The 230,686-nt window shown below is 41.5% G+C and carries 243 protein-coding genes, 1 tRNA gene, 2 pseudogenes, 7 riboswitches and 2 other annotated features (2 of these 255 cut by a window edge); of the genes and pseudogenes, 69 read left to right on the top strand and 177 right to left on the bottom strand.

The window, feature by feature from the left end:
- Both NSQ25_RS06410 and NSQ25_RS06405 read right to left on the bottom strand, forming a co-directional pair.
- On the bottom strand, positions 1-250 hold the 5' portion of the coding sequence (locus NSQ25_RS06410) for a methylated-DNA--[protein]-cysteine S-methyltransferase (RefSeq protein WP_081124308.1). The gene continues 242 nt to the left of window position 1, outside the view; 250 of the gene's 492 nt are visible here — the first part of the coding sequence; the start codon lies at positions 248-250; its stop codon lies beyond the left edge, outside the window.
- Between the two features lies 1 nt (position 251).
- Complete coding sequence (locus NSQ25_RS06405; RefSeq protein ID WP_075622907.1) at positions 252-2,462, bottom strand: PAS domain-containing sensor histidine kinase; 2,211 nt, start codon at positions 2,460-2,462, stop codon at positions 252-254.
- 293 nt (positions 2,463-2,755) lie between these two features.
- Here NSQ25_RS06405 and NSQ25_RS06400 point away from each other — a divergent pair, with 293 nt between their 5' ends.
- On the top strand, positions 2,756-3,775 hold the full coding sequence (locus NSQ25_RS06400; RefSeq protein WP_041116436.1) for an acyltransferase family protein: 1,020 nt from the start codon (positions 2,756-2,758) through the stop codon (positions 3,773-3,775).
- Between the two features lie 227 nt (positions 3,776-4,002).
- Here the strand turns inward: NSQ25_RS06400 and NSQ25_RS06395 are convergent, their stop codons facing one another.
- The 5 genes from NSQ25_RS06395 to htpX all read right to left on the bottom strand — a co-directional run bounded on the left by NSQ25_RS06395 (position 4,003) and on the right by htpX (position 7,543).
- Positions 4,003-4,176 (bottom strand): hypothetical protein, encoded by a 174-nt coding sequence (locus NSQ25_RS06395; RefSeq protein WP_170825835.1) that lies wholly within the window; start codon positions 4,174-4,176, stop codon positions 4,003-4,005.
- Complete coding sequence (locus NSQ25_RS06390; protein ID WP_087975542.1) at positions 4,169-4,333, bottom strand: hypothetical protein; 165 nt, start codon at positions 4,331-4,333, stop codon at positions 4,169-4,171. The genes NSQ25_RS06395 and NSQ25_RS06390 overlap by 8 nt, the downstream gene beginning before the upstream one ends.
- A gap of 6 nt (positions 4,334-4,339) precedes the next feature.
- Positions 4,340-4,858: a YetF domain-containing protein gene (locus tag NSQ25_RS06385; protein ID WP_046310749.1), complete on the bottom strand. Its 519-nt coding sequence runs from the start codon at positions 4,856-4,858 to the stop codon at positions 4,340-4,342.
- A 294-nt stretch (positions 4,859-5,152) separates the two neighbouring features.
- A complete protein-coding gene (locus tag NSQ25_RS06380) occupies positions 5,153-6,499 on the bottom strand; it encodes a TrkH family potassium uptake protein (protein ID WP_080701186.1) in 1,347 nt (448 codons plus the stop codon).
- Positions 6,500-6,643: 144 nt separating this feature from the next.
- Positions 6,644-7,543 carry a protease HtpX gene (htpX, locus tag NSQ25_RS06375; protein ID WP_041116432.1) on the bottom strand — a complete coding sequence of 300 codons (900 nt, stop codon included), beginning with the start codon at positions 7,541-7,543 and terminating at the stop codon, positions 6,644-6,646.
- 278 nt (positions 7,544-7,821) lie between these two features.
- Between htpX and NSQ25_RS06370 the strand changes: the two genes are divergently transcribed.
- Together NSQ25_RS06370 and NSQ25_RS06365 are read left to right on the top strand one after the other, a co-directional pair.
- Positions 7,822-8,538 carry a DUF1836 domain-containing protein gene (locus NSQ25_RS06370; RefSeq protein ID WP_025092320.1) on the top strand — a complete coding sequence of 239 codons (717 nt, stop codon included), beginning with the start codon at positions 7,822-7,824 and terminating at the stop codon, positions 8,536-8,538.
- A 123-nt stretch (positions 8,539-8,661) separates the two neighbouring features.
- Positions 8,662-8,859: an alpha/beta-type small acid-soluble spore protein gene (locus NSQ25_RS06365; protein WP_034281522.1), complete on the top strand. Its 198-nt coding sequence runs from the start codon at positions 8,662-8,664 to the stop codon at positions 8,857-8,859.
- A 36-nt stretch (positions 8,860-8,895) separates the two neighbouring features.
- Here NSQ25_RS06365 and NSQ25_RS06360 read toward each other — a convergent pair whose 3' ends face one another.
- The 4 genes and pseudogenes from NSQ25_RS06360 to NSQ25_RS06345 form a co-directional block, all read right to left on the bottom strand.
- Positions 8,896-10,074: an anti-sigma factor domain-containing protein gene (locus NSQ25_RS06360; RefSeq protein WP_326136514.1), complete on the bottom strand. Its 1,179-nt coding sequence runs from the start codon at positions 10,072-10,074 to the stop codon at positions 8,896-8,898.
- Positions 10,071-10,826, bottom strand: a complete 756-nt coding sequence (gene sigI / locus NSQ25_RS06355) for an RNA polymerase sigma factor SigI (protein WP_003210952.1) — start codon at positions 10,824-10,826, stop codon at positions 10,071-10,073. The genes NSQ25_RS06360 and sigI overlap by 4 nt, the downstream gene beginning before the upstream one ends.
- 215 nt (positions 10,827-11,041) lie before the next feature.
- Positions 11,042-11,933, bottom strand: a pseudogene (locus NSQ25_RS06350) (TerC family protein).
- Positions 11,929-12,035: riboswitch (yybP-ykoY riboswitch) on the bottom strand. (Overlaps the previous pseudogene by 5 nt.)
- A gap of 77 nt (positions 12,036-12,112) precedes the next feature.
- Entirely contained in the window at positions 12,113-12,727 is a 615-nt protein-coding gene (locus NSQ25_RS06345) for a DedA family protein (protein WP_034281519.1), read from the bottom strand.
- Positions 12,728-12,973: 246 nt separating this feature from the next.
- Between NSQ25_RS06345 and NSQ25_RS06340 the strand changes: the two genes are divergently transcribed.
- Positions 12,974-15,394, top strand: coding sequence for an EAL domain-containing protein (locus NSQ25_RS06340; RefSeq protein ID WP_326136515.1), 2,421 nt, complete (start codon positions 12,974-12,976; stop codon positions 15,392-15,394).
- A 30-nt stretch (positions 15,395-15,424) separates the two neighbouring features.
- On the opposite strand, the gene NSQ25_RS06335 is transcribed toward NSQ25_RS06340, so the two are convergent.
- The 3 genes from NSQ25_RS06335 to NSQ25_RS06325 form a co-directional block, all read right to left on the bottom strand.
- Positions 15,425-15,889, bottom strand: coding sequence for a MarR family transcriptional regulator (locus NSQ25_RS06335; RefSeq protein WP_087975546.1), 465 nt, complete (start codon positions 15,887-15,889; stop codon positions 15,425-15,427).
- Positions 15,890-16,246: 357 nt separating this feature from the next.
- Positions 16,247-16,411 carry a stress protein gene (locus tag NSQ25_RS06330; protein WP_034281517.1) on the bottom strand — a complete coding sequence of 55 codons (165 nt, stop codon included), beginning with the start codon at positions 16,409-16,411 and terminating at the stop codon, positions 16,247-16,249.
- Positions 16,412-16,448: 37 nt separating this feature from the next.
- Positions 16,449-16,604 carry a hypothetical protein gene (locus NSQ25_RS06325; protein WP_087975683.1) on the bottom strand — a complete coding sequence of 52 codons (156 nt, stop codon included), beginning with the start codon at positions 16,602-16,604 and terminating at the stop codon, positions 16,449-16,451.
- A gap of 192 nt (positions 16,605-16,796) precedes the next feature.
- Between NSQ25_RS06325 and NSQ25_RS06320 the strand changes: the two genes are divergently transcribed.
- The gene (locus NSQ25_RS06320; protein ID WP_024424656.1) at positions 16,797-17,126 is read left to right on the top strand and encodes a MerR family transcriptional regulator; all 330 of its coding nucleotides are present in this window, start codon (positions 16,797-16,799) and stop codon (positions 17,124-17,126) included.
- A 34-nt stretch (positions 17,127-17,160) separates the two neighbouring features.
- On the opposite strand, the gene NSQ25_RS06315 is transcribed toward NSQ25_RS06320, so the two are convergent.
- The 9 genes from NSQ25_RS06315 to NSQ25_RS06275 all read right to left on the bottom strand — a co-directional run bounded on the left by NSQ25_RS06315 (position 17,161) and on the right by NSQ25_RS06275 (position 24,200).
- The gene (locus NSQ25_RS06315) at positions 17,161-17,559 is read right to left on the bottom strand and encodes a membrane lipoprotein lipid attachment site-containing protein (RefSeq protein WP_034281516.1); all 399 of its coding nucleotides are present in this window, start codon (positions 17,557-17,559) and stop codon (positions 17,161-17,163) included.
- Positions 17,560-17,867: 308 nt separating this feature from the next.
- Positions 17,868-19,226, bottom strand: a complete 1,359-nt coding sequence (mgtE, locus tag NSQ25_RS06310; protein WP_024424654.1) for a magnesium transporter — start codon at positions 19,224-19,226, stop codon at positions 17,868-17,870.
- A gap of 207 nt (positions 19,227-19,433) precedes the next feature.
- Positions 19,434-19,598, bottom strand: a riboswitch (M-box (ykoK) riboswitch).
- Between the two features lie 132 nt (positions 19,599-19,730).
- Positions 19,731-19,871 (bottom strand): hypothetical protein, encoded by a 141-nt coding sequence (locus NSQ25_RS06305; RefSeq protein WP_003212346.1) that lies wholly within the window; start codon positions 19,869-19,871, stop codon positions 19,731-19,733.
- Between the two features lie 205 nt (positions 19,872-20,076).
- Complete coding sequence (locus NSQ25_RS06300; RefSeq protein WP_326136517.1) at positions 20,077-20,595, bottom strand: PepSY domain-containing protein; 519 nt, start codon at positions 20,593-20,595, stop codon at positions 20,077-20,079.
- Between the two features lie 93 nt (positions 20,596-20,688).
- Positions 20,689-21,378, bottom strand: coding sequence for a PepSY domain-containing protein (locus NSQ25_RS06295; RefSeq protein WP_326136518.1), 690 nt, complete (start codon positions 21,376-21,378; stop codon positions 20,689-20,691).
- 66 nt (positions 21,379-21,444) lie between these two features.
- Complete coding sequence (locus tag NSQ25_RS06290; protein WP_326136520.1) at positions 21,445-22,794, bottom strand: ATP-binding protein; 1,350 nt, start codon at positions 22,792-22,794, stop codon at positions 21,445-21,447.
- Between the two features lie 3 nt (positions 22,795-22,797).
- Positions 22,798-23,484: a response regulator transcription factor gene (locus NSQ25_RS06285; protein WP_326136522.1), complete on the bottom strand. Its 687-nt coding sequence runs from the start codon at positions 23,482-23,484 to the stop codon at positions 22,798-22,800.
- A 212-nt stretch (positions 23,485-23,696) separates the two neighbouring features.
- The gene (locus NSQ25_RS06280; protein WP_326136524.1) at positions 23,697-23,900 is read right to left on the bottom strand and encodes a helix-turn-helix transcriptional regulator; all 204 of its coding nucleotides are present in this window, start codon (positions 23,898-23,900) and stop codon (positions 23,697-23,699) included.
- A complete protein-coding gene (locus NSQ25_RS06275; RefSeq protein WP_039178021.1) occupies positions 23,901-24,200 on the bottom strand; it encodes a hypothetical protein in 300 nt (99 codons plus the stop codon).
- Between the two features lie 452 nt (positions 24,201-24,652).
- Between NSQ25_RS06275 and NSQ25_RS06270 the strand changes: the two genes are divergently transcribed.
- The 3 genes from NSQ25_RS06270 (at position 24,653) to NSQ25_RS06260 (ending at position 28,965) form a co-directional block, all read left to right on the top strand.
- Entirely contained in the window at positions 24,653-25,612 is a 960-nt protein-coding gene (locus NSQ25_RS06270) for a S8 family peptidase (RefSeq protein WP_326136525.1), read from the top strand.
- Positions 25,613-25,725: 113 nt separating this feature from the next.
- Positions 25,726-25,917, top strand: a riboswitch (cobalamin riboswitch).
- Positions 25,918-26,066: 149 nt separating this feature from the next.
- Positions 26,067-28,355, top strand: a complete 2,289-nt coding sequence (gene metE / locus NSQ25_RS06265) for a 5-methyltetrahydropteroyltriglutamate--homocysteine S-methyltransferase (protein ID WP_326136526.1) — start codon at positions 26,067-26,069, stop codon at positions 28,353-28,355.
- 139 nt (positions 28,356-28,494) lie between these two features.
- Positions 28,495-28,965, top strand: coding sequence for a nucleoside deaminase (locus tag NSQ25_RS06260; RefSeq protein WP_034281510.1), 471 nt, complete (start codon positions 28,495-28,497; stop codon positions 28,963-28,965).
- Positions 28,966-29,023: 58 nt separating this feature from the next.
- Here NSQ25_RS06260 and NSQ25_RS06255 read toward each other — a convergent pair whose 3' ends face one another.
- On the bottom strand, positions 29,024-29,440 hold the full coding sequence (locus NSQ25_RS06255) for an organic hydroperoxide resistance protein (protein WP_046310733.1): 417 nt from the start codon (positions 29,438-29,440) through the stop codon (positions 29,024-29,026).
- A 161-nt stretch (positions 29,441-29,601) separates the two neighbouring features.
- Between NSQ25_RS06255 and NSQ25_RS06250 the strand changes: the two genes are divergently transcribed.
- Positions 29,602-30,048, top strand: a complete 447-nt coding sequence (locus NSQ25_RS06250) for a MarR family transcriptional regulator (protein WP_024424644.1) — start codon at positions 29,602-29,604, stop codon at positions 30,046-30,048.
- Positions 30,049-30,081: 33 nt separating this feature from the next.
- Here NSQ25_RS06250 and NSQ25_RS06245 read toward each other — a convergent pair whose 3' ends face one another.
- The 6 genes from NSQ25_RS06245 to purU all read right to left on the bottom strand — a co-directional run bounded on the left by NSQ25_RS06245 (position 30,082) and on the right by purU (position 35,647).
- Entirely contained in the window at positions 30,082-30,510 is a 429-nt protein-coding gene (locus NSQ25_RS06245) for an organic hydroperoxide resistance protein (protein ID WP_041116420.1), read from the bottom strand.
- A gap of 174 nt (positions 30,511-30,684) precedes the next feature.
- On the bottom strand, positions 30,685-30,819 hold the full coding sequence (locus tag NSQ25_RS06240; RefSeq protein WP_024424642.1) for a hypothetical protein: 135 nt from the start codon (positions 30,817-30,819) through the stop codon (positions 30,685-30,687).
- Positions 30,809-31,945, bottom strand: a complete 1,137-nt coding sequence (locus NSQ25_RS06235; RefSeq protein WP_034281507.1) for a Rap family tetratricopeptide repeat protein — start codon at positions 31,943-31,945, stop codon at positions 30,809-30,811. Before NSQ25_RS06235 ends, NSQ25_RS06240 begins: the two co-directional genes overlap by 11 nt.
- Before the next feature lie 124 nt (positions 31,946-32,069).
- Positions 32,070-33,317 (bottom strand): glutamate-5-semialdehyde dehydrogenase, encoded by a 1,248-nt coding sequence (locus NSQ25_RS06230; protein ID WP_326136527.1) that lies wholly within the window; start codon positions 33,315-33,317, stop codon positions 32,070-32,072.
- A gap of 12 nt (positions 33,318-33,329) precedes the next feature.
- The gene (gene proB, locus NSQ25_RS06225) at positions 33,330-34,427 is read right to left on the bottom strand and encodes a glutamate 5-kinase (protein ID WP_034281505.1); all 1,098 of its coding nucleotides are present in this window, start codon (positions 34,425-34,427) and stop codon (positions 33,330-33,332) included.
- 55 nt (positions 34,428-34,482) lie between these two features.
- Positions 34,483-34,701: a binding site (T-box leader), on the bottom strand.
- Positions 34,702-34,744: 43 nt separating this feature from the next.
- A complete protein-coding gene (purU, locus tag NSQ25_RS06220) occupies positions 34,745-35,647 on the bottom strand; it encodes a formyltetrahydrofolate deformylase (protein WP_034281504.1) in 903 nt (300 codons plus the stop codon).
- Between the two features lie 161 nt (positions 35,648-35,808).
- Here purU and NSQ25_RS06215 point away from each other — a divergent pair, with 161 nt between their 5' ends.
- On the top strand, positions 35,809-35,994 hold the full coding sequence (locus tag NSQ25_RS06215; protein WP_024424637.1) for a hypothetical protein: 186 nt from the start codon (positions 35,809-35,811) through the stop codon (positions 35,992-35,994).
- A 136-nt stretch (positions 35,995-36,130) separates the two neighbouring features.
- Here the strand turns inward: NSQ25_RS06215 and NSQ25_RS06210 are convergent, their stop codons facing one another.
- A complete protein-coding gene (locus NSQ25_RS06210) occupies positions 36,131-36,445 on the bottom strand; it encodes a multidrug efflux SMR transporter (protein ID WP_326136528.1) in 315 nt (104 codons plus the stop codon).
- Positions 36,442-36,771, bottom strand: a complete 330-nt coding sequence (locus NSQ25_RS06205) for a multidrug efflux SMR transporter (protein WP_041116412.1) — start codon at positions 36,769-36,771, stop codon at positions 36,442-36,444. Before NSQ25_RS06205 ends, NSQ25_RS06210 begins: the two co-directional genes overlap by 4 nt.
- Before the next feature lie 66 nt (positions 36,772-36,837).
- Positions 36,838-36,947, bottom strand: a riboswitch (guanidine-I (ykkC/yxkD leader).
- 222 nt (positions 36,948-37,169) lie between these two features.
- Between NSQ25_RS06205 and NSQ25_RS06200 the strand changes: the two genes are divergently transcribed.
- A complete protein-coding gene (locus NSQ25_RS06200) occupies positions 37,170-37,304 on the top strand; it encodes a YrzI family small protein (RefSeq protein ID WP_211043014.1) in 135 nt (44 codons plus the stop codon).
- Between the two features lie 230 nt (positions 37,305-37,534).
- Entirely contained in the window at positions 37,535-38,578 is a 1,044-nt protein-coding gene (locus NSQ25_RS06195) for a trifunctional transcriptional activator/DNA repair protein Ada/methylated-DNA--[protein]-cysteine S-methyltransferase (RefSeq protein ID WP_326136529.1), read from the top strand.
- Between the two features lie 14 nt (positions 38,579-38,592).
- Here NSQ25_RS06195 and NSQ25_RS06190 read toward each other — a convergent pair whose 3' ends face one another.
- The 5 genes from NSQ25_RS06190 to NSQ25_RS06170 form a co-directional block, all read right to left on the bottom strand.
- Complete coding sequence (locus NSQ25_RS06190; RefSeq protein WP_326136530.1) at positions 38,593-39,138, bottom strand: GNAT family N-acetyltransferase; 546 nt, start codon at positions 39,136-39,138, stop codon at positions 38,593-38,595.
- 17 nt (positions 39,139-39,155) lie between these two features.
- Entirely contained in the window at positions 39,156-39,644 is a 489-nt protein-coding gene (locus NSQ25_RS06185; RefSeq protein WP_025092307.1) for a small multi-drug export protein, read from the bottom strand.
- A gap of 105 nt (positions 39,645-39,749) precedes the next feature.
- Positions 39,750-40,508 carry an NADH dehydrogenase gene (locus NSQ25_RS06180; RefSeq protein WP_046310720.1) on the bottom strand — a complete coding sequence of 253 codons (759 nt, stop codon included), beginning with the start codon at positions 40,506-40,508 and terminating at the stop codon, positions 39,750-39,752.
- 4 nt (positions 40,509-40,512) lie between these two features.
- A complete protein-coding gene (locus NSQ25_RS06175) occupies positions 40,513-40,839 on the bottom strand; it encodes a PadR family transcriptional regulator (RefSeq protein ID WP_034281498.1) in 327 nt (108 codons plus the stop codon).
- A 114-nt stretch (positions 40,840-40,953) separates the two neighbouring features.
- Positions 40,954-41,475: an acyl-CoA thioesterase gene (locus tag NSQ25_RS06170; RefSeq protein ID WP_008346212.1), complete on the bottom strand. Its 522-nt coding sequence runs from the start codon at positions 41,473-41,475 to the stop codon at positions 40,954-40,956.
- A 179-nt stretch (positions 41,476-41,654) separates the two neighbouring features.
- On the opposite strand from NSQ25_RS06170, the gene NSQ25_RS06165 reads away from it, so the two are divergent.
- Positions 41,655-42,536, top strand: coding sequence for a dimethylarginine dimethylaminohydrolase family protein (locus NSQ25_RS06165; RefSeq protein WP_326136531.1), 882 nt, complete (start codon positions 41,655-41,657; stop codon positions 42,534-42,536).
- Positions 42,537-42,575: 39 nt separating this feature from the next.
- On the opposite strand, the gene NSQ25_RS06160 is transcribed toward NSQ25_RS06165, so the two are convergent.
- The 10 genes from NSQ25_RS06160 to proG all read right to left on the bottom strand — a co-directional run bounded on the left by NSQ25_RS06160 (position 42,576) and on the right by proG (position 53,174).
- Positions 42,576-43,544 (bottom strand): oligopeptide/dipeptide ABC transporter ATP-binding protein, encoded by a 969-nt coding sequence (locus tag NSQ25_RS06160; protein WP_041116397.1) that lies wholly within the window; start codon positions 43,542-43,544, stop codon positions 42,576-42,578.
- A complete protein-coding gene (locus NSQ25_RS06155; protein WP_326136533.1) occupies positions 43,534-44,451 on the bottom strand; it encodes an NlpC/P60 family protein in 918 nt (305 codons plus the stop codon). Before NSQ25_RS06155 ends, NSQ25_RS06160 begins: the two co-directional genes overlap by 11 nt.
- Positions 44,451-45,530: a dipeptide epimerase gene (locus NSQ25_RS06150; RefSeq protein ID WP_326136534.1), complete on the bottom strand. Its 1,080-nt coding sequence runs from the start codon at positions 45,528-45,530 to the stop codon at positions 44,451-44,453. Before NSQ25_RS06150 ends, NSQ25_RS06155 begins: the two co-directional genes overlap by 1 nt.
- Positions 45,527-46,468 (bottom strand): LD-carboxypeptidase, encoded by a 942-nt coding sequence (locus NSQ25_RS06145; protein WP_034281493.1) that lies wholly within the window; start codon positions 46,466-46,468, stop codon positions 45,527-45,529. The genes NSQ25_RS06150 and NSQ25_RS06145 overlap by 4 nt, the downstream gene beginning before the upstream one ends.
- Before the next feature lie 315 nt (positions 46,469-46,783).
- A complete protein-coding gene (locus NSQ25_RS06140; RefSeq protein ID WP_034281492.1) occupies positions 46,784-48,406 on the bottom strand; it encodes a peptide ABC transporter substrate-binding protein in 1,623 nt (540 codons plus the stop codon).
- Positions 48,406-49,416 carry an ABC transporter ATP-binding protein gene (locus NSQ25_RS06135; RefSeq protein ID WP_044331813.1) on the bottom strand — a complete coding sequence of 337 codons (1,011 nt, stop codon included), beginning with the start codon at positions 49,414-49,416 and terminating at the stop codon, positions 48,406-48,408. Before NSQ25_RS06135 ends, NSQ25_RS06140 begins: the two co-directional genes overlap by 1 nt.
- A gap of 6 nt (positions 49,417-49,422) precedes the next feature.
- Entirely contained in the window at positions 49,423-50,385 is a 963-nt protein-coding gene (locus tag NSQ25_RS06130) for an ABC transporter permease (protein WP_034281490.1), read from the bottom strand.
- The gene (locus NSQ25_RS06125; protein ID WP_034281489.1) at positions 50,382-51,317 is read right to left on the bottom strand and encodes an ABC transporter permease; all 936 of its coding nucleotides are present in this window, start codon (positions 51,315-51,317) and stop codon (positions 50,382-50,384) included. The genes NSQ25_RS06130 and NSQ25_RS06125 overlap by 4 nt, the downstream gene beginning before the upstream one ends.
- 18 nt (positions 51,318-51,335) lie before the next feature.
- Complete coding sequence (locus NSQ25_RS06120) at positions 51,336-52,160, bottom strand: M55 family metallopeptidase (RefSeq protein WP_034281488.1); 825 nt, start codon at positions 52,158-52,160, stop codon at positions 51,336-51,338.
- Positions 52,161-52,349: 189 nt separating this feature from the next.
- Positions 52,350-53,174, bottom strand: coding sequence for a pyrroline-5-carboxylate reductase ProG (gene proG / locus NSQ25_RS06115; RefSeq protein WP_041116379.1), 825 nt, complete (start codon positions 53,172-53,174; stop codon positions 52,350-52,352).
- Positions 53,175-53,342: 168 nt separating this feature from the next.
- Here proG and NSQ25_RS06110 point away from each other — a divergent pair, with 168 nt between their 5' ends.
- The gene (locus NSQ25_RS06110; protein ID WP_070325748.1) at positions 53,343-54,632 is read left to right on the top strand and encodes a trypsin-like peptidase domain-containing protein; all 1,290 of its coding nucleotides are present in this window, start codon (positions 53,343-53,345) and stop codon (positions 54,630-54,632) included.
- Between the two features lie 32 nt (positions 54,633-54,664).
- Here NSQ25_RS06110 and NSQ25_RS06105 read toward each other — a convergent pair whose 3' ends face one another.
- A complete protein-coding gene (locus NSQ25_RS06105) occupies positions 54,665-55,621 on the bottom strand; it encodes a ring-cleaving dioxygenase (RefSeq protein WP_025092293.1) in 957 nt (318 codons plus the stop codon).
- Positions 55,622-55,950: 329 nt separating this feature from the next.
- Here NSQ25_RS06105 and NSQ25_RS06100 point away from each other — a divergent pair, with 329 nt between their 5' ends.
- Positions 55,951-57,276: an amino acid permease gene (locus NSQ25_RS06100; protein ID WP_065214269.1), complete on the top strand. Its 1,326-nt coding sequence runs from the start codon at positions 55,951-55,953 to the stop codon at positions 57,274-57,276.
- A 126-nt stretch (positions 57,277-57,402) separates the two neighbouring features.
- On the opposite strand, the gene NSQ25_RS06095 is transcribed toward NSQ25_RS06100, so the two are convergent.
- From NSQ25_RS06095 to ggt, 18 genes are all read right to left on the bottom strand, one after another.
- Positions 57,403-57,732, bottom strand: a complete 330-nt coding sequence (locus tag NSQ25_RS06095; RefSeq protein ID WP_034281483.1) for a bh protein — start codon at positions 57,730-57,732, stop codon at positions 57,403-57,405.
- Between the two features lie 63 nt (positions 57,733-57,795).
- On the bottom strand, positions 57,796-58,752 hold the full coding sequence (locus tag NSQ25_RS06090) for a sugar-binding transcriptional regulator (RefSeq protein WP_024424944.1): 957 nt from the start codon (positions 58,750-58,752) through the stop codon (positions 57,796-57,798).
- A gap of 93 nt (positions 58,753-58,845) precedes the next feature.
- Entirely contained in the window at positions 58,846-59,631 is a 786-nt protein-coding gene (locus NSQ25_RS06085; protein ID WP_120207203.1) for an SDR family oxidoreductase, read from the bottom strand.
- On the bottom strand, positions 59,609-60,310 hold the full coding sequence (locus tag NSQ25_RS06080; protein ID WP_198422982.1) for an SDR family NAD(P)-dependent oxidoreductase: 702 nt from the start codon (positions 60,308-60,310) through the stop codon (positions 59,609-59,611). The genes NSQ25_RS06085 and NSQ25_RS06080 overlap by 23 nt, the downstream gene beginning before the upstream one ends.
- 25 nt (positions 60,311-60,335) lie before the next feature.
- Positions 60,336-61,718, bottom strand: coding sequence for a dihydrolipoyl dehydrogenase (lpdA, locus tag NSQ25_RS06075; RefSeq protein WP_081124290.1), 1,383 nt, complete (start codon positions 61,716-61,718; stop codon positions 60,336-60,338).
- Between the two features lie 12 nt (positions 61,719-61,730).
- Positions 61,731-63,056 (bottom strand): dihydrolipoamide acetyltransferase family protein, encoded by a 1,326-nt coding sequence (locus NSQ25_RS06070; protein WP_326136537.1) that lies wholly within the window; start codon positions 63,054-63,056, stop codon positions 61,731-61,733.
- Positions 63,057-63,073: 17 nt separating this feature from the next.
- Entirely contained in the window at positions 63,074-64,054 is a 981-nt protein-coding gene (locus tag NSQ25_RS06065; protein ID WP_034281944.1) for an alpha-ketoacid dehydrogenase subunit beta, read from the bottom strand.
- A gap of 31 nt (positions 64,055-64,085) precedes the next feature.
- Entirely contained in the window at positions 64,086-65,069 is a 984-nt protein-coding gene (gene pdhA / locus NSQ25_RS06060; RefSeq protein ID WP_024424949.1) for a pyruvate dehydrogenase (acetyl-transferring) E1 component subunit alpha, read from the bottom strand.
- Between the two features lie 180 nt (positions 65,070-65,249).
- On the bottom strand, positions 65,250-66,281 hold the full coding sequence (locus NSQ25_RS06055; RefSeq protein WP_120207210.1) for an alcohol dehydrogenase catalytic domain-containing protein: 1,032 nt from the start codon (positions 66,279-66,281) through the stop codon (positions 65,250-65,252).
- Positions 66,278-66,724, bottom strand: a complete 447-nt coding sequence (locus tag NSQ25_RS06050) for a hypothetical protein (protein ID WP_034281478.1) — start codon at positions 66,722-66,724, stop codon at positions 66,278-66,280. Before NSQ25_RS06050 ends, NSQ25_RS06055 begins: the two co-directional genes overlap by 4 nt.
- Before the next feature lie 61 nt (positions 66,725-66,785).
- On the bottom strand, positions 66,786-67,064 hold the full coding sequence (locus NSQ25_RS06045; RefSeq protein ID WP_003212259.1) for a PTS sugar transporter subunit IIB: 279 nt from the start codon (positions 67,062-67,064) through the stop codon (positions 66,786-66,788).
- A gap of 19 nt (positions 67,065-67,083) precedes the next feature.
- Positions 67,084-68,457 carry a PTS transporter subunit IIC gene (locus tag NSQ25_RS06040; protein WP_034281477.1) on the bottom strand — a complete coding sequence of 458 codons (1,374 nt, stop codon included), beginning with the start codon at positions 68,455-68,457 and terminating at the stop codon, positions 67,084-67,086.
- A 53-nt stretch (positions 68,458-68,510) separates the two neighbouring features.
- On the bottom strand, positions 68,511-68,978 hold the full coding sequence (locus tag NSQ25_RS06035; RefSeq protein ID WP_041105930.1) for a PTS sugar transporter subunit IIA: 468 nt from the start codon (positions 68,976-68,978) through the stop codon (positions 68,511-68,513).
- 239 nt (positions 68,979-69,217) lie between these two features.
- Complete coding sequence (gene cysA / locus NSQ25_RS06030; protein ID WP_326136539.1) at positions 69,218-69,949, bottom strand: sulfate ABC transporter ATP-binding protein; 732 nt, start codon at positions 69,947-69,949, stop codon at positions 69,218-69,220.
- A gap of 15 nt (positions 69,950-69,964) precedes the next feature.
- Positions 69,965-70,834, bottom strand: a complete 870-nt coding sequence (cysW, locus tag NSQ25_RS06025) for a sulfate ABC transporter permease subunit CysW (protein ID WP_252050368.1) — start codon at positions 70,832-70,834, stop codon at positions 69,965-69,967.
- 5 nt (positions 70,835-70,839) lie between these two features.
- Positions 70,840-71,685: a sulfate ABC transporter permease subunit CysT gene (cysT, locus tag NSQ25_RS06020; RefSeq protein ID WP_326136541.1), complete on the bottom strand. Its 846-nt coding sequence runs from the start codon at positions 71,683-71,685 to the stop codon at positions 70,840-70,842.
- A gap of 11 nt (positions 71,686-71,696) precedes the next feature.
- A complete protein-coding gene (locus NSQ25_RS06015; RefSeq protein ID WP_252050366.1) occupies positions 71,697-72,734 on the bottom strand; it encodes a sulfate ABC transporter substrate-binding protein in 1,038 nt (345 codons plus the stop codon).
- A 260-nt stretch (positions 72,735-72,994) separates the two neighbouring features.
- Positions 72,995-74,746: a gamma-glutamyltransferase gene (gene ggt, locus NSQ25_RS06010; protein ID WP_034281472.1), complete on the bottom strand. Its 1,752-nt coding sequence runs from the start codon at positions 74,744-74,746 to the stop codon at positions 72,995-72,997.
- Between the two features lie 227 nt (positions 74,747-74,973).
- Between ggt and NSQ25_RS06005 the strand changes: the two genes are divergently transcribed.
- The 6 genes from NSQ25_RS06005 (at position 74,974) to NSQ25_RS05980 (ending at position 78,561) form a co-directional block, all read left to right on the top strand.
- Positions 74,974-75,432 carry an ASCH domain-containing protein gene (locus NSQ25_RS06005; RefSeq protein WP_326136542.1) on the top strand — a complete coding sequence of 153 codons (459 nt, stop codon included), beginning with the start codon at positions 74,974-74,976 and terminating at the stop codon, positions 75,430-75,432.
- Positions 75,433-75,638: 206 nt separating this feature from the next.
- Positions 75,639-76,256, top strand: coding sequence for a DUF47 domain-containing protein (locus NSQ25_RS06000; RefSeq protein WP_024426775.1), 618 nt, complete (start codon positions 75,639-75,641; stop codon positions 76,254-76,256).
- 15 nt (positions 76,257-76,271) lie between these two features.
- On the top strand, positions 76,272-77,270 hold the full coding sequence (locus NSQ25_RS05995; protein ID WP_017359158.1) for an inorganic phosphate transporter: 999 nt from the start codon (positions 76,272-76,274) through the stop codon (positions 77,268-77,270).
- A gap of 145 nt (positions 77,271-77,415) precedes the next feature.
- Positions 77,416-78,186, top strand: coding sequence for a type II toxin-antitoxin system SpoIISA family toxin (locus NSQ25_RS05990; RefSeq protein ID WP_024424960.1), 771 nt, complete (start codon positions 77,416-77,418; stop codon positions 78,184-78,186).
- Positions 78,155-78,331 (top strand): type II toxin-antitoxin system SpoIISB family antitoxin, encoded by a 177-nt coding sequence (locus NSQ25_RS05985; protein WP_080652934.1) that lies wholly within the window; start codon positions 78,155-78,157, stop codon positions 78,329-78,331. Before NSQ25_RS05990 ends, NSQ25_RS05985 begins: the two co-directional genes overlap by 32 nt.
- Before the next feature lie 98 nt (positions 78,332-78,429).
- Positions 78,430-78,561 carry a type II toxin-antitoxin system SpoIISB family antitoxin gene (locus tag NSQ25_RS05980; protein WP_120207232.1) on the top strand — a complete coding sequence of 44 codons (132 nt, stop codon included), beginning with the start codon at positions 78,430-78,432 and terminating at the stop codon, positions 78,559-78,561.
- Here the strand turns inward: NSQ25_RS05980 and NSQ25_RS05975 are convergent.
- Positions 78,550-79,449: an N-acetylmuramoyl-L-alanine amidase gene (locus NSQ25_RS05975; protein WP_326136543.1), complete on the bottom strand. Its 900-nt coding sequence runs from the start codon at positions 79,447-79,449 to the stop codon at positions 78,550-78,552. The genes NSQ25_RS05980 and NSQ25_RS05975 overlap by 12 nt on opposite strands.
- Positions 79,450-79,759: 310 nt before the next feature.
- On the opposite strand from NSQ25_RS05975, the gene NSQ25_RS05970 reads away from it, so the two are divergent.
- Positions 79,760-80,308: an ImmA/IrrE family metallo-endopeptidase gene (locus NSQ25_RS05970; RefSeq protein ID WP_024424963.1), complete on the top strand. Its 549-nt coding sequence runs from the start codon at positions 79,760-79,762 to the stop codon at positions 80,306-80,308.
- Positions 80,309-80,334: 26 nt separating this feature from the next.
- On the opposite strand, the gene NSQ25_RS05965 is transcribed toward NSQ25_RS05970, so the two are convergent.
- A complete protein-coding gene (locus tag NSQ25_RS05965; protein WP_024424964.1) occupies positions 80,335-80,958 on the bottom strand; it encodes a poly-gamma-glutamate hydrolase family protein in 624 nt (207 codons plus the stop codon).
- A 242-nt stretch (positions 80,959-81,200) separates the two neighbouring features.
- Between NSQ25_RS05965 and NSQ25_RS05960 the strand changes: the two genes are divergently transcribed.
- Complete coding sequence (locus tag NSQ25_RS05960) at positions 81,201-81,572, top strand: DUF5412 domain-containing protein (RefSeq protein WP_024426772.1); 372 nt, start codon at positions 81,201-81,203, stop codon at positions 81,570-81,572.
- Positions 81,573-81,608: 36 nt separating this feature from the next.
- Here the strand turns inward: NSQ25_RS05960 and NSQ25_RS05955 are convergent, their stop codons facing one another.
- A complete protein-coding gene (locus NSQ25_RS05955) occupies positions 81,609-82,433 on the bottom strand; it encodes a methyl-accepting chemotaxis protein (RefSeq protein ID WP_326136545.1) in 825 nt (274 codons plus the stop codon).
- A 217-nt stretch (positions 82,434-82,650) separates the two neighbouring features.
- Between NSQ25_RS05955 and NSQ25_RS05950 the strand changes: the two genes are divergently transcribed.
- Positions 82,651-84,123, top strand: coding sequence for an FAD-dependent monooxygenase (locus tag NSQ25_RS05950; protein WP_326136546.1), 1,473 nt, complete (start codon positions 82,651-82,653; stop codon positions 84,121-84,123).
- A gap of 34 nt (positions 84,124-84,157) precedes the next feature.
- Here the strand turns inward: NSQ25_RS05950 and hag (NSQ25_RS05945) are convergent, their stop codons facing one another.
- The 7 genes from hag (NSQ25_RS05945) to NSQ25_RS05915 all read right to left on the bottom strand — a co-directional run bounded on the left by hag (NSQ25_RS05945) (position 84,158) and on the right by NSQ25_RS05915 (position 92,425).
- On the bottom strand, positions 84,158-85,057 hold the full coding sequence (gene hag, locus NSQ25_RS05945) for a flagellin Hag (protein ID WP_214755247.1): 900 nt from the start codon (positions 85,055-85,057) through the stop codon (positions 84,158-84,160).
- A 288-nt stretch (positions 85,058-85,345) separates the two neighbouring features.
- Positions 85,346-86,218: a flagellin Hag gene (gene hag / locus NSQ25_RS05940; protein WP_214755248.1), complete on the bottom strand. Its 873-nt coding sequence runs from the start codon at positions 86,216-86,218 to the stop codon at positions 85,346-85,348.
- 338 nt (positions 86,219-86,556) lie between these two features.
- A complete protein-coding gene (gene hag / locus NSQ25_RS05935; protein ID WP_214755249.1) occupies positions 86,557-87,474 on the bottom strand; it encodes a flagellin Hag in 918 nt (305 codons plus the stop codon).
- A 274-nt stretch (positions 87,475-87,748) separates the two neighbouring features.
- A complete protein-coding gene (gene hag / locus NSQ25_RS05930; RefSeq protein ID WP_214755250.1) occupies positions 87,749-88,651 on the bottom strand; it encodes a flagellin Hag in 903 nt (300 codons plus the stop codon).
- 230 nt (positions 88,652-88,881) lie between these two features.
- Positions 88,882-90,357, bottom strand: coding sequence for a kelch repeat-containing protein (locus NSQ25_RS05925; protein WP_326136548.1), 1,476 nt, complete (start codon positions 90,355-90,357; stop codon positions 88,882-88,884).
- A gap of 102 nt (positions 90,358-90,459) precedes the next feature.
- The gene (gene alr / locus NSQ25_RS05920) at positions 90,460-91,641 is read right to left on the bottom strand and encodes an alanine racemase (RefSeq protein WP_326136549.1); all 1,182 of its coding nucleotides are present in this window, start codon (positions 91,639-91,641) and stop codon (positions 90,460-90,462) included.
- A gap of 172 nt (positions 91,642-91,813) precedes the next feature.
- Positions 91,814-92,425 carry a GlsB/YeaQ/YmgE family stress response membrane protein gene (locus NSQ25_RS05915; protein WP_326136550.1) on the bottom strand — a complete coding sequence of 204 codons (612 nt, stop codon included), beginning with the start codon at positions 92,423-92,425 and terminating at the stop codon, positions 91,814-91,816.
- A 140-nt stretch (positions 92,426-92,565) separates the two neighbouring features.
- On the opposite strand from NSQ25_RS05915, the gene NSQ25_RS05910 reads away from it, so the two are divergent.
- Entirely contained in the window at positions 92,566-92,913 is a 348-nt protein-coding gene (locus NSQ25_RS05910; protein WP_326136552.1) for a hypothetical protein, read from the top strand.
- A 55-nt stretch (positions 92,914-92,968) separates the two neighbouring features.
- On the opposite strand, the gene NSQ25_RS05905 is transcribed toward NSQ25_RS05910, so the two are convergent.
- From NSQ25_RS05905 to NSQ25_RS05880, 6 genes are all read right to left on the bottom strand, one after another.
- Positions 92,969-93,427 carry a GyrI-like domain-containing protein gene (locus NSQ25_RS05905; protein WP_326136553.1) on the bottom strand — a complete coding sequence of 153 codons (459 nt, stop codon included), beginning with the start codon at positions 93,425-93,427 and terminating at the stop codon, positions 92,969-92,971.
- Positions 93,428-93,652: 225 nt separating this feature from the next.
- Positions 93,653-93,886 (bottom strand): hypothetical protein, encoded by a 234-nt coding sequence (locus NSQ25_RS05900; protein WP_070325729.1) that lies wholly within the window; start codon positions 93,884-93,886, stop codon positions 93,653-93,655.
- 97 nt (positions 93,887-93,983) lie between these two features.
- Positions 93,984-94,121 (bottom strand): aspartate phosphatase, encoded by a 138-nt coding sequence (locus tag NSQ25_RS05895; RefSeq protein WP_120207245.1) that lies wholly within the window; start codon positions 94,119-94,121, stop codon positions 93,984-93,986.
- Entirely contained in the window at positions 94,111-95,244 is a 1,134-nt protein-coding gene (locus NSQ25_RS05890) for a Rap family tetratricopeptide repeat protein (RefSeq protein WP_326136554.1), read from the bottom strand. Before NSQ25_RS05890 ends, NSQ25_RS05895 begins: the two co-directional genes overlap by 11 nt.
- 128 nt (positions 95,245-95,372) lie before the next feature.
- The gene (locus tag NSQ25_RS05885; protein WP_326136556.1) at positions 95,373-95,792 is read right to left on the bottom strand and encodes a GNAT family N-acetyltransferase; all 420 of its coding nucleotides are present in this window, start codon (positions 95,790-95,792) and stop codon (positions 95,373-95,375) included.
- A 41-nt stretch (positions 95,793-95,833) separates the two neighbouring features.
- Positions 95,834-96,988: an MFS transporter gene (locus tag NSQ25_RS05880; RefSeq protein WP_326136558.1), complete on the bottom strand. Its 1,155-nt coding sequence runs from the start codon at positions 96,986-96,988 to the stop codon at positions 95,834-95,836.
- Positions 96,989-97,100: 112 nt separating this feature from the next.
- Between NSQ25_RS05880 and NSQ25_RS05875 the strand changes: the two genes are divergently transcribed.
- Together NSQ25_RS05875 and NSQ25_RS05870 are read left to right on the top strand one after the other, a co-directional pair.
- Positions 97,101-98,006 (top strand): LysR family transcriptional regulator, encoded by a 906-nt coding sequence (locus NSQ25_RS05875; RefSeq protein WP_326136560.1) that lies wholly within the window; start codon positions 97,101-97,103, stop codon positions 98,004-98,006.
- Between the two features lie 16 nt (positions 98,007-98,022).
- Entirely contained in the window at positions 98,023-98,211 is a 189-nt protein-coding gene (locus NSQ25_RS05870; protein WP_326136561.1) for a hypothetical protein, read from the top strand.
- A gap of 107 nt (positions 98,212-98,318) precedes the next feature.
- On the opposite strand, the gene NSQ25_RS05865 is transcribed toward NSQ25_RS05870, so the two are convergent.
- The 8 genes and pseudogenes from NSQ25_RS05865 to NSQ25_RS05830 all read right to left on the bottom strand — a co-directional run bounded on the left by NSQ25_RS05865 (position 98,319) and on the right by NSQ25_RS05830 (position 104,826).
- Positions 98,319-99,215: a macrolide 2'-phosphotransferase gene (locus tag NSQ25_RS05865; protein WP_326136563.1), complete on the bottom strand. Its 897-nt coding sequence runs from the start codon at positions 99,213-99,215 to the stop codon at positions 98,319-98,321.
- A 427-nt stretch (positions 99,216-99,642) separates the two neighbouring features.
- Positions 99,643-100,473, bottom strand: coding sequence for an SMI1/KNR4 family protein (locus tag NSQ25_RS05860; RefSeq protein ID WP_326136565.1), 831 nt, complete (start codon positions 100,471-100,473; stop codon positions 99,643-99,645).
- Positions 100,474-100,818: 345 nt separating this feature from the next.
- Entirely contained in the window at positions 100,819-101,118 is a 300-nt protein-coding gene (locus NSQ25_RS05855) for a contact-dependent growth inhibition system immunity protein (protein WP_070325722.1), read from the bottom strand.
- A 16-nt stretch (positions 101,119-101,134) separates the two neighbouring features.
- Positions 101,135-101,758 (bottom strand): annotated as a pseudogene (locus NSQ25_RS05850) (RNase A-like domain-containing protein); the annotation flags it as partial.
- Positions 101,759-101,894: 136 nt separating this feature from the next.
- Positions 101,895-102,065 (bottom strand): hypothetical protein, encoded by a 171-nt coding sequence (locus NSQ25_RS05845; protein WP_326136566.1) that lies wholly within the window; start codon positions 102,063-102,065, stop codon positions 101,895-101,897.
- Entirely contained in the window at positions 102,055-103,167 is a 1,113-nt protein-coding gene (locus NSQ25_RS05840; protein ID WP_070325721.1) for a Rap family tetratricopeptide repeat protein, read from the bottom strand. Before NSQ25_RS05840 ends, NSQ25_RS05845 begins: the two co-directional genes overlap by 11 nt.
- Positions 103,168-103,359: 192 nt before the next feature.
- Complete coding sequence (gene catA / locus NSQ25_RS05835; RefSeq protein ID WP_326136567.1) at positions 103,360-104,019, bottom strand: type A chloramphenicol O-acetyltransferase; 660 nt, start codon at positions 104,017-104,019, stop codon at positions 103,360-103,362.
- 423 nt (positions 104,020-104,442) lie between these two features.
- Positions 104,443-104,826, bottom strand: a complete 384-nt coding sequence (locus NSQ25_RS05830) for a RidA family protein (protein WP_061109701.1) — start codon at positions 104,824-104,826, stop codon at positions 104,443-104,445.
- Positions 104,827-104,931: 105 nt separating this feature from the next.
- Between NSQ25_RS05830 and NSQ25_RS05825 the strand changes: the two genes are divergently transcribed.
- Positions 104,932-105,270 carry a helix-turn-helix domain-containing protein gene (locus NSQ25_RS05825; protein WP_045035247.1) on the top strand — a complete coding sequence of 113 codons (339 nt, stop codon included), beginning with the start codon at positions 104,932-104,934 and terminating at the stop codon, positions 105,268-105,270.
- 268 nt (positions 105,271-105,538) lie between these two features.
- Here the strand turns inward: NSQ25_RS05825 and NSQ25_RS05820 are convergent, their stop codons facing one another.
- The gene (locus tag NSQ25_RS05820) at positions 105,539-106,375 is read right to left on the bottom strand and encodes an SMI1/KNR4 family protein (protein ID WP_326136569.1); all 837 of its coding nucleotides are present in this window, start codon (positions 106,373-106,375) and stop codon (positions 105,539-105,541) included.
- Between the two features lie 81 nt (positions 106,376-106,456).
- Between NSQ25_RS05820 and NSQ25_RS05815 the strand changes: the two genes are divergently transcribed.
- A complete protein-coding gene (locus NSQ25_RS05815) occupies positions 106,457-106,675 on the top strand; it encodes a hypothetical protein (RefSeq protein ID WP_326136570.1) in 219 nt (72 codons plus the stop codon).
- 16 nt (positions 106,676-106,691) lie between these two features.
- Here the strand turns inward: NSQ25_RS05815 and NSQ25_RS05810 are convergent.
- The 3 genes from NSQ25_RS05810 to NSQ25_RS05800 form a co-directional block, all read right to left on the bottom strand.
- Positions 106,692-106,764 (bottom strand) — tRNA-Val (locus NSQ25_RS05810).
- 128 nt (positions 106,765-106,892) lie between these two features.
- The gene (metC, locus tag NSQ25_RS05805; RefSeq protein WP_326136572.1) at positions 106,893-108,071 is read right to left on the bottom strand and encodes a cystathionine beta-lyase; all 1,179 of its coding nucleotides are present in this window, start codon (positions 108,069-108,071) and stop codon (positions 106,893-106,895) included.
- Entirely contained in the window at positions 108,068-109,186 is a 1,119-nt protein-coding gene (locus NSQ25_RS05800; RefSeq protein WP_211042909.1) for a methionine biosynthesis PLP-dependent protein, read from the bottom strand. Before NSQ25_RS05800 ends, metC begins: the two co-directional genes overlap by 4 nt.
- A gap of 77 nt (positions 109,187-109,263) precedes the next feature.
- Positions 109,264-109,385: riboswitch (SAM riboswitch) on the bottom strand.
- Positions 109,386-109,606: 221 nt separating this feature from the next.
- Here NSQ25_RS05800 and NSQ25_RS05795 point away from each other — a divergent pair.
- Genes NSQ25_RS05795 through NSQ25_RS05785 form a run of 3 tightly spaced genes read left to right on the top strand, consistent with a single transcriptional unit; the run spans position 109,607 to position 111,356 of the window.
- Positions 109,607-110,347, top strand: coding sequence for an esterase family protein (locus NSQ25_RS05795; protein ID WP_041117163.1), 741 nt, complete (start codon positions 109,607-109,609; stop codon positions 110,345-110,347).
- A gap of 52 nt (positions 110,348-110,399) precedes the next feature.
- Positions 110,400-110,915: a YjcG family protein gene (locus tag NSQ25_RS05790; protein WP_024426454.1), complete on the top strand. Its 516-nt coding sequence runs from the start codon at positions 110,400-110,402 to the stop codon at positions 110,913-110,915.
- Positions 110,916-110,921: 6 nt separating this feature from the next.
- Complete coding sequence (locus NSQ25_RS05785) at positions 110,922-111,356, top strand: GNAT family N-acetyltransferase (RefSeq protein ID WP_326136574.1); 435 nt, start codon at positions 110,922-110,924, stop codon at positions 111,354-111,356.
- 82 nt (positions 111,357-111,438) lie between these two features.
- On the opposite strand, the gene NSQ25_RS05780 is transcribed toward NSQ25_RS05785, so the two are convergent.
- Entirely contained in the window at positions 111,439-111,696 is a 258-nt protein-coding gene (locus NSQ25_RS05780; protein WP_024425007.1) for a hypothetical protein, read from the bottom strand.
- A gap of 126 nt (positions 111,697-111,822) precedes the next feature.
- On the opposite strand from NSQ25_RS05780, the gene NSQ25_RS05775 reads away from it, so the two are divergent.
- Positions 111,823-114,135, top strand: a complete 2,313-nt coding sequence (locus NSQ25_RS05775) for an ATP-dependent helicase (RefSeq protein ID WP_061109686.1) — start codon at positions 111,823-111,825, stop codon at positions 114,133-114,135.
- Between the two features lie 16 nt (positions 114,136-114,151).
- On the opposite strand, the gene NSQ25_RS05770 is transcribed toward NSQ25_RS05775, so the two are convergent.
- From NSQ25_RS05770 to NSQ25_RS05750, 5 genes are all read right to left on the bottom strand, one after another.
- Positions 114,152-114,409, bottom strand: a complete 258-nt coding sequence (locus NSQ25_RS05770; protein ID WP_034282022.1) for a stage VI sporulation protein F — start codon at positions 114,407-114,409, stop codon at positions 114,152-114,154.
- A gap of 138 nt (positions 114,410-114,547) precedes the next feature.
- Positions 114,548-114,682 (bottom strand): YjcZ family sporulation protein, encoded by a 135-nt coding sequence (locus NSQ25_RS05765; RefSeq protein ID WP_034282023.1) that lies wholly within the window; start codon positions 114,680-114,682, stop codon positions 114,548-114,550.
- An 84-nt stretch (positions 114,683-114,766) separates the two neighbouring features.
- Positions 114,767-114,988: a hypothetical protein gene (locus tag NSQ25_RS05760; protein ID WP_034282024.1), complete on the bottom strand. Its 222-nt coding sequence runs from the start codon at positions 114,986-114,988 to the stop codon at positions 114,767-114,769.
- Positions 114,989-115,075: 87 nt separating this feature from the next.
- Positions 115,076-115,204, bottom strand: a complete 129-nt coding sequence (locus NSQ25_RS05755) for a hypothetical protein (RefSeq protein ID WP_255290946.1) — start codon at positions 115,202-115,204, stop codon at positions 115,076-115,078.
- Positions 115,205-115,275: 71 nt separating this feature from the next.
- Positions 115,276-115,626 (bottom strand): DUF1360 domain-containing protein, encoded by a 351-nt coding sequence (locus NSQ25_RS05750; RefSeq protein ID WP_024426459.1) that lies wholly within the window; start codon positions 115,624-115,626, stop codon positions 115,276-115,278.
- A 167-nt stretch (positions 115,627-115,793) separates the two neighbouring features.
- Between NSQ25_RS05750 and NSQ25_RS05745 the strand changes: the two genes are divergently transcribed.
- The 5 genes from NSQ25_RS05745 (at position 115,794) to NSQ25_RS05725 (ending at position 118,437) form a co-directional block, all read left to right on the top strand.
- Positions 115,794-116,189, top strand: coding sequence for a spore coat protein (locus tag NSQ25_RS05745; protein ID WP_252057859.1), 396 nt, complete (start codon positions 115,794-115,796; stop codon positions 116,187-116,189).
- 44 nt (positions 116,190-116,233) lie between these two features.
- The gene (locus NSQ25_RS05740; protein ID WP_034282321.1) at positions 116,234-116,569 is read left to right on the top strand and encodes a hypothetical protein; all 336 of its coding nucleotides are present in this window, start codon (positions 116,234-116,236) and stop codon (positions 116,567-116,569) included.
- An 88-nt stretch (positions 116,570-116,657) separates the two neighbouring features.
- A complete protein-coding gene (locus tag NSQ25_RS05735; protein ID WP_025093420.1) occupies positions 116,658-117,152 on the top strand; it encodes a spore coat protein in 495 nt (164 codons plus the stop codon).
- Positions 117,153-117,298: 146 nt separating this feature from the next.
- Positions 117,299-117,790 (top strand): CotY/CotZ family spore coat protein, encoded by a 492-nt coding sequence (locus tag NSQ25_RS05730; protein WP_003211658.1) that lies wholly within the window; start codon positions 117,299-117,301, stop codon positions 117,788-117,790.
- 203 nt (positions 117,791-117,993) lie between these two features.
- Positions 117,994-118,437 (top strand): CotY/CotZ family spore coat protein, encoded by a 444-nt coding sequence (locus tag NSQ25_RS05725; RefSeq protein WP_024426462.1) that lies wholly within the window; start codon positions 117,994-117,996, stop codon positions 118,435-118,437.
- A 35-nt stretch (positions 118,438-118,472) separates the two neighbouring features.
- Here the strand turns inward: NSQ25_RS05725 and NSQ25_RS05720 are convergent, their stop codons facing one another.
- The 10 genes from NSQ25_RS05720 to NSQ25_RS05675 form a co-directional block, all read right to left on the bottom strand.
- A complete protein-coding gene (locus tag NSQ25_RS05720) occupies positions 118,473-119,195 on the bottom strand; it encodes a CotO family spore coat protein (protein ID WP_326136576.1) in 723 nt (240 codons plus the stop codon).
- A 114-nt stretch (positions 119,196-119,309) separates the two neighbouring features.
- Positions 119,310-120,086, bottom strand: coding sequence for an enoyl-ACP reductase FabI (gene fabI, locus NSQ25_RS05715; protein WP_024425017.1), 777 nt, complete (start codon positions 120,084-120,086; stop codon positions 119,310-119,312).
- A 150-nt stretch (positions 120,087-120,236) separates the two neighbouring features.
- Positions 120,237-121,043, bottom strand: coding sequence for a bifunctional hydroxymethylpyrimidine kinase/phosphomethylpyrimidine kinase (thiD, locus tag NSQ25_RS05710; protein WP_034282031.1), 807 nt, complete (start codon positions 121,041-121,043; stop codon positions 120,237-120,239).
- Between the two features lie 16 nt (positions 121,044-121,059).
- The gene (locus tag NSQ25_RS05705; RefSeq protein WP_326136577.1) at positions 121,060-122,073 is read right to left on the bottom strand and encodes a thiazole biosynthesis adenylyltransferase ThiF; all 1,014 of its coding nucleotides are present in this window, start codon (positions 122,071-122,073) and stop codon (positions 121,060-121,062) included.
- Entirely contained in the window at positions 122,070-122,837 is a 768-nt protein-coding gene (locus tag NSQ25_RS05700; RefSeq protein ID WP_081124266.1) for a thiazole synthase, read from the bottom strand. Before NSQ25_RS05700 ends, NSQ25_RS05705 begins: the two co-directional genes overlap by 4 nt.
- Before the next feature lie 4 nt (positions 122,838-122,841).
- Positions 122,842-123,045, bottom strand: coding sequence for a sulfur carrier protein ThiS (thiS, locus tag NSQ25_RS05695; protein WP_024426466.1), 204 nt, complete (start codon positions 123,043-123,045; stop codon positions 122,842-122,844).
- On the bottom strand, positions 123,042-124,154 hold the full coding sequence (gene thiO, locus NSQ25_RS05690) for a glycine oxidase ThiO (RefSeq protein ID WP_041117143.1): 1,113 nt from the start codon (positions 124,152-124,154) through the stop codon (positions 123,042-123,044). The genes thiS and thiO overlap by 4 nt, the downstream gene beginning before the upstream one ends.
- Positions 124,138-124,755, bottom strand: a complete 618-nt coding sequence (tenI, locus tag NSQ25_RS05685; protein ID WP_046310578.1) for a thiazole tautomerase TenI — start codon at positions 124,753-124,755, stop codon at positions 124,138-124,140. The genes thiO and tenI overlap by 17 nt, the downstream gene beginning before the upstream one ends.
- Positions 124,730-125,440, bottom strand: coding sequence for a thiaminase II (gene tenA / locus NSQ25_RS05680; RefSeq protein WP_075622823.1), 711 nt, complete (start codon positions 125,438-125,440; stop codon positions 124,730-124,732). The genes tenI and tenA overlap by 26 nt, the downstream gene beginning before the upstream one ends.
- A 78-nt stretch (positions 125,441-125,518) precedes the next feature.
- Positions 125,519-125,628: riboswitch (TPP riboswitch) on the bottom strand.
- A gap of 59 nt (positions 125,629-125,687) precedes the next feature.
- Complete coding sequence (locus tag NSQ25_RS05675) at positions 125,688-127,529, bottom strand: monovalent cation:proton antiporter family protein (protein ID WP_214755268.1); 1,842 nt, start codon at positions 127,527-127,529, stop codon at positions 125,688-125,690.
- Between the two features lie 162 nt (positions 127,530-127,691).
- On the opposite strand from NSQ25_RS05675, the gene prpE reads away from it, so the two are divergent.
- On the top strand, positions 127,692-128,435 hold the full coding sequence (gene prpE / locus NSQ25_RS05670; RefSeq protein WP_120207294.1) for a bis(5'-nucleosyl)-tetraphosphatase PrpE: 744 nt from the start codon (positions 127,692-127,694) through the stop codon (positions 128,433-128,435).
- 40 nt (positions 128,436-128,475) lie between these two features.
- Here the strand turns inward: prpE and NSQ25_RS05665 are convergent, their stop codons facing one another.
- The 4 genes from NSQ25_RS05665 to NSQ25_RS05650 form a co-directional block, all read right to left on the bottom strand.
- On the bottom strand, positions 128,476-129,378 hold the full coding sequence (locus NSQ25_RS05665) for an RluA family pseudouridine synthase (protein ID WP_111927237.1): 903 nt from the start codon (positions 129,376-129,378) through the stop codon (positions 128,476-128,478).
- An 8-nt stretch (positions 129,379-129,386) separates the two neighbouring features.
- Entirely contained in the window at positions 129,387-130,187 is an 801-nt protein-coding gene (locus NSQ25_RS05660) for an NAD kinase (RefSeq protein ID WP_003211364.1), read from the bottom strand.
- Positions 130,188-130,250: 63 nt separating this feature from the next.
- Positions 130,251-130,880 (bottom strand): GTP pyrophosphokinase family protein, encoded by a 630-nt coding sequence (locus NSQ25_RS05655; protein WP_024425028.1) that lies wholly within the window; start codon positions 130,878-130,880, stop codon positions 130,251-130,253.
- Positions 130,881-130,913: 33 nt separating this feature from the next.
- Positions 130,914-131,279 carry a hypothetical protein gene (locus tag NSQ25_RS05650; protein ID WP_034282045.1) on the bottom strand — a complete coding sequence of 122 codons (366 nt, stop codon included), beginning with the start codon at positions 131,277-131,279 and terminating at the stop codon, positions 130,914-130,916.
- Between the two features lie 235 nt (positions 131,280-131,514).
- Between NSQ25_RS05650 and NSQ25_RS05645 the strand changes: the two genes are divergently transcribed.
- The 5 genes from NSQ25_RS05645 to NSQ25_RS05625 all read left to right on the top strand — a co-directional run bounded on the left by NSQ25_RS05645 (position 131,515) and on the right by NSQ25_RS05625 (position 134,933).
- A complete protein-coding gene (locus NSQ25_RS05645; protein ID WP_065214231.1) occupies positions 131,515-132,093 on the top strand; it encodes a CYTH domain-containing protein in 579 nt (192 codons plus the stop codon).
- 21 nt (positions 132,094-132,114) lie between these two features.
- Entirely contained in the window at positions 132,115-132,882 is a 768-nt protein-coding gene (locus tag NSQ25_RS05640) for a lytic transglycosylase domain-containing protein (RefSeq protein ID WP_034282051.1), read from the top strand.
- 275 nt (positions 132,883-133,157) lie between these two features.
- Positions 133,158-133,556 (top strand): thiol management oxidoreductase, encoded by a 399-nt coding sequence (locus NSQ25_RS05635; RefSeq protein ID WP_008355333.1) that lies wholly within the window; start codon positions 133,158-133,160, stop codon positions 133,554-133,556.
- Positions 133,553-134,464: a ClpXP adapter SpxH family protein gene (locus NSQ25_RS05630; RefSeq protein WP_024425033.1), complete on the top strand. Its 912-nt coding sequence runs from the start codon at positions 133,553-133,555 to the stop codon at positions 134,462-134,464. Before NSQ25_RS05635 ends, NSQ25_RS05630 begins: the two co-directional genes overlap by 4 nt.
- A 295-nt stretch (positions 134,465-134,759) precedes the next feature.
- The gene (locus NSQ25_RS05625) at positions 134,760-134,933 is read left to right on the top strand and encodes a hypothetical protein (protein WP_024425034.1); all 174 of its coding nucleotides are present in this window, start codon (positions 134,760-134,762) and stop codon (positions 134,931-134,933) included.
- Between the two features lie 107 nt (positions 134,934-135,040).
- On the opposite strand, the gene pepF is transcribed toward NSQ25_RS05625, so the two are convergent.
- The 4 genes from pepF to mecA form a co-directional block, all read right to left on the bottom strand.
- Positions 135,041-136,867: an oligoendopeptidase F gene (gene pepF, locus NSQ25_RS05620; RefSeq protein ID WP_282707040.1), complete on the bottom strand. Its 1,827-nt coding sequence runs from the start codon at positions 136,865-136,867 to the stop codon at positions 135,041-135,043.
- A 214-nt stretch (positions 136,868-137,081) separates the two neighbouring features.
- Positions 137,082-138,242, bottom strand: coding sequence for a competence protein CoiA family protein (locus NSQ25_RS05615; RefSeq protein ID WP_214755269.1), 1,161 nt, complete (start codon positions 138,240-138,242; stop codon positions 137,082-137,084).
- 162 nt (positions 138,243-138,404) lie between these two features.
- Positions 138,405-139,925, bottom strand: a complete 1,521-nt coding sequence (gene cls / locus NSQ25_RS05610) for a cardiolipin synthase (RefSeq protein WP_326136579.1) — start codon at positions 139,923-139,925, stop codon at positions 138,405-138,407.
- Positions 139,926-140,011: 86 nt separating this feature from the next.
- Positions 140,012-140,677, bottom strand: coding sequence for an adaptor protein MecA (mecA, locus tag NSQ25_RS05605; RefSeq protein ID WP_251215649.1), 666 nt, complete (start codon positions 140,675-140,677; stop codon positions 140,012-140,014).
- Positions 140,678-140,941: 264 nt separating this feature from the next.
- On the opposite strand from mecA, the gene NSQ25_RS05600 reads away from it, so the two are divergent.
- Positions 140,942-141,607: a TerC family protein gene (locus tag NSQ25_RS05600; protein WP_326136581.1), complete on the top strand. Its 666-nt coding sequence runs from the start codon at positions 140,942-140,944 to the stop codon at positions 141,605-141,607.
- Between the two features lie 39 nt (positions 141,608-141,646).
- Here NSQ25_RS05600 and spxA read toward each other — a convergent pair whose 3' ends face one another.
- The 8 genes from spxA to NSQ25_RS05560 form a co-directional block, all read right to left on the bottom strand.
- Entirely contained in the window at positions 141,647-142,042 is a 396-nt protein-coding gene (spxA, locus tag NSQ25_RS05595) for a transcriptional regulator SpxA (RefSeq protein WP_003211421.1), read from the bottom strand.
- Between the two features lie 193 nt (positions 142,043-142,235).
- Positions 142,236-142,814: a GNAT family N-acetyltransferase gene (locus NSQ25_RS05590; RefSeq protein ID WP_024425040.1), complete on the bottom strand. Its 579-nt coding sequence runs from the start codon at positions 142,812-142,814 to the stop codon at positions 142,236-142,238.
- Positions 142,815-142,951: 137 nt separating this feature from the next.
- A complete protein-coding gene (locus tag NSQ25_RS05585; protein WP_081124255.1) occupies positions 142,952-143,239 on the bottom strand; it encodes a hypothetical protein in 288 nt (95 codons plus the stop codon).
- Between the two features lie 104 nt (positions 143,240-143,343).
- Positions 143,344-144,264 carry an ATP-binding cassette domain-containing protein gene (locus tag NSQ25_RS05580; protein WP_326136582.1) on the bottom strand — a complete coding sequence of 307 codons (921 nt, stop codon included), beginning with the start codon at positions 144,262-144,264 and terminating at the stop codon, positions 143,344-143,346.
- Between the two features lies 1 nt (position 144,265).
- Positions 144,266-145,354 carry an ABC transporter ATP-binding protein gene (locus NSQ25_RS05575; RefSeq protein WP_087975602.1) on the bottom strand — a complete coding sequence of 363 codons (1,089 nt, stop codon included), beginning with the start codon at positions 145,352-145,354 and terminating at the stop codon, positions 144,266-144,268.
- Positions 145,355-145,357: 3 nt separating this feature from the next.
- The gene (locus tag NSQ25_RS05570) at positions 145,358-146,275 is read right to left on the bottom strand and encodes an ABC transporter permease (protein ID WP_024425043.1); all 918 of its coding nucleotides are present in this window, start codon (positions 146,273-146,275) and stop codon (positions 145,358-145,360) included.
- Positions 146,276-146,278: 3 nt separating this feature from the next.
- On the bottom strand, positions 146,279-147,223 hold the full coding sequence (locus tag NSQ25_RS05565; protein WP_024425044.1) for an ABC transporter permease: 945 nt from the start codon (positions 147,221-147,223) through the stop codon (positions 146,279-146,281).
- A gap of 116 nt (positions 147,224-147,339) precedes the next feature.
- Positions 147,340-148,977, bottom strand: coding sequence for a peptide ABC transporter substrate-binding protein (locus NSQ25_RS05560; RefSeq protein WP_034282068.1), 1,638 nt, complete (start codon positions 148,975-148,977; stop codon positions 147,340-147,342).
- Between the two features lie 482 nt (positions 148,978-149,459).
- Positions 149,460-149,680: a binding site (T-box leader), on the top strand.
- 53 nt (positions 149,681-149,733) lie between these two features.
- Between NSQ25_RS05560 and trpS the strand changes: the two genes are divergently transcribed.
- Positions 149,734-150,729 carry a tryptophan--tRNA ligase gene (gene trpS / locus NSQ25_RS05555; protein WP_034282069.1) on the top strand — a complete coding sequence of 332 codons (996 nt, stop codon included), beginning with the start codon at positions 149,734-149,736 and terminating at the stop codon, positions 150,727-150,729.
- A gap of 34 nt (positions 150,730-150,763) precedes the next feature.
- On the opposite strand, the gene NSQ25_RS05550 is transcribed toward trpS, so the two are convergent.
- The 9 genes from NSQ25_RS05550 to NSQ25_RS05510 form a co-directional block, all read right to left on the bottom strand.
- Positions 150,764-151,516, bottom strand: coding sequence for a YjbA family protein (locus tag NSQ25_RS05550; protein WP_024426484.1), 753 nt, complete (start codon positions 151,514-151,516; stop codon positions 150,764-150,766).
- A gap of 145 nt (positions 151,517-151,661) precedes the next feature.
- Positions 151,662-152,561, bottom strand: a complete 900-nt coding sequence (gene opp4C / locus NSQ25_RS05545) for an oligopeptide ABC transporter permease (RefSeq protein WP_098676812.1) — start codon at positions 152,559-152,561, stop codon at positions 151,662-151,664.
- A gap of 33 nt (positions 152,562-152,594) precedes the next feature.
- Positions 152,595-153,545 carry an ABC transporter permease gene (locus NSQ25_RS05540; RefSeq protein WP_326136583.1) on the bottom strand — a complete coding sequence of 317 codons (951 nt, stop codon included), beginning with the start codon at positions 153,543-153,545 and terminating at the stop codon, positions 152,595-152,597.
- 226 nt (positions 153,546-153,771) lie between these two features.
- On the bottom strand, positions 153,772-155,406 hold the full coding sequence (locus NSQ25_RS05535) for a peptide-binding protein (protein WP_046310550.1): 1,635 nt from the start codon (positions 155,404-155,406) through the stop codon (positions 153,772-153,774).
- Positions 155,407-155,491: 85 nt separating this feature from the next.
- Positions 155,492-156,514: a dipeptide ABC transporter ATP-binding protein gene (locus NSQ25_RS05530; RefSeq protein ID WP_252050343.1), complete on the bottom strand. Its 1,023-nt coding sequence runs from the start codon at positions 156,512-156,514 to the stop codon at positions 155,492-155,494.
- Positions 156,511-157,491 carry an ABC transporter ATP-binding protein gene (locus NSQ25_RS05525; RefSeq protein ID WP_061109669.1) on the bottom strand — a complete coding sequence of 327 codons (981 nt, stop codon included), beginning with the start codon at positions 157,489-157,491 and terminating at the stop codon, positions 156,511-156,513. The genes NSQ25_RS05530 and NSQ25_RS05525 overlap by 4 nt, the downstream gene beginning before the upstream one ends.
- A 149-nt stretch (positions 157,492-157,640) precedes the next feature.
- On the bottom strand, positions 157,641-158,444 hold the full coding sequence (locus NSQ25_RS05520; RefSeq protein ID WP_326136585.1) for a DUF2268 domain-containing protein: 804 nt from the start codon (positions 158,442-158,444) through the stop codon (positions 157,641-157,643).
- Positions 158,445-158,521: 77 nt separating this feature from the next.
- On the bottom strand, positions 158,522-159,763 hold the full coding sequence (fabF, locus tag NSQ25_RS05515) for a beta-ketoacyl-ACP synthase II (protein WP_034282078.1): 1,242 nt from the start codon (positions 159,761-159,763) through the stop codon (positions 158,522-158,524).
- Positions 159,764-159,784: 21 nt separating this feature from the next.
- Positions 159,785-160,723 (bottom strand): beta-ketoacyl-ACP synthase III, encoded by a 939-nt coding sequence (locus tag NSQ25_RS05510; RefSeq protein WP_034282079.1) that lies wholly within the window; start codon positions 160,721-160,723, stop codon positions 159,785-159,787.
- A 171-nt stretch (positions 160,724-160,894) separates the two neighbouring features.
- Here NSQ25_RS05510 and NSQ25_RS05505 point away from each other — a divergent pair, with 171 nt between their 5' ends.
- Positions 160,895-161,128: a hypothetical protein gene (locus NSQ25_RS05505; RefSeq protein ID WP_034282082.1), complete on the top strand. Its 234-nt coding sequence runs from the start codon at positions 160,895-160,897 to the stop codon at positions 161,126-161,128.
- Between the two features lie 9 nt (positions 161,129-161,137).
- On the opposite strand, the gene NSQ25_RS05500 is transcribed toward NSQ25_RS05505, so the two are convergent.
- From NSQ25_RS05500 to NSQ25_RS05485, 4 genes are all read right to left on the bottom strand, one after another.
- Positions 161,138-161,335: a ComZ family protein gene (locus tag NSQ25_RS05500; protein WP_034282083.1), complete on the bottom strand. Its 198-nt coding sequence runs from the start codon at positions 161,333-161,335 to the stop codon at positions 161,138-161,140.
- A 9-nt stretch (positions 161,336-161,344) separates the two neighbouring features.
- Positions 161,345-162,307, bottom strand: a complete 963-nt coding sequence (locus tag NSQ25_RS05495) for a BMP family ABC transporter substrate-binding protein (protein WP_326136664.1) — start codon at positions 162,305-162,307, stop codon at positions 161,345-161,347.
- 91 nt (positions 162,308-162,398) lie between these two features.
- Positions 162,399-162,974, bottom strand: coding sequence for a nad binding enzyme (locus NSQ25_RS05490; RefSeq protein WP_268421564.1), 576 nt, complete (start codon positions 162,972-162,974; stop codon positions 162,399-162,401).
- A 73-nt stretch (positions 162,975-163,047) separates the two neighbouring features.
- A complete protein-coding gene (locus tag NSQ25_RS05485) occupies positions 163,048-163,788 on the bottom strand; it encodes a hypothetical protein (RefSeq protein WP_024425057.1) in 741 nt (246 codons plus the stop codon).
- A 212-nt stretch (positions 163,789-164,000) separates the two neighbouring features.
- On the opposite strand from NSQ25_RS05485, the gene NSQ25_RS05480 reads away from it, so the two are divergent.
- Positions 164,001-164,195, top strand: coding sequence for a YjzD family protein (locus NSQ25_RS05480; protein WP_003211779.1), 195 nt, complete (start codon positions 164,001-164,003; stop codon positions 164,193-164,195).
- Positions 164,196-164,307: 112 nt separating this feature from the next.
- On the opposite strand, the gene NSQ25_RS05475 is transcribed toward NSQ25_RS05480, so the two are convergent.
- From NSQ25_RS05475 to NSQ25_RS05415, 13 genes are all read right to left on the bottom strand, one after another.
- Positions 164,308-165,573 carry an MFS transporter gene (locus NSQ25_RS05475; RefSeq protein ID WP_041117120.1) on the bottom strand — a complete coding sequence of 422 codons (1,266 nt, stop codon included), beginning with the start codon at positions 165,571-165,573 and terminating at the stop codon, positions 164,308-164,310.
- Between the two features lie 163 nt (positions 165,574-165,736).
- Entirely contained in the window at positions 165,737-165,916 is a 180-nt protein-coding gene (locus tag NSQ25_RS05470) for a YjzC family protein (protein ID WP_008348517.1), read from the bottom strand.
- Between the two features lie 102 nt (positions 165,917-166,018).
- Positions 166,019-166,969 carry an ornithine carbamoyltransferase gene (argF, locus tag NSQ25_RS05465; protein WP_211042916.1) on the bottom strand — a complete coding sequence of 317 codons (951 nt, stop codon included), beginning with the start codon at positions 166,967-166,969 and terminating at the stop codon, positions 166,019-166,021.
- A complete protein-coding gene (locus tag NSQ25_RS05460) occupies positions 166,966-170,046 on the bottom strand; it encodes a carbamoyl phosphate synthase large subunit (protein ID WP_065214222.1) in 3,081 nt (1,026 codons plus the stop codon). The genes argF and NSQ25_RS05460 overlap by 4 nt, the downstream gene beginning before the upstream one ends.
- Positions 170,039-171,100: a carbamoyl phosphate synthase small subunit gene (locus tag NSQ25_RS05455; protein WP_024425061.1), complete on the bottom strand. Its 1,062-nt coding sequence runs from the start codon at positions 171,098-171,100 to the stop codon at positions 170,039-170,041. The genes NSQ25_RS05460 and NSQ25_RS05455 overlap by 8 nt, the downstream gene beginning before the upstream one ends.
- A 71-nt stretch (positions 171,101-171,171) precedes the next feature.
- The gene (locus NSQ25_RS05450) at positions 171,172-172,323 is read right to left on the bottom strand and encodes an acetylornithine transaminase (protein WP_326136587.1); all 1,152 of its coding nucleotides are present in this window, start codon (positions 172,321-172,323) and stop codon (positions 171,172-171,174) included.
- Positions 172,320-173,096: an acetylglutamate kinase gene (argB, locus tag NSQ25_RS05445; protein WP_025093396.1), complete on the bottom strand. Its 777-nt coding sequence runs from the start codon at positions 173,094-173,096 to the stop codon at positions 172,320-172,322. Before argB ends, NSQ25_RS05450 begins: the two co-directional genes overlap by 4 nt.
- Positions 173,097-173,110: 14 nt before the next feature.
- Positions 173,111-174,331: a bifunctional ornithine acetyltransferase/N-acetylglutamate synthase gene (gene argJ, locus NSQ25_RS05440; protein WP_326136588.1), complete on the bottom strand. Its 1,221-nt coding sequence runs from the start codon at positions 174,329-174,331 to the stop codon at positions 173,111-173,113.
- A gap of 22 nt (positions 174,332-174,353) precedes the next feature.
- Positions 174,354-175,391: an N-acetyl-gamma-glutamyl-phosphate reductase gene (gene argC / locus NSQ25_RS05435; RefSeq protein WP_326136589.1), complete on the bottom strand. Its 1,038-nt coding sequence runs from the start codon at positions 175,389-175,391 to the stop codon at positions 174,354-174,356.
- Positions 175,392-175,528: 137 nt separating this feature from the next.
- Complete coding sequence (locus tag NSQ25_RS05430; protein ID WP_034282100.1) at positions 175,529-176,077, bottom strand: MFS transporter; 549 nt, start codon at positions 176,075-176,077, stop codon at positions 175,529-175,531.
- On the bottom strand, positions 176,074-177,519 hold the full coding sequence (locus NSQ25_RS05425; RefSeq protein ID WP_326136590.1) for an FAD-binding oxidoreductase: 1,446 nt from the start codon (positions 177,517-177,519) through the stop codon (positions 176,074-176,076). Before NSQ25_RS05425 ends, NSQ25_RS05430 begins: the two co-directional genes overlap by 4 nt.
- A 123-nt stretch (positions 177,520-177,642) precedes the next feature.
- On the bottom strand, positions 177,643-177,951 hold the full coding sequence (locus NSQ25_RS05420) for a metal-sulfur cluster assembly factor (RefSeq protein ID WP_024425066.1): 309 nt from the start codon (positions 177,949-177,951) through the stop codon (positions 177,643-177,645).
- A gap of 46 nt (positions 177,952-177,997) precedes the next feature.
- Positions 177,998-178,783 (bottom strand): alpha/beta fold hydrolase, encoded by a 786-nt coding sequence (locus tag NSQ25_RS05415; protein ID WP_034282104.1) that lies wholly within the window; start codon positions 178,781-178,783, stop codon positions 177,998-178,000.
- A 137-nt stretch (positions 178,784-178,920) separates the two neighbouring features.
- On the opposite strand from NSQ25_RS05415, the gene NSQ25_RS05410 reads away from it, so the two are divergent.
- The 3 genes from NSQ25_RS05410 to NSQ25_RS05400 all read left to right on the top strand — a co-directional run bounded on the left by NSQ25_RS05410 (position 178,921) and on the right by NSQ25_RS05400 (position 180,159).
- A complete protein-coding gene (locus NSQ25_RS05410) occupies positions 178,921-179,733 on the top strand; it encodes a Cof-type HAD-IIB family hydrolase (protein ID WP_024425068.1) in 813 nt (270 codons plus the stop codon).
- Between the two features lie 88 nt (positions 179,734-179,821).
- Positions 179,822-179,971: a hypothetical protein gene (locus NSQ25_RS05405; RefSeq protein WP_024425069.1), complete on the top strand. Its 150-nt coding sequence runs from the start codon at positions 179,822-179,824 to the stop codon at positions 179,969-179,971.
- Complete coding sequence (locus tag NSQ25_RS05400; protein WP_024425070.1) at positions 179,968-180,159, top strand: DUF3813 domain-containing protein; 192 nt, start codon at positions 179,968-179,970, stop codon at positions 180,157-180,159. The genes NSQ25_RS05405 and NSQ25_RS05400 overlap by 4 nt, the downstream gene beginning before the upstream one ends.
- A gap of 50 nt (positions 180,160-180,209) precedes the next feature.
- Here the strand turns inward: NSQ25_RS05400 and NSQ25_RS05395 are convergent, their stop codons facing one another.
- Positions 180,210-180,665, bottom strand: a complete 456-nt coding sequence (locus NSQ25_RS05395; protein ID WP_024426502.1) for a BsuPI-related putative proteinase inhibitor — start codon at positions 180,663-180,665, stop codon at positions 180,210-180,212.
- 14 nt (positions 180,666-180,679) lie between these two features.
- Complete coding sequence (locus tag NSQ25_RS05390; RefSeq protein ID WP_024425072.1) at positions 180,680-181,522, bottom strand: YitT family protein; 843 nt, start codon at positions 181,520-181,522, stop codon at positions 180,680-180,682.
- Positions 181,523-181,661: 139 nt separating this feature from the next.
- On the opposite strand from NSQ25_RS05390, the gene NSQ25_RS05385 reads away from it, so the two are divergent.
- The gene (locus NSQ25_RS05385; RefSeq protein WP_024425073.1) at positions 181,662-182,513 is read left to right on the top strand and encodes a DegV family protein; all 852 of its coding nucleotides are present in this window, start codon (positions 181,662-181,664) and stop codon (positions 182,511-182,513) included.
- Positions 182,514-182,560: 47 nt separating this feature from the next.
- Here NSQ25_RS05385 and NSQ25_RS05380 read toward each other — a convergent pair whose 3' ends face one another.
- From NSQ25_RS05380 to NSQ25_RS05370, 3 genes are all read right to left on the bottom strand, one after another.
- Positions 182,561-184,210, bottom strand: coding sequence for a methyl-accepting chemotaxis protein (locus tag NSQ25_RS05380; RefSeq protein WP_024426503.1), 1,650 nt, complete (start codon positions 184,208-184,210; stop codon positions 182,561-182,563).
- Positions 184,207-185,184: a BMP family ABC transporter substrate-binding protein gene (locus NSQ25_RS05375; protein ID WP_326136591.1), complete on the bottom strand. Its 978-nt coding sequence runs from the start codon at positions 185,182-185,184 to the stop codon at positions 184,207-184,209. The genes NSQ25_RS05380 and NSQ25_RS05375 overlap by 4 nt, the downstream gene beginning before the upstream one ends.
- Before the next feature lie 145 nt (positions 185,185-185,329).
- Positions 185,330-186,178 (bottom strand): S1 RNA-binding domain-containing protein, encoded by an 849-nt coding sequence (locus tag NSQ25_RS05370; protein WP_024426505.1) that lies wholly within the window; start codon positions 186,176-186,178, stop codon positions 185,330-185,332.
- Positions 186,179-186,403: 225 nt separating this feature from the next.
- Between NSQ25_RS05370 and NSQ25_RS05365 the strand changes: the two genes are divergently transcribed.
- From NSQ25_RS05365 to NSQ25_RS05350, 4 genes are all read left to right on the top strand, one after another.
- A complete protein-coding gene (locus NSQ25_RS05365; RefSeq protein ID WP_012009527.1) occupies positions 186,404-186,895 on the top strand; it encodes a YajQ family cyclic di-GMP-binding protein in 492 nt (163 codons plus the stop codon).
- Between the two features lie 81 nt (positions 186,896-186,976).
- A riboswitch (SAM riboswitch) is annotated at positions 186,977-187,095 on the top strand.
- Between the two features lie 78 nt (positions 187,096-187,173).
- Positions 187,174-189,015, top strand: coding sequence for a bifunctional homocysteine S-methyltransferase/methylenetetrahydrofolate reductase (locus NSQ25_RS05360; protein ID WP_326136592.1), 1,842 nt, complete (start codon positions 187,174-187,176; stop codon positions 189,013-189,015).
- Positions 188,999-192,427, top strand: a complete 3,429-nt coding sequence (metH, locus tag NSQ25_RS05355) for a methionine synthase (protein ID WP_326136594.1) — start codon at positions 188,999-189,001, stop codon at positions 192,425-192,427. The genes NSQ25_RS05360 and metH overlap by 17 nt, the downstream gene beginning before the upstream one ends.
- Positions 192,428-192,555: 128 nt before the next feature.
- Positions 192,556-193,413 (top strand): GNAT family N-acetyltransferase, encoded by an 858-nt coding sequence (locus tag NSQ25_RS05350; protein WP_326136595.1) that lies wholly within the window; start codon positions 192,556-192,558, stop codon positions 193,411-193,413.
- Positions 193,414-193,456: 43 nt separating this feature from the next.
- On the opposite strand, the gene NSQ25_RS05345 is transcribed toward NSQ25_RS05350, so the two are convergent.
- The 6 genes from NSQ25_RS05345 to NSQ25_RS05320 are packed head-to-tail and all read right to left on the bottom strand — an operon-like array spanning position 193,457 to position 201,758.
- Complete coding sequence (locus tag NSQ25_RS05345) at positions 193,457-195,271, bottom strand: IucA/IucC family siderophore biosynthesis protein (protein WP_046310512.1); 1,815 nt, start codon at positions 195,269-195,271, stop codon at positions 193,457-193,459.
- Positions 195,272-195,284: 13 nt separating this feature from the next.
- On the bottom strand, positions 195,285-196,634 hold the full coding sequence (locus tag NSQ25_RS05340; RefSeq protein WP_326136596.1) for a lysine N(6)-hydroxylase/L-ornithine N(5)-oxygenase family protein: 1,350 nt from the start codon (positions 196,632-196,634) through the stop codon (positions 195,285-195,287).
- Positions 196,609-197,163: a GNAT family N-acetyltransferase gene (locus tag NSQ25_RS05335; RefSeq protein ID WP_024426511.1), complete on the bottom strand. Its 555-nt coding sequence runs from the start codon at positions 197,161-197,163 to the stop codon at positions 196,609-196,611. Before NSQ25_RS05335 ends, NSQ25_RS05340 begins: the two co-directional genes overlap by 26 nt.
- Complete coding sequence (locus tag NSQ25_RS05330) at positions 197,160-198,941, bottom strand: IucA/IucC family protein (protein WP_326136598.1); 1,782 nt, start codon at positions 198,939-198,941, stop codon at positions 197,160-197,162. Before NSQ25_RS05330 ends, NSQ25_RS05335 begins: the two co-directional genes overlap by 4 nt.
- Positions 198,938-200,425 (bottom strand): aspartate aminotransferase family protein, encoded by a 1,488-nt coding sequence (locus NSQ25_RS05325; protein ID WP_326136599.1) that lies wholly within the window; start codon positions 200,423-200,425, stop codon positions 198,938-198,940. The genes NSQ25_RS05330 and NSQ25_RS05325 overlap by 4 nt, the downstream gene beginning before the upstream one ends.
- The gene (locus tag NSQ25_RS05320) at positions 200,412-201,758 is read right to left on the bottom strand and encodes an aspartate aminotransferase family protein (protein ID WP_034282119.1); all 1,347 of its coding nucleotides are present in this window, start codon (positions 201,756-201,758) and stop codon (positions 200,412-200,414) included. The genes NSQ25_RS05325 and NSQ25_RS05320 overlap by 14 nt, the downstream gene beginning before the upstream one ends.
- A 383-nt stretch (positions 201,759-202,141) precedes the next feature.
- Here NSQ25_RS05320 and NSQ25_RS05315 point away from each other — a divergent pair, with 383 nt between their 5' ends.
- Positions 202,142-202,678, top strand: coding sequence for a serine acetyltransferase (locus NSQ25_RS05315; RefSeq protein ID WP_326136600.1), 537 nt, complete (start codon positions 202,142-202,144; stop codon positions 202,676-202,678).
- Here the strand turns inward: NSQ25_RS05315 and NSQ25_RS05310 are convergent.
- The 3 genes from NSQ25_RS05310 to NSQ25_RS05300 all read right to left on the bottom strand — a co-directional run bounded on the left by NSQ25_RS05310 (position 202,673) and on the right by NSQ25_RS05300 (position 204,473).
- On the bottom strand, positions 202,673-202,930 hold the full coding sequence (locus NSQ25_RS05310; protein WP_034282121.1) for a hypothetical protein: 258 nt from the start codon (positions 202,928-202,930) through the stop codon (positions 202,673-202,675). The two genes, NSQ25_RS05315 and NSQ25_RS05310, sit on opposite strands and share 6 nt — an antisense overlap.
- Positions 202,931-203,025: 95 nt before the next feature.
- Complete coding sequence (locus NSQ25_RS05305) at positions 203,026-203,592, bottom strand: GNAT family protein (protein ID WP_034282122.1); 567 nt, start codon at positions 203,590-203,592, stop codon at positions 203,026-203,028.
- A 14-nt stretch (positions 203,593-203,606) separates the two neighbouring features.
- Positions 203,607-204,473, bottom strand: a complete 867-nt coding sequence (locus NSQ25_RS05300; protein ID WP_034282124.1) for an AraC family transcriptional regulator — start codon at positions 204,471-204,473, stop codon at positions 203,607-203,609.
- A 113-nt stretch (positions 204,474-204,586) separates the two neighbouring features.
- Here NSQ25_RS05300 and NSQ25_RS05295 point away from each other — a divergent pair, with 113 nt between their 5' ends.
- Positions 204,587-205,963, top strand: a complete 1,377-nt coding sequence (locus tag NSQ25_RS05295) for an MATE family efflux transporter (protein ID WP_326136601.1) — start codon at positions 204,587-204,589, stop codon at positions 205,961-205,963.
- Positions 205,964-205,988: 25 nt separating this feature from the next.
- On the opposite strand, the gene NSQ25_RS05290 is transcribed toward NSQ25_RS05295, so the two are convergent.
- The 4 genes from NSQ25_RS05290 to asnB form a co-directional block, all read right to left on the bottom strand.
- On the bottom strand, positions 205,989-206,828 hold the full coding sequence (locus NSQ25_RS05290) for a phytoene/squalene synthase family protein (RefSeq protein ID WP_046310493.1): 840 nt from the start codon (positions 206,826-206,828) through the stop codon (positions 205,989-205,991).
- A complete protein-coding gene (crtI, locus tag NSQ25_RS05285; protein ID WP_034282128.1) occupies positions 206,821-208,296 on the bottom strand; it encodes a phytoene desaturase family protein in 1,476 nt (491 codons plus the stop codon). Before crtI (NSQ25_RS05285) ends, NSQ25_RS05290 begins: the two co-directional genes overlap by 8 nt.
- A complete protein-coding gene (gene crtI / locus NSQ25_RS05280; RefSeq protein ID WP_061109647.1) occupies positions 208,293-209,810 on the bottom strand; it encodes a phytoene desaturase family protein in 1,518 nt (505 codons plus the stop codon). The genes crtI (NSQ25_RS05285) and crtI (NSQ25_RS05280) overlap by 4 nt, the downstream gene beginning before the upstream one ends.
- A 147-nt stretch (positions 209,811-209,957) precedes the next feature.
- Complete coding sequence (asnB, locus tag NSQ25_RS05275; RefSeq protein WP_326136603.1) at positions 209,958-211,799, bottom strand: asparagine synthase (glutamine-hydrolyzing); 1,842 nt, start codon at positions 211,797-211,799, stop codon at positions 209,958-209,960.
- Positions 211,800-211,953: 154 nt separating this feature from the next.
- Between asnB and NSQ25_RS05270 the strand changes: the two genes are divergently transcribed.
- Positions 211,954-212,481, top strand: coding sequence for a DUF2777 family protein (locus NSQ25_RS05270; protein ID WP_214755273.1), 528 nt, complete (start codon positions 211,954-211,956; stop codon positions 212,479-212,481).
- Positions 212,482-212,519: 38 nt separating this feature from the next.
- On the opposite strand, the gene NSQ25_RS05265 is transcribed toward NSQ25_RS05270, so the two are convergent.
- Both NSQ25_RS05265 and NSQ25_RS05260 read right to left on the bottom strand, forming a co-directional pair.
- Positions 212,520-212,888 (bottom strand): YisL family protein, encoded by a 369-nt coding sequence (locus NSQ25_RS05265; protein WP_034282135.1) that lies wholly within the window; start codon positions 212,886-212,888, stop codon positions 212,520-212,522.
- A 92-nt stretch (positions 212,889-212,980) separates the two neighbouring features.
- On the bottom strand, positions 212,981-213,886 hold the full coding sequence (locus NSQ25_RS05260; RefSeq protein WP_061109645.1) for a fumarylacetoacetate hydrolase family protein: 906 nt from the start codon (positions 213,884-213,886) through the stop codon (positions 212,981-212,983).
- Between the two features lie 111 nt (positions 213,887-213,997).
- Here NSQ25_RS05260 and NSQ25_RS05255 point away from each other — a divergent pair, with 111 nt between their 5' ends.
- The 9 genes from NSQ25_RS05255 (at position 213,998) to NSQ25_RS05215 (ending at position 218,347) form a co-directional block, all read left to right on the top strand.
- The gene (locus tag NSQ25_RS05255; protein WP_268436396.1) at positions 213,998-214,213 is read left to right on the top strand and encodes a hypothetical protein; all 216 of its coding nucleotides are present in this window, start codon (positions 213,998-214,000) and stop codon (positions 214,211-214,213) included.
- Between the two features lie 670 nt (positions 214,214-214,883).
- Positions 214,884-215,978, top strand: coding sequence for a CotH kinase family protein (locus NSQ25_RS05250; protein ID WP_046310481.1), 1,095 nt, complete (start codon positions 214,884-214,886; stop codon positions 215,976-215,978).
- Positions 215,979-216,100: 122 nt separating this feature from the next.
- Positions 216,101-216,262 (top strand): aspartyl-phosphate phosphatase Spo0E family protein, encoded by a 162-nt coding sequence (locus NSQ25_RS05245; RefSeq protein WP_029707539.1) that lies wholly within the window; start codon positions 216,101-216,103, stop codon positions 216,260-216,262.
- A 125-nt stretch (positions 216,263-216,387) separates the two neighbouring features.
- Positions 216,388-216,609 carry a spore germination protein gene (locus NSQ25_RS05240; RefSeq protein WP_003211745.1) on the top strand — a complete coding sequence of 74 codons (222 nt, stop codon included), beginning with the start codon at positions 216,388-216,390 and terminating at the stop codon, positions 216,607-216,609.
- 14 nt (positions 216,610-216,623) lie between these two features.
- Positions 216,624-216,857, top strand: coding sequence for a spore germination protein GerPB (locus tag NSQ25_RS05235; protein ID WP_003210877.1), 234 nt, complete (start codon positions 216,624-216,626; stop codon positions 216,855-216,857).
- Between the two features lie 30 nt (positions 216,858-216,887).
- Positions 216,888-217,502: a spore germination protein GerPC gene (locus NSQ25_RS05230; protein ID WP_041117065.1), complete on the top strand. Its 615-nt coding sequence runs from the start codon at positions 216,888-216,890 to the stop codon at positions 217,500-217,502.
- Positions 217,499-217,675, top strand: coding sequence for a germination protein GerPD (locus tag NSQ25_RS05225; RefSeq protein WP_003210893.1), 177 nt, complete (start codon positions 217,499-217,501; stop codon positions 217,673-217,675). Before NSQ25_RS05230 ends, NSQ25_RS05225 begins: the two co-directional genes overlap by 4 nt.
- Positions 217,675-218,106: a spore germination protein GerPE gene (locus NSQ25_RS05220; RefSeq protein WP_034282143.1), complete on the top strand. Its 432-nt coding sequence runs from the start codon at positions 217,675-217,677 to the stop codon at positions 218,104-218,106. Before NSQ25_RS05225 ends, NSQ25_RS05220 begins: the two co-directional genes overlap by 1 nt.
- Before the next feature lie 22 nt (positions 218,107-218,128).
- Positions 218,129-218,347, top strand: a complete 219-nt coding sequence (locus NSQ25_RS05215) for a spore germination protein (protein WP_003211468.1) — start codon at positions 218,129-218,131, stop codon at positions 218,345-218,347.
- 47 nt (positions 218,348-218,394) lie between these two features.
- Here NSQ25_RS05215 and NSQ25_RS05210 read toward each other — a convergent pair whose 3' ends face one another.
- Genes NSQ25_RS05210 through addB form a run of 5 tightly spaced genes read right to left on the bottom strand, consistent with a single transcriptional unit; the run spans position 218,395 to position 230,499 of the window.
- Complete coding sequence (locus NSQ25_RS05210; protein ID WP_326136604.1) at positions 218,395-218,694, bottom strand: HNH endonuclease; 300 nt, start codon at positions 218,692-218,694, stop codon at positions 218,395-218,397.
- 19 nt (positions 218,695-218,713) lie between these two features.
- Entirely contained in the window at positions 218,714-222,109 is a 3,396-nt protein-coding gene (locus NSQ25_RS05205; RefSeq protein WP_326136605.1) for an SMC family ATPase, read from the bottom strand.
- Entirely contained in the window at positions 222,106-223,281 is a 1,176-nt protein-coding gene (gene sbcD / locus NSQ25_RS05200) for an exonuclease subunit SbcD (RefSeq protein ID WP_070325681.1), read from the bottom strand. Before sbcD ends, NSQ25_RS05205 begins: the two co-directional genes overlap by 4 nt.
- 26 nt (positions 223,282-223,307) lie before the next feature.
- Complete coding sequence (gene addA / locus NSQ25_RS05195) at positions 223,308-227,012, bottom strand: helicase-exonuclease AddAB subunit AddA (protein WP_326136607.1); 3,705 nt, start codon at positions 227,010-227,012, stop codon at positions 223,308-223,310.
- Positions 226,990-230,499: a helicase-exonuclease AddAB subunit AddB gene (addB, locus tag NSQ25_RS05190; protein WP_214755275.1), complete on the bottom strand. Its 3,510-nt coding sequence runs from the start codon at positions 230,497-230,499 to the stop codon at positions 226,990-226,992. The genes addA and addB overlap by 23 nt, the downstream gene beginning before the upstream one ends.
- 152 nt (positions 230,500-230,651) lie before the next feature.
- Between addB and NSQ25_RS05185 the strand changes: the two genes are divergently transcribed.
- Positions 230,652-230,686 carry the 5' portion of a ferritin-like domain-containing protein gene (locus NSQ25_RS05185; protein WP_061109640.1) on the top strand. It continues 412 nt past the right edge of the window, so 35 of the gene's 447 nt are visible here — the first part of the coding sequence; it begins with the start codon at positions 230,652-230,654; the stop codon falls past the right edge of the window.

Below are 230,686 nucleotides of genomic sequence, written 5' to 3'. Positions count from 1 at the left end.
CCCACACCTGCTCTTGGAACGGAGAACCAGTTTGCTTGAGCGGGAGATCGAATACTTGCCGCTCACCTTTGAAATATTCATCTAGCTGCTTTTTCGCTTCTTGTAAGACAGGCGTATCTGCTTGCTTTAGATTCGCTGCCTGCTTTTTTGCTAAAAACGGTTCATCATCAAACATCACCTCGATGATGGCACCGTCCTTTTCTAGTATGTATAATTCCCCGATGGGTGCGTGATAGACGGTATAATACACGTTACTGCTCTCCTTCTTGTTTCTGCTGCCTAAGTGGCAGCGTGAGATGGAAGACGGTTCCTACGCCTTCCTCACTTTCTACCTCAATGGTTCCTTGATGCTCTTCAATAATTTTATAACTAACCATTAAGCCAAGTCCAGTTCCTCTTTCTTTCGTTGTATAAAAAGGCTCACCTAGACGCTTTAGCTTATCCTCTGCCATTCCGCAGCCTTCATCACGCAGTGAAATGACAATATGCTCCTCGCCCTTCCGCTGAATGCTCACATAGACATTTCCTTTGCACGGCATGACTTCAATTGCATTTTTTAAAATGTTAATAAAGACCTGCTTTAATTGGTTTTGTTCACAATAAATGAGCGGAATCTCATCCAGCACATTGAGATGCATTTGAACATTGCCAAGATTCGCCTGTGCGTGCAGAAGATCCATCGTGTCTTTCACAATCTGCACCACGTTTTTTTCTTCATATACAATGGCTTGCGGTTTCGCTAAAATCAAAAATTCGGTGATGATGGATTCAATTCTTTTCAGCTCTGATGTGATGACATTAAAATAGAGCGAATACTCCCCTTCTATATTTCCTTTTAACAGCTGAATGAAGCCTTTTAATGCTGTCATCGGGTTTCTAATTTCATGAGCAATTCCAGCGGCAAGCTCTCCGACCACATGAAGGGTATCTGATTTTCTCACCCGCTCTTCTAATTCCTTCCGCTCTGTCACATCTCTAAAGATCGCCAAATTCATATTATGGATAATGTTGCGTTTAAAAGAGAATTCCAGGATACGCTGATCTGGATGGTTCAGTACAAACGGAACCTCATTATCCATTTCATCTAATGACATCGCCTCGGCGGGCTGAGCCAAATTTTCTATTTGATAAGGGGCAAGGATGTGGAAAAGATTCATTTCTGTTAAATGATCGTCCTTCAATTGAAGCAGCTCGCTGGCAGATGGATTGACTTCAATGATTCGGTATTGATTATCAAAAAGAACAATGCCGTCCATTGAGCCATTAAAGACTTTACGGAATTTGAGCTCACTTTCGCGCAGCTCCTGCTCCATTCTTTTTCGATCACTTACATTACGTAAAATGGTTAAGTGCTGTCCTTCTAATACCGCATGCTTTGAAGTAAACTCAAGCTCTTTATACTGTCCATTAGCCATTTTGAACAACAGCTCTTCCCTTATTTCATCATTCCTGATATAGCGTCTTCTTGTTGGTCTATATCTCTTATCAGATTTGACGAGAAAGTCGGTGAGTTTTTTGCCAATCAGCGAGTGCATCGGTAATTCAAAAATTCGGCAGGCTGATTCATTGGCTTTCACAATCTCTCCATCGTCCGCCCATATGATGATGGCATCCATTGCATTTTCAAAAATTTCTCTAAAGCGTTCTTCACTTTTTAACAGCTTCTCTTCCATCAGTCTTTTTTCTGTAATATCCCGCATGATGGACATATAAAAACCACTCATCACATTTGATGTAATGGTGAGTTCAAATAATTTTTGCTGGCCAGATTGAAGGGTAACAGGAAGCTCCCCTTTTGCTTTCCCTGTTTCTTTAAGTGACGTTAAAAGATGCTGCAAGGCGGGAAGATTTTCTTCTTCGACAAATTCATGTAAATAGCGATCGGTTAAATCAGTCTTTTGCAGCTCAAAGCTCTGACAAAAAGAATGATTCGCATCAATCATGCAGCCATCCTGATCAAAAATGACCATCCCGTCAATGGCTCGGTCAAACAAATCTTTGAACAGCTGCTCATTCATGGAGCGTTCTCGTTCTAATATTTTCTTTGAAGAAATATCTCGCATGACCACAATATATTGCTGACTCATGGTATCGTGCTCTGCGACAAATTCAATGTATTTTGTCTCACCATTTTCCAGCTGAATGGAGATCTCTCTTTTTAACGTACCTTTTCGAAAAAATAGATCGAGTGAGCATTCAATTTTATCTTTCGGGATGCCGTATAGGAAATCTAGAACGGATTTATTGAGGAGGTCTTCTTTCGGTGTCTGGACAAGCCTGCATGTTGCTTCGTTGGCTTGGATGATGTTGAGGTGCTGATCAAATATAAAAATGGCATCTAGCGTCTTATTTAATAGCATTTTTTGCTGCATTAACTCAGTTCGCAAATATTCGTTCTCTTTTTCTAATTTTCTGATATCTCCCGCAGGGGTTAACCTATTGCCATCGAGCGTTTCAGTCATTCTCTTACACTCCTTTTCCAGCCTCATTCCTCTACAATATTTCTACAATATTTTCATTGTTCCTTCATTCGACTCATAAAAAAAGATAACTTTTTACACGAAGACTGTCTCATTTATTTCATTTGGATGACAGGATTGTATAACGGTTCACTTTTCTTACGCTTCTTTTACAACCATTCTACAATTTCACTTCAAATAGCGAATTGAGCGAAAATGTATTTTAGAATGAGGCAAATAAGGGAACAGTGCACTTAGAACATTTATGTTTGAAATCGAGCAGGAAAGGTGATGTTATGGCATCTTCACGAGATAGTTATTTTGATAATGCGAAATTCCTTCTGATTTTTCTAGTTGTTTTTGGTCATTTGTTACGATCATTCATTCATGATAATGACTGGATGCTCTATTTATACAAGTTTATTTATACCTTTCACATGCCCGCCTTTATTTTAGTTTCTGGCTTTTTTGCAAAAGGGTTTAGAAAACCGGGCTTTATGAAAAAAGTCGCCGTTAAGCTGATCATCCCATATTTAATCTTTCAGGTGATCTATTCGGTTTACTATTATCTCTTGCAGGATCAAAGCATGGCCAATTTAAATCCAATTGACCCACAATGGTCCTTATGGTTTTTAATTAGTTTATTCTTTTGGAATTTGCTGCTCATTCCTTTTTCAAAACTGCCGTTTCACTGGGCGATGATCGTCAGTTTATCGATTGCTTTACTCGTCGGTTATGTGGACAGCATCAGCGATACACTCAGCTTATCACGTACGTTTGTCTTTTTGCCTATGTTTTTAGCTGGATTCTATTTAAAAAAGCAGCATTTTGAATTCATCCGTACAAGCAAAGGAAAGCTGGCAGCACTTTTTGTATTAATGGCTGTGTTCCTGTTTTGCTACTTCTATGAATTTGATTATTCCTTCTTATTTGGCTCAAAGTCGTATGCTTCTCTTGGGGATGAAGGAATGATTGCGGCAATGAAACGAATGGCATGGTATTTGCTTGCATTTGGCGCTACTTTCAGCTTCTTTGCATTAGTTCCAACACGCCGTTTCTTCTTTACAAAATGGGGAACAAGAACGTTATATGTTTATTTATTACACGGCTTTGTGATCAAGCTACTAAGAACCACTTGGTTTGATGACTGGGCGCTAAATGCAGCAAGTGTACTCATTTTATTGCTGCTGACCATTCTGTTAACCTTTACCCTGTCTAGCACTTTTGTCAAAACCGTTGCACAGCCAGTGATCGAGCTCAAAATGACCAATCTCATGCGAACGATCACCGGCAGGCAAGGGAGTTATATCAAATAAAAAACGATCCTTCATGGATCGTTTCAGATTGTTGACAAAGGGCTAAAATGATCTTTATTTTAGCCCTTTGTCTTCCTTTCAGCGTGATAGAAAACCTTTGCAGTCTAGGAAGGGCGAGCACCGGAGCGGAGCGAATTTGACATTCGTGAGCACCGGAGCGCAGAACTGCGGGCGAATGCGAGGGTTTGTCTACACGCTGAAAACGATCCTTCATGGATCGTTTTTTTCTATTTCTTATTCTGCTGACATGCATCGTCTTTCTTTGGCTTCACCAATGTATCAATCCATTTGCTGCTGTTAATATCTCCAAGCTCACTGCCAAATTCCTCTTCTAAAATATCTGGGTCCATTGGCTTTTTATGGTCCTTCATCTCTTTGCTCTTCATATGCTTCTTAGTCACGAGATGCTCCCCCTTGTTTCCCTTTATGAGAATTTCGGTTTGCCTGACGATCTCTTGATTGTTCGTCAAATTGAGTTTGTCCTTGATCATGTGCCATACTTTCTGTCGGCGTCATATTATTTGTTAATGCTTCATTTTTCGCTGCTTTTCTTTTCATCTGCATTCAGTCCTTTTTTGACAGGTTTAGTTCTTCTCTTAATTGGTCAAGGAGTTCTTTCATTTGCTTGACCGTCACTGGCTTTTCCTCAGGTTTTAACTCATAGCCAATTTGCCCATTGGCTTCTAGCGTGGCTTTTTTGAGACAGCTGATGTCAGTGATGCCTTGCTGCTTTAAACGCATTTTAAATTCGTCCCTTGTGAGCCTTGTTTTCTTCAGCTTATGATCAAGCATTTGGCCATCCTGTAAAATCACGACCGATTTGCCTGAAAGCAATTTTTCAAAAAAATCCGATTGAATCGACAGCTTCTCCATAATGACAAGTGCCACAATAAAGATGGTAGCTGCATAAATGGTTTCAAGTAAATTATGCTCAATAAAGGGTTGGATAATAATCGATCCGATTGAAATCATGATGACTGTTTGTTGTACAGTTAATTGACTAATCGATTTAGGCCCTGCTATTCTCAGCAGCAAGGTACCAACTAGCAGCATGACAATTGCTTTCCATAACACATCCAGCACGTCTCGTTCACCTCTTACCTATAGATTGCGAACATCCCATGTGATTTAGACAGTTAGATAATGGAAATAAAAAAACAGCATTCGAATTGAATGCCGTAAGATGTTGACAAAGGGCCAAAATGAAGATCATTTTGGCCCTTTGTTTTCATTTCAGCGTGATAGAAAACCTTTTAAGTCTAGGAAGGACGAGCACCGGAACGGAGCGAATTTGACATTCGTGAGTACCGGAGCGCAGAACTGCGGGCGAATGCGAGGGTTTGTTTACACGCTGACAGCATTCAAATTGAATGCTGTTTAGCCAATAATGACGCGCTCTTTCGGATAATGATAATTCGCTTCGCTTTCTCTCCGGCCTATTAAATATAAAAAGCTTGGAATGCCGATCCGGCCAATAAACATGACCACCATGATGATACATTTACCAAACACAGTGAGATCTGAGGTGATCCCAAGCGACAGCCCCGTTGTTCCGAAAGCAGAGCAGACTTCAAATAAATTTTCAAGAAGTGTATTATGCTCTGTTAAGGATAACAGGAACGTAGCGCCAAAGACCAAAATAAAGGCCATCATGGTTACCATAAGGGATTTATTAATATCCGCTTGATGAAGCTCTCTCTTGAAGATTTTAATGGACTTATTTCCCCTAGCAAAATGAAACAAGGCAAGTAAATTAAGAGCAAACGTAGTTGTCCGAATGCCGCCCCCCACAGAGCTTGGGGAAGCCCCGATAAACATGAGCATACATAAAAATAAAAGCGTCGGTTCCGTCAGCTGCGTAATATCTAACGTTGTCAGCCCCCCGCTTCTTGTTGCAGTCGATTGAAACAAAGAATAGAACAAGATTTCGTGCCAGCTTTTCCCTACAAAGCTAAACCCGGCTTCAAGTGCATAGATTCCAATCGCTCCAACAACGACAAGGCCGCCGAACGTGAGCGTTGTGATTTTTGTAAACAATGAGAATGATGCGTGCTTTCGGTCCTGATTGAACAAATAATCCTTCACTTCCACGAGCACAGGAAAGCCAATCGCTCCAAAGATGATCAGCAGCATCGTAATAAACTGGACGAAATAATCATCTTTGTAAGGAATAAGAGAACTCCCTGTAATATCGAAGCCCCCATTGGTTGTCGCACTAATACTTGAGAAGAAGCCATGTAAGAAAGCGCCTTGCACATCGTAATACTTGAGAAAATACATGCTTAAAATCAGCCCGCCGACAAACTCAATAAGCAAAATTAAATATAAGACCTGCTTCATTAGTTTCACAATTCCAGATAAATTGCTTTGGTTTTGATCTGCCATGATAAGCTTTCTTTCTTTAATTCCAATTCTTTTTCGCATAACTAGCCATACGAAAGTACCGAGCGTCATAATGCCGATGCCTCCGATTTGCAGAACAAATGCAAGGATCCACATCCCTGCCACACTAAATGTTTGTGAGGTGTCGACAACAGTCAGTCCTGTAACACTTACAGCACTCACCGCTGTAAACAAGGCATCAATGAATGTCCATTTGACTCCCTCTTGATGAGCCACTGGCAGGCTGAGAAGAATAAACGACACGGTCACAGCAAGAAAATAATAAAGGGCAATCAACTGAAAAGCTGACAGCCGGTCAATTAGCTTTTTTATAGGATTCATTGTCATTCCTTCTTTTATCTATCTTTTCGAATACCTTTATCATTTTAATGAAAAGAGACATGATTTTAAAGCTATTTTATGCTTTATTTTCTTTTTCATCAAAAAGAAAAGACATCCTGTTAAAGAATGTCTTTTTCCTCTTTCTTATTTTGCTTCTAGTCTTCTGATTCTTTCGTTTAAATCAGGGTGTGTTGAGAAAAGAGAAGCTTTTCGTTTACCGCTGATTTTAAGTGTAGCGACTGCTGTTTGATCATCATCTTTGATTCTTGACGTGTACGCCTCAAGTGAACGAAGCGCATGAATCATTTTATCTTTACCTGCAAGGTCGGCTCCGCCGCGGTCTGCATGGAATTCACGGTGTCTAGAATATGCAAACACGACAAGGCTTCCTAGGATAGAGAAAATGATTTGGAAAACAATCACAGCGATAAAATGAACAATCGGCACAAGCTCTTCGCGTGAAACAAAACGGCTAGCGATCCATGCCGCAATTCTTGAAAGGAACACAACAAACGTGTTGACAATTCCTTGAAGCAGCGTCATGGTCACCATGTCACCATTTGCAACGTGAGCGACTTCGTGGGCGATTACACCTTCAACTGCTGCATCATCCATTTCCTGAAGCAATCCAGTTGATACCGCAACAAGTGATCTTCTCTTAGAAGGACCTGTTGCAAAAGCATTTACTTCAGATGATTGATAAATACCAACCTCAGGCATTTTAGAAAGGCCTGCTGCTCTTGAAAGTCTGTGCACGCGGTCAACAAGCTGCTGCTCATCATATGTTAATGAATCCTTTTCTGGGTTTAACACGCGTACACCCATCATCATTTTTGCCATCCAGCGAGACATTGCAAGTGACATAAACGAGCCAACAAAACCAACAACTGCACTGAATACAAGAAGATAAAGGATATTAAGTCTTCCGTCTGCTCCTATATAAGAACCAACACCAGTTGCTGCACTAATAACCGACAGTACAATACCAATCGTAGTGATAACAAGAATGTTCGTTAATATAAACAGAAATATTCTCTTACCCATACATAACCTCCGCTGTCATATTAAGTTCAAATGAACTTATTAATAAAATTATAAAAATAAACGTCTCAAATTGCAAGGAAAAAGGAATCACTTTCTTTGTTTATCATAACGGCTAAAGCTCCGTCACATCAATATTTACGACATTTGCCCCAGCAGAAAAGTGAACAAATTGTGACGCACAGGTCTGATTTTGAGTTTATTTTGCATTTTCATCAAAAAGAGACTATGATGTTGAATTAGATCAATAATCACGTTTTGACGTACAAATGAGGTGGAACATGGTTACTTTTAAATTAACGAGAATTGACATGACAAGACTTCTGTATTCTCTAAAAGGAGAGGGAGATCTGACTCCGCTTCAGCTTTTGAAACTATCTGTAAAAAATGGCAAGGATCATGACTATGATGAATTAAAGATCCCGTCTTTTTTTGAGAAGCTTGAACGGCGGAAGCAAAAATCAGAGCATGGTCTTTCTACAAATGAAATTGTTGAGCTTGGCAACTTGTGTGAGCTGACTTCTCTTAAATCGACGGCGATCCAAAATTGGATCAAACGTGATATTAAAGATATGATTGGCCATCCAGAGCTTGGCAAGAAGTACTCTATTGATCAGGTCGTTATTTTATTAATTGTCAGGGATTTAAAATCAGTTTTTGACTTCGATACCATACGTATGATCTTATCTGCCTTATTTAACACCATCACAGATCGAACAGATGATATTATTAGTCCAATCCGTTTTTATGAAGCATATGCGCACGTCCTTGATTTTATTTATCACCATACACAATTTCCATTAAAGGAAACAAATTTACGAGAAATAACCGAGGAGCAGACAGACAAGCTTCATGACGAGTTTACAGAATTGACGAAGAGCCAATGGAATTTGATTAAAGGGATTATCAGTTCTACCGTCTTCTCTGTCTTTACTTCTCATTTGCAAAGTACAGCTCAAGAAATGATGTATAATACGCTGCAGCTGAATAAGGGATAAATAAGAACCGAGGTGACCTTCATCATCTCGGTTTTTTGTACAGCAATTGCCAGCATAATTGTACGGCTTTTTTTTCAAAATAAGAAGGCGCAACAAACATGAGGTGAAAGGAGGAATACGAACATGGCAAATCGAAATCAACTTCTTGTTCCTGGAGTAGAACAAGCTTTAGATCAATTTAAATACGAGATCGCTCAAGAATTTGGCGTCACTCTCGGTTCAGATACAGTTTCACGTGCAAACGGTTCTGTTGGCGGTGAAATCACAAAAAGACTCGTTCAACAGGCTCAATCACAAATGGGTAATCAATCTAAATCATGACATGGTGAAATACGCCGGAGCTATTCTGGCGTTTTTTTATTGTTGATATGTGTGCTCATGCCGGTTCTCGCGATAAGGAAACGGTGCACCTTTCCCTTTTTGCTTTGCATGTTCTCTTTTTTGTTCAGCGGATGGATTGTTCTGATCCCTGCTGTTTTTTTTTGCGTGTTTTTCTGCATCACCACGTGATGTACCGTTCCAGTGTCTTCTTTCATCAGGATCAGTTGAGTGATTTTTTTTTTGCTCTTTATCGAAAGAATGATCCTTTTCTTCCTTTATGTTGCTGTCTTTGCTTTCATTATCAGGTTTTTGAGGCTTTTGAACAGATCCTTGCTCTTCCCTCTCTGCCTCCTTCTGCTCTTTGTGCTCAGCTTCAGGAGCCTCTTGATCTGGCTGCATCTCTTCGCTATCGTCTGTCTTTACGTCTTCTTGTTTGTCTTTATCTGCTTGTTCTTCTTCATGTTTCTTAGGATCTTCTTCCTTCACAGCATCGTTCTCTGCTGCGTCTTCATCCTTTTTGATGTCTTCATGTTCTTTATTTTGCATTTCTTGATTTCTAATATATGTTCCTGTTGAAATGCCTGCCTTTTGAGCTTTTTCTCTTGTTTCCAGGTCACTTTCCACAGTTTCCAGCTTATAATTGCGTTTTTGATATTCACCAGAAATGGTGTTAATTTTGCTTTTTACGTTTGTTTTATATGTATTGTCCTGCTTGTTTTCATAAACGGTTGAAATATAAATACTTTTAGAATTGTTCACATATCCTTTTTTGTCACAGTCATCTATAATTTCCTGCACGACTTTGGTCATGTCGTTTTTTTCTAAATCCTTCATACTCGCCAGTACTTGCTTTGCATCTTTATTCAGCGGTGTGACACCGATCACTTGATAATTGTGATCAAGCTTCAGCTCAAAGCTTGGATTAATGTCAATTGTCATATACGCATATGCTTTTTGACTTGAGAAAGATGGCATCATAGTAAAAATTACGACAATAATCGCTGCTATTGATAGGATTCCTGCATTTAACGGACGTAAACGAAGCAGGTCAAAAAAACCGGCTCTTTTTCTTTCGAGACGTGATTCATTCGGAAATGTCACTTCTTGGCCGATTTCATAGTTTTGCTCTTCATATTTTGTCCGCAGAAATTGTCCATCAGGGGTCAGCAGCGTGACATATTTTTTGTTTTTCTCTACTATAATGCCTCTTCTCATGAATTAAGCACCCCTTTAAGGTAATCTTTCAAATACACATAGTCACCTGTCATAATGATCGCCATCGCAATGATATATTTTCTATTTCTCTCAATCGTTTTGCGGCTGACTTCCACTAGCTTTTCCAGCTGTTTGACAGGCAATTGTTTTTTCTGAAATAAAATGGTTCTAAGCTCATCGTGTTCAACGAGTGTATGGGCTACTTTAATGGCATTTTGCCTGGCATCTGCATGCTTTGGTGAATGCTCAAGCAGCTCTTGAAACGTGAGACCGTAAACTTTCAATCGTTCTTTAAAATGTTCAATCTCTTCTCTTCTATGTTCTTGTTCAATTAAACGCCTATATTCATTTGCAGAGAGCTCTGCTTCAATCATGCTTTGAGAGTATTCGCCATTCTCACTTTCTTGCAGGTCCATTTGAACCGTTGGCGCATTTCTTGCTTCTTTTCGAATATAGTCAATCACTTTTCTTTTAATAATTAATTCTGCGAAAGCAAGCAGTGAGTTTCCTTTTTCGGCAGAGTATTTTTCTATCGCTTCATTAAAGGCTATTAAGCCTATGCTGAATTCATCATCTTTTTCATCTATATATCGTTTACAAACGGATGAAACCGTCTTAGCGACAAATGGTTTGTATTGCTCTATTAATGCATTTTGCAGTTCGATATCACCTTGTTGAATACTGATAGCCGACTGCTCTAATGTTTGCTTTTTCTTTCCTTTTTTAAACAAAAGGCTAAGCAATGGTTTCACCTCAGTTCTCCCTATATTACTCATTTATGATAGCTAATTTATGAGGGAAGCGCAAAGGAAGAAATGAGGAATTCATTTCCTGTTACTCAATTATGACATGTATGTCACCATCTACTTTACAATGTTTCGTCTAAAAGCAAAGAAATAAGGGGGTATCTCCCCCTTATTTGTAATATACGTGTTATGAAAATGAAATGATATTTCTTTCAAAAAACCTACTCTCCCAGGCGTGCCTCTTGTTTCTCCTCGTTTTCCTGCCCGCCTTTTCTTGATGGACTTGATAAAAACCAGCCAAATGCTGCAATTGCGAGAAGCACTGTCCAGAAAATGACTTTCCATAATGCTGAATGGATAAAGTGAGACGATACGACACCGATGGCTGGATGTGACAGTGTATAAAGCGTGAGCTTCACACCCACCCATCCGACAATGACAAATGCTGCTGTTTCTAGGCTCGGTCTTGTTTTGAGCAGTTTCACAAAGACCGTTGCTGCAAATCGCATAATAACAAGACCAATGATACCGCCTAAAAGAATAACAATAAATTGACCGCCATCGAGTCCGCCGATTTGCGGAAGACTTGTTTTTGGCAGTGTCACAGCTAAAGCGACTGCCGCTAAAATGGAATCTACAGCAAAAGCAATGTCGGCAAGCTCTACTTTCACGACTGTTGCCCAGAAGCCGCTTTGTTTCATGTTTGTATCTGTTTCCTTTTTCTTAAATACGTGCGATTTTAAAATATGGTGAATGGAAATATAAAGAAGATAAATGGCACCAATGGCTTGAACTTGCCACACATCCACTAAAAACGAAATAAGAAACAGAGAACCAAATCGCATAATAAATGCTCCTGCAAGTCCGTAAAACAGTGCCTTTTTTCTTTGTTTTTCTGGAAGGTGTTTGACCATCACGGCCATGACCAGCGCGTTATCAGCTGCTAAAATCCCTTCTAATCCAATCAGTACGAGCAGAACCCACCCGTACTCTAAAATAATAGCTGCATCCATCATCATTCCTCCTTGTTTTTATCTATTGTCCCACAACAGACAAAGGCTTATGAATGCAAAAAAGACCTTTGCCTGTAATGGCAAAGGTCTTGCTAGACATGTGATATGTAGAATCATGCCAACAAAGCCGATGAACATCAGTCCATGTAATGACGACTTTGTTTCCGGTAAAAACCGGACGCTACTCCCCTTTGGCGGGATTTAGAATATTTAGATTACTTATATCTTAATCAATAGACTCTGAATTGTCAACAGGTGACTTTTGCTCTGATCCATTGATTAGGCAGTTGGCGTTTCTGTTTTTCTTTTTCTTCGTTTTATAAATAGGTACAGAACAAACAATAACACAACACCGATCCCAATTGGTAGAAGATAAGGATCTAACATAGCGCCAACCTCTTTCCAGTTCTCCCCAAGCATAAACCCAAGATACACATATACAAACGTAATTGGTGTAATCGCCAAAAACGTATACAGGCAAAAGACCCACACATTCATCTTAGCAATACCGCACGGGATGGAGATCAGTGTTCTGACTCCTGGTATAAACCGGCCGCTGAATGCGACCAATCCGCCATGCTTTTCAAAGAAAGCATCCGATTTATCAAGTGACTCAGGTTTTATAAAAAAGTACTTTCCATATTTATTTAAAAAGGGTCTGCCGCCGTAACGTCCTAACCAGTACAAGGTCAAAGGGCCAGCCACGCCGCCAATGGAGCCGGCCGCCACAACACCGATAAAGGCCATGTCCCCTTCTGAGACCCAGTAACCCGCAAGAGGCAAAACCACTTCAGCAGGTACAAATTCAATGCATAATGCGAGGAAGATGCCAAAGTATGACAAGTTCTTAAAGGCATCAGCTAATGAAATAATAAAATCTTCGATGTTTATCAATCCCTTTCACACATAATCATTTGACTGATTCTATCTCTTTTAGAATCACACCATATATTAAACGAATAAAACCGAAGAAACGATTCACTTTTCATCGTTTTTTTACATTAAATTTGATTTTACTATAAAAGAAGGATGAAAAAAACGTTGATTGTTTTATTTAAGTGAAGGAAAGGTGAACACAGAAGCCATTCGATCCGATATATTAAGTATATGTCTGTTTTAAGATACAGGAGGTTTTCTTACATGACCCATTTAACAGGAAGCTACAATGGATGGCTTGTCTTTCTGTCAATCGCTGTCGCCGCTGTCGCCTCCTACTCAGCTCTTCATATAGCCAGCAGGGTAGCACAGTCAAGCGGTGCAAAGAAAAAGGTATGGCTGCTCATTGGTGCAATGATCATGGGAATGGGGATATGGTCGATGCATTTTATTGGCATGATGGCATTTCAAATGCGTGTTGGCATTACATATGATACGTCCTTACTGATTTTATCGATTTTGGCCTCATTTATCGGATCCTTGATTGCTTTTTCAATATGCATTCAAAAGCAGGTCTCTAGAAGACGGCTGTTCATTAGTTCAATCACCATGGGTACAGCTATTTGCAGCATGCATTATCTTGGAATGGAATCAATGGCCAATGTCTCAATCAGCTATGATCCAGTCCTCTTTTTTCTTTCATTTTTCATCGCTGCCATTGCCTCCTACTTTTCATTGAAGCTCTTCTTTCGTGTTGACCACATGAAAAGTAAACGGAAGAATTATCTTTTAAAGAGCCTTGGTTCAATGTTGATGGGCGGTGCTATAGCAGGCATGCATTATACTGGTATGGCTGCCTCTACCATGTTTTATCATTCAAATGGACAGGCTGCTGCAGGCGGCTATCTTGAAATGTCACCATTCAGTCTGTCGATTTTCATCGGATTGATGACACTTATTGTTCAAACGCTGATGATCTTTGGTGCCTATATTGATCACCGGATCATGACGCAGTCAGATCAGCTGAAAGAAAATGAACAGCGGTTTCAATCGCTCATCAAACATAATATAGACGGCATTATCGTGTTATCTGTCGATCGAAAGGTTCTTTCTGCAAATGACTCTGGTAAACAAATCTTAGAGTTGTGCAATTCTAAGATTGGTGATGATGTCAGCCAATATGTGATGCCGACTGAGTTGTGGGAAGAATTTATTTCTCAGTCAAAAAAGGCCATCACACGCGAAGCAGAACTGAAAGCAGCAGATCGTTTTTATTATTATCATGTCACTTACATACCTGTTCATGTGAACAATTCACTCGACAGCATTTATCTTGTTTTAAAAGATTTAACGCAGCAGCGGATTGCAGAAAAAGAAATTCATGTGATGGCACATTATGATGCACTAACAGAGCTTCCTAACCGCCGCCACGGCATCAATCATTTAAATGATGTTCTCTCCGCTCAAGAAAAGTCAAAAACATCAACAGCGGTTCTGTTTCTGGACCTAAATCGTTTTAAAATTATTAATGATGCACTTGGTCATAACATAGGAGACTTACTGCTGAAAGCTGCCGCAAACAGACTAACGCAATGTTTACCGGACAATGGCTTTATCGCAAGACTTGGCGGTGATGAATTTTTAATGATCTTTCCCCACATGGATCATGATACACATAAAATCGAACAATTTTCTAAAAATATCATCCATCAATTTGAACGTCCTTTTTTCATTCAGAACCATCAGCTCATTACATCGATCAGCATTGGAATCGCTACCTCTCCGCAAAATGGAAAAAACGGGATGGAACTGATGAGAAAAGCCGATATGGCCATGTATTTATCCAAAAAACATAAGCAAAGCCGTTATGAATTCTTTACCGAATCCATGGAAAGATTGAGTGAGGACAGGTTAAACCGGGAGCTGGAGCTGAGGGATGCCATTCAAAGAGAACAATTTGTCCTTCACTACCAGCCGCAAGTCAGTGCCAAAACAAGAAAAATGACTGGGGTTGAAGCCCTTTTGAGAATGAAGGCACCAGATGGTTCCTTAAAGTCACCTGAAGCTTTTATTGAGCTGGCAGAGGAATCAGGACTGATCATCGATATTGGCAGATGGGTCATTGATACGGCTGGCAAGCAGGCAAAAATGTGGTATGACGATGGGCTAAATATCCCTGTGGCTGTCAATTTATCTGCGAAACAATTCAATTCTGAAGACTTAATTGATTTGATCAAGCTGACACTGAAAAAATACGATCTGAAACCGTCACTCTTGGAGCTTGAAGTCACAGAAAGTATGACAATGGACAATATCAAGCAATCAAAACAGGTGTTAACGTCGTTGAAACAGCTTGGCGTCCGCATTAGTATTGATGATTTCGGTACAGGCCACAGCTCATTAAGCTATTTAAAGGATTTACCGATTCATCGACTGAAAATTGATAAATCCTTTATAGAGGATATTTTAAGTGATTCAAAGTCTGAACAGATTACAGGGGCTATTATAGCGATGGGACATCAATTATCTCTCGAAGTGATAGCAGAAGGTGTTGAAACATTTGCACAGGCTCAGCTATTATCTGCCCAGGGCTGTGACGACCTGCAAGGGTTTTATTATGCCAAGCCGCTGCCAGCAAGCGATATTGAAAAATTCCTCGCCTATCCGGCGCTGCTTGACACATAAAAAAGGTGCCATCATTGGCACCTTTTCGTTTTATCTAAATAATAAATGCTGACTGTGAATACCTGCTTTTTTCAATAGACTAATCAATTGCTCTTGCTCTTCACGCGTCAGACCAGAGAATGCACGCGCAATCCGAAGAGAGTGGATCGGATAAATCTTGTCAAGATAGCTTCGTCCTTTTTCCGTTAAATGGGCATAAACAGACCGTTTATCCTTGGGGTCCTGTTCTCTTTCAATGAAACCATTTCGTTCTAATTTGTCAATTACGTACGTCACATTCCCGCTGACAAGCAGGAGTCTTGAGCCGATTTGCTGAAGCTTTTGAGCACCTCTTGTGTACAGTAATTCAAGAACGGCAAATTCAGTTGGATTGAATCCATGCTCTTTGCTGTCTCTAATACTGTGTTCTGAAACGCTTTTAAATGCTCTTGCAAAAACCTTGTAAAGCGTCATTGAGCGTTCTACTTCTTCTTCATTAAACGATAGTCTCATCACATATCTACCTCTTATAATATTTTTTTAACTTCAAGGCTGTCTTGCGGTGCAGTTGGAGCCTTTCGTAAAAAATAGAAGTACGTTTTTGAAAACCCTTTCAACCACATAAGTGACTCCATTCGTGTTATGTATAAGGTTTCGATATAAACTTTTAAAATCCTTCTTATTTTTCACAATCATCTCGAAAAAAAGCTTTTTCAGCAAACCATCAAGATGCGACACACTTTAACAAAATCTGTAAAGAATCTATGGTTTCTTACACTTCATTCGCCAAATTTCTACAAAATTCAATATTGCTATAATATTAAACACAAAAAAAGAACCCTTTATGTGACATACGCACATTTCAAGGGATTTTTACAAATAGCGCTCTGTTTTGTTGAAAAAGAAATGATACTCTTTTTTTAAGTCACTAATTGTCATGTCCTTGGCCGCATCAGGGCTGTAAACCCCTAATGAACATAGCTGCTTCGTATAATAATGTCTTTCCTTTGCTAAAGCTTCTTTTAATATACGCCGCACCGATTATCCCTCCTATCAAGTGATTTGGATCGGTTGCTTATGAAGACTTCTTATACAAATCATTTTGCATGGCTCTTAGAAGCGCATGTGCATTCTGACCTGCAGCCTGCATGAATTGCTCAAGCAATTCATCCCTCTTCACATCTAATGCGATGATTTCTTTTGCCATACGAATGATCTGTGCTTGCTCCATCATATGCTCCTCCTCCTATGTCAACTCACCATGATTATATGCCGCCGTAAGATGTATTGCACACTCCCTGTTATCTTTCCTTCCATGGTTTTTTCATTTTTTTCGTTTTTGTGTTATATTTTCTAACAAACGATAGGTTTTTTCACTTCTCGTTCTATATAATATGAAGAAAAGACTTGCAGGGGTGAGTATATGACGCAGGAAGATGTATCTTATAAAGATAAAAAAGTCATTTCAATCGGGATTGTCAGTGAGCTAACAGGGCTTTCCGTCAGGCAAATCCGATATTATGAGGAACGTAAACTCATTTACCCCCAGCGCTCAACAAGAGGCACACGGAAATATTCTTTTGCAGATGTTGAACGTTTGATGGACATCGCCAATAAACGAGAAGACGGTGTGCAGACAGCTGAAATTTTAAAAGACATGAAGAAAAAAGAACAAGCGCTAAAAAGCGGACAATTTAAGAAAAAAATGCTGGAAGGCCAGATTAACGCACACTTTCGGTATAAAAATCGTTAAACAAAAAAAGAATCGCTCTTTTGAACGATTCTTTTTATTTAGAGGAAGCTTCAGTACCTTCTACAACCCCTACAAAGTCAATCAGCACGCCGCCTCTTTCAGGATCTTCTTTCACCCGCAGGGCAAGTGCCTTTTTCTTCCCGGTTTTTGCATCTTCATAATTCGCGTGGAACACATGAATGCTGGCTTCTTCCAATTGAAAATCCTCATAAGAAAGCGTGTCTATGCCCCATTCTTTTTTCAGTTTCAGAATGTCATCTGGGCTCGGGACTGCGCCTTCGACGTAGATGTCTTCCATTTTTCTTTTATTTCCTTCGGTGATGGCTTCAAGCATATGCTCTGCAGCCACTAGCCTTCGGTCTTTCCCCTCGTCCTCCCTTTGACATGCACTCAGCAAAAACATACATATCAAAACGAATAAGAATTTCTTCATGTTTCTCTCCCACCTTCTCCTTAAAATGTAAAGGATGGAAGCGCTATATGCAATCTTTATACAAAAAAAGACTGTAAAACGTCATGTTTTACAGTCTTAGATTGTGGACAAGGGGCTAAAATGATGTTTATTTTAGTCCTTTGTCTACCTTTCAGCGCGATCTGAAAACCTTTGAAGTCTAGGAAGGACGAGTACCGGAGCGGAGCGAATTGAACATTCGTGAGCACCGGCACGCAAGAACTGACAACGAATGCAAGGGTTTGTCGGCGCGCTGAGACTGTAAAACGTCATGTTTTACAGTCTTCTTGCTACATAAGTGTATGAAGGAAAGCTGTCGCAATACCAAAATAGATGAGCAGTGATAAAATATCGTTCAATGTTGTAATCAGCGGCCCAGATGCAATCGCAGGGTCCACGTTTAATCTGTGTAAAATAATAGGCACGATCGTACCTGCCATCGTTCCAATAATCAGTGTGGCAAGCAGTGACGAACCAACAACAAATCCTAAAATCATATTACCCTGCCACACCATTGCGACGACTGTAATAATAATGGAACAGACAATCCCAATGTAAATACTTGTTCGGAGCTCTCTAAAAATCAGGCGCATAATGGTTTTTTTCGTTAATTCTTCTTTTGAAAGTCCTCTAATGACGACCGCAAGCGACTGTGTGCCTGTATTCCCTGTCATTCCGGCAATCATCGGCATGAAGAAGGCTAAGGCGACGACTTGCTGAAGGGTATCTTCAAAGTAATTTAAAATACTGCCTGAAATCAGCCCAATGAATAAGAGCAAAATGAGCCACGGGAGACGCCGGTATGCTGCAACAAAAGCGGGCGTGTCGAACGTAATATCTTTACCAGAGGCAGCGAACTTCTCATAGTCTTCTCCTGCCTCTTGAATGACGACATCAATGATATCATCGACTGTGACGATTCCGACCAGGACATTGTTCTCTTCTACAACAGGAATGGCAAGAAAATCATACCGTTCAATCAGCTTTGCGATTTCTTCCTGATCTTGAAAAGCTCCAACGGCAATGACTCTTGTAAACATAAGATCCTGCACTTTTTCATCTGGTTCACCTAAAATGAGATCCCGGTACGACAGAACCCCTACAAGCTGTTTTTGATCATTAATGACATATAAATAGTTGATCGATTCTGCAATTTCAGCAAAGCTTTTCAGCTTTACAACTGCGTCCTGAACCGTATAGTGCTGAGGAATCCATACGTACCGGTTGGTCATGATCCGGCCTGCTGTCTCAGCAGGATAATTCATGAGAAGCTGGACGGCCTTTGATTCCTCTGCCTCCATGTTTGATAAAAGCTGATCTTTCAGCTCATCATCCATTTCATCAAACAAGTTGGCTAGGTCATCGTTATCCATTTTGTTTGTGACGAAGGTGGCTTTGTCTTTTCCTACTTTTTCAAGCACAATTTCTTGGTATTCGCGCTCAAGCTCACCCATCATTTCCGTCACATCATCGATTGTTAAAAAGCTGAGGAAACGGCCGCGGTGTTTTTCCGGAAGTTCTTTAAATAAATAGGCCATATCATATGGCTGAAGTTCTTCCATAATGTTTTTAAATTCTTTGCGTTTGCCATCTCTTAATAAAATAATGATTCTTAAAATGAGTTCATCGTACGTAATGTTCTGTATCATCGCTGTTACCTCCCCAAAGTCAGGAGATACCCGAATCCCTTAGAATGTGCGGGGTCAGGATCTCCTCTGTCTGATGCGTCAATCTGATCTTTTGACATACTCTCTATGTGTCTCGAATCGGGATGATCCATCCCCACACCTCCTTTTCTCATAAAAAAGCACCTTCAACCGAATGAAGGCGCTTTGTAAGCATGACAAAATAAACACTTGCTCCTTCAATCGTAGAGCTTTAGCACTGTATGGCATAGGAAAAAATCCAGCTGCATTAAAAATCACCTTATGTCGATGATTTCTGTTGACCCATTGGCGTCTTTGGACATTTTTGGGCAGCAGCGTATCTCCATACAGGAGCCTCACCTAACGAAGTCTCATATTGTTAACACACTGAGATTACAGAAAAAGCGGAATGATGTCAATAAGCAAGATGCCAAGTATCCTTATGTATTCGCTTACTTTTTAAAAAAAGAGCGATAGACAGCTCAGCCATCGCCCTTTCACGTTTTTTTATTCCTCTTCCGGCTGATTCATATCCTCTTGGGAGAGGAGATGAAAGGAATCATGCAAAAACAAAGCATATCCTTCTCCATCAGGATGCGGAACGTATTCCGCGTGATCCATTGTTTGCTCTTCTTCTTTTTTCTTCATATTCTCTCGCCTCCTTTCCCGTAGTTTGTCCCAATGAAAAAACCTTACACATGAAAGTGTAAGGTTTGCAGTCTAGGAAGGGCGAGCACCGGAGCGGAGCGAATTCGACATTCGTGAGCACCGGAGCGCAGACCTGACACCGAATGCGAGGGTTTGTCTACACGATGAAAACCTTACACATGAAAGTGTAAGGTTTGGTCATAGCTTAATCATCCCATTCTTGCTTCAGGATTTTGCCTGTTTTAGCGGAAATCTCAAAATCAACTTCCTCGCCGCTTGGTGTTGTGATTTCAATTTCGTAAATGTACACACCATTTTCTTTATCTAGATCAGAATCAGTGACTGTGCCTTTTACTTTTGCAAGAGCCACTTTTTCAGCCTGTTTTTTCGTGATCTTCACGTTCTGTTTCTTTTCTTTGACTGGATCATTCATCGCTTTTCCAGTTTTTGCATCGACATATACTTTATATTCAAAGCCGCCTTTTTTAATCTCGACCTCATACACCCATTTTCCTTTTTTACGCTCAAGATCCACATCATCCACATAGCCTTTCACCACTTTTAAGGCTGCTTTTTCAGCTTGTTTCTTTGAAACAAATGACGATTTCTTTTGCACGGCTTGCTCGGCGTTTGCTGTTTGATTTGTATTTTGCGCTTGAAGTGTGAAACCACCTGCGACAAGAGTTCCCGTTAATGCTGTAGCTACTAGTACTTTTTTCATCATGTTCATTTCCTCCTCTGTTTGATTTCTTCTCTATCTTAAGAAAACAAGATGATAAAGGAAGGAAAGAAACATGAGAATATCATGAGAAAAGGATTAGTTTTCGTACGTAATGCCCTCAATATCCCCTGTATAGGCGTTCACAAGCACCTCCGCCTCTCTGCCGTCAGGCAAATCCAGCTCCACCTCAAATACGAGCATACCGCTGAATGTTTCAAGATCAGCATCATCCACTGTTCCGCCAACTTCTTTGACGGCAATTTGGATGGCTTCCTCGACAGTAATTTTCGTAAGCTTCTTTTCTTTAGAGGTTGGTTTTTTCTTTTCTGCTTCAAGCACCTTAAATGACTGTTTGTCGACCTCGACTTGATACAATTCTTTTTTTGATTGGATGGTAAAAATGAAACGATCTGACGTCTCTTTTTTTTGAATGACAGTTCCGCTCACCTTTTTAACAGCCGCCTCTTCTGCCTGGAGCTCAGCATTTTTTTCATTTGGCTTTTGATAGCTTTTTAACTGTCTAATTTCTTTCATTTGACCACTTGCAGAAGATGCAATGATTTGATAGATGCCATTTGCATTTTCCAGCGTCATTGTATATTCCTGTTTATGATTGATTAAATCAATATGTGTAATGTTTCCATTGTAGTCTTTTGCGATCATTTTTTTCATTTCTGCTTCACTTAATATTTTTTGATCAATGGTTTGGATCATGAGCATTGCAAAGGCCGCAAGAATCACAAGACATCCTGCGAGCGCAAGCACCATTTTCGTTTTTCTAGACATGCAGCGCCTCCTTCCTATTTCCTATTTTATAAGGAGGAAATGAGAAATTGATGAGAAAAGACCCATTTATTTCTGAAAAAGAATGGTCATGGCTGTCCCTTCGCCGATACGGCTGTCTACCTTCAGCTCGGCCTCATGTTCTTCTGCAATTTGCTTCGCAATTGAAAGACCGAGTCCGGTTCCGCCCGTCTCACTGTTTCTCGCTTCATCCACGCGGAAAAAGCGGTCAAAGATTTTCGGCAGATCCTCTTCTTTTATGCCAATTCCTTGATCAATCACTGAAATAAATGGCTTGTCTTCTGCCCATCCGCAGGTCACATCAATTGGCTCTCTGCTATATTTGACCGCATTATCAATTAAGATGGTCAAAAGCTGTTTGATTTTCTCTTCGTCTCCTTCTGCGATCAGCGGCTGATCTGTCTGCACATGAGATTGAATCGTTCGATTGGTAGCCACTTCAAGTGTATGACAAAGCTGCTTGCACAAATGACCAAGATCAACCGGCTTCATATCCAAGTATAACGGCTGGCCGTTTTTCGCCAATGTCAATAATTGATCTGTCAGTCTTTTCATTTTTTTCGCTTCATCATGAATCGCTTGGGAGGATTCTTCTACAACCTCTGGACGTGTTTGCCCCCAGCGTTTGAGTAAATTGCTGTAGCTCATAATGACGGTAATCGGTGTCTTCAATTCATGGGAGGCATCATGCAAAAATTGCTGTTCTTTTTCATAATGCTTCTCGAGAATCTCGGACATTTCATTAAAGGTTTGTCCCATTTGATATAGTTCATCCTTTGAATCGCCTGTTAATTCAATTCGTTTAAACGCCTTCTCTTTCATACTTGCCTTCATGGTATTCGTCATTCTGCTAATCGGCCGGACAATTTGCTTTGTTAAAACGTGGCCTGCAAAATAGGAAAGCACAATAAACAAAACGCCGGTAGCGATTAAAATCATTTTTAATAACGCTAAGTTCTCTTCCGTATTTTCGATTTCTTCATATACTTGAAGCGACATAATCTCACCATTTGTCCAAATGACCGGAATAGCAGCGAACGCAATCATATGCTTATTGTATTCTTTGATTTCTGCTGTCTGGCCAGATTCGTATGTAAAAGGCAGTGAGCTAAACGTTGATTCCTTTGTGACAGTCAGTTTTGACTCTCCCGTTTCTGTCACGACACGGATCATACCATTTTGAGGCAGGTACGCCTTCAGCAGCTCCGAGGACGGAAGACCCTCTTCCTCTGATTTTTTTAAAGCAATGGCAATATTTTCAGCCACCTCAGACAAGCGGGACATATCTTTTTGCGTCAAGGTCATCGAAAAAATAAAATAAATGGCTGTATGAAACAAGAGCACCATTAAAAACAAAGACAACGACGTATAAAGCTGAATCTTATTTTTTAATCTCATTCTTTATCCTTTCATCACATAACCCACACCTCTCACTGTGTGAATCAGCTGTTTTTCGAATGGGTAATCGATTTTTTTCCTTAAATAACGGATATAGACATCTACCACATTTGTATCACCGAAATAATCAAAACCCCAAACCGCTGTTAAAAGCTGATCTCTTGTGAGCACTTGCTGCTGATGGTTCAGTAAGTGGACAAGCAGGTCATATTCTCTCGGTGTGAGTTCAAGCATTTGCCCAGCCCTTTGGATTTCTCTTGTTTTCTCGTTGACCGTTAAATCTGCTATGCTCAGCTCTGTCTCCTTTTCTTCTTGTGCATGTATATTCAGTCTTAGCTGCGCGCGAATTCGCGCTAATAATTCTTCTATGTCAAAAGGTTTTGTTATATAATCATTCGCCCCAAGATCGAGCCCGCTTACCTTATCAGGAACACTTCCCCTTGCTGTAATCAAAATAATAGGTGTCGCTGTATTTGTTTTCCGAACCCTTCTCAGCACTTCAAGACCGCTTAACTCTGGAAGCATGACGTCAAGCAGCACCAAATCGAAGCTGTCTTCTTCAAGAGCCTGAAGCCCTTCCATTCCTGTCTCTTTGACTGTCACTTCATATCCTTCATATTCAAGTTCAAGTGACAGTACCCTTGCGATTTTCTTTTCATCTTCGACTACGAGTATCTTCCCTTTGTTCATCTCTATCTCTCCTATCTAAAAGGCAAGCTTGTCTTTCCATTATTATATGTTGCCTTTCTCATTTGGAACAGTCACAATCTTCACATCTATTTTTTCATAAAAGAAGAAATATATTGAATGAAGATGTTTTTTAACACAGTAACCGCACATCAATTGAAAGGAACATAAAACGGCTAACCACTCAAAAAAGACCTCATCTTGAGGCCTGTTGATTACTTTTTTATAGGTCTGCTGACAAAGAGCTGATCTACTGAAGTTCCTAAAACAAAAGCTATGTCAAAAGCTAACTGCAAAGTGGGGTCATATTTATCATTTTCGATCGCGTTAATGGTTTGTCTCGACACCTTACAAAGTTTAGCTAATTCTTCTTGAGACAATTTATTAGATTTTCTTAGCTCTTTAATATGATTCTGCATTTAATCACCATATTTTTTTCTGTAAATGAGGAATGTGAATACATATATTATTGAAACCACAGACAGGAACGCGATAGGTGAAATCCCAATGCCCTGATTTGAGTTCCCTTGAATCGTTAGAAAGATATTCTGTGCGACTTCTAATAAAAGCATACCGAAAACCACAATAAACGCATAAGATTGAGCTTTCGAGTAAATAAATCTCTTTCGTTCATCACCCTTTTGAATCATCGAAGTAATCAAAATGAACAATCCGATCAATAATATTATAACTGAATAGACAACCTTTACGTAATCCAATCTTTAGTCCCCTTCCAAATAAAATGTCAAATACTCTTTACATTTATAATCATAGCATTAGTCTCCTAAATGTCAAATACTTTTTACATTTCTTATTCTTTATAAAATTATCATTGAAAAGCAATAATCTGCTCTCATGGTTTATCTATTTTCTTCTCTTCTTTCATCTATTGATTCTTTTTCAATCTGCCTATTTTAGTTCTATTCACCCATTTTCATCTGTACAGGTGCAACCTCACTATGCAGCATTTCCTTCTTTTTCATATGATATCAAGAGTTTTCTTCAAAAGGTGAGCTCTTTCGTCAATATGTGAGGAGAACTGCACTTTTGATAATAGATTGATTATTTGAAAAATTATTACAATTGACCCTTTCCGATCAAAAGTTTCTTTTATACAATAACATTATGCAGCCTGAATCTACTTTGAAAACAAAATAAGGAGGGCTTTCTTATGAAAGGTGAAATTCGCTTAATTCCGTATGAAGTAAAAGCCAATGTGATGGAAGCGAAAGAGACGCCGGAAAGTATTCAGGAGATTAAAGCACCCGAACTTTGGTCAAGTGGCTTCAAAGGAAAAGGCATAACCATTGCTGTCCTTGATACAGGCTGTGACACAGAGCATCCCGACTTAAAAGATCAGATTATCGGAAGGAAGAACTTTACCGATGATGACGATGGAGATGCTGAAAATGTAAAAGACTACAATGGACATGGTACCCATGTAGCTGGAACGATTGCCGCAACCGATCAAAATGGCGGAATTTTAGGGGTTGCCCCTGAAGCCAAGCTGCTCATCGTAAAAGTTCTTGGCGGTGAAAATGGCAGCGGAAAATATGAGTGGATCATTGATGGCATCAACTATGCCGCAGAGCAGAAGGTGGATATTATCTCTATGTCTCTCGGTGGTCCAAGCAATGAGCCTGCCCTGCAGGAAGCCATTCAAAATGCGGTAAAAAGCGGTGTGCTTGTTGTGTGCGCAGCAGGAAATGAAGGGGACGGGGACGAGCGTACGGAAGAGTTCTCCTACCCAGCAGCATACAATGAAGTCATTGCCGTCGGTTCTGTTTCCCTTGCTAGAGAATCCTCTGAATTTTCTAACGCCAATAAAGAAATCGACCTCGTCGCTCCAGGAGAAGACATTTTATCCACTCTCCCTAACCATAAATATGGCAGGCTCACAGGGACTTCAATGGCCGCCCCTCACGTAAGCGGTGCACTAGCCATTATTAAAAACGCCGAAGAAGAAGCGTTCCAGCGCAAGCTGACAGAGCCTGAGGTTTATGCTCAGCTTGTCAGAAGAACCCTTCCATTAAAACAGTCGAAAGCCCTTGTAGGGAATGGATTTTTATATTTAACTGCGCCTGATGTCCTTTTAGAAAAAACATTAGAAGCAGATCTTTTATCTCTATAGCTTAAATAGAGGTCCTGAGAAAAGATAGAATTTTCTCAGGATTTTTTTAATTAAAATTATTCAAAATTTACTTTGACGAAATGAAGTGAACGTTATATAATCGAACACAATAAATTCATAGTTTGAGAGTCGGTAATTCGATTACACGTCGAATTTTAATTGGGAAGACCGGTGAAAATCCGGCGCGGTCCCGCCACTGTGAGTGAGGAGAGCTTTTCTCAGGAATCCACTGTCATTAGGATGGGAAGGATGAAAAGCTTGCAGATTCACCAGCCAGGATACCAGCCGCTCTATCACATCAAACCCCCTACGGTTGATAGGAGATGTCGGAAAAGCGTCAGTGATACTCACGCCTTATTTCGCACACACATTTTGTCTTTTAAACCAGACATTTACCTCATCAATCATGATCATGAGCGTAAATGTCTTTTTATATTTAGAGGAGGAATTGGAATTGACAATTGTTAAAACAAGTAATCTAGGCTTTCCGCGCATTGGTTTAAACAGAGAATGGAAAAAAGCACTTGAGTCTTACTGGAAAGGTCAAACAGACCGCGAAACCCTCTTAAGCACACTGGATGAACAATTTTTAACTGCCATTAAAACACAAATCGATCAACAAATTGATGTTGTTCCTTCTGGAGACTTTACCTTCTATGATCACGTGCTGGATACCGCTGTTATGTTCAATTGGATTCCAGAGCGCTTCCGCAGCTTAAAAGACCCGCTAGATACATACTTCGCGATGGCAAGAGGAACAAAAGATGCCGTCTCAAGTGAAATGACAAAATGGTTTAATACAAACTATCACTACATCGTTCCAGAATACGAAAAAAGCACAGAATTTAAACTCACACACAACAAGCCGCTTGAAGCTTACGAAAAGGTGAAAAAGGCGTTTGGTGTTGAAACAAAACCGGTTGTACTTGGTCTATATACATTTGTCTCACTTTCTAAAGGTTATGAAGCAAATGAAGTGAAAGAAATCCAGCAGCGTCTAGTGCCGCTTTATACTCAGCTTTTAAAAGAACTTAAAGAAGCAGGCGTCAAATGGGTTCAAATTGATGAACCTGCACTTGTCACAGCTTCCAGTGAAGACGTAAAATCCGTAAAAGAAATTTATCAAACGATCAAAGAAGCCGTACCTGGCTTGAACATTCTTCTTCAAACATACTTTGATTCAGTAGATGCGTATGAAGAGCTTGTCACATATCCTGTTGAAGCAATTGGTCTTGATTTTGTCCATGATCAAGGGCGCAACCTTGATCAAGTGAAAAAGCACGGCTTCCCGAAAGATAAAATTTTAGCAGCAGGCGTCATTGATGGAAGAAATATTTGGAGATCAGACCTTGGCGAAAGATTATCCTTTATTTCTGAAGTCATTGCTGACGTTCAGCCGAAAGAAGTGTGGCTGCAGCCATCAAGCAGCTTGCTGCATGTGCCAGTTGCCAAACACCCAAGCGAACAGCTTGAAGAAAAACTATTAAACGGACTGTCTTATGCCACTGAAAAGCTGGCTGAATTGACATTACTAAAAGAAGGTTTAACAAAAGGAGCAGCTGCCATTGATGCTGATATTAACGAAGCAGCACAAGCACTTCTTTCCTTAAAAGAGTTCGCAAAAGGAACAAATGCGGATCTAACAGCGGAACGCAACAATCTTTCATCGAAAGATTTTAAACGTCCAGCTGCCTTTGAAGAACGCCTACGTATCCAAAACGAATCTCTTGAGCTCCCGCTTCTTCCAACAACAACAATTGGCAGTTTCCCGCAGTCTGCCGAAGTGCGCAGTGCTCGTCAAAAGTGGCGCAAAAATGAGTGGACAGATGCAGAGTATGATGAGTTTATTAAGAAAGAAACAAAACGATGGATTGATATTCAAGAAGAAATTGGTCTGGATGTGCTCGTACATGGGGAATTTGAACGTACAGACATGGTTGAATACTTCGGTGAGAAGCTAGCCGGATTTGCCTTCACAAAATTTGCTTGGGTACAATCCTATGGATCACGCTGCGTGAAGCCGCCAATCATTTATGGAGATGTAGAGTTTACAGAGCCAATGACAGTGAAAGAGACGGTATACGCACAAAGCTTAACAGAGAAAAAAGTCAAGGGCATGCTGACAGGACCTGTTACCATCTTAAACTGGTCTTTCCCAAGAACAGATATCTCTCGCAAAGACATTGCTTTCCAAATCGCTTTCGCTTTGCGTAAAGAGGTAGAAGCTTTAGAAGCAGCTGGTATTCAAGTGATCCAAGTGGATGAGCCTGCGCTAAGAGAAGGACTTCCGCTCAAAGAAAGTGATTGGGCAGAATATTTAAACTGGGCAGCAGAGTCATTCCGTTTATCCACATCATCCGTTCAAAATGAAACACAAATTCATACACATATGTGCTACAGTAACTTCGAGGATATTGTCGATACAATCGAAGACTTGGATGCTGACGTGATTACAATTGAACATTCACGCAGTCATGGCGGATTCCTCGATTACTTAGAAAAACACCCGTATTTGAAAGGACTTGGACTAGGCGTTTATGACATCCATAGCCCGCGCGTTCCATCTGTTGAAGAAATGAGCGAAATCATTGATGATGCGCTGAACGTTTGTCCGACAGATCGCTTCTGGGTGAATCCGGATTGTGGTCTAAAAACTAGACAAGAGCCTGAAACCATTGCTGCTTTGAAAAACATGGTCACAGCTGCTGAAGTCGCTCGTAAAAAGCTGGCGCAGCATGCATAATTGAATGTCCCTCCCCTGCTGAACGCGGCAGGGGTTTTTTATGCGTAATTTGGCCTGTTCGATCTCCTGCTATGATGATTTCTTTTCTAGCATGATTCGTTTATACTAGAGAAGTCAGTCGAACAAAGGGAGGAAGACAATGAATCACGAAGATTTTTTACAACGAGCAATTGATCTTGCAGTAGAAGGAGTCAATAGTGGTACTGGCGGCCCTTTTGGAGCAGTCATTGTCAAGGATGGTCAGATTATTGCAGAGGGCAGCAACAACGTGACAACAGCAAATGATCCAACCGCACATGCTGAAGTCACAGCCATTCGAAAGGCGTGCCAGACGCTGAATACATACCAATTAGAAGACTGCACTCTATACACAAGCTGCGAGCCTTGTCCGATGTGCCTTGGCGCTATTTACTGGGCTAGACCAAAAGCTGTGTATTTTGCCGCTGGGCATCAGGATGCAGCGGATTCTGGTTTTGATGACTCATTTATTTATGAAGAAATCAACAAAGAATACGAATCAAGAAATATACCATTTTACAAGCTGACACCTCAAAAAACCCTTGCGCCATTTGAAGCATGGGAAGCATACGAACAAAAGAAAGAATATTAAAAAAGAAACACCTGCTCATCAGCAGGTGTTTCTCTTTTCAGCGTGATAGAAAACTTTTTTATTCAGTCACTTCAAGTTCTACTTCAATGTTCCCTCTTGTTGCTTTTGAATATGGACAGAATTCATGTGCAGCATGGACAAGCTCTTTCACTTTGTCATGATCATGACCTTTCGCAGATACAATTAGCTTTACGCCAAGCTTAAAGCCGCCGTCACTTTCATCTTTTAAAAGACTGACATGTCCTTCTACTTCCGATTCTATTTCTATCCCTTGCTTCTTGGCTACCTGCTCAAGTGCTCCTCCGAAACAAGCTGCATAGCCTGCTGCAAATAATTGCTCTGGGTTTGTACCAGTCTCTCCATCTTTCTTAGCGTTAGGCATGACAATGTTATGATCGAGCACACCATCCTCTGAACGAACATGTCCAGCTCTTCCATGCTGCGCCTTTACTTTTGCTGTGAATAATGGTTTCATCTTCATCTCCTCCTTCATCTATTCATCCTTTTCACGTTCTCTTCATTTCTCAAACATTTATGGCACATTGAAGAATTTTTCATTTTTCGTCTGTATTTATTTTAAAAAGGAAGAAAATCTTATACAATGATAAGTATGACAAAAAATAGTTGGTGACTGACATGACAAATGAATTTGAACATATGAAGCTGGAAAACCAGCTTTGTTTCTTGTTATATGCAAGTTCACGAGAGATGACGAAGCAGTATAAACCGTTGTTAGAAGAATTAAACATTACGTATCCGCAATATTTAGCACTGCTTTTATTGTGGGAGCATGGAACATTAAATGTGAAAACGATGGGAGAGCTTCTCTATTTAGACTCCGGTACACTCACGCCCATGCTGAAACGAATGGAGCAAAACGGACTCATTATCCGAGAACGTTCGAAAGAGGATGAGCGGTCTGTGCAAATTCGTTTAACGGAATATGGAGAGCAGCTAAAAGAAAAGGCCACTGCGATTCCGTCTCACATGCTGACTGGGACAGGAAGATCGGAAGAAGAGCTAAAAACACTGCGTGCCTCTTTACATGAGCTTTTGCAAAATTTAACACAATCAAAAGGCTGAGGGAATGTTCCCTCAGCCTTTTATTCATATCTATTATTGTGCGACAGCTACTAGTTCTACTTCGATGTTTCCTTGAGTTGCTTTTGAATATGGGCATACGCCGTGCGCTTTATGAACAAGTTCTTCTAATGCAGACTGCTCAATTCCAGTTCCCTTTACTTCTAATTGAACACCTAGTTTGAAGCCGCCATCTGAACTGTCTTTTAATAAGCTGACATGTGCTGTTACTTCACTTTCAAAACGGATACGCTCTTGTCTTGCTACCATTTGAAGGGCTGAATCAAAACATGCAGAGTAGCCTGCTGCGAATAATTGCTCTGGATTTGTTGCTTTTTCAATTTTTTTTGCTCTTGGTGTTCCAGGCATTGCTACATCATGCTCAAGTACACCATCTGTTGAAACAACCTTACCTTCTCTTCCTCCGACAGCTGATACCGTTGCTGTAAATAAAACGTCTGACATGAATATAACCCTCTTTCTCTCCAATAATATTTTCTACAATTGAATTGTACACAATTTAAATTGTAGAGTCAATCAATAAATACTCTTTTTTAAGTTTTCCTCCTCGTTTCCTTTTTATGAGCATGTCCCGCAGAATGGTGTTTAGGCAGTAAAAAAAGCCCTTTAACAAGGGCTTTAAATCGTATCATGCTGCGGATTCGGTTGTTCCAGCGTATGGTTTCTGTTATCTGGGTCGGCATTTGCTGCTGCCAGCCACAATGCCATAATGGTGATGCTTGTACAGACGACTGCCCATTTTTTAAAATTCATATAAACAATCCCCTCTCTGAATATAGATTCGAGCATGTTCCGCTTCCCCATAGAACATGGAAGATTTTTCATAATCCCCCATTTCATTATAATACTTTGCGGTATCTAATGCCAGCTCCTCTATATCTGGATATGCATAGACAGACTCTAAAAAATGGAAAATTCGTTTGATATGCTCAGCATCTTGTCTTAAATACAATGCTTCTAGAAATATGGTTTTCTGAAGATGAATGTCATCTTGAAGAGCTTCTGCTCGCTTCATACATTCTTCTCTGTAGTGTAATGCTTCTTCGTGTTTTCCTTGTTTGTATAATATCTGAGCGGCTGTATAAAGAGGGTCTATAGATCGACGAAGATGATCGGATTGATTTTGATCAAATAACGAGATGGATTCTTTCATTAATTCGAGTGCGCGGGTCAAGTCTCCCATTCGGTAATAACTGTTGCCCATATTAAACAAAGAGGAGGCAATAAAACGCACATTCTGAAACTCTCTTGATCTCGCAAGTGCTCTTTCGAGATGTGGTAATGCTTTTTCATGCCTTCTCATATCATCGTAGTTACCTGCCACAATAAATTCACACTGAATTGTGCGAAGCGCATACAGTTCATGCTGAACATAAACATCCAGCGCTAGTTTAGCATGGTGCATCGAGATATGTGTTTGTTTCATGTGATAATATATTTCTGACATTTTAAAATGAAATTCCGCACGTTCAATATCATCTGATACAAAAGAAAGCTTGTGCTCTGCCTTTTGATAAGACGATATGGCAGCAATATACTCCCTCCGCCCGAATTCATACATGCCTCTAAAAAAATGATAGTAGTATTCAAGCATGCCTGTAACATGCGTTTGATGCTCATCTATTTCTTTCGAAAGCTCGGAAAAGTTGGCGCGAAGCTTTCCTTCCTTTAATGGCTTTAAATAATCGAGCATGACCTCATGCCTAAATTCCATTAAAGAAAAATAGAGAAGCAAATTCTGATCTTCTTCCATTGAATCAAGAGAGGTGCGAATTTCCTGTTTTAACTGTTCTGCTTGTTCTGAATCAAATCTGCGGATTAATTCATACCACTTGTTGATTTTCACTCCAATATCCGAAGAGGGAATGATTTTCGCCATACGTTGCCTTCTCCAATCTTCTCAAAATATAAAACATTACCATATTTTATCATACTTGACCGGAGAAATACAAAAATGAAAGGAAAAAGAGAGCCTGTTGTCACAAGACTCTCTTTTAAATTCGTTATTCTCTTATTTGTCCTTGACCACGAATGACAAATTTTTCAGACGTTAAGGCTGACAGACCCATTGGCCCTCTTGCATGAAGTTTTTGCGTACTAATTCCTATTTCCGCTCCATAGCCAAACTCAAAGCCATCTGTGAAACGAGTAGAGGCATTATGATAAACAGCGGCAGCATCGACAGCTGTTAAGAAAAGGGCTGCATGCTCATCGTTTTCCGTAATGATCGCTTCAGAGTGCTTAGAGCTATATGTTTGAATATGCTGAATCGCTTGTTCTATGTTTTCTACAATTTTAATACTGACGATCGGTGCTAAAAACTCCGTTGCATAGTCCTCTGCTGTCGCTAATGCAGCACTAGGAGCAAGCGCGCAAACGGCTTCATCACCGCGTATTTCTACCCCATTTGATTGAAGGGCTTCAAATAACGAAGCACCGTATGTTTTTGCCCATGTTTCATGAATGACAATGCTCTCGATCGCATTACAAACAGATGGTCTCTGGGTTTTGGCATTCAGCACAATCCGCTCAGCCATTTCGTTTTTTGCTGTTTCATCAATATAGATATGACAATTTCCTGCACCTGTCTCAAGCACCGGCACAGTTGACTCTCTCACGACAAGATCAATTAAATTCTTCCCGCCGCGCGGAATGAGGACATCCAGGTATTCATTTAAGGTGAACAGCGTTTTCGCCGTTTCACGGCCAGTATCTTCAATCAATTGCACACTGTCTACTGGAATATCCGTCGTATGAAGCGCTTCATGAATCACCTTTACAATTGCCTTATTACTATGAATAGCAGATGAGCTTCCGCGCAGAATCACAGCATTTCCAGTTTTCAAGCAAAGGGTCGCAGCATCGACTGTCACGTTTGGTCTTGCTTCATAAATCATTCCAACCGTTCCAAGCGGTACACGGACCTTTTCGATGAGCAGACCGTTTTCTTTTTGAATGGTTTCTAACGTTTCACCAATTGGGTCTATTAGCTGAATGAGTTGAAGGGTCGCGTCTGCAATGGCTTCAATTCTCTCTTCCGTGAGTGTGATCCTGTCAATGACAGATGGCGTGAACTGCTTTTCCTCAGCAGCCTGAACATCCTTTAGGTTCTCCTCTATTAAATAAGCTGAAGATGCTTTTAGTGCACTCGCGATGGCGTGCAGGGCAGCATTTTTTTGTTCCGTCGTTTTTAGAAGCAGCTGATCTTTGGCTGCACTTGCTTTTTTTGCTTTTTCAAAAACTTCATTCATCGTATTCCCTCCTCAGTTTTGTACATGCTGTACCCAATGATCTCGGTGTATGACCTCAGGCTTCTCTTTTGAAAGCTCGTCACTTCGCATTCCTTTAATGCCGAGAAGCTCATCGGAGGCGTACAAGGTTTGTCCCTTACCAACTAATCCGTTTGGACCGACGACTTCTACGACTTCTCCTTTAGAAAAGTCACCAGCGACATCAATGACTCCTGCCGGAAGAAGGCTTCTGCCATTATGCAAAATCGCCGCTTCTGCTCCTGCATCAATCATGATCTTTCCAGAGACCGGTGAGTGGAATTGAATCCATTGACGACGGTTGTTCACGGCTGATAAATCCTGTTCACCGATATACGTTCCATCGCCTTGCCCCGCAAGAATGCGAAGCAGTTTGTCTTCCCCAGTGCCTGTGCCAATGAAGACTTTCACGCCAAGTGAAAGTGCCGTTTGTGCAGCAGACAGCTTCGATTTCATTCCGCCTGTTCCAACCTTTGAACCGGTGCTCTTTGCATATGAAAACAATTCTTCTGAAATGTGGGTCAGGACATCAAACCGCTTCGCCTCAGGATGCTCATTTGGATTTGCATCATAAATGCCATTGATGTCTGTTAATATAATCAATTGGTCTGCATGGATTAATCCACTGACAAGAGCTGACAGCATGTCATTATCCCCAAAGGTAAGCTCCTCGATGGAGACTGAATCATTTTCATTTATGATCGGCAAAATCTTTCTTTCCAGCAGCTCCATCATCGTTGCGTAAGCATTTCGATATCTTGTTCGATCTGAAAAGTCATTACGTGTTAAAAGCATTTGAGCAGGTGTCATGTGAAACTGTGAAAAAAGCTCTGTATATTTCTGCATTAACAAGCCCTGACCAACGGCGGCAGCTGCCTGTTTCCCCTTTAAGGTCACAGGTCTTGATGGATAGCCTAAGCTGCCAAATCCTGCTGCAACGGCTCCTGACGAAATTAAAATGATTTCATGACCTGCTTCTTTGAGCTTTGCGATGGCTCTTACATGATCCCGCATCTTTTGTTCATCAATGGCTCCTTTTTGCTCTGTTAATGAACTGCTGCCAATTTTTATGACGATCCTTTGCTTTTTCATCCTTGATTCCCTCCGCTATACCTTTAGGCACAAAAAAATCCCTTTTTCTCCTTATGTAAAGGACGAAAAGGGATTTTCCGTGGTACCACCTTCGTTGAATAAGCATGCGATCTGCTTATTCCACTCAACTCCTGTAACGCCAGGCACGCGCTTAGATTTTTCCTCTAAGGCTCAAAGGGCAGGTTCAGCAGCTGTCTGCGGCAAATGTTTCAGCACATCATTTGCTCTCTTTACGCATCAGTTCCTGCTTACTATTCCTTTTCAACGCTCGTTAATTTTTTTATATTATCACCAATTGCTAAAGAAAAGTCAAGCGGTCAATTAAAGACAATCGTTTTATTCTCATGAACAATAATGCGATCTTCAAGGTGCCATTTGACAGCACGTGCAAGCACACTGCGCTCAATTGTCCGGCCAATATTTTTCAGGGCCTCCGCATCATCCCGGTGATCTACACGCTCAATATCCTGTTCAATGATCGGTCCTTCATCTAAATCATTGGTGACATAATGAGAAGTCGCACCAATTAATTTGACTCCCCGCTCATATGCCCGCTTGTATGGGTTTGCACCAATAAATGCTGGCAGGAAGGAATGATGAATATTAATGATTTTGTTCGGATGCTCTTCAATGAATCCAGGCGTTAAAATTTGCATGTATCTGGCAAGCACAACCGCATCAATGTCGTACTTTTCTAATAAGGCGAGCTGCTCTTTTTCAGCTTCTTTGCGGATATCTTTATTCGCCTTTACAAAATGGAATGGAATTCCGAGTGCTTCTACTGTATCTTTTGCCGTTTCATGATTGCTGATCACAACTGCGATTTCAGCCATTAAATTTCCGCTTTGCCATTCCCATAGAAGCTCATGCAGACAATGTAGCTCTTTTGAGACAAAGATTGCCAGCTTTTTCAGCTCACTTGCACGCGACATGCTCCACGTCATTTGAAATGATGCTGCGATTGGCTCAAAGCTATTTTTCAATTGATCCATATTCGCCGAGATGTCTTTCCAATCAAATTCAATTCTTAAAAAGAACCGGCCGCTTTCATGATCGGTTGTGTATTGGCTGGATTCAATGATGTTCGCTCCGTGCTCAAATAAAAAGGAAGAAACAGCTGATACAATACCAGGCTGATCCGGGCAGCTGACAAGTAATCTGCCTTTTTGCTCGTGCTTTTGTCTGTGTAATTCAAGTTTCTCTGTAATCAATGTTCTCATGTATCATGACCTCATTTACGTTTTCATTCTAATGAAATATTATACTGGACTGGAAAGAGAAAAAGCAATGAAGAGTCTATTTTTTATTGAATATTCATTCAATTTCGCACCTAGCGTGATATAATATGAGTAGACCTTTTATCACAAAAGGAGTGATGGAGATGAAAAGCATGACTTTGTTTGGTAAAGTGAGCTTTTGGCTCGGCATCGTATGTCTGATCACAGGTATTTATCTTTTTATGGCCGGTGAGAGACTCATTCCTTTACTCACATTTGGTGTCTGTTTTCTTCTAGTGAGTCAGCTTTACCGCAAAAATGAAAACGATTCCAATCATCATTCGATGTAACAAAAAAGGGCTCAAATGATTTTTATTTGAGCCCTTTTTCTACTTTTAACGCGTGATAGAAAACCTTTGCAGCCCTGACAAAGAATGCGAGGGTTTGTCTACATGGAGAGGCTGGCAGACAGACGCCACCCTTTTCTTATTCAATGATTTTTAACCCGACCGCCGCAGATAAAATCAGTGCGATAAAGAAAATACGTTTTGCGTCCTTCGACTCACCGTAAAACAGCATGCCGACAATGGCTCCTCCAGCAGCTCCAATGCCAGTCCAAATGGCGTATGCCGTTCCCATCGGAATTGTATTCATCGCAAGAGAGAGCATGAGAAAGGACAGCGAAAATCCAACTGCAATGAATAAAATCCATTTGACATGCCGGTCTTTCTGGAATTGATTCATCATGGTGACACAAAGCATTTCTAAAATGCCTGCACCAATAAGTAAAAGCCAGCTCATGATTCAGTCTCCCCTTTCTTTTCACCCGTGGTCAGTTTGAGCCCTAATACACCGCTTAAAAGCACCATGATTAAAAGTAATTTCACTAGCTGTACCGGCTCACCCATTACCATACCTACTATGACAGTACCTGCTGTCCCAAGTCCGGTGAAAACGGCGTAAAGTGTGCCAACTGGCAGTACAGTCGTGGCTTTCAGGAGTAAATAAAAGCTGACGACAATACAAACGATGGTTGCGGCCCACTCCAATAAAGAGTCAGCATATTTCAACCCCATCACCCAGCCGACTTCAAAGATCGCCGCAATAAAGACATTTCCCCATTTCATCTAATCCCTTCCTTTCTGAACGATTCCAACCAACAAAAAAAGCCCGGAAATCGATCGTTTGATCAAATCTCCCGGGCTTTTATCCCTCCGTGTACATACGGTCTATTGTGTAGACCTTATGTGTTTTCTCTCGGTCCAGACTGCGCCACCCGCACGGAACCCTAGAAAACCAATTCTTAATAAGCAGATCTGACTTAAAGCAGATTCTGTGTGTCAAAATTGTATCACACCCCGAAATACCGGTCTACCGCTTTGCTTGCCACACGCAAATATACTTGTTCATTTTTCGAAAGAAATTTTATGGGACCGCCGTATACTAAGGGTTAGAAACAGGTCAACTGATAAAGAAGATCTGCGGGCTGTTTCGCGTGCTGCGAACTGAAGGGAAACGAGCGTATATGACAATTGATTTATTTTTTATGACATTGACGATCAAGCGTAAATACAAGGACATGGAGACCGTACTTTACGAACAAGAAGTTGAAGCATTTTATGAAGAAATGAAACAGAAGCAGCTAAAATATATGAACTAAAACATTAAGTGAAAAATGAGAAAAGAAGGAGATTGACACGTTTATGATGCTTGATTGTTATACGAGGGAGAAGGATCTATTCCGGGTACAGCAACGATCACACCGCTGATATAATAAAATCAGATTGATGTGATGAACGTTCAACTTTAGGATGATGCATTTACAGATCATCCGTTGTACTCCAAATAATGCTGAAAAACATTTTATAAAAAATCAAGAGGTGGATTCATATGATGATGACCGATGAACAAAAACATGAATTTTATCAAGCACTTGTTGACAAGAATCCGCAATATGACGGCACATTCTTTGCCTGTATTAAGACAACCGGCATCTTCTGTCATGCCACATGTACGGCCAGAAAACCAAAATTTGAAAACTGTGAGTTTTTCTTTACAGCGGAGGAAGCACTGCTGGCAGGGTATCGCCCTTGCAAGCGCTGCACACCATTAACATACCCGAACAGCATTCCTGAAGAAGTCAAAACACTCGTTTCAGCAGTAGAAAAAAATCCTGAGAAACGCTGGAAGGAAGAGGACTTCCGCCAATTAGGGATTCACTCTGCCACAGCTCGAAGAAAATTTAAAGACATTTACGGCATGACCTTTGTTCAATATGCAAGATCACGCCGAATGGGACTTGCCTTTAAAGAAATTTTGAACGGAAAAAAAGTAATCGATCAGCAGGTCACTTTCGGCTATGAATCTTCAAGCGCCTTCAATGATGCATTTACGAAAATCATGGGAAATCCCCCTAAAAAAACGCAGATTCACATTCTTTATGCTAATTTTATTTCTACACCGATCGGGAGGATGATGAGCGTGACAGATGCCACACATGTGTATTTACTGGAGTTTATGGACAGGCGGGGACTCGAAAAAGAAATTGAAACATTAAGAAAGAAGCATCATGCCCGCATTTTAGTTGGAGAAACAAACGTCCATCAGCAATTAGCAAAGGAATTGGCTTTATATTTTGAGAAAAAGCTGACCAAGTTTACTGTACCGCTTTCCTTACATGGCACCCCTTTTCAAATGAAGGTGTGGGAGCAGCTTTCACTCATTCCAGCAGGCGAAACGAGATCCTATCGTGATCTAGCCGCGAAACTGGGCGATCCGCATTTGGTTCGTGCCGTTGGTAATGCAAATGGTGCGAATCAATTGGCGATTATCATTCCCTGCCACCGCGTGATTCAAACAAGTGGTGAGCTTGGAGGCTATGGCGGGGGGATTGAACGGAAGAAATATTTGCTTCAGTTAGAACAGCGTGCATAAAAAAACGGCTCTGCTTAATCGGTAAGCGAGCCGTTTTCTCCGTTACGAGTAATGCTGTATACATCAATGATTTGGTCCCATTTTGAAATGGTTTTTTCTTTTTTCATGCCCATTTTTAAAGCGACCTTCACCGACGCTTCATTCTCTGGACGTATTAAACTGACCATCCGTCTGACCTTCATTTTTTCAAATCCATAGGTAAGACAGCCTTTTGCGGCCTCAGCAGCATAGCCATTCCCCCACGCCGCTTTCTTTAGCATATAGCCGATCTCAAGCTCCGTTTGTCCTTCGATATTTTGCAGGACAATTCCGCTTTGTCCAAGTCGTTCATTTGTTTCTTTATCTTCAATGATCCATAGAGAGGTGTGGTATATGCGGTCATTTTTTTGATTCCATGCAATCCACTCTTTTGTCTGCTGTTCATCCTTCAAAGAAGGATAATACTTCATCACTTCTTCATCCTGGAACAACTCCTCATATAAAAATGACGCATCATGTTCATTCATCGTTCTCAGTTTAAGGCGCTCTGTTTCTAGTACTGTTCTTGTTTGAACTGTCATTGATGATCCCCCCTTCTTTACTTGCTAAAAATATCTCCGAACAACCCATTTGAATCTGGGGCAAAGTAATGGAAGCCCGCACCGGTTAAACTTGCAGCCAGCGCTGTCCACATCATTAAACTGACGGTCATCCACACCGCGACTTGCTTTCTTTTCGTTCCAAAGCTCATGCACATCAAGGCCGCTAAATGACTGCCGATGATAAAAGGACCAATGAGCGCTAATCCAGGCAGACCGTATCGTTCCCAAATTTTTCTCGCCCGCAGCTGCTTTTTCTCGCCTTTTTCATCACCTTTCTCTTCTTTTCTCTTTAACCACCATGCTTTAAACCGGTCCACAAACACAATGAGAAGCAAAACTGTGAGAAAGTTGCCGATGAATCCAATTACAGCCGTTGTCACAGGATGCAGCCCACTTAAGATTGCGAATGGAACGACACCAATCACCTCAAAAAAAGGCAAAGCAGCCAATACAAAAACGAGTACATATCCCCATACGATATCCAAAAACAGAACCCCTTTTCATTTTTGTCCTCTCCCCATTGTAATGAAAAACACAATTCCATTTCTACATTTTTTTAGAAAAAGAAAAGCACATCGTATGAGATGTGCTCAGTTTACATTCGTATTTTCATTTTTCTTATTTGCCCGGCGCAGGACAATGAGCATAAGCCCTATTAAAATCACAATAGATAGCAGACTTTGCAGCAAAATCACACTTGGTGACGTCCAGCCAATCCATTCGAAGATGAGCTGCGGTCCGAAAAAGATAATCGGAATCAATGAAACGACATTCGCCTTTAAGATTGCATTGAATACAACGATGCATAGCAGCATGAGCAGAATGACGCCCCACCTCTGGCCAGAAGTAAGGACAAGTAGTGGTGTGCCGACCTTTTGATCCAATAGTTTGATTGTCACCATCGCTGTCAGCTGAAAGATTCCTAACATCCAAAAGTAAAGAAATACCCGGCTGCTTGTTTGAAAGGCAGACGCTCTAAACATCACAATGATCATGATGACATTGGCCACTAAAACGAGCGGATATCCAATTAAAGCAAACCAAGAATAGGATAAGTTTTGGCTGATTGCATCTGATAAGATCATATAAAAAAGCGATCCAATTAAGAAAGCACTGACGAATGGCACCCAGTCTTTATGGTTTCCTGACAGCTCTTTTGCCAGTTCATCAGCATAGCTCCGCGGATCTCCTCCGAACACATCCTCACCTGTTTTGCCGTCTTTTTCAGCCTCAACCGCATGTGCTGTCAGTTCATCCATCAGCTCATCGATTTCATCCTGATTTTTTCCCTTTGATATGAGATAAAGTTGCAGCTCTAGTAGAATGTGTCTTGTTTCTTTTGATACCATAATCTCACTTCCCTTTTTGTAATAAGCGGTTTACATTTTTTGAAAGCTCATTCCAGCGGTCAATAAACTCTGTGAGCGCTTGTTCTCCCGCTTGTGTGAGCGTATAGTATTTCCTTTTCGGACCGCTCGCTGACGCTTTTGTAACGGTGGTCACCAGCTGTTCCTTTTGCATACGCAGCAAAATCGGATAGATACTGCCTTCACTTATTTGATCAAACCCATAATGCGCGAGCTTCTTCGTCATTTCATACCCATAAATTTCGCCCTCAGAAATAATCGACAGCAGGCAGCCTTCTAAAATTCCTTTTAGCATTTGTGTGGATGTTGTCATGATTGTTCCTCCGATTCCAGTATCTTGCATCACAAGATAGCTTCATCTTACCATACACTATCTTGCCATGCAAGATACTGGCACAGAAAAAAATCACCGCTTAAAGGGTGATTTTTACGCCCAAGGTTTATCTGTCCCAAGTGCGTCAGCAAGCGCCTTACTATGCTTTCGGCGGCTTTTTCTTTCCTCTGCCCGCTGCTTCGCTGTTTGATGAAGCATGATTTCTTCCTCTGTTTCCGGCATCACCTGCGGGACTCGTTTAGGCTTTCCGTTTTCATCTAATGAGACAAATGTCAGAAATGAAGTCGCTGCGAGTCTGCGTTCTCCAGACATCAAGTTTTCTTTAATGACTTTGACGAACACTTCCATAGAAGACGTGCCCACCCATGTGACATAGGATTCCAAGCATACTGACTCCTTTTGTCCAATCGGCTCTAAAAAGTCAACAGAATCCATTGAAGCTGTGACCGTTTCACTGCGGCTGTGTCTTGCAGCCGAGATGGAGGCAATGTCATCTATATAACTCATTAATTTCCCGCCAAATAACGTTTGGTGGTTATTCGTATCGAGAGGGAATACCCTGCTGGTTTTAACAACTTTCGATTCCTTGCAGTATTTGAAATTTTCTTCACTCATCATCATAGCTCCTTCTTGCTGTTTTCGTGGATGCGGAACGACTTTTATTAAACACTATTCTTTTAGGTTTGTCTAAACTTTTTGCTTTAGTCTTATGTGAGAGATTTTCTTTCGGAAATGTTTCAACCATGGCTAGAAGAAGGAATAATAGAACTATGAATGAACAAGGAGGCCATTTGATGGATTCTATGAGAGCAGAGCAATTATACAAAATGCCGCAATGCATGAATGAATACGACGATTTAGAAGAAGTTCTTTTATGCAGTCCTATTTATATGGAAATCAAACAAATTATTAACGAAACCCAGAAACATTTTGCGAAAGAAAATATTTCTCAAATGAAAGCAGTCGCTCAGCATAAGCAATTGATCCAAACCCTTAAAGATCATCAAGTACGGCCTATCCTGCTCCCGGCGAATGAACGCTTCCCTGAGCAAGTCTTCACTCGGGATATTGGGTTTACGATTGGACAGACACTGTTTGTTTCAAGTATGGCCGCTCCGGTTCGGCAAGGGGAAGAACAATACCTAAAAGAATGGGCACACGCAAAAGGGTGGTCAGCTGTCACTTTGACAGACGGAACGATTGAAGGCGGCGATGTGCTTGTGGATCAGAAGCGTGTGTTTGTTGGCACGAGCAAAAGAACTAGTTCAGCCGCTATCTACCAGCTAAAAAAGGAACTGCCGGATCATGACATCATTCCGATTCACCTTCCTCCTCACATTTTGCATCTTGATTGTGTGATGAATATTCTGTCTCATGACGAGATAATCATTTATCCTGAAGCGTTCAAGCAAAAGGATCTCCAGCTGCTCAAAACGTATTATGATTTGATTGAAATCAGCGAACAAGAGCAATTCACACTTGGACCAAATGTTTTATCCATTGGGCAGAAAAAAGTGATCAGCTTGCCCAGCAACCAAGAAACAAATGCTTTATTAACCGCTCACGGGTACACCGTTATTAAAGTGGACTTTTCGGAAATTATTAAATCTGGCGGTTCTTTCAGATGCTGTACATTGCCTATTCGGCGTTCATCCACTAAAAAAGCCAGCATGTAGAACAGTTTGTCTACTTGCTGGCTTTTTATCGGGCTTGTCCTATTTTCTATTGTATAAATGACAGGCGACTTCATGTCCTTCTTCCACCGCTTGTAATGTCGGCTTTTTTTCAGCACACACATCCATCGCGGCAGGACATCGTGTTCGAAATACACAGCCGCTTGGCGGGTTCACTGGACTTGGAATTTCTCCTTTTAAAATAAACCTTTTGCGCTTGTCCTCTACGTCAGGATCTGGAATGGGGATGGCAGACAGCAAGGCTTGTGTATATGGGTGAAGCGGTGTTTGATATAATGCATCACTCGTCGTCAATTCGACGAGATGACCTAAATACATGACACCGATCCGGTCGCTAATATATTTCACCATTGACAAGTCATGTGCAATAAAGAGAAAAGTTAATCCTTCCTCTTTTTGCAGTTTTTTCAGTAGATTCACGACCTGCGCTTGAACGGAGACGTCTAGTGCAGAAATCGGCTCATCTGCCACAATAAATTTTGGCGCTAAGGCAAGTGCTCTTGCAATGCCGATTCTCTGCCTCTGTCCCCCGCTAAATTCGTGCGGATAGCGGGTAGCAAAATCATAGCTTAATCCTACCGCTTCAAGCAGTTCTTTCACGCGGGCAATCCTTTTCTTTTGACTGCCATAAAGCTGATGAATCTCCATTGGCTCCAGCATAATATCTTTTACTGACAGTCTTGGATTTAACGAGGAATACGGATCTTGAAAGACCATTTGCATTTGCCGGTTGAAATCAAATGATTCTTTTTTAGAAAGGTGGTGAAGACTTTTCCCTTCATATAAGGCTTCACCATCTGTAGGTTCATAAAGACGCATGAGCACTTTTCCAAGTGTGGATTTGCCGCAGCCAGACTCACCAACGAGACCAAAGGTTTCTCCTTGTTTCAGCTGAAAAGAGACACCATCCAGCGCTTTTAAGGTTCTCCCTTTCGATAGATGAAAATGTTTTTTAAGGTTGTTTACTTGTAAGAGTGGTTCAACTGTCATGATCGCTCCTCCTCTCGCTTGGTAAATACCGCCTTGCACCTGCCCATTCCTTTTCATATGAAGTGCCAGAAAGGGAGAGAAGCTCTATTTGTCTGCCGGTTTTAGGCGAATGAAGCATCATCCCGTCCCCAGCGTAGATCCCTACATGGCGGACCGCTCCCTTTCCGTTTTCATTTGCAAAAAACAGCAAGTCGCCTTGTTCTAAATGGCTTGATGTAACCGGCGTTCCTTGAACTGCTTGGTCACTTGCATCTCTCGGCAAAAGATATCCGCACGCTTTGTACATGCTGTAAGCAAAGCCTGAACAATCATAGCCAAAGCTGCTCATGCCTCCCCATAAATACGAAAGGCCTATAAATTGTTTTCCTGCGTCTACGACATCTTTGCCTGTCATAGAGAAAGCATGTGAGCCTGGGCGTACATCCGCTTTGTTGATTTCTCTTATTCCTACTGGGGTGACAACATGAAATTGATCATCTGTTTCTTCGGCTGCTGCCAGCTCTGTTAAAAAACTAATCTCCATATCTGGTTTCCCGTTTTGATATAACATGGCTTTTTTCTGACAAACGATAAGAGATGCAGCTGACGCACTTCCCTCTGTTACTTGCGTTAATTGCTCAGCAGGTATATAGCCTGGATAGCCTTCTGGATGTTTCCGGCTGGCCTGCTGCGGTATGACGACTTTTATCCAGCCATCTGTCTCTTCTAATCCAATCACTCGTCCGCCGAGCAGTACTTGAGATTGAATCAAATTCTCTTCACATAAAGCCAGCTTTTCTTCATATGTTTGCTGGTCAATCCACTCTTTGATGTTGATGGAGTCCTGAAGTACCTTCTGATCGATTTCTCTCGGCGAATGCGGCGCTGTCCATACGTTAGCGACTGGAACCTTTGATTCGTATATCATCATGAGACTCCTTTCACCCCTTGAATGCCTAACCCATGATGCAGCGGTAAAAATATATCTTTTCCTTTGTACACGATTCCTCCGTCTATCAAGTCCTCTTTCAGCATAAGCGGGGCATCAAAATCGCAGCGGGTGATATTCGGCTGGCTTGCGGCGAAATGTGCCGCTGCTGTAATGCCAAGCTTTGACTCAATCATACTGCCAACCATGCACTGAACACCGTATGCTTCGGCTAGGGCATTGATTTTTAATGCTTCTTTTATGCCGCCTGATTTCATTAATTTTAAATTGATCAGATCGCAGCTTCTCGTTTCAAGCACCCTAATGGCATCATGAAAACTGAAAATGCTTTCGTCTGCCATAATCAGTGTTTCAGTTGCTTCTGTCACACGGCGCAGACCTTCAATATCTTCTTTCGGCACTGGCTGTTCTACTAGTTCAATATTCAGCGCTTCCATTTTTCGAATGGCTGTGATCGCTTCCTTCCACGTCCAGCCCTGATTGGCGTCGAGCCTGATCTGAATATCCGGACCGACTTTTTCTCGAATCCGCTTGATCCGCTGAATATCCGTGTGTATATCATCTTTTCCTACTTTAACCTTTAACGTCTGAAAGCCTTCGGCTGCGTATTGCTTCGCATCTTCCGCCATCTCAAGCGGCCGGTTTACACTGACCGTATAGTCGGTTTCGAGATGATGACGATATCCGCCAAGGTATTGATAAAGCGGAAGTCCTGACTGCTTTGCTAAGCCATCATAAATGGCCATATCGATTGCAGCCTTTGCGCTTGTGTTGCTTGCGAGCACGCGGTTCATAGCAGAAAAGATTTGTTCATACTCTGCCAAGGAAGCCCCTAGCAAAATGGGTCTGATCACTTCACAGATGGCATAGTCGATGCTTTCCAGCGTTTCTCCTGTAATCACCGATGTGGGAACTGCCTCTCCGTAGCTGACGTCACCTTGATCATATGTGATGATGACGATCAGAGATGCTGCGTCATACACCGTTCTTAAAGCGGTTTTGAAAGGCTTTTTTAGCGGCACACTCGTTCTGCATGTACGAACATCCACAATTTTCATTTAATCGCCTCTTTCGCTGCAACGCCTGGAGAAATGTGCAGTTTCTTCCCTGCCGCATCTAGTGCAGCCTGCACGCCCATCGGAATGGCAAAGTTCGGTGATGAATGACCGATCCGAAAGCCGCCGAGTGCGGGTTTCTTTTGCGGCACAATATAGGTTTCCCACAGCTGTTCCAAGGTTAAGGACTGGTCTTTCTTTTTTGGTTCACATTGATGAAAATCGCCAATGATGAATCCAGCCGCATCATCCAATTTTCCAGCAGAGGTGAGGTGCTGCATCATGCGATCGATTTTATAAGGCTCTTCGTCAATATCTTCAATGAACAACAGCTTTCCCTTCGTATCAATTTCAAAAGGTGTGCCAAGTGTTGTCACGATGAGGGCAAGATTCCCTCCTATGATGTCCCCTGAAGCGGTGCCGGGGTAGAAGGTATGAAGAGGTGACAAGTGATGCGAATACGTAAAGGCCTTCGGCGTGAACAGCTGCAAAAAGGTATCCTTCGTATACGGATGGACCTCTTCAAGTCCCACATCAGAGGAAAGCATTGGACCATGAAAAGTCACAAGACCCGTCTGCTGCTGGATGGCCGTATGTAAAAACGTAATGTCACTATAACCCCAAAAGATTTTTGGATTCCGGCGAATGAGATCATAGTCAATGACTTCCGCAAGTCTTCCAGTTCCGTACCCTCCGCAGGCACAAATAACCGCTTTGACTTCTGGATCTTGAAACATGCCATGAAGATCTTCCACTCTTTCATGATCACGACCTGCTAAATATCCGTACCGGGAATCAAGATACTTCCCTTTTTTCACCTTCAGCCCAAGGCTTTCTAAAAAGGCAATCCCTTTTGCTAATTTCAATTCATCAGGCGGGCTTGCTGGTGCGATAACCCCCACCGTATCCCCTGTTTGAAGCGCCGCTGGCAGCTGGTTCATGCCAATCCCCTCTTTCTCTTTATTTCTTACAATCTATGGGCATCTTCTCCATAACATGAACAAATAAAGGAACAGACGCTTTTGTTCAAAGCGTCCCATATTGTTGACAAAGAGCTAAAATGATCTTTATTTTAGCCCTTTGTCTTCTATTCAGCGTGACCTGAAAACCTTTGCAGCCCTAGGAAGGACGAGCATCGGAGCGGAGCGAATTTGACATTCGTGAGTACCGAGCGCAGGACTGACAAAGAATGCGAGGGTTTGTCCGCGCGCTGAGACGCTTTTGTTCAAAGCGTCCGTGTTCCTCTTTTCCTTCAATTACTCTCCATCTACTTGTGCCCATTTCAAATCGATATACCCAACAGGGTGGCGGACAATTCCCTTCACGCCCTCTTTTTGCAAATGCACTTGGTTATAAAAATGAATTGGAATGATCGGTGCTTCTTCAATGAGAAGTGCCTCTGCATCATGAAGGATGCTGTTTCTTTTTTGTTCATCTGCTTCCTGGCTTGCCTTTTTAATCAGCTGATCATAGGTGTCGTTTGACCATCCAGTCCGGTTCATCGCATTCCCTGTTTGGAAGCTCTCTAGGAAATTGATCGGATCTGCATAGTCTGCTAAAAATGAACTTTGCGAGAATTGGAATTTCAGCGCCTTTTGATCTTCTGCAAATACATTGGCTTCCATGTTTGCAAGCTTCACGTCCACACCCAGCGCTTCTTTTAATTGCTGCTGGATGGCTTCAGCTTTTTTCTTATTCTCAGGCTTTGTGCTATATGTTAATGTGACGGGCGGCAGCTTCGAATAGTTCTCTTCTTTCAGCCCTTTTTCTAATAGCTTCGCAGCTTCACTCGTATCTTGTTTGACAAGATCGCCGCCAGCTTCTCTGAAATCATCACCCTTTGAATCTAAAATCCCCGGTGAAACGAAGGCGCGGGCAGGCTTCTCTTTATTCTTCGTGACATAATCCACGATATCTTGCGGGTTGATCGCCATTTGAAAGGCTTTGCGAATGTTCTTATTTTGAAAAGGTTCCATGTTCACATTCAGACGATAAAAGAACAGTCCGGCCTGATCTTCAATTTGCACATCTTTATTTTTCAGCAAATTTTCACTTTGTTCTGCTGGGACAAAGGCAGTGTCCAAATCTCCCGATTGATACATTTGATAATCAGTGTTTCGATCACTGATCATCAGCCACTTTACCTGATCCAGCTTGACTGTTTTTTTGTCCCAATACGTCTCACTTTTTTCCATAGTGAAGCTCTCATCATGCTTCCATTGTGTCAGCTGAAACGGTCCATTCCCAACAAAGGTTTTGGCATCCTTTGCCCAGTTTGGATCCTTCTCTGCTACCTTCTCATTGACAGGGAAAAAGGCAGGGTTTGCGGTCATATTTAAGAACGATTTCTGCGGGTATGCCAGTGTGACCTTTAGCGTTTTGTCATTTTCAGCACTGACTTTTACATCCTCTTTCTTTCCTTTTCCGCTGTTAAATGCCTCTCCGCCTTCAATCATGTATGCTAAGAAGGATGCAGATGAGCCTGTTTTCGGATCAAGCAGACGCTTCCACGCATATTCAAAGTCACTCGCTTTCACTGGGTCACCATTCGACCACTTGATGCCGTCTCTTAAATGAAATGTGTATGTTTTTCCATCCTCTGAAATCTCCCATTTTTCCGCCATTGCAGGAGATGGTTCGTGCTTTTCATTCAGTCTCGTTAATCCCTCCATTAAGTTATTCAGACCTTGCCACGATACATTATTAAAACCAATCGGCGGGTCAAATGACGTCGGTTCGTTTTCGTTATTTAAGGTTAATACTTTCTTTTCATCCTTATTGCTTGATGATCCTTTACCTGCTTGCTCATTGGCTGTACATCCAGCGAGCAGTATGATGATAAACAAACAAATACTGATGATCCACCCTTTTTTCCTCATCAAAAACTCCCCCTTTGTGTTGAAGATAACATCGCTTGGTTCGCTCGCTCATCCTGAAGCCAGCAATGCACTGTATGAGTAGGTGACCGCTGCGTTTCGTGCGGCATGATATGATCACACACTTTCATGGCAGCCGGGCAGCGATCGGTATACGGACAGCCCTTTGGCGGTGCAAATAAATCAGGCGGGCTTCCTTCAATCGGAATCAGTTCATCTTTCATATCAAGTCTTGGAACGGATTGCAGGAGCCCTTTTGTATAAGGATGCTGCGGACTGTAAAAAATATCCTGCCTTGTTCCGGTTTCAACCATTTTCCCTCCGTACATGACCGCTACTCGGTCGGCAACTTGGGCTACGACCCCTAAGTCGTGTGTGATTAAGATAATGGTAACCCCTGTTTTCCTCTGAATCTCTTTAAACAGCTCTAAAATTTGTGCCTGTATGGTCACATCCAGCGCGGTCGTCGGTTCATCTGCGATCAGCACCTTTGGCTCACAAATAAGTGCCATGGCAATCATGAGCCGCTGCCTCATTCCCCCGCTGAATTGGTGCGGATATTGCTTTAGTCTCTCCTTTGGCTGCGGAATACCAACCAAATCAAGCATTTGTATGGCGGCTTCTTTCACTTCTTTTTTCGTCAGCTTTTGATGCTCCTTCGCCGCCTCCATCAGCTGATCTCCTATTGTCAAGGTTGGGTTGAGTGCTGTCATCGGATCTTGGAAGATCATCGAAATATCCACGCCTCGTATGGCGCGCATTTCTTTTTCAGATAATGACAGCAAGTTGCGGTCTTGAAACCAGATTTCTCCCTGATCGACTTGCGCGCTGTATGCAGGCAGAAGCCTCATAATGCTTTGTGATGTCACACTTTTTCCGCAGCCTGATTCTCCCACAATGGCGAGGGTTTCTTTTTCATATACATCGACATTCACTCCGCGTACTGCTTGAACTGAACCGCCGTATGTCCGAAAACTGACGTGCAGATCGATAATTTGTAGAACTTTTTTCAAAGCGCTTCACCTCTTCATCTTTGGATCAAGCGCATCTTGCAAGCCATCACCTAAATTGTTAAAGCAAAACATCGTGAGTGAAATAAAAAATGCCGGGAAAAATAAACGCCACCAATGTCCATTGTCTGACAGCACAGTCGGCAAAGCATCATTGGCCATCACGCCCCAGCTTGCAAACGGTGCTTGAATACCTAAACCGAGAAAGCTTAGGAACGCTTCAGCAAATATCGCGGTCGGCACAGTCAGGGTCATCTGGACGATAATCGGCCCCATCGTATTCGGCAGCAGGTTGCGGCGAATGATCCGCAGGCTTTTGGCACCAAAGGTTTTTGAGGCAAGGACATATTCCTGGCTTTTCAGCTGAAGAACCTGACCTCTCACAATTCTTGCCATTCCAATCCATCCGGTGACAGTGAGCGCTACAATAATGGTAACAAGCCCTGGCCCCATGAGCACCATCAATAAAATGACGACGAGTAAATAAGGAAGTCCGTAGAGCACCTCGACAATCCGCATCATGACATGGTCGTATTTGCCTCCCTTATAGCCCGCTATGCCCCCATAAATCACGCCGATGGCAAAATCAATCAGGGCTGCCATGACACCCACAAATAATGAAATACGGGCTCCGTACCAAGTACGTGTGAACACATCTCGTCCAAGCTCATCTGTTCCAAACCAGTGAGCAGCCGAGGGCGGCAGATTTTGCATCGAAAGACGCTGCTCTGTCACACTATTTGGTGCAAGCAATGGGCCTAAGACTGCCATGACAAAAAGAAAAATCAGAACCGATAGGCTAAACATCGCAAGCTTATTTTGCTTCAGCCGCCTCCATGTATCAGCCCAATAGGAAAGAGAGGGTCTTTTAATGGCATGGGCTTCTGTTTTCTTTTGCTCTCGTGGAGAAAACCATTCGTCTGGCACTTCAGGATGCCTGTTCGGTGGATCATGCTGAAGGTGTATACTCATGCCTTTCCTCCTTTCTGATGCAGCTGAATCCTCGGATCAAGGAGACGATACGCCACATCGACAATGAAGAGAAGTGTGATTAAAATAATGCTGTAAAAAACAGTGGTTCCCATGATGACAGGATAATCACGGTTGTTAATACTCTCGACAAAGTATTTTCCCATCCCAGGAATAGCAAAGATTTTTTCAATGACAAAACTTCCTGTTAAAATACTTGCGACAAGTGTTCCAAGAATGGTTACAACGGGTAAAAGTGCATTCCGAAGCGCATGCTTAAATACAATCTTAAAGGGAGAAAGCCCTTTTGCTTTGGCCGTACGGATATAGTCTTGTGACAGCACTTCAATCATGCTCGATCTCGTTAACCTGGCGATAATGGCCATTGGGCCGACAGCAAGGGCGATTGTAGGCAGCACCATATGCATTGGACTTGTCCACATCGCTGTAGGAAAGAGCTTCAAATTGACAGCAAGCTGCTGAATTAATAGGGTAGCAAAGATAAAGTTTGGAATGGATATACCGAAAACTGCAATGGTCATGGCGATGTAATCAATCAAACCATTATGCCGGAGGGCAGCCATGACCCCTAGCAGGATGCCAGAGATGACAGCAATCAATATCGAGATAAGACCAAGTTCTAATGAGACTGGGAAGCCTCTCGCCAATAGATCATTGACACTTTCAGAAGGCTTTTTAATGGAAGGACCAAAATCAAAGGTAACAATGGATTTTAAATAGATGACATATTGAACATAGAGTGGTTCGTCTAAGTGATAGTAGCTTTCGAGGTTTCGCTGGACGGTTTCGTTTGTATTTCGTTCTTCATTGAAAGGCGATCCTGGGATGACCTTCATTAAAATAAACGTTAAAGTCGTAATCGTTAAGATCGTAGCAATCATCGCAATAAAACGCTTGAACAAAAAGCTGGCCATCTGCTGTCTCCCCCTCACTTAACAAAATGTTGTACGTGCGGCAAGCTCTGTCATGACAAGCATCGCTTGATAGGCTTCTAATATATTGTCTGCTTGGTACGTCACCGTCGTTGTTCCTTCTATGATGGCAGTACCCGGCATTAAATTCGCCCATTCAGCTTGTCCATAATTGGCAAACTCAATCTTAAGCAGCGGCTGATCAGGAGGCGTCAGCGGCTTCATTTGATCAATCTGTTTCATCGCGGCTTCCACTTGCTGCGAGATTTGTTTATTGACTTTGGCAGGAGGTAAGCATTTCACAGCAGATCTTGAGATGGTTTCTTTCACTGCCACTGTTTTCACACCAGGCATCAGCTTTTCTGCCTCACGTGCTGCTTGATCATCCCCGCAAACAAGAATCACCGGCACACCATAGTAGCCTGCAACATACGCATTAAAGCCCATTTCCCCAATTGGATGATCATTTATGTAAAAATGTCTGACACCAAAAATCATACTGTGCGACATCACACCTTTCATTGATGCCCTTGCATGATAACCTAAGAAAACAGCTGCATCATAGGTTTGATCCAATCCTTGCACCATTGAATAAGGCTTTACGTCACCTGATATGAGAACTGCCTCTTCATGCAGTTCTTCGATCAAAAGATTATTCATTTTAGAATGACTGTCATTCACCAAAATGTCGGTGGCACCATGCTGAAGAAGCGCTTCTACACAAGCATTCACTTCACCTGTCATAATGCGTCTGCCCCGCTCATAGTTATGCTGGCGCGAATCAACAAATGTATGATCAGCTAGACCAGTAATCCCCTCCATATCGACAGATACATAGAGCTTCATTCCCATCCCCCTTTAATTAAACATAAAATTTGTGTATATTTTTCTAAATTTTCTAAAAAATTATATGAGAACTTGATTGATTTTTCAATACAATGTCCGAAAATAAGGAGTTTAGACTCAGATAATACAGGTCAAAAGGCTTTTTTAGAAAGGATTTTTTTAACAAATAAAACACCACTAACTATGTCTTTAGTGGTGTTTATCCGCTTCGTTGATCTGAGATTTCAGCTGTTCATATTTCTTCATGGTTTGTGTAAATAAATCATCAAACATCTGAGGTGCCTGCTGTTGAATGACCTCAGCACCTTCTCCTGTAATTCCCCCTTTTGTCGCCACTCTAGCGACAGTTTCAGCAAAGGTTAGGCCTCGTTCTACGAGGACCTGGCCAGTTCCTAAAAGGGCATACGTTAAAAATTCATTCGCTTCCTCTAAGGAAAGATCACTATTTCTCACAGCCGCTTTCGCCATTTCTTCAAAAAGAGCAGCGATAAAACCAGGAGATGAGCTTGTCAAATTGCTCGCCGCATCAAACCGGTCTTCCCCTACTTCCCTGACGATGCTAAAAGCTGAAAGCAGCCGGTGCAAACGCTCCTTGTCCTCACGTCCTGCTGCTGCACCATGCGCAACAAGTGATACGCCCGTCCCAACAGCTGACGTGAGTGTTGGGATGTATCTAGACACTGGCTGTGTTGTATGCGCCTGTAACTTTTCTAATGACACAGCTGCTGCTACTGACACAATATGTACCGCTCTCGCTTGAGAAGGCAGCTGATCCAGAACATCAAGTACTCCAAGCGGCGGCACGCAGACAAACAATATATCACATGACGCAGAAAGTTCGTCTAATGAACAAATGTTGACTTCTTGGTGCTTTTCTTTGAGCTGATGAAGGCGCTCCGTTTCACTTCTTGTATGGATCATGATTTGATGAGCATCCAGCACCCCATTTTCCAGCCACTTTTGCACCATCATATCAGCCATACTTCCATATCCAATGATTCCAATTGTCTCCACAGTTTAATCTCCTCTATCTTGCTTAGATTCACTACTTATTTTAACAATTTCCCACAATGTTTTCATTTTTATCCCACACTTTTTTCATACGATAAAGTCAGTCCCCACCACATACGGTAAAACACCCAAACACATACATGAAAAAATCATTGAAAGAGAGTGATTGAAATGACACAGCACAAAGATGACAAACAAACAATTGAACAACCTCAAAAACAGAAAAAGCCAAACGGCTGGTTTAAGTCATTTGTCAGCGGTGTTGTAGGCGGTACATTAGCGTTAGGTGTCTACGTTCTTTCGCCATATGCTCAGCATTCATCAGACAGCACTGCAAATGATTCGGCAGCGAAAACTGAAGCAGTATCGACAAATCACACGAATTCGTCAAAAACAACAGCCGTCCAAACATCAAATTCATCAAGCAGCATCTCCAGTATGGTCGAAAATGTATCACCAGCTATTGTCGGCATTACAAACTACCAAGCACAAACTCAAACAGACACGAGCTTTGGCGATTTCAATACGCCTTTCGATGAATCACAGCAAAACAAAAGCAGTCAAGAGGAAGAAACCGGTACAGGCTCAGGAGTGATTTTCAAAAAATCAGGCAATAAAGCCTATGTCTTAACAAACAACCACGTCATTGAAGGGGCAAATAAACTAACCGTATCCTTACACGATGGCAAAACCATTGAAGGAAAACTGGTTGGAGCTGATCCGCTCACTGACTTAGCCGTTGTGGAAATTAGCAGCAGTCATGTGACGAAGGTTGCGGCATTAGGCAATTCCTCCTCACTGCGTGCTGGAGAAACCGTCATTGCGATCGGAAACCCGCTTGGTGAAGATCTTTCAAGAACGGTGACACAAGGAATTGTCAGCGGTGTCGACCGAACAGTCTCTATGAACACATCAGCAGGCGAAAGCAGCATTAATGTTATTCAAACAGATGCAGCCATTAACCCAGGTAACAGCGGCGGCCCGCTTCTGACGACAGACGGAAAGGTTGTGGGGATCACGAGTATGAAAATCTCTGAAACAGGTGTTGAAGGCATTGGGTTCGCACTGCCAATCAATGATGTCAAACCAATCGCTGATCAGCTTCTCGCAAAAGGAAAAATTGAACGTCCATATATCGGCATCAGCATGCTGGATCTCGAACAAGTTCCAGATGTGTATCAAAAAGAAACTCTCGGACTCAAAACCAGTCAGCTCAATAAAGGCGTGTATGTCAAAGATATCGCCGCAGGCGCACCTGCCGCCAAAGCTGGCTTAAAGTCAGAGGATGTCATTACCGGCATCAATGGGAAACAAATCAAAACTGGCAGTGAATTACGTCACGAGCTATACACGAATGCAAAAGTAGGAGACACCGTGAGCATCACCCTCATTCGAAACGGAAAACAAGAAACAAAGCAGGTCACATTAACACAATCTGAATCTAAGCAGGTCAGTTCCTAATAAAAAAACAGCTCAGTTGATGAGCTGTTTTTTTATGACGACTGAATTGGCGTTAACCTTTGTTCAATTTCTGCTCGTTTATGCTCTAGGAACGGCGGAAGGGCTAATTGATCGCCAAGCTCATCCACCCCTTCATCGACTGTAAATCCAGGGCCATCTGTTGAAATTTCAAATAAAATACCATTTGGCTCTCTAAAGTAAAGAGCTTTAAAGTAAAAACGTTCTACAACACCAGAGTTCGTGAAGCCTGCTTTTGAGATTTTTTCATACCATTTTTCAAGCTCCTCTGCGTCTTTCACACGAAATGCGACGTGATGCACACTTCCTCTGCCGGAACGTTCAGAAGGCCCTTCTGTTTTTTCGATCACATGAATTTCTGTTCCAGCACCCCCATTTCCTGACTCAAAAATGGTCACGATCTCACCATCATTTGATTGTTCACGTGCTCTTTCGGTGAAGCCAAGGATGTCTGTTAAAACACGGATCGTCTTGTCAGCTTCTGCAACGGTTAATTCAACTGGACCTAAACCTCTAATCGCAAACTCTGCCGGAATATCGTCATGCACTGGCGGTGAGCCTGCCTCTTGCGTATTCGGTTCTACTGTTAAAAACAGCTGCTGCCCTTCTGGGTCTTTAAAACGCAAAGCAGGTCTTCCGCCTCTCAAGGAAGCTGTTTCTTGCTGCACGCCTTTATCTTCAAACCGCTTTTCCCAAAACGTGAGTGCCTCTTCAGAAGAAACGAGAAGGCCAGTGCTTGTGATCGCATTTGTCCCTTCCAAACGGCGGGCAAGCATTGGAATTTCAAAGAATGTTAGCTCCGTTCCTGGTGAAGCGACCTCATCTCCATAAAACAAGTGATACATAGACGGGTCATCCTGATTGACTGTTTTCTTTACAAGTTTCAAGCCAAGGATTTGGCGGTAGAAATCAACATTTTTCTGAGCATTGGCTGTTAACGCAGATACGTGGTGAATCCCATTGATTTTCATTATTTTCACTCCTATTTTAAATTATCTCGAATTCGAGATAATATCCTTATGAATAAAATAGTTCATTTTTCAAGAAAAGTCAACCATTTGGCTGCACGTTTACTGGATGTTCGGTTTCCGGCCATTAAATTAACATTAAATCAAAAATAAACTTTCATTGTTCGTTTTTAACGCAACATTCACCCTAATATCTCCAATAAACGAACACTTTCAAATACAAATACGAAAATCAGAAAATTTTTTTAATTCTTGTTTTCCTAAAATCGTATTACAATGAACAAAATACATGTCACAGTAACGTACGAAAGTGATGCAGGAGGTCGTGTGTAATGAACAAAGAACAACCAGCGTTAAAACAAGACATCGGCTTATTTTTCGCCCTATCTCTTGTCATCGGGACCATTATCGGGTCAGGCGTCTTTATGAAGCCAGGCAACGTCCTTTCCTATTCAGGAAGCTCAGACATCGCCTTATTCGCTTGGCTGCTAGGTGGCATCTTAACCCTTGCAGGCGGACTGACTGTCGCTGAAATTGGTACACAAATCCCGAGAACCGGCGGGTTGTACGCCTATCTTGAAGAAGTGTATGGTGAATTTTGGGGCTACTTATGCGGCTGGGTGCAGATTATTATTTACGGACCCGCCATCATTGGTGCACTTGGTCTTTATTTTGGTTCATTATTAGCCAATCTATTTTCTCTTTCGACTTTATGGTCTACAACGATCGGCATTATCACCGTTTTATTTTTATGTATCATCAACATCATGGGAACAAAATACGGCGGATTTGTTCAGGGGCTGACCACTATCGGAAAGCTTGTCCCAATTGCTGCGATTATTGTGTTTGGCATATGGAAAGGTAACGAAAACATCTTGATGGCCGTCAACGATAGTATCGCTCAAATGAACTTCGGAGCAGCGATTTTGGCTACGCTGTTTGCTTATGATGGCTGGATTTTACTTGCGGCGCTTGGGGGTGAAATGAAAAACCCTGAGAAACTGCTTCCTCGTGCAATGGCAGGCGGAATTTTAATCGTGACGGCTTGTTATCTCTTTATTAATGTCGCACTTTTGCACGTGCTGCCAGCTGATCAAATCGTCCAGTTAGGTGAAAATGCGACAAGCACAGCTGCTACCATGCTCTTTGGGCCAATTGGCGGGAAAATCATTAGTATTGGGATCATCATCAGCATCTTTGGCTGTTTGAACGGAAAGGTTCTTTCATTCCCACGTGTGATTTTTGCGATGGCAGAACGAAAGCAGATTCCTTTCGCCAACTCGATTTCGCGGATTCACCCAACATTTAAAACACCTTGGATCGCTGTATTTGTGCAAATTTTGATCGCCATTGTGTTTATGATCGTCAGTAATCCGGAGAAGCTGTCTGAGGTCTCGATTTTCATGATCTACATCTTTTATGTGATGGCCTTTTTCGCCGTCTTTAAGCTGAGAAAACAAAACAGCGGAATGAAGCGTGCGTACAGTGTACCACTTTACCCGCTGACACCGATCATTGCGATTATCGGTTCATTATTCGTTTTAATCAGCACCATGATCACCGATTGGAAAAGCTGCCTGATCTCCATGCTGATCGGGATGGCTGGACTGCCTATTTATTATTATATGAAAAAAACACAAAATAAAGCAGAGCACTAAACGGTGCTCTGCTTTTTTTCCTTCTTCTCAGCGTAATAGAAACCTTTGCAGTCTAGGAAAGACGAGTATCGGAGCGGAGGACTGACATGTCTACAGGCTGAAGCAGAGTGCTAAACGGTCTCTGCTTCATTTTTTATATTGTTTGATCACTTTGTATGATTCGTTTAAATATCTCATGAGCCGGTATGGCTTACTAAGCACACGGATTGGGAGTCTTGAGATAAATCCATTCAGGTTCGACTTATATTCCTGCGTGATCCGCTTTGGCTTTGTCGCTATTTTCTCGTATACTTCCTTGTAAAATTCCTTCATGATGTCGACTTGCACACTGATCTTTTGATGACACTCTGTACACTCAACGCTTTTCATCTGATCATTCACATAAACGATGCTGTGGAGGGTCTCTTCTTGGCACCGAGTACAGTGTAGGTTTGCTTCCATTTCGGTTTGCTTCAAGATACACAGCTCCTTTCTCGTTTGATGTTGCTCTTGTTATACCATTCGAACGCTGCCAGCCTTTTATTGGACGGATGCTTCCTTTAAAATGGCTGCCGCCGTTAGTTCGTCTGTCACCAGTACTTGAATGAAGCCGCCATTTAAAGCCCCTAAAATGCTCTCAGCTTTATGGGTTCCTTCTACAACAGCGATGACCGTTTTGACGCTCTTTAATTGTTCCAGCGATAAGCCAATGACCTTTTGATTCAGTTCATCTTGGACAGGTTTTCCTTCTCCATCAAAGAAACGAAAGCCAATATCACCGACAGCCCCTGATTGCCTTAAACCAGATAAGTCCTCTTCTTTTAAATAACCGACTGTTTTTAAAGTTGACCCTTTATGCGGGTTGCCAATACCGATGAGAGCAATATCCACATTTCTGCCTTCTTCAAGCACTGCTTCTATGTCCTGCATCGCCATAAGCCGTTCTTTTAATTCTTCTGTTTCTAAAATCGCAGGGGCATATAAATAGGAACACGTGCCGTTCATTTTCTTTGCCAGCTCATATGCCAGCTGATTGGCATGAATGTCGACCGCCTGCCTGCCCATTCCGCCCTCTAAAGGAATGACCTTCACATCGTTTCTTCGTTCAAACGGATATTCTTTTACAAGCTCCGCAAGCGTCGTCCCCCATGAAATGCCGATTTTCTCCGCATTTTTCATGTTTTTAGACAAATAATAGGCGCCTGCTTGACCGACTGCCCGCTTCACCATCTCAGACATTGTCCCGACACTTGGGACAACGACCGCATCTGTTAATTGAAAGGTTGTTTCTAGCTGCTTTTCAAGTTCCACCGTATGAATGCTTTCGTCTTTAATGTACACTTCAACAATTCCCACATCTTTTGCTTTTTGTAAGAGCTTTGAGATGACTGGTCTTGAGACATTGAGCTTTTTTGCAATTTCCTGCTGCGTCCACCCGTCTGTATAATAAAGATGAGCAACTTTGACGAGCTGTCGTCTTTCTTCCCAATTCAGCATGTGACATCATCCTTTTAATATACTATGATTACCAGTATACCAAACATTCGTTTCCAATTGGAACAATTGTTATGAAAATGACAAAAAGAGCGATTAACTCTCCGCTCTTTTTCCCTCAGTATATTTGGGCTGATACGTTCTCCCTCCGTCTAACAGGATCATTTGTCCGTGCAAATAGCTCCCCTCGCGACGTGTGAGAAATAAAGTGAGCCCTGCGATATCCTCAGGCTTTCCTAATCTTCCGATGGGAATGAGTGATTGCAGCTGCCGTTTCTCCTCTACAGTAGGATAGAGCGTATCAAGCATTTGAGATTCAATGACGCGGGGGGCAATCACATTGATGCGTATTTGATGCGAGCCTAGTTCCTTTACGAGCGAACGCATCAATCCAAAAGCACCTGCTTTTGATGCATAATATTGAATACCGCCGCCTGAGCCGGTGATTGCAGATCCCGATCCAATAATGACAACACTGCCTTCCTGCCGCTCACACATATAGGGTGCCAACGCTTTGATGCAATAGTAAAGACCATATAAGTTCACAGCCAGTGTCTTTTTCCAAAGTGAAAAATCGACTTCTAAAAAAGGCAGTGATTTTGTCATTCCTGCTGAATACACAAGGTGAGCAATACCGCCCAGCTCCCTTTCAGCTGCTGATATCATTTGCTGAACACTTTCCCACGATGAAACGTCAGCTTGAAATGTCAGCAGCTGAGGATACTGTGTCTTTAAGAGCGAAAGTCCCTTTTCATCTATATCTGACACGGCGACTTGGTGCCCTTCTTTTAAAAATCGTTCAGCAATTTCTTTTCCGATCCCTTGGGCTCCGCCAACGATGAGAACTGGTTTTTGAACATTAGCCAGCACTCTCACCCCCATCAAGCATAATCGCCACGCCATCTGTAAATGCACCATAGGATGTACTGAGAAACACCGTCATATGGGCCACAGTCTCCTTGATTTGCTCTGTATCAGGAACCAAATGGAGAGGAGGCGGCAGCAGCGCAAGCACCCGGATGCCTTTGTCTTTAAATTCTCTCGCTAACCCTTTTGTCATGGCATTCAGCATAGAATTCGAAGTAGCATGCGAGATCCCGCCATCACCTGTAATACTGCCTGATGACGATATATTAATGATGCAGCCTTGTCTCTGATCAACCATATGCCATACAGCAGCCTGACTGGAAAGAAAGACGGTATTCACAGCCGATTCCACTTCATCCACCCACTCATCAGGGCCCACGTCATCAAGCTTCGCGTCCGCTCCTTGCTCTGCTTGATTGACCAAAATATCCAGTTTACCGCATGTATCAATCACTTGCCTCAGCATTCGCGCGGCATCACGCGGTGTTTCCAGCGGGTTCTGAATGATACTCGCTTGACCGCCCATTTTTTGAATGTCTTCACGAATGGTTTTAGCCTTCGATTCATCATGAAACGTGTGTAAAAAAACATGTGCACCTGCCCGGGCTAAAGCCAGGCAGATGGCTTCTCCAAATCCATCTGTGCTACCTGTCACAAGTGCCGCTTTCTGATGAAGCTGGACGTGCACATGCATCTCCTCCCTATCCCTTGTTTGGCCATTATTTTCTCAGCTTACTCACGATATCAAGTGCTGCTTCATAAAAACCTTCTGAGATGGTCGGATGCGGATGAATCATTTTCGCCATCTCTTCTGCTGTTCCTTCTAAATACATAAAGGAGGAAGCTTCTGAAATCATCTCTGTGACGTGCGGGCCAACCATCGTCGCGCCAATCACTTCACCATAGGCTGTATCGTATACCAATTTAATAAAGCCTGTTTGATCACCTGCCGCTAGTGCTTTACCGCTTGCCGCTAAATCAAATCGTTCTGCCCGCACGTTAAGTCCTTTGGCTTTTGCCTCTTTCTCAGTCAGACCAACACTCGCTACCTCTGGTAATGTATAAATACATCTAGGCATGATATCAGCATTCATTTTTTCAGACACACCGCAAATATTACTGACCGCAACAGCGGCCTCCGCCATCGCTGCGTGAGCAAGCTGATAGCCGCCAGCGACATCCCCAACTGCATAGACACCTTCCACGCTTGTCTGCATCTTGTCGTTCACCTTGATAAAAGGACCATCCAGCTGAAGGTCAAGCTGGCTGACAGCAGAAACGCTAGGTCTTCTTCCTACACAAACAAGCAGTCTTTCAGCCGTAAAGATATGCGTCTCTCCTTTATCGTCTGATGCATGAACCGCTTTGACTCCTTCGCTTTCCGTCACCTCTGTCACAGTGGTTTTTTTCGCGATATGGATGCCTTTTTTCTTTAATTCTCTTTCTAGCAGCTTAGATGCTTCCTCATCCTCTTGTGGAATAATAGACGGAGCCGCTTCAATAATCGTGACTTTTGATTGAAGACTCTGGAAGATACAAGCCAGCTCAAGTCCAATGACACCGCCGCCAATGATGACGACAGAAGCCGGAATATCTGGGATGTCAAAGATCGTATCACTTGTGTCAAATTGAATGTCTTTAAGGCCCGGTATTGGCGGAATGGCAGGTGAAGATCCAGTGGCAATGATGAGCTCTTTCGTTTCAATCGATTCTGAACCATCTTGCTTTTCAATCTCAATCCGGTGCTTTGTAACAGCTGTACCTCTGCCGTTATATACATCAATCTTTCCTTGCTTTAATAAAAAGGCAATTCCGCCTCTGAGCTTTTCAATGACGTCATCTTTGCGCTTTCTCATTTTATCGAAGGAAAGGACCAAATCACCTGTTTCAATTCCCCAGCTTTTCGCCTTCTCAATTGATTCAATGACTTCTGCATGTTTGAGCAGTGTCTTGGAAGGAATACAGCCCCGATTTAAACAAGTACCGCCTAGAAAATCCTCTTCAATCAATGCGACCTTCCGTCCACGCTCAGCTGCTTGAAGGGCGGCAGTATACCCGCCAGGCCCTCCGCCAATGACTGTCAGATCATACGTTTTCGTCATCCGATTCATCTCCTACATTAGCAATTCAAATGGTTGTTCAAGCACTTTTTTAAGGTCTGTTAAAAAGGCAGCCGCTGGTGCGCCATCTACCACTCGGTGATCAAACGATAAACTAACACCCATCATCGGCCGCACCTGAATTTCTCCATCTACTACAACAGGTTTTTCTTGAATGCGCCCAACCCCTAAGATCGCCACTTCCGGCTGATTAATAATCGGGGTAAAGGTATCAATGGCATACATCCCTAAGTTACTAATGGTAAAAGTGGACCCTTTCAGCTGGTCTGGCAGCAGTTTTTGGTCACGTGCGTTTCGGCCGATTTCTTTCGCCTCTTTTGTCAGCTGTTTTAATCCTTTTTGGTTTGCATGAGAAATGACTGGAACCATTAAGCCATCTTTTACAGCGACAGCGAGACCAATGTGCACATCATCATGGAAATGGAGCTCATTTTGTTCAAATGTCATATTGATCTGCGGGTGGCGCGTGAGTACGTTGCTGACCGCATGAATCATAATTTCTGTGAACGACAGTCTGTAGCCTGTCTCTTTTTCAATCGCTGGCAATAGCTGTTTGCGTATTTCTTTCGCTTTTGTCATATCGATTTCACTTGTTAATGTCACGTGCGGTGCTGTAAAGGCACTTTGTGACATGCGGTCAGCGATCACTTTTCTCATACCAGCTAGTTTTTGTGTTTTCGCTGGAGAAGACTCTACTGTTTTTGCAGCTGCTGCCGTTACATCACTCTTCATAATTTTACCGTGTGCACCAGATCCAGCAACATTCGCTAAATTGATTCCTTCACGAGCAGCCACTTTTTCTGCAAGCGGTGACACGCGCTGATCTTTCTCACTAGGGTGGACGGCCGCCTCGACGTCACGCTTTTGAACTCTGCCTTTAGGTCCTGTGCCAGATACCTCATGAATCGCTACATGATGATCCTTTGCCGTTTTTCTCGCCGCAGGTGTGGCACGTACTTTTTCATTAAGTGTTTTTGGGGCTTCAGCAGAACTGGATGAAGCCGCTTCGGATGAAGACGATTCGCTGCTGTCTGGTGAATCTTCATCTGATTGTGCTGGCGGTTCGCTTGGCACCTGTTCATTTGCCTCTCCGATGTATCCAATGACAGCATTGACTGGAATTTGATCATCGGCTTCATAATATTTCTTTAGAAAAATACCATCATCATAGGCTTCCACCTCAATATTGATCTTGTCTGTCATAATTTCAAAAAGAGGCTCTCCGATTTCAACCGAATCTCCTTCTTCTTTAAACCATTGAAGCAAGGTGCCGACTTCCATCGTACTGCTCAGCTTCGGCATAAATATCTCTTTTGGCATGATCTTCTCCCCTTTACTTAAGAGCGCACAAGCTCTTTTGCTGCTTCAATAATATCTGGCACTTGTGGAATGACCGCTTTTTCCAGCGTCGGGTTGTATGGTATTGGGACCGCAAGACCGCCAAGTCGTTTAATTGGAGCATCTAAGTAGTCAAAGGCTTCACTTTCCGCTATCATACTTGCAATCTCTCCGCCATAGCCGCCTCGTTTTACTGCTTCATGAACCACGATACATTTACCTGTTTTCTTCACAGATTCGATAATCGTTTCTTCATCTAATGGGACAAGTGTTCTTGGGTCAATGATTTCAACATCAATTCCCTCTGCTTCTAGTTCCTTTGCCGCTTCTAACGCTTTGTGTACCATAATCGCTGTTGCTACAATCGTGACGTCTTTCCCGCTTCTTTTCACATCTGCTTTCCCTAGAGGAATGGAATATTGCTCTTCAGGCACTTCACCGATTGTTTTATATAAAAGCTTGTGCTCGTAGAAAATGACAGGGTTGTCATCATCCATCGCCGCTTTTAAAAGTCCTTTTGCATCATAGGCTGTTGAAGGCTGAACCACTTTAAGTCCTGGAATATGCGCCATCCACGCTTCTAAGCTTTGTGAGTGCTGCGCCGCTGCACCCGTTCCTGATCCTGCTGGTGTTCTTACGACAAGCGGCACCTTTCCTTTTCCGCCAAACATGTATCGTGTTTTGGCTGCTTGGTTCACAAGCTGATCCATTGCGATTGTTATAAAGTCAGAGAATTGAAGTTCTAAAATCGGCCGCATACCAGTTAAAGCCGCTCCGACTGCCCCACCTGCGATGGCAGCCTCTGAGATAGGTGTATTGCGAACGCGCTCTGGACCGAATTCTTCAATCATGCCGCGCGTGACTCCAAAAGCACCTCCATATACGCCGATATCTTCACCTAAAATGAAGACATCTTGGTTTTCTCTCATTTCCTGACTCATAGCCTCTCGAACGGCTTCTAAATATGAAATCTCTCTCACTGTTGTTTTTGTCACGTGATTTCCCTCCTAATTAGGCGTATACATCCTCTAATAGTGTGTCAATTGACGGTTCTTTACTGTTTTTGGCGAATTCTACAGACGCTTCAATTTCCTGCTTCGCTTCTTCCTGTAAGCTTGCTGCCTGCTCTTCTGTTAAAACATTCAGTTCAATCAAGAGAGACTTAAAGCGTTTGATTCCGTCTTTTTGTCTCCACTCTGTCTCTTCTTCACGTGTACGGTATTTTTTCGCATCACTCTTAGAGTGACCCTTCCAGCGGTACGTTTTCATTTCAATGAGTGATGGGCCTTCTCCCGCTCTCGCACGGCTGACTGCTTCATCTACTGTGTTCATAATTTCGACCATGTCATTTCCATCAACTGTTTTTCCTGGCATTCCGTAGCTTTCTGCTCTTGTTGAAATGTCTTCAATGTTGATCATTTCTTTCACAGGGCCAGACATGCCGTACTGGTTGTTTTCACAAATAAACACAACCGGTAAATCCCAAATAGACGCAAGGTTTAATGCTTCATGGAAGCTGCCTTCATTTGTGGCACCATCTCCGAAGAAACAAAGAACAACAAAGCCTTCCTGCTTCATTTTAGATGTGAGCGCTGCACCTGTTGCCAGCGGGATACCGCCGCCAACGATTCCATTTGCCCCAAGATTTCCTTTTTCTAAATCCGCAATATGCATCGAGCCGCCTTTTCCTTTACAATAGCCGGTTTCACGTCCAAACAATTCAGCCATCATTTTATTAACCTCGGCCCCTTTTGCAATACAGTGACCGTGTCCCCTGTGTGTGCTGACGATCTTATCTTTATCTTCTAATACGGCAATCGATCCAACAGCTGACGCTTCCTGTCCAACACATAAATGAGTGGTGCCATGGATAAGTCCTTTTGCAAAAAATTGGTCGACCTTTTCATCAAAATATCTCACTAACCACATTTGTTTATATAAATCTGCTAATTTCTCATGGCTAATCTGTTCAGGCAAAGTGATTTGTTTTTGCATTTCTTCTCTCCCCTTTACATTTGTTCTTATATGTTACATTTGTAATCATCATACGTTTAAGTGTCATCGAAGTCAAGCATTTCTCTCTCATTTTTAAGCGTTTTCATCTTTTATCAGAAAAAAAGAGAAAGGGAAAGCCCTTTTCCAAAGAACTTCTCTTTCTCTTTTAATCTCATACACTCATTCATCTGGATACATCATGATTTTGACGCTCTCACCCTCAGGATGCCTCGCACATTCTATCGCCTGAAGCAGCTGGCTTAACGGATAACGATGCGTCACCATCTTTTCAGTGTTGACCACTTTTGCTTTCAAAAGCTCAAGGGCTTCACGATAATGATATGGATGCGAGGAATAGGCTCCTACTACCTTCACTTCATCATTGAAAAATCGTTCAGCAGGAATGGCCACATCTCCCTTTGGAAAATGAGCAAACACCAAAATCGTCCCGCCTCGCGCTACAGCCTGAAACGCCTCTTTTAAAAGCGCACTGCTCCCAACAGAAATAATGACGAGGTCTGCTCCCTTTCCATCTGTTTCTTTCATCACCCGGTTTTCCACCGGCTCGGCTGCTGGATGAAAGGAGACGTCTGCACCTAAACTCCTCGCTTGCAGCAGTCTGTTCTCATTCACGTCTGTTATCATCACTTTCCCAGCCAAATAATATTTGGCGAGCTGCAATTGAATACAGCCAATTTGCCCCGCTCCAAGGATCAAAACGGAATCTCCTGGGTGAACAGGAGCTCGTTCAAACCCGTGCAGGCAGCAGGCAACCGGTTCTACCATCGCCCCTTGCTCATACGATACGTCTTTTGGAAGCTTGCCCATCGTGTGCTTGACATGCAAAGCAGGTACACGGATATATTCTGAAAACCCGCCCGGCTCTACATTTGTGGCTGTAAACTGCGGACACATCGTATAAAAACCCTTTTGACAAAAGTCACAGGTGAAACAAGGCACATGATGTGCCACATAAACCCTGTCTCCCGTTTGGACATCTGTCACGTGCTTGCCGGTCTCGACAATATCACCAGCGATTTCATGCCCCAGCACTGTCCCAGGAGGTACTGTCTCATGTGTTGCTTTGTAAATATCCGTTCCACATAAGCCGCAGGCTCGCAGCTTTAACAAAACTTCATCATCACCGATGACTGGCCGGTTCCGCTCCTCATACCGAATGTCCTCTGAAGAATAAAAGACAGCTGATTTCATGTAGCGGCATCCTCCTTTTCATCACCCTTCGCAAAATCCTGCAACGTTTGAACAAGCTGCTTGTACTCACTCATCTCACTGGATATCCAGTAACGCCCTCCGAATATACGAGATGGACCCACCCTGACATAGACTTTCCCGATATGAGGATAAGGCTTTAAAAAAAGCTTTCCTTTAATATCAGAAACTGCATATGTGTGCCATCTGCCAAAAGCGCCTATCTTCAGTTGATCTTCACTAATGATGACGCTTGTCGGCTGGTTCAGTCCTGTAATACTAGAGAGCATGAGAATAGGCAGCGTATAAACGCCTAACACAGCTAACGGGTCAGGTCCTGCTGACCATAACGTATAAAGAGACCAGAGAAAAAACAGACAGATGAGCACAGCCGGAAGAAAAATAGACAACACTGCAGACGTTCGGCTATAAGCATGATGCTGCATAAGACTTCCTCCTTTCAAATCACTAGAAGGAGCCGGAAAAGCTCCTTCAGAAAATAGCCCTCTACTTGATATGATCAATGATTTTCTCGATATCATCTTCAATACCAAATCCAGTTAAAAAGGATAATGTTTGAATCACAGGTGTCCCTTTTGTATCACTTACAGGCGTTGTCGTCACAATTAAATCGGCGCCTTCCGCTTTTTGCGGGACTTCAGATGCCTTACACTGTTCCACCACGACATCATATCCTTTTTCCTTTAACGTCTCTTCTACCTTTTTAGCGACAACCGTTGATGTTGCAACTGCCGTTCCGCATGATACTAATATTTTCTTCGCCATTAGAATCCCTCCAGCTCATTTATTGTTCTTTCTGATCTAAGCCCATTTCTTTTGCATACTGCTTTTTAATATCATTTCGCACCCAGTACCATAGAAGCCCATAAGCCAGAGCACAGATGATGGCTGCAATAAAGTAAGGGTTGCTCGGATCAAGAAGTCTCACCATGATCCAAGGAATGACGTGAGAACCAAGATCAATACCTGAAATCATGTTTGCCCCTTCTGGGAAATCAAAGCCGACTGCTTTCCCCATGGTTGTCGCAAGCGGAGCAAGGTTCGTTGCGATAAAGAAGACAATCATTAATGTAAAAATACTGTTAATAAGGCCGCGAATAATATTTCCACGAGCGGCTGCTACTGCCCAGACAACTGTAAATGGCAGAACCGATAAGTCAGCAAACGGGAGCATGCCATTGTAAGGCAGAACAACTGCGAGCAAAATCGTAATCGGCACCATTAAAAGGGCTACCGCCATATTCGCTGGATGACCAATCACAATCGCTGTATCTAAACCAATATAGACATTTTTCCCTGGGAAACGCTTTTGAATATAAGAACGAGCGCCCTCAGAGATTGGAATGAGCCCTTCCATTAATAAAGCAACCATTCTTGGCATTAAGACAAGAACTGCCGCCATTTGAATACCGAGCGTCATCACGCCTTTTGCATCATAGCCGCCGAGAAGACCAATAATGATACCAAGTATGAGACCCATCACAAGCGGTTCGCCAAAAATGCCAAAGCGTTTCTTCAATGTTTCTGGATCAGCATGAATTTTGTTTAAACCAGGAATCTTATCAATGACGCGGTTGGACGCATACATGAGCGGGGCGAAGTTGACCGTTTCCGCATGAGCCATCGATACGCCTTTTAATCCGAAATGATGTTCGATTGTCGGCGCCGTCCAATCGGCTAACTTTAGCGTGATCGCAGAGACGATCAAGCCAACAGCAAGAGCCAAGAACATATTATGATAAGCGTAGTAAGTAACAGAGGCTGCGAAAATCAAATGCCAGAAGTTCCAAATATCCACATTCAGCGTTTTCGTAAAGTTTACAGACAATAAGATGACATTTAATAAAAGCACAAGAGGAATCATGAGCGGGGCAACGGGTGTACCAAAGGATATGGCAGCTCCAATCGGCCATCCAACATCCAAAATATCGAGCTTTAGCCCAAGGGAATTAACCATGGCTTTTGCTGCTGGCCCAAGTCCGCTCACGAGCAAATTAATGACAAGATTGACACCAACAAATCCAATTCCGATCGTAATACCGGCCCTGAAGGATTTCTTAAAGCCCTGCCTTAAAATCATACCGAAAAGCGTCATAATAATCGGGAGCATAATAGTTGGTCCAAGGTCTAATATAAAATCGACGGCTTGCTTGATCATACATCCACCTCCTGAATTTTTCAGATAAAGCGCTTACATAATTTCGTGAATGACTATTGGTTTAGTTCTTGCTGAAGCACGTCAACTGCTTCTTCATAAGATGTCATATAAGAGAGCTTCGTCATCACTTCTTCTTTTCTAAAAAGTGTCATCAGCTTCTCCAGCATCACAAGCTGTTTGCTAGGCTCAGAGATTGCTAGGACAAACACAATTTTAGCTTGCACAGTTTCATCTGGGCTTCCCATCTTATGAAAAATGACAGGTTCCTTTAAAGTAGCTACACTAATCGCTGGTTTGTTCACATGCTCAGGATCTGTATGCGGAATCGCTACCCCAAAGGCTGCAAGTGGAAGGCCTGTAGGATATGTTTTTTCTCTTTCAAGCACTGCTGGTAAAAAGCTCGATTTAATGTACCCTCCAGCTTCTAACCGCCCTGCTAAATATGTGGTCACCTCCTCTCTCGAAGATGCTTCGAACTGTAGCTTAATCAGTTGTTCATCTAACTCAAACAAGCTGTTCAAACAACCACCCCATTCATTTGGTATAAATATGAACACATGTAACAAAAGAAAGAACATTTTTAGAATAGAACCTTTTATAAAACGCTTACAATTATGCGTTCTAAAAAATGTTCAATACCGTTACCTTTGTAAAGATATTATAATATTCAAAATTATAAGTCAATGTCCCTAGGGAAATTTAAATAAAAAAAGACGCAGTCATCACCGCATCTCTTCCTTCTAATCTTCTATACTGCTTGTTAAATGTGGCTTCCTATATCTAAAAATTCAGATACAAATAGATTGTCTGTCTGCACTGCCATTTCTTCCTTTGTGCCAACTTTTTCGATTCTTCCTTCATTCATCACCACAACACGATCAGCAATATCAAATGCTTCTTCTTGATCATGTGTCACAAAAATGGTGGTCATTTGAAAGTCACGATGAACTTTTTTCAGCCAATGCCTTAATTCTTTCCTCACCTTTGTATCAAGTGCACCAAAAGGTTCATCCAGCAGGAGTGCCTTGGGCTGAACGGCAAGTGCGCGCGCCAGTGCTACACGCTGCTTTTGCCCCCCTGACAGCTGTTCTGGATACCGCTGCTCAAACTGCGTAAGCTGAACAACCTCTAAAAGCTCATGTACCCGCTCTTTGATGTCTTTTTTAGGCAGTCTTTCTCCTCTAGGTTTAATTTTCAGTCCATATGCCACATTATCAAAAACCGTCATATTTCGAAAAAGCGCATATTGCTGAAACACAAAACCAATCTGCCGTTTTCGTACTGGAATGTGTGTGTAATCCTGATCTCCGAATAAAATCTGCCCGTTATTGGCGTAATCAAGACCTGCAATGATTCTTAATAACGTCGTCTTCCCAGAGCCAGACGGTCCTAATAAAGAGATCAATTCACCATTTCTTATCGATAAATCCACGTTTTGCAAAACCTTTGTCTGGCCAAATTGTTTTGATATTTGTTTTGCTGTAATCCCCAAGGCACATCCCTCCATTTATGTTGACCGCTTGCCAAGCCGGTGATCCCTCTGCTGAATGATTTGCTTAATGATTAAAGTAATGACTGCCACAAACGCCATGAGAGACGCCACAGCAAAAGCGGCTTGAAATTGGTACTCATTGTATAAAATTTCGATATGAAGCGGCATCGTATTGGTCATGCCTCGAATATGACCTGATACAACCGACACGGCACCAAATTCACCAATCGCTCTTGCCCCGGCCAAGATGACGCCGTAAAAAAGAGCCCATTTGATATTCGGCAGTGTCACAAAGAAAAAAGTCTTCCATCCGTTTGCACCAAGTGTGAGCGATGCTTCCTCCTCCTGAATGCCTTCATGCTGCATAAACGGGATTAATTCTCTAGCGATAAATGGAAATGTAACGAATATGGTTGCTAGGCTCATGCCTGGTACAGAATAAATGACTTTCCATCCATTCGCCATAAGCCAAGGTCCTAAAAGCCCGTTTGAACCAAATAAAAGCACAAATACAAGTCCAGCAATCACAGGCGAAACGGCAAACGGGAGGTCAATCACAGTCGTTAACAAACGTTTTCCGCGGAAGTTAAATTTTGTGATAAGCCATGCAGCACTCACCCCAAAGATCATTTGAAGCGGCAAGGTGACGACGACAATGAAAACGGTCAATTTGATCGCCGCTAGTGTATCTGGATGTGAGATGGCCAGAAGGTATGAACTCCACCCTTTCTCAAATGCCTTTGAAAAAACGGCGATCAGCGGTATAAGTAAAAATAAAATCAAAAAAGCATACACGACCGTAATCAATAGGATTTTCACTGCTTTAGATTCGGTTACAGGACTTTTATACCGAATATGGTGCTGATGACTAAGCTCTCTCTCCAATGGTTTCACCTCACGTATACTTGTTTTTTCCGCTCAACATACCACTGAATGCCGTGAATCAATAACAGAATGAAAAATGAAAGAAGCAGCATCAAGCATGCAATCGCTGCTGCACCATGATAATCATATTGTTCAAGCTTGGACATGATCATCAGCGGTGTAATTTCTGTTTTAAACGGAATATTTCCAGCAATAAACACAACAGAGCCATATTCACCTAGCGCTCTTGCAAACGCAAGTGAAAATCCAGTCATCACCGCAGGAAACAAGGCCGGCAGCAGTATGTGAAAAAAGGTCTGTCTCCTTGTCGCACCAAGAATCGCCGCAGCCTCTTCCACTTCCTGCTGCAGCCCCTCTATCACAGGCTGAACGGTTCGGATAACGAATGGAATGCCAATAAAAATCAGTGCCAAAATAATCCCAATCGGTGTGTACGCCAGCTTTATATGCAGAAATTGACCAATCCATCCATTAGGAGAATAAAGGGTGGTGAGGGCAATACCCGCAACAGCGGTTGGGAGAGCAAAAGGCAAATCAATGAGAGCATCTAAGATTTTCTTTCCAGGAAATGTGTACCTGGCGAGAACCCAGGCAATCAGTACACCAAACCCTGCATTGATGAGAGCAGCTGCAAAGGAAGTCGTCACGGTCAGCTGAAGCGACTTCAATACTCTTGCATCGGTAAATACCTTCCAAATCCCCTCTGCTCCTAATGAAGCCGTCCAAATAAATACCATGGATAAAGGAATGACGACAATCGCACTCACATAAACGAGCGTCACCCCAAGGCTCAGACCAAATCCAGGCAATATACGTTTTCTTTTATTGGCGGCTGCATGTGTTTTCTTCATCACATCGCCCCCTATTTTTGTCCGCTGTATATTTGATCAAATAAGCCGCCATCATCAAAAAATCTTTTCTGCGCCTTTCTCCACCCGCCAAACGCTTGATCAATCGTCACCATATCAATCTCTTTAAACTGGTCTTTATATTTATTTAAGACTTCTTCATTTCTAGGGCGATAATAGTTTTTCGCCGCAATTTCCTGCCCTTTTTTAGAATATAAATAATCTAAATAAGCCTTCGCCACTTTCTCTGTTCCTTTACGTTTCACATTTTGATCAACGACCGCAACAGGCGGCTCCGCTAGAATACTAATTGATGGGGTGACAATCTCAAATTTGTCTTTGCCTAGTTCGTGCTGCGTTAAATAGGCTTCATTCTCCCATGCAATTAACACATCCCCAAGTCCGCGTTCAACAAAGGTCGTTGTGGCTCCGCGTGCACCTGAATCAAGGACTTCGACATGTTCATATAGCTTTTTGACAAAATCCTTTGTTTTTTCTTCATTCCCATGAAATGTTTTATCGGCGTAGGCCCATGCAGCTAAGTAATTCCATCTCGCACCGCCGGACGTTTTCGGATTTGGCGTAATGATGGACACACCTGGCCGAATCAAATCGTCCCAATCTTTAATGTTTTTGGGATTCCCTTTCTTCACAAGAAACACAATGGTCGATGTATACGGTGTGGACTGATTTGGAAATTCTTTTTGCCAATCTTTTGAAAGCAGTCCGCGATCTGCAATCGCATCAATGTCATACCCTAAAGCCAGTGTTGCCACATCTGCCTCGAGTCCATCAATAATCGATCTTCCCTGCTTTCCTGATCCACCGTGAGACTGCTTGATCGTGACATCCTCACCAGTTTTGTCTTTCCAATACGTCTGAAAGGCTTGATTGTATTCCTGATACAATTCACGTGTAGGATCATACGAAACATTTAACAGCTCAACCTTTCCCTTTTGCTTTGAAGCTTCGTTTACGTTTGAGCATGCAGTACTCGTCACAGCCAAGACTAATATGATGGTCACGATAGAGACCCATTTCCACTTTTTCATGTTATCCCGCTCCCCGTTATCAAATAATAGTGACACCAACCTTGCCGTTTCACACGCAAAAAAGACCCTTAGCCACCTGAAATACATCACAGTTCTGTACTTCAAATTGCCAAGAGCCTTCGGTTGTCCGATCAGCTATGTATGATTGATGTTAGTCTATATATTATTCAAACTATTCACAGGTGTCAACTCTGTTTTTTCATTTAAACAAAAAAAGAAACGCCATCTTGAAGAGGCGCTTCTTTTCCCGGGAAATGGTCTTAATCGGCAGATAGCTTTAAATTGACACCAACAGCGGTTCCATTTCTTGAGGAGTCAGCTACTCCTGTAAATGTCCCTGCTTTCCGATCAATGAGTAAGGCTTGCACATTTCCTATATCAATAGGTGAACTGCCAAAACGGTGACCCATGTCATTTAGCTTCGTTCTCACATCAAGGGGAACACCTACTTCGTAACGGTAAGAAGTTGGACTGTTTGTATAAATCCGCGGCTCTTCCACCGCATCTTGCAGCTCCATGTCGTATTCAAGCAAGTTTAGGATCGTTTGTGAAACAGAAGCAATAATGGTCGTTCCTCCAGGTGAGCCCACAGTCATGACCGGCTCGTTATCTTTGAATATGATGGTCGGGGTCATACTGGATAATGGACGTTTGTTTGGCTGGACTTCATTTGCTCCGCCTGGTCTTGCGTCAAAATCTGTTAGTTCGTTATTTAAGAAAAAGCCATATTCCGGAACAAGAATTCCTGTACCAAATAACTGTTCAATGGTTGTTGTGAATGACACGACATTTCCCCACTGATCGGCAACAGTAAAATGAGTGGTCTCGCCAATGGTTTTATCTTCTGGCTGCGGGACAATTGGGGATGGATTTTTTTCATCCTCATACGCCCACGGATCTCCTTCTTTCGGGTTTTTGTTCATTTGATCTAATTGAATGAGAGAAGCTCTTTTTGAAATGTAATCATCGTCTAGTAGTCCTTTTAGTGGAACATCTACGAATTCGGGGTCGCCTGCATATGCAGCACGGTCAGCATAGGAGAGATGCATTGTTTCAGCTAGCAGCTGATATTTTTCGAATGATTTGGGGTCATATTGTGATAGATTGAAGTGATCTAGTATTTTGAGTATTTGCAGCATAAACACACCGCCTGAGCTTGGTGGAGGCATACTTGCAAGCTGGTATCCTTTATAGTCCCCCCAGATAGGCTTGTCAGTCTTGACCTCATAACGACCAAGGTCATCAGTTGTCATCGTTCCGCCAAAATCTTGGACTGTCTTTGCAAGTGCTTTTGCTACTTTTCCTTCATAAAATGCTTTGCTTCCTTTTTTTGCAATGAGCTTAAATGTTTTCGCAAGACCTGGCTGTACAAGCAGATCGCCTTCTTTGAGCGGCTGATCATCTGGAAGAAAGATTGGCGCTGCGGCCGTTTTTTTCAGCTTTTCTTGATGATCTTCAATGGCTTTTGCCAGAACAGAATCGATTTCAAATCCATCCTCTGCAAGCTGAATGGAAGGCTCAATCAATTCCTTCATCGAACGGGTTCCCCACTTATCTAATGCTGCCTCGAGACCTTTTACTGTCCCTGGGACGCCAACCGCATTACCGTGTGTGGACCGCTCAGCAAATGGGATGACTTTTCCCTCATCCGTTAAAAACATGTCAGGTGTTGCGCCCTGTGGTGCTCGTTCTCTACTATTGATGATGGATGTTTCTTTTGTCTTTCCATCATAAACCATCATAAAACCACCGCCGCCAATTCCAGACATCATTGGCTCTGTCACATTCAGTGCGTACTGGATGGCAACAGCAGCATCCACTGCGTTTCCACCTTTCTTCAATACATCAGCACCTACTTCTGATGCCAGCGGGTGAGCAGTAGCCACCATGCCATCTTTACCAACAGCTACTTTACTCCCATGAGATTCGTTCGCATTGACTTGGCTGACAGGCAGAAAAAACGAGAAAACAAACAGACATATGGACAAAACAGTTAGAGAAATGCGTTTCATGAACAACACCCCTTCCATATTCTTACTTTGACCTTACCGACTTCTTGACCAGAATACAATAGATTATTCTAAAATTTCAAAAATTTTCATCCTATCATCCTACATTTCCCAAATCAAACATTGTTTTTCAAAACATATGACGCACTCACTCATTAGGAATAAAGACACATCATTTCCAACGATTCAGCTTCAAGGTATAATAAACACAACAAAGAGGGGGAAAAGCATTGAACAACAAATGCAGATTATTTTGGGAAGACTATTGGAAAGAGAAATCAGAAAAAGCACCTGCTGACGCGTTTGTTTCAGTGTGGGCATTCGGCTCAGATCCTGATCATTTGCTTGATCTTGTAAAGCAAGGAAAAAAAACAGCCACTTGTTCTGGACACCTTTTTTATGAAAAGGAACAGGAGCCGCTTCCACAACCCGGACAATATGCGGTCATTTTGGATAGCCAAGAAGAGCCAAAAGCCATCATTGAAATTACACATGTAGATGTCATGCCAATGAATGAAGTTCCCGTATCATTTGCACAAGCAGAGGGTGAAGGCGACTTATCTTATGACTATTGGTACAGAGAACATAAAGAATTTTTCACAGAAGCACTCCAATCATACGGTTTAGAATTCAAAGAGGATATGCTTCTTGTTTGTGAACGGTTTAAGCTGATTCATTCAGCTTCTTAGCCTTTAAGCGGCGTCAAATATGGCCCGCTTTTTTCGTGGCTTTTCCCCTTTTAGAAAAAGGTGTGTTGAGATCACATCTTTAGGTCAGAATAAGATCAAATAGAAAAAGTGAAGAAATTTTCGACTACACCTGTTTTTTTTCGACAAAAGAATATATAATTATTTGATGTGTGCATTGTCTCATTTATACAATGGAGGGTTTTTACATGTTAAAAAGGAAAAAAGACAAGTTTTCCGTCTTGTTAACGGAAATTGCTAAAAATTTAGATGAAACTGCTGAGTATTTTGTTAGCTATAAAGTAACAAATCAAACCACTCTGAAAGAATTTTCTGACACATTGAAGGAATATGAGACAAAAGGTGATAATCATGTTCATACCATGATTAAAGAGCTGAACAAAGCCTTTATTACACCGATTGAACGTGAAGACATCCTTCAATTGACGAATAGCCTCGATGATGTTTTAGATGGAATTGAGCATTTTTCCGCAACATTAGAAATTTACTCAATTACAAGCTCTGACGAACATATCGACAAATTCAGCCACTACATCAGAGAGTGTGCCAAAGAAATTTTAATCACAATTGATCTACTAGCTGAAAATCGCTTGAAAGATATTCATCCGCACGCAATCAAGATCAAAGAGATTGAACATAATTGTGACAATCTTCATCGTAAATCATTAAAGAACTTGTTTGGAAAAGAAACAGATCCAATTAAAGTGATTCAATACAAAGAAATTTACGAAACACTTGAAGAAATCGCTGATTCCTGTCAAAGTGTTGCCAACAATCTAGAAACAATCATTATGAAGAATGCGTAACGGGGTTAGTTAAACATGGACACATTACTCATCCTTACCATACTTATTGTCATTTGTGCACTTGCTTTTGATTTCATTAACGGGTTCCACGATACAGCAAATGCCATTGCGACTTCAGTTTCAACGAAGGCATTAAAGCCTAGACATGCGATCATCATGGCAGCGTTCATGAACTTCTTAGGAGCAATGACATTTACAGGTGTGGCAAAATCCATTACAAAAGATATCGCAGATCCATTTACACTTCAAAACGGCTCTGTTGTGATCTTGGCTGCTTTAATTGCCGCCATCACATGGAACTTGCTTACTTGGTATTACGGGATTCCGAGTAGTTCTTCACATGCATTAATCGGATCAATTGCAGGTGCGGTTATTGCTTCAGCCGGTTTTGGCGCTTTAAACTATTCGGGATTCATTAAAATCATTCAAGCTCTTTTGCTTTCACCTATCCTAGCTTTCGTATTGGGATATATCGTGTATACCATTATCAAAATTATATTTAGAAACAACAATCTCGCAAAAACAAATAAACAATTCCGACGTGTTCAAATTTTAACGGCTGCACTGCAATCGTATACCCATGGGACAAACGATGCGCAAAAAGCGATGGGAATTATTACGATGGCTTTAATTGCAGGTAATTTGCATACAACAGACGACATTCCTTTCTGGGTACAATTCTCTTGTGCGCTTGCAATGGGACTCGGTACTTCTATCGGCGGCTGGAAGATTATCAAAACAGTCGGCGGTAAAATTATGAAAATTCGTCCAGTAAACGGAGTATCTGCAGACTTAACGGGTGCAGCTATTATCTTCGGTGCGACGTTTATTCACTTACCTGTTAGTACGACTCACGTTATCTCATCTTCTATTCTAGGTGTAGGTTCTGCACACAGAGTCAAAGGGGTTAACTGGGGTACAGCAAAACGTATGCTTGTCACTTGGGTGATTACATTACCGATTTCAGGAACTCTAGGAGCTCTTATATACTTTGTGTTAAATGCGATTCTCTAATATCAAAGACCTGTCTGACAGGTCTTTTTTTATTTGCCCGCACACTTAAAACCGTCCTTCTGCAGGACATTTTTTCATGAAGCAGGGTTTCCAATCATATCCATAGAAATAAACAAGTATTCATCTGTCTATGGGAGAGAAGAACATGCTATTATTTTTTCAATTGACTGTATGGTTATTGCTAGGTGCTCTTGCTGTGTATGTATTTGCGGTTTGGCGCTTTGAACAAAAAGTAAAAGAAAAGATGTTTGCCATTCGTAAAACGTGGTATTGGATTTATGTAGCGGGTGCTGTTGTGTACTGGACAAATGACCCCTCTTCTATCTTCACTGATTGGATGCACTACTTGATCATTGCCGTATTTTTCGCATTAACTGATGCTTTCATCTTTCTTAGCTCCTATATTAAAAAACTCGGAAATCATGAGCTGGAAACCGACACCCATCAACTCCTTGAACAAAATAACGATCTGCTTCATTCTTACCTCAATAAACTAAAAACGTACCAATACCTATTGAAAAATGAACCGATCCATGTATATTATGGAAGTGTAGAGGCATATATAGAGGGAATTGAGCGGCTGATTTATTCTTTTGCCGACAAGATGAATATTCAAGCGGTGCTTTGTCCATACGATATGCAGGAACAAAAAGACGACCTGCTTCGGACACTTGACCAGCGGGCTCTTATTCAGGCGAAGCTTGACAGGCAGGAAGTATATTACGATGATTTCGGTCATTTGGTGCTCATCCCATTTTCTGTAGCAGATGCTCATTTTGTCATTAAGCTCACCTCCGATGAGATTGTCACGGAGTTCGACTATTTATTAATGACATCACTTACAACAATTTATGACCTAATCTTGCCTGACGAAGAGGAAGGTGATGAAGATGGACCACGCACTTCAAGGGGATAACAACAATCCTAAGAAAAACCCTTTTAAGATTTTAAAGAAAAAACGCCATATCAGTATGGCCGATTATAAGGTAAGCCCCCATACTGAGAGAATTTTTAAAAAGAATGAACAGCTTCTGGATGAGTATAAAAATAAAAAGGCTTGATTACACTAAAGGACGCGGAACGAAATCCGCGTCCTGCTTCCATTTTCACATAGACTTGCATACAATACACTATACGCTGCAACGATTGAGGTGCCAAAATGAAAAAGAAAATCAAACAACTGAGATATGTTCAGTTTGCTGAATATCAGCCGTCCCCATATACTAAGCGTTTAATTGAAAAGAGTGAAACAGCCATCCAATCATACAAACAGAAACACTCACTGATTTAACAGTTTAAGCAGCTTCTCCTTCGTTTTAGGACCGTATACCCCATCACTTGTCAGACCGTTCACCAGCTGAAAGCGCGCTACGGCATTCGCCGTTTTTTCTCCGTAAACACCATCGATGCCTTTATCTGCAGCCGATTTATCAGGGTAAAAATAAACAGCAGCAAGCGCTTTTTGGACGAGGCGTACGTGTTCTCCCTTCGTTAGAGGCGAAGTCACCTTTAAAATCCCATCTGGCAGCTCATACATCATTTTTCCATCGTTTCGATAAATTTTGAGAACCTGTCCAATTTGAATCTTGTTCGGGTCGCTAATGTTATTCCACTTTTGAAGATCTTGAACTGTGACGTCATGAGCTTTGGCAATACTCGTTAACGTATCCCCGCTTTTGACGACATACGTGATGACCGTCTCAGGTTCTCCTGCCGTTTCAATTCCTTTTTTAAATTCATCCCATGTAGCGAGAAGCAGACGCGGACATGCTTTTCCAGACCAGTGCTGATGTGTGACCACATTCGCTAGTGGAATATTATGCTCTTTCAGCAGCTTTTGGATGAGCCATTGCGCATGTTTAACCGCTTGCTGGAAATTCCCATCTTCATTTTCACAAATTTCAATGCCGATCGACTTTCTGTTCCCATTTCCATGTCCGTCCCCTGCATGCCAGCCATTTTCATTTAACGGCAGATGCTGAAAGATTTCATGATCATCCACTGTAAAGTGCCAGCTCACTTCTGTCGTTGGGCGTTTCACATATGCCGCATGACTTTTCGCATCCGCTCCTTTTGACGTGTTTGCTGTGTTATGAACCGTCACATACATCGGTATCATGGCGTATCCTGGGCGGTTCCCGTTTCCAATTGGAATAAAATCTTGATAAATTTCTACCATGTGCTGCACTCCCTTTTGCTAAATTGAATTGATCTTTCTCATCAATTGGTGGCGTTCGTAAGACAACTTGGGTTTGTTTTAGTGATAAGACTATGGTAAAATTTGAATTCAAATCACTCTTTTTAGTAATGGAAAACGCAAAAAAGAAGAAAAAAACAGGAATTAATTCCATTTTTCCTTGATTTTATGTTAAAATTGTTAAAAATAAGCCGATATTAAAAGTAAGTAATAGCTTCATTAGCTATTTAGTCCTATATGGACTTTTCTTTTACGCCAAAAACAGAACATACGTTTTCATGGAGGTTTTTAAATGACTGGTTTTTTAACCCATTTAGAAGAAGAGATTAAGCGGTTATATGCCAAATTACAAATAAGCGGTCCTGCTTATAGAGACATGCAAAGGATCGCTTCTGAATTTCATGTATGGGTCCACTATGAGGATACTGGCAGCATGATGATCAAACATCAAGGTCTTTACAGTATTATATTAAACAGATCTCTATCGTCAGAGGAACAATGGCAGGATTTTGCCCACGAGCTTTGTCATGTGCTGAAGCATGCAGGAAATCATTTCAAGATGCACAAACTCTTTCGAGAACTGCAAGAGTTTCAGGCTAAACAATTCATGTATCACTTTTGTGTGCCGACCTTTATGCTGATGCAAATGAAGCTTCCAAACCTTCGGCAGCAAGCCATTTTGCACATTGCGCAAACATTTCACGTCACCTGGGCTTTCGCTGAAAAGCGGCTCGCCTTGTTCGAACAGCGGAAAGCAGGTATTCGCTTCCAACAGGAGTTTACATCTTATCTAATGAAAGCCGAGAAGGTCGCGGAAAAAGAAGCTGTTTATCAAACGTAAGCCTCTTCTGCATAGGGCGACAGGGTTTATCCATAAAGATTTAATACTTGCTTGAGTACATTTGTGTACCGATAAAATTGCTCATTTTGCGTTTCACGGCGATAGCGCCGTCTGAAGTCTTGAAAGAATGCTCTTCTTTGCGCCTGACTGATTTCAAGTTGTACACTTTTTCCGGTCAGACATTGATTATTAATATTGTGAGGATGAGTTCCAGAATAACGATCAGATTCAGATAGCAGCACTGCAGGGAATCCATTAAGCGTTAAACGTTTCACTGTTTCTGCCGCTTTTTCTCTGTCTGTCCCGCCCACTAATGTTTGAAGCACCTCTGTTTCCCCGTAGCCATGGAGCGCAAACGTGTAATGATGGGCATGCACTAGAGAAAGGCAGACCGGCTCATTGAAACGTGTGCTTGTAATGTGAAGCACATGATTGCCTTTCACTTTAAGGCCTTCAAATAAATACATAGAATCATCACTTGCGATCTCATGAATGAGCTCACTCACGCCAGATTCAATTCCCCCAGCATGAGGGGACAAAACCAAAAGCTGGTCTCCTTTCCGCTCGTGAAGAATTTGATAGTCGATTCCCTCTCTTTCATGAGCGGAAAGCTCTTCATAACTTTGATATGTATCAATGATTTGCGTCATTCCATCTTCCCCATTTCTCTATATGAGCATAAGTCTACTGATCTTAAATTCTTTTGTAAAGGGATTTCACATGACCTATCGACTTAATACATCCTTAAATTTTCCTTATCTTTTCGGCTATCTGTTGAATTTTGAGAAAAAATGACCGATAATTGAAATGAATAGAACTTTTGGACTATATGAATCTTTTTGCATTCTCTCTCATAAATTAGAAATATTGTGATCTACATCTGGAGGAATTCATGTTAAAAAAGAAAACCACCATCACCTTTGTCATCTTAATCCTTAGCTTCGCTGGCATCATTTACTGGAAATGCTTTTCTCTTCAAGGCGTATCTCACGGAACCTTTATCCGCTCGATGACATCACCTGACGGAACATATATCATCAACACCTATCGACATAGCGGAGGGAAACTAAAGGAGAACGCAGTTAGAGCAGAAATTGAAAACAAACTCACCCACCGAAAGAAAACGATTTACTGGAAATACCCTGATAAAGACCCTCTCATCAAATGGAAAAATGGACAGCTTGTTCAAATTGGGCATGAATTTTTAAATGTGGTAAAGGGAGAAACATACGATTATCGCTTTGACCGGAACAAAAGAAAATAGCGTATCAAAAAAACGAATCCCTCTTGGATTCGTTTTTTACGTTGACATCACATGCTGCATGAATTCTTTCATTTCTTTACTTACGCTCGTCAGCCGTTCCACAATTTCACTAAACTCTGTCACAAGTAAAGCCTGCTCTGATGATGAACCTTTCATATGGTCCATACTCTCAAGTAATGTATGTATATTAGAGGAAATCCCTTGCAGTGAACTTTCAATATTTTCTGTTGCACGTGAAGTTTCACTTGAAAGCTTTTGAACCTCACTGGCTACAACACTAAATCCAGCCCCCTCTTTTCCTGCCCTGGCTGCTTCGATTGACGCATTCAATCCCAGCAAACTTGTTTGTTTCGAAATGCCCTTAATCATTTTTGTAATATCAGATGTTTTTTTCGAGCTTTCAAGTGTTTGCTGCGTTTGTAAGGTCATTTCCTCACTTGTCGCAGAAAGCTCTTCTGAATGTGCCGCCACCACATGCACCTTTTCTTGAATATTTTGAATGATGTCATTTAATGACTCCATATATGCTTCAAGCTCTAATTGATTTTTAAGTGGAAAACCTAAAGCGAGTGCGCCGATAACTTGTTGATTTTCATCAAAAATTGGCAGACCCATTGCATTTAACGGTATTCCGTAAACCGATTCAGGCACAAACATACTTGATGTCTCACCTCTGAGCGCTTTTTTCATATTTAAATCATCTGGCTTAATGAGTTCTCCAGCTCGAATTTGAAAATCAACATCTTTCGATGGCAAATACAGCAAGAATTTCTCTCGATCAATGACACCCATCGTCACTTCGTTTTTTAAAATCTGCATCATATAAGGTGCTGCTGTCACAATACTCTGTAGTATATCCAATTTCTCTACCCCCTTATATAGTTTATCGGTCGTTCTTCTTAAATTAATAGTTACTTTTTAAAATAATGATAATGATTAGAAGAAATTCTTCATATTTACGAGTAAAAAGAAGTACTTTTCCTTTCTATATTCAAACATAAATTTGCTATAATTAATGAATCGACATATGATGAAATGGTCATGTAACCATTTTGTATATTCATTGGAGGCGCATGTTGTGACACAACCCATGAAATATGAGCGGGCAATCGTCATTGGCGGAGGTATCACCGGGATGCTCGCTGCAAAAGTTTTATCAACGTTTTATCATCAAGTATTGATGATTGAAAAGGATGAACTGCCAGACGCTCCTGAGAATCGTCTTGGCACTCCTCAAGCCTTTCATCCACATAGAATGCTGCCACTTGGCAAGCAAATCGTTGAACGTCTATTCCCTGGTTATACAAAAGAGTTACTGGCAATGGGCGGATTTAATACCATGCATCAAACCTCTCGATTTATCACAAAAGATGGCGAATTAACGCTCACTGATAGAGAAGAAACCGCCGTCACAAGACGTGCAATGCTAGAGTGGGTGCTGATGCAAAGAATAGTAAAAGAGGAACGTGTGCAGTTTTTAGAAAAACATGAAGCCATCTCCCTTCAGTTTAAAGAGGGGACTAATCAAGTCATGGGGCTTATTGTGAAGGACCGGCAAGTAAAACCTGGAAGCATTCATGAAATGAAAGCAGACTTAGTGATCGATACGTCTGGAAGAATGTCTAAGTTGCCAAAATGGCTGAAAGACGCTGGATGGACCTTACCAAAGACTGATGAGTTACATGTGTTTCTAGGCTACAGCACAAGATATTATCACATACCATCAGGGGCCCCACCCCTGCAATCAATGGTCGTAGTTGGCCAGCCAGACAAGCAAATTCCAACAGGACTGTTTGAACGGGTAGATCATGATTTAGTGACTGTTCTTCTTTCTGCAGCTGGCGGTTCACATTATCCAACAACGGATGCTGATCAATTTGATTCAGAAACCGCTGCACTGACCCACCCCGCGATAGCAGAAGCCATCACCCATTTAACGCCCTTTACAAAACCAAAAGGATTTAGAGTTCCTTCCTGCGTGAGACATCACTATGAACACATGCAGGATTGGCCAAGTGGATTATTGGTGATGGGCGATGCCTTGTGTACGTTAGATCCCATTCATGGACAGGGCATGACAAAGGCAGCCCTCGAAGCACAAACACTTGACCGTATGCTCAAACTAGCACAAAAAAATGAGCGGCTGTCTTTTGAAAAGGACACATTACAACAAATGCAGCAAGCGAGTGAACTTGGCTGGTGGCTTTGTGCGATTGCTGATATGGCGTGGGACGGCGTCGAGTTAAAAGGAGAAGCAACCATCCCCCACTTGACGTTCGTACAGGAATTTTTAAATCGCTACGTACAATTCGCCATTGTGACAAAACAGCCTGAATGTCTTGAGGCGTATCACCGGATGCATTCTTTTTTATTAGAACCAAGAGAAATCATCAACTTAGAACAGCTGCACAACATGATTCAAGCTGACACCTCTGGAGAAACCGCTGAATGGTGGAAGCAATGGGATCAAAAGAACGATGAAGGCAACCGAGCTTTTTTCCATGAAGCGGTTCCTGACTTTCGTCTAGAGCACTTGCTGTCATTTGAATGAAATAAAAAAAGCCCCTCTCAAAGGGGCTTTTTCATTAACGTAATAATTGAAGTACGTTTTGCGGCTGCTGGTTTGCTTGCGCTAACATTGCTTGAGATGCTTGAGAAAGAATGTTGTTCTTTGTGAACTCACTCATTTCTTTTGCCATGTCAACGTCACGAATACGAGACTCAGCTGCTGTTAAGTTTTCAGCAGAAGCACCAAGGTTGTTGATTGTGTGCTCTAGACGGTTTTGGACTGCACCAAGTTTAGAACGCTGATCTGAAACTTGTTTGATGGCTCCATCAATAATTGCTAATTGGTCGTTAAATCCACCTTCTTCACCTGCTGCAATTTCGGCAAAATCAGTTACTTTAATAGTAGAAACTGTTTTATCGTCAACGCCAAGTTTATCAGCAGACATTGCTTCAATATGAACTGATAATTGCTGCGCACCGTTAGCTCCAATTTGGAAAGTTAATTTCTTCGCTTCTCCACCTTCAGGCTCAGCAGCAAAAGTACCATCAAGAAGTTTCTTTCCATTGAATTCAGTACGGTCAGAAATACCGTTCTTATCTGTACCGTTACCAATTTCTTGAACTAGCGCATCGATTTCTTCTTGAATCGCACCTAGATCTGTATCATCCTGAGTACCAGTGTTTCCAGCTTGAACCACTAATTCACGTATACGTTGAAGAATTGAGTGAGTTTCAGTCAATGCACCCTCAGCAGTTTGAATAAGAGAAATACCGTCTTGTGCATTTTTCGTCGCCATTTCTAATCCGCGGATTTGTCCACGCATTTTTTCAGAGATGGCAAGACCTGCTGCGTCATCCCCTGCACGATTGATTTTAAGACCAGAAGAAAGCTTCTCCATGTTCTTTTGCCCTGCTCCATTGTTTGCAGACAAACGGTTCAGTGTGTTAAGTGCTGCGATATTGTGGTTAATTCTCATGTTTAATGACCTCCATGTGTTTGAACCAATTAGACATCCATGTCCAAAAGTTCTAAATTAGAATTTTTTTGTAAGCCTTACAATCCATTTATCGAACCTTAATGGAATATGTTTAACAAAAAAGGAACAAATAAGGAAAAAGTCTTATTCATTATGATCGTTTCGCTAGAGTTCACCAATTTTGAAGGTCGTTATTCATATTTTCACAGAGAGAATTAAGAATCATAAAACTGGAGAAAATTCGAAGAAAAATGCACATAAAAAAAAGCCCCATAAAGGGGCCTTTCGTTAACGTAGTAATTGAAGTACGTTTTGTGGCTGTTGGTTCGCTTGTGCAAGCATTGCTTGAGATGCTTGAGAAAGAATGTTGTTCTTTGTGAACTCACTCATTTCTTTCGCCATGTCAACGTCACGGATACGAGACTCAGCAGCCGTTAAGTTTTCACCAGAAGCACCAAGGTTGTTGATTGTGTGCTCTAGACGGTTTTGAACTGCACCAAGTTTAGAACGTTGATCTGAAACTTGTTTAATTGCATTATCAACGATATCTAGTTGATCATCGAAACTAGTAGTTGCAAAATCAGTCACTTTAATAGCAGATACTGTTTTAGTAGCATCAGCTGGGTCTGTTCCAAGTTTATCAGCAGACATTGCTTTGATGTTTACATCTAATTTTTGCGCTTTGTTTGCACCGATTTGGAAAGTTAATGTAGCTGTTTCAAAGTCACCATTCAACAATTTTTTACCGTTGAATTCAGTACGATCAGAAATACCATTTCCATCCGTACCGCCGCCAATCTCTTTGACAAGGTTACTGATTTCTTCTTGAATTGCACCAAGGTCTGTTCCATCTTGTGTACCAGTATTTCCAGCTTGAACCACTAGTTCACGAACACGTTGAAGAATTGCATGAGTTTCAGTCAATGCACCCTCAGCTGTTTGGATAAGAGAGATACCGTCTTGTGCGTTTTTAGATGCCATTTCTAATCCGCGGATTTGTCCACGCATTTTTTCAGAGATTGCTAGACCTGCAGCGTCATCTCCTGCACGGTTGATTTTAAGACCAGAAGAAAGTTTCTCCATGTTCTTTTGGCTCGCACCGTTGTTTGCAGACAAACGGTTCAATGTGTTAAGTGCTGCGATATTGTGGTTAATTCTCATTTTCTATTACCTCCATGTATGTGGGACCTGACAGACGTCCTTATCTGAAAAAAGCCCTTGATTCTAGGATTTATCTATCCTAACAATTATTTTATCGGATTGTTTTGTAGGAAGTTTAACACTTTTTTAATATTTATTTATTAATTTATCCGCCTTAATTCATTATTTAGTTCTATGTAAAAGACATATTGTGTGCTCCGTTTAAAATACTAGTTCTTCTTTTCTTACTTTTAATTTAAAATATAACTGCGCACCAAGTGGCTCTCACATGATATTTTTCAAGATTTGCTTTTTTCAAATGTCAGTGACATAAAAAAGCCCCTTAAAGGGGCCTTTCATTAACGTAGTAATTGAAGTACGTTTTGTGGCTGTTGGTTCGCTTGTGCTAGCATTGCTTGAGACGCTTGAGAAAGAATGTTGTTCTTTGTGAACTCACTCATTTCTTTCGCCATGTCAACGTCACGGATACGAGATTCAGCGGCAGTTAAGTTTTCACCAGAAGCACCAAGGTTGTTGATCGTGTGCTCTAAACGGTTTTGAACTGCACCAAGTTTAGAACGTTGGTTAGATACTTGTTTGATAGCTCCATCAACGATATCTAATTGCGCATCAAAAGAAAGTGCGCCAGTAGCAGTCGGATCAGCAAATTGTGTTACATCGATATTAGCTACTGCGTGGTCTGCAATAAGGGCACCATTATTATCAAGTGCACCTAGTGCTTTAGAAGACATTGCTTCGATGTTCACATCTAATTTTTGCGCCTTATTTGCACCGATTTGGAAAGTTAATGATTTTGGTGTAGTACCAGCTGCACTGAAAGTACCGTCAAGTAGTTTCTTTCCGTTGAATTCTGTACGGTCAGAGATACCGTTTTTGCCAGAACCGTCACCAATTTCTTCAACTAGGTTAGCGATTTCTTCTTGAATTGCACCAAGGTCAGTTCCATCTTGAGTACCAGTGTTTCCAGCTTGAACTACAAGCTCACGTACACGTTGAAGGATTGAGTGAGTCTCAGTCAATGCACCCTCAGCTGTTTGGATAAGTGAGATACCGTCTTGTGCATTTTTCGTCGCCATTTCTAACCCACGGATTTGTCCACGCATTTTTTCAGAGATTGCAAGACCTGCAGCGTCATCTCCTGCACGGTTGATTTTAAGACCAGAAGAAAGTTTCTCCATGTTCTTTTGGCTCGCACCGTTGTTTGCAGACAAACGGTTTAATGTGTTAAGTGCTGCGATATTGTGGTTAATTCTCATTTCCTATTACCTCCATGTATGTGGGACCTGACAGACGTCCTTGTCTGAAAAAAGTCCTTTATTCTAGGGCTTATCAACCCTGACAATTCTTTTATCGGATTATTTCATAGGAAGTTTAACATTTTTTAATATATATTGATCAATTTTACATATCTTTATTCACCATTTAGTTTTATAAAGATTTCTATTATGCTATTCGTTCAAATGATAAGCACATAGACTGTATTAAAATGAATAGGAACAAAACAAAAAAGCCCCATAAAGGGGCCTGTCATTAACGAAGTAGTTGAAGTACGTTTTGTGGCTGTTGGTTCGCTTGTGCTAGCATTGCTTGAGACGCTTGAGAAAGAATGTTGTTCTTCGTGAACTCACTCATTTCTTTCGCCATGTCAACGTCACGGATACGAGACTCAGCAGCTGTTAAGTTTTCACCAGAAGCACCAAGGTTGTTGATTGTGTGCTCTAGACGGTTTTGAACCGCACCTAGTTTAGAACGTTGATTTGAAACTTGTTTGATTGCACCATCTACGATGTCTAGTTGTTGATTAAATGTAAGTGTTGGTGTAGCAGCAGCGAATTGTGTAACATCAAGGTTAGAGATCGCTTGTCCAGCTACAAGAGTTCCATCTGCTTGAGTAGCACCAAGTTTGTCAGAAGACATTGCTTCGATATTTACATCTAATTTTTGAGCTTTGTTTGCACCAATTTGGAAAGTTAATGTAGCTGTACCATCAGCAAAATCACCATTCAACAATTTTTTACCGTTGAACTCAGTACGATCAGAGATACCATTTTTATCAGTGCCGTTACCAATTTCTTGAACTAGGTTATTAATTTCTTCTTGAATTGCACCAAGATCAGTTCCATCTTGTGTACCAGTATTTCCAGCTTGAACTACAAGCTCACGTACACGTTGAAGGATTGAGTGAGTTTCAGTCAATGCACCTTCAGCTGTTTGGATAAGAGAGATACCGTCTTGTGCGTTTTTAGATGCCATTTCTAATCCGCGGATTTGTCCACGCATTTTTTCAGAGATCGCAAGACCTGCTGCGTCATCTCCTGCACGGTTGATTTTAAGACCAGAAGAAAGTTTCTCCATGTTCTTTTGGCTCGCACCGTTGTTTGCAGACAAACGGTTTAATGTGTTAAGTGCTGCGATATTGTGGTTAATTCTCATTTTCTATTACCTCCATGTATGTGGGACCTGACAGACGTCCTTGTCTGAAAAAAGTCCTTTATTCTAGGGCTTATCAACCCTGACAATTCTATTATCGGATGTGGTTATAGGATGTTTAGCAGATTTTTTAAAAGATATCACATTTTTTCATGACGTTAATCCTAATTTTAACAATTTTATAAAAATTAAAGCTGCTGATCTCTTATCAGCAGCTTGATCATTTATGAATTTCAGTATTGCTTGATATCAAACATTAAGATATTTTGGTACACGACATAATCCTTCTTACTTGTGAAAGGACCTTTATTGTGTTCATCATTGATTTCATAGAAGTTCATACCAATTCCAAAGCTTCTTTCTTTGTACCAGTTAAGAAAATCGTTGATTTCTTTCATTGAAAGTAGATAATCCTTTTGCAGCCCGTTTATCATCGTAATTGAAAGTATGCCTTTTGCTGCTTCTTCACCTGGTTTTGTTCCGTCCTGATCTTTCGGTTCTTCTGTTGAACCATCACCTGGTTTTGTTCCGTCTTGATCTTTCGGTTCTTCGGTTGTGCCATCACCTGGCTTTGTTCCGTCCTGATCCTTTGGTTCTTCCGTTGACCCATCATCTGGCTTTGTCCCATCCTGATCTTTCGGTTCTTCTGTTGTACCGTCATCTGGCTTTGCTTCATCTTCAGTTATTTGCAAGTCACTTAATGGAATAGAAATCACTGATTTGTAATCACTTTTTGCAGAAAAATTTCCCATATAATATGAATAGTTACGTCCGCCAATGACATACAATTGATCATCAACAATTGCGGCGACAGCTGATACTCTACCTTCTGGTAAATCATACGCTGAATTTTTAAATTGACCATCTTTCGGATTGAAAATTTGAACTTTATTCAGCATTTCACTTGAACGATCACCAGTCCGTTGTCCACCAATAACGAAGAATTTCCCATTATATGTTTCGTAGGCTGGTTCAAATACATATGAAGTTAAATCACTATCTTTTAATTTACTCCATTTATCTGTTGAAATATCATACTGGAACAAAGATCTTTCTCTACTATGCCCAATCGAATTTTCTCCACCTGCAACATATATTTTGCCGTCAATTGCAGAAATGGCTCTCCCATTTCGAGATGGTAAAGCCGATGAGTCCAAGCTCTTCCATTCATCAGTGGCAGTATTGAATTGATAGACATTATTTTTATAAGAGTTTTTTGAAGAGACAATATATATATTCTCTTTCACTGCAACTGCGTACAAAGTTCCCTTGCTATAAGCTGAAAATACAGGGTCTCTTGGAATTTGAATCGGTTCTTCAGCCCACTGATCAAGTTCTGCATCATAAATATCAATCGTATTATAAGCTACATTTGTCTCTTCGTTTATTCCACCTATAAGATAGATTTTTTTACCAACTGTAGCATATGTACCGCCTGTTCTGTTTCTTGGCATACTAGCTTTTTCTTCCCAAACATCTTTCTTAGGATCATACATAAATGTTTGATTATTTAACTTATTTTTTTCACTTGCTCCACCAAACACATAAATCTTTCCATCAACAACTCCCACACCAGCATTAATACGTTCTTCTGGTAAATCAGCTCGTTTCGTCCATCCAGTTGAATTTTCAGCTGCATTCGCTTTGAATGGACTAATGGTACTTATTAAAAGAAGTACCAAGATAAATAGTAAAAATCTTTTTTTCATTTTTTCTTCCTCCAGTTCATGACATTCCCTCCTTTTATCGTCCTTATTTTTACTTTTTTTATCATTAAAGGTTATTATTGATCAATTTTCTTGATGAAATCCTCACACATACATCACCGGCGTTGATATTTTAATAATCTTCCCGCCTCGACGATAAAATCTAGGAACGCGGCGGCTTAAGGTGGCAACAACCTCATAGTTGATCGTATTGAGCATTTCGGCGATTTCATCGACAGAAATTTCTCCGCCCTTTTGACGACCATATATGACGACTTCTTCGCCTTGCTTTGCTTTCATTTCTCCTAAACTGATCATCGTCATATCCATGGTGACGCGGCCAGCAATCGGCATTCGTTTTCCGCGGAAAAGCATAAATCCTCGATTGGATAATGCTCGTGAGTACCCATCTGCATAACCGATTGGTATAGTTGCTATAACTTCATCAGGCTTTGCTACATAGGTTGCCCCATAGCTGACGGTCCTTGGCTTTGTCACCATTTCCTTCACGAATGCAATCCTTGCTTTTAAACTGAGAGCGGGCTCTAGCTTAACAGCATCTAAACTCTCAATGTATTGCGAAGGATACAGTCCATAAAGTCCGATGCCTAGCCGTATCATATCTGCGCTAAATTCAGGAAATGCGATGGCAGCCGCTGTATTGTTCATATGTACAGTGGGCAAAGTAATGCCTTCTTTTTTTAAGAAACGAAGAAAATCAATAAAAATGCTGTGCTGCATTAGTGTGAAATCAGGGTCAGGCTCATCCGCAGTGGAGAAATGCGTAAATATTCCATCCCACCTCAGGTTTTCACTCTTTTCAAGCGCCTCCACCACCTCTAACAGCTCTTCCTTTGTCCGTACACCTAATCGTCCCATCCCTGTGTCAACATTGACATGAATCCCAAGGCGATGCTGACTTTCTTCTTCCGCTAAGATCTCATTTGCTTGAACAATCCAGTCTTCTCGAAGGCCGGAGAGATCAATTCTCCAGGCTGCAGCCCTTTTCACACAGTCGAGCGGGGTAAATCCAAGGACCAGAATCGGTGCTTCAATTTTTGCTCTCCGCAATACAATACCTTCTTCCAAGCTGGCAACCGCAAGCTCTGTCGCACCGCTTTCTAGTGCCTGCCGCGCTACTTCAACTGAGCCGTGTCCATAAGCATTTGCCTTTACGACAGCCATGATCTTGCTTTTCCTTGGAATATGCGCTTGAATGGCTTCGATATTTCTTTTAATCGCGTCAAGATTGACCTCGATCCAGACTTCCCTGCAAAGCTTTTGCATGTATGTTTCCTCCAGTCATTTCGATATCAATGATCGTTTTCGTGTCTAGTCTATCTTTATTCATTTTTGAGAAAAACATTCAACCGCAATGATTGAACCCGCTTTTGTCTTGATGGACATAAAAAAAGAAACCACTTCAAATTGTGATTTCTTCTTTATCAACAGCCATTTATTAATCCGCAGATTTCATCATTGAATCAATTTCATGATAAATCTCCTCTAGATTTTCTCGTTCAGTCAAATATTCGGCAGTGCTCTTACGAACAGGCACATCAAATGTCAGAAAGGTGAGCGTAATCGTTGATGATTCCTGATCATTCATAGTTAATCTCAATTCAAGTGTCGAGATCTCTTCATTATTATCACTCTCAACAGATTGTTCAATCGGTACACCATCTTCTAACATGTCAACTTGCTTCAACTCTTTCAAGGAAAGCTCAGTGACTTCAAACCTGAATTTTCGAGATGAGCGGCCAGATTGATGTGTAATAAAGCGTATTACCTTTCGCTCATCATCAATCGCAAAGCCTTTATCAACATTTTGTGAAAAGATGTATGTGGAAGCCTGAAACCCGTCTTCTTGAAAAAGCATCATCATTTTATCTAATAATATATTTGGATCATTCTTTTCTTTTTGCCTTTGCAGCCTACCCGCTATCCATAAAATGACCATTGCACCGATGATGCTAAAAACCGTTCCCAGCCCATTACCTACATCTACGAAAATAGTAAAGCCTAAAATAGCAACAATAAAAGCGATTACAATGCCTATGATGAATATCACTCCATGCTCCTCCTGTCATGACCCTCATTGTTATATTGGTTTAATCAAGTATAGCATCTGGATTTTGATCGAAAAAAAATCTATTATAGACTAAACAGACACTATATTCATTTCGCTTTTAAATAGAAAGGATTTTTATGATGAACCTCTACACGACAGACGAAATCATTGATGCTCTTTATAAAGCCTGGTCCTCTCAATCTAGTTCAAAATGGAGTAAAGAAAACCCGGCCAATGGACAATGCGGTGTCACTTCTTTAGTCGTCCATGATCTTTTAGGCGGAAAAATAAACAAGACCGCATTACCTAGCGGATGGCACTTTTACAACGTAGTGAATGGAAAAAGAATCGACTTTACTTCTTCACAATTCTCGGAGGAAATCGTTTATATGGATGTTTCTTCAAATCGAGAAGAAGCATTTCAAGATACGAATGAGGATCAATACCGATATTTAAAGGAACGAGTCCTAAAATATTTAAACATTTAATACTCATGAAAACAGACCATATGAGGTCTGTTTTCATTGCAGTTTGATCAAGTGTTTAAAAGATAGGCAGTAAGAATTCACACACCTTATCTTCGCCTTCTTCTTCTCTATACCTTTCCATTATAGGGGCCTGACGCATGTTTAATCGATTGTTTTGGATCATTTGAGGCAATTGTCTCCAAAACAAATTCACTTTTTCGATTGTATGTGTCACCGTGAACACAGCATACTTTCCTCCTTCAAAATGACCAGTCTGAACCATTTGATCTTTTGTGAAATCTCTATTTGTCATAAGCATGAGGTCGTATCTGCATTTTTCTGATGGAATTTTTCCAGGATCATCTTGAGGAACACCATATATACCATATTCCTTTAATTCATCATTTAAATGATGTTGCTTAATCCATTTTTTAAATCTCTTCATCATCTCAAAATTCTCTTTGCTGCCATATGATCCGATATTTCTCATATACACCATTTTCATATTCGTTAACATTTCAATTTTGTAATTCATGATTTCCCTCCAATTTTTATTGGAAGACTGGCCAATCATTCCTTACAAACAACGGTAACATCCTTTAAAATAGAATGCAGTAGGATATTAAAAATAATGTAATGTATGATGAAAAATACATATGTTGGATTTACGATCTAGATCGTACATGAAGTAACTCATTTTCTCTTCATTAGATATCAAATTTTTTCAAATAAAAAAGAGCAGACTATAGCCGCTCACTTTTTATTGATTTTCCTTTGAAGATTTAGCACCGAGAAAGACGCCAATCAAATAGATGATTGTTCCAAAAAACAAACCATTTAACAAACTGATAAACAACATCTTACAAACTAGGCCAACATAATAAGACGCTGGCGTCCCTGGAAACACAGCCATATTGAACAGGCTAATCATAAAGGCTAAAGCAAAAGATATAATGAAAATCCTTCGAAATAATGTTGATTTTAACATTGTCACTTTACTTCCTCCTCAATATCTTTTCTATGGAAAAAATATTCTTTATTCATAGCATATATTCAGTCTTAAAATAAAAAGCCCTTTAAGGGCTTTTTATTTAAGCAGTATAACCGATACTTGCAGTATGACCTCTCCTAGCTTCATCATGACTTGCTGTCACTTCAGATGTAAAATAACCAACAATACTGATGACACTGATCATCACAAATACTATTGATAACGTTTTAAATTTCATACTGACAGTCCCCCCGCTTCACTTGAGTTTGGAAATAAAGAATCTTTTCATAAAAATGCATCGCATTGTCTTTATCTCCCATTTCATTATAATATTTTGCAGCATCTTTTGCTAAATCTTCAAGATCAGGATACATTGACTTTATTTCTAGCGATTCCATAATTTTTTCCAACTGCTCAAAATTGTTGTCAACATATAGTGATCTTAAAAATTTGAATATCAATAACAGCACATGGTCTTTCAGCTTTTCAGATAGTTCTATGCCGTTATATAAAGCATACTTACCTAAATCCTTTTCTTTCTTTTTGAAATAGGCTTTTGACAACATAATGAGCGGGTCTAAGATTCTATTTAAATGTTCGTATCCCTGCTCTCTAAATGCTCGAATTGAGTCATTAAAATGTATAATTGCTTGGGCTATTTCATTATGATGAAAATAACTCAACCCTAAATTATAGAGTGCTGATCCTTTTAATCGTTTTGTTGAGTTGTCGGCGGCTTTTTCTAGTGCGTGTTGAAAATGGGGTATTGCTTTTTCGGGGCAGCCCATATCTATATAGTTTAATCCGATCACAAAAGAACATTGTATTTCTCTTACAGTGTATGTCTCTTTTTCTCGATAGCATTCTATCGCCTGTGCGATATGGTGCATGGACATGGGGGTTTGTTTCATGTGGTAATAGATTTCAGCCATCTTGTAATTGAACTCGGCCCGTTCAATATCGTCACTGACAAGAGACAGCTTTTTTTCTGCCCGTTTATAGAAGGTAATTGCATTTAGGTATTCATAGTTTTCAAATTCATACATGCCGTAGAAAAAATTGAAGTAATACTCGAGCAGTCCTGTTAATTTCTCTTGGTCCCTTTTGATCTTCATTGCGAGCTCCTTGAAGTTGGCCCGCTCTTTCCCATTTTCTAAAGGATTCAAGTAATCAAGCATTAATTTATGTCTGAACTCCATGAGTGAGAAATACAAAAATAAATCTTGATTTTCTTCCATATAATCAAGCATTGATTTGATTTCCTCTTTATATGCTTCGGCGTCCGGTACGTTAAATTTTTGAATATGATAATACCATTCATTGATTTTTAAACCGACGTGAGAAGAAAGCACTTTCTCCATCAGCTCTTACCCCTTCCTCTATTTTCCCTATAATTACATATATTACTATTTTATGCGCCATTCGACACCGAAAAGAAACCGCAAAAAGGCCCTATAAGGGCCCTGTGAATGATAAGATAAAATGACTTCTATTCATAAATAAGCACCCAGTATTCCGCCCCAGGTTCTCCTTCTTCCACAACAGCCTTCCACCCTCTTTTTTGATAAAAAGATAAAGCATTGTGATTGTCGGAGACACATTTGAGGGTGACCGGTGTTCCTAAAACTTTTATCGCTTGTTTGAGCAGCAGATCGCCAGCCCCTTGACCAGCAGCTTCTGGATGTACAAACAAAAGGTGAATAAAACGATCTGGTACATATAGAGAAATGAATCCAAGGATTTTATTGTTGTCCTCAGCTAAGAAAATTTGCTCTTCCTGCGTATCTTGATCAAAATCTTGCAGATGGAGTTCTTCTGGATTGAGCCAGTGAAAGCTCTGGCGCCGGGATTCTAAACAGATTTGTCTTAATTGTGGATAATCGATCGTTTTTGCTTCTCGAATGAGCAATAGAATTCCCCCGTTTATATTGAAATGTGAAGCTGCATCATTTAACTCGACACTTCTTCTTTTCTACCAAGTTTCATTGATAACTGAACGCCAATCATTAACGAGACGATGACAAGCATTGCCACAATGGAAGCATAAAAATGTCCGCTTAAATCGAAAACCAAGCCAATGAAAAACGGACCGAATCCACCCACGATGTACCCGCCCATCTGCGACATCGCGGACCAGGTTCCGGCTTCCTCCGGAGTACTCGTCTCCATAATCGGGAGCATAAGCGCTAAAGGAAATAACCCCCCGGCACCCATACCTAGGAAAATGACGGCTGGCAAGATCGGCATTGGCAGAAGAAGAAAGATAAGACCAATGAGTTCAGACAGACTGCATAAGATGAGAAATAATTTCGGTTTTCCTAACCGAGTAACGACCGCTGGAACGAGTAGTGCCACCGGAATCTGAATGAGTGTAAATATGGTCAAGAGCAAGGCAGCATATTGCGGACTGTTTCCAAAACTAAGAGCAATCGGTGAAATCCATGCCGTCAAAGAATAAAACATACTGGACATAAAGCCAAAGAACAAGGTGAATTGAATGGCCTTTTTGTTTCGCAGCGGCAATTTTAACGGCAACGTTACAAGATCACTCTGCTCATTTTTGCGAGCTAAACCTATCCATAGAATAAGGGCGATCACCCCTAGAAAAGCCCAGCAGGACAATGCAAATGGAAGATGATGCTGACTGCGTAGATAAATCGGAATCGTGAAGCCGGAAGCGAGCGCTGCACCTATTGTCATCGAAATTGAATACACACTGACAATCCCAGGATTTCTCGGGAAATATTTTTTAATAAAACTAGACAATAAAGGACCTGCGAAGCTAATCCCTACCCCTCCAGCAAACGCAGTCATGAGCAGGATAGCAACCGATTGGCTAGTACCACGCAGTGCAGTGGCAATCGTGATAAGAAGAATCGAGAAAAACAGCGTTCTCTCTAAACCAAAACGCCGGCTGAGTATCGTTGCAACGGGAGCAAATATTCCCATACAAAGGACAGGCAAAGTGGTCAAAAGACTTGCTGTCAGTGCGTTTACTCCAAGCTCTGATTGGATCATGCTCATCATGGAAGCCACGGAAGTAATGATCGGACGTAAGTTTAAAGCGGCTAAAAATAAAGCGGCTAAATAATATATTTTTTTCATCAATACCCTTCTTTCTCTCTCATCTTGTTAAGGTTACTTTGAGTATAAATCTGCCGCATTCATTGATCAATACAATAAATCTTATTATGATGATAGGAAAAGACTATCATTTATGAAAGGTGGACATATGGATACCCGGCATATTACCTATTTTATGGCTGTATTCAATCATTTGCATTTTACAAAGGCTGCTGAGCAGCTAGGCATATCACAGCCTACACTTAGCCAGCAAATTCGACTGCTTGAAGCAGAAGTTGGGATGCCGCTCTTTGATCGAATCGGCAAAAAGGTCGTTGCTACCGAAGCTGGTTCGCTGCTTTATCAATATGGCGTGAAAATGCTTCAAGCTGAAAGAGATGCAAAAAATGCGATGAAAGAACTATTATCGGAAAAACGAGGAACCGTCCGTCTCGCAGTACTCCCCTCAGATCTTGATTTTCAGCTGGTGCCACTATTTGTAGAATTTAAAACTCTTTATCCAGAAACCAATCTAAAGGCATATTCAAATATCTTCGTTCGTGAAGAAGTCCTTTCGCATAAAGTGGATCTCGGCATCGGACTGCGAGGGCCTTCGGATAAGCGTCTCGTTCAAATTCCACTTGGAAGTGAGCCTTACGAATTATTTGTTCATTCAGAAAGTGATTTGGCCCAAAAGAGCGAAGTGTCATTAAAAGAGCTGACTCACCGTGCGTTGGTCATGTATCCGAAGGGATATCTAGGAAGGGATTTAGTAGATAACGTATGTAAAGAACAGGGTGTTGAACTGGACACTGCCATGGAGGTTGGGTCCGCGTTTTCGCTATTGCAGCTGGTTGAAGCCGGCATCGGTGCAACCATTCAGCCAAGAGGATTACTAAAGCAACATTCGATGTGGCCTAATATTGTTTCGATTCCTATTGCTGATCCAGCACCTGTCCGGCACTTGGAATTAATTTATTATGCAGATCGATTTGTCAGCAAAGCACAACAGCAGCTATCTGAATGGCTGATAGACTTTTTCAAATCAAGAACAAACTAAAAAGTGAGGTTAACACATGAAGAATGCAAACAGCGTATTTACAAGAACAAACCGAGTTGTTATTCGCCAATTCGATAGACAGGATATTGAAGCGTTTTATCAATACCAAGCAAATCCCACAATTGCAAAATTTCAATCCTGGGAAAACTACACATACGAAGATGCTGAATCATTTGTTCAACATCAATATCGAGTTCATTTATAAAAAAGGAAAATCCAAATCCGTTTTCATTGATCAACTCAAACAGTTTTTTCATGAATTAGATTAAAAAAAGCCCTTTTCAGGGCTTTTTTTGGATTCGTTCTGATTGATTAGCTTTCGTTTGCCAACATGTATGCTGCAGTTTCATGCATATCTTTCAATCCTGATCTCTGTGCGTACTCGGCCACAGTGATCGCACTTGTCGTCAGAAGTTCTATTATATGTTCATCCATTCCTGGCCAAGTTCTCCCGCCTGCTTTTTCATACGCATGGATAAGTTTTGTTAACCCTTCTTTCCCAAAGAGAAGTTGATGCGACAAAAAGTCTGCAGATACATCACCAACCCCCACTTCAGACCAATCAATCACACCCGTCACACATTGATTTTCATCAATCAGAATGTGGCCGGGATGCAAATCTCCATGCTTCACTCCCACGAAAGGCGGCCATAAAGAATCTTTAGCTAGCCATTCTTGCCAGCGCTCCCATAAACCGCTGTTAATGGTGTATTGCGATTTGACACGTTCCATTCGCTGTTTCATTGATCCTCTTAATTCATGAGCACTGAGCATCTCCACACCGATCGTTTTAAATGGCTGTTGATCTAAGGAATGTACATTCGCTAGAACTCTTCCTAATGATTCATAATAAGCTTGCGGTACATTCGTTTGATCAAAACTCCACACATATGATTGCTTCTCCACATCAATACTAGCCGCCGGTACCCCCTCTAATTGTTTATAAGCAATCAGACTTTCTGTAAAGATAGACCACTGAGGGACCTGAAAGTGAACCTGCTTACTCATATGATCTAATGTCTTTTTTTCTTGTAAAGTATGTTTCATTAATTCAGGTCTGCGAGGCACTCTTAATATCCATTGATCACCATGTAAATCTTCGACATGTGCGACACGGAAATCCACACCTGATTCATTTATTTTGATGGTATTCTCTAAAATTTCTAATCCGTGATGTTTGGCTAATTGCTTTAATTCTAGTCTATTCATATTCTTTTCCTCCAATTGCTCATTTATTCATGATCAACAGGCGTTAAGAAAATCATCAAAAAAACCACAAATAGGCTGCTATCTGTGGCTAGAGTAAACACGGCTAGACTCATCTCTCTCTTTATATTAATAAAAAATTACAAAAAAAAGACAGAAACGATATCTGTCTGTCTTCAAGTAAAGTTACATACTTGACCGCTGAAAATGATTAAAAATGTGCAGACTCCTCCGTTTACTCTGTTTGATGAAAACAGAGCCTTTGAACATATGAAATTATTGATTGTTCAAAGTTTGCTGGCGTAATCTTCCTGCATGCATCATTTTTAACCATCCTCTCTTCATAATATAAAACTACTATACTTCATTTAAATATGACTTTCAATAAGATTACAAAAAGAAGCCCTTTTCAGGGGCTTTTATTCTTTCACTATCGTTTTTTCACAGGATGAATGTCCTCTCCCAAAAAAGCGGTATCAGGCTCACCACTATTTTCTAGAAACTCTGCTATTTCTTTCAGCTCTTGATTGATAAGGTCATTTCTTTGCATATCCGGGTTTAACAGAAGGATGGAGTGAATCGTTGTCGCTGCTTCATACAAAACATGTTGATCTTTTATCTGTTTGATGCATTGTTTCATACGATCGAAAAACCATTCAATCTCTTCAATCTCTTCCATCGGATAATGTGCCATTTTAAAGAGATTCTGCTGACGAAGGTCTTGTCTCTCAAAAATTTGTTCAAGCTCTTCTTTACTGATATACAAATCCGAGCATTCCTCCTCAATTTCTACTACCTCGATCATCGCATCTTCAGCTGTATATAACTGCTCAATAAAAGCATCGAAAGTATCTGCCAGCTTAAAATCGACTCCCATCTCTAAATCAAAATAGTGAATAGGAGGATGTTCCTTCGTTTGTCGATAATCCATTGCGATCCATGTATCTTCTTCTCCGCTGATGAAAATAAGTCCCTCAGGCAGCTCCAAGTCATCACTTAACTGAGGGCTAGTCATAATTCCATCACCTTTGGCGATTCCTCTTAGATGGTCAAATTGAACATGATCCTCAGCCCATGAATTCGGCTGTTCCGTTGGAAAAGCATTACGAACTGTAAAACCACCGTTCCATTCTAAAATAAGCTTTTTATATGTATCAGGTAAAGTGACACCAAGTCTCACCTCTGCTTCACGAATTTTTTCCTCATCTATCTTTTCTAACGTGAAAGGACTCTCTTCTTCTTTCTCCCAAAAAGGTTTCAAAGTGGGGACCTCCTAGTTTCTAATGAGATCAGTATATCATTGACCAACTACTCATTTACCATTTTAAAACCTCAAATTACAAACTCGTTCAATTCCTTCATCCAATAAAGAATTTATCAGTAGATATAAAAAAGATCTGGCTGGAGTGCCAGCCAGGTACCAGGCACTTAAAATGCTCAATGCCAGCATCCGCATGTTATTCCTTCTGGACAAAATATTCACGTTCGTTTTGTTTATCTATATCATACGATGATCCGCATAGAAAAAAGATCCCCTTTTTCTTGATTTGATGACCAATTGACACAAAAAACCTTGAAAGGCATTAGCCAATCAAGGTTCATTTTGTTACTTCATTTTCACTGCTTCTTTCATTTCCTCTATTATTTTATTAAACCACTGTAAAGGGTTTAATGAGATCGCCGGAAAATAGATTTCTGCATTATTTTCGATAAAGTTTTCTTTTTCCTGTATTGTTAAAGTACTATTCAAAAAATCCTGACAATCCTTTATAGTAGACAGCAGACATTCTTTACTAGCTTCATGAATAAACTCCTCTAACGCTTCTTCTGGTGAATCGATATCCTGATGAAATGTCCCACCTAAAAAATCTTCTAACTCCTCTAAATAACTGTAACTCTCATTCATTTTATCATCCTTCTTTCTATTTAACAGGGTATCCTGTTAAAATAAAACCGCCATTCTCATCTTTTTTCAGTATAATTTTTGCATTTGTAACATTCTCAACTACTTCTGAATTTCTCGAAACACTTCTTCCAATTACCTCTCCATCACCCTTATATTTTAATGGTAATGTAGGTCTACTGTTGGGGTCGGATAACCACTTTTGTATTTTATCAACACTCTTCGGATCACCCAAAACTGAATCAGCAACTCTTTCTGCAGTCATTCTATCGTTAAAAGTAGAAGAACCCGTGATTTTAGGATTACTTTTCAGCCTTTCTAATAGTTCTTCATCTGTTTTCCCAACATGTCTCTCTATTAAGTGCCCACCTCTAGATTCATGTATAGCTAATCCATTACCTGGAGATAAAGAATTTTTCTCACCTTTCTTAATCCCCATTTTTCCATGAAACCCTTTCGCCCCAAACGGCAAAAGCTTTCCAAGCGCCGCGTTCATACTTGCTTCTTGCTGTTCTTTTGAGATCTTGTTTCCAAACATGTCTCGGCCTGTGATCGCTTCGCTGAAGCCGTTGGTGGCGGTGAGGCCGTATAAACCTTTTTGGGATGTCTTTAGGGCGTCAAAGGATTTTTGTGATGTCTTGTAGAATTTCTGAAAAAGACTGATTTAATAAGGTTCTATAATGTGCAAGTGCATTTCTGATAAAAAACTGAAAGGGTTCGTCCCCAATCTGTCCCCATTTTAAAAAAACAGACCCTCAAGATCTGTTTAGTTTTGCCTATTAGTTTTCAAATGTTGAATTTGGATCGATCATCGTCGTGTTTCGATCGGTTTTTTGAGGAAATACAGTGATATTTCGATCAGTTGATTCTTGTGAGTAATTAAAAGAACCTAGGTAAGCAGCACCTACCAATAAAGTGGCGCTAATCAATATCTTCATTTTAATATTCATATAAACACTCCCCTTTTTGGATTTCGGTTTGAGCTTCTATGGCAGTTCTATAATAATCTGCTACCCTCTCCGAATCATTCCTTTTTTCATAAAGATTTGCAAGGCTTAAAGCAAACTCTTCAATATAAGGATACAACTTCTTTTCCTCTAACCCTTTAAACATTTTTCGTATATTTTCAATACCTTCATCTACATAAATTGTCTTTAATGAATTGAGCAATGTTTTATAAAACAGATTGTTTTCTGCTGTTGCACTTTTTATTCCTTTAGCGATATATTCAAGTGCTTCTTTTGTTTTATCACTTTTAAACAAAGTCCAACTTAAACTAAAAAATAATCTTGGTTTAATATCTTCATTGTTTTCAGTCATCTTATCCAACCCTTTTTTATAGAAGGAAGCAGCTTTAATATAATCCTGTTGCCTGTCATACGTATTTCCAAGATTCAAATAAGTTTTAGCGATTAATCTTTGATCATTTATTTCTTCAGCAAGATCTAGTGCTTTATGTAAGTGGGGGAGCGACTTCTCATATCGTTTAAAATCATCATAATTTCCTGCGATCACAAATAGACTTTGAATTTTTCTCACCTTATAAAGATCATAACGATCATAAATCTCTAGGGCTTTTATAATATGGTGCATAGAAACATGGGTTTGTTTCATAATGTAATATGCTTCAGCAACTTTAAAATGGAATTCTGCTTGTTCAATTTCATCTACAACAAGCGCCAGCTGCCTCTCAGCAATCTTATAATATTGAATGGCTTGTACATACTCTTTCTTACTGAATTCATGCATACCCCTAAAAAAGGCATTATAGTATTGCAACATTCCAGACAGTTGATGGTTAGAATTCTCTATTTTATCGACTAGCGCGGAAATTGATTGATCGAATGAAGGTTTTATATAATCGAGCATAAGCTGATGTCGAAAACACATCAATTGATAGTAAATGAGCAGGTCTTGATCCTCTTCCATTCGCTCAATTTCTCGTTCTACCTCAGCTTTCAAAATCTCTGCATCGGGTACACTGAATTGCCGAATCATTTTATACCATTCATTTATTTTCACACCAACATGTGAAGAAAGAACTTTCTCCATCCCTTATTCCCCTTCCACTAATTTCCCTTATATTACATTTATTATCACATGTTTAAGTTTACAAGGCACCGAAAAGAAACCGCAAAAAGAACAGTTGAGTAACAGATTTTACGCATTTTCTTCACATAACAAAAAAGCAGACTCCATCAAGTCTGCCTTTCCTAAAAATCAAATGACTACACCTTTTGAAAATTAAGTATACAATGAATCGCTTAACCACTCTTCACAATGTTCTATAAGCCACCTCAAATATTCCACATATTGACCGACGTGATAGCCATCACAAACAGCATGATGTACTTGAATCGCAACGGGTAGGATGATTTTTTCTCCTTTCATCTTAAATTGACCTAACGTAAATATTGGCAGCAAATAAGTTTCATCTGTGGATACATTAAGGTTAAAAGAAGTAAAATCAATCCAAGGTAGACTTGAAATATTGAACATGTTCTCTGGCATATTAGGTTTCGGAAATAGTTTGTTACTTTCACTATAAGTTTCAATGTCCGCTACACAGCTTTTATAAAACCGAGCAAAGTTTTCGTCATAAGGTGTCCAAATACTTGAAAATGTCTTTGTTTCTTTATTTAGAATCGTATAACTAGGATGGAGAAGATCCCAGTGACCAAGTTCATCGTTCACTAGATCCATCCGAAACTCCGGTATTTTTTGCACAGCCCTTGCTAACAAATAAATTTGCACAGGATATACTTTTAGCTTTTTTTCTTTTAATATTGAATGCAATGTCGTGATGTCTAGATCAACCACCAGACTATATGAGCATCGGGTTACCTTCATATAATGATGAAAGTGCTCTTTTCTCGGATAATTTTCATCTATTTGTTTAAACATTTTTTATCTCCTCCTGAATGTGATTTACTGTATTCAGGAGGAGACTTTATCTGTTTTCACCACCACAATCATCCTTTCAAGAGATATGTCATGTTTTTGTCCATTCAAAGTCTACTATGAGTTTTACCTACGATAAAGCCTTCAGCAACTCTTCGTAAGTCATCTTTCCTAACGTGAACTTTTCTAGTGCTATATATGTTTTCTCCGCTGAGGTATTCATTCTATTATGACATTCATTCACTAACTCATGTTCATTTGTTATTGGCTCATGTATATGTTCTTTTTTTCGAAATGCTTCATAGTATCTTATACCAAATATTCTCTAGGACATCGCATTGATGTGAATTCCGTCCGGATTAGGTATAAGACCTTTCGCAGTAACATAATAACAATTTTCATGATGATGTGCATACGATAACATATTTAATCAGTGTGTGCGATAGCCTTGACTTCAATCAATTGCTCTGGGAAAGCCAGATATGTCACACCAATGAGACTGCCAGCTGGTCTGTGTTGACCTAAGTATTCCTTGAATAGATCTATGACCGTTTCGGAGTGTTCTTGTGGATTTGTTAGAAAAATTTCAACATATGCAATGTTGGATTTCGTAGCTCCCAATTCCACCAATACCCGATCAAGGTTCTCAAATGTTTGCAGAGTCTGAGCTTCAATATTCTCCTTACCAACGAACATACCATTTTTATCGTATGAAAATTGACCTGAAATGTAGATTGTTCCTTTAACGCTATATCCTTGGGTAATACCGTGATCCCATAAATTGTGATTGTAGGTTTTAATATTAGTCATTGTTTTCTCTCCTTTATTTCAAAGTAAAGTAAGTATAAAATGAATATAAATAAAAAAATAGTACGCACTATTTAGATAGCTACTATCAGAAAGGATAGTGTCAATATGAGTATGGCCGATTATAGAAAAACGGGTAATATCCAAGAGACACCTTTTGGATATACTTTATCAGTTATAGGAGGCAAATGGAAAATGCTAATTCTGTATCTCCTTTCGGAAAATCAACCCGTTCGCTTTAATGATATGAAAAGGAGACTTGGAACGATTACCTTTAAAACATTGAGTGCACAACTTAAAGATTTAGAGGCAGATGGGATGATTATACGAAAGGAATATCCACAAGTCCCCCCTAAAGTGGAATATAGTCTTACATATAAGGCAGAAACACTTTTACCAATTTTAGAACAGTTATGTGATTGGGGAGAGAAAAATCGCAGTAATTAAATTCTTTTTGTATAGATAATTCAACTATTGACTATGAAGGTTTTGATAAAGCAATGGAGCGTATAGATAACTTCTAATCTAATGAATACTATAGGAATGAATAGCCCCTATCTATCTTGTCTATACGTTTTGAGGTGTTGTATATCCAGTTAACTGTTTCTATTGAAAAAAGCCGTCCCTTTGGACGGCAAAATGATATTCATTTTATTTCATGCTTCCCCAGATAGATCTTCACCAGTATGGACTGTCTTTGCATGCTCAAAGCTAATTAAAGGAAACTTGTTTGCATAGCAATTTGTTCTCCTTGATTTACTATAAGTGGATCTTTATTTTTTTCTAAAAATTTAGCAATTTGATTTAGATTTTTATTAATTTTATCGTTGATTGGCATATTTGGATTCAATAAAAGAACGTTGTTAATCGTAGAAGCTACTTCATAAAGATCATCTTCATCTTTTGTTTTTTCAATATGATATTGCATCTTTTTAAAAAACCATTCTATTTCATCCAATTCAACCATTGGGTAATATTGAATTTTATACAAATTATCTTCATAAAGGAAGTCCAATTCAAATATGGCTTCAAGTTCTTCTTTACTTAAATGATCTTCATGAAGTTCATATTCACCCTCTGCTGCTTCCTCATCAACAGTGTACTCAGCTGTATAAAGACCTTCAATAAACTCGTCAAAAGAATCTGCTAACTTAAAGTCTTCTTCCATCTCAACATCAAAATAATGAATTGAAGGATTCTCTTTCGTTTTTCGATAATCCATAGCTACCCAAGTATGGCCATCCCCGTTAATCAAAACAAGCCCTTCTGGCAGCTCCCACTCTTTTATCAAATAGGCACTATCCATAATCCCTTCATCTTCAGCAATTCCTAGCAGGTGATTAAATTGAATGTGATCCTCAGCCCATGAATTAGAGTGAGTGGATGGAAAAGCATTATGAACTATATAACCGCCATTCTGTTCTAATATGAGCTTTTTATATGTATCTGGCAAAGTGACTCCTAGTTTCTTTTCAGCCTTAGCTACTTCTTCTGCGGTGATCTTTTTTAACGTATAGTAACCTTCATCGCCTATTTCCCAAAAAGATTTCAAAGTTTATTTCCTCCTAGTGTCATTTATCAAAACACCTTTCACGAACTTATATTCTATTAAATTGTTTTTGGTGGTGATTGTATGTTTTATCTTGAGAGAAAGATTTATCGTATGAGTCGCTTTCGTAAGAATCCAACAATTGATGATCTGAAAAGAAAAACAGGTAAAGGCGAGAAGATCGTTAGGCAATCAGTCAAAACCTCCTGCCAACTGAAAAACAATCTGGCGGATAAAGTTCGTCCCCAAACAAAAGAAACAGAACAAACATTCGTTGTCAGAAAAACAAAAAACCCTTGCTAAGCAAGGGTTTCAACGATGATTCCGACTGGGCTCGAACCAGCGACCTCTACCCTGTCAAGGTAGCGCTCTCCCAGCTGAGCTACGGAATCGGATTATGTATCAGTTCTGGGCTTTCTGTTACTGACAGTCTCTATTATATAACCATCATCATGAGGCGTCAATGGTTTTGTTCAAAAAAGCCAAAAAGCCGGTATCCGCACCGGCTTTTCACTGACTTTTATGACTGATTCACAAGAACAGGCTTTAGTTGATCTAGTGCTTGTTTGAAGTCACGTTTGAGGTCTTCTCCGTTTTCGACACCTACACTTAAACGAAGCAGCCCATCTGTAATCCCTCTTTTTTCTCTTTCTTCTTTTGGCATAGCCGCATGGGACATTTTGGCTGGGTATGACAGAATGGATTCGACGGCGCCAAGGCTGACGGCGAATACAGGTAATGTGACAGCGTCCACCAATTCTTTGACTGCCGCTTGGTTTTCTAGTTCAAATGAGAGAACCGCTCCTGCTCCGCTTGCCTGCTTTCGCTGAATATCTGCACCCAGGTGATCATCTAAGCCTGGGTAGTATACTTTTTTGACCGCAGGATGTTCTTTAAGAAATGAAGCTAGCTCGAAGGCCGTTTGACTAGCTTTTTCTAATCTGACCTGAAGGGTTTTTAATCCTCTTAGCACGAGCCAGCAATCCTGCACGCCAAGGACTGCACCGAAGGAGTTTTGCAGTGAATAGAGTTCCTCTCCCAGCTTCTTATCTTTCACCACGGCTAAGCCTGACAGCACATCACTGTGGCCGCTTAAAAATTTCGTTGCGCTGTGCAGAACAACGTCAACACCAAGGTCAAGCGGACGCTGAAGCGCAGGGGTTAAAAACGTATTATCTAAGAAAGTCAGACAGTCATGCTCTTTCGCAAGCTGGACAACACCTTCAATATCTGTAATCCCTAGTGTTGGATTTGACGGTGTTTCCATGTAAATGACCTTTGTATTTGATTGAATGCCTCTTTTGACTTCATTCAAATCGGTCATGTCCACGAAGGTATGCTCAATTCCAAATCTTGAAAGAACTTGGGTGATCATTCGGAAAGTCCCGCCGTACACATCTCTTGTGACAAGGACATGATCTCCCTTTGATAATAGAAGAAAAGCGGTTGAAATAGCAGCCATGCCTGATGCAAAGGCAAGCCCTCTCGTTCCTCCTTCCAGCGCTGCAATCGTATCCTCTAATGCTTGACGTGTCGGAGTTCCCGATCTGGAGTAGTCATATTGGCCAAATTCATCGAAGCTGCTTTGATGAAATGTGGATGCATGCTGAATCGGTACACTGACTGCACCTGTTGAACGGTCTGTTTTAAACGCATTATGAACGAGTTGTGTTTCGAGTGTCCAATCGTGTGTGGTCATTTGGCGTGTACCTCCTCTTTTACTTGTGATAGTGCCTGTTTTAGGTCTGATTTCAGATCATCTACATGCTCGATGCCAACAGAGAAACGGAGCAGCTTGTTACATACACCGTTTGCAATGCGAATCTCTTCTGGAATATCCATATGCGTTTGTGTTGCAGGATACGTAATGAAGCTTTCGACTCCGCCAAGGCTTTCAGCAAAACAAATCGTTTTCAGCTGCTTCAAAAATGGATTGACCCAGTCCTCTTTGGCTACTCGGAATGACAGCATGCCTCCCTTTCCTGGATAAAGCACATCTTGAATTTCTGGCTGTTTCTTTAAAAACCCAGCCAGCTCCTTCGCATTTTCCTCGTGCTGGCGCATTCTAAGAGCCAGTGTTTTCATTCCTCTCATTAAAAGCCATGAGTCAAATGGTGATAGAACCGCTCCAATTGCGTTTTGATGCTGGAACATGTCTTCAGACAGCTGCTCTCCTTTTGTGACCACAAGCCCGGCAAGAACGTCATTATGTCCGCCTAAATATTTGGTTGCGCTATGAATGACAATGTCCGCTCCAAGCGTAATGGGCTTTTGCAAGACTGGTGTGTAAAAGGTGTTATCGACAATCACCAAAGCGCCATGCTCTTTTGCAATCTTCGCTATTTTTTGAATATCTGCTTCCTGCATCAGTGGGTTTGTCGGTGTTTCAATAAAGATCGCTTTTGTGTTTGGCGTGATTTTAGAGCGTAAACAGTCTTCATCTGAAAAATCATCATAAAGAAAACGTAAGCCGTACTTTTTCCATTCGTTTTCAAACAAACGGTATGTACCGCCATATAGGTCTGAAGAGACGATGAGTTCATCTCCGCTTTCAAATAGAGCCATGATCGTTTGGATTGCCGCCATTCCCGAACTGAAGGCAAAACCGGCCGTCCCTTCTTCGAGTGAAGCAATTGCATCCTCTACGAGCTGTCTTGTTGGATTTTTCGTTCGAATGTAATCAAATCCTGTAGATTCCCCTATGCCTCTATGTCTGTATGCTGTCGAAAGATAAACGGGAGGACTGACAGTGCCAGTCACCTCTTCGCTACGGTTTCCAATCTGCGCTAATTTCGTTTCCACATGTTCTGTCATTTGACACCATCCTAGTAAAAATCTGATTTCAAAACAGAAAACCCCTTCTTCATAAGAAGAAGGGGTTTAATCGCTTCCTCTTATCTTCCAAGCAAAAAAGCTGCTTGCTGGATTTAGCACCTTGGTACATCACATGAAGTGATGCATACCGGTTGCTGAGGTTTCAAAGGGCCAGTCCCTCCACCTCTCACGATAAGAATGTGTTGTCTGTCTGTTCTAATTCTTAATACTGTAACCCATTAAATCTCATTTTTCAAGGGGAAATGTCATAATTAATTAAAATTTTCTGTATTTTATAACAGAATCGATGTTATACGGTTTGATTGCATGTTAGCATATAGGAACAACGCTGTTTTTCGTGTTACAATGAATGGAAACGTTTCACTTTATGATGAATTTGGTTAGCTGGAGGAATGGATTATGGTGAAGAAAACAGGAATCATTCAAGAAGAAACCATACAGTCAAAAGAACTTGGGGCGGACATGACCATTTTGATCTATTTGCCAGTCAATTACTCCCCCCTTTATACATATCATGTCATCATTGCCCAGGATGGTCATGATTATTTCCGCCTAGGTAAAATAGGCAGACAGGCAGAAGAATTGATGCAAAACAAAGAAATGGAACGCTCGATTATCATTGGTGTTCCTTATGAAAATGTCACGGAAAGACGAAACACGTATCATCCAGACGGTACAAAATTTGAAGCGTATAAACGCTTTTTAGCAAATGAACTGGTCCCTTATATTGATCAACACTATCCAACCTATCAAATTGGATCAGGACGGACGTTTATTGGTGATTCACTGGGTGCGACGATTTCCCTCATGACAGCCATTGATTATCCTTCTTTATTTGGCGGGCTGATCTTGCAGTCCCCTTACGTTGACGAGTCGGTTCTAGAAGCCGTCAAACAGTCGACAGCCCTTTCTCATTATGCCATTATCCATCAAATTGGGCTTGAGGAAACGGCTGTGAAAACAACAGATGGCCAGGTGCTTGATTTTGTTCAGCCGAACGAAGATTTAAAGGCCCTTCTTGAACAATCTGGTGCGGATTATTTATTTGAGACATTCGAAGGGGATCATAAATGGACGTTTTGGCAGCCGCTCATTGCGCCTTCGTTAAAAAGAATGCTCCCATATTCGTTAATCAACTGAATTTTGTTATAATAAACAATAATAAATACTTTCTTATTCAGGAGGGAACATGATGAAATACGGAGTTGTTATATTTCCATCAAAAAAATTGCAAGATATTGCGAACTCTTACCGGAAGCGTTATGATCCGAACTATGCACTCATACCGCCTCATTTAACATTAAGAACACCTTTTGAATTAACGGATCTAGAAGCGGCTGAGGTCGTCTCAACGTTAAGAGATTATGCAAAAAATGCTTCTCCTATTACGTTACGTATTAAAAAATTCAGTTCATTCGCTCCTGTAAACAACGTCATTTATATGAAAGTAGAACCGAACGAGGACATCATGGCGCTCAATGAAAGATTGTACGCAGATCCACTTGCCGGCACACCTGAATATGCCTTTGTTCCGCATGTGACAGTCGCTCAAAAACTATCAGATGATGAGCATTCAGACGTACTTGGCACATTAAAGCTGAGAAAGATTGACCATGAAGAAACAGTGGATCGCTTCCACCTTTTATATCAATTAGAGAACGGATCTTGGACCGTCTATGAAACATTTATTTTAGGAGAAGAGGGTTAAAGACATTTGAAAACAGTCATCGCAACAGAACAAACACAACGAGAAGATGCATATTACGTTCGAAAAGAAGTATTCGTAAAAGAACAAGAAGTTCCAATAGAGATCGAAATAGATGAACTAGAAGACAAAGCCACCCATTTTGTCATTTACAATGATGACAAAAAGCCTCAGGCGGCCGCTAGACTGCGGATCATTGAGGGATCAAAGGCAAAGCTTGAACGCATTTGTGTGTTAAAAGAGGCGCGCTCCTTCGGCCTTGGCCACAAACTATTAGAGGCGCTAGAAACAGAAGCGATTGCAAATGGAGCAAAAGAAGCGGTTATGCATGCCCAAATCCAAGCTCTTCCTTTCTACGAAAAGAAAGGCTACAAAGCGGTTTCTGAACCGTTTGAAGAAGCAGGAATCAAACATGTCAAAATGACAAAAACACTGTCTGTTTGACCAAAAGAAAAGCCAGAGCATTCAAGATGCCCTGGCTTTTTCTTTTTCATTATCGTTCGCCAATGGAAGAAAGCGCAATCATTTATATATACGTATTGATATGAATGCCCTTGCCTTCCTCCATAAACATATCTCGTACAAAGCGTTCCCGCTTTTTTTGCTGTACTTTCGTTTCCGCTTCTGTCACTAAGTCCTCTTTTTTCTCCAGCTCTCTGTAAATCTTGTCATGAAAGGTGCGGGTAACCTTTGTTACTTTCGCATAGTCTTCTTTATCCTGAGGAGCTGGACGATTGATATACTGAAAATACAGATCCGGCTGAATCGGGGCTATATATCCCATCAAGAACGCCTCCTTTGCTTCTCTCTTAATCTACTATTCCCTAATTATGACTGTTTGAAACACGCCTCATTTGATATGATTAGATGTGTTTCATTTTAAGATTGATTGACTATTGGAGGACTAGCTTTGAAATGCGCACGACGACATGATCGAACGATCTCATTACATACGTATTCGAGAGAACACTATCAATTCCTCCATGACGAGGGAAAAAAAGGACAATTATTCTGCCCATATTGCGGACAACCGGTCTTTTTTAGATTAAATATACATGATGAACCTGCCTTTATTCATAAGCACATGTCTCAGCAAGAGATTTGTGAAAAAGCTGAAGAACAAGCAGATCACAATAAAACGGCAGAACAAGAGGAAAGAGCTTCCTACAAAGAGCTTGGCGGCTTCCGTTTTCCAACCGGCAAACAGATCATCTCGCAAACGAGCGAATCATATGACTGGCAGGAACCAAGGTCGATTCAATTTAGCGACGCCTTACATTTAGAAGAGAATGAACAAGTTCATACGATCGACCTCTTTCCGCATATCACCTTCAGCACACCGCAGCTTCAAGCTGTCACACATTTAGATGGTCCGATGCTTGTGCTGGCTGGTGCCGGCAGCGGGAAAACAAGAGTCCTGACGGCTAGAGCGGCTTATCTCATGTCCCATCATCATATTCCTGCTCACCATATTTTACTCGTAACCTTCACGACCAAAGCGAGCAATGAGATGAAAGAAAGACTGCGCAAGCAATACCAGCTTCATCCTTCACAAGCCAGCCAAGTAGTGACAGGCACCTTCCACAGTCTTTTTTATAAAATGCTGCTTCACGATGACGCAAGCAAATGGAACGGCCAGCATCTGATCAAGTTTGACTGGCAAAAGGAGCAATACATTCGAAAAGCCATAATGAATGAAGGGCTTGATGAAAAAGACTACCCTACTGATCAAGTACTGCAATCGATCGGCTATTGGAAAAATGCCTTTTTACCAGGTGAACTTCCTGATTTGAAGGATGAAAAGGAAAAACATATGTGGACGATCTATCAATCATATGAACAGCAAAAACGAGACAATCAGCAATTTGACTTTGATGATATGGCGATTGCCTGCTTACATATGCTGACAGAACAGCCCGAACTGCTAAAACGGTATCAAGAACGATTCCAGTATATTTTAGTGGATGAATTTCAGGATATTAATCCAGTACAATATCAATTGATTCAGCTTTTAGCCGGAGAATCAGAGCAGTTATTTTGTGTAGGGGATGATGATCAAGCCATTTACGCCTTTAGAGGGAGCAATCCTGCTTTCATTCTTGAATTCAAACAAGACTATCCTTCGGCTCAGATCGTCCATTTACATGCGAATTACCGGTCTCACCATACGATTGTCGCAAGTGCTGATGCGATTATTAAGAAAAATCAGCATCGTTATGAGAAGACGTTAAAAGCCGTGCGCGCGGAGAAAATTCCCCCGACGCTTTTTTATCCATATGATGAAGAAGAGGAAGCGACGATGATTGTCGCAGATATTCAGGAGAAAATTAAAAACGGTGCAAAGCCGAATGACTTCTGCGTGCTGTTTCGAACGAACACAGGCGGCCGTGCGATTTATGAACGGCTGCATCAATCGGCCATTCCGTATGAAACGGATGCCGGCGTCAAAGCCTTCTACAGCAGACGAATGGTTCGGGTTCTCCTCGCCTTTCTTTCTTTAAGTCAGGATGCAGATGATGTGGCCGCCATAAAACAGCTACTGCCGGTTTTCTTTTTAAAGCAGCAAACCCTGAATACACTAAAGGCACTGACCATCACAGAAGATTGCTCAATGGTAGAAGCGCTCGGAAAACTGACAGATATACAGCCGTTTCAGCGGAAAAAGCTGCAATCAATTGTTCCTTTGTTCCGAACGTTACGGACGTTAAAGCCATCGGACGCAGTGACATTTATTGAACAAAAGATGGGACTCGGGGATTACTTAAAAAAACGGGTGAACGATACGAATGTACTTGAAAAAGGAGCGGATGATGTACGTGATGTGAAAACAGCCGCCAAACGCTTTGAAACGATTGAAGCCTTTCTCGCACATGCCGAACATATGAAGTCTGCCGAAAAGGAAAAAACAGATGAACCCGGTGTTCAGCTCATGACGATCCACCGCGCAAAGGGACTTGAGTTCCAGACAGTATACATCACTTGTGTGGTCGACGGGGCACTGCCCCATGATTTCTCACTGGATGAACTCAGAAACGGTGATGAAGAAGCGCTGGAAGAAGAGCGCCGTTTATTATACGTTGCCATGACAAGAGCTGAACAATCTCTTTATCTGTCTGTTCCATCATTTAGACGAGGAAAAACGGCCCATCGTTCTCGCTTTTTATATCCTCTTCTAAAGAAAAACCGTGAATTATTTACGCAAAAACAACAGGCCCCCCTTTAAACGGAGAGCCTGTTGTTTATTTTTTGTTGTTCATCATTTTAGAGATTGTATTGAAATCAAGCTTTTCTTTTCCACTTGTAATCGATTGAACGATTTTGTCTTCCATTTCTTTAGGTACACGTTTGTTCGCAAGCTGCGCTACTTTTTTAATGACACCTCGAACGGTATTCTCATCTTTAAAGTTGGCATTTTGCAAAGAACCTGCAAGTTTAAACACATCATTCATATTCACACCGGTTTTGTTTTCTACGCTTTTAAAGAATTTATTATCCATTCATTTGCCTCCTCTTTGTGGAGTAATCACCTTACTATATGAAAATAGGCGGGATATGTGCCTATCCTAAAACCTTGTTTGATCAAAGAGAAAGGAAAGCAAAAGGCTTCCCCCTTGCTTCCCTCACCTTCTTACTTTTTAGTAGTTAAAGAAAGAAGCACCAACGATAATTAGAAGGATGAAAAGCACAACGACAAGAACAAATGTTGATCCATATCCGCCGCCGTAGCCACCTCCGTAGCCGCCGCAAGAACCGCCACCGTAACAACTCATATATAAGCACCTCCTCTTCTCCCTTACAAAGTATGAAAAATGAAAGAAATGGTTTGGACGATCACATAAAAAAGTGCGGAATTTTTATTTCTGCTGTTTAAATACGTAATCTGCCTCTCTATGACGCATCATGAATGCTTCTGTTTCTTTCGCAAAAGCCTCCATCTTCACGCCAAATTCTTTTAAGTGCTCCTCAAGATCATTCGCTTTATCCGTTAGATCCATTTCAGCCTTCTCGTGCGCTTGTTCTTTCCCATCATGGGGTTTAGTGAACAAGGAACCAATTAATTGTTCGAATGCATCCATTCTGGTCACCCCTTCCCTCTTACATATGCATCACTCAAAAAAAGGGCAACAAAAAAACCGGATAAATCCGGCTTTTGTTTTTCTCTTCTATTGAGGTTTCTTTTTGTTTCCACAGCCGCATCCTGTTTTCTTGATTTTCTTCGTATATACAGATTGTTGATTTGACTGCGCTGGATAACCTTGAAGCGTATGTGACGGCGTTTCGTTTGGTTTCATCGCAACCCTTCCTTTCCTATTCCATGATAGTATATGCATTTGTTGAAAGCGTGTCTGATCAGAATGCCTGTTTATTTCACAAGCTTTGAGACGACCGCTTCAATGATGCCTGCTGCTGCGGCAATCGCTAATAGTAAATTAAGCCACATGCTGATGACAGGAAAAAGTATGTATATCAGAAGTAAGGCAGCAGTGCACCATATGCCAGTACACCAATAACAGCTTAACAGTTCTCCAACCCAAGACCGCAGTCCTTCCCCTTTAATGATGATATATGTTTCGACCTCACCTTGTTCGTTTACCTCTTCCTGTTCTTCATGAAATAGACGGCGGAAAGGGGCCGTAATGGTATCAAACACAATCAGTCTCGTCAGTCTAAAGGATGCGAGGGCAAACACGACAAATGACAAAGCACCGCTCAGAAGCCTCCACCTCCTTCTTTCTTCTTTTTCCGTCCTTTCTTTATATATGCAAGAAAAAAGATCGTCATGATGAATCGAGCGGAAATAAAATTGGGTTGTACTTTTTCACACTTTCCGATTCCACCTTGCGTCCTTACTGCATTAAATAATGTATAGATAAGAAAGGAGTGAAAGTATTGTCTATTGAAGAAAGTGCTGAAACATTATATACACAACTGTTAAACGAATTAATCAGCAATTATGATGATTTCATTGAGATCAAAGATTCCGAAAATGTCACAATTCATAAAACAGATGTAACAGCTGCACTCTCCCTTCAAGCGACCGTTACGACAATCATTACTCTTTTAATCCAAATTCTTGTACCAGACGATGAAGTGGCTGCCGACATCACAGATCAGCTTTTATCCACACAACAAGTGACAGTCCAAAAGAAAACTGTGATTCAAATCATCAACTGCCATAACATTACGATTACATTATCAGATGCATCCATTATGAACTCCGTCCAAATTCTCACTCAAACATTGAATGTACTCTTAGTTGAAGCCGGCATTCTTTGACCCTTTCTTTTTCTAACATGACGTATGAAAGAGGTGAAATCATCGTGGCTGAAGAGAACGAAAAAAAGGAGTTTCAAATCAATACTGATATTGATCCATTAACAAGTCTTCTTGTAAGTGATGTGTTAAACAAAAACAATATTACTGATGATCAGAAAGCAAATATCTCAGATGATCAAAGAAGAATGATTTTGAAATTAGTGGAGGACTTGCAAAAGAAAGCAAATGATTTCGTAGAACAGCAGCAGGAGAAAAAAAGGCAGGCTGAGGCAGCAAAACAGCCGGAACAAGTAGAGCCTGAACCAAAAGTACGTCCAAAACGAAATTCACTTCGAAATCGTATTCAGCAACGCCGTGATGCGCAGCGTAATAACGATTAAATAAAAATGGGTTGCCTGCTAGGGTAAATGCCCGAGACAAAACCACGCATTCCAGCATTTAATAAAGTAAACGGAAGGAGGAATAGAAATGGATTCTAAACCATATTCTTGGGTCGCTCTAGATCGTAACTGTACACACCACGGACACCACAGACACCACGACGATTGCAACTATGAAAGAAAAGCACTTTGTGACGACTATTATGATGATGAAGATGTCTTACAAGACTTGGATCAAGTAAGTTTCACAAAGCAGACATCTGAAGAAGTCATTATCGTCAGAGACTCTTGTGACATTAACGTCTCTTCTGTTGATGCACAGGTTGCAGCATCTATCCAAGTAGCGATTCAAACAGCGATCATCACTATTACAAATATCTCAATCGCTGACGGTGATTTGGCAGACCGCGTTACGCAGGATCTTTTACAAGCCGCTACTCACAAACAAACAAACCGCCAAAAACTTGTCATCGAAAATTCAAGAAACGTTACAGTATCTACAATCGATGCGGACATCTCTATCGCAATCCAAACACTTACTCAAACACTTGTTGCGACAATCGTTGCAATCGGTATCCTCTAATGTACAAAAGCAGAGCGAAAAGCTCTGCTTTTCCTTTTATCAAAATACATCAAATATAAATGGTCATTTACCCACACCAACTAGAGGGCGCATACATATGTTGTTAAGGACTAAAGTCAAATACCTTGTTAAAGGAGCTGAAATCCATGAGCTGCGGAAAACACCATGGCCGACATGATGAAAACTGTGTATGCGATGCGGTTGATAAGATTTTAGCAGAGCAGGAAGCTGTAGAAGATAAATGTCCTACGAGCTGCTACAGTAATTTATTAAGCCCAACAGTTTCTGGAAAAGATACGATTCCGTTTTTACTTTTTGATAAAAAGGGCGGGTTGTTCTCTACTTTCGGAAACATCGGAGGATTCGTTGACGATTGCCAATGCTTCGAATCTATTTTCTTCCGGGTTGAAAAATTACACGACTGCTGTGCTACGTTATCTGTATTAAGACCTGTTGATGTACACGGACATACGCTAAGCGTATGTCACCCTTGTGACCCTGACTTCTTTGGTCTAGAAAAAACGGACTTTTGTATTGAGGTTGATCTAAACTGCTTCTGCGCAATCCAATGCTTAAACCCAGAGCTTGTCGACAGAGTCATGCCATCAAAAGATAAAAAGCATCATCACCACGGCTAAATCAACAGGCCGCTCATCTAACTTGTCATGAGTCAAAGCATCCCCTTCCTCACGAATGACAGCCAATCATGCGGAGCAGTCAGCATAAGAAGCGGCTGCTTCCGCATTGGTTAAAAGTAGATGCACGAGCCGGCAAAGATAGCTTGAAGATGATGACAGTGCTCAAACACTCAAACAAAATTCCTAGTATAGGAGGGTTGAATATGAGCCGCAATCATTCATGGAGCTGTGTAACAGAGGCTGTTGAAAACATTAGCGACTTGCAAAATGCTGTCAAAGAAGATTGCCCGACCAGCTGTTACAGCAATCTCCTTTCTCCATCACATTCATTAGGTGACACTGTCCCGTTTGTTCTCTTTACATCCAAATCAAAACCATTCGTCGCATTCGGAAACGTCGGAGAAGTAGATGCAGGCCCTTGCTTCAGTACTGCATTTTTCAGAGTCGAACATATCTGTGATCACTGTGCAACACTCAGCTTGCTTATCGCATTTGACAAAGACCGTCATATTTTAGATTTTACAGATAAAGATTCCCTATGTGATGTGTTCCGATTAGAAAAATCGAAGTATTGTGTTGAAGTAGACCTTGACTGCTTCTGCGCAATCGAGTGCCTAAACCCAAGACTCATCAATCGTAACTGCTAACAAAAAAAGTCCCTAAATGGGACTTTTTTTATTAGTTAAAAACCTAGCGGGTGGATGGAAGAAATCTCAGCAATCGCTAATTCGACTGGATTTCCCCCGCCTGCTGTACGAATGATCACAGTATCATCTTTTCGATCCATGATGATCCCTCGATATGTTTTACCATCAGCTTCAATCAGACAAAGAGCCCTTGGCATATTATGAGGCAGTCTTGTGAGAAAATCGACTTTTTCATCAATACTCATCTGACTTAAAGGCTTTTTCACTCGTTTTCTTCTTGGTTCTTCTTTTGTTTCATGAAAGACACCTTCTGGCTGATTTCCCTCTTCTTCTTGAGGCTCTCGCTTTTGTATGATCTCTGGTTCTTGTGTGATCTCTTGTTCCTGCGCAGGCTCGGCTTCTTGTGTATCCTCTTGTTCCTGTGCAGGCCCTGCTTCTTGTGTATCCTCTTGTTCCTGTGCAGGCCCTGCTTCTTGTGGGATCTCTTGTTCTTCTGTAAACTCAGCTTCTTGAGTTATATCTCGTTCATGTTGAAGTTTAGGCGGCTCGGCTTCTTTTTTATGCTCTATTTCTTGAGCTGCAGGTTCCTCCTGCTTGCTTTCTTCGATCACGTCTTTTGCAGTGGTCTCACTTTCTGGCTGTTTTTCTGATTTCTTTCGCTTTCTCACAATATTTTGCATGGCCGGCTTTGATTCTTGATAGCTCGGCTGAACAATATACATCAGCGGCTTTTGATTCTCATCACCTTTATTTGACATACTAATCCCTCCCGAATGATTCATTCCTTATATATATGAACGGAGGCCTCAAATCAGAAGAAAAATAAAAAAACAGCATACCCTTCATCGGTATGCTGCAAGTCATGTATTCGATTAGCGGGCAATGATATGGAAGCCAGAATCAACATGCAGATTCTCACCTGTCATGCCGCGAGATAGATCACTGAATAAGAATAGAGCTGTATCGCCAACTTCTTCAGGAGTCGTTGTACGGCGAAGCGGTGCACGCTCTTCAATATCCTTCAGAATGGTATTAAAGCCGCTGATGCCTTTTGCAGATAACGTACGAATTGGACCAGCAGAAATACTGTTCACGCGGATGCCTTCTGCGCCTAAATCAGCTGCTAAATATTTCACACTTGCTTCAAGTGATGCTTTCGCTACACCCATTACGTTGTAGTTTGATACAACACGTTCTCCGCCTAGGTATGTAAGCGTCACAATGCTTCCACCCTCTGTCATTAATGGACGTGCTGCTTTTGCTACAGCAGTTAATGAGTATGCACTAATGTTGTGCGCCAAAAGGAAACCTTCACGGTTCGTGTTCAAGTATTCGCCAACAAGCTCTTCCTTGTTTGCAAATGCAATGGCATGTGCAACGCCATGAATGACTTGTACTTTTTCTTTAATTGCAGCGAAACATTTTTCGATTTCTTCGTCACTTGTCACGTCACATGGAAGAATAATTGAATCATCACGCTCAAGTGTGCTTGCCAGCTCTTTTACCGATTCAGCAAGACGATCTCCAACATAAGTAAAAATCAAACGAGCTCCAGCTTCATGAAGTGAGCGGGCAATTCCCCAAGCGATGCTTCGTTTATTGGCAACACCCATCACCACGATATTACGGCCTTCTAAAGAAAAGTTCATATGTAATAAAGCCTCCTATTTTTTCAAGACATAGTATTAGTACCTGATCATAATATTATCACAGATCATAAGAGAATGACAATTTCCGCTGAAAGAAAGTTTCATTTTCGAAAAAAAACCGCCCTCACAAGTGAAGACGGTTCGATTCGGTTATCGTTTGATTCTGTTTTGCTGATAAGCAAAGTGGTTCGTAGGCCCATGTCCAGATCCAATACGTAAAGGGAATTTAATGGCTTCATGGACAAAGGTTTCTGCTGTTTCAAAGGCTTCCTTCATCGAATATCCTTTCGCAATTTCAGCTGTTAATGCTGCTGCAAACGTGCAGCCTGTACCATGTGTATGCGGTGTATCAATATGTTCATTTGTGACTTCAATAAAGCCTTTTCCATCATACAGCAGGTCTGAAATCATCCCATCAGATGGACCATGGCCGCCTTTGATCACGACATGTTTCGTGCCAAGCTCATAAAGACGCTCCGCTGCCACATAGCGGTCCTCTTTCGTCTGAATACGTATGCCTGTTAGTACTTCTGCCTCAGGAAGATTCGGTGTTACAGCATAGCTGACAGGCAGCAAGTGTGTTTTCATCGCAGAGACCGCATCTTCATTTAATAAAGAGGCCCCTCCTTTTGCGATCATGACTGGATCTACAATCAGCTTCATTTCATATTGAACCGTTTTTTCAGCTACGATTTTAATCATGTCTGCACTCCACAGCATCCCTGTTTTGACGGCATCTGGCGGTAAGTCTTCTGCCACTGCATCTATTTGACGCTCTAACGCCTCAATTGAAAGCGGGTATATCCCGTGAACACCTAGTGTGTTTTGCGCAGTAATTGCTGTGATCGCAGACATTCCGTACACACCGAGCTCCTGAAAAGTTTTCAAATCTGCCTGAATACCTGCTCCGCCGCCAGAATCAGAACCCGCGATTGTGAATGCTTTTTTGATCGTCATTTCTTCACACCTCTCATTAGCCAATCCATTGATGATAAATGGTTCTTGCTTTGGCAATATCATTCGTACCATGAACAAGCGCTCTGCCATCTTTAAATAAGACAAGCTTAAACTCATCCTTTTGACACGAAAGCAAATATGGATTCTCAAGCACATCCATTCCTGCCCTCTTTAACCGAAGAGCTACTTCATGTAAAGGCGGCGGTGTTTCTGCTGCACTGCGGATTTGTACCGTATTGCGGCCGCATAGTACATCCGCCTTCGCTCTCTTGTCATATGAAAGAAATGGATACGTCTTCAGTCCACAGCTTGGACATTGCTTCTTCTTTAAAGACACGGCCGACCGAATGTCAGATCGTTCATTTTTCCATAAATCGAAGGATTTTAAAATTGGCGTCACTTGATGTCCTGTTAAATATTTAAGTGCATCTGCCACTTGATATGCGGCCACCTGCTGCACAACTGGACTGATGATACCTGCTGTATCACATGTCATGCCTTGTGCGGGTAAATGTTCAAGCAAACAGTGTAAACACGGCGTCTCACCAGGAATCACAGTGAATTGAATGCCATAACTTGCTACACAGGCCCCATAAAGGAACGGAATTTGATGTTTGACAGCGGCATCATTTGCGATCATTCTTACCTCAAAATTATCCGCTGCATCGACAATAATTGAAGCCCCACTGACAAGTTCGTCAATATTGTGAGCAGTCACATCGATTACGATTCCTTTGATGTGCACATCACTGTTTACTTGCTTGAGTCTTTTTTCAGCCGCCACAGCTTTTGGCAGTCGATCCTTCACGTCTTGCTCTGTGTAGAGCTGCTGGCGCTGAAGGTTGCTCCATTCAATATAATCTCGGTCCAAAATGGTGACAGAACCAACGCCGGCACGAACGAGCATTTCAGCACTTGCGGTTCCAAGTGCCCCCGCTCCAATAATGACAGCCTTTGAGTCATTTAGCCGCTTTTGCCCCTCTGTTCCGATTGGCTGAAAAAGCTCCTGGCGTGAATAACGAGTGCTCAAAATGACGGCATTCCTTCCTGTGGACTGCTCGCTGTCCCATAGTTTTTTAGCGGAATACGTCCTGCCTCAAAGCCTAGTCTTCCTGATTCAATCGCGAGTTTCATTGCTTTTGCCATTTTCACAGGATCCTTTGCACCAGAGACAGCGGTATTTAGTAATACAGCGTCAGCTCCAAGCTCCATCGCATAAGCTGCATCCTTCGGAGAACCTACGCCAGCATCAACAATGACCGGCACCTTCGCCTGCTCGATAATAAATGAGAGATTCAGAGGATTTAGTAAGCCTTGGCCTGAACCAATCGGTGAAGCACCAGGCATGATGGCATGGACACCCAGTTCTTCTAATTTTCTTGCCAGCACCACATCATCAGATGTATATGGCAGCACGATAAATCCTTCTTCGAGCAGCATTTCAGATGCTTTTAATGTTTCAACTGGATCTGGCAGAAGAGACCTTGAACAGCCAATGACTTCTACCTTGATCATGTCACAAAGCCCAGAAGCCTTTGCTAAACGGGCAATACGCACTGCCTCTTCTGCTGTACTTGCTCCAGCTGTATTGGGAAGCAGCGTATATTTTGATAAATCAAGCTGCTCCAAAAAATTAGGCTGAGATGCTTCGAATATGTTCATTCTTCTGACAGCAAAGGTTAAAATTTCGGCTTCCGATACGTTCACCGCTTCTTTTTGAACCTCAAATGATGGGTACTTTCCTGTTCCTAGTAATAGTCTTGATGTGAATGTTTTTCCGCCAATGTGCAGCATTGGATCATCCTCCTCCTACGAAATGAACGATTTCAATCGTGTCATTTGGTTGAATTTCTACTTGTTGAAACGCTTCTTTATCAATGATTTCATGGTTCTTTTCAACGATCACCACACGGTTTTCAAGCTGATAGGCTGATAGCAGATCATAGATCGTTCCATTCTCTTGATCGAAATCAACGATTCTGCCATTCAATTGAATCTTCATACGAATAGTGCCTCCTTTCGTCCAATACGAAACGCATGAAGCCATTCCTCTTTGACCGGTTCGTCTAATATCAGGTCACGAATGATTTCTCCAGTAATCGGCGCTAGTAAAATACCGTTCCTGTAATGCCCTGCAGCAAAAAGAATACGCTTGTCTTCTGGATGTCTTCCGATATAAGGATGCCGATCGTTTGTCGCCGGACGAAGGCCTGCCCAGCACTCTTCAATCGGCATCTCCTTAATAGAAGGCATAAGCTGAGACGCCTTTTGAATCACAGCTTCCATGCCGCCAAGCGTTGGAACAGCCTGCCACTCGTTTGGCTTCATTGTTGCGCCGATAACAAGCTTTCCGCTATCTCGCTGAACGATATAACAATGATCATGATAAATGGTGTGTGCGAGCGCCGGACCATTATTCCATACAGACACACATTCCCCTTTTACTGGATAAAGAGAATGAGATAATCCGAGTTCTTCAAAAAAACGGCCAGACCATACACCACTTGCGACTGTCAGGTCATCACATGTGAATGTGCCCTTCGTTGTTCTGACAGTTAACGCTTCTTTGTCCCGCTTCACTTCGATCACAGGTGTACACTCTTTCACATCTGCCCCGTACCGGACAGCCGCCTGCCATAAAGCCCTGCATACAGCGTAAGGTTCCACATGCACATCCTCTTCAATCAAACCTGCTCCCAGCATGTGATCTGTAACTTGAGGCATGCATTTTTTTACGCTGCTTGCGTCAAGCCATTTAAATGTAGACAAATGCTGCATCCGGCAAAGGGCTTGTTTCTCTTCTTCTGTAAAGGCGACCTTCATGATACCGCCCGCTGAAGTTCGAATATCAATGCCTGATTCATGAAGAAGATCGACTTTTAATTTTTCGTACAATGCCTGGCTTGCTCTGCCTGCCTGAAAGAAAACATCCTCATGACCCTCTCCTTCAGCATGTGCACCGAGCATCCCGGCAGCCGCACTTGTCGTTTGCTTCCCTATCTCATTCGCTTCAAATAAGACCACCTGTTTTCCTGCTTTTGCAAGGTGATAGGCGATGGAGACCCCTATGATTCCACCACCAATGATTGCAACGTCATAATGCTTTTTCATAAGGATTCTCCTTTACCTTTTCAGAAAATGCTTGTGCCATCATACGCGGCTGATGATGAGCAAAAATCCCAGACATGACAGCAATTCCTTTCACATTTGCTTGTTTCAATTCTGGAACTCGTTCTGGGGTCACCCCGCCGATGGCCACCACTGGAATCGTTAGTGCAGAAGTCAGTTTCTTCACAAGCTGTACACCTCTTGCCTGAAGTCCTGGTTTACAAGAGGTGGCATATACGTGCCCAAACATGACATACTCTGCTCCATTTTTCTCTGCTGCTTTCGCTTCTTCTATCGAATGGACAGATACTCCCGCATGAAGGTGAGGAAATTTTTTTCGCAGTTCTTTTGGCGAAAAGCTGTGGCCCGGTAGATGCACCCTGTGAATATTGGTAAGCAGCGCAACGTCTACTCGGTCATTGATGACGAGCTTTTCTTTCGGCACACCTTCTAAAAGGAGATTCTTCACGAGATCAACAAGCTCACTTGCTGTTTTAGACCTTTCCCGAATATGAATAAAATCCACTTCAGACGCTATGGCTTTTATTTGTTTGATCAGTTCATCCGCAGGAAACGAATCATTTGTCACTGCGTGGAGTTCCATTTGCACCAACCCCATCTAAGCATGCTGTTTGCCACATTTCTTTTTGATACGCCATCTCCCAGAAGTGATATTCGTAATAGCTTGAAATCACAAAATTTTCTTTCATATTGGCCCGTACATGGTCTGGTGCTTTTTCTGCTAGTTCATCAAAGCGGTTCACTTGTTCGAAGACGAGTTCCTTAAACCAATCGCCTCCGTATGTCAAAATCCATTCTTGGTAAATTGGATGGTCAGGTGTTGTTTGTTTCAGCTTTTCACCTACCTCATAATAGAGCCAGTAACATGGTAATAACGCGGCTAAAATCTCTTCAAACCGACCGCTTTTTACAGATCGGTACATATGAGAGGTATACGCATAAGCAGTGGGAGAAGGCTTAAAGTTCTCAATGGCTTCATCAGAAATCTGCAGAAGCTCTGTAAATTTCCTATGCAGCGACAGCTCTGCTTCATACGTGCCCTGGGCATGATACGCCATTCTGCCCGTCGTATGTAAGTCCTCACTCATCGCCGCTCCATATGCCTGCACCTTTGCAAAATGAGTTAAATAATACGAATCCTGCATCACGTAATAGGTGAAACGATCGAGTGAAAGTGTGCCATCTCCAATCCCTTTGACAAAAGGATGTGTAAAGCTTCCATTCCACCATGCTGCTGCAGCCTCTTTACATTCTGTTGAAAACGTCATGTTTCTCTCCTCCTGTTTTTCCATATAAAAAAGCCACTTTCCGCGTGGAAAGTGGCTTGGAATTTGTAAAAAGCATAGTCAAAAACCGCACCACTTCCCTACGCAGGTATGAACCTGTTCAGGTAATGAGGGTCTAAAAGTCGACACTTTTATCTCAGCCCTTTTAAAGGACTCCCCTAGTGGATCAAATATATGATGTTGTACCTCTATCTTAATCAGGAATTGTTCATTGGTCAAGGGTTCATTGTCATTCTAATTGGGCTCTTAGTCCTGCCACATACTCCCGGGAGCCCGATACAAGCACACGGTCGCCGCTTCTGAGTGTAGTATCTCCATGCGGTACTAAGCTGTCTATCCCTCTGAAAATACGGACAAATACCAAATCACCGGTGAAAGGAAATTCTCTCAGCATGACATTATGATAACGATGATTGTTCATTTGAATTTGATACAAAGAAGAATCCTCATTTGTTAGCAATCGAATCGCATCAGGTGCTTCAATCAAAGCTCTTAGCACCGTTTTAGATGACAGGAAAGTAGAAAACGTATCAATTCCCGCTTCCTTCAATGTCAGCTCTGCCTCTGCTTTGTTGACACTTGCAATGACTTGTTTTGAACCTTCTTCTTTTGCAAATAAAGCAATTTCCTTATTTTTCGTCTCACTGCCTGTTGCGACGACTAGGACATCTTCTTGGCCGACGCCTGCCTTTCTCAGCGTCTCATCATCGTATTGTTCAATTGATTCGACTTCAAAGATAGAGTCTGCCAGCAGTGCTTCCTTATTTTCTTGAAAAACATGCAAAATCCGAATGTCATATTCATCCTGATGTAAATCAAGTGTGACAGGTAAGGTCAGCTGATTTGCTCCAATAAAGGTCACACGCTTCTTATGGCTTGCCGCTTGTTCTTTTTTAAACAGCGCTTTAAACCAAACAGGTGTTAAAATACTCGTTAGCACAGCAACTAAAATCAGCGCCCCTGACATTTTATGATCAATGACACCGAGCCGCTCACCAATCGTCGCAGCTGCAATGACGAGAGATAGCGTTGAAGTTAATAAAAAGCCGGAGCCAATGACCTTTTTCATGTCATACCATTTTTTCAAATAAAGAATCGGGATGAGCTTACTTATAAGCAGCGCAATAAACAGCAGCGGAATCATGATCATAATCGTCGGGTCCTTAAACAGTGCCCATATATTCAGATCTACTCCGACCATCACAAAAAAGATCGGGATTAAAAATCCATAGCCAAATGAGTCCAGCTGCTGAACGAGCTCTTTATTTGGTGAAAGAAGGGACACAAGCACGCCAGCTAAAAACGCCCCTAGAATATTTTCAGCCCCGAGTGATTCAGATAAGGCAACTAAGACTATAATGAGAGTAAAGATTGCCCTTGTCCCAATTTGCACGGTCCCTTTAGACATCGACTGAAAAATTGACTTTGTCTTAAATACGCGGCCAAATAAATAAAGAAGAATGCCTGCAGCAAATAATAAGAGCAGGAGCCACATGTTCCCTGTTCCATCTCCATAAATGGAGGAAAACACAGCAAGCAAAATCATCGTGACCAAATCGGCAATGACAGCTACAAGCAGAATGATTTGACCGATATTCGTCTGCATCAACTTTTCCTCTTTTAAAGTTGGAACCACTACGCCTAATGAGATGGTAGAGATAATGAGCGTCATTAAAAAAGCATTTTGGATAAACCCTGCGAGTACAAACGCATAGGACAGGATAAAGGAAATACAAAATACCCCAAGAAAAACAATGGTGGCTGCTTTAAATGTATTTGGTTCTTTTAAACCATTTGGAAGTTCTCTTGCTTTCTTCTTTGACTCAAAAGAAGAAAAATCTATTTCAAGCCCACTTAAAAACATCAGAAAAATAAAACCGAGCATGGATAATGTATCTAACCACGCATCATGTTCGACAACCAGTTGAAGACCGCTTTTCCCAATGATGAGCCCCATGATGATTTCAGCTACAACGACCGGAATGGTCAGCTTAAATCGGTGCAATAAAATAGGGGTGAAAAAGGCGACAATGATAACGACAACGAGTGATGAAACAGATGTATGCTCCATTGGCTAAAGCCTCCTAACATTCATGTTTAATTTTTTAAGTCTTACGTTAAAGCATTGATTCTAACAATTGCCCAAATGAAATGAAAGCCATTCGTTATATTTTCTAAAATTCAAACTTCTTTATATCCGACGAATGGATGAAAAAAATCAGGAGGAAACCTTATGAAATTCGATATTATTGGCGATATCCACGGCTGCTACGAAGAGCTGCTTACCCTCATACACAAACTAGGATATGAACTCAAACATGGATTACCCGTCCATCCTGATAAGAGAACGCTGGCCCTTGTTGGTGATCTAACAGATCGTGGACCTCAGTCAGTAGACGTCATGCGATTTGTCATTCATGCCTATTCACACGGCGCAATCCGCTATGTACCTGGCAACCATTGCTTTAAGCTTTACCGCTATTTAAAAGGAAATCCCGTCAAATTGCTTCATGGCATCGAAACCACAGTGAACGAAATAAAAAAACTGCCAATTCATGAACAAAACAAATTGTCACATGAATTTAAGCAGTTATTCGAGAAGGCTCCGCTTTATGATGTACTTATTCCTGATGAGCTGATTATTGCGCACGCAGCGATGAAGGAAAAGGATATTGGAAAAAAGCCGAATAAACAGATGCGGTCCTATCTATTATTTGGTGCCGTCACAGGAGAAACATGGCCAGATGGACGGCCTGTTCGGAAAGACTGGGCAAAGGAGTATCACGGAAAACCGTGGATTGTGTACGGCCATACACCAGTGAAAGAACCTCGATTCGTTGGCAGAACCGTCAATATTGATACAGGCTGCGTATTTGGCAACCAGCTGTCTGCCCTCACATACCCTGAGCTTAAAACGGTCTCCGTTCCTTCATCCATGCCTTATGATGAGTCAAGATTTCAGCATTTCACATCATAAAAAACCCGGCCCTGCGCTGCAGGTGACCGGGTTTCTCTATTTAAAAAAGCAATGATTTCATATCATCAGGAAGCGGGGCTGAAAATGTCATTTGCTCACCTGTCATCGGATGAGGAAATACAAGGGTTTCACTATGCAGTGCCTGCCGGTCTATCCGCTCGGTCGTTCCGCCATACAGCGTATCTCCGATGAGCGGATGCCCAAGAAATTGCATATGAACACGAATTTGATGTGTTCTTCCGGTTTCAAGCGAGAGAGACACATCCGACATGTTCAACTCAGCGATTACCGCTCGCACGGAATAATGCGTCACTGCGTTCTGCCCAGTATCATCAACCATCCGCTCGATGATACTATCCCCTTTTCGGGCAATTTTTGCAGCGATCGTTCCATGTTTTTCTGTGATCATGCCATGTGTAAACGCTCTGTATGTTCGCTTAACCGCTCCACTTTTTTGCGCCTTTGATAAAAGGCTATGGGCAAAGCGATGCTTCGCCACAAGCATGACGCCAGATGTGTCACGATCAAGACGGTTCACCAAATGGACCGTATGCCGAACAGACTGCTTGGCATAATGATGCAGCAATCCATTCGCAATACTGTGCTCAGGGTGCTCCCGAGAAGGGATTGAAGGAATATACGGCCTTTTATTCAGCACAAGGACATGCTCGTCCTCAAATATAATATCAAGTGGAATCGGTGCAGGCTTTAGTCCTTCACTCACTTTTTCCTCGGGAAATAAAATGGTGAGCCTGTCCCCTTCATGCAGTTCGCACTTCACGGTAACATGCTCTCCATTAATGAGGAGGTCACCGCCAGCAAACTTAATATCTGTCAGCATTCTTTTCGAAATGCCAAGATCAATTAAATATTCCTTTAAAAGCAGCCCTTCTTCTTTGGCTGTTATGGTTTTGTTTAACGTAAAGTATTCCAGCGGGAACAACCTCTTTCTTATTCTCCTTTTCCGATAAAGGAATCTTGCACCCTTTTCCAAAACGGAAACGGTCTAAATCTGGCAAAACGGACATTCTCGTCTGCCACCCGGCATTGAATGGATTTGACGTCTTTATGAAGCAGTGTTAAATGATCAATGGTCACCTGAAAATCGACATCATTCCTCGGCTTAATCACACAAGTATGGTGGTCAGGCAAAATAAGCGGTGAACCGACCGTCCGAAACACTCGGTTGTTGATTGAAGCCATTTCTGCCAGCTGAATGGCTCTAATGGAAGGGTGAATAATGGCGCCACCCAGTGCCTTATTATAGGCCGTACTGCCAGATGGTGTAGACAGACAAAGACCGTCACCTCTAAATGTTTCAAACAGCTGGCCTCTGATTTCAACATCTGCCACAAGTGTCCCTTCCATGCTTTTAATTGTACATTCATTCATTGCTAAATATTTCTCTTCTCTGCCGCCGTCGTTGTATCTGACAATGACTTCTAAGATCGGATATTCCACAATATGATAAGGCGTTTTCGCAATGGCTAAGACGAGTTTTTCAATTTCACTCGGCACCCAGTCAGCATAAAAGCCAAGATGACCTGTATGAACACCGACAAAAGCTGTTTCATTTAGACGGTCGCTATAACGGTGAAACGCATAAAGAAGGGTGCCGTCTCCACCAACCGTAATGACAAGATCCGGTTCCTCTTCATTTAGTTCCATACCAAAATCCAATAAGTAAGTCTGAATTTTACTTTTGAGCGTGTCAGATACAGAATTCCCTTTTGAAGAAACTGCAAATTTCATGAATTCTTCTCCTTTTTCACCTTGCTGCTATGAGAGGGCAGCATCATATTTGATCAAACTGGCTCAGCTGTCGTTTTTCTTTTTCCGGGAAAATGCCACTTGTGCTTCTTGAATTTCCCCTCTAATTTCGGACATTTCTTCATCGAGACGAGATGCTGCCTCAGATGCTCTTTGAAGGCGCAGCTTGACCTTCTCCGGGATGTTCCCGCTATATTTATAATTCAGAGAATGCTCAATGGTCGCCCAAAAGTTCATCGCAAGCGTACGAATTTGGATTTCGACGAGGAGCTGTTTCTCTCCGCTTACGGTTTGCAGCGGATATAACACAACAAGGTGGTAAGAGCGGTATCCGCTTTCTTTATGTTCTGCAATATAGTCGCGTTTATCTACAACCACAAAATCTTTACGTGACTGGAGCATTTTTTTCACGACTTGTATATCTTCTACAAACTGGCACATAATGCGAAGCCCAGCAATATCCTGCATCGTTTCAATCTCATGCATCGGGATGTTTTTACGCTTTGCCTTTTCTAATATGCTGGCAACGGGTTTCACTCGGCCTGTGACAAATTCTACTGGTGAATGGTCATCCTCGAATTCATACAGCTTTCGAATGCCTTTTAGTTTCACTTTTAGTTCTTCGACTGCTTGTTTATACGGTGCGAGGAATTGATCCCATTGTTTTTTGTCCATGAAACTTCCCCCAATTCCATATACCTAATTATTTCAGAGGAATGTGCTTTTCACTTTCTCTTCCATATCTCCGTAATTGGCATTGTCTTTAATATTGTCGATTAAATAATGTAATTCCTGTTGAAGCTGAATGAGTTCCAGTGAATGTTCATCTGATGCCAAATAGACAGGGATGTCACGATTCATTGCTTCTTTTAATGGAGCCCATGTATGTTCCCCTAAAATAAGATACGAAAAGGACTCCTCGGTTTCAAGTATGTAAACGAACGCAAAGTGATCAGAATCAACAAGCATTTGTCCTGATGCTTTTGCTTTTTGGATTTGCTCTTCTGACTGGATTGTCAAAATCAGCCTGTCTTCTTTTAAAGTTGCTTCTGTGATTTCAATTCTGTTTTGCATCATGATCTCCTTTACAACAAAGTACAGCTTTATTTTATCATATCAAGTTCAATATTGATAAACCGAACTTTTTGAGAAAATCCTGTTTTTCTCTTTTAAATGATCCTTTCCCAAGATTCTTCATTCATTTTGTCCATACCTAAATTGAAAATAGAGAGAAAAAAACAGTCTTTTACATGTTGAACACACTTCATGTACAATAATCATATTTCCTCTAATGAAAGGTTGATGTCAAATGGCACAGGAAATTGAAATCGAACTAAAGCAATTATTAATGAAAGAAGAATTTGAACAGCTGAAACAGCATTTTCAATTGAAGGATGCGGATTTCCATACGCAAACCAACTATTATTTTGATACACCTCAATTTGATATAAAATCTCAATTGGCTGCATTAAGAATGAGAGAAAAAAACGGTCAATGGGTGCTCACATTAAAGGAACCACATGAAATAGGCTTGCTCGAAACCCACCAAACGATTGCTCCCCCTTCTCAACTTGACGATTTTAAGCTGCCAGAAGGTGAAGTTGCAGACAGATTAGACCACCTGAACATTCTAAAGGATCAAATTGTGTACTTTGGTTCACTTGAAACGTCAAGAGCAGAAAAAATGATCCAAGAAGGCTTAATTGTTTTGGATCACAGCCGATATTTAACAGTAGAGGACTATGAACTTGAATTTGAAGTGAGCGACCTGGAAATCGGACAAGCCGCTTTCTCCGCATTGCTCCGCAAATTTCATATTCCAGTACGAAACACAAAAAACAAAGTCGTTCGTTTTTATGAAGAAAAAATGAAAACACAGAATAGATGAATTCCTTGAAGGAGGAACATGATGAACGTTAATCAACTTCAATCCTTTATGCAGCTTCAAGCGCTTAAAACGTTACAGACAGATCCAGCACAAACGCAAATGTCTGGGGGTCAAGAATCGAATGCCCAAGCTTCATTTCAGTCGCTGCTGCAAGATTTTTTAGGCGGATCAGAATTATCACGTCTCCCGCTTTCCATCTCAGCTTTTTTGGGCACGGATCCATCAACGGCTCCAAACACGCAATATGCGCGTACAAACCCATATTTATCTGCCACTTCCGGCAGTGATCAGCTTGAGGCCCAATCTTTATATGCAAATGACAATCAATTAAATACAGCGAATGGCATTGGAAATGTCTTAAACAACAGCTACACGCCGCCGCTTCAAAAGGCTGTCTCAAGTAGCTCATCATCAAAAGAGATTAATCAAATCGTGTCACAAATGGCTCAAAAGCATGGCGTTCCCGAAAAGCTGATTCACGCGGTCATCAAGCAGGAATCCGGCTACCGCACAAATGCTGTCAGCCATGCAGGTGCGCTTGGACTCATGCAGCTCATGCCATCTACTGCTAAATCACTTGGCGTCAACAATGCCTTTGATGCGTCCCAAAACATTGAAGGCGGAACGAAGTATTTAAAACAAATGCTCAATAAATATAACGGAAATATCTCACTCGCCTTAGCTGCCTATAATGCAGGCTCAGGAAATGTAGATAAATACGGGGGCATTCCTCCATTTAAAGAAACACAAAATTATGTCAAGAAAATCACAGCTCAATATTTCGCTTAAACCGAAGAGAATAACCTCTTCGGTTTTTTGTATGTCGCTTTTCCCCCTTTTTTGACTGAATGTGTTATGATATGGTCAATTGATCACAGAATCCGATTCTCTCTTTATTTCGAGCAGACCAAAGCGGTTTGTTTGTGGAATTGAGATGAGGTTGTTAAAATAAGTACAAGAATAGAAACAATAAAATAGAACAAACTGAATATCACTTTTGAAATAAATGAAATGCGCAATAGGGTGAGTCATCCTATTAACTACGAGTAAAAGGAGTAGTCAACATGGTACAATCGTTTAACGCACCTTACGAAGCGGTTGGAGAGGAACTTCTATCGCAACTTGTTGATACTTTTTATGAAAATGTAAAGTGTCATCCTTTGCTTCATCCTATTTTCCCGGATGACTTAAAAGAAACAGCAAGAAAACAAAAACAGTTTTTAACGCAATATTTAGGCGGACCACCGCTTTATACAGAAGAGCATGGCCACCCAATGCTGCGAGCGAGACATCTCCCTTTTCCGATTACTGAGGAGCGGGCTGACGCATGGCTTGAATGCATGGAGGATGCAATGGATCAAGTAGGATTAACCGGCGATATTCGTGACTTTTTATTTGAACGGCTTTCTCTGACGGCTCGTCATATGGTCAACCAAACACCTGAAAAGGATGGACGATCTTGAGCTGCAATACGCACGATCAATATTTCTCACACTGTCACGGACATCCTCAAAAGCCGATTGAAATCTATGTATTCATTGATCCTCTAAGCCCAGACTGCTGGTTATTAGAGCCATCCATTAAAAAGTTGAAAATGAAATATGGCCGTTTTTTCACTTTACGAACGGTAACAAGTTCTAGTATTAATGCTTTGAATCGGAAAAGAAAGAAACATTTACTGACTGAAGCATGGGGGAAATTTGCCACTAAAACGCAGACTAAAAAAGAACAAATGCTGTCTGAACAAATTGTGACATCACCCTACCTCGCCTCACTCGCACTAAAAGCAGCGGAGCTTCAAGGCAGAAAATGCGGAATGAAATTTTTGCGTCTTATTCAAGAATCACTTTTTTGCCATCAGCAAGATGTCACAAGTGAGCAGGTACTGATAGAAAATGCAAAAAGTGCTGGTCTGGACATCGAGGAATTCCAGCGCGACATTCATTCTCAAAGTGCTGTGAAAGCACTGCAATGTGATATGAAAATTGCAGCTGAAATGGACGTATCTGAGCTTCCGACCTTCGCCTTTTTTAATACCGTAAATGGAGATGAAGGATTAAAAATTTCAGGTGCCTACTCTTATGATATATACGAGGAAATCCTTTTTGAAATGATTGGTGAAAAACCAACACCATCAGAACGTCCTCCAATTGAATGGTTTATTGCTTACTTTCAATTTGCTTCCGCAAAAGAGATAGCCGTTGTCTATGACCTGACGCTTGAAGAAGTTGAACGAGAAATGAAGAAGCTGGCTTTCGCTCAAAAGGTAGAACGTGTACAAGTGCAGCAAGAAATGTTTTGGCGCTATAAAGAGAATGACCACCATACAGATCTTGATGTCTATCGCTGTGAAAATGAACATGGGTGCTGACCCATGTTTTTCTTTACTCCAAAAGGGAACATTCGTTCCATTTATAAACACGAAGAAACCGCGCCGGGATAAGCGCGGTTTCACTATGTCTTAACGACAACAAAGGGGATGGGAGAAATTTTTCACGGTCAAACAAAGGGGTAATGTTTGTATGTGATTAATTTCACATCTGTAGTATATCAAATTTTGTCGACTTATGACAACAGATATACTATATGTTCATATTTTTGTCACAAAACATAAGAGGGTTGTCACTTTCATATAGTAAAAGTAACAAAAAAATGGGGGGATCTGCATGCGCAGCACAACTATTGGACTTGTTGCCATTGGCTTATGTTTCTTTTTAAATATATTAGGCTTAATGAAGATGCTTCCTCTTTATTTGACGTCTCCACTCTTATTTGCTTCGATTCTTTTTACGCTTTATCGAATGAATCACCGTAAGACCTTTAGAGGTTTTAAAGGTTGATGATTGACAAGGAACGGCCTCGACACCTAAGGAGGTCTTTTTTTATGAGAAAAAAACTCCTGTCAAAAGATGAGATAGCACTCACACGTCTGACAGAAGTCTTTTCATTACTCACCTGTTTTGGAGATGAGCTCTTCCATTTCTTTTAGTTTTTCTTCGAACAATTGACATGCTGCTTCGATTGGTTCTTTAGAAGCCATATCAACCCCCGCTTTTTTCAGCACATTGATTGGATAATCAGAGCTTCCTGCTTTAAGGAAATCGGTGTAGCGCTCTACCGCTGGTTTTCCTTCTTGTAAGATTTGCTTGCTTAATGCCTGCGCCGCACTATAGCCTGTCGCGTATTGATACACATAATAGTTGTAATAGAAATGAGGGATTCTCGTCCACTCTAATCCGATTTCCTTATCAACCACCATGCCGTCACCAAAGTACTTCTTGTTCAGGTCATAATAAAGGTTCGTCATAAATTCTGGCGTTAAAGCCTCTCCTTCTTGTGCTTTCACATGAATAAGATGCTCAAACTCAGCAAACATCGTTTGTCTAAATACCGTTCCTCTAAATCCTTCTAACAAGTGGTTTAATACATACAAACGCTGCTTTTTATCGTCTAAATGATTAAGCAGGTATTCGCCTAGTAACGCTTCATTTGTAGTGGAAGCCACTTCAGCTACAAAGATACTATAGTTTCCATACGGATATGGCTGGTGCTTTCTTGTATAGTAGCTGTGTACAGAATGCCCAAATTCGTGAGCGAGTGTAAACAAATTATCAATATTATTTTGCCAGTTCATGAGGATATATGGATTTGTACCATAGCTCCCAGATGAATAAGCACCGCTTCGTTTCCCTTTATTCTCATAAACGTCTACCCAGCGATTGTCGAGTCCTTCTTTTAACACGGACACATATTCTTCTCCTAATGGCGCTAACCCTTTCAGCATATAATCCTTTGCTTCATCATAGGTGAGCTTCATGCCAGCATCTTTCACAAGTGGTGTATACAAGTCGTAATTGTGCACTTCATCAAGCTTTAATACCTTTTTACGTAATTCAATATAGCGGTGTAATAACGGTAAATATTGATGAACTGTATCAATTAGATTGTCATACACTTCTTCCGGGATGCTGTTTCGTGATAATGCTGCTTCTCTTGCGGATTTGTAATTTCTCACTTTTGCATAAAAATTATCCTTTTTAATCGAACCGCTCAGTGTAGAAGCAAGTGTATTCTTATACTGATCATACGTTTTATACACAGCTTTAAAGGCATTCTTTCTCACTTCACGATCATCACTATTTAAAAATGTGATGAAGTTGCCGTGGGTAATTTTCTTTTCCTCTCCATTCTCATCTTTTACAGAAGGGAACGAAATATCGGCGTTGTTAAACATACTAAAGGTAGTAGATGAAGATGAAAGTGGTTCAGATGCCTCAGCTAATAAAGCTTCTTGCTCCTCACTTAAAATATGTGGACGCTCTTTATTAATTTCTTCGAGAGCATGTGAATACAGTTTTAATTCTTCTTTTTCTAGTATGAATTGCTGCAATTTATCTTCTTGAATCGATAAAATCTCTGGAACAATATAAGCAGATGTACTAGACAGCTGTGTAAATAGATTCGATGCCTTATCATTTAACGCCTGAAATGATGAGTTCGTTGTATCTTCATCATATTTCATGTGCGCATATGTATAAAGCTTGCCAAGCTTTTCAGAAAGTTGATCCTGAAAGGTGAGGGCTTCATACAGAACATCAGCAGAATGGGCCAGCTTTCCTTTAAACTGGGCCAGCTTCGGAATTTCTTTTTTGACCGCTTCGAATTCCTTGTTCCATGCATCGACGCTTTCAAAAATATCTTCAAGACGCCATTTGTTTTCTTCTTTTACTTCGCTTCTGTCTGGTAAATGATTGTTTTTGTTTTGTGAAGTCATATGAATCCCCCTTGCATGAGTTGTGTTGAACCAACCTTTCGGAAAGTGAAAGAAATTGGTGTTGTATTTATCTTCTTTGTTTTGAACTATATTTGTCAAATCATATGCAGAAATAAATACCAAACAGACTAAAAAAATGAGAAAAAAGCGTTTCTTTCGATTCAATAGCAGCACCACCTTTTTCTTATCATGATCAAAGTGGTCATGAAACATGCTAATGAAATAAGAAAGCATCTCGTTTTAACACTTCATCTAGTGTTCGTATAGGCATTTGATTCGACGATACTTCATAATTACCCTCTTTCGTCATATGTAAAAACCCTTGTCTTACAAGCGCATTTACATATGCAGTGACCACCTCTTTTATTTCTTCTCTTGAAACATCGCCATATCGGAGTTTCACTTCTTTCATTTGCACACATCGATTGATTTCCATCATCAGCTGTTGAATCGTCACTCTTCCGCTTCCTTTTTTCCGCATCATCCAATCATAGAGACACCCTTGCCAAACATACACGGGACTTGTAAAGATATACGCTTCTTGCACCGGAATAAATAATTCAGTTGGCAAAAAAGGGAATGCTGTTTGATGATGCTCATAAAAAATATTTCTCAAACGTTTGCTTTCATTTGATAAACTGCGAGGAGGACGCTGCCTAAATTGCTGTATACATTTAATCCATTGTTGGTTTACTTGACGCTTGCTGGAAGGCAGAGATAGAAGTGCCGGAATATCACGGTATGCTGAAAGTGGTCTGACAGTCATGGCCGCACATATTTTCGTTGGTTGAAACACGAGGAATTGATCAAGATGGATGAACCTTTTCTGGATCGGGCAGAAAAAAATCAAGCGCCTTTCCTCTGATTCCCTTAAAATTCCCCAATGAATGGAGGAGAAAGAAAAAAGCTGGGCAGATTTTCGGTTTAAACGATTTGCCCCTATCATCCATATGGGAAAGAGCCCTGCCTCGCGGAGACCTGCTGTTCTTCTGCGAAGCTCTTGCCGGGAAATATTTGCACATTGAAATTCAATTGCATAGTTTTCATTTCCTATAGAGACGGTCACATCAGGACGCTGATGAATATTTGACATAAACTTTTCCAGCGCCGGTCTATGTCCAAGCCCCTTCAGCCAATTCATAATGGCTTCCTTTCCCGCCTGATGATAAGCCGTTTCGCCTGAAGCTAACGGACATGCTGTCAGCTGTTTATGCGCAAAATGATAGACACGATGCTCCCCTAGCTTTAATTGCACTTCCTCCCTGCACTCAGGACAATAAAATTTGCACGTCGTTCTTACATGCTCCAAACGGCTTTTCGATAGATGATGTGTCATTCGGATAAGCTTACCGTTATCCATAATTGCTGCATTCATTCAGTTCGCCCCTCGCTCTTTGATGAGCGTATTATAGCTTGTTCGTCTTTAAGGAAGCGAATAGACAAAATGAATTTTTATCGTGTCAAAAGATGATTTTACTGATCATTTCCTTAGTAAAATCAAAAATCCCCCTTATAGAAAAGGGGGAAAATACAATCTTTATAAAAGTGGTGATAATAATCTTGCTGTTGATTCAAACAGTCTGACCCCCAAGGGTCTCTTTGCAAACTCTTCTGGAACAATTTCATGTGACTGCTCTAAATCACCTAAGAAATCATTGACGAGCTTCTCGGTGCTTTTTGTTTTATAGAGGAAGGCATTCACTTCAAAGTTCAAATGAAAGCTTCTCATATCCATGTTTGCCGTTCCTATCGAAGCCAGCTCGCTATCCACAATAATAAATTTACTATGCATAAAGCCTTGATCATACTCGTATACCTTTGCTCCTGCGTCAAGAAGCTCCGGGAAGTATGAACGAGATGCATGGAAAACAATCCGTTTATCTGGATTCTTTGGAGCAATAATCCGTACATCTACTCCGCTCAATGCGGCAATTTTCAATGCGGACAAAATATCATCATCCGGCACAAAATACGGTGAAGCGATCCAGATGGACTTTTTGGCGGAGATGATCATGGAGAAAAAAAGATTTTTAATGACCTCCCACTGCTTGTCAGGCCCGCCAGCAATCATTTGTACGCCTTCTGTTGTACTCTCAAGGTGGCTGAAATCTTTGAAATAGTCCACACCAGAGCATCTTTCATTCGTCATATAGTACCAATCCTGCATGAAAATCTGCTGGAGGTCACGAACAGCTTCGCCCTTAATCATCAAATGAGTATCACGCCAGAATCCATATTGTCTGCTTCTGCCCATGTATTCGTCTCCAATGTTAAGCCCGCCGACAAATCCCACTTCCCCATCAATTACGACAATTTTTCTATGATTTCGGAAGTTGATTTTATTATTTAAAAGGGGGAGCCTTACTGGTAAGAACGGAACGATCTGAACGCCAGCCTTTTCTAGGTCAGCAATATATTGACGCGAGAGCTTTAAGCTTCCTACATCGTCATATAAAAAGCGGACAATCACACCATTTTTCGCTTTTTCAATAAGAATGTCCTTTAATTCTTGGCCAAGGTCATCGTGGCGGAGAATGTAATATTCTAAATGAATGTGATGTGTTGCTTTTTTGATCTCTTCAAAAATATGAGAGAATGTTTCTTCACCATTGGTTAAGACTTTAGAGGACGTGCGATATGTAATAGGAGTATGTCCAAGTCTGTGGGCCAGCTTAAATAAGAGCTGCTGATGATCACCCATATGCGTCATTTTTTCAATCGCTTCTCTATGAATACGTTCATCCTCCTGGATTAACTGCTCGTCCAATACCGCCTTCTTTTCAAACAGCCGGCGCTTTTTGATATTGCGTCCAAAGAAAATGTAGAACAAAAAGCCGAATAACGGAAAGCTGCCAAGAAGGACAAGCCATGTAATCGTTTGAGACGGATTCCGGTTCTCTAAGAAAATAACAAATCCGATGAAGATAATCGATAAAGTAAATAGAACACTGACAGAACTTAATACACTTACCGCTAAATCACCGGCAATCAACTGGATGATTAAATAAGCACCTATCGTAATGATAAGAAAAAATAGAACTTTGACTACATTTCTCATTTCATTTTCTCCTTGCCGATCTCTTTATTTACATATTCATTCAGATAAAAAAGCCGATTCCTCTATAGAAATCGACTTTTTATTAGTTACGAGAAGTGCTGTTGAATCGTTTCAAGGGCATTCCCTTCGATAATCAGCTGACCGTATTCTTTCAGTCTGTAGATGCTGACTACTGATTCATGAGCATATTCAAGCAAAATGCTGAGCTTATTCTCCACTTGCTCATCTGACAAATCCTCGTGGAAGTCAACATATAGATAATAACGGTTTTCAAACGAATATAAACTTGTGGTAAAATCCTGCATATTTAATTGAGAAAGTGCAATCAAATCTTCAAAGTCATCCATTTTTAACACAAATTGAAGTTGAAGTTTTTTGTCCTTCTCATTATGTTCTTCTTGATCTTGCTCTTCTTTATTAAAATCATCAAGCAGTGCGTCTAAGCTTTCTTCATCTGTTTGACCTTTTTTATCTTCTGGAATCGGCAATTCGAGCTTTTGTCCATCTTTAGAAAGTTGGGCTTTTGTCACGACAATTTCAAGACCTTTGTCAAGTGCCTGTACTTGAATCCAAAGCGGTCCCTCTACTGCAAATTCTTCTTCTTCGTGCACTTCGTCCATTACTTCCCAAAACAGCTCTTCACTGCGCTCACGATTGTACCAGATCTCTTCACGGTCAAATCCGCGATCTTCAATATCACCGTAGGAAATATAAAATTTGACTGTATGTTCATTTATTCTTTCGATTTCCATTTTGCCAACCTTCCCTTCTATATAAGATGTTGAAGGGACATACAAGCTCCCAATTAATAGTACTTTACTACACTTTACCCGTTCCGTCTACATGTTAACCGTTTAAAGAATTGAGGTATTGCTTCGTACTGTCTATTTTATGATAAAACATGAATAAAAGAAATAAAAACGCATTTTTTGCAGAGAAAACTTGCAGAAACATATATTTGAATTGTCCTCATATATTGGTTGTACGAGCTCTATTTGGGACATGAGGTGAAATAGATGGAAACAGAGTGGATCGTATCCTTACTGATGATTATTGGCATAGACCTGATTTTAGGCGGAGATAATGCGCTCATCATTGCGATGGCGAGTCGCAGTTTATCACATGACAAACGCAATAAAGCCATTTGGATCGGCACACTTTTGGCCGTGCTGATGAGAATTACAATGACTGGTGCCGCAGTTTATTTATTGACTATCCCTTATTTGCAGTTTATTGGCGGTCTTTTTCTCCTTTATATAGGATACAATCTGTTAATTGAACAAAAGAAGGAATCCATTCGGATTAAGAGCAGCGGCTCCCTTTGGCGTGCGGTTCAAACCATTGTGATTGCTGACCTCTTTATGTCACTTGATAATGTCATCGCAGTTGCAGGTGCAGCAAAAGGCAACATGCTTCTGACCGCTTTTGGCCTCATGATTTCTGTACCGATTATTATTTGGGGAAGCAAGATGATTCATGCAGCTTTAACAAAATTTCCGTTTCTTTTATACGGAGGAAGTGCTCTCTTGGCCTTTACAGGGGGTGAAATGATTGTGCGTGATGTGAAATTGGCTGAATTTATGGCACGGCATGCCACGCTTGAATTGATGCTTCCGTTTTTAACCGTCATAGTGGTCATATTAGCGAGCCTCTTTTACGAACAAACGGCTGAAAATAAATAAAAAAAGCTGCCAAATGATCGGCAGCTTTTTATGTTTTTATTAGTTAGCAAGTCGCTGAGCTTCTCTTAGTTGGAATGTACGAACCGTTCTTGGTAAGAAACGTCTAATTTCATCTTCATTGTACCCAACTTGTAATCTTTTTTCATCCAAGATAATTGGACGACGCAAAAGACCTGGATGCTCATTGATTAGTTTATACAATTGTTGAAGCGGCATTGTCTCAACATTGACATTTAGTTTTTGGAATACTTTTGAACGTGTTGAGATAATTTCGTCTGTACCGTCTTCTGTCATTCGAAGAATTTCTTTGATTTCATCGATTGAAAGAGGCTCAGAAAAAATGTTTCTCTCTTGATATGGGATATTGTGCTCTTCTAACCACGCTCTTGCTTTTCTACATGATGTACAGCTTGGTGATGTGTATAATGTTACCATAAATCTTCACTCCTCAATTTGTAGAATGAATATTGATCTGTATTCTTAAATTAAAATTGTTCTAAATAAGTAATCTTTATAGTGATTATACTATAAAAAAGTAAGTGTGAACAGATTTTCTTGCAATTTTTGTGACAAAAACTAGACAATTTCATTCATTTTGTGGTGCTGCTGGATGTCAGAACATTCTCATTTAGTCGAGATGATCGAAAATATTTTTTTGCTTTCTATTTTCAATGATCTTCAATACATCATCAACATCCTCATATGATTGTCCATACCATTCTTCATCTTTATACGTATGGATTCGTTCATAGGTCTTCCTCATGGCTTCCATGATCTCTTCCTCATGATTTGTAAGAGGCGACCAATAAAGAATTTCCATGCGGTTCACTTCATTTGTTGCAAGTGACCTGCGTTTATAACCGATTGATTCTGCATGCTTGAAGTGCTCTCTTTGGTAAAACTTTAGGCGTTTTGCAGTATCTGCATCATCTTCATCTACAGGCTCGACCTCAAGCAAGATCGGTTTCTTTTTTTCCTTCAGCTTATGAATAAGCTTTGACCCGAGGCCTTCACCTCTTGCATCTTTGGAAACAAATAAATAATCAATAAAGATGAAAGAATCAAATTCGGCGTACATCATCACATGATGAGGTCCTTCCTCCTTATGATAAATATCACTTCTTTCCTTTAATAAAGCTTCCATATGCTCTTTTGACTTCATTTCTTCTATCGGGAAGTATTCACTGAGCTTTTCATACCAATTCATGGATCTGCTCCTTATGCTATAGTTAAGAACCACTTCCTTAGATATTCCCGATTTCCTGCTATTTAAACGCCTGTACTAGTAAGACGCAGCAAAGTCTTAAGTAGTTTCACTTTTTTTCAATTAACGCAAAAAAAGTTTTATAACGAACGATTCATGACGAGTTGAATACAGACAAACAGGATAATTGTCATCGCAATTTGAAGCATAATGAAATAAAGATATTTTACGCGCCATGCTTCTTGCTTCTGACCGCTTGTCTTTCGGTTAAGCATATATTCCATTGAAAAAGACACAATCCCAATGAGTACCCTAAACGCGAGCATCCACTTTCCTCCGTTTGGTTTCCTGAAAAAAGACGTTGAAAAAAGCATGAATACAATGAGAACATGAAGCAATGAATAACGAAAGGTTTTCCAATTTAACATTTGATTTCCTCCGGTATCTGCTTGTACTTAACTAAAAATTACCATCATCTTGTTTTTTTGTAAAATAAAAAAAGAAGCACTGACTTAGCAGTGCTTCTTTCTTCTTATGATTGTTTCGCCTGAAGCTCTTTGAATTCTTCCTCTGTGCAGCTCACAAAATGACCTGGCTTCACTTCACGGAACTCGGTGTTTGTTCCTTTGTGAACAGCTGGATCATACTTGATTCGTTTGCGGTTACGCTCATAATCAGGATCTGGAAGCGGAATCGCAGACAGCAATGATTTTGTATATGGATGAAGCGGGTTTTCGTATAATTCATTCGCTGGTGCCAGCTCAACCAATTTTCCAAAATACATCACACCGATACGATCGCTGATGTATTTTACCATGGACAAGTCATGAGCAATGAATAAGTACGTTAAACCTTTTTCCTCTTGAAGCTCTTTCAATAAATTGACGACCTGCGCTTGGATCGACACGTCTAATGCAGAGATTGGTTCATCGGCGATGATGAAATCCGGCTCTACTGCTAATGCACGTGCAATTCCGATACGCTGTCTTTGACCGCCTGAGAATTCATGCGGGTATCTGTTCGCGTGCTCTTTGTTCAAGCCAACAGTTTCAAGTAATTGGTACACACGCTCTTTACGCGCCTGTTTTGTTTTTGCAAGGCCATGAATGTCGATGCCCTCTGCAATGATATCAAGCACTGTCATTCTAGGGTTGAGTGAAGCATATGGATCTTGGAAGATCATCTGCATTTGACGGTTGAACTCAAGCATTTTTTGTCTTGATTTCTTCCCGTGTACATTTTCTCCCTTATAAAGAACTTCACCATCTGTCGCATCATAAAGTCTAATGATCGAACGGCCCGTAGTGGATTTACCACAACCAGACTCACCTACAAGACCAAGCGTTTCACCTTTGTAAATATCAAATGAAACCCCATCAACTGCTTTCACAGTTCCTCTTGCTGTATGGAAATGCTGCTTCAAATTTTTGATTTCTAACAGTTTTTCTGCCATGCTATTCACCCTCTTTTACTAATACAGGTTTTTCGTAGCTACCTTCTAGTTCACGCATTCTCGCCTTTACAGAAGCAGGCGGTTCAACTTTAGGTGCATTCGGATGAAGTAGCCATGATTTCACATAATGCGTATCTGATACTTTGAACATTGGCGGTTCTTGTTCAAAGTCAATTTTCATTGCATAATCGCTGCGGAGTGCAAATGCATCTCCTTTCGGCGGGTTTGTCAGATCTGGCGGTGTTCCTGGAATGGCAGTCAGCTTTCCTTCATCTCCGCCATCTGTGTCAAGACTCGGCATGGATGCTAAAAGTCCCCATGTATACGGATGCTTTGGATTGTAGAAAATTTCATCGACAGTCCCTGTCTCCACAATCTGTCCTGCATACATAACAGCTACACGATCAGCGACGTTGGCAACAACACCTAGATCATGCGTAATAAAGATAATCGAAGTGTCAACCTTTTGCTGAATTTCTTTCATTAATTCTAAAATTTGTGCCTGAATTGTTACATCAAGTGCAGTCGTAGGCTCATCGGCAATCAGCAGCTTTGGATCTGCAGCAAGCGCCATGGCGATGACAACCCTTTGTCTCATCCCGCCACTAAATTCGTGCGGATATTGTTTAATTCTTTTTTCGGGCATTGGAATTCCAACGAGCTCCAATAGTTCAATGGCTCTTTTTTCAGCCGCTTCTTTTGAAATTTGTTCATGCTTGAACAGCACTTCTGTAATTTGTTTCCCGACTTTCATCGTTGGATTCAAAGACGTCATCGGATCTTGGAAGATCATTGAGATGTCTTTTCCTCGAATGGTTTGCATTTGTTTTTCAGTTTTCTTGACAATATCTTGGCCATCAAACAGGATCTGTCCGCGCTTGAAATAACCTGGCGGCATCGGAATTAATCTCATGATCGCTTGTGATGTCACACTTTTACCAGAGCCAGATTCACCTACAATAGCAAGTGTCTCGCCTTTATTTAAGTGGAAGTTCACACCACGAATGGCTTGAACCTCTCCACCATATGTTTTAAATGAGATTGCAAGGTCTTTCACCTCTAGAATACGTTCACGTTCCATCCTAATCACTCCTTATTTACGCAACTTCGGATCTAAAGCGTCTCTTAGTCCGTCTCCAACCACGTTAAAACCAAACATTGTAATACAGATAAATGCGGCTGGGAACCATAATCTCCAAGGGTAATACGTCATGGCTGGAATTCCGTCAGACGCCATTGTTCCCCAGCTCGCTAACGGAGCCGGTACACCAAGCCCTAGGTAGCTTAGGAATGCCTCTGTGAAGATAGCAGAAGGAATCGTTAATGTCATCGTCACAAGGATTGGTCCCATTGAGTTTGGAATTAAGTGTTTAAATAAAAGTCTAGATGTTTTCGCACCTAATGTTTGTGCTGCAAGAACGTATTCTTGACTCTTTAATTGTAAAACCTGTCCCCGAACAATACGTGCCATGTTAATCCAGCCTACGACTGTCATGGCGAGGATAATCGTTAATAATCCTTTTGGCAGAACAACCATCATTAAGATAACCATTAATAGTGTTGGAATTGCCCATAAAACGTCTGCGATACGCATCATCACTTCATCTGTACGGCCGCCTTTGAATGCAGCAATACTTCCCCAGATAATACCGATAATCACGTCAAGCACCGCTGCAGCAAGCCCGATAAAGATCGAAATTCTTGCCCCGACCCATGTACGGACAAACATGTCACGTCCTAAATCATCTGTACCAAACCAGTGCTCTTTTGAAGGCGGCTGGTCAGCATTCAGCAAATCAGTCGTAGAGTAATCGTATTTAGAAAACATCGGAACAAAGATGGCCAGCATCACGATAATAAAAATGATTGTAAGTCCAACCATTGCAAGTTTATTGGCACGGAAGCGAAGCATGGCATCCTTCCATAAAGATAGACTAGGTTTAGAAATTTTTTCAGATTCTGCTGCGTCAGCTGTCGCAGGCACAAATAAATCTTTTCTCATCTCTTCCATGTGTTAGACCCCTTTCTTCGCCTTCGTCAGTTTAATTCTAGGATCGATTATACCGTAGAGGACGTCAACGACTAGAATACTGATTAATAGAATAATACTGTAGAAGACTGTGACACCCATGATGACGGTGTAATCACGGTTTGTAATGCTTGTGACAAAGTGTGAGCCTAAGCCAGGAATACCAAAAATCTTCTCAACGACAAAACTACCTGTTAAAACTGAAGCAGCCATTGGTCCCATGTATGTGATAACAGGTAACAATGCGTTTCGGATGGCGTGTTTGATCGTCACAGCAGATTTTGTTAACCCTTTCGCTCTAGCCGTTCTAATGTAGTCACTATTTAGTACTTCAAGCATACTTGACCGTGCAAGTCTAGCGATAAATGCCATTGGCATGAAGGAAAGTGCAATAGAAGGTAGTACGGTGCTTGCCCAAGACTCCCATCCTGCAACTGGGAAGATCGCTATAATACTTGCCTCAGATGCAAATACATATTGTAGTAGCGCCGCTAAAATGAAACTTGGAACTGAAATTCCAAAGATCGTTAAAATGGCAATCGTATAGTCTTGCCACTTGTTATGATAGAGCGCTGCAAGGACCCCAAACAATACACCAAATGCTAATGCGAGGAGAATTGCCTCAATTCCGAGGGTAAAGGAAACGGGGAATCCAGAACTGATTAAGTCATTTACGGTTTGTCCTTTATATTTAAATGAGGGACCAAAATCTAATGTTGCAACTGAACCTAGGTAGTTTACATATTGAACAAATAAGGGCTTGTCCAATCCGTAGTGCTCGTTTAGGTTTGCTTCAATTTCAGCAGGAAGTTTCTTCTCACCAGAGAATGGACCACCAGGTGCTGCCTGCATGAGAAAGAAAGTTGCAGTTACAATAACAAACAGTGTGATTAAAATATATATTAATCGCTTACCGATATATTTAAGCAACGGAATTGCACCTCCATGATTTTACAACAATTTCTCTAATCAGCAAGAAAGGTATATGGAGAGACATCCTCCATATACCTTAAGATCCTTGCCGTAGATCTCTTACACTATTACTCTTACTTTTCGAAATGTGCCCATTTGTATTGAACATCACCTAGTCCAGATACAACTACACCTTTAAGTTTTGGATCTTGTACCCAAAGCTGAGTGTAGAAGTAAATTGGTGCTATAGGCATATCGTTGATGATGATTTCTTCTGCTTTTTTCAGCATTTCTTCACGCTTCGTTTTATCTGTTTCTTTTGCAGAATCATTCAACAATTGTTTGTACTCTTTGCTTTCCCATCCAGTGTCGTTGTTTCCGCCGTCTTTATCTTTGTAAAGCTCAAGGAAGTTCACTGGATCGTTGAAGTCACCTAACCAGCCCATACGTCCGATTTGGTAGTCTCCGCTGTGGATTTTGTCGATGTATACGTTCCACTCAGAGTTATCAAGTTCAACTTTCACACCTAAATCTTTTTTCCACATTTCTTGAATTGCTTGTGCAATCTTTTGGTGGCCTTCATCTGTGTTGTAAGAAAGTTTCAATGTTGGAAGATCAGAAACAGACTTATAACCTAATTCTTTCGCACCTTTTTCAAGAAGCTTTTTAGCTGTATCTACATCGTGATCTTTGAAGTAGCCAGTTTTGTTATCTGTGAATCCTTCCATTGTTGGTGGAACGATTGCCATTGCTGGAACTTGTTCACCTTGCGTAATTTTGTCAACGATCGCTTGACGGTTGATTGAGTATGCAAGGGCCTTACGGATGTTTGCATTGTTTAAAGGTTTTACTTCTGTGTTGAATTTGTAGTTATAGATACCAGCGATCGTCTGGATTTTCAGACCGCCTTCTTTTTTCAATGTTTTTAAAGACTCAGTTGGAAGGCTTCCAGTTGGAGAACCAGCCCAGTCAAGCTCGCCTTTTTTGAACATGCTAAGCTCAGTGTTTGTATCTTTGATCATAGACATGTTGATTTTTTTCAATTTCACAGTATCTTTATCCCAGTATTCATTGTTCTTTTCAAGCGTGATAGAACCGCCATGTTTCCATTTAGAAAGAACGAATGGTCCGTTAGATACGTAGTTTTCACCAGCATTTGTGTACCAGTTTTTATTCTTTTCAGCCACTTTTTTGTTGACTGGCATATAAGTATAGAATGCAGTTAGTTCAGTAAAAAACGGTGTTGGGTTTTCTAGCTCAACTACAAGCGTTTTGTCGTCTTTAGCTTTAATGCCAACATCAGCAACTTTCGCTTTCCCTTTGTTCGCTGCTTCAGCACCTTTAATATAGTAAAGCTGGTAAGCATATTGAGATTCATTTTTAGGATCTAATGCCCATTTCCAAGCATATTCGAAATCTTCTGCTTTTACAGGGTCGCCATTAGACCATTTTGCATCACGAAGTGTGAATGTATAAGTTTTACCATCAGCACTTGTTTTGATATCAGAAGCCATTGCATTTTCTGGCTTTCCTTCAGCGTTAATTCTTGTTAACCCTTCAAAAGTCTGACGGATGACACTACCTGAAGTTGAATCATTTGCCAATCCCGGATGTAGAGAAAAAGGCTCAGTGGAGATATTCACATTTAATGTTGTTTTAGCCTCTCCAGAACTGCTCGTGCTGTCGCCTGATTTGTTTCCGCTGAAACCACAAGCGCTTAATACAAGTGTGAAAATAAGCATTAAAGTAACAACAGACCAACGCTTTTTCAACTGTATTCCCCCTTATAATATGTTTTTAGTTCAAAGGTCTCGATAGAAGATGAGATTCAGATTTAAGAAATAGCGTAAAAAAGTCCCTGAATAACTTACTTTCTATTTCTTTTGTTTTTTCTGAATTTTCACTATGTAAAGAGCCTAGCACAAACGTGTGAACAAATTCATTATAATGAATAGAATAATTTATTGCAATATCAATTTCATATATTTTTTAAAAACGTAAATGGGGATAAAGAGGGATTTTTATAAACTAAAGTCTCAATCACTTCAACAAATTAAAGCGTAAATTGATTAAAATAATTTAACAAATTCAGCAGGAATAATGTTTTATACATATAATTAATCATCCTTTTTTAAAAAATTCTGACAGATATTTGTTATTTTATCTAAAATTTTAAGTGTCAATAGGCATGATGAGAAGGTCACATAAGGGCTTCGTGACTTTTTCATGGTCATCCTTTATAATAGATAGACATATTGTTGCGATGAAAAAGAAGAGTACATATATTCACCATTTACAGAGAATCTGCGGCCGGTGTGAGCAGATAATGGCATGTATGGAATGGGCTTTGGAGCAGCTAACCGAACACTTCTAAAAAAGTGAGTAGGCTTAGACGGAGCAGTCTCCGTTATCAACGTCTTGAGTGATTTCTATGTGAAATAACAAGGGTGGTACCACGGTTCATTCGTCCCTTTTCTGTTGAAAAGTGATGGGTGGGCCTTTTTATATTGAAGAAAAGAGGTTTTAGTATGACAAAGAAGACAATTTTTTCAGGCATTCAGCCGAGCGGTTCTGTCACGTTAGGGAACTATATTGGAGCAATGAAGCAATTTGTTGATTTGCAGCATGACTATCATGGCTATTTTTGTGTCGTGGATCAACATGCGATTACAGTGAGTCAGGACCGATTAGCTCTCCGCCAAAATATTAGAAGCTTAGCAGCTCTTTATTTAGCTGTTGGTCTTGATCCAGAGAAAGCGACATTGTTTATCCAATCAGAGGTACCTGCTCACGCCCAGGCAGGATGGATGCTTCAATGTGTTGCTTATATTGGAGAATTAGAAAGAATGACCCAATTTAAGGACAAATCCGCTGGTAAAGAAGCAGTTGTTTCAGGCCTATTAACGTATCCCCCATTAATGGCTGGCGATATCTTATTATATGGTACTGATTTAGTCCCTGTTGGAGAAGACCAAAAGCAGCATCTTGAATTGACTAGAACGCTCGCTGAACGCTTTAACCGAAAGTACAATGACATCTTCACTGTGCCTGAAGTGAAAATTCCAAAAGAAGGCGCACGGATTATGTCTTTAACAGATCCAACGAAAAAAATGAGCAAATCCGATCCGAACCAAAAATCTTTCATTACCTTATTAGATGAACCAAAGCAGCTTGAAAAGAAAATTAAAAGTGCTGTGACGGATTCAGAAGGCATCGTGAGGTATGACAAAGAGAACAAGCCTGGAATTGCCAACTTGCTGACGATTTATTCTGTTTTAGGCAACATATCGATTGCTGAGCTGGAGCAAAAGTACGAAGGCAAAGGATATGGTGAGTTTAAAGGAGATCTTGCGAACGTTGTCATTGAGGCTTTAAAACCAATTCAAGATCGATACTACGAACTCATTGAATCAGACGAGCTTGACCGCATTCTAGACGAAGGTGCTGAAAAAGCAAACCGCGCAGCAAACAAAATGCTGAAAAAAATGGAGAATGCGATGGGTCTTGGCAGAAAACGCAAATAAAAAAAGCTTGCAGCACTGCCGCTGCAAGCTTTTTCTAATTTACTTTTGATTCGTTTTCCATTTCCCAAAGCTTTTCGAAAAAAGGCTGTCCTTTAATCATTTTTTCACAGAAGGCTAAATGATTCTCTGACCACCCATCAATCGTTTCATTGTAAAGCATGTTCCAAATCTCTTCGAAAGACATTCGTTTGATTTGGTTGTACATGCGCGGGTTCCATTCCGTATACCAATACGCAATCTCCGCCCTGTTTTTGAGCCCTTTTAATTGATCGAGCGCCATAAACATCAGCTGTTTCAGCTGTCTTTCTTTTCTCGTTAATCCGCTGATATGCTGCGGCGGCAGTGATAGAATGTGATACTCTTTCGTCGATTCAAGGCTGTCCTTAGAAAATTCATATTCCTCTGCCTTCACATCTTTCACCATTTCATACACCAATTGCTCCTGCCTTGGAATCAAGCGGCTTTTTCTCACAGGTATGGAATACCCTATCGTATCTACAGCAATGATTCGAATTCCGTCGGTGACTACAAAGCAATACTCTAATTTACGGCGTTCATGATTTTTTCGAATATATGATTTCTCAAATACAGACTCTAGCAGCGTCTTCGGCAGCTCTGAAAGATCATTCTCTATGTAATCAAACAAAGGGCTCTGCACCTTAAGTAAAGGCACTTGATCTAACAGTTCAACACTGTCCTCCTTACGCCACTCATGAAAATGACACACATTGTAGCCATTCTCTTCCCCTTCAAACCAATTCACCCATACGTCATGAAGAAATAACATAACCAATCCCTCACTTTATAAAAACTGTTGTCCACAGTATGGGCAAGGGATAGAGAAATTATTCCAACTTTATCAAAACTATAAGCTGAGAATGATGAGCTTCATGTCTTTCTTTCGTTCAGGAAACGCAGAGCCCCTTTAAACTTTACTTCAGCTTTTTAGGATCAAGCGCATCTCTCAGCCCATCTCCTAAAAAATTAAAGCATAAAACAGTCAGCAAAATGAATAAACCTGGGAAAAGCGGGTACCACCAAGCTTGCACCATAATGGAGAAATTTTGTGCGTCTTGCAGCATGTTGCCCCAGCTTGCCGTTGGCGGCTGAATACCAAATCCAAGGTAGCTGAGCGTTGATTCCGCTAAAATGACAGAGCCTACTTTTAATGTAGCTGACACAATAATAGGACCGATACAGTTCGGTAAAATATGCGAAAAGATGATGACATGATTTTTCGTTCCAATGGTTCTCGCCGCGAGGACGAATTCTCTTGTTCGAAGTGATAAGAATTCACTGCGGATGAGTCTGGCCGTTGTTGTCCAGCCTGTCAAAGCAAAGATTAAAATCAATTTATCAATGCCCGGTTTGAAAATGGTGACGAGCGTAATCAATAGAAAAATGTCTGGAATCGACAACACGACATCTACAAACCTCATTAACAAAGAATCAACAAACCCTTTGAAATACCCCGCAACCGCACCAACGACAGTACCAATGGTGATTGCACCGAGCACTGAGACAAAACCGACCAATAAAGAGACCCGCGCGCCATATAGCACCCTTGAGAAAATATCGCGGCCAAACTTGTCAGTACCCATAAAATGCTCAGCACTTGGCGGCTGGAGCCGCTTCAATAAATCTTGCTGTTCTGGTGTATATGGAGCGATCACTGGAGCGAAAATGGCTGAAAAGATAATGACCAATAAGATCACGGAGCCGGCAACCGCCAATTTATTTTTGAAAAATTTCTCGCAAAATAAACGCAGCATCGTCTCAGGCTTTGGTTGAAGGCCCTCCTTTAATTTGATATCAACAGGAGGTGTTCCCATATTAGGCTGTGCCAATTGTGCTTCAGCTCCCTTCTAATATTCAATACGCGGATCAACGATTGCATATAAAATATCCGCTATTAAATTTCCAACCACCACAAGCACTGCGGAAATAACGGTCATTGCCATAATGACCGGATAATCTCTCGAAAAGGCAGAATCAATGAACAGCTTTCCAAGTCCAGGCCATGTGAAAATTTGTTCCACCACGACTGCGCCGCCAATAAAGGATGGTATCATCAATCCGAAAATCGTTATGACAGGCATAAGACCGTTTCTTAAACCATGTTTAAAAATGACTTTGTTTTCTTTAAAGCCTTTCGCTCTTGCTGTGCGAATATAATCCTGCCTCATGACATCAAGCATGCTTGACCTTGTGTACCGGGTCAGCCCTGCCATATCAGCAGTTGCTAAAACAAAGGCAGGTAAAATGATATGATGGAGCCGGTCAAACACATTAAAATCGGCATTCAAGGTAGAGACTCCGCCAGTTGGAAACCATCCTAAGTTCACGGATAAAACCATAATGAGGATGAGACCAAACCAAAAGTTTGGAATAGCCAGTCCGATAAAAGATGTAACCGTAATGCCATAGTCAAGCTTTGTATACGGACGTTTTGCTGAAAGAACACCAAATGGGATGGCGATCAGCAGGGCAACCAATGTAGAAAAGATCATGAGGATGAGGGTATTTGGCAGCCGGGCAAAAATCAAATCAGCCACGGGTGTTCCCTTTTTGACAATGGATGTGCCAAAGTCACCTTGAAGCATATTGCCAAGCCATTTCATATATTGCACATATTCAGGGTCGTTCAAGCCGTACTTATCAATAAAGGCTTCCCGGTCTGCCGCACTAATAGTAGGATCCATCATGAGTGACATCGGATCGCCTGGTGCTGCTTTCATAATGGCAAAGGACAAGATGGTAATCCCTAATAAAATGGGAATGGAGAGCAATGTCCTTCTAATGATATATGTAACCATATGCACAACTCCTTTTTCATCGGATCGCCATTCTGTGAAAAAAAGGCCAAAATGATGTTATTTTAGCCTTTTGTCTTCTTTTCAGCGTGATCTGAAAACCCTTGAATTCTCATGCTGATGCGGAGCGAACGAAATGATCTTATTAGCACCCCAAAGAACTGGCACCGAATGCAAGGGATTGTTCTCACGGTGAAAGGGGAGAATCCCCCCCTTCTTCACTATCAGCCTACTGTTCAAGCCACCATTTTTCGATTTTGTAATACTCATCTTTCGGGTGGTAAGAGTAGCCTTGGAGATTAGATGGCATAGCGCGATGTGAATTGGCATAGTAAAGGAACGTATACGGCTGATCCTCTGCGATCAGTTTATAAATTTTTTCATATGCCTTTGAATAATCTTTTCGATCGCTTAAGTTTTTAGCATCGACTAACAGCTTATCGACCTCTTTATTTTTATACCAGATGTTATTTAAGCCTTTTTCAGACTGGCTTGAGTGGAATATGCTGAATTGATCAGGGAATGTCGCAAGGCTCCAGCCGAGCAGCAGCGCATCATAATCCCACTTAGGCGGTGTCGTCTGCTCAATGAGTGCACTGAATTCCACAATTTGCGGCTTTGCTTCCACACCGATTTCTTTGAGCTGCTGCTGGACAACGACAGCGATATCTTCACGAACTTTATTTCCTTGGTTGGTCTTTATGACAAAGGAGAATTTCTTGCCATCCTTATCAAGATAGCCGTCTCCATCTGTATCCTCCCAGCCCTCTTCTTTCAGCATCTTTTTCGCTTTTTCTTGATCAAATTCAAATACTGGCACACTTTCATCCTTTGGATAGTTCCAGGACAGCGGACTTTCTGGAATGTTGGCTACTTTGCCGTCTCCATCTAGCACTTGGTCAACAATCGTTTGACGATCAATAGCATGTGTCAGCGCTTGGCGGACCTTTTTACTTTTAAAGAGTTCATTTTTCTGGTTCCAGCCAATGTATGAATAATTGAGTCCTAGATCAGATTCGATTTTAATGTTGCTCACTTTTTCAGCTGTTTGCAGCTCGGAGCCTGGTACAGCAAAGAAATCAATATCTCCTGCTGACAGCTGGGCAATCGCTGCATTCTGATCAGGAATGGTTTTAATTGTGACAGTATCAAGGTAAGGACGTCCATCCCAATAATCGTCAAAGGCTTCTAGTTTGACGTAGTCTCCTTCTTTCCATTCTGCAAATTTAAATGGACCTGAACCGATTGGTTTTTTTCGGTTAAATTCGTTTTCACCGAGATCTTTTATAGGCACATCACCTAAAATATGCTTAGGTAAAATACCGTAGCTTCCTAGTGTGACATTATAAAAATACGGATCTTTTTTATTGAGCTTGAATTCGATCGAGTAGTCCCCTGTCTTTTTAACAGACTCTAAAACTTCAAAGCCTGATCCGCGCTCCCCGTTGTAGTCCTTATTGATTGGAATGCTGTATGTAAACACAACATCATCAGCAGTCAGTTCTTCACCATCATGAAACTTCACACCTTTTTTAATGGTGACATCAAACTGCTTGCCGTCATCAGATTCTTTAATATCCTCTGCCAGCGATAGCTGAGGGTTGAGCTTTCCGTCTGTTTGAAGTAAGAAGCTGTAGATTCTTTCCTCAATATCAGAGCTTGCCACATCTGTAGAATACAGCGAGTTAAATAATGTTGGCTCTGCAATTGAACCGATGACAAGATCGCCGCCTTGTACCGGTTTACCTGTGGATTTCTTTCCACTGTCTCCAGACGTTTTATTTCCACCAGAACAAGCAGCAAGGATTAATGTAAAAATCAGCAGTAAACTGACCAAAATGGACTTTCTATTTCTACCTTTCATAGACAATTCCCCCTATTCTTTTTTAAAAATAATGATCGAATCCTGTTTCATCCCCCCTCTCAAAGATGAGATCATACAAGCTTGATCAAGCGTTGTAGAGGTGGCAGGCAACAAAGTGGTTCGTTTTTAATTCCTGAAATGCTGGTACTTTTTCTTTACAGATTTCTTTCGCGTGCGGGCATCTTGTGTGAAATACGCAGCCTTTTGGTGGATTTGCAGGACTCGGCAGATCGCCTTGGAGCATAATGCGTTCTCTTTTCGTCTGCCCTTTTTTACGGGTGACAGGAACGGAAGAAAGCAGAGCCTGTGTATACGGATGGAGCGGGTCATCGTACAGACTATGCTTATCGGCAAGCTCCATCATTTTGCCGAGATACATGACGCCGACTCTATCGCTAATATGCCTGACCACACTTAAATCGTGAGAGATAAATAGATAGGTAAGGTCAAATTCCTCCTGAAGTTCCTCCATCAGATTAATGACCTGCGCCTGGATGGATACATCAAGTGCTGATACAGGCTCATCTGCGATGATCATGTCGGGATTCATGGCAAGCGCACGAGCGATGCCGATTCGCTGCCTCTGCCCGCCTGAAAATTCATGGGGATAGCGGTTCGCAAAGCTTGGATGAAGACCTACCTTTGATAAAAGCTGTTCTACTTTTTCATTTCTTTCTTTTAAGGAATATAAGTGATGTGTTTTGTAGGGTTCTTTGATGATGCTTCGAAGTGTTTTTCTAGGGTTGAGTGATGCAAAGGGATCTTGAAAAACCATTTGGATGTTTTTTCGTGTAGATTGTCTTAGCTTTGATTCTGATACGCGCGTGATGTCTTGCCCTTTAAAAAAGATTTGACCGTCTGTTGGTTCGTATAGGCGGATCATTGTCCGGCCTAGTGTGGATTTCCCGCATCCTGACTCCCCGACAATACCTAACGTTTCACCTTTATAAATCTTCAAGTCTATGCCGTCAACAGCTTTCACTGCACCGACTTTCTTTTGAAAGACGCCCGCTTTAATCGGAAAATGTTTTCGAATCTGTTTCAGTTCAAGGATCGTTTCTTTCTCTGGTAATTCCGTTATTTGTTTTTGATTTTGAGCAAGGGTCATGTGTGGTCTGCCTCCTCATATAAGAAACATCTGACGCTTCTGCCATTTTCAAATGTTCTCAGCTTAGGCAGTTCTCCCAGACAGCGTTCCTTCACTTGTGGACATCTAGGAGCAAAGCGGCAGCCGGCTGGAAGCTGATCTGGCGCAGGAACATTCCCTTTGATGGCCGTTAACGGCTGTATGTCTCCGTCAATGACAGGAATCGATTCAAGCAGCCCTTCTGTGTAAGGATGAAGCGGCTGTTCAAACAACTCTTCAACAGTCCCATTTTCAACAACCTGTCCGCAGTACATGACAATCACTCGATCTGCAACTTCAGACACGACACCTAAATCATGTGTGATAAGAAGAATAGATGTACCAAAGGTAGAGCATAAATCTTTCATTAATGTGAGTACCTGTGCTTGAATGGTCACATCCAGGGCAGTTGTCGGTTCATCTGCAATGAGAAGCTTCGGGTCACAACTTAACGCTATGGCAATCATCACTCTTTGCCGCATGCCGCCTGATAAACGATGTGGATAATCTTTCATGATTTGCTCCGGGCGGGAAAAACCAACAAGCTTCAGCAAATCAACCGCTTTTTTGACCGCTTCTTTTTTTAAAAGTTTTTTGTGATAGATGAGGATTTCTGTTATTTGTTCTCCGATGGTTAAGACGGGATTAAGTGAGGTCATGGGTTCCTGAAAGATCATAGATACATCATTACCGCGGATGCTGCATAATTCCTTTTCACTATATGTAACAAGGTCCTTTCCATCAAGTTTGATGGAACCGTCCATAATTTTCCCACCCGTTCCATGAATCAGACCCATAATGGATAAGGACGTAATACTTTTGCCAGAACCAGACTCACCGACTAATGCGACAGTTTCTCCTCTGTTGATGCTGAAATCAACGCCATCCACAGCAGGTATCGGTTCCTTTTTTCGAAAAAAATATGTCTTTAAGTTTTGCACTTCAAGCAGCGTGCTCATTCATTCGCCCCTTTCTCCTTAGATCAATAGAATCGAACCTGAATATTCTGTATTTTAAAAATAAAAAGAATTATTTGTATATTATTACATCGCTATGACGAAATCAAGAAGTATTTAGTAAATTTGTAATATGTCCCTTCTTATGTGAATTATTCACTTTGTGGTTCTATCGCCTTTAAAAAGGTTTCTGCTGGCTCTGCAATCATAGACTCCTCGCTGATTCGGTGCTCATTGAAATATTTTTTCACAATATAAAACCCGGTAGCGTAACCAAGCATTTTAGGGTAGTTCCCTTTTCCATAAAGAAGATTCTGTATCAGCCTTTCGTCGTCCTGGACTCTTTGATCAAGATGACTGGATACCCATTTCTTGTACATACGCTGAAGCTGTTCTTCGCTATAGAAGGTGGTCCATTTCGCTGTATAGTTTTCTCCATATCTATGATACACAGCATATTCAGCGAGCCCCTCCATCATGATTGTATCGAGGAATGTAAAGTCTTTTTCTTCTTTTGAGAGAAAATGCAGCCTGCATACATGGTGATATTCGTGAGTCAGCAATGTACCGATTCGCTCCTTCGGGGTATTTGGAGACAAAAAAAGAAAGACCTTGTCATCAAATGCCATGCCGGATTGATAATAAAATTGCTCTCTGATTTCTCTGCTGCTCTCGTTGACAGGTAAAATAAACACAGGAATGTCTGGACCTTCCCACTGCTTTTGAAGCGTTTGATATTCTTTCATGACAAGCTTGAAGTACCCTTTTTCCTTGAGCTTGTCGATCATGTTTTTGCACGAGCTCCAAGACCGAACCATCCCGTGATGCTGCAGGTGAGCGAGGATAGACGACCATTCTTTTTCCTCGGCCCCTTTAAAATAAGGAACAAAGCGCGCTGCAAGCTCCTGAAATGATGATGATTGATGAATGAGATATTGTGTATTGATCAGACCCATACCGCTGAACACCTCCATTTTCATCATATGCAAAAAAGCGGCGATCTGTTTATCGACCGCCGCTTTCTCAGAAAGTATTACGCTTCGTATTTTTTGAAAATAATTGTCGCATTATGCCCGCCAAAACCAAGTGAGTTACTTAAAGCCACTTGTACTTCTTTTGAACGTGCTTCATTTGCTACATAATCAAGATCACATTCTTCATCCGGTGTTTCAAGATTAATGGTTGGAGGAAGGACGCTGTCTTTAATCGCAAGAACAGAGAAAATGGCTTCTACTCCGCCTGCTGCGCCAAGTAAGTGACCTGTCATTGATTTTGTCGAACTGATCGCAAGCTGGTTCGCATGCTCTCCGAACACTTCTTTAATCGCCATTGTTTCAAATTTATCATTGTAAGGTGTGCTTGTACCGTGGGCATTGATATAATCAATATCTTCCACAGACAACCCTGCATCTCGAATCGCTTCTTTCATTGCACGGACGCCGCCTTCTCCATTTGGAGCTGGTGCTGTAATATGGTAGGCATCTCCAGTTGAACCATAACCAACGATTTCTGCATAAATGGTCGCACCACGTTTTAAGGCATGCTCAAGTTCTTCAAGAACAATAATCCCTGCACCCTCACCCATGACAAATCCGTCACGGTTTTTGTCGAACGGACGGCTTGCTGTCTTTGGATCAGGATTTGTCGAAAGGGCTTTGTTCGCACAGAAACCTGCAAACGACATTTTTGTTAATGGCGCTTCTGTTCCGCCTGTGATCATTGCATCTGCATCTCCGCGCTGAATAACTTTAAATGCATCACCAATCGAGTTTGTTCCTGTTGCACATGCTGTCACCGTACAAGAGTTAACCCCTTTTGCGCCAAGTGCAATAGAGATTTGGCCTGTCGCCATATCAGGAATCATCATTGGGACGAAGAATGGACTGACGCGTCTTGCCCCTTTATTTGAATACACTTCGAACTGCTCTTCAAATGTTTCAAGCCCGCCAATACCAGACCCAACCCATACACCAACACGCGGTGCGATTTCATCTGTGATTTCAAGACGTGAATCTTCCAGCGCTTTTTGAGCTGCAACGACTGCATATTGTGTGAAGCGTGCCATTTTCCGCGCTTCTTTTTTCTCCATGTAATCTTCAATGTTAAAATCTTTTAGTTCTGCCGCTACTTTTGCGGTATATTCACTTGAATCGACACGTGTAATCGGTCCAACCCCTGATACACCCGCTAAAGCATTTTTCCATGTTGACTCTACATCGTTGCCAAGAGGTGTCAAAGCACCTAATCCTGTAACAACTACTCGTTTCTTATCCATTAATTTGTGCACCCCACTCTTTTATCGGCCCCATCGCATAGCGATTGCGCCCCAAGTTAATCCGCCACCAAAACCAACCATTACAATCACATCGCCGTCATGAATTTTTCCGGCTTCGATTTCTTCACATAGTGAAATTGGAATGGATGCTGCTGATGTGTTTCCGTATTTATGAACCGTCTTCGACATTTTTTCAACTGGAAGCTCTAAGCGTTCGCGTGCTGCTTCCATAATGCGAATATTTGCTTGATGCGGGATCAAGAAATCAACGTCTTCTTTTGATAGTCCAGCTTTTTCAATGACATTTACACTTGACTCTCCCATTTGTCTTACAGCAAATTTAAATACTTCTCGTCCATTCATGATTGTATGATCTTTTTCATCTAAGTACAAGTGCTTCCCGCCGCTTCCATCTGCTCCAAGTTCAAATGATAGAATTCCTTTGCCTTCGCTGACTTCTCCCAGCACAGCAGCTCCAGCTCCATCTCCAAACAAAACAGCAGTATTACGGTCATCCCAGTCTGTAATGCGAGAAAGCTTTTCTACACCGACAACAAGCACGTGTTTGTAAGTTCCTGATTCGATAAATTGTTTTCCAGTAACAAGCCCATACATAAAGCCAGCACACGCAGCGCTAATATCCATTGCACATGCTTTATGTGCACCGAGCTGCTCTTGAATCATGCAAGCAACTGTCGGAAATGCTTGATCTGGCGTGACTGTCGCCACAAGAATCATATCGATATCTTCTGCAGCCACATCTGCGGCAGCTAATGCTTTTTTTGCAGCAGCAAGCGCCATATGAGATGTATTGACATCATCAGATGCAATTCTTCTTTCTTCTATACCTGTTCTAGTACGAATCCACTCGTCAGAAGTTTCAACCATTTTTTCTAAATCATGATTTGTTAATACTTTTTCAGGTATATAGCGGCCAAGGCCAATAATTCCAGCATTCATTGAATAAGACTCCTTTTACTCATACGAGCATGTGATATTGTGATCTTATATTAGTATCTGGTACTAATTTTACCTTATTTTTTTCTTCTTGGCAATACAAACGTCTAACCTTTCCTCTCACTTTTTTCATAGATTAATGATATATACCAATAGTAGAAAGGAACATGTGATATGGCACAAAAAGATATTTTCTCAGCAATGATGTTTGGACAGCCGATTGAGAAGGAGAAAAGCAAGACAGAGGCAAAGGAGGAACGTGCGGAGACATCTTCAAGTGAGGATTCAATTGACTACATGCATGTCATGAATCAAATTGGGAACATTATGAACTCCATTGATGAGCTGAAGCCTGTGTTTAAAGATGTTGGCCCTATGATTAGTGCCTTCAAGAAAAAATTATCATAAAAAAAGCCACTATTCTGTGGCTTTTTCTGATTCTGCATCTGCTTTTCCAAGCTCGTATGCTTCCTGCATGACAGATGTAAATAATGTTAGAAGCGGCTGAAGTGCTTCAGGGTCAAGCTGAATCCCTGCTTTATCTAACTCTTCCTTCGCCTGCGGAAAATACTTCATGGCAATTTGTAAAAATTCCATCGATTTTTCGTGCTGCATGTCGTCTCCTCACTTTTCATTTGGCAGTTTTCCGGTTTTTTTGTAAGACGCAATATCACTTTCAATGTCTTTCACAAAAGCGTCGTCAATGGTGGAGCTAAATTTCCCCATCTCGACCACTCCTTCTTTAAAATCAAAGGAGTACTCATCTTGTTCATTTAGCTTGCCTTCATTAAACTTCTTTGCAATGATACTGTACGCCTTATCAACATGCTGTACAGTGCTCGTTAAAACTGTATGGCTGCCGAGGTTGGATTGATCGGTGACGTATCCGATCGCTGATAAATTATCGGCTTTGATTTGTTCAATGACAGGGATATTATAACCATCACCTGCTGGATACAAAACATCAACGCCCTGTTTTTTTAATTTTTGATAGAGCTCCACCGCTTTGTCAGCATCATCCCAGTTTTCGACAAACTCTGCTAATACTTGTACATGTTCATCTTGATATTTTGCTCCTTTGATAAAGCCGTCTACTTCACTTTGCCAATCATATGTAGCAAGAATACCAATCTTTTTTGTTTTTGACATATGTGCAGCTGTCATGCCTCCGAAAAAGCCCATCGCTTCACCTTTAAACGTCACGTTTGTGACATTGCCCGCCTGAGGCTTGTTTCCATTGACCGTAATAAATTGTATGTTTGGATAATCTTCACTGATCAAGTTAAAAATTTCACTGTATTCATTGCCATGGCCAATAATTAAATTGACTCCTTTTTTATGGAATTCTTCAATGGCATCAACGATTTTCTCCTTGTCGACCATTCCTTCCTTATAATAAACATCTACACCAAATGTTGATTGGATACTTAATAAGCCTTTATAACCTTTCGTTCCCCAAACTTGATCATTGATCGTATCGGGGACGAGTAAACCCACCTTCTCAATTTTTCCTTTTAAAGGCGCCTGCGAGCAGGCAGTTAATAGAAGAAGGAACGAAAAGATCATGACAAGCCGCTGGTACTTCATGCCATGTTCAACTCCCTTTTGCAACATGCAGTGATGAACCTGTATGTTAAATATAGGTTTATTTTATACTGAAAAAAGATAAGATGGAAGATCATTCTTGCTTTTTGTCGAAAAATGTTGAGTTTTGTCTTTTCCATTCTACAATCATGTCTTCTGCTTGTTTGTCATCTGTTTGGCTTTCTACCTTCAATTCATACGTCATGTCCTGTCTTTGACCTGTGTCCGAAGCCCATTGTAACAATTCCTTTGCCACATCTTCTACAAAAAGTGAATCTGCACGCTTTGTTTGATCTTCATTGAGTGTCCATGGTCCGAACATGCGAGGAAGAATAACTGCCGGCACATTCTGTTTCGCTGATTCGTTTTCAGGTTTTTCATAAAGAATCTGGTACATGCCATGCTCTGCTTTGATGTCTTTCTGCCTGTTATGCGGTTCCTCTGATTGAATAAAAATGAGGTCATACGTGTCTTTGCTATCCTGAAGGTCAATGACACGAACGAGATCATTTCTGCCCAGCCACATCATCCGCTCTTCTAACAGTGCCTTTTGTTCTTCTTTAAGATCATGAGGACGCGTGATATCCACTTGAATGCCCTCTTTCATCATATATTCACAAAGTGTCAGGCCAAAAAACTCATCTGCCCCTATGATCAGTCCTGTTTCCATGTTCACGTCCCCTTTTTTAATATCGAATAAAAAGAAGAGCCCTTTCTATGAAGGGCTGTTATCATCCTATTCATCACAATTCTCTTTCATGCGATTTATAAAACTTGTGAATGGATTGAAAGATTCTTCTCGGATGATCAAACATATGCAGCGTGAGATCGACCTGACAATGTTCTGGATTTTTCATATGCTGATCAATAAAAGGCTTTGCGTGAAGTTCATATGCATAAGGTGCGCCGTTTAGCCTTTGCCATATATGAATCGGTACATGAGCAGAATGAACAGGACAAGAAGGCAGTGGATACGTTTCAGCTTCCTTTTCAGAACAGCCATAGCTCTCTGCTAACTCTTTGAGCAGCTGCTTATAAAAGAATTTGTGTTCCTTTTCTCTTTCTCGTTGTGCATCCAGATTCAGACATGGATTCACCATCGCAATGGACCTTAGTACTTCAGGCATCTCCTCAGCAAGGCTCATAGCAACAAGTGCACCCATTCCCTCTGCGAGCACATGAATTTCCCGGTTTAATATTTCTTGTTTTAGTGTGTGATGCACGAGCTGCTTGGCACTAAAAACAGCATCTTCGCATCCCCAGTGATTCCCATGAAGATGACTATTAAACAATGTATATCCTTCATCCTTTAAGGCAGTTAAAAGCTGGTTTCTTCCATAATGCTGAAGCCAGAATGATGTATTTTCCTGCACAAAGTGATTTCGGTCACCGAGGATTAGAATGCCAAAGCCATTTGGTTTTTGAGGAAGGTGAATGATGTTCCACTGGGAACCAAGCTGGAAAAAACGTTCGCTTACACCCATATGGCCAGCCTCCTTTCAGTGATTCTGCTTTCTATGATATGAACAACAACTCTTGTAGGAATAAGGAAATCCCCTAAAGACAGAAGAATTCTTTTTATTTTTATAGCAGAAGGTCTTAAAATGGTCACATAAAGGCGGAAAACAGTCTTTTCCCTTCACTTGCATCTATGGTATGATAATCAATAGATTGTTACATAAAGGACGGTGGGATTATGCATTATATTATCACCCTCATTTGGACTTTTCTGCTGACACATATGGCTGGTTACATCGTTGCCTCTATGAATGGAGCTGCTTATGATTTTACGCTCACTTCCATTCTTGCAGTTGTGTTTACGGTTATTTTATTCATCTTTGCTGAAGTAAGTCCAATGAAAGAAACGGAAAGTTCAACAAAACATTCTTAATATGACTTGTGAAAAAGAGCTAAATTGATGTTTAGCTCTTTTTTCTTTCTTTTCAGAGTGATTGCGGCACGCTAAAACCCCCTGCCTTAAACATACAGGGGGTTTTTATTGTTTATACCTCGACGGTTTCGGACTTCTGTTTGTCTTGAGTCAAATGGCTTTTCGCAAGCCCTGTAAACAGGAAGATCGCGATACCTGATAAAATTTCAAGGATTCCTCCGCCAGCAATGACAGGTCCCGCTCCAAATCTTTCTGCCAGGACGCCTGATACGACAGCTGCAAGCGGGAGAAAGACATTTGATGAGGCATTGATCACAGCATATACTTGCGGCTGATCCTCTTGGTCAACAGATGTTTGAATAATGACCATTTCCGGCACATTGATCGCACTGACAGCAGCTCCGAAAATAAAGGAAGCAAGCAGAACAACCGGCAGCCATGTACTCATCCCTGTCATAAAGAATGCAGCCCCTTCAATCATGCCAGCGACAATAAAGAACAAACCAAATCTCTTAATTTTCACCTTTGCCAGAGCAAAGCCCATCATAAACGCGCCAACTGCGGCAACACCTCTTAAAATGGAATACACCATGGAGTCGCTTTGCAGCGCTTCTGCTACGTATACCGCTGACAGTGCCTGCCACGGAGCTGCTGCGACATTCATTAAGATACAATACAGCGTGAGCGCAAATAAAATGTGATGGTTTTTGACAACGAGAAACCCTCTTTTTAAGTTATACAAATATGTATTCTTCGCTTGTTTAATGCCCGCTGCTTTTTCTTCATCGGTTTTCTTTAGTTTGACCCCGATAATAAACAGACCAGAAATCACAAATAAAGCAGTGGTGATCAGCAGAGTATCTGCAGGTCCAATTAATTTAACCAAAAGACCAGCTACCATGACTGCTGCAAGTGCAACAATCTCAAAAGAAGATTGCAGGATTGCATTTGCTTTTTGAATGAGATGCTTTGGAACAATCTGCGGTAAGATCGCCACCGAAGCTGGATTATATGCTGCACCTGTTGCCGATTGAATAACCATTAATGAAATCAATAACCATAGAGGCAATAGATGCGAAAAGTGCAGAAGTGGAATAATGAGTACAATTGTTGCTCGAACAACATCTGAAGCGAACATCCATTTAGACAAATGGTGCTTTTTCATAAGAGGTCCTAAAATTGGGGCTAACAAAGATGAAGGGAGAACCGTTACTGCTAGAAGAAGTCCTGTACCGAGCGCTCCATCCCCTCTTAAAATCAATAGCCAAAGGACGGATGTAAAAGCAAAACTTTCCCCTGTGTTTTTAATGAGTCTTGATATGAATAATGAGGTGAAGCGTTTATTCCAAACACTTTCACTGAGATTCATCTTTTCCATCACACAAATCCTTTCAACAATATATTACATATTTTACCTTAAGTTCTCTTTTTTTCATACTATTTATTTGAAAATTTGAACTTAATTGTTTTTTATTATAAAGAAAAAAGAGGCATGACACATGCCTCTAAAGTCTTATTCCTGCTGACTCTTAGTCAATTGCTTACGGCTTTCTTTGGTAGGTCCAAACACGATTATGGTTCGAGTTATCAGGAAAGACGTCGCCTGCTTTAAGCTTAATCTTTAAAGGATCTTTCACCATACTGCCAGTTTCACCGATCTCGATATACACACCATTATTCGGTGCTTTATTCCCTGATTTAAACTGATGCTGCTGACCCATTTTCATCCTCCTTTCTCGATTGATGTTATTATGTCCCGTCCCTTGCCTCTCCAATCCTTTATGCAAAAAGTCCCTGCTCATACGAGTCAGGGACACTTGGATTTATTTGGATGTTTGATACATAAGTTCTTTCATTAACGCTTTTTGCACATGCAGGCGGTTTTCTGCCTGTTGAAATACTTTTGAGTGCGGCCCGTCAATAATATCTGCCGTCACTTCTTCCCCGCGATGTGCCGGGAGACAATGAAGGAAAATATAATCCTTTGCTGCATGACTCATCAGTTCGTTATTGACTTGATATTCTTTAAATTCAGCAAGACGTTTCTCTGTTTCTGCTTCCTGCCCCATGCTTGTAAACACATCTGAATAAATAACATCTGCATCTTTTACAGCTGCAACAGGATCTGTTGTCACGGTCACTTCTGCCCCTGATTGTTTTGCAAACTCACGGGCAGTGTCTGTGACTTCTTGAAGTGGTTCATAGCCTTTTGGTGATGCAACCGCAATGTCACAGCCTAGCTGCGCACAGCCGACCATCAAGGAGTGCGCCACGTTATTTCCGTCACCGATATAGGCCACTTTGATTCCTTTTAAAGTACCTTTTGTTTCTTTAATGGTTAATAAATCAGCAAGCGCCTGACATGGATGTGAGTAGTCGGTTAATCCATTAATGACTGGAATAGACGCGTATTGTGCAAGCTCTTCAACCTTCTCATGTTCAAAGGTTCGAATCATAATACCGTCGACATAACCAGACAGCACCTGCGCTGTATCACTGATGGTTTCTCCTCTGCCAATTTGCAAATCATTTGAGCTGAGGAAGAGCGCATGTCCTCCTAGCTGCGTCATCCCCGCTTCAAACGAGACACGGGTTCTAGTTGAAGATTTTTCAAAGATCATCGCTAACGTTTTTCCTTTGAATAAATCTTGATATGGGTTTTGTTTCATTTCTTCCGCTTTTTCAATTAAATATGCAATCTCATGGATTGAGAAATCTTTTAATGATAAAAAGTCTTTTCCGTATAATGCCGGTTGCACGTCGACTTGACTCATGCCGTCACTTCCTTTTTATATAATTCATGGAGCGATACTGGTGATACATCTCCATTTTTTCCTTGCAGGAATGCTTGAACTGTTTCATATTCGGTTAGGACTTGAACGCCGTGTGTGAGTGCTTTTACACGCTGCTCTTTTGCCTCTTCATCTTCTCCTAAATGAATATGAAGGGATTTATCTTCATTCTGCAGCCAAGATTCAAAGCTGCCAGTCCAGACGTCAAAGCCTGCATGCTTCGCTTCATCTATCAATTGCTCGCTGCCTTGTATAAAAAGGCTTCCTTTTTGCTTCCAGATCGGCGCAAATACTTTTTTCAAGGCGCTTTCGGCGTTCTTGCCTACACACATTCCTTCTCCTGTCGCTTTCATTTCAGGTGTCAGCTTGAGGTCGATATCTTGAATGGCATGTGATGAGAACACTGGGAATTTGACCGCTGTCCCCCCTTTGTTTTTCGTTGCAGGGTTTAGTTCTTCAAGCGATGCACCAGCTAATAATTGAGTGGCCATTGGGATCATATCAATGCCCATTACCTTACTGACGACTGGTACAGTCCGGCTTGCCCGCGGATTCACTTCTAATACAAGCGCCTGATCCCCTTTGATGACAAATTGGATATTCATAATGCCCTTGAATGATAATTTCTTCGCTATTTGTTCAGACGCGGTATGCACCTGCTGTTTGATGTCTTCACTGATTGAGATACTTGGTAAAATGGCAAAACTGTCACCTGAGTGCACGCCCGCTTTCTCAATATGTTCTACGATGGTTGGAATGAACGCCTTTTTTCCGTCAGAAATAAGATCGACTTCAATTTCTTTTCCCGTGACATACTCATCAATTAAGATTGGGTATGGCAAATGATCTGGCTGATCAAGCAGTGATGCCAAATGTGCTTCTGACTGAACAACGATCATTCCCATTCCGCCAATGACATATGATGGGCGAATTAATACAGGGTAACCGATGCTTTTCGCATGTACGAGTGCTTCTTCTTTTGAATGAGCCGTATCTCCTTTTGCGTGAGGAAGATTCAGTTCATCAAGAAGCTGATAGAATAAATCGCGGTCTTCAAGTGCATCCAGCGTATCAAAGGACGTACCTAACAATGTGACACCGGCTTTTTCTAAGCCTTCTGCGACGTTAATCGCAGTCTGTCCGCCAAATTGGACAATGACAAAATCAATTTGTTCTGCTTCCACAACGTTTAGGATGTGCTCTAATGTAATCGGCTCAAAATATAAACGATCTGCAATCTCATAATCAGTACTGACTGTTTCTGGATTGTTGTTCATCATGATGGTTTCAAATCCAAGCTTTTGCAAGGTCAGAACGCCATGAACAGCGCTATAATCAAACTCGACCCCCTGCCCGATTCGAATCGGACCAGAGCCAATGATGAGTGCACGCTGCTTTGTTTTTTCTTGATGTTCACCATCGCTTTTGCCGAAGTAGGTGGAATAGAAGTAATTCGTTTTAGCATCAAATTCCGCCGCACATGTGTCGACAATTTTAAATGAAGCAGCAATGCCGTATTCTTGACGAAGCTGCCTGATTGACTCTTCCGTGTGACCCGTAAGAAGAGCAATCGTTTCATCAAGGAAACCCTTTTCCTTTACCTTTTTCAAGGTATCTTTTGATAGCGTCCCCTTATGATCTTTCAATTCTTGTTCGAGCGTAATCATATTCTGGAACACATGTAAGAAGAATCGATCGATTTTCGTCGTTTGATGAATCGTTTCAACCGTTTCTTGTCTTGAAAGAAGCTCCATAACAGCGAAAAACCGGCGATCGTCTGGTGTTTTGATAAGTTCAAATAAAAGTTCTGTCGATTGCTCTTTCAGTTCTGGCAGATGGAAGCCCTTCGTTTTAATTTCAAGTGATGCAACTGCTTTTTGAATGGCTGACTCTAAATTCCGATCAATCGCCATGACTTCACCAGTCGCCTTCATTTTTGTGCCTAATTGACGGTCTGCCTGTTTAAATTTGTCAAACGGCCAGCGCGGGAATTTCACGACAACATAATCGAGTGCCGGCTCAAAACTAGCATAGGTTGTACCTGTAAGCGGGTTTTTCAATTCGTCTAGCGTATAACCCACCGCAAGCTTAGCTGCCATTTTCGCAATCGGATAGCCTGTTGCTTTTGATGCAAGAGCAGAAGAACGGCTGACCCGAGGATTCACCTCAATGACAAAGTATTCTTTACTGAGTGGATCAAGGGCAAATTGAATGTTGCAGCCGCCGACTACATCCAGCGCTGAAATGATTTTCAGGCTTGCAGAACGGAGCATTTGATAATCCTGATCCGTTAATGTTTGGGAAGGTGCAACGACAATCGAGTCTCCTGTATGCACACCAACTGGATCGATATTTTCCATGTTGCATACCGTGATACACGTATTTTGACGGTCTCTCATGACCTCATATTCGACTTCTTTAAAGCCAGCTATGCTTTTTTCAACTAAACACTGGTGAATCGGACTCGCTAAAAGAGCTCCTTCAATGAGCGGCTTAAACGCCTCCTCTGTTAGAGCGATTCCGCCGCCTTTACCGCCAAGTGTGTATGCTGGTCTTAGGATGACTGGGAAGCCGACTTCTTTTGCAAATTGAAGAGCATCAACCGCATTATCCACAATTTCACTATCTGGCACAGGTTCGTTCAAATGCTTCATGAGAGCACGGAATTTCTCTCGATCTTCACCGTTTTCAATGGTTTCAACTGACGTTCCGAGCAGGGTCACCCCATGCTTTTTCAGCACACCGGCTTTTTCTAACTCGACAGCAAGGTTTAAAGCCGTCTGTCCGCCAAGGTTGGCTAAAAGACCATCTGGTTTTTCCTTTTCAATAATTCTTGTCACTGAATCAACTGAAAGCGGTTCAAAATAGATTTCATCAGCAAATGACTCGTCTGTCATAATGGTTGCTGGGTTATTATTCACTAAGATGACTTTGTAGCCTTCTTCTTTTAAGGCCATACATCCTTGTGTTCCTGAGTAATCAAATTCTGCTGCCTGACCAATGATGATTGGACCAGACCCGATGACTAGAATGGTTTGTATGCTTTGATCTTTAGGCATGTGCGACTTCTCTCCTTGCTTGTTTCACTTTCTCAATAAAATCATCGAATACCCATTCACTTTCAGCAGGCCCTGGGTGTGCTTCTGGATGAAATTGAACTGACATAATCAGCTTTTCTTTATGAATGAATCCTTCTACAGATCCATCATTGACATGAAGGAATTTCACATCCACTTCTTTGTCATTCATGCTTTTTTCATTCACAACATAGCTATGGTTCTGACTTGTCATAAAGACACGTTTGGATTCTGTATCCTGGACAGGATGATTCGCTCCCCTGTGGCCAAATGGCAGCTTATACGTATCTCCGCCAAGTGCAAGAGCGATTAATTGGTGACCTAGGCAGATCCCAAGTGTCGGAAATGACATCATGATGTCATGAATTGTTTTTAAATACGGTGTCATGGTTTTCGGGTCTCCAGGTCCGTTTGACAAGAGGATCGCATCCGGCTTGATCTCAAATACCTTTTCCATTTGTTTATATGGAATGACGGTTACTTTACAGCCGCGCGCTGCAAGCGAATCTGCAATTGATTTTTTAAAGCCAAAATCAATGAGCGCCACATGTTCCTCACCGCTGCCTTGTGTGTAAATCTCACTATCTGTCACCTGTGCGACGACATTGTCTTGTTTCATTGCAGGCGGTGTTTCGTTTTCGTCTACACTGAGCACAGCGTTCATCGTTCCATTTGCCCGGATGTTTTGCACAACTGCGCGCGTATCTGTATGTGTCAGAAGCGGGATATTCCACTTTTGTAAATAATCTTTTAAGCTGACCGCTGCAAGATGATGTGAAAAATGCTCTGCTGCCTCGTAAACAACTACCGCTTTTACTTGAGGCTTCTTGCTCTCAAAGTCTTCATGGTTAATGCCGTAATTTCCGATCAGCGGATAAGTGAAAACAATGATTTGACCTTTATAGGAAGGATCTGTGAGCACCTCTTGATAACCTGTCATACCTGTAAAAAAGACCACTTCACCTGTGATGCCAGCTTCTCCTGTCAGATCTCCTTCAAAAGAGGCTCCATCTTCTAAATTTAAATAACCCTTCATGCTTATGTCACCCCAAAATTGAATAATTAATGATATAAATGCATTTTTATACGTTTGTTTGTAAAAAAAATTTACACCGAAACTGTTTTATTGGCTAATACTTGAACAATTGTTTCGATCGCTTGATCCAGCTCTGCTTTCTTCACATTCAGCGGAGGTAATAAACGAATGACATTCGGACCAGCTGGAAGCACCAGCAGCCCTTGTTCTCTAAGAGCTGTGATATAGCCGGCGACTGGCTGATCACATTCAATACCTGCCATCAATCCTTTTCCCCGCACTTCTTTTACGATATTCAGCTGTTTGACATTTTGCAGCTTTTCTAACAGGTAATCACCCTTTTCTTTCACTTCTGAAAGAAACTCTTCTTTGAAAATGACATCGAGTGTCGCATTCACAGCCGCCATGGCAAGCATATTTCCACCAAATGTTGTACCATGTGAACCTGGCGAGAATGCATCTCCTAGAGCTTTTTTCCCTATGACTGCACCAACTGGAAAGCCGCTTCCTAACCCTTTTGCCGAAGTGATAATATCAGGGTCAAGACACGTCTCTTCGTACGCAAATGCTGTTCCTGTTCGACCGATGCCGGTTTGGATTTCATCTACAATCAGCAGTGCTTCATGCTTTTTGCAAAATGCTTGAACGGCTTCTAGAAATTCTGGTGTCGCTGGATTCACTCCACCTTCACCTTGCACAACCTCCAGCATCACCGCTGCCACATCATCGACTTCACACGCTGACATAGCGTCTGGATCATTAAACGGTACGTAGTGAAAGCCTTCTAGCATAGGACCAAAGCCAGTTTTGATTTTATCTTGACCGGTGGCAGCCATACCAGCATACGTGCGCCCATGGAAAGAGTGCAAAAATGTAATGATATTTGTTTTTCCTGTCGCCTTACGTGCTAATTTAATGGCACCTTCATTTGCCTCTGCCCCGCTATTGCAGAAAAACACGAGATCCCCTGAACTGTTTTCTGCCAGCTTTTCTGCTGCTTTTTCTTGCAGTCCATTTTCAAATAGATTTGATACATGCCAGACGTGGTCAAGCTGTTCCTTAATGGCTTCATTGACCTTTGGGTGATTGTGGCCTAAATTTGTAACCGCAATGCCTTGTATAAAGTCTAAATATTTTTTTCCATTTGTATCGACTGCCCAAGAACCTGCTGCCTCTTTAATTTCAACATTCCACCGTCCATAAGTTTGAAAGAGATGACTCACAGGACCGCCTCCTTTTGTTTCACAATTCTTGTTCCTTTAAAGGTTTCTCCTGTAAAGATACTGCCTTTGCCATTTACGATCATCACTTCATCCACATCACCTGATAAAGCACTCAATGCGGATTGTACTTTTGGAATCATTCCCCCGGAAATAATGCCTTCATCAATGAGTGAAAGGGCTTCTTGTTCGGTGACGACATCTAATAGTTCACCATTTTTTAAAATGCCTTCAACATCTGTAACAAACATAAGCTTATCAGCCTTCATGGCTCCGGCGACAGCTGATGCTGCTAAATCGGCATTCACATTTAAGGTTTGGCATTCTTCCGTCATAGACAGCGGCGCAATCACAGGAATGAATTGTTTTTCCATGAGTGCTTCTGCCATTTCTGGATGAACTTCTTTGATTTCACCAACGTACCCGTAAACGTCTTGATCAAGGAAATCGGCGACAAGCATCTGCCCATCTTTACCGGATACGCCGACAGATGAAATATCATGCTTTGCGAGCTCTGACACAAAGTATTTATTGACCGTTCCCGAGAGAACCATTTCGGCTACCTCTAACACAGGCTTCGTTGTTTTACGCTGCCCGTCAACAAATTCTGTTTTCACTTCTAATTTTTGCAGCATGTCGGTGATTTCAGGTCCTCCGCCATGCACGATAGCCAGTTTAAATCCAGCGGCTTGAAGTGAGCGGACATTTTCATAAAAGGTATCTGAAAGTTCTCGAATGACACTGCCTCCACACTTGAACACGATCGTTTTATTCATGTCTATCTCCTTCTTTATGTGCGATAGCTCGCGTTAATTTTCACATAATCATAGGTAAGGTCACAGCCCCATGCTGCTGCATCACCATTCCCCTCACTCATTTGAATGAAAATCGTAATCTCATCCTGCTCTAGGTATGCTTTTGCTTCCTCTTCTGAGAATGGCTGTGGTTCATTGTGTTTGAACAAACATTGACCGCCTAAATAGACTTCTACCTCTTCCGGTGTGACGGAAGCTGCGCTATGACCAATGGCACCAACGATTCGGCCCCAGTTGGCATCCGTACCATATACGGCAGTTTTAACAAGACTTGAACCAACGATTTTTTTCGCAATGATGCCGGCTTCCAAGTTATTTTTAGCACCAGCGACTTTCGCTTCAATTAATTTGGTTGCGCCTTCTCCATCTCTCGCAATCTCTTTGGCTAAATCCTCACAAGCTAGTTTTAATCCTTCTTTAAACAATGGCCATTCTGGATGCTCTTCATTTAGTGCATCGTTTTCTGCCATGCCATTTGCCATCACGAGCACCATATCGTTTGTCGAAGTTTCTCCGTCGACGGTAATTTGATTAAAGGTCACATCCGTAATGTCACGAAGCGCTTGCTGTAAGGCTTCCTGTTCAACATTTGCATCTGTTGTGACAAAGCCAAGCATTGTCGCCATGTTCGGGTGAATCATGCCAGATCCTTTTGCTGCTCCTGAAATGATAATCTCTTTTTCGTCTATCGTAAGAGTGTATGCTGTATTTTTAATGACAGTATCTGTCGTTAAGATCGCTTCTTCAAAATGGCCTTTTTCGGCTTTTGCTTCTTTTAACTCGGCGATGCCCTTTTTAATTTTATCCATCTCCAGACATTCTCCAATGACACCAGTAGAAGAAACAGCAATGTAATCAGGTGCTACACCTAACATATCTGCACAGGCTGCCTGCATGTCGTATGCATCTTTTAATCCCTGCTCACCAGTACATGCATTGGCGATAGCACTATTGACAATGACACCTTTTAATTGTCCTGTCTTTTTTAAGCTTTGTTGTGTGACTTTGAGAGGCGCAGCTTGAAAGTGACTTTGTGTGTAGACCGCTGCACTTGCTGCTGGTACTTCGCTGACGATGAGGCCAAGGTCTTTTTTTGAATAGCGCAAGCCAATGTGAATCCCCTTCGCTTCAAAGCCTTTTGGTGATGATACGTCACCGTCTATTTTGACAATGCTTTTTTCATTCAATTCGATCATGTTTGTTGTCTCCCCTGTTCTCTTATGGATAAAGAGGTGTCATTGTGAGGCCCGCCTCTTCATGTAAGCCTTTGATGATGTTGAAGTTTTGAACCGCTTGGCCGGCCGCGCCTTTCATGAGATTGTCTATGACCGACACGATTGTCAGTCTCCCTGTTCGCTCATCTAAATGAAAGCCAATATCACAGAAGTTACTGCCGTATACTTCTTTCGTTTGTGGATAAACGCCGTGATCTCTCACTCTGACAAAATAGGAATCTTCATAAAAGTCTTTCATTCGCTTCATCAATTCTTCTTTTGTGGCATCTGTTTTTAATTGTGTATACATCGTCGCCATAATCCCTCTTGTCATCGGGACAAGATGCGTAGAAAATGTGACGTTCGCCGTCTGCGGATTCCATTCTCTTAATATTTGCTCTATTTCTGGCGTATGCTGATGCTCATTCACCTTATAAATTTTAAAGTTATCGTTTAGTTCTGAAAAATGCGTGCCAAGCGAGGCAGATCGTCCGGCACCGGACACCCCTGTTTTTGCATCTATTATAATCATGGATTCATCGATGACATTCTGTTTGATGAGCGGTGCTAAACCGAGAAGAACTGCGGTAGGAAAGCAGCCCGGATTGGCAATCACTTCAGCCTGTTGAATTTTGTCACGATTCAGTTCGGATAAACCGTACACCGCTTGCTGGACAGATGCTGCATCTGCTGCCCTTCGTTTATACCAAGCTTCATAGGTTGCTCCATCTTGAATGCGCAAATCACCTGATAAATCAATGATCGGCACTCCTTGATTCATCAGCTTTGGTGTCAGTTCACTAGATACGCCTGCTGGTGTCGCTAAAAACACAGCATCTGTCTCTTGCACAATGGCAGCCGGGTCAATGGCTTTTAATGTTTGGTCGGTCATGTTTGTCAGATGCGGATAAGATTGACTGTATGATTGCCCATCACCACTTGATGAATACAATATACATTCCTCCACATGCGGGTGATGCTTGAAGATACGAACCAATTCCGCACCACCGTACCCTGTAGCACCTATAATACCTATTTTCAACGTCAATACACCCTCTTGATCTTTGTGAAATTATTTAACATTATAACATGTATAAAAATTAATTCAATTGTATATTTAATATTTGTTTTCATTTTTTTTCAACAAAAAAACCGCATATCTTCATGAGACATGCGGATTTATCTTTCGTTTTTGATATAGAGGACCATGAGTGCACTGCATAAATATAATATGGAGCTTGCATAAAAAATGAAGTAAACGGTAAAGAAATCAGCAAACAGGCCGCCAAGCATAATGGCAATGGATGAAAATAGGGCTGTCCAAAAATGATAGTGACCGACTTCTTTCATTCTTTTGTTCTTTGTTGTCAGATCAGTGACAAGCAGTTTCTCCCCATGTTTTTGAAAGCCGCCCAGCGCACCAAGTGCAAGCTGAATGATATACACTTGCTCCACTTCTGTTATATGCGGAAAAAGCAGCAAAAGAAACGCCATACCGAACGAATGAATGATTAAAAAGAGCCGCCTGTCGGTGGTTTCCGGCAGTTTTCCTAAAAGTAAATGAATAAACGCACCGCTTAAACCAAACAGACCATAGGCGAGTCCAAACTGTGAATAGCTTGATCCAACATTTTTAATAAAAAGAATGTAAAAGGGGAATATCAAACTGCTGGCGAAAAACAGCAGACTTTGAGAGTAGACGAACCATTTCATTGCTTTTGCATTCATTGTGTATTGTACCTCTCATAAAAGTAGTTGGTAAACGTGCCATCTGGATCTGCTTGTTTTTTCTTTTGGAAAAATACATCGGTTTTAGGATAAGCCCGCTTCATTTGCGCCTTCGTTTGATAAGGCATGTACGGTAAGTAATAGCTTCCATCGTGCCGCAGCGTGATATCTGTCATTTTTCGAATGATCCGCTCTGCTTCCGCCTTCTCTTCTTTTTCGAACCCGTAATTCACTAAAAGCACAAGGGCAAACATATCTTGTTTCGCATATGAGAGATCCGCTTTTTCATTTTTTTGAACGTAGCGGATTGTGATATTCATTAGATTCAAATCTTCCTGTTGTAAAAAGGCTCTCATGTCATCGATGTACGCACGAAAACGGTCAACTGGGACGAAATATTCCTGCAGCACATCTGTGTCTGACTCATTTTCATATTCCAAAAAGGCAGAATCAGAACGCATCACATTGTTTCTTGTGATCAACAGATCATTTTGACTTAGGAAATACTTCTTTTGCAAATTCCAGAGCAGATCTTTCCCCATATCAAATCTCCTTGAAAGGCCGAACATAAATTTCAATGGCATAACGAGTTGATCTTCTTTCAGCTCTTGATATGATTCGTTTTTTTGATCTGAAGAGAGGGAATAATTCGTCACATACATTTCTTTCAAAAAGTTTGTTTTTGCTGTTGAGATTCTGGCAAGATGCATGCGTACTTCTTTATTGTGTTTGACATGCTTTTGAAAATAATCCGTATACTCATCGTAATCTAGAGAGGTTGTCTCCATTTTATATAATTCATCTTTTGTTAAAGAAAGATCAGCATCTAAAATGACACCGAACAATCCGTATCCCCCAATGACCGCAGAAAACAAATCATCACCTGGCTTTACTGTGACAATCTCACCATTTGCTTTTAACAGCCTAAAGGAACGTACCGTATCAATGAGTGACCCGTAGCGAATGTCACGTCCATGTGCATTTGCACTTAAAGATCCGCCAATTGTAAAGATATTCTGCGATTGCATCACCTTCACAGCTAGGCCATATGGATTCACATATTTTTGTATATCATCCCATGTAGCACCGCTTTGAACGCGAATCGTTTTCTTTTTTGGATCAAACGCTAAAATCTGGCGGAATTCCGTCATATCGAGCACGATGCCGTTTTCATAATATGTGTGGCCGCCCATACTATGCTGTTTGCCGGCAATAGAAATCGGCAGGTGTTTAGCTTTTGCTTCTTTCAATACTTCTTTTAACGTGTCTATCTCTTTCCCTTGAACAACTTTTTTGATTTTGACAGGCATGAGATGACTGACATCAGTAAAAGCCTCAAGATCCTTTTTTTTGTGTACTTGGCCTTCTCGTATAGTGATTGATACAAGAAATGCAGCAGCATATACGATCAAAAGAACGATCCATAGCCATTTTTGTTTCATGATAGGTACTCCGTTCTATAAAATTACATCCATTATATCAAGCTACTCTCTTCCTCCGCCTTAATTTTTCATAAAAAAACCTGGCATGAGTTTAACTCATACCAGGCATTTTTCATTTTGTGCTTATTGAATACCGAGCGCGATTTTTGCGTATCTTGACATTTTGTCTCGTGTCCAAGGGGGATTCCATACGATGTGAACTTCTGTTTCTTTTACTTCTGGAAGATCACTTAATGCTTTTTTGACTTCATCTACGATAATTGGTGCAAGAGGACAACCCATTGATGTTAAGGTCATGGTGATATCCGCTTTTCCATTCTCATCAAGATCGACATCATAGACAAGTCCAAGGTTGACGATGTCGACATTCAGCTCAGGGTCAATCACCTGTTCTAGGGCGCCTAAAATATTTTCTTTCAATGCTTCATCCATGATATCCACTCCTTTTTCCATTAGTATAACGTACTTTTTCTTATGACTAAACGTTTGTGCTTTTCAGATGTGTCTCAAACCAGTCTATCGTTTCGAACATCGCTTGTCTTGAGACCTTATGTCCAGCTTGTCCATCAGTGATAAAACGAATCAGATGCGGATCCTGCTTATATTGTGTGGCTACTAACTCATCATATAGAGTTTTTGCGTGCCGGTAAGGGACGACAGGATCGTTTTCTGCATGCCAGAATAACAGCGGTCTTTTGTTTAATCGATCTGTTTGCAGCGTTAAATCATATGGGCGCAGGGCGTCTAATTGCAGATGAACCTCTTCGTCTGTAATGTCTTTCATCAACCCTTTGTGACGCATGTCCATGATTTGTGCTTTTAGAAATGTCGTATAGTTTGGACTTCCCATCAAGCTGACAGCGGCTTTGATCCAATCATGCTTGGCAAGTGCACCAAAGGTGGTGATGCCGCCCATGGATGTACCCGCAACGCCTATCAGATCGGCTTCAATCAATTGTTTTTCTTGAAAGTATGTTTTGAGTATATCGATTTCACGAATTTCGTTCAGGACAATTTCCCAGAACTTTGATGCCAGTTCCTCTAAGCTGAGGTTTTCTGATCTTACACCATGATAAGCACAGTCAGGTAAAATGACTCTCATGCCTTTTTCTGCCAAATGGAAGGCAAAGTGTAAATTATGCTCACGTGCACTTGTAAATCCGTGAATAAAAAATACAAGCGGCAGCGGTTTGTCTTTATTTTCAGCTTTTACGATATGTAAAAATGGAATATCGCGCGTAATTTGCTCATCAATGGTGATCACAGCCTATGAATCCTCCTTTATCATTCCCGTCTTTGTTTATTTTAACATGTAGACAACAAAGATGTGATAAAGATACACTATAGAAAGAGGCGCTAACATGAATTGCCTCCTATCACTTACAGATCAAAGGAGATTTTATGGAGACTAAACCTTATCTAATCGCACTTGACCTGGATGGCACATTATTAAAAGATGATAAAACCATTTCTGCGCATACACTTGACGTCATTCAAAAAGTGAGAGACAGCGGGCATCACGTCTGTATATCAACAGGCCGGCCATTTCGTTCCAGCTCTCCTTATTATCAGCAATTACAGCTTGATTCACCCATTGTGAATTTTAACGGAGCGTTTGTCCATCATCCTCTTGATGAAAAGTGGGGCAGATTTCATACGTCACTTGATCTTCAAGTAGTCAAACAGCTTGTAGACATTAGTGAAGAATATAAAGTGCATAATGTCTTAGCTGAAGTGTTAGACGATTTGTATTTCCATTATCATGATGAAAAACTCATTGATATCTTTAATATGAATGCAAACAAAGTCACTGTTGGAGACCTTAGGGACAACCTTGGAGAGAATGTGACGAGCGTGTTAATTCATGCAAAAGAAGAGGACGTCGGAGCCATTCGAAGCTATTTATCAGATGTTCATGCAGAAGTGATTGATCACAGGCGCTGGGCTGCTCCGTGGCACGTGATTGAAATCATTAAAACAGGCATGAACAAAGCCGTTGGACTGCAAAAGATCAGTGATTATTACGGTGTTCCTAAGGAGCGGATTGTGGCATTCGGAGATGAAGACAATGATTTAGAAATGCTTGAATTTGCTGGATGCGGTGTAGCAATGGGCAACGGAATTGATGCCGTGAAACGTGTCTCAAATGAAGTCACTGATACAAATGAACAAGATGGGATTGCAAAGTTTCTAACGAATTACTTCTCGCTTTAATTTTTCCATTCATACATAGCAGATGAAAGCGGGCATACTACCGTTAGACAGGTTGTCCTGTCAGCTTGTGTAAAGGGGCGGATTCCGAATGGGTAAAAGAAGCAAATCGAAACGCTTTATACAACAAGGTAAAGATTCAGTCAGTCTTCATGACGCACGTTTTCCTTATCGTTCGACACTTGAAGAAGCGTCAGACAGAGGGAATATGAAGACTGATGCTTCTGGAGGTTCATTGTGAGAAACGAACTTTTTGATCAAGCCAAATCGTTTACTGAAGAAGCTCTTACTTCTTCATTTTCATCTGGGTTAGAGCGTCAGCAGGCAGTCAAGCGAGCGAAAAATGCCGTATCCTCTGCATTTGCCAATTCGACAGATGCAGAAAGAAACCAGCTGCATACCTTCCAAGACTTGCTCGATGATCTCTAACATAAAAAAGCTGTTCACCTAATGTGGACAGCTTTTTCTGATTCCCTCGCTTATTTGACTTGGAATGTTTTCTTCTCCGTGATTTGTTTCAGCCCTTCTGCTTTTCCTTTAAACGTTACGACTGCTTCGTATGTTCCGGGCTTTACACCGTTTGACCATGTATCTTGAAAATCATAGGCCTCGCCTTTTTTCAGCACAAAAGTTTGGATGGCCTGTGTGAACATACGGTCTTTCGAATAGCGGTATTGTTCATTCCCGTTTTCGTCATACACACTAAGCTCGAATTTTTGGCTTGTGTTAAAAGTAAATTCAAAATCTCGATCTGATTCATTTTTCAGTGACATGTTAAATTGAACTGAAGAACCTTTCTGGACGGGGTCTACTGTGAGCTCAACCGTTTTTTCTCCCATTTGACCGGATACCTCCTTGTCTGGTTCATCCTTTTTTTGTTGTCCACAAGCGGCTAAAACCAATAGAATGAGAAGAAGCACAAACCCTTTTTTCATCTGCTACCCACCTTTTAATCTCGTCTGAAAAATCCAAGAATATTGGTTGTCTGCACAATATTTGTAAAGGCTTTTGGATCGACTTCTTTAATAATTTGTTCAAGTTCATAAAGCTCATACCTTGTAATAACGATCACCATCATTTCCTTTTGCTCGTTGGTGAATGCGCCTTTTGCAGGTACAGTCGTAATGCCTCTGACCATTTTTCCGTAAATGGCTTCTTTGATTTCATCTGCTTTCTTCGTGACAATCATAGCGGTCAGCTTCTCATGTCTTGTATGGATGGCATCAATGACCCTTGTGGTCACATATAATGTGACAAGGGTATATAATGCTTTCTCCCAACCTTGTAATAATCCTGCTGTAAAAATGATGATTCCATTTAAAATGAAGAAATACGTGCCAACTGGTTTATCCTTCCACTTAGCTAAAACCATAGCAACAATGTCTAGTCCGCCTGTCGATGCCCCGTATTTGAGCGTAATCCCAATCCCTACTGCGGATATGACACCGCCAAACACAGCATTTAATAAAATATCGTGGGAAACACTCGTTTCTGGTAAAATGCCAAGGAAAATGGTCGTCAGTGCAACACTGATGATGCTGTACAAAGTAAAGGAACGGCCAACTTTCATCCAGCCTAAAATACCGACTGGAATGTTTAAAATAAATAATAGAATCCCTGTAGATACATAAAATGGCGCATATTGATCGATTAAGCTGGATAACAGCTGGGCTACCCCTGTAAAACCGCTTGCATATACGTCAGCTGGGATTAAAAATAAATTCAGTCCAATCGCATTGAGTAATGCACCAATAACGACGACAATGAGTTTTTTTGCTTCTCCAATGAACATGTTGTCATTCCTCCACTTACCATTCTCTCTATGGTTTTCCCTAAAATTTAGAATTTGAACACGAAAAGATGATTTCTATGATATAGTTAGGCTAAAAAGATGTAAAATATGGCTTATTTTTTAGAAAGAAGGGATTTATATGACTGTTCATATCATAGCAGACAGTGCTGCTGATCTGCCTCTTTCTTATTATGATGAACATAACATAACGCTCATTCCGCTCCGCGTATTGCTTGGCGAGCAGGAATTTGAGGATTTGATCACCATTGAACCAAAACAAGTATTTGATGCGATGAGACAAGGAGCCAGTCCAAAAACGTCACAGGCTTCACCAAACCGGATCAAGGAAACCTTTGTTTCTGCCGCTCAAACCCATACATCTGCTATCTATGTCGCTTTTTCATCAGAGCTTTCAGGTACATACCAGACAGCTGTGATGATGGCAAACGAAGTGAAGGAAGAATACCCGGATTTTGATTTACGAATCATTGATTCTAAATGCGCTTCACTCGGCTATGGGCTTGCTGTCAAACACGCTCAATCACTTGCCATTGACGGAAATACAATACAAGAAATTGAAACGTCTGTAAAGCATTTTTGTGAATCTTTACAACATATTTTTACTGTAGACGATTTATCGTATTTAGCAAGAGGCGGAAGAATCAGTAAAGCGTCCGCATTTGTTGGCGGTTTGTTAAGCATTAAGCCCATTTTACATGTCGAAGATGGAAAACTCATCCCGCTTGAAAAAATCCGCGGACGTAAAAAACTGCTGAAACGCATTATTGAACTAATGAAAGAACGCGGAACGGATTGGTCGAACCAAACGGTCGGTATTAGTCATGGTGATGATCCTGCACTGGCGGAAGACATGAAACAGCTGATCGAAGCCGAATTTCATCCAAAGGAAATTGATATTCAGATCATCGGCGCCGCTGTTGGGTCCCATTCAGGGCCTAGCACGCTTGCGATCTTTTTTACAGGCAAATGATCATAAAAAGCACCCTTCCCTGACACAACACGGGAAGGGTGCTTTTCTTATGAAAGTTTAAATCGCTGGACGGTTTCATTTAACCTCGCTGTCATACTCATCAATTCTTCGACCTGTTTGTTCATTTGATGGAACGATTGCAGCTGTTCATTGGCTGAGGCAGAAATTTCTTCGCTGCCAGCTGCTGTTTCTTCTACAACTGCACTAATATTTTCAATCGAGTGCAGCACTTGTCCGCCAAGTTCTGTTGATTGCATAATTTGGTCATTTAAGACCGCCATTTCTTGTTTAATATGCTGCGCTTTTGTTTCTATATCTTCAAAGGAGTGTGAGGTTTTGTCCATCGCATCCTGCTGCTGAAGTGAAAGTTTGACCCCTTCTTGAACAGTTTGACTAATGGATTGAATGCCTCTTTCAATATGACTGACCATGTCAAAGATTTGTCTTGTTGCATTAGACGATTCATCAGCAAGCTTGCGAATTTCATCTGCTACAACGGCAAAGCCTTTTCCAGCTTCGCCTGCTCTTGCCGCTTCAATGGCTGCGTTTAAGGAAAGCAGGTTTGTTTGGTCCGCAATGTCAGAAACCGTTTTGGCCATGGCCGAGATTCCGCTGGCGTATTGCGTAAATTCTCCTGCTGATTCTTCGATTTGTCTCGTGGCATGTGTATTTTTTTCAATCGCTGTTTTTGTTTCTGTTAACGTGTGCTTTCCGCTTTCTACGGCTTCGATGGCATCCTCTGTACTGCGGATGACCGTTTGCGAGCGTTCTGAATTTTTACGTCCATGCTGGTCCATTTTCTCAATCAAGCTGACGCCGTGCTGGAGATCTTCTGAAATCGCTTGTGACCCATTGGCCATTTCGTCTGTCGAAACAGATACTTGATTCGCAGACTCCATCATCTTTTTGTTTTCATCATTCAGGTGGATCGAGAATGTCTCTACTCGGCTTGAGACATTGCTGATTTCTTTAATCAGACTAATCAACTGATCTGTCATTTGATTAAAGGATTCATTCAAGCCGCCGATTTCATCCTTGCGCTGAATATCCATCCGCTCCACAGCAAGATTGCCTTCTGCGATCTGCTTTGCTCTGTAGGATAGTGATTTGATGGGTGTCACGATGGATCGCGTTAATCCAATATTCAAAAAGACAGCAATGACAATCAGTGTGAGTGCTGAGACGAGTGCACTTGTGATAATCCATTGGACATTGTCTGCTGCAGCCTCTAGATTTTGTTTATACGCTTCTTCTGCCCTTTTATTCATCGTATGCACATCGTTTAAAACGCCATCAATTCTTGCTGCCACACGTCTTGCATCCGATGCGTTTTTTTCACCAATGGCGTTGTTTGCTTCCTTGGTCCACGTGTCAAATTTTGAATTTAACCTTGTTAATGCCTCTTTGTTCATATTTCCTGCATGTTTGTTTAGCGTTTGCAGCTGCTTTTTTGCTGTAGAAATATCGTTTTGAACGATCTCTAGCTGTTCATCTGAGAGTGTCATCGAATAATTGGTCATGGCTTGCTCGACACTTTCAAAGCTTGCCTTCGTTTTTTGTACGTTTAATAAGGTTTGCACATCTGTCTCATTTGATGATTGGATCTTTGTCATGCTGACAATGATAAAGGCGATGACGCCAACTGCTAAAAGAAGTGAAATAAGTGAGTTAAGTAAAATTTTGACGCGTAAGCTCATGATGCGTCCCCCTCTTCTTTTAGAAGCGTCTGCTTCAGACCATTTAATTTTTTGGTCAGTGTCTCAGCATTTTTCAGGATCCGGATTTTTGCCATATCGATTCCATCATTGCTTAAGTCATAGACAACATGACCGCTTTTCATTTGATTGTTCTTGACGAGCTGTTCACTGAATTGATAGACCACTTCATCGACTTTTTTCACCATAGACGAAATGACCGCTTTTTCAGCAGTATAGTACTGATCGCTGTCTACACCAATGGCATATTTACCCTGCGCCTGCGCTTCTTTTAATACACCGACACCTGTATAACCGGCTGCGGCATATAAAACGTCTGCTTTCTTTTTGATCATGTCTTTGGCTATTTTACTACCCTTGCCTGCATCACTAAACGTACCGGCATAGTTGGATAAGATCTTGATTTTCGGATTGACTGATTTGGCGCCTTTTTGAAATCCTTTTTCAAAACGATGAATGACATCTGCGTCAACACCGCCAACAAATCCAATGACATCGCTTTTCGTTGTCATTGCAGCAAGTGCTCCCGCTAAATAGCTGCCTTGCTCTTCTTTAAACGTCACAGAGGTCACATTTTTCAGCTCAGATACAGCATCGATCAAAAGGAACTGCTTCTTCGGATATTTCTTTGCGACTTTTTCCAGGTCTTCTTGCATACTGAAACCTACACCAATGACAAGATCATTTCCATCTTTTACGAGTTCTGTCAGCCCTTTTTCATATGTATCAGTTTCTGCAATTTCTCTATAATCAAATTCAATGCCAAGCTCATCACGTGCTTTTTCTAATCCTTTAAATGATGAATCGTTAAATGATTGATCACCAAGACCATCATCTGTGAGCATAACGCCAATATGCTTCGCAGTTGATTTTGGCGCCCCCTCCTGTTGATTACCGCATGCGGCGAGCACCATAAGCATGGCTGCCATCAGAAGTAATGAAATCTTCACTTTCATCCAAAAACACACTCCTTTTATCATCCTTACTCCTTTTTTATCGGATTTGAGAGGCGTTGTTTCAATGATTAGTGAAGGTTTTTCATGACTTTTTTCACAGAAAAAATCCATTATTTAAGACAAAAATAAAAAAGTGAGCAAATGCTCACTTTTTCTCGTATGTCCAGCCTTCTTTTTGGTAAACTAAATCATTTTTCATGAGATGACCTAGTGCTCGTTTAAAGGCTGCCTTGCTCATTTGAAATCTTTCGCGGATATCCTCTGGATCACTTTTGTCCCCATAAGGCATGGCGCCGTTTCTTGTTCTCATATAGGTTAAAATTTCTTCTGCATCGACAGATAGTGCATCCTGTTTTCTAGGAAGCAGAGAAACGTTCACCGTTCCGTCCTCTTTCACTGCAATGACGCGTCCTGTCACGGTCGATCCTAATCGTGGCTCTTCCTTTCGTTCCGTGCGGTGAATAAACCCACGCACGCCTGTATCTGTCAGCATAAAAGAACCTGTCGCAATTAAACGATAGATTGTTCCAGTGATTTCTTTGTTCATTAAGGTTTCTGGTGCCTCTGTGAACAATTCACTGATCACGTCTTCTGTGGCTGGTTTTGCGAACATTCTGCCGTAGCTTGTGACTTTCAGCATACAGTAGAGTTTGTCTCCTTTTTTCGGCCATGCTTCCTCAAAAGGCGGGAGGTGTTCTGTTGCAACAAGTGCATCCTTTGACAGCCCAACATCAACAAATGCGCCCATGTCTTCTACCACGTCCACGACTTCTACCCAGTCGTATGTATGTGCGTTAATTGTAGGTATTTTCATCGTGGCAGCGAGTCTTTCTTCATGATCTACATATAAGTAGACCTCTACTTCATCTCGGTCACCAATATCTTCTGTCATTTCACTGCGGTGTAAGAGGACCGAATCTTCACCGTCTGTCAAAAAGTAGCCGTATTCCATTTCATTCTCTATTTGCAAGGTCAGTTGCTCACCTGGTCTCATGTTCTCTTCCTTCCTATCTGCCCATAAAAGAGCGTTCGTTCATCTTTTGATTCACTCTATTCTACTATACTTCTTCCTGCATGAACATCTCTAGTTCTGTTAGCTAAAGTGGACAAACTGGACACGATTTATACGGCTGGCGGCTTTACTCTTTGATAAAGTTTTCTTCTTCTGCTATTTGCATGATAAAATAGACGCAATATCTAAACTTGGAGGTCATGTGTGATGGCAAAAGAAAGCTCATTTGACATTGTATCGAAAGTTGAACTGCCTGAAGTGCAAAACGCTGTTCAAGCAGCACTGAAAGAAATTAAAAACCGTTATGATTTTAAAGGAAGTAAAAGTGATATTTCTCTCGAAAAAGAAGAGCTTGTCCTCATTTCTGATGATGACTTCAAACTTGAGCAGTTAAAAGATGTGCTTGTGACAAAGCTGATCAAACGAAATGTTCCAACTAAAAACATCGATTACGGAAAAACTGAGCATGCCCTAGGCGGTACAGTACGCCAGCGTGCGAAGCTGATCAGCGGGATTGATCAAGACAACGCCAAAAAGATCAACGCGCTTATCAAGCAGTCAGGCATCAAAGTGAAATCACAATTTCAGGATGACCAAGTGCGTGTGACAGGGAAAAATAAAGATGATTTACAAGAGGTGATTTCTCTTATGCGCAAGGCCGATTTGCCGATTGATGTCCAATTTATAAATTTTCGATAAATTTCAAATTTTCCATTGATTATTTCTGCATTTTTCGTTACAGTTGATGGAAGTTCAATTCATTGACATGTTCATATTGCTTTCTTATCAAGAGAGGCAGAGGGACTGGCCCTGTGAAGCCTCAGCAACCGGTGTAGTAGAAATCTATTTTCTATGACCAAGGTGCTAAATCCAGCAAGCAACTGCTTGGAAGATAAGGAGAAGAATTACGATACAGCCAAAAAGTCTTCTTCTTATCAGAAGGCTTTTTTTGTTACATAGAAATAAGGAGGAATACAATGGGCCTATTACAAGACTTACAAAACCGCGTACTGATAGCTGACGGAGCGATGGGAACACTTTTATACTCTTACGGCATTGACCGCTGCTTTGAAGAATTAAATTTATCGAAAGAGGATGAAGTGAAACGCGTGCACGAAGCATATGTGCAGGCAGGCGCTGACATCATCCAAACGAACACATACGGTGCGAATTATATTAAACTATCCCGCTACGGCTTAGAGGAAGAAACGAAACGCATCAATACAAAAGCGGTACAAATTGCAAAAGCAGCCGCAGGCTCTGCTTATGTACTCGGAACAATTGGCGGCATTCGAACGTTTAACAAAAATGCTTACTCTATAGAAGAAATCAAACGAAGCTTTAGAGAGCAGCTGTACATCCTATTAAATGAAGAGCCTGACGGATTATTGCTTGAAACATATTATGATATAGAAGAAGCGAAGGCTGTTCTCCAAATTGCCCGCAAAGAAACGACTCTTCCGATTGTCATGAACGTCTCAATGCATGAACAAGGCGTTTTGCAGGATGGTACCCCGCTGAAGGATGGTTTATCTGAGTTATCATCTCTTGGTGCAGATGTTGTCGGCATCAACTGCCGGCTGGGCCCTTATCACATGATTCAGGCACTTGAAGGCGTTCCACTTTTGGAAAATTCGCATTTATCTGTCTATCCTAACAGCAGTCTCCCCTCACTTGAAGCAGGCAGACTCGTCTATGATACCGATAACGATTATTTCCGAAAAAGTGCACTTGAATTTAGAAATCAGGGCGCACGTATTATCGGAGGCTGCTGCGGAACAACACCTCAGCATATTAGCGCAATGGCTGAAGCGGTCAAAGATTTAGCACCGATCACTGAAAAAGAAGTGAAGGTGTTAAAAGAAGAAATCATTTCCATCCAAGATCAGCGCACTGAGCCAGGTCTTGATGAGCTGGCTGTGAAAAAACGATCGATTATCGTAGAGCTTGATCCGCCGAAGAAGCTGAACTTCGAAAAATTTCTCGTTGCTGCAAATGAATTAAAGAATGCTGGCATTGATGCATTGACGTTAGCCGATAATTCTCTTGCGACTCCGCGCATTAGCAATGTCGCTTGCGGCGCATTATTAAAGCAGCAGCTCGATATGCGTTCTCTTGTTCATATCACATGCCGCGACCGTAATTTGATTGGGCTTCAATCTCATTTAATGGGGCTCGACACCCTTGGATTAACCGATATTTTAGCGATCACAGGCGATCCATCTAAAATTGGAGACTTCCCAGGTGCAACATCTGTGTATGATTTAACCTCCTTTGATTTGATTCGTCTCATCAAACAGTTTAACGAAGGCCTTTCTTTCTCAGGAAAGCCCCTTGGCAAAAAGACCAATTTTTCAGTGGCTGGCGCGTTTAACCCAAATGTGCGCCATATTGATAAAGCGGTGAAACGTCTTGAGAAAAAAATCGAATACGGTGCTGATTATTTTATTTCACAGCCTGTTTATTCTGAGGAACAGCTTGTGAAAATTCATGAGGAAAGCCGCCACTTGGATAAACCGATTTATATCGGCATTATGCCGTTAACAAGCAGCCGAAATGCAGAGTTTATTCATCACGAAATTCCAGGCATCAAATTATCTGATTCTATTCGTGACATTATGGCCAAAGCTGGCGAGGATAAAGAAAAGCAGCGAGCAGAAGGCTTAGCGATTGCCCGCTCTTTATTAGATACAGCCTGCGAATTGTTTAATGGCATTTATTTAATTACTCCTTTCCTTCGATCAGATTTAACAGCAGAACTGACCACCTACATCCATCAGAAAGAAAAGGAGTCTAACGTCCATGTCACCTATCACTGAACAGCTCAAAAAACGCATCCTCGTCCTTGATGGGGCAATGGGCACAATGATTCAAAACGCCAACCTGACAGCAGAGGACTTTGGCGGAGAAGAGTATGAGGGCTGTAACGAGTATTTGAATGTGACAGCCCCTCACATCATCTCTAAGATCCATAGGGAGTACCTTGAAGCAAGTGCTGACCTCATTGAAACAAATACGTTCGGCGCGACAAAGCTCGTCCTTGACGAATATGGGCTTGGGCACCTTGCCTATGAACTCAATGTTCGAGCTGCGCAGCTGGCAAAGGCAGAAGCTGACCGTTTCTCCACACCAGAAAAGCCTCGTTTTGTTGTAGGCGCAATGGGCCCGACAACGAAAACATTATCTGTAACAGGCGGCACAACCTTCAGTGAGCTCGTCAGAAATTATGAAGAGCAGGCCCGCGCTCTGATTGACGGAAAGTGTGATGCCCTTCTTTTAGAAACAAGCCAAGATATGCTGAATGTAAAAGCTGGATTCAAAGGGATTCAGGAAGCCTTTCAGCAAACGGGCATCCAATTACCACTCATGGTATCAGGAACGATTGAACCGATGGGCACCACCCTTGCTGGTCAGGATATTGAAGCCTTTTATATTTCTCTTGAGCATATGAAACCAATCAGTGTGGGCCTTAACTGTGCGACTGGTCCAGAATTTATGACAGACCACATCCGCACGCTCTCCTCCATTGCAAAGTCAGCGGTGAGCTGCTATCCGAATGCTGGTCTCCCAGATGAAGAAGGCCAATATCACGAATCCCCTGCCTCTCTTGCTAAAAAAATCGCCGCCTTTGCTAAGGAAGGCTGGTTAAATATTGTCGGCGGCTGCTGCGGGACTACACCTGCGCATATTCAAGCATTGTCAGATGAAGTACGCACGCTTCAGCCGCGTCATATCAACCGCGAATCACCGCAGCATACCGTATCAGGAATTGAGCCTCTTATTTATGAGGATTCGATGCGTCCTCTTTTTGTAGGCGAACGGACCAATGTCATTGGTTCTCGCAAATTCAAACGGCTCATTGCGGAACAAAAGTTTGAAGAAGCAGCAGAAATTGCTCGTGCTCAAGTGAAAAATGGCGCTCACGTCGTTGATGTGTGTCTCGCCGATCCAGACCGTGATGAGGCAGCAGACATGGAAGGCTTTTTACAAGAAGCCATGAAAAAGGTGAAAGCCCCTTTTGTCATTGATTCAACGGATAAACACGTGATTGAAAAGGCACTCACCTACTCTCAAGGGAAAGCCATCATCAATTCCATCAACCTTGAGGATGGCGAGGAACGCTTTGAAGAGATTCTTCCTCTTGTGAAGCTATATGGCGGTGCACTTGTTGTTGGCACGATTGATGAAATAGGAATGGCGGTGACAGCAGAACGAAAACTTGAAATTGCTGTACGTTCTCACGATCTGCTAACGAAGAAGTATGGTATTCCCGCAAGTGACATCATTTTTGATCCGCTTGTCTTTCCCGTAGGCACTGGAGACGAGCAATATATTGGCGCCGCTGAAGAAACGATCAAAGGCATTAAAATGATTAAGGAAACCCTGCCTGAGTGCCTCACCATTTTAGGCATCAGCAACGTATCTTTCGGACTTCCGCCTGTTGGCAGAGAAATTTTAAATGCCGTTTATTTGTATCACTGCGTGCAAGCAGGGCTTGACTATGCCATTGTCAATACAGAAAAGCTTGAACGCTTCGCTTCCATTCCAAAGGAAGAAATCAAACTAGCTGAAACCTTGCTTTATGAAACAAATGATCAAACACTGGCTGAATTCACCCAATTTTACCGCGGCAAAAAGAAAACGGAGAAAAAACCAAAGATCTCCTTATCACTTGAAGAAAGGCTGGCGCTCTATGTCGTCGAGGGAACGAAAGAAGGTCTCGTCGATGACCTATCCCTTGCTTTGGAGCAATATGAATCGCCGCTTCATATCATCAATGGCCCGTTAATGCAGGGAATGGCTGAAGTTGGTCGTCTTTTTAATCAAAACGAATTGATTGTAGCCGAAGTGCTTCAATCGGCTGAGGTCATGAAAGCATCTGTTTCGTTTCTTGAGCAATATATGGAAAAGCAGCATGCGAGCGGGAAAGGAAAGATTCTACTTGCGACTGTAAAAGGAGATGTCCATGATATCGGGAAAAACCTCGTCGACATCATTTTGAGCAATAACGGCTTTCAGGTGGTCGACCTCGGCATCAAGGTGACACCTCAAACATTGATTGAAGCTGTGCAAAAGGAAAAACCAGATATGATTGGATTATCAGGCTTACTTGTAAAATCCGCACAGCAAATGGTACTAACCGCTCAAGATTTACAAAAAGCCAATATTTCTGTTCCTATTTTGGTCGGCGGTGCTGCCCTTTCTCGTAAATTTACGAAAATGAAAATTTCGCCTCATTATGATGGACCTGTTCTTTATGCAAAAGATGCGATGGACGGACTATCATTAGCCAATGAGTTAAAAGCGAATCCTCTTCAATTTCAAACAAAACCGCAAGAAGAGCCAGCGGCACCTTTCAAGGAAAAAGAAGGAAAGCAGCCGAAAGCTGTCATAGAATTACTAGAAAAACGCGCAGCACTCCCGAAGGCACCGGTATTTACGCCAGAAAATACCGCACGCCATTATGTGAGAGACATCGATTTGCATCATATTATGCCTTATGTGAATGAACAAATGCTTATTGGTCATCATCTCGGCTTAAAGGGAAAGATCAAAACCTTATTAGCTGAAAAGCACCCAAAAGCATTGGAATTAAAACAGCTTGTCACAGATCTTCTAAACGAAGGCAGAGAGAAAAACTGGTTTGCGCCAGCATTTGTGTATCAATTCTTCCCTGCCAGTTCAGACGGAAATGATTTGCATATTTATGATCCCGTAGAGCCTGACCGCATCATTGAAACGTTCCAATTTCCAAGACAGGAGAAGCTCCCGTACCGCTCCATTTCTGATTATGTACGGAAAAGTGATGAAAACGAGAAAGATTATATTGCCTTATTCGCCGTCACAGCCGGCGCGCGTATACGCGAGGTCGCGCAGCAATTTAAGCAGGAAGGAGATTATTTAAAAATGCATGCTGTCCAAGCTCTCGCACTTGAGCTTGCAGAGGGATTAGCTGAAAGAACCCACCAAGTGATTCGTGACAAATGGGGATTCCCTGACCCAGTCGATTTTACAATGGAAAAACGATTCCAAGCGAAATATCAAGGGCAGCGCTATTCCTTTGGTTATCCAGCGTGTCCAAATCTTGAGGATCAAGAAAAGCTGTTCAAGCTGCTTCAGCCTGAAAAAATCGGCATCCATCTCACAGAAGGATTCATGATGGAACCTGAAGCATCTGTTTCAGCGATCGTCGTTTCCCACCCTGAAGCTCGATATTTTAATGTTCATTAAGACTGGACCCTCCGTCATTGGGGGTTCTTTTTTGATACACGCTGAGAGGAAAAGGATTTTCCTTTTTCTTATGCCTTCATATGGTACGATACATATAGATGAAATCAGCTAAGAAGGAGTTGCGTGTATTGGAAAACGTTGTACAACGAACTTTAACACTTGATGACATACCCGATCTTATCGCATTGTCAAAAGAGGTCGACTGGCCTGATTACAATGCGGATGAGCTTACATCTCTTTTAACAAACGGATATTTTACAGGTTTTTCAACAACAGATGGACAAGTGATCTCATGTGCAGGACTTTTCCAATATGATAAAGCAGCATCAATTGGTGCCGTTATTGTATCTGAGACACATCGCGGCTTAGGCCTTGCACGGAAAATGATTGACACCCTGCTTCGCAGAAGCGATCAAAGCGTTCCTGTCGTTTTAACTGCTACTGTACAAGGACAGCCCGTTTACGAAAAAATCGGATTTCAAACGGCCGGCTACATTCATACATACAAAGCACAGACCACGAATCCAGCGGCTTTTCGTGTGTCAGGCGGGATTCACCTTTCTCCTGCTGATGAAGCGGACCTTCCGTCTATTGAAGCACTTGACGAAAAAGGTGCAGGCACCAATCGATCAAGCTTTATAAGAAAGCGAATGGAACGAGCATCGTTCCGGCTGATTGCAAAGAATGAGCACCATGAAACAACTGGATTTGCCTTTGGCATCGAAACCCCTGCTAATCTAATGATTGGACCGCTTACAGCAAACGATGAACAAACCGCTCTCTCGCTCATCCAATCACTCATCTCGTCTTATTCAGACGCAATTCGTTTAGATATGCAGGAAGAAACTGCTGAACGCCTGCATGAAACACTTGTTGAAGCAGGATTTACAAAAACAAACGTAGCGCATTTTATGATGATTCGCGGGAAAGAAAAACTGAATGATCCCGCCCTTTTCTATTTCCTTGCCTCTCAAGCATTTTCTTAAAAAACAAACAAGCTGTAGACACTTGATGTCTACAGCTTTTCTATTACTTCTCCCCAACTGACGAAAGAACATGAGCGAGTGCATTTGTGACCTTCCCATGCTCTGATGCATGCGGGCGGTCATCACCATCTCCATAGCCATAATCAATCATTCGATTACGATTTAAGCAAAGCTTTGTCAGCTTCGGCTGGAATAGATCAAATAATTCAAAACGATCTTTTAGCTGCGGGAATTGATTTTGATACTGCTGAATTTCTTCAGCAAGCAAACGCCAAAGAGTCGTTTCATCTAACAGATTGTGATTGTCTAATACGTTGGATACATAACGCAGATTGCAAATAAATAATCCTGTAAAGATAAATTGCACCAGACCTTCTGGCGGCTCACTGCGCAGCACTTCTTTTAAATCTTCTTCTAATGAAGCTAATTCAGGCAGCGGCTGGTCACTTATATTCACATCATCAACGAAATCTTTGATCGCCAAACGATGCGGCTGATGATTTTTTAACACAAGAATTGTATTTTGCCCATGCGGTGAAAAGACTGTGCCGTATTGATACATAAAGTGTAAAAGCGGCGGCATCACGACATGGAAAAACTTCGCCATCCATTCTTTTGCTGAGAGACCTGATTTTTCAATCAGCTGCTTGATATATGGCTCACCTTCATGATCCTCATAAGTGAGTGCCGCAAGTGTAACAGGGCTCTCCCCTTCTTCTAAGTACGTATAAATGCTTTCTCTAAAAATGACACCGAGCATCTCAAGATATTGATACGGCGCACCAGGCAGTTTGCTGTAGTATGGATGATCGACATTGATACTTGCATTCTCACCTGGTAAAATGACGCGGCAGACATCAGATAAAAATGAGTCTTGATCGGCAATCCCTTTAATATGCGCTGTAATGCGCGGGGCAATGACCGTACGTTCTGATGGGAGTCCACGGTACACGAGTGTATTTAAAATACTCATTGGCAGTTTAATATGATGCTTGCCTTTGTTTGAGATATTTGTAAAGGTTCTGATCGACTGCTGCGGGATATATTGATCCAGTCCCTCTCCCAAATACACAATCCGGCGCAAGGCCAAATCTTCCGGGAAATGCTGAATAATCATATGCGTCCACTGCCACTGATGGACAGGCATCATATAATAGTCAGCTGCATTCAGTCCTTCATCCTTTAACACACGCTGAAATTGACGAATCGTGACTTCATCTAATTCTTTGGCGATCACCTGCTCATAGTTTTCATGATCGACTGCATGGAATGTCGCAAGCTCTCTATGTACAGCAATCCAAGACAGCTGCACACATTCCTGCCGTTCTGGTGCATAAGCTAAGTAATCATCGTAGCTGAATCCTATACGTCCTTTGTTATACACAATCCAAGGATGGCCTGTCATTTCTCCTTCAATCCATGCATAATCCGTATCTGTCAGTTCATCCGCACGAAGTGCTTTTTTCGACAGCAAATGGACATCGGCTAACAAAGTATGGTGAAGCTCTTTGATAAGATGGCCTGTTGTATCAGAAGACATTGGAATGATCGGCTGAATGTCTAGTAAAAACACAATGGCACTGACATCCTTTGACCATTTTCCATCTTGACAGCACTCAATTGATTCAGCGATTGTATCAAAACTATCAAACAACCGAGGTTTTGCCAGATAACGATATTTCTTATGTTCGTGAATGATTAATTCATACTGCGCGATGCCATCCTTACAATCCAGCTCAACAGGATGAAGCATGTCCTCATACATATATTCAGACAGCATTTTTGCCACCATTCGCTGGTTTGCCTTTTTCCAAGCAGCAGGATTCACCGCTTTTTTCAATTCATCTTGTACACTCATCGCTTCATCCTCCTTATCCTTTGATTTCTTCAAATGTGTGTGCGTTCTTGTGTGTACCAAATGTCTGGAAGACATGCTTTTGATAAAGTGGATACACGGTTTGACGAGCAAGTTCATTGATGATCACACTGTTTCGATAAGCCCCCAGCCCCAAATCTGGAGCGCCGACCCCATGTGTATGAAGCTCTGCATTTTGTACAAAAATATCATTTTCACCCATCGTATTTGTTTTCAAACGATATTCACGTTCAACTTGGAATCTCCCTTGATCATCCCATTGAATGTGATGAGAAATAGGATTGATAAACGGCGGCAGAACGGATTGGTAGCCAGTCGCCAATACGACAATATCCGTTTCATGTGTAAAGGATTCTTCCTTGACCCATTGCGTGCATGAAAGTGATAACCCGCCCGCTGTTTCCTCAATCAGGTTGACCTCTGTCATGGCTTGAAGCACTGTGTTCAGCTGGTTTCCGCAGGCAGAACGTTCATAAAGCAAATGATAAATATCACGAATCATCGCCGAACTGATACCTTTATACAGCAAGTCTTGCTGTTTTAATAACGCATCCTTTTTGGCTTGCGGAAGCTCATAAAAGAAATCAATATAGTCAGGGGAGAAATACTCAAGTCCAAGGTTTGAATATTCCATTGGGAAAAATCCTTTTGACCGTGTGAACCAGTGAATATCCTTCGCCTCATCATCTGATAAAATGTCATAAAACACTTCTGCCGCACTTTGACCAGAGCCGATAACTGTCACAGATTTCCCTTTGAAACAGCCTTCTTTCTTTCGTTTTAAATAGTCAGCTGAGTGAAAAACCTTCTCTCCTAAAGCTGGCTGGAGCGATGCGGGTATCGCCGGCTGCGTGCCAATTCCTAAGACGAGATGTTTGCTTTCAAACACCTCTATAGTTTGGTCCTTTACATGACGGACATGCACTTCATACCGCTTTTCCCCTGCCTTTTCAATCAGTGAGACAGATTCGACATTCATGCCGAATCGGCAAGAGTCTAACTGGTCAGCGACCCAGCGGCAATAATGACTGTATTCCTTGCGCGGGATATGGAAGTCTTCTAGAAAGTAAAATGAATACAAACGGTTTTGTTCCTGCAAATAGTTGAGGAAGCTATATTTGCTTTTCACATCTGCCATGCTGACAAGGTCCGCTAAAAATGGGACTTGCAGTGTTGTCCCTTCAATGAGCATCCCTGGGTGCCAGTGAAAGGCTTCACTTCTTTCAAAAAACAAAGCGTCGATTTCATTTACCTCTTCAGATAATGCGGCAAGCCCGAGGTTAAACGGGCCAATGCCGATCCCAATTACATCCACTATATTATTTTGCTTGTTGAACCGCGTCATGGTTATACTTCCTTTCGAATCGTTCTCGATCACAAAACATCAAAAGACCTGTTTTATCGGGTAAAGTGACTGGTTTCACACGTTCGAAGCCGCATTTTTCAAATACATGAATCATTTTTTCATTGCGAATATCCGGCTCAGCAACGATTTTTTCTGTTCGTTTGTTCTGCTCAAATTGAAATGCTGTCATTGCCTGAAGGAGCGGCGCAGCAAATCCTTTTCCCACATAATCCGGCTCCCCTATTAACAGGTGGATGCCTTGATCATGCGGAGAAGGCTCATAGTAGGATTCAATGATATCCCCTTTCACGTTGTAAGCCTCAAAATAACTCATTGGCGTCCCATCAATCGTGCCTAAATAAAGGGTTTGATGCGGATCATGTATGGCCTGATAAAAATGCTTTTCAAAAGCAGGAAATGGAATATTCAAATGCCAAAATGGGTGAACGTACTCTTCTTGCATCCACTTATGGACAAGCTGGACATCTCTTTCATATTCAGCACGAATAAACCTGATGCGATGCCTCATCCAATCAGCGCCTCCTTATGTAAAAAGAGCGGATTCAAGACAGCCGTGTAACGAGACTGTGTTTCCAGAGATCCTGTCAGCTCATCCATATCTTCAAATCGTGTCAGCAAATTCGCTTTTGAAGGAAGTTCTTTTGAGCGGAGAAGGCTGTTAGTCAGATCAGATGCTCCGTACGTCTCCTCATGAGCGAGCAATGTATCTCTCACGAGTGCCAGCAAATCTTCTTCCTTTGCTAGACCTTCTGTGCCAAAGCCATTAATGAGACCAAATAAATGATTAAAGAAGAAATAATAACGGAGTCTCTCAACGGCTACATCATCCGCACAAATGGTTTCACTTCTTACGCTCAAGTTTTGAACTAGATTTGCGAGCTTATCTTTTTTTGATTCACTATAATAGTAGCCTTGGTTGTCACGATAATAGAAAGTCTCTGGATAACCATCCTTCATTTGCACAACAGCATTTTGCTGATGGGCCTCGAGTGCAAGACCATACGTTTCAAACAGCCAGAGCATCGGTTTTAACGAAATGGTCAAATATTGTTTAAACCAATCTTGGCTGACCGCTTCAGTTGACCGGCCTTCTGAATCTGCAAGTTTATGAATAATTCCTGCTAATCTCGATTTTCCTCCGTACGCATGATCCTGACATAGCCCAGCAATTAAGCTTGCGCCTTTTTCACGATGCAAGAATGGATTTTGACGAATGACCACTTCAAAGCCTGATTCCGCTTCATCTCCTCGAATAGAGAGATATGCAGGATCTTCAATGACACGGAATCCAGAGAATTTTTCATATAAAGAAACGCCTAATTCTGTTTTTAAGATGCGGGACATCTCTACTCCTCGATCCAGTTCCTTTTGTTTATTGATACGTAAAGAGTTCGTAATTTTCACAGGAACAGAGAATTTGAGCATGTAAGCAGAATCCTTTTGATAGACCGTTCTAAAGGATGAGGTCGCTGTGTATTCAGACCCGAACGGTCCTAAATAAGTCAGTTTCCCCTCCTCTATATAACGCTTCACGAATGCCTTCTCCATGACCACTTTGACTTGCAGCGGATGAATCGGAATGAGCACAAATTCTCCGTTTTCTGTTAACCTATTCAGTCTCTCTGTTTCTTCTGGCACCTGACGCGAAAGCTCTTCTAACATGAGGCTTGCCGCAGATTGTGAAATAGACGAATCCTGAAGCACAATCGAATGGTGCGCTTTAAAGTAATGAAGCTGGAAAGCTCCTTTCAGCTCAGGAGAATAGACGGCTTCCTCCTCTTCTGTCATCCCTTGTCTGCTTTTTGGTGTAGGATGTGTTAAATGTCCAAGGAGAAGTGACTGCTCGGCCTCGATGTACTCAAAATCAGCTTGAGATAAAGCAGCTTGATCACTTTCTCTCTCCCGTAAGAATCGTTCAATATTTCGGCAGCTTAAAATGATGCGAAGCATGAATTCATCCTCTGCATCAGTGCGGCCATATGCAATGAGAAGCTCCTTTGAACATAAAGCAACAAGTGTCGTGTAATCGACGATCGTTCCCTCTTTTTCGCTGCCACTTGGACGAAAGCGAATCGGAAAATCAAAGAGATGGCGGCCTACAGATGAAAAATATCGGATCGGAATCACAAGCTCAAGGTCTTGCTTTGCTAGTTTTGCCACGAATACAAGCGAACCATCTGCTTTCGTCTCTTTTTTTGCAGATCGATCGATTCCTGTTTCACGTAAAAAACAGTTTAAAAAGCTTTGCATAGTTGCATTTTCAGCCATTTGTTTATATTGACTCAACGTAGTACCCTCCCGGATTGAATATGAGCGATCCCGATATCAACGATGTCAGAAAGGATTTCCTCAATATGTGTGATTGTCGTTCTCGGATTTAACAAAGTGAATTTTAAGCATGTTTGACCATCCACCACTGTTTTCGCAATGACAGCAGCTCCTGATTTGAATAACGTTCGATGGATGATTTTATTGATGTCATCCGCCCCCTTAAATCGAAACACAACTGCATTGATTTCTGGCTCAGGATTGATCAGGTCAAGGTGATCATTGCTCTCAATAAGCGCGGCCACATCCTTTGCAAAATCAATGGTATGGTCAATGATGTCACCAAATCCTTCCTCCCCAATCAGACGAAGAGAAAGAAGCAATTTCAGAGCGTCAAACCGGCGCGTCGTTTGCACAGATTTATGGACAAGATGTAGTATTCCATCCAGTTCATCTTCCTTTGGGTTGAGATAATCTGCATGATAATGAATCAAACCAAAATGTCTTTTATCCTTTAGCAAAAATGCTCCGCAGGAGATCGGCTGATAAAATTGTTTATGAAAGTCAATCGTGATGGAATCAGCAAGTTCAATACCGTCTAATTTATTCCCGTAGGTTTCGCTTAATACAAGCGCTCCGCCGTAGGCAGCATCTGCGTGAATCCATAGACCGTATGGCTTGACGATGTCATACACATCTCGAACCGGGTCAATACTGCCAAAATCAGTTGTCCCGCAAGTCGCCACTACCGCAAAAGGCAGGAGATCTTGTTCCTTTAATTCAACAAGTTTCTTCTTCAAATCGTTGAGGTCCATGCGGTGATGCTCATCTGTCTCTACCAGAACAACTGCCTGCTCCCCTAAGCCTAGCTGGGATGCAGATTTCTTCACAGTGAAATGAGCATTCTTAGAACAAAGAATTCTCATGCGGTGAGCCTCACTCGGCAAGCCTTTCTGCTGAACATTCCATTGCCATGTGTTTTCACAAAATGCATCTCTTGCAAGAAGCAGTCCCATGTAGTTAGATTGGGTGCCACCGCTCGTAAATGTCCCATCTGCTAGATTTCCATAAGAAAACTTCGCACATAGCCACTTTAAAATTTCCTCCTCAACCAAAGATGCAATACCGCTTTGATCGAAGGAATCCATTGATTGGTTAAAGGAGCTCACTATCACCTCTGCGGCAAGTGCAGGGATAAGCGGCGGACAATGCAAATGTGCCAAGCATTTAGGATGCGATACATCAACGAGATGCGGCAAAAGGTGCTGCTGTATATCTTGAAAGACAGATTCCATTGATTCGCCAGACGGGTGAAGCTGAAATAAGGATTCGACACTAGCCGCTAATTTCCCAGGCAATATTCCGCTATATGGACCTTGGTCTTTTTGCCACTGATCCAGTAAGCTGTCGATAGATGTATGAAGAGCCGCTCGGAAGGACTCTCTTCCAAGCTGGCTTTGATTGATAAATAATGAATCCACAGAAGCTTTAGTTGATTGCATCGTAAACGGCCTCTTTGAAAATAGCGATGACTTGTTCAAGCTGTTCTTCTGTCATGATCAATGGCGGTAAGAATCGAATAACGCTACCGAAACGGCCTCCTGTCTCTACAATTAAGCCTTTGTCGAAGCAATTCTTTTGAATGAGACTGGCTAGCTCAGGATTTGCTGGATAACTTCCATCCACATCCTGCTTTTCATTTGGATTGACTATTTCAGCACCAATCATTAATCCTCTTCCTCGAACATCACCAATAGCTGGTACATTTTTTTGAATGTCTTTTAGATAAGCCTGCATGCGATCCCCTAGCTGGTCTACATGATCAAGCAGATTGGTTTCTTTTATAAATTTAAGCGTAGCGGTTCCTGCAGCCATCGCCATTTGATTCCCTCTAAATGTGCCAATGTGTGCACCTGGATTCCATTGATCCAAATCTTGATCATAAATCACAACTGAAAGCGGCAGGCTTCCACCAATGGCTTTAGATAATACAATAACGTCTGGCACAATTCCCGCATGTTCAAAGGCAAACATCTTGCCTGTTCGGCCAATGCCTGATTGAACCTCATCGATAATGAGCGGAATGCCTTTTTCTTTTGTGATTCTTCTCATTTCTTTTATCCATTCAATAGATGCTGGAATTGAACCTCCCTCACCTTGCACTGCTTCAAAGATCATACCTGCTGGCGGAAGAATACCACTTTCAGGATCATTTAATACACGCTCAATATAAGAGCTGGAAATGCGGTGTGAATCTTTCCCGCCAATGCCAAATGGGCAGCGATATTCATATGGATAAGGCATGAAATGCACATCTGGAATTAACCCTTGCACTCTTTCCTTTGGAGACAAATTTCCGCTTAATGACATCGTGCCATGTGTCGCACCGTGATAAGCACCGTGGAAAGAAAGAATGGAGCGATTTCCTGTCGCTGTCTTGACTAATTTAATCGCAGCTTCTATGGCATCACCGCCAGTTGGTCCACAAAATTGAATTTTTGCTCTCTTTGCAAACTCTTCTGGCAGGTGAGAAAAAATTTCATTCACAAATTCTTCTTTAATTTCTGAGGTTATGTCCAACGTATGCAATGGTCTTTTTTCATGAAGCATACGTTCAATAGCTTCTATAACAACCGGATGATTGTGACCAAGTGCAAGTGTTCCTGCGCCTGCCAGACAGTCATAAAACTCTCTGCCATCTGCATCTGTCACGATCATACCCTCGGCTTTTTGCATGGCTAACGGGAACCGTCTCGGGTAAGACCTTGCATTAGATTCTCTTTGACTTTGCTGCTCTAAAAATTGCTGATTTTTAGAAACGGTTTTGATGGACATAATAAAACACTCCTCCAATTGATAAAGATTATCATTTTCATTTATTAGCCTAGAGGATGTGAGATAGGAAAGTCAATTGTATTCAAAAAGATGATTCAAAAAGCATATGAATGCAATATTCTCTTTTTAATGAGTATTTTCGAGTAATTTTTACAAACCTTACTGCCATAAGGAGATGGAACGCATGAGACGGTTTGATATTGAAAAAAATTACAAATCATTCTTCCTGGTTCTTTTGTTCTACTCAACTCAAAGCGCTTATTTTATGAAGAAATTTGGATGAAATGAAGGTAGAAAATTGAAGAAGTAACATCATTTTTCTTGATATAAATGGTTTGGATGGTATAATTTCTCTGAAACACAAAGGAATGGAGGAGAATTTGATGATTTTTACAAAGCACGATCTTCACCATTACTTAACGCAGGATAAGATAGCATTAGCGATCACGCGCAGAAGGCCAAAGTGGTTTGGGGACGATATATGGAAATATCAAAGGTATTTGCGAAAATATGAATACTATTCTAATAGCGGCGCTCTACTGCGCAAATGGTTTTATCGCTATTTACATAAAAAGAAAGGCATGCAGCTTGGCTTTGATATTCCGATTGGCGTCTTTGGCCCCGGCCTTAGAATCAATCATAGTGGTCTCTTAATTGTGAATAAGCACGCAAAAATTGGGGCATTTTGTGATATTCATCAAGGGGTGAATATTGGCCAAAACCATTCCGAAAAGGATGTACCAACCATTGGAGATCACGTATGGATTGGCCCCGGTGCTAAGCTGTTTGGAGACATTTACATTGCAAATCATATTTCAATCGGAGCAAATGCCGTGGTGAATCGTTCCTTTCATGAAGAGCAGATCGTCATTGCTGGTGTACCGGCTCAAAAGGTAAAAGAAAAAGACCCTTCTTCATGAAGGCGCCTGATAAAAAAGAATAACACCGATCAAAACAGAGATGAGCAGCATGAGATAAAACAAGATGGTTAAAATCAAGATCGTCCAGCCCAGCCCCTTCCTCTCTGTCTTGATCAAATAAATACCGAGTACGATGGTGCTAAATAGCACGCCTAAAACAGCCCACAGCCATTTGTCTTTGTTATGTTTTGGCGCATCAAACCATAAATAGATGGCAACAGCAAGTGAAACGAATAGACCCGTTAATCTCATATTTAAATTCCCCCTTATGTAAAAAAACACATTTTCTATTATTCGCTTGAAAAACCGATTTTTTTCAGTTTATTCAAACATACGATACTTTTGTCCTAAAATATTTTATCATTGTTCCGCGGAAGGCTTCTCCATTCTTCTCTCAACATTCCGTAGCGCATTGAATCATAATAAACCCCTTGATAATAACGGACCTTTCTCAGTCTCCCCTCAAGGATAAATCCGCAATTCTCTGCGCACCGCATCATCCGTTCATTCCCTGACCAAGTTGTTAAACCAATTCGAGGGATATCAATATGCGTAAATAACACATCAATCCAAAGATTTAATGCCTTTGTCCCAATACCCCCGCTCCAAAAGCGTGAATCATAAATGATAATGCCGCATTCAAGCCACCTCGTACGTTCATTCTCCCAATAATATGATACGGTGCCTTTGATATCACCATCTATTTCAATGCCATATAGCTTTTGGGGAATGGATTCTTCCTGTAAGTACCGTTTCTTAAATGCAGCAAGCGGGATTTCGTGTTCATAAAAATAAGGGGCATTCCATTTTCGATAGGACTGGTCTGATGCTTTAAATTTTAAATGCCACACCGTCTCTAAGTCCGTTTCGGTTAATGGACGTATGTTCACAAGCTCTTCCTTTTCTTTTTTCATCTGTTCACGTTCCTTTACTTTGTCGTTCTTTTTGCTAAATGACGGTATTCAATCGGCGTCATGCCTTCATTTTGCCGAAACAGCTTAGAAAAATAAGTAGGGTCGTCAATACCTACATGATCTGCAATGGCAGCAATTTTTTCATTCGTTGAGGCCAGCATGCTTTTGGCTTCTTCGATTTTGAGACGATGGCTGTACTGGTTTGGCGTCAATCCATACACCGTCTGCATACATCTTGTCATGTAATCAGGATGATAGTGCAGTTTCTCTGCAAGCTGCTCCATGTGTAATTTCTCCATAAAGTGATGCTCAAGATAGTGAACCACTTCTGATGCGACAGTCTCCTTTGCAGTTGGAATATGGAATGCTTCCTTTTGCAGGTGAATGAGCATTTCCTCAAATAATAGCTGTTTTTTCAGCGGAAGTTCAGATGCATCATGATTTAGTGCTCTCATCGCTGAAAGGTGTTTTTTTAACACACTTCGCCCTTTCACTTTTGCTAAACGGGGCAGACTAAATTCATAGGTTGCCGGCTTTTCGAAGGTCGCTTGATTTTGTTTCATATCAATCCAGTGTTCTCTCGGCCGGTTCGTCAGCTCAAATCGGTCAATTGAGAAATGCAGCCACTCATAGTGGGTTTCCTCTTCACACGGCAGATGTCCACCATGAGACAGGCCCGGTGAGAGAATCATATATTCACCTTCTTTTACATGAAAAGCCTCCTCGCCCTCTGTCATCCATAGTTCACCTTTTGTGATATAGAGAAGATCAAATACAGTGAAGGTTCTTGAGATATGTCTTTCTCCTTGATGAAATACACCTTTACCTGAAGCAATATAAATCGGAAACGGCGGTACAGTAAATGTAATAAATCGATCCATATTCATCCCCTTATGAAGTCGGATTTCTCCAATAAGTTTCGGTTTCATCTCTTCTTATTATAGTCGATGCACGGTACACTATAAATCGGATTTATACGAAAGGGGGCTATGTGATGAAATCTCAAACCCTGTCATATGAAAAGGTTCAAGCCAAAGATGAGAAAACACACCCTTCATTATTTGCATTAACTTGGCCTATTTTTATCGAAATCTCTTTATATATGCTCATGGGGAGCGCTGATACACTTATGCTCAGCCAATACTCCGATAACAGTGTGGCCGCAGTAGGTGTAAGCAACCAGCTCCTGAATTTATTAATTGTCATGTTCAGCTTCATTACAACAGGAACGACCATTGTGATTGCGCAGCTTTTAGGAGCTGACCGCAAGCAGGAAGCGACTCAAGTCGCCTATGTCTCACTAGGAACCAACTTCTTGATCAGCTTTGTCATTAGTCTCCTCATGTTTGTGTTAGCTGTTCCAATCCTGCACATAATGGGCTTATCAAGTGAACTCATGCCGGATGCGGCGGTCTTTTTACAAATTGTCGGCCTGCTTTCTTTTATTCAAGCACTCATTATGACGTATAGTGCTATTTTAAAAAGCTACGGATATACAAGAGACACGATGTATGTCACCATCGGAATGAATTTGCTAAACGTTGCCGGCAATTATTTGGTCATTTTTGGTCCGTTTGGCTTTCCTGTATTAGGTGTCATGGGTGTTGCCTTTTCAACCTCGCTGGCTCGTTTGATCGGATTGATGGCGATGATCCTCATTGTCCGCCGCCGAATTGGATTGCGCTTTTCACTGAAGAGTATGTTTCACATCCAGCGGACGCATTTAAGAAAGCTGCTGAAAATTGGCATTCCTTCTGCTGGAGAGCAGCTTTCTTATAACGGCTCTCAAATGATTATTACACTGTTTATTACATTTATGGGAACGCAGGCTTTAGCCGCAAAGGTCTACACTCAAAATTTGATGATGTTTATTATGTTGTTTGGTGCAGCGATTAGCCAAGGGACACAGATTTTAATCGGGCGCCATATTGGAGCGAAAGAATTTGATGCTGCCTACCGCAGATGTATGAAAAGCTTATACTGGGCCATTGGGATCTCTCTTCTTTCTTCCACTGCTTTATCTTTATCATCGACGCATTTGCTTACCTTTTTCACTAGCAATCGTGAAATCATTGAAATCGCCGCCGCACTTCTCCTATTGACGATCATTTTAGAGCCGGGACGCTCTTTTAATATGGTCATTATTAATTCATTGCGAGCTGCTGGTGACGCGAAGTTTCCAGTGTATATGGCGATGATTTCAATGTGGGGAATTGGGCTTCCGATCGCTTATTTGTTAGGCATTCAGTTTGAAATGGGACTCATCGGGGTTTGGATTTCTTTTATTGTGGATGAATGGGTAAGAGGTATCTTCATGTATAGGCGCTGGCGTTCCAGAGTATGGACGGAGTATCGTTTTTCTTCCACATAAAAAGGACTGCGGGTGCAGTCCTTTTTTACGTAATATCTTCTAAAATAAGTGCTTTTTCCTGTTTTGAAATAAATGCTCGCTCTGTAAAGACGCGGTATTCGTTTTCTCTTGTTTTATCTAAAATGGCTTTATAAAAGTAGGCTGCTGCTTTCACCGGTATTCGTGAATAGAGCGGGAATTCATGAAGATGGTCAAAAAACTCCTCGTAGTATGCCTCTGCCTCAAAGGCAATGTACTCCCAGACGTGCTGGAAGGCTTGATTCACAATCCCTTCCTGCAATTCTTGCTCTGTGTACCCGAATTGATCCATCACTTGCTTTGGCAAATAAATGCGGTCTCTTTCAGCCTGATCTTCGCCGATATCTCGAAGGATGTTGGTTAACTGCATAGCAATCCCTAACGAAATGGCTGCTTCTTTTAGCTGCTCTTTTTTACGCGGTGCAATAATGGGAAGGAGCATAAGCCCAACTGTACTAGCAACATGATAGGAATAGATGAGCAGTTCATCCAACGTTTCGTATCGCTGCTGCTCTAAATCCATCTCCTGTCCTTGGAGCAGGTCACGGAACGGGGCTTCATCCATCCGAAACTCTTGAAATGTATGCTCTAGCGCCACCCATATTGGATCATTCCGGTCTACCTCACCTTGTAAAAATCGATCAAACGAAACCCGAAAGGATGCAAGGTCCTCTTTTGGCGAAGGGGATTCATCTACAATGTCATCTGCTCTACGGCAAAAGGAATATACGGCCCAGACGGCCTGTCTTTTCTTTTTAGGCAGCATGGAAAAGGCCCGGTAAAACGTTTTTGAATGGGTTTGAATGGTTTCCTCACACACTTTTAATGCTGTTTGTACATCAACCACTTAGCTTCACTTCCTTTCTATCATTCAAATCTTTTAGTAGTACAGAAGCCATCAGCTTCGCACTTTGCATCACGATCGGCACCCCGCCGCCCGGATGGATGGAAGCACCTGCCGCATAAAGATTATCTGTCTCACTGACCTTCACTTGCGGGCGGAAGACACCTGATTGAAACAAATTAGGCGCAAGTCCAAAGCTGCCGCCTTCAAACAATCCTTCTCGCAAGGAATCATTTGGTGTTCTGACCTTTTTCCAGACAATCGACTCTCGCAATCTCGGAAAGCCTCTTTTCTCAAGGACATCCACCATCTTCTCGACAAACTCTGTCTCCTCTTCCCAGTTGATATGATCTCCTGAAGGAACGGGAACGAGCATGTATAGAACACTGCAACCTTCTGGGGCAAGAGATGGATCAATGATCGATGGATTAAATGTATAAAACGACGGGTCTTGAGGAATCGTTTTCGTTTGAAAAACTTCTTTCATATGCTGATCAAAGTGTTCTCCCATAAAAAATTGATGAACAGGTGCTTCATGATACATCTTGTTTAACCCGAGATACACCATCACGCAGCCAGAGGACGGCACGTATTTCCGGCGATCTTGTTCGTCTAAACCAAGCTGTTTTAACGCAGCTGGATAATCTCCATTGATCACAAATGCATCAGCGGTTTCATATTCATCATTTACTTTTGCTTTGACTGCCCGTTTCCCCTCAAACACCAATTGCGTGACTTCTTCATTTTTTCTTACATGCACACCCATTTTGATGAGCTGCCCTTCCAATATATCTACTAAACTCGCATAGCCGCCTTTTAAATAGTAGATTCCATGCGCGTGCTCACTATAGGACACAAGCGAATAAATAGCCGATGCTTCATACGGGTTTCCCCCAACATAGAGGGTTTGAAGTGCGTATGCATCTCGCAGGCGTTCGTCTGAGAAATATTTTTTCAGAGCACTTTGTACCGTTCGATACGCCTTTAATTTCATTAAAATCTTCATATTCGCTTTTGTAAAAAATGTACGTTTTTCGTGAAATGATTTTTCTAGAAAGGCTTGCTGCCCTTCTTGAAACCGGTCTGTCATTTCTTCCATAAACCTCAGGAACCCTTGATCTTCCTTTGGAAATACACGTCTGATTTCATCTAGCTGACGAAGTGCATCAGAGTATTTCGTATAAGAGGTTCCATCTTGATATTGAATTGTGTACAGCGGATCAAGCTGCAGCAGATCAAGAGATGAATCGTCAATTCCTACCTCATGTAAAATGCCTTTTAACATGTCAGGAAGTAGGACAATGGTCGGACCTTCATCTACTTTATATCCTTTCTCACGTACAAAAGCAAGTCTCCCGCCAAGCCGTTCATTTTTTTCGACAAGGGTGACATCATGTCCCGCTTTTTTTAAATAAAGCGCTGAGATCATTCCGCCAATACCGCCGCCTGCAATTAATATATGTTTTTTCATGAGGCGCTCCCCTTTTCTTGATGCGGCATTGTTTTGTGTGAATGTTTCTCTTTTTTAAGAATGGCATTTGTCGTGATACGTGCTGATTCTAAAATGGTTGGCAGTCCGCTTCCTGGATGTGTTCCTCCTCCAACGAGCCAGCAGTGCTTTAATTCATCAAATTCATTGTGCGGCCTTAGGACCATCATCTGCGTCAGCTGGTGGCCGAGGTTAAATGTAGCTCCTTCATATACGTAAAGGTCTTCCTCCCATTGCTTCGGTGTGATCATCCGCTCGACTTCTATATGCTGTCTCACATTCTGAAAGCCTGTTTTCCGCTCCAATGTATCCAGCACAAGCTCTCTAAATTCATCTTGATGCGCCTCCCAATCAATACCGCTTTGGTTATTGGCAACTGGAGCCAGCACATAAAGAGCTGATTTTCCTTTTGGAGCAAGTGAGTCATCGGTTACACTTGCATTTTGAATATAAATAGACGGGTCATCTGGCAGCTCATATGTCTTCGTAATGCCTTTGACAAATCTAGCATAATCATCGGAAAAAACGATGGTATGATGCGGCTCATCATATATGGTATCCAGTCCTAAATAAAGCATAAAGGTAGAGCAAGAGAATTTTTTCTTTTTTAATTTCTTCTCGCTGTATTTCTTTAAGAGTCCTGGCTCGACAAGCTTTGTCATCACATGTGCAAAGTCTCCATTGACGACAACCTCATCTGCTTGTATTTCTTCCCCAGATTCTAAACGAATGCCTTTTACTTTCCTTCCCTCCGTGAGCAGCTTTTCGACGCCAGCTGACAGATGAATCTCTGCTCCAGCTTCAAGCGCGGCCTTTGCCATCGCTTCTGACAGCTGATTGACACCGCCCTTCGGATGAAATACACCTGTGTCATGTTCCATAAACGAAAGGATCGAGAACGCACCAGGGCATTCCCACGGGGACATTCCTAAGTACTTTGATTGAAATGTAAAAGCATATTTCACTGATTCATTCGAAAAATAGTCTGACAGCACATCATACAAACTTTTATTTAGTGAAAGCTGTGGAAGTGCTTTGATCACCTTCAGGCGAAGGTAATGATGAAAGCGGTCCATTTTACTTTGTAGAATTGGTGTCAAACGATCCATTTTGCGCTTTGTATCCTTCATAAATCTTAGATACCCTTCGCCCTCACCAGGTGCAAAGGCTTCTAATCGTTTGTACATTTCATCGCGATCCCGAATCATATCGAGCTGATTGTCTTGAAATATTAATCTATACATCTCTTTTAATTCAATCACATCAATATAGTCATAAAGATTTTTACCAGCAAAGGTGAACAGCTCCTCTGCAATATGAATCATGCTGAGAAAGGTAGGACCTGTATCAAACGTGAAATCACCAAGTTGAAACTTAGCGTTACGCCCGCCAACAAAGGGCTGTTTTTCGTATACATGAACATCATGTCCTTTGCTTTGAAGCATCATAGCTGCTGCAAGGCCCCCTGGTCCCGCTCCGATCACAATGATTTTCATTATCCTTTTTCCTCCAAATTAATTCACTTTAAGTTAATTATACAAATTAGAAAGATTAGATCAACTTTTGATGTGCTCAAAAAGTCTCATGTTATGTATCAAAAAAGCCGGCTTCCTTTCAACAAGTGCAAGAAAGCCGACCCTTTATTACGCTTCTATATCAATTCGATACGTTTCAAACCAATGATGAATCTGTGCAAGATGGGCAATCAATTGCGGGCCCTTCATAAGCTGGCCATACCATGGCACATGAAAAGAAGCTCCTTCCGTTTCAATCAGCTGCTTTAATTGCTGTGGGTCTAAAAATTCGTGAAGTACAGAGTCTTTTTGCGCGAGGCAGTCTGTTAACATCTCTTTCACAGCCTGAGTATAGGCTGGATGATGTGTTTTCGGATAAGGACTCTTCTTTCGATAAAGCACTTCATTCGGTAAAATTCCCTCTAATGCTTTTCGTAAAACCCCTTTTTCACGATTTCCATGCATTTTCATTTCCCAAGGAATATTCCACACATATTCGACAAGACGATGATCTGCAAATGGCACACGTACCTCAAGACTAGCCCCCATACTCATTCGATCTTTTCGATCAAGCAGTGTTGTCATAAACCAGATCATATTTAAGTAAAAAAGTTCTCTACGGGCTTTATCAACGCCAGTTTCTCCATCTAAAAGAGGCGTTTCTGCCACCGTTTCTTCATATTTGCTTTGCGCGTATTCCTTAAGTGACAGCTTTTTTTGCCACGAGTCTTGCAGGAGCTGAGTTCTCGCTTCAGTCGATCTCATCCACGGAAAACCATTCGTTTCATTTTCCATATGGAACCAAGGGTAGCCGCCAAAGATTTCATCAGCACATTCACCTGACAAGCCAACAACGAAGTCCTTTTTAATTTCTCGGCAAAACCAAAGCAAGGAAGAATCAATATCTGCCATACCCGGTAAGTCTCGAACCTCAACGGCTTCCTTCAGATAGGAAGCGAGCTCTTTTTGTCCAATGATACAGCTGTGATGATTCGTTTGAAACGCTTTTGTCATTTGATCAATCCATGGGCCGTCAGCATTCGGCTGGAATTGATTTGCCTCAAAGAATTGATCGTTTCCTTCGTAGTCAATGGAATACGTATGAAGCGGTGCTTCCCCTATTTTCTCAAAGTGCTTAGCGGCAATGGCAGTAATGGCACTAGAATCGACGCCACCAGATAAAAATGTACATACAGGCACATCAGAGACGAGCTGTCTTGTCACGGCATCTGTAAAGAGATGCTTAATGTGCTGTGCGGTGTCATCAAGTGAGTCGGTATGCTCCTTGCTTTTGACATTCCAATATCTCCACACGCGCAGTCCGTCTTTTGAAAAGGTCAAGGCATGTGCAGGTCTCAGCTCTTTTATCCCTTTAAACACTCCTTGACCTGGTGTTCTTGACGGTCCTAAGCCAAAGATCTCCGACAGCCCTTCATAATCAACTTTTGCTTTGATATCAGGGTGAGCAAGAAGTGCTTTGATCTCTGAACCAAATAAGAAGGAATGATGACGTTCTGTATAGAAAAATGGCTTGACGCCTAGCCGGTCTCTCCCTGCAAATAACAATTCACGCTCACTATCCCAGATCACAAATGCAAAAATGCCATTAAAATGGGAGACACACTCTTCCTTCCATTCTGTATAGGCATGAAGAAGAACTTCTGTATCAGAATGCCCAAGAAAGCGGTGCCCCCTTTTTAATAATTCTTTTCTTATATCCTCCGTGTTATAGAGCTCTCCATTGTATACAATCGTATAAGCATGGTTTTGATGTGTATATGTCATCGGCTGCTTTCCGCCTTCTACATCTACCACCGCTAACCTTTTATGCCCGAAAAGAACGTGCTCACTTTTCCACGTATTTGTATCATCTGGCCCTCTTTTAGATAATGTATCTGTCATTTGATTGATTACATGATCCTGTTGGATGAGCTGCTTTTTAAAGTCTGCCCAGCCTGTAATTCCACACATCATCATCAGCTCCCATCCGTTTTTCCTCAAGTGTTCTCATTCAGCCTTTCTTAGTTTATGCATCGTCTCCTTGATAGTTGATTTGTCCTTTTTTCCCAGCGTATAGGACAAGCTTAATTTGGTAAGAAAAGAAAGAAGAAAGGAGCTTTTGCAAATGGAAAATCGAATGAAGCAGCTTGAACGTTGCAGCCGAAGATGGTGTAACGGGTATTTGCTCATTGAAAACGGGCATTGTCTGATTGAAGATGAAGAAGGAGAGATCATGCTGCCAGAAAGTCTTCAAAGCACAATGATCTGTTTGAAGGAAAATGACCAATGGACAAAAGGGGAATTGCTCGGTTCTATGATTCTTCATGAAAACGGGCAGCTAATAGAAGTACAGGGAGGAGAAAACATTCAATATACGGCGTCCCTTGCCAAAGGATGGCTTGATCTTCTCATGTTCGTACCGGAAAACGTTTTTGATCACATCCTTGACCAGATAGAGCAGCTTGGTTTTTCCGTCTATGATTGTGTTTTCTCTTCCTTTCATTCAATGCAGCGCGTCTCTTTCTTTCAGTTTTCGACAGATACGCAATCACTTGCACTTCAATGTCACTATGAGCCTGCAGCCAGCCACATTCGTTTTGAATGGACCACTTCAGACGGACAACGGATCGTTTCACAATTTGATGCCACATAAAAAGGACACTGCTTCGTATAAGCAATGCCCTTTTTATATTAAAAGATATGGAAACCGATCGGCAGACGTAAACCGAGAAGAATGGTCACAATCGCAAATACGATAAACCCAATCAACACACCAGTCACCGATTTTCCTTTTTTCTTGCGCACTAGGACCATTTCCATGAAACCGATCACGAGGATACCGAGAATCATTTTTCCAATATACTCGCCCCCGAAACCTGGAATTTTCATTCCTGTGCGAACATACAATTCTACGCCTGTTGCGATAATGATCAAGTAGAATAAGCGAACGATCATGTGCACAATTTTAGCGCCTTTGTCGTTTTTACCTGCAAGAGCAAAGGCTACGAAGAATAAAATAATCCCCAGCACCCATGCTGTGATATGTAAATGTGTTCCCATTTGTGATTTCCCCCTTTATCAGAACAAGTACCTTCTCATCGTACCACGAAATAAGTCGAACACAAAGCGACAATCCTGTGTCATTACTCGCTTTATTTGACGTGATTTGTCAGCGTTCCAATCGGTTCAATTGTGATGTCAATTCGATCTCCAGAAGCTAAAAACTTAGGCGGTTCAAAGCCCTTCCCTACCCCAGAAGGTGTACCTGTTGCAATGATGTCACCCGCTTCTAATGTCATCCCTTTTGAAAGAGTGGAGACAATGTCTTCAATTGTGAAGATCATTAATTCCGTACTGGCAGACTGACGAACCTCTCCGTTTACCTTTGTTTCCACATGGAGCGCACCATGGTCCTCGATCATTGACTTATGAACGATATAAGGTCCTATCGGACAGGTAGCATCTAAGCTCTTGCCAATGAAAAATTGTTTATGTTTTTTCTGCAAATCTCTTGCCGTCACATCATTTAAAATGGTGTAACCGAATATATAATCTTGGACCTCTTCAGGAGCAATGTTTTTCCCTGATTTGCCCATCACAATGGCAAGCTCTCCTTCATAATCCAGTTCACTGGTCACACCTTCATGAAGAAGAATGTCCGCTCCGTGTCCAATGACAGAAGTAGGTGCCTTTGTAAAAATCATCACGTCTTTAGGAATATCCGCCGCACTTCCCATCTCCATGACATGGTCTTGATAATTCTTTCCGACACACATGATGTTTTTAGACGGCTTTGGAATCGGCGCATGGAGTTTCACGTCCGAAAGCGGATATACATAAGAACCGCGGTCTTCTTCTTTTTTCTCAGCCCAATCAAGAAGCTGTCCTACATGTTCAACAAACTTGTCCCCCATTTTGATACACTCAGATAAAGAGTTTGGCAGTGTCTCAAGCTCAAATAATTTGGCTTCTGCCTTTTTGACGTCCATCACCCATTCATCATCAATGACTACCCCAATAAACATGCTGCTATGTATCTCACCTGTAAAAAACTTCATGTCTTCCCCTCACAATCTTCATTTCGCTAAGTTATGATGTCTCATTTTATTTCTCTACGAAATAAAAAAAACCCTTTTTTATCATACTCTCTTTTAAAAAGGGTTTCAAAAATGATGATTGAATGCTTAGCGGAAACGGCGGTACTCCCACATGTTCCCTTGATCCCATTTACGCTCAACATTTCCTCTATTTCTGGAACGATGCGACTTCTTTCCACATCTTCGGCAAGAGCGGCTGCGTTTATGGTGATGAGAACGTTTAGATCGATGGCTGCGGCGCGACTTTCGGCTCTTCTTATTGTGGGATCTGTGCTTGCTGCGATGTGACTTGCGGCAGCTCTTCTTATGATGAGATCTGCATTTGCTGCGGTGTGACTTGCGGCAGCTCTTCTTATGGTGCGATCTGCATTTGCTGCGGTGTGACTTGCGGCAGCTCTTCTTATGATGAGATCTGCATTTGCTGCGGTGTGACTTTTTCGGTTCGCTCTTTTTGCTTCTGTAAGATTTTTTGCTTTTATATGACTTTTTACTCTTCATGCTTTTCTTCGAACGATAGCTTTTCTTAGAGCGATAACTTTTCTTTGAACGATAGCTTCTGTAGCTTTTTTTACTGCGGTGTGATTTACGGCGTCCACCACCGCCAAAGAACCAATGACCGCGACTTGAATGACGAGAACGAGCTGACTTATGCGAACGTCTCGATTCTGGTTCACGATCTAAGTGATGATCACGTCCCTCACTTCGAAGTGAAGCTACTGCATGTTCAATGTGTGAATGATCAAATGTACTCACGAACAATTCCCCTCCCAGTCTATCTTCGACAAAACAAACAGACAAAGCTGTTTATCTTCTCTGCTTTATGTTACGAGATTCGGTAGACAAGTGTTCGTGACGAATGCCTCTTTCCTTGAAAACTCCATGAATACCTACCAGCCGGTACAGGACATTCCTTCACTTTCATATCGTAAAGAAGAGCATATAGGAGGCTGATGAACATATGAACACAGAACCTTTAAAACAACTTGATATGTGGATTCATCCAAAGGACCTGATTGAATTAAAAAAAGACATTTGGAACGATGAACCTGTTGAAGCTATTCTAAAAACCGGCCAAACCAAATCACATATTTATGCTTCATACCGCGGATCGCACATTAGAAAGCTTAAGAAAAAGTCCTATCAAATTGAATACCGAAAGCCAAAACAAAGACAAGGCGAATCCATCTTTCATTTAAATGCAGAGTACAATGATCCGTCGTTTATCCGAAACAGGCTGTCCTTTTATTTCTTTGAGCAGATGGGGGTGCATAGCCCAGCCGCTTCTCATGTGTTTCTCACCATAAATGGAAGAAAAGAAGGGATTTATTTGAAAATAGAATCTGTCGATGAGTTCTTTCTTCAAAAACGGCAGCTTTCAGGAGGCGGCATTTATTATGCGGTTGATGATGACGCGAACTTCTCCCTTTTGAGTTCTTTTGATAAAAAACCAAAAAAGCACCTTCTTCTCGGATATGAGAAAAAAACGGGGACTTCTCAACATGATCAGCGGCTGAGCGAATTTATTTACTTTCTCAACACAGCGAAAGATGACACTTTTGCAGAAAAAATTGAACAATACCTAGATGTGACACAGTATTTCCGCTGGCTCATCGGTGTGGTATGCACACAAAACTTTGATGGTTTTGTTCATAACTACGCTCTTTATGTAAATGAACAAGGAAGGTTTCAAGTACTTCCTTGGGATTATGATGCAACATGGGGTCGTGACATTCATGGAGAAGAAATGCCGTTTGATTATATCCCAGTAAACGGGTTTAATACATTAACTGCTAGATTACTAGATATCCCTTCGTTTAAAAGAGCCTATTACACACTTTTCCAGCATGTACTCGATACACATTTTGTAGAAGACCGGCTCTGCCCAGTCATCGAGAAATGGCATGAATCGATTGAGAATCGAATTGGAGATGATCCATATACGAAAGATCGAAAAGATGTCTTGCAGTCTGAAAGAGACTTAATCCGGCAATATATCAACAAAAGACGACGTTATTTACAGACTGAGATCAAAAAAGAGATTTTTGGTACGTAAGAACACTTTCGAATTTTGTCACTTTATTACTCATATTGACGAAACAGCTTTTTTTATAGAAAAATAGGGTATACTAACCATATCCTTCTATTTGATAAAAAATGTGAGAGTTGGCGTCCGTTATGATCAATTATGAAATTGAACAAAAAAGATTACATTTAATTGAGACTGCAAAAAAATTCGGGATGAATGCCGAAGAAACGATCAGGTGCAGTCAAGAGCTTGACACACTCTTAAATAAAGGCATCAAATCCACCTCTAAAGATTGCTCAAAAAAAGGGTAAACCATACATCTAATTCCTCTCATCAAAAGCTTTCAAAAAGACAATCACACATTAAAAGACCCATCATAAGCTATGGTGAAACGCCCAAAACAAGTGCCCTAATTTTATAAAGGATGTGCACCGCTATGCCGGCTATTGTGGGAGCCTTTAAAGTAAATGCCGTCGGAACGAGCGGAGTCGTTCATGTTGGAGACTGCATCACTATTTCTCCAAATAGTCAGGTTAAAACGTTTGCTGGCGCAGGCAGTTTTAATACTGGTGATCAATTGCGAATTAGCAACTACAAAAGTGTGACAAATACGTACGACAGTGATGTCATTGATCAACCGCTTGTTGGTAACTTGTAAGGAGTGAGGATCCGTTGAACTTCTATATTAATCAAGCGATACAAATTAATTATTTACGTGTAGAGTCTGTAAGTAACTCCTCTGTTCTGCAAATTGGGAGTGCTGGATCCATCAAGGCCCTTTCCAACCTGTATAACACGGGAAGCTACGTAGAAGCAGCGCCTGCCGCAGCAGGTACACAAGGAATTGAAGAATCTCAAGGCGCAAGCACAGCACCTTTTGTACCGCTTCAGTCACCAACAACTTAAGTCATCTGCAATCCCCGGAGGTGTATGTAAATGTATGATTATCAGAGCAACGCTTCACAGGTATATGGCATCATTCAAAAACACTCGCAACAAATCATGATGCTTGAAAAAAGGCTTAACGAGCTTCAGCAGGAAATACAAATGATCAAAGATAAACCGACAACGAATATTGAACGGATTGATTATCAATTTGATCAACTGAAAATCGAACGGCTGGAAGGAACGCTGAATATCGGCCTCAATCCATCTGATCCAAACAGTGTTCAAAACTTTGAAGTGGGCCAAACAACAACCCCGGGAATTGGAATGATGCAGCAAGAAATGGCTGATCAATTTTTCAATCAAACACGGCAGCTTGTCGATGCATTTTTAAATGAAGAAGCTCCAGAACTTCTTGAAGAACTAGAACAGCGATATGAAGGGTCCCTCGATGAAAGCAACAAACACCATATCATTGAGGATATTCGCAAGCAAATTGACAGCAGGATCAAATACTATGCGGGACAGCTGCCACACCGGGAAGAAATGACACCGCTGCAGCGTTCAGAGCAAATTGCTGAATATGTGAAGCATGATGTAAAGCGGGCGATTGAGCACTTTTTAGCCCATATTCCAAGTGAAACGAAAGGAGAGGAAAACGGATGAATTTCACAGTTGTCAACCGCAACATCGAGACCGGAAGCATTAAAGTAGTCGGGGTTTCGTCCTCTTCCCTGTTTATCATCGGGGACACAGACCATGTACAATTATCCTCGATTTTCGATACACCGCCAGAATCACTGATTATTGGCCCGTTTGTTCCTCTGGCACCTCGATAATGATCAAGCGCACATCTAAAGTGAAGTTCTCAAAGGTGAATTCTGTCGGGATTTCGAGTGTGGTTCAAATTGGTGATACACAAGAGCTGTGCCCGAAAGTCAAGGTTTTAGCTGTTCAACGAACCATTAGTTTGTTTTATGGCTATGAAGCGGAAAATTTAGATGCGAAAGAATTTGAAGTGTATTATGAGCCCATTCCATTGATGCTGCCAGAACGATCAGTGAGAACGGCATTTTACCATGAAAAGCCTGTGATTAAAGTGTCTTCAATCCATGTAGAAGGGGTATCATCGTCCTCTGTCTATCAAATCGGCTCTACTTGTAGAATGAATGGCGTTGCGCGAGTGAAGCATATTAGAGAGCTGTTTAGCAATGATGAAAGTCCGCAAAACTCACAAATGGACCTACCTGCGCATATGATGGTGATATGACTTCGAATAAAGGATGTCGATTATGCCAGCAATTGTCGGACCCATTTACATTAACTCTATTTCTGGAGGCGTCGTAAACGTCGGTGACTCATTCTACCTGTCGCCTAAAAGTTCGTCAAAATCTGCTTTAGGCTCTGGAGCGGGGAATACCGGAGATTTCTTGATATTAAATAATGGCATTAGCGCCACCAACTATGTGGATCCTGACTTAAATGATCAGAATATGGTAGGCAATGCATAAAGCAGCTCCTCTACACCCATTTCAAATAGAGGAGCGCTTTTTTATGCTTATTTTTTTCTGCGCTGTCTCGATTTTTTCGTTTTGACCAGCTTGCTTGCCGGCTGTTTCCGAATCCATTTGATGTACGAAGCAAGCTTTTCATCCTGTCTCAGCGCATCAATTGTGTTCAAACGTGCGGCAAGCTCCTGGTTTGTAAAGAGGGCATGTACTTGTTTATGACAAGGGATGCATAGGAAGGCAGTCGGTAAAAAAGCCCCGCCCTCTTCTCTTGGCGTTAAGTGATGTTCTGTGAGCAGGACATCTTGTCTTCCGCACATCTCACATAATCCAATTGATTGCTTTGCCACCGTGTCATCACCTCAATATTTACATTAATTCCATTGAGACTGTTGTCCCTTTCCCGCTTGGATCTGCTGGATGGACAATCAGTTTTTTCGGTAGCCGCATTTTCAATTCTTCCACATGGCTGATGACACCAACAGCTAAGTTTTGAGACTGTAATTTCTCTAATGCGGTAATCACTGTATCGAGCAAGTCTTGATCAAGGGTACCAAAGCCTTCATCAAGGAAAAAGAATTGCAGCGGGAACTCACCTCTCAGCTGAATCTGCGCTGAAAGAGCTAGTGCAAGCGCAAGCGACGTCAGGAAGGTTTCCCCGCCGGACAAGCTGGACACTGGACGTCTGACACCGCCATTCGCATCATCACGCATGACAAAGCCGCCTTCTGAATCAACTTCAATCGCATACCTTTGTCTTGTCAAAATACCAAGACGGGCAGATGCATCACGACTGACACTTTCCAGCTGTTCTTCTGCTAAGAACTCAACAAATGTATTTCCTTTAAACACGGTTTGCAGCTTATCGAGCCGATCAATTTCTTGCTGCAGCTCCGCCAAGCGTTCATGAATACTTGCAAATCGCTGGTGATTCTCTTCCATTACACGCAGATGTTCATATGCAGAGCCGCTCATCACTGTTGCTTCTTCCAATGCCTTCTCTGCCGCTTCTTTCCTCAGTTGAATATCAGTCCACTGCTTTTCATCTAGTGACTCATCTTTCAGCAGTTCAGAAATTCGCTTTAAGTTTGCGGCACATTGCTTTCTTTTATCCTCAAATTCGTCAATTTCTTGTTTAACCGAGTGACGTACTGCCTGATTCATAAAAGCAGATTCAATCTCTTGAGGCTTATCAAAAGGAGAAGACTCCGATTCTTTAGCCCATGCTGCACTTGCTTCTTGTTTTCTCCGGTCAGCCTCTTGAAGCTGACGCTCACAGCTTGAAAAATGACTTTGTGCTTCACTAAAGAGCTCCTGTGCGTGCTGTAATTGCTTGTACGATTGCTGTTCCATTTCATTGAGACGAGCAAGCGTGTGTTCAACTTCGATCAGCTCTTCAGAAATAGAGACAGCTTTCAATGGATATCTCCCTAAATCTGTTTCATATTGATAAATGAGCTGCTGGTGGCTTTCTAGCTGATGCGCTAGTTTATCAAGTTCCTTCTCTACATCATATATGGCTGTTTGCAGCTGTTCTTTTGCCTGCTGTTTTTCTTCCAAAAATGAAATACTTTTCTCAATACGCTCTTTATAGCCTTCCGCTTGCTGGTCCTTTTCGTCGATCTGCTTTTGCATCTCTTGTACTTGGTGCAATGTAAAGTGCGGGAAGGTCTGTTCAAATTGAGACGTTTGCTCTGAAAGCTCAGATTGAAGCTCCTTGATCAGCCCGTCTAATTCTTCGATACGCTGCTGATCAAATGTCATTTGATCTTTCGTCTTGCTTATCTCTGCTGCTTGATCGTATGTTTCATCCATTAAACGAGCTCGTTTACGTTCAACTTCTTGAATATCTTGTTTCAAGCCTTTCCATTCTTGCATGAGATACTGCAAGGACTCCGGCTTTTGCACTGCTTCTACTGCTGCTGCAACTTCCGCACCTGGAGCTTTCTGAGATAAAAAGGCAAACTGCTTTACTAATTGATTGGCGTGCGTTTCCAATAACTGCTTGGCGGCATACATGTCTCTTGTATATTCCTCTGCCTGCTTGAGCTCTGTGTCCATCCGTTGAATCACTTCATCGATTTGTGCCACTGTTTCTTCATGGTCATTGTTTTCCAATGCCTTTGGGTCATGATGAATCGATCCACAAACAGGACATGGCTCACCATCTACGAGCTCTGCCGCTAATTCTTTTCTTAATTCTGCCGCCCTAACAGCATCACGCTGTTTTAATTTTGCGAGCTTCTGACTTTGTTCTCTTTTACTCCATTCTGTAAAAGCCCGTTCGAATTCACATACATAGAAATAGAGCTGTTCAATCGCTTGAAACGATTGGTCTATTTTTTCATGATGGTCTTTTTGCTGTTTTTGAAGCTTTTCATATGCTGCTGCGGTCTGTGTTGATCGCTTTTTGAGCTCCTCCATCTTTTGTTCTTCCTTGTGTATGCTTTGGTGTATTCTTTGAACATTTTCGCTTAAACGCAAAGCATCCTGTACACTTTTTCGTTCTTTTACAGAGACTTGTAATTGCTCCAGCTCACGCTTCAGCTGTGTTTGTTTTGCCAGTGCACGTTCTAACAAAGATTGGAGATTGTCTGCTTCTTCTTTTTTTTGTAATAATTGCTGCGCTGTATCGTTTTTTCGCTGTTCGATTGCCGTCTTTTCCTGAAGAGCCGCCTCTTTTTTCCGTTCAATTTCCTTTAGCTGAAGCAGCTGCTCTTTCTTTTGAAGAAGTTCTGGCTCAGTTTCTATTTTCTTTTGCCTTGCTTGCTCATAGTTCTGTGTCATTTGATCATAGATCGTTCGTTGATGCAGTAGCTGATTTTCTGCTTCCTGCTTCTCTTTTAATGCTTGAGAAAGCTGATTTTCAGCCTTTGTTAATGCATCCGCATAAGGCTTTAATGCCTCTGCCTGCTCAGCAATATGAAGCTTGGCCTTTTTCTCTTCCATTGATGGTGCCAGTTGATTCAGATGGTTTAGTTCCGTCTCATAAGCTTCTCGTTCCTTTTGATACTGCCAAATTGTTTGCGCCTTTGTAAAAGCAGTGAACGCTTCATCCCGCGCTTGTTTTTTCTCATGAAAAATAGCCTTTGCCTGCTCAGCCGCTTCCTTTGCCTTTGCGAGCGCCTCTGGGCCAGCTTCTCCTAAGCCATTCAGCTCAGCAAGCAGTTCATTTTTTTGTCCATACTGACTCTGCGCCTTTGCGCGCAAACGTTTGACGAGCTGATCCCCATACTTTTCCAGGTTAAACAAACGCTGTAGCATTTGTCGTCTATCGGCTCCTTTTAGGGAAAGGAATTCTGCAAACTTCCCTTGAGGCAGGACAACCGCTCGCGTAAAATCATCAATGGTTAACCCGAGTAATTCTTCTATTTTACGATTGACCTCACTCGCTTTATCTGCAAGAACTGTCTGTGTATCCCCAATTTCAATCAGACGGCATAGTGTCGTTCTGACTTTCATTTCATCTGCCCGCTTGAAAGCACGTTCGACTTTATAAGAAATGTGGTGTTCCTTTTGTAAAGCGAACGTAAAGGAAACTGACAGCTTCTCTTCCGCTTGGTTCAAAATACCATGTGTATTATTTAACGCACGTTCCACTTTGCCATAAAGTGCCAGGGTCATGGCGTCTAATATGGACGACTTTCCGCTTCCTGTCGGTCCAAAAATGCCAAACACACCTGCATCACATAATGAGCTGAAGTCAATTGTTTGTTCTTCTCTGAAGCTATGAAGTCCTTTAATGGTTAGCGTAATCGGCTTCAAGTCGCTTCCTCCTCTTGCATTTCATTGGCGAGCTCCAAAAACAGCTTGACTGTTTTTTCATCAGGAAGACCGCCGCCTGTCTGGCGCTCATAAAATTTCACGAACCGCTCCTCGATTGAGAGCTTTTCGGCTTGCTTTTGTTCTTCCATTTGCTGAAGTTCTTTAAATTTCGGTCTAATATGGACAAACCCGCTATGCTGCTTTCGGAGCTGATGGATCTCTTCTATGGAGAGCTGATCTGTTAAATGAATCTCTAAATCAATCCATGCCTGAAGATCCCGTTTTTCATCCAGCCACTCGTGCACTTGACTCAGTCCCTCAGTTGCCTTCCATTTCACAAGTGGTTTTCCGCTTGATAACAGCACTTCTTTCCAGCTTGCTTTTTCATTAGGTTTTGCCTCTACAATCGTGACTGATTTGGCATATCCTGATTCAGAAAAGCTGTAAGCAAGAGGTGACCCGGAATAGCGGGCAATCGTTTTGGCACGCTTGATGGTTTGCGGGCGGTGCAAATGACCAAGGGCCACATAGCAGGCTGCTTCTGGCAGGCTTTCTGCCGCAACAGTATATGCACCGCCTACTTCAATCGGTCTTTCTGAATCTGTTTGACTTCCTCCTGCCACATAAATATGGCTCGTTGCGATATTGACCGTATCGGCTTGAAATTGAGTGCTTAAATGTTGGAACGCTTGCTGTATTTTTAAATTGTAATGATCGCGAAGCAATTTCTCTTCAAATGTTTCAGCCAGCACCTCGTTTAGTCTCGCTTCAGACGGATAAGCGAGTGCTGCAATGGATAAACGTTCACTTGAAGAAGGAACATCGACGCGGATGATGTCATTTGTCGGATATCCAATTAAATGAATCCCCTGATCATTTGTTAAAGGAGATGCGGCAGATAGTCGATCCGGATTATCATGGTTGCCTGAGATGACCACGACCTGACGTTTTCCTTTATCAGATAAGGCGGATAGACTTTCATAAAAAAGCTGTTCTGCTCTAGCAGGCGGATTCACTGTATCAAAGGCGTCTCCAGCCATGACAATGACATCAATGTGTTCGTCTTTTACGATTTGATACAGCTCATCTAAAAACTGTGCTTGCTCATCAAGCCGGCTCCGGCCTTCAAGGGTTTTTCCTAAATGCCAATCTGCCGTATGCAGAATCCTCATGTGATTCACCTCTCATTCCGATACATTTATAATGAAATTTCTAAATTACCATCAAAGAAATAAAGAATTTTCTCCTCTAATGTTCTGTTTGTTAAACGTTCTACTGCTTTTGCATATAACGCTATTTGAGTTTCATAGCGCTTTTTCAATATAGGTACAGCTGCTTCAAGACCGCCTGTATATCTGCCTTGCACTCTATCTGTTTTATAATCTAGTAAATATAGTTTTCCATCCGATTCAAATAAACAGTCAATCATCCCTTGAATAAGGACAGGCTCCCCCTCTGCATCAATATGGCTGTATACCTCTTTAACAGGTAACACCATACTAAATGACACTTCTCGTTTCACCCAGTCCGCTTTCCGCAGCTTTTGACCAATAGAAGTAGAGAAGAAAGCTGCAATTCCTTCTTGATCAATTGACTGGACTTGTTCATTTGTTAGCAAGTCTCGCTGCTGTAAGGAATCGAGCAGCTGATGTATACGGATTTCATCGCAGGGCTCGTCAGAAGGAAGCGCAATATGCTGCATGACTGTATGCATTGCGGTGCCTTGCTCTGCGGCAGTGAGTGTTTTTTTCTTCATGAAAGCCGGCCGGTCATACATCGTGGCACGGTCTTTTCGAAGAGAAGAAGGAACACTGTACTCATCCTGTATTTCTTTCATTCTTTTTATCTCGGAAACTGACTGCTTTGTGCCGACTTGTGAGGCCGCTAGGTATGGGTATCTCCATGAAAGTCTCTCTGCTACTTTCTCATCAGCATCACCATATTCTTCAACAGGCAGACCTTCCATCAAAGCTTGTACCACCTCGTCCTGCTGCTTCTTTTCAAGTGACATATCTTCTTTTAGAAGATCGGAAGCTTGAGTAAATGAGATCGTGAATGCTGATGGGTGTGAAAGAACAACATCACCTGTTTCTTCTAAAATAGATGACATTGCTTGGTGACGGATGAGAGCAGGACCAATAAAATCTAAGTATGTTTTCGATTGATAACGTTCAAAATCAGGGAGGAGCCAGTCCTCTCCGGTTGCAGCATTTTGCCATTTGCTTAATGCCTTCACCTGATTTTTGACAGAGCCGACCAGAAATAATTTCTCCTTAGCCCTTGTGAGCGCTACATATAGAACTCTCAGCTCTTCAGATAATAACTCTTTCCTCATCTTTTTTTTCATCGCAACAAGCGGTAATGTTGCATAGCTAATTCTCAGCTCTGGATGAATATATTTGCTTCCAAATCCTAATTCTTTATCAAGCAAGTAGGACTGGTTTAAGTCCATCATATTAAAGTTTCTGCCGAGTCCTGCGGTAAAGACGACTGGAAATTCTAATCCTTTACTGCTGTGGATCGTCATCATGCGAACAACGTCCTCTGTTTCACTGAACGTTTTTGCCGCACCAAGATCATCTCCACGCTCCTGCATTCTTTCGATAAAACGAAGAAAACGGAACAGCCCTCTAAAGGCAGCTTTTTCATACTGCTTCGCTCGATCATAAAGAGCACGGAGGTTCGCCTGTCTCTGCTTGCCTCCAGGCATCCCGCCAACGTAATCTAGATACTGCGTATCGCGGTATACTTCCCAAATCAATTCCGCTACTGAATGATTCATGGAGAAATCACGCCACTTACGCAGCAACCTGAAAAACCGTTCTAGTTTTTTGCATGTAGGGTGATCTGAATGAGTCACACTCATAAATGCCTTCACAGCATCATAATAAGTGCCTTTTTTATCACTCGTGCGAATCAGTGCCATTTCATTTTCGTCTAAATGAACAATTGGTGATCTTAATACAGCTGCAAGCGGGATATCCTGATATGGATTATCGATGACTTTTAACAGAGAAAGAATCACAGACACCTCTGTTGCTTCAAAATAACCGGAGGAAAGATTCGCATACACAGGGATTCCCTGCTTCTTCAATTCCTCCATCATTTGCGGAGCCCAAGGCATGGAGCGAAGTAAAATCACAATGTCCCGATACTGCAAGTTACGGGTCATTTGCTGTTTTGCATCGTACACTTGAAATGGCTGCTCCACCAATTCTCTTATTTTTTTAGCAATGACTCTCGCTTCTAGTTGTACGGTCTCTAGTTCTTCTCGCTCTTCGTCAGTTTCTGCTTCCTGTTGATCTAAATGTACAAGAAGCATTTCTGTCGTTGTATCTTCGCTTTCTGGATAACTAGCTCCAAGCTTTAATTCAGCTTGTTCATCGTAATCAATTTCTCCAACTGTTTCCCCCATCAGCTGTTTGAACAAAAAGTTCGTACTGTCTAACACATCTGAACGGCTGCGGAAGTTTTTATTTAAATCAATTCTCTTCCCTGTTTCTTTGCCGTCTGGTGTAAATTGTTTATATTTGTTTAAAAAGAGCATAGGCTCAGCTAGTCTAAAACGATAAATGGACTGCTTTACATCACCAACCATAAACAGGTTGCCCTCTGCAGCATGTTCCCCTTTAGATACAAGCCTTAAAATCGTTTCCTGTACAAGGTTTGTATCCTGGTATTCATCAACGAGCACTTCTTCAAACTGCTGTTGATAGTACTTGGCCGCTTCTGTTTCAATCAAATTTCCTTCCGCGTCCTGCTCTGCTAAAATGCGTAAGCAATAATGCTCTAAATCCGAAAAATCCACGATTGATTTTTCTTGCTTCGCTCTTTCGAAACGCTGTCCAAATTGGATGACAAGCTCCACAAGTGTTTCGATCACCGGCTTCATTTCAGCTAAACTTTTCAAATGCTGGGCGGGACTGCGCATAAAGTATTCATCTTTGAGCTTTTCTAATTGTTTTTTTGCTTGATTGCGTGCATCTGTGGCTTTTTCTAACAGCACAGGGTCATATTCGTCCCCTTTACATGTTTTGAGCCTTTTAAAATTGATGTTTGGCAAAAGCTCGTAAAGCTTCTCAAAATCATCTTGGTGCCTGATTAATTCATTGATCTGCTCTAAATCATCTATAAAATTTTCTGCTCTCGGCGCGGGGCCACCCGGTTCTTTTGATAGGGCTAGAGCTCGTTCGAGCAGTTCCAGACAGCTTCGAAAAACGAGAGAAAGATCCTCTTTGATATATGGGTAAAACGGTAATTGTTCTACTTTTGTTTGAGCATCTACATCATAAAGAGAAAGGAATGCCCTCATCCATTGTTCAGGTGAAGGATGAGATCTGGAAAACTCATAAATTCTCTTCACAAGCCATTGCAAATCTAAATCATGACGGTCAGAAGTGTAACGATCAACCAGTTCAAAGAACGCTGGCTTTCCAGCCTTATATTCATCCTCAAACAGTTCATCTAACACTTCATCTCCTAATAATTCTCCTTCTGTTTGATCAGCCAAACGAAAGCCTGGATCAAGGTCAATCTCATAGTAAAAGGTGCGCAAAACCTGCAAACAAAAGGAGTGCAGGGTGGAAATATTGGCACGATTCATGAGCGATAGCTGTCTTCTCATATGAAGGGACCCGGGGTTCTTAGCTAATTCCTTTTCAAGTGCTTCTGTGATCCGATGCTTCATCTCTGCCGCAGATGCATTTGTGAAAGTCACAACGAGCAGACGATCCACATCAACTGGATCTTCAGGACGGGTCATTTTTCGAATCAGCCGTTCAACCAAAACAGCTGTTTTACCTGACCCTGCCGCCGCCGCAACAAGGATATCTTGTCCTTCTGAAACGATGGCTTCCCACTGGTCATCCGTCCAAGTACTGTTATTCGGTTTTGGTATTTGCATACTGATCCCCTTCTTTTTTGATCCGGTCTATCACAACATCATCCTTTTCAGATGAAAGCACTCTAAATTCATTATCCTCTATCGATTCATCAAATTGGCAAATAGACTTAAATGAACAAAAGCGGCATGGTGTTTGATCCTTCAATTTATATGGATTAATGGCTACCTCGCCATTTGTAATTCTTTCGCCTGCCTCTTCAAACGTGCGCCGAACATGCTGTGTGAGTATATGGAAATGATCTTCACTTAAAACAGCAGAGTCAGAACGGAAAGACCCATCCTTTTTCAAGCCAGCTTGAATGACTTGTGATCTTCCTGATTCAAGCGTTTGATCCATTAGCTTTACCGCTTCTACATCTTCAAGCAAAAGACCTTTCATTTTAAATTTCTTGAATATTTCCTGCTCAATTTCATCCTCTGCAAGCGGAATCGGTGCTTGAATGAGCGGATCATGAATATGGAAATATAAAATGCCAGCTGGCGTTGCTTCTACACCGAGCCACTCCTTTGAATACGTAATCGTCAGGTCTAAGTATGTGAGCATTTGCAAGGCCAGCCCATAGTATACTTCTGCTAGATCAAGACCTTTCTCACTCGATTTGTAGTCGACGATTCTCAACAGCAGCCCTTTTGAACCTTCTGCTTTATCCACCCGGTCAATTCTTCCGACAAGCTCCATCGTGCAGCCATTTTTCAATTGAAAAGTAAACGGCGGAAGTGGCCCTTGACCGCCAAAGCCTAACTCAAGCCCAACGGGAGAAAACCCACTCACTCTTGCATGCTCACTTAATATAGAAGAGACTCGAATCAAGATTTTCTGGAGCTTTTCTTTAATATAAGCATGCCGGTTAGAGCTTAATAGGATTTCCTTTTGAAGACGCGGTGCAAGCTGTTCGATTGCATGTCTTGAATAGTTGACACAGTCATCCTTCGTTAGGTTTTTCCAATCCTTTTTTTGTTCAACAAGCGTATCTGAAATATGCTTTAAGGCCGAGTGAAACAGCTGGCCGATATCGGGTGCTTCCAATTTATAAAATTGCCGGTCCTTTAGTTTTAACCCGTGAGAAGCAAAGTGAGAAAATGCACACGCATTGAATTTCTCCATTCTTGAAACACTGCCTTGAATGTGATCACCATAAAGTTCTTTTGTGACGTTTGGTTTTAAGCGCTTCGCTCGATTTGTAAAAAACAAACTCGACAAGATGTTTTTTGATACTTCCCGATGAGATGACGCCATCAAATAATTATAGACACTCCACCATACACCACTGATGGGGTATTGGTTGAGCCATTGCTGCAACTGCGAGACAGTATACGATAACGAGACATGCTCATTCGCTACAAATTTTAATTGCTCCTTGTCATCCAGCTGTTCCGGGTCTAACACATACAAAGCATGCTCATGATTTGGCATAAGCTCCTGACAATACTTGATAAGAGGCGAAGGCAATAGAGAGCGCCCCTCTTCATCTGACACTGAATAAGACAGATACAAATGATGAGATGGACTCGACAGTGCCTGGTAAATTAAAAATTGCTCATCTAGCAGCCGTTCCTTTCCTGTCTCTGCGAGTTCTGCTCCTGCTCGTTTTAACCACTCCCGGTCATCCTCAGACAAAACACTTTCGTCAGAAGGACGTGCGGGAATAACGCCATCATTTACCCCAATGATAAACATACACTTCACTTGATACATTCTCGATAAATCCATACTTCCGATAAATACTTGGTCGAGTGAAGGCGGAATTAAAGCGAATTTTAAAGAGGCCAATCCTGTATCCATCATCTGTTGGAATAAAGGAAATGAGAGCTCCTCCTCACCGAGCATTTCAACAAATTCATCCATTAATTGAATAACAGCATCCCATACTTGTCCGTGCTGCATGGCTTCAGCTAATCTACCTGCTTCTTCAGCTTCCAGCCTAGCCTTTTCAAGTTTATCCGGCACTTGTATTTCCTCTAAAAAGACATAAACTGCCTCTACCATGTCTTTTACCTTTTGCGCTTTTTTCAGCCTTTTTTGCAATTGGAAAAGCGGCGGTGCAATCCATTCCTTTACATCATTCAGCATCTGTTCCATTTCAATTTCTTGATCTGTTTGTCCAAAATCCTCATCTAAGGATTGGAATCTTCTGTAATGGAAACGGGAACCGTTTGTCCAGCGTTCTCCTTTTACACCATAAGCAATACAGTAGTTCTCAAGCTGATCTGCCTGTTCTCTCGCTTTGCTTTTGGCAAGTTCGAGCGGAAATAAGAACTCTGTCTTCACGCAGCGAAACACGGCCTCATAACGCCAGTTTCCTTTTATGACATCCAAGCTCGAACGAATTAATTCAATGAGTGGATGATACTGCATCGATTCATTTCCATCAATAAAAAAAGGAATATCGTAATCTCGAAAAACCTCTTTTAACGTATCTTTATAGTCGTCTACATGCCGCGCTACAATCGAAATATCTCGCAGTCTAAGTCCTTCTTCTCTCACTAAATGAAGAATTTCTCTCGCTACTCCCTCAATTTCAGCTCGTTTACTCGCACTTTTAGACACTGTGAGATGAGGGGTTATTTCCTGATATGGCTTCACCGGTCTCTGCTCATATTGCCGTTCTAAATAAGCAAGATCCGGCGTATGAAGATGACGGTTATTTTTCTCCAAAATGTGCTCAGAAATGGACGCGCCGCACTCTTTAGCAAGCTGATAGAGCTGGAAATACGTTTTACCTGTCATACGAAATAAATCAAGTTCATTTGGCTGTTTATCATGATAGGAACGATCCACTGTGAAAGCAGCCGTTATTTTCTCAGCATGCAGCAGAAGCTGTTCAATGACGAGAAGCTGCTGCGGTGTAAATTGATAAAAACCATCTATATAAATGTGTGCTCCTTTTATTTCTTCAGATAAAGGAATTTGCTCCGTGAGAAGCGTCAAATAGTCTTCTGAGTGCACATATTCATCTTGTAAATGCTGCTCCATCTGCTGATAAAGAACATGCAGATCATGCAATTTCTCGGCTGCCCGTCTTTCTTCTGTATACTCTGAATGCATGCTCGATAATGAAATTTTTTCAATATCCTCAGGCAGCATGCAATATCTCTTGAACTCAGCCATCGTCTTTTCGATTTGCTCGACAAACCCCGGCTTATCACTCGCTTTTTTGAATACCTTAAACTTTTCTTTCTCCTCTTCAATCACTTTTCTTAAAAGCATTTGAATTCCTGTGCTTGTCACAAATTGCCGGTTCGCTCCGCCAGTCTGCTGTAAAATAGACCAAGCAAGACGCGTGAAACTAAATACTTTGGCCCTGATCATCCCGCCAGCTTCAGACGTTTTTGCAAGCTCGTATTCCATTAAGAATGTCATTTGATCCGGGACTAAAAAAATGATTGGCGGACCCAACGGATCAAGCCGAAGCTGTTCTTTGATTTCCTCTAAGATTGCAGTCGTTTTTCCACTCCCCGATCTGCCTGCTAAAAACTGAATCTCCACGCTCCACAACACCTTTCTTATGTACTCATATTCTAGCGAAAATAAAAGTAAATAGCTATTTTCCCCTTCTCCTTCCTAAAAAGATATAGGCACCTTTCCTTACTCTTCTCATATCATAAACCATCATGAACTCAAAGGAGGCTGGCAATATCATGTATTACGGTTATTACGACTACCCGCCATATGA

Source organism: Bacillus sp. FSL R5-0512 (assembly GCF_038593295.1).
Taxonomy (GTDB): Bacteria; Bacillota; Bacilli; order Bacillales; family Bacillaceae; genus Bacillus; species Bacillus safensis.
This window is presented reverse-complemented; position numbering and strand designations above follow the sequence as displayed.

Coding starts and splice junctions, on each gene's coding strand:
- NSQ25_RS05240 (WP_003211745.1), top strand. CDS start 216,388: ATGCCGGCTATTGTGGGAGCCTTTAAAGTAAATGCCGTCGGAACGAGC.
- NSQ25_RS06145 (WP_034281493.1), bottom strand. CDS start 46,468: ATGAACCAGCTGCCAGCGGCGCTTCAAACAGGGGATACGGTGGGGGTT.
- NSQ25_RS05495 (WP_326136664.1), bottom strand. CDS start 162,307: ATGAAGTACCAGCGGCTTGTCATGATCTTTTCGTTCCTTCTTCTATTA.
- NSQ25_RS05390 (WP_024425072.1), bottom strand. CDS start 181,522: ATGTTCATTGGAGAAGCAAAAAAACTCATTGTCGTCGTTATTGGTGCA.
- NSQ25_RS06050 (WP_034281478.1), bottom strand. CDS start 66,724: ATGCAGCATCATGCTTATAGCCGAACGTCTGCAGTGTTGTCTATTTTT.
- spxA (WP_003211421.1), bottom strand. CDS start 142,042: ATGGTAACATTATACACATCACCAAGCTGTACATCATGTAGAAAAGCA.
- NSQ25_RS06315 (WP_034281516.1), bottom strand. CDS start 17,559: ATGAAGAAATTCTTATTCGTTTTGATATGTATGTTTTTGCTGAGTGCA.
- tenI (WP_046310578.1), bottom strand. CDS start 124,755: ATGGAACTCCACGCAGTGACAAATGATTCGTTTCCTGCGGATGAACTG.
- NSQ25_RS05845 (WP_326136566.1), bottom strand. CDS start 102,065: ATGAATATTAAAATGAAGATATTGATTAGCGCCACTTTATTGGTAGGT.
- NSQ25_RS05675 (WP_214755268.1), bottom strand. CDS start 127,529: ATGGAGCATACATCTGTTTCATCACTCGTTGTCGTTATCATTGTCGCC.
- NSQ25_RS05770 (WP_034282022.1), bottom strand. CDS start 114,409: ATGGATAATAAATTCTTTAAAAGCGTAGAAAACAAAACCGGTGTGAAT.
- NSQ25_RS06155 (WP_326136533.1), bottom strand. CDS start 44,451: ATGATATACGAATCAAAGGTTCCAGTCGCTAACGTATGGACAGCGCCG.
- NSQ25_RS05965 (WP_024424964.1), bottom strand. CDS start 80,958: ATGACGCAAATCATTGATACATATCAAAGTTATGAAGAGCTTTCCGCT.
- NSQ25_RS06165 (WP_326136531.1), top strand. CDS start 41,655: ATGGATTCTATGAGAGCAGAGCAATTATACAAAATGCCGCAATGCATG.
- argF (WP_211042916.1), bottom strand. CDS start 166,969: ATGAGTCAAGTCGACGTGCAACCGGCATTATACGGAAAAGACTTTTTA.
- NSQ25_RS06305 (WP_003212346.1), bottom strand. CDS start 19,871: ATGAAGAAAAAAGAAGAAGAGCAAACAATGGATCACGCGGAATACGTT.
- NSQ25_RS05990 (WP_024424960.1), top strand. CDS start 77,416: ATGCTATTATTTTTTCAATTGACTGTATGGTTATTGCTAGGTGCTCTT.
- NSQ25_RS05865 (WP_326136563.1), bottom strand. CDS start 99,215: ATGAATAGACTAGAATTAAAGCAATTAGCCAAACATCACGGATTAGAA.
- hag (WP_214755249.1), bottom strand. CDS start 87,474: ATGAGAATTAACCACAATATCGCAGCACTTAACACATTAAACCGTTTG.
- fabI (WP_024425017.1), bottom strand. CDS start 120,086: ATGAACTTTTCTTTAGAAGGCCGTAATATCGTGGTGATGGGTGTTGCC.
- NSQ25_RS05855 (WP_070325722.1), bottom strand. CDS start 101,118: ATGAATGAGAGTTACAGTTATTTAGAGGAGTTAGAAGATTTTTTAGGT.
- NSQ25_RS05760 (WP_034282024.1), bottom strand. CDS start 114,988: ATGGATGCATTCGAACAATTAATTGGTTCCTTGTTCACTAAACCCCAT.
- NSQ25_RS06140 (WP_034281492.1), bottom strand. CDS start 48,406: ATGAGGAAAAAAGGGTGGATCATCAGTATTTGTTTGTTTATCATCATA.
- NSQ25_RS05455 (WP_024425061.1), bottom strand. CDS start 171,100: ATGAAGGGTTATTTAAATTTAGAAGATGGAGCCTCTTTTGAAGGAGAT.
- NSQ25_RS05505 (WP_034282082.1), top strand. CDS start 160,895: ATGGCACAAAAAGATATTTTCTCAGCAATGATGTTTGGACAGCCGATT.
- NSQ25_RS05220 (WP_034282143.1), top strand. CDS start 217,675: ATGATCAAGCGCACATCTAAAGTGAAGTTCTCAAAGGTGAATTCTGTC.
- NSQ25_RS06320 (WP_024424656.1), top strand. CDS start 16,797: ATGACGCAGGAAGATGTATCTTATAAAGATAAAAAAGTCATTTCAATC.
- NSQ25_RS05765 (WP_034282023.1), bottom strand. CDS start 114,682: ATGAGTTGTTACGGTGGCGGTTCTTGCGGCGGCTACGGAGGTGGCTAC.
- NSQ25_RS06100 (WP_065214269.1), top strand. CDS start 55,951: ATGAACAAAGAACAACCAGCGTTAAAACAAGACATCGGCTTATTTTTC.
- hag (WP_214755250.1), bottom strand. CDS start 88,651: ATGAGAATTAACCACAATATCGCAGCACTTAACACATTAAACCGTTTG.
- NSQ25_RS06080 (WP_198422982.1), bottom strand. CDS start 60,310: ATGCATGTGCACGTCCAGCTTCATCAGAAAGCGGCACTTGTGACAGGT.
- NSQ25_RS06120 (WP_034281488.1), bottom strand. CDS start 52,160: ATGAAGCTCTATGTATCTGTCGATATGGAGGGGATTACTGGTCTAGCT.
- NSQ25_RS06085 (WP_120207203.1), bottom strand. CDS start 59,631: ATGGGGGTGAGAGTGCTGGCTAATGTTCAAAAACCAGTTCTCATCGTT.
- NSQ25_RS05995 (WP_017359158.1), top strand. CDS start 76,272: ATGGACACATTACTCATCCTTACCATACTTATTGTCATTTGTGCACTT.
- NSQ25_RS05325 (WP_326136599.1), bottom strand. CDS start 200,425: ATGCAATCAACTAAAGCTTCTGTGGATTCATTATTTATCAATCAAAGC.
- NSQ25_RS05825 (WP_045035247.1), top strand. CDS start 104,932: ATGAGTATGGCCGATTATAGAAAAACGGGTAATATCCAAGAGACACCT.
- NSQ25_RS06340 (WP_326136515.1), top strand. CDS start 12,974: ATGACCCATTTAACAGGAAGCTACAATGGATGGCTTGTCTTTCTGTCA.
- catA (WP_326136567.1), bottom strand. CDS start 104,019: ATGTTTAAACAAATAGATGAAAATTATCCGAGAAAAGAGCACTTTCAT.
- NSQ25_RS06125 (WP_034281489.1), bottom strand. CDS start 51,317: ATGGCCAGCTTTTTGTTCAAGCGTTTTATTGCGATGATTGCTACGATC.
- NSQ25_RS05790 (WP_024426454.1), top strand. CDS start 110,400: ATGAAATACGGAGTTGTTATATTTCCATCAAAAAAATTGCAAGATATT.
- NSQ25_RS05795 (WP_041117163.1), top strand. CDS start 109,607: ATGGTGAAGAAAACAGGAATCATTCAAGAAGAAACCATACAGTCAAAA.
- NSQ25_RS05410 (WP_024425068.1), top strand. CDS start 178,921: ATGGAGACTAAACCTTATCTAATCGCACTTGACCTGGATGGCACATTA.
- NSQ25_RS05230 (WP_041117065.1), top strand. CDS start 216,888: ATGTATGATTATCAGAGCAACGCTTCACAGGTATATGGCATCATTCAA.
- NSQ25_RS06260 (WP_034281510.1), top strand. CDS start 28,495: ATGAATCACGAAGATTTTTTACAACGAGCAATTGATCTTGCAGTAGAA.
- NSQ25_RS06235 (WP_034281507.1), bottom strand. CDS start 31,945: ATGGCGAAAATCATTCCCTCTTCGGATATTGGAGTGAAAATCAACAAG.
- NSQ25_RS05360 (WP_326136592.1), top strand. CDS start 187,174: ATGGGCCTATTACAAGACTTACAAAACCGCGTACTGATAGCTGACGGA.
- NSQ25_RS05910 (WP_326136552.1), top strand. CDS start 92,566: ATGAACCTCTACACGACAGACGAAATCATTGATGCTCTTTATAAAGCC.
- NSQ25_RS05425 (WP_326136590.1), bottom strand. CDS start 177,519: ATGAAACAAAAATGGCTATGGATCGTTCTTTTGATCGTATATGCTGCT.
- NSQ25_RS05520 (WP_326136585.1), bottom strand. CDS start 158,444: ATGGGTCTGATCAATACACAATATCTCATTCATCAATCATCATCATTT.
- NSQ25_RS05735 (WP_025093420.1), top strand. CDS start 116,658: ATGGATTCTAAACCATATTCTTGGGTCGCTCTAGATCGTAACTGTACA.
- NSQ25_RS06405 (WP_075622907.1), bottom strand. CDS start 2,462: ATGACTGAAACGCTCGATGGCAATAGGTTAACCCCTGCGGGAGATATC.
- NSQ25_RS06055 (WP_120207210.1), bottom strand. CDS start 66,281: ATGAAATCAGCTGTCTTTTATTCTTCAGAGGACATTCGGTATGAGGAG.
- NSQ25_RS06045 (WP_003212259.1), bottom strand. CDS start 67,064: ATGGCGAAGAAAATATTAGTATCATGCGGAACGGCAGTTGCAACATCA.
- NSQ25_RS05480 (WP_003211779.1), top strand. CDS start 164,001: ATGCATTATATTATCACCCTCATTTGGACTTTTCTGCTGACACATATG.
- asnB (WP_326136603.1), bottom strand. CDS start 211,799: ATGTGTGGAATTACAGGCTGGGCAGACTTTAAAAAGCAGCTCATCCAA.
- thiO (WP_041117143.1), bottom strand. CDS start 124,154: ATGAAAAAGCATTATGACGTTGCAATCATTGGTGGTGGAATCATAGGG.
- NSQ25_RS05260 (WP_061109645.1), bottom strand. CDS start 213,886: ATGAAGTTTTTTACAGGTGAGATACATAGCAGCATGTTTATTGGGGTA.
- NSQ25_RS05420 (WP_024425066.1), bottom strand. CDS start 177,951: ATGGATGAAGCATTGAAAGAAAATATTTTAGGCGCCCTAGAACAGGTG.
- NSQ25_RS05490 (WP_268421564.1), bottom strand. CDS start 162,974: ATGGAAACAGGACTGATCATAGGGGCAGATGAGTTTTTTGGCCTGACA.
- NSQ25_RS05635 (WP_008355333.1), top strand. CDS start 133,158: ATGGTACAATCGTTTAACGCACCTTACGAAGCGGTTGGAGAGGAACTT.
- NSQ25_RS05245 (WP_029707539.1), top strand. CDS start 216,101: ATGATCAATTATGAAATTGAACAAAAAAGATTACATTTAATTGAGACT.
- NSQ25_RS05905 (WP_326136553.1), bottom strand. CDS start 93,427: ATGAATTACAAAATTGAAATGTTAACGAATATGAAAATGGTGTATATG.
- NSQ25_RS06280 (WP_326136524.1), bottom strand. CDS start 23,900: ATGCAGAATCATATTAAAGAGCTAAGAAAATCTAATAAATTGTCTCAA.
- crtI (WP_034282128.1), bottom strand. CDS start 208,296: ATGAAAAAACATATATTAATTGCAGGCGGCGGTATTGGCGGAATGATC.
- NSQ25_RS05590 (WP_024425040.1), bottom strand. CDS start 142,814: ATGAATTGGTATGAAAAGCTCAGTGAATACTTCCCGATAGAAGAAATG.
- NSQ25_RS06205 (WP_041116412.1), bottom strand. CDS start 36,771: ATGAAATGGGGAAATGTCTTTATTGCGGCGATCTTTGAAGTCGGCTGG.
- NSQ25_RS05310 (WP_034282121.1), bottom strand. CDS start 202,930: ATGAGATTAACGGGTCTATTCGTTTCACTTGCTGTTGCCATCTATTTA.
- NSQ25_RS06090 (WP_024424944.1), bottom strand. CDS start 58,752: ATGCTGAATTGGGAAGAAAGACGACAGCTCGTCAAAGTTGCTCATCTT.
- thiD (WP_034282031.1), bottom strand. CDS start 121,043: ATGACGATCAAAAAAGCATTCACAATCGCGGGTTCTGATTCTGGCGGC.
- NSQ25_RS05430 (WP_034282100.1), bottom strand. CDS start 176,077: ATGAATGCAAAAGCAATGAAATGGTTCGTCTACTCTCAAAGTCTGCTG.
- NSQ25_RS06210 (WP_326136528.1), bottom strand. CDS start 36,445: ATGAGCTGGCTTTTACTTATTGGTGCAGGCATTTTAGAAATGCTTTGT.
- cls (WP_326136579.1), bottom strand. CDS start 139,925: ATGAGAAATGTAGTCAAAGTTCTATTTTTTCTTATCATTACGATAGGT.
- NSQ25_RS06300 (WP_326136517.1), bottom strand. CDS start 20,595: ATGATGAAAAAAGTACTAGTAGCTACAGCATTAACGGGAACTCTTGTC.
- crtI (WP_061109647.1), bottom strand. CDS start 209,810: ATGAAAATCATTGTGATCGGAGCGGGACCAGGGGGCCTTGCAGCAGCT.
- NSQ25_RS05295 (WP_326136601.1), top strand. CDS start 204,587: ATGAAATCTCAAACCCTGTCATATGAAAAGGTTCAAGCCAAAGATGAG.
- NSQ25_RS06360 (WP_326136514.1), bottom strand. CDS start 10,074: ATGAGAAGAGGCATTATAGTAGAGAAAAACAAAAAATATGTCACGCTG.
- NSQ25_RS05840 (WP_070325721.1), bottom strand. CDS start 103,167: ATGGAGAAAGTTCTTTCTTCACATGTTGGTGTGAAAATAAATGAATGG.
- NSQ25_RS06390 (WP_087975542.1), bottom strand. CDS start 4,333: ATGAAAAGAAAAGCAGCGAAAAATGAAGCATTAACAAATAATATGACG.
- metH (WP_326136594.1), top strand. CDS start 188,999: ATGTCACCTATCACTGAACAGCTCAAAAAACGCATCCTCGTCCTTGAT.
- NSQ25_RS05830 (WP_061109701.1), bottom strand. CDS start 104,826: ATGACTAATATTAAAACCTACAATCACAATTTATGGGATCACGGTATT.
- hag (WP_214755248.1), bottom strand. CDS start 86,218: ATGAGAATTAACCACAATATCGCAGCACTTAACACATTGAACCGTTTG.
- NSQ25_RS06150 (WP_326136534.1), bottom strand. CDS start 45,530: ATGAAAATTGTGGATGTTCGTACATGCAGAACGAGTGTGCCGCTAAAA.
- opp4C (WP_098676812.1), bottom strand. CDS start 152,561: ATGGGAACACCTCCTGTTGATATCAAATTAAAGGAGGGCCTTCAACCA.
- NSQ25_RS06270 (WP_326136525.1), top strand. CDS start 24,653: ATGAAAGGTGAAATTCGCTTAATTCCGTATGAAGTAAAAGCCAATGTG.
- NSQ25_RS05460 (WP_065214222.1), bottom strand. CDS start 170,046: ATGCCTAAAGATCAAAGCATACAAACCATTCTAGTCATCGGGTCTGGT.
- NSQ25_RS06190 (WP_326136530.1), bottom strand. CDS start 39,138: ATGACAGTTCAAACAAGAACAGTACTAGAAACAGAGCGCCTTAAACTG.
- NSQ25_RS06070 (WP_326136537.1), bottom strand. CDS start 63,056: ATGCCAAAAGAGATATTTATGCCGAAGCTGAGCAGTACGATGGAAGTC.
- NSQ25_RS05985 (WP_080652934.1), top strand. CDS start 78,155: ATGAAGATGGACCACGCACTTCAAGGGGATAACAACAATCCTAAGAAA.
- NSQ25_RS06285 (WP_326136522.1), bottom strand. CDS start 23,484: ATGAACAAAGGGAAGATACTCGTAGTCGAAGATGAAAAGAAAATCGCA.
- NSQ25_RS05875 (WP_326136560.1), top strand. CDS start 97,101: ATGAAAGGTGGACATATGGATACCCGGCATATTACCTATTTTATGGCT.
- htpX (WP_041116432.1), bottom strand. CDS start 7,543: ATGGGTAAGAGAATATTTCTGTTTATATTAACGAACATTCTTGTTATC.
- NSQ25_RS06230 (WP_326136527.1), bottom strand. CDS start 33,317: ATGAATGAAGTTTTTGAAAAAGCAAAAAAAGCAAGTGCAGCCAAAGAT.
- fabF (WP_034282078.1), bottom strand. CDS start 159,763: ATGGATAAGAAACGAGTAGTTGTTACAGGATTAGGTGCTTTGACACCT.
- NSQ25_RS05720 (WP_326136576.1), bottom strand. CDS start 119,195: ATGTCAAATAAAGGTGATGAGAATCAAAAGCCGCTGATGTATATTGTT.
- mgtE (WP_024424654.1), bottom strand. CDS start 19,226: ATGATACAGAACATTACGTACGATGAACTCATTTTAAGAATCATTATT.
- prpE (WP_120207294.1), top strand. CDS start 127,692: ATGAAATTCGATATTATTGGCGATATCCACGGCTGCTACGAAGAGCTG.
- lpdA (WP_081124290.1), bottom strand. CDS start 61,718: ATGACGAAAACGTATGATCTGACAGTCATTGGCGGAGGGCCTGGCGGG.
- NSQ25_RS06325 (WP_087975683.1), bottom strand. CDS start 16,604: ATGGAGCAAGCACAGATCATTCGTATGGCAAAAGAAATCATCGCATTA.
- NSQ25_RS05345 (WP_046310512.1), bottom strand. CDS start 195,271: ATGAGTGTACAAGATGAATTGAAAAAAGCGGTGAATCCTGCTGCTTGG.
- NSQ25_RS05890 (WP_326136554.1), bottom strand. CDS start 95,244: ATGGAGAAAGTGCTTTCTTCTCACGTCGGTTTAAAAATCAATGAATGG.
- NSQ25_RS05370 (WP_024426505.1), bottom strand. CDS start 186,178: ATGAGACCAGGTGAGCAACTGACCTTGCAAATAGAGAATGAAATGGAA.
- NSQ25_RS06215 (WP_024424637.1), top strand. CDS start 35,809: ATGAAAAGCATGACTTTGTTTGGTAAAGTGAGCTTTTGGCTCGGCATC.
- NSQ25_RS05960 (WP_024426772.1), top strand. CDS start 81,201: ATGTTAAAAAAGAAAACCACCATCACCTTTGTCATCTTAATCCTTAGC.
- NSQ25_RS06200 (WP_211043014.1), top strand. CDS start 37,170: ATGACAATTGATTTATTTTTTATGACATTGACGATCAAGCGTAAATAC.
- NSQ25_RS05215 (WP_003211468.1), top strand. CDS start 218,129: ATGCCAGCAATTGTCGGACCCATTTACATTAACTCTATTTCTGGAGGC.
- NSQ25_RS05780 (WP_024425007.1), bottom strand. CDS start 111,696: ATGGGATATATAGCCCCGATTCAGCCGGATCTGTATTTTCAGTATATC.
- NSQ25_RS05525 (WP_061109669.1), bottom strand. CDS start 157,491: ATGAGCACGCTGCTTGAAGTGCAAAACTTAAAGACATATTTTTTTCGA.
- addA (WP_326136607.1), bottom strand. CDS start 227,012: ATGCAAATACCAAAACCGAATAACAGTACTTGGACGGATGACCAGTGG.
- NSQ25_RS05570 (WP_024425043.1), bottom strand. CDS start 146,275: ATGGAAGAGATGAGAAAAGATTTATTTGTGCCTGCGACAGCTGACGCA.
- NSQ25_RS05315 (WP_326136600.1), top strand. CDS start 202,142: ATGATTTTTACAAAGCACGATCTTCACCATTACTTAACGCAGGATAAG.
- NSQ25_RS06365 (WP_034281522.1), top strand. CDS start 8,662: ATGGCAAATCGAAATCAACTTCTTGTTCCTGGAGTAGAACAAGCTTTA.
- NSQ25_RS05600 (WP_326136581.1), top strand. CDS start 140,942: ATGGAAACAGAGTGGATCGTATCCTTACTGATGATTATTGGCATAGAC.
- NSQ25_RS06160 (WP_041116397.1), bottom strand. CDS start 43,544: ATGACAGTTGAACCACTCTTACAAGTAAACAACCTTAAAAAACATTTT.
- alr (WP_326136549.1), bottom strand. CDS start 91,641: ATGCAAAAGCTTTGCAGGGAAGTCTGGATCGAGGTCAATCTTGACGCG.
- NSQ25_RS05970 (WP_024424963.1), top strand. CDS start 79,760: ATGACTGGTTTTTTAACCCATTTAGAAGAAGAGATTAAGCGGTTATAT.
- proB (WP_034281505.1), bottom strand. CDS start 34,427: ATGAAAAAGCAAAGGATCGTCATAAAAATTGGCAGCAGTTCATTAACA.
- NSQ25_RS06175 (WP_034281498.1), bottom strand. CDS start 40,839: ATGACAACATCCACACAAATGCTAAAAGGAATTTTAGAAGGCTGCCTG.
- NSQ25_RS06195 (WP_326136529.1), top strand. CDS start 37,535: ATGATGATGACCGATGAACAAAAACATGAATTTTATCAAGCACTTGTT.
- metC (WP_326136572.1), bottom strand. CDS start 108,071: ATGACCACACACGATTGGACACTCGAAACACAACTCGTTCATAATGCG.
- NSQ25_RS06015 (WP_252050366.1), bottom strand. CDS start 72,734: ATGAAAAAGTGGAAATGGGTCTCTATCGTGACCATCATATTAGTCTTG.
- NSQ25_RS06290 (WP_326136520.1), bottom strand. CDS start 22,794: ATGAGATTAAAAAATAAGATTCAGCTTTATACGTCGTTGTCTTTGTTT.
- NSQ25_RS05305 (WP_034282122.1), bottom strand. CDS start 203,592: ATGAAAAAAGAAAAGGAAGAGCTTGTGAACATACGTCCATTAACCGAA.
- NSQ25_RS05815 (WP_326136570.1), top strand. CDS start 106,457: ATGTTTTATCTTGAGAGAAAGATTTATCGTATGAGTCGCTTTCGTAAG.
- NSQ25_RS05530 (WP_252050343.1), bottom strand. CDS start 156,514: ATGACCCTTGCTCAAAATCAAAAACAAATAACGGAATTACCAGAGAAA.
- trpS (WP_034282069.1), top strand. CDS start 149,734: ATGACAAAGAAGACAATTTTTTCAGGCATTCAGCCGAGCGGTTCTGTC.
- NSQ25_RS06180 (WP_046310720.1), bottom strand. CDS start 40,508: ATGGTATCAAAAGAAACAAGACACATTCTACTAGAGCTGCAACTTTAT.
- mecA (WP_251215649.1), bottom strand. CDS start 140,677: ATGGAAATCGAAAGAATAAATGAACATACAGTCAAATTTTATATTTCC.
- ggt (WP_034281472.1), bottom strand. CDS start 74,746: ATGAAACGCATTTCTCTAACTGTTTTGTCCATATGTCTGTTTGTTTTC.
- NSQ25_RS05645 (WP_065214231.1), top strand. CDS start 131,515: ATGGCACAGGAAATTGAAATCGAACTAAAGCAATTATTAATGAAAGAA.
- NSQ25_RS05895 (WP_120207245.1), bottom strand. CDS start 94,121: ATGAAATTTAAAACGTTATCAATAGTATTTGTGATGATCAGTGTCATC.
- NSQ25_RS05800 (WP_211042909.1), bottom strand. CDS start 109,186: ATGACAGAACATGTGGAAACGAAATTAGCGCAGATTGGAAACCGTAGC.
- pdhA (WP_024424949.1), bottom strand. CDS start 65,069: ATGCAAAAACAAATCACTTTGCCTGAACAGATTAGCCATGAGAAATTA.
- NSQ25_RS05225 (WP_003210893.1), top strand. CDS start 217,499: ATGAATTTCACAGTTGTCAACCGCAACATCGAGACCGGAAGCATTAAA.
- argB (WP_025093396.1), bottom strand. CDS start 173,096: ATGAATAAAACGATCGTGTTCAAGTGTGGAGGCAGTGTCATTCGAGAA.
- cysT (WP_326136541.1), bottom strand. CDS start 71,685: ATGAAGAAAACACATGCAGCCGCCAATAAAAGAAAACGTATATTGCCT.
- NSQ25_RS06105 (WP_025092293.1), bottom strand. CDS start 55,621: ATGAAAATCAATGGGATTCACCACGTATCTGCGTTAACAGCCAATGCT.
- NSQ25_RS05510 (WP_034282079.1), bottom strand. CDS start 160,723: ATGAATGCTGGAATTATTGGCCTTGGCCGCTATATACCTGAAAAAGTA.
- NSQ25_RS06000 (WP_024426775.1), top strand. CDS start 75,639: ATGTTAAAAAGGAAAAAAGACAAGTTTTCCGTCTTGTTAACGGAAATT.
- NSQ25_RS05535 (WP_046310550.1), bottom strand. CDS start 155,406: ATGAAAGGTAGAAATAGAAAGTCCATTTTGGTCAGTTTACTGCTGATT.
- NSQ25_RS05540 (WP_326136583.1), bottom strand. CDS start 153,545: ATGGTTACATATATCATTAGAAGGACATTGCTCTCCATTCCCATTTTA.
- NSQ25_RS05500 (WP_034282083.1), bottom strand. CDS start 161,335: ATGCAGCACGAAAAATCGATGGAATTTTTACAAATTGCCATGAAGTAT.
- NSQ25_RS05615 (WP_214755269.1), bottom strand. CDS start 138,242: ATGAATGCAGCAATTATGGATAACGGTAAGCTTATCCGAATGACACAT.
- NSQ25_RS05870 (WP_326136561.1), top strand. CDS start 98,023: ATGAAGAATGCAAACAGCGTATTTACAAGAACAAACCGAGTTGTTATT.
- NSQ25_RS05650 (WP_034282045.1), bottom strand. CDS start 131,279: ATGCAAAACAGAATTGAAATCACAGAAGCAACTTTAAAAGAAGACAGG.
- NSQ25_RS05725 (WP_024426462.1), top strand. CDS start 117,994: ATGAGCCGCAATCATTCATGGAGCTGTGTAACAGAGGCTGTTGAAAAC.
- NSQ25_RS05475 (WP_041117120.1), bottom strand. CDS start 165,573: ATGGAAAAGATGAATCTCAGTGAAAGTGTTTGGAATAAACGCTTCACC.
- NSQ25_RS05655 (WP_024425028.1), bottom strand. CDS start 130,880: ATGGACAAAAAACAATGGGATCAATTCCTCGCACCGTATAAACAAGCA.
- sbcD (WP_070325681.1), bottom strand. CDS start 223,281: ATGAGGATTCTGCATACGGCAGATTGGCATTTAGGAAAAACCCTTGAA.
- thiS (WP_024426466.1), bottom strand. CDS start 123,045: ATGAAGATTCAATTGAATGGCAGAATCGTTGATTTCGATCAAGAGAAT.
- NSQ25_RS05660 (WP_003211364.1), bottom strand. CDS start 130,187: ATGAAATTTGCAGTTTCTTCAAAAGGGAATTCTGTATCTGACACGCTC.
- NSQ25_RS05640 (WP_034282051.1), top strand. CDS start 132,115: ATGAACGTTAATCAACTTCAATCCTTTATGCAGCTTCAAGCGCTTAAA.
- NSQ25_RS06110 (WP_070325748.1), top strand. CDS start 53,343: ATGACACAGCACAAAGATGACAAACAAACAATTGAACAACCTCAAAAA.
- NSQ25_RS05730 (WP_003211658.1), top strand. CDS start 117,299: ATGAGCTGCGGAAAACACCATGGCCGACATGATGAAAACTGTGTATGC.
- NSQ25_RS05395 (WP_024426502.1), bottom strand. CDS start 180,665: ATGAAAAAAGGGTTTGTGCTTCTTCTCATTCTATTGGTTTTAGCCGCT.
- NSQ25_RS05880 (WP_326136558.1), bottom strand. CDS start 96,988: ATGAAAAAAATATATTATTTAGCCGCTTTATTTTTAGCCGCTTTAAAC.
- NSQ25_RS06380 (WP_080701186.1), bottom strand. CDS start 6,499: ATGAATCCTATAAAAAAGCTAATTGACCGGCTGTCAGCTTTTCAGTTG.
- hag (WP_214755247.1), bottom strand. CDS start 85,057: ATGAGAATTAACCACAATATCGCAGCACTTAACACACTGAACCGTTTG.
- NSQ25_RS05485 (WP_024425057.1), bottom strand. CDS start 163,788: ATGGGTGTAAGCGAACGTTTTTTCCAGCTTGGTTCCCAGTGGAACATC.
- purU (WP_034281504.1), bottom strand. CDS start 35,647: ATGAGAACATTGATTACAGAGAAACTTGAATTACACAGACAAAAGCAC.
- NSQ25_RS06130 (WP_034281490.1), bottom strand. CDS start 50,385: ATGAGTATACACCTTCAGCATGATCCACCGAACAGGCATCCTGAAGTG.
- NSQ25_RS05980 (WP_120207232.1), top strand. CDS start 78,430: ATGAAAAAGAAAATCAAACAACTGAGATATGTTCAGTTTGCTGAATAT.
- NSQ25_RS05550 (WP_024426484.1), bottom strand. CDS start 151,516: ATGTTATTTCTTCATGACGTATGGGTGAATTGGTTTGAAGGGGAAGAG.
- NSQ25_RS05250 (WP_046310481.1), top strand. CDS start 214,884: ATGAACACAGAACCTTTAAAACAACTTGATATGTGGATTCATCCAAAG.
- NSQ25_RS06245 (WP_041116420.1), bottom strand. CDS start 30,510: ATGTCAGACGTTTTATTTACAGCAACGGTATCAGCTGTCGGAGGAAGA.
- NSQ25_RS05625 (WP_024425034.1), top strand. CDS start 134,760: ATGCGCAGCACAACTATTGGACTTGTTGCCATTGGCTTATGTTTCTTT.
- NSQ25_RS05405 (WP_024425069.1), top strand. CDS start 179,822: ATGGGTAAAAGAAGCAAATCGAAACGCTTTATACAACAAGGTAAAGAT.
- NSQ25_RS05270 (WP_214755273.1), top strand. CDS start 211,954: ATGGAAAATCGAATGAAGCAGCTTGAACGTTGCAGCCGAAGATGGTGT.
- tenA (WP_075622823.1), bottom strand. CDS start 125,440: ATGACGTTTTCAACAGAATGTAAAGAGGCTGCAGCAGCATGGTGGAAT.
- NSQ25_RS05755 (WP_255290946.1), bottom strand. CDS start 115,204: ATGAAACCAAACGAAACGCCGTCACATACGCTTCAAGGTTATCCAGCG.
- NSQ25_RS05925 (WP_326136548.1), bottom strand. CDS start 90,357: ATGAAAAAAAGATTTTTACTATTTATCTTGGTACTTCTTTTAATAAGT.
- NSQ25_RS05320 (WP_034282119.1), bottom strand. CDS start 201,758: ATGTCCATCAAAACCGTTTCTAAAAATCAGCAATTTTTAGAGCAGCAA.
- NSQ25_RS05975 (WP_326136543.1), bottom strand. CDS start 79,449: ATGGTAGAAATTTATCAAGATTTTATTCCAATTGGAAACGGGAACCGC.
- NSQ25_RS05375 (WP_326136591.1), bottom strand. CDS start 185,184: ATGAAAGTGAAGATTTCATTACTTCTGATGGCAGCCATGCTTATGGTG.
- NSQ25_RS06295 (WP_326136518.1), bottom strand. CDS start 21,378: ATGTCTAGAAAAACGAAAATGGTGCTTGCGCTCGCAGGATGTCTTGTG.
- NSQ25_RS05470 (WP_008348517.1), bottom strand. CDS start 165,916: ATGGGTCAGCAGCATCAGTTTAAATCAGGGAATAAAGCACCGAATAAT.
- pepF (WP_282707040.1), bottom strand. CDS start 136,867: ATGACTTCACAAAACAAAAACAATCATTTACCAGACAGAAGCGAAGTA.
- NSQ25_RS06250 (WP_024424644.1), top strand. CDS start 29,602: ATGACAAATGAATTTGAACATATGAAGCTGGAAAACCAGCTTTGTTTC.
- NSQ25_RS05335 (WP_024426511.1), bottom strand. CDS start 197,163: ATGAGGCATCGCATCAGGTTTATTCGTGCTGAATATGAAAGAGATGTC.
- NSQ25_RS06040 (WP_034281477.1), bottom strand. CDS start 68,457: ATGATCAAGCAAGCCGTCGATTTTATATTAGACCTTGGACCAACTATT.
- NSQ25_RS05300 (WP_034282124.1), bottom strand. CDS start 204,473: ATGGATCGATTTATTACATTTACTGTACCGCCGTTTCCGATTTATATT.
- NSQ25_RS06170 (WP_008346212.1), bottom strand. CDS start 41,475: ATGAGTGAAGAAAATTTCAAATACTGCAAGGAATCGAAAGTTGTTAAA.
- NSQ25_RS06370 (WP_025092320.1), top strand. CDS start 7,822: ATGGTTACTTTTAAATTAACGAGAATTGACATGACAAGACTTCTGTAT.
- NSQ25_RS05700 (WP_081124266.1), bottom strand. CDS start 122,837: ATGCTGCACATTGGCGGAAAAACATTCACATCAAGACTATTACTAGGA.
- NSQ25_RS06255 (WP_046310733.1), bottom strand. CDS start 29,440: ATGAAACCATTATTCACAGCAAAAGTAAAGGCGCAGCATGGAAGAGCT.
- NSQ25_RS06400 (WP_041116436.1), top strand. CDS start 2,756: ATGGCATCTTCACGAGATAGTTATTTTGATAATGCGAAATTCCTTCTG.
- NSQ25_RS05265 (WP_034282135.1), bottom strand. CDS start 212,888: ATGGGAACACATTTACATATCACAGCATGGGTGCTGGGGATTATTTTA.
- NSQ25_RS05365 (WP_012009527.1), top strand. CDS start 186,404: ATGGCAAAAGAAAGCTCATTTGACATTGTATCGAAAGTTGAACTGCCT.
- NSQ25_RS05580 (WP_326136582.1), bottom strand. CDS start 144,264: ATGGCAGAAAAACTGTTAGAAATCAAAAATTTGAAGCAGCATTTCCAT.
- NSQ25_RS05255 (WP_268436396.1), top strand. CDS start 213,998: ATGATGATTGAATGCTTAGCGGAAACGGCGGTACTCCCACATGTTCCC.
- NSQ25_RS05385 (WP_024425073.1), top strand. CDS start 181,662: ATGACTGTTCATATCATAGCAGACAGTGCTGCTGATCTGCCTCTTTCT.
- NSQ25_RS06240 (WP_024424642.1), bottom strand. CDS start 30,819: ATGAATTTTAAAAAATGGGCAGTCGTCTGTACAAGCATCACCATTATG.
- NSQ25_RS05340 (WP_326136596.1), bottom strand. CDS start 196,634: ATGACGCGGTTCAACAAGCAAAATAATATAGTGGATGTAATTGGGATC.
- NSQ25_RS05585 (WP_081124255.1), bottom strand. CDS start 143,239: ATGTTAAATTGGAAAACCTTTCGTTATTCATTGCTTCATGTTCTCATT.
- argJ (WP_326136588.1), bottom strand. CDS start 174,331: ATGATCGAATTGAATGAAAAAAGCATTGTCAAAATAGACGGTGACGTA.
- NSQ25_RS05380 (WP_024426503.1), bottom strand. CDS start 184,210: ATGAGCTTACGCGTCAAAATTTTACTTAACTCACTTATTTCACTTCTT.